General features: G+C 60.3%; 212 protein-coding genes, 5 pseudogenes and 1 riboswitch (2 of these 218 running past the window's edge). Of the genes and pseudogenes, 102 read left to right on the top strand and 115 right to left on the bottom strand.

All coding sequences use genetic code 11. The annotated features are described in order from the left end of the window. Together KVG85_RS04525 and KVG85_RS04530 are read right to left on the bottom strand one after the other, a co-directional pair. Positions 1-519, bottom strand: the 5' portion of a protein-coding gene (locus KVG85_RS04525) for an NAD-dependent epimerase/dehydratase family protein (RefSeq protein WP_071172841.1). Its footprint begins 306 nt before the window's first position; the window shows 519 of its 825 coding nt (coding positions 1-519); the start codon lies at positions 517-519; its stop codon lies off the left edge, out of view. A 272-nt stretch (positions 520-791) separates the two neighbouring features. Next, positions 792-2,087: an OprD family porin gene (locus KVG85_RS04530; RefSeq protein WP_217863087.1), complete on the bottom strand. Its 1,296-nt coding sequence runs from the start codon at positions 2,085-2,087 to the stop codon at positions 792-794. Positions 2,088-2,394: 307 nt separating this feature from the next. On the opposite strand from KVG85_RS04530, the gene KVG85_RS04535 reads away from it, so the two are divergent. Together KVG85_RS04535 and KVG85_RS04540 are read left to right on the top strand one after the other, a co-directional pair. Further along, entirely contained in the window at positions 2,395-4,050 is a 1,656-nt protein-coding gene (locus KVG85_RS04535; RefSeq protein ID WP_122603017.1) for an MFS transporter, read from the top strand. Then, on the top strand, positions 4,047-5,189 hold the full coding sequence (locus tag KVG85_RS04540) for an HlyD family secretion protein (RefSeq protein WP_071172839.1): 1,143 nt from the start codon (positions 4,047-4,049) through the stop codon (positions 5,187-5,189). The genes KVG85_RS04535 and KVG85_RS04540 overlap by 4 nt, the downstream gene beginning before the upstream one ends. A gap of 63 nt (positions 5,190-5,252) precedes the next feature. Here the strand turns inward: KVG85_RS04540 and KVG85_RS04545 are convergent, their stop codons facing one another. Beyond that, entirely contained in the window at positions 5,253-5,447 is a 195-nt protein-coding gene (locus KVG85_RS04545; protein WP_024013337.1) for a hypothetical protein, read from the bottom strand. A gap of 107 nt (positions 5,448-5,554) precedes the next feature. Here KVG85_RS04545 and thpR point away from each other — a divergent pair, with 107 nt between their 5' ends. Then, positions 5,555-6,094 (top strand): RNA 2',3'-cyclic phosphodiesterase, encoded by a 540-nt coding sequence (gene thpR, locus KVG85_RS04550; protein WP_217863088.1) that lies wholly within the window; start codon positions 5,555-5,557, stop codon positions 6,092-6,094. Between the two features lie 245 nt (positions 6,095-6,339). Here thpR and KVG85_RS04555 read toward each other — a convergent pair whose 3' ends face one another. From KVG85_RS04555 to KVG85_RS04575, 5 genes are all read right to left on the bottom strand, one after another. Further along, positions 6,340-7,437: a polyamine ABC transporter substrate-binding protein gene (locus tag KVG85_RS04555; protein WP_095182000.1), complete on the bottom strand. Its 1,098-nt coding sequence runs from the start codon at positions 7,435-7,437 to the stop codon at positions 6,340-6,342. A 196-nt stretch (positions 7,438-7,633) separates the two neighbouring features. Then, a complete protein-coding gene (locus tag KVG85_RS04560; RefSeq protein WP_217863089.1) occupies positions 7,634-8,506 on the bottom strand; it encodes an ABC transporter permease subunit in 873 nt (290 codons plus the stop codon). Next, positions 8,503-9,417: an ABC transporter permease subunit gene (locus KVG85_RS04565; RefSeq protein WP_024013334.1), complete on the bottom strand. Its 915-nt coding sequence runs from the start codon at positions 9,415-9,417 to the stop codon at positions 8,503-8,505. Before KVG85_RS04565 ends, KVG85_RS04560 begins: the two co-directional genes overlap by 4 nt. After that, positions 9,414-10,556: a polyamine ABC transporter ATP-binding protein gene (gene potA / locus KVG85_RS04570; RefSeq protein ID WP_024013333.1), complete on the bottom strand. Its 1,143-nt coding sequence runs from the start codon at positions 10,554-10,556 to the stop codon at positions 9,414-9,416. The genes KVG85_RS04565 and potA overlap by 4 nt, the downstream gene beginning before the upstream one ends. Positions 10,557-10,924: 368 nt before the next feature. Further along, entirely contained in the window at positions 10,925-11,686 is a 762-nt protein-coding gene (locus KVG85_RS04575; protein ID WP_217863090.1) for a gamma-glutamyl-gamma-aminobutyrate hydrolase family protein, read from the bottom strand. A 282-nt stretch (positions 11,687-11,968) separates the two neighbouring features. Here KVG85_RS04575 and KVG85_RS04580 point away from each other — a divergent pair, with 282 nt between their 5' ends. From KVG85_RS04580 to KVG85_RS04605, 6 genes are all read left to right on the top strand, one after another. Further along, positions 11,969-13,345: a glutamine synthetase family protein gene (locus tag KVG85_RS04580; RefSeq protein ID WP_007918694.1), complete on the top strand. Its 1,377-nt coding sequence runs from the start codon at positions 11,969-11,971 to the stop codon at positions 13,343-13,345. A 254-nt stretch (positions 13,346-13,599) separates the two neighbouring features. Beyond that, complete coding sequence (locus KVG85_RS04585) at positions 13,600-15,090, top strand: aldehyde dehydrogenase (protein WP_041480929.1); 1,491 nt, start codon at positions 13,600-13,602, stop codon at positions 15,088-15,090. 49 nt (positions 15,091-15,139) lie between these two features. Continuing rightward, positions 15,140-16,423 (top strand): NAD(P)/FAD-dependent oxidoreductase, encoded by a 1,284-nt coding sequence (locus tag KVG85_RS04590; protein WP_217863091.1) that lies wholly within the window; start codon positions 15,140-15,142, stop codon positions 16,421-16,423. 349 nt (positions 16,424-16,772) lie between these two features. After that, a complete protein-coding gene (locus tag KVG85_RS04595; RefSeq protein WP_011333561.1) occupies positions 16,773-17,321 on the top strand; it encodes a cupin domain-containing protein in 549 nt (182 codons plus the stop codon). Between the two features lie 195 nt (positions 17,322-17,516). Then, on the top strand, positions 17,517-17,801 hold the full coding sequence (locus KVG85_RS04600; protein WP_217863092.1) for a hypothetical protein: 285 nt from the start codon (positions 17,517-17,519) through the stop codon (positions 17,799-17,801). A gap of 194 nt (positions 17,802-17,995) precedes the next feature. Further along, a complete protein-coding gene (locus KVG85_RS04605) occupies positions 17,996-18,280 on the top strand; it encodes a hypothetical protein (RefSeq protein ID WP_073471230.1) in 285 nt (94 codons plus the stop codon). A gap of 70 nt (positions 18,281-18,350) precedes the next feature. Here KVG85_RS04605 and KVG85_RS04610 read toward each other — a convergent pair whose 3' ends face one another. Next, a complete protein-coding gene (locus tag KVG85_RS04610) occupies positions 18,351-18,782 on the bottom strand; it encodes a hypothetical protein (protein ID WP_076563430.1) in 432 nt (143 codons plus the stop codon). Between the two features lie 159 nt (positions 18,783-18,941). Between KVG85_RS04610 and KVG85_RS04615 the strand changes: the two genes are divergently transcribed. Further along, complete coding sequence (locus tag KVG85_RS04615; RefSeq protein ID WP_217863093.1) at positions 18,942-19,364, top strand: HD domain-containing protein; 423 nt, start codon at positions 18,942-18,944, stop codon at positions 19,362-19,364. Positions 19,365-19,689: 325 nt separating this feature from the next. Here the strand turns inward: KVG85_RS04615 and KVG85_RS04620 are convergent, their stop codons facing one another. Both KVG85_RS04620 and KVG85_RS04625 read right to left on the bottom strand, forming a co-directional pair. Next, a complete protein-coding gene (locus KVG85_RS04620; RefSeq protein ID WP_217863094.1) occupies positions 19,690-20,265 on the bottom strand; it encodes a hypothetical protein in 576 nt (191 codons plus the stop codon). A 65-nt stretch (positions 20,266-20,330) separates the two neighbouring features. Next, positions 20,331-20,495 carry a hypothetical protein gene (locus KVG85_RS04625; protein ID WP_217863095.1) on the bottom strand — a complete coding sequence of 55 codons (165 nt, stop codon included), beginning with the start codon at positions 20,493-20,495 and terminating at the stop codon, positions 20,331-20,333. A gap of 83 nt (positions 20,496-20,578) precedes the next feature. On the opposite strand from KVG85_RS04625, the gene KVG85_RS04630 reads away from it, so the two are divergent. Further along, the gene (locus tag KVG85_RS04630) at positions 20,579-21,361 is read left to right on the top strand and encodes a DeoR/GlpR family DNA-binding transcription regulator (RefSeq protein WP_041480916.1); all 783 of its coding nucleotides are present in this window, start codon (positions 20,579-20,581) and stop codon (positions 21,359-21,361) included. Positions 21,362-21,530: 169 nt separating this feature from the next. Here KVG85_RS04630 and KVG85_RS04635 read toward each other — a convergent pair whose 3' ends face one another. The 5 genes from KVG85_RS04635 to KVG85_RS04655 all read right to left on the bottom strand — a co-directional run bounded on the left by KVG85_RS04635 (position 21,531) and on the right by KVG85_RS04655 (position 27,785). Next, positions 21,531-22,814 carry an NAD(P)/FAD-dependent oxidoreductase gene (locus KVG85_RS04635; RefSeq protein WP_217863096.1) on the bottom strand — a complete coding sequence of 428 codons (1,284 nt, stop codon included), beginning with the start codon at positions 22,812-22,814 and terminating at the stop codon, positions 21,531-21,533. Positions 22,815-22,962: 148 nt separating this feature from the next. Further along, positions 22,963-24,327: a glutamine synthetase family protein gene (locus tag KVG85_RS04640; protein ID WP_217863097.1), complete on the bottom strand. Its 1,365-nt coding sequence runs from the start codon at positions 24,325-24,327 to the stop codon at positions 22,963-22,965. Between the two features lie 563 nt (positions 24,328-24,890). Next, positions 24,891-25,790, bottom strand: a complete 900-nt coding sequence (locus tag KVG85_RS04645; protein WP_217863098.1) for a bestrophin family protein — start codon at positions 25,788-25,790, stop codon at positions 24,891-24,893. A gap of 25 nt (positions 25,791-25,815) precedes the next feature. Next, complete coding sequence (gene moaA, locus KVG85_RS04650; RefSeq protein WP_217863099.1) at positions 25,816-26,814, bottom strand: GTP 3',8-cyclase MoaA; 999 nt, start codon at positions 26,812-26,814, stop codon at positions 25,816-25,818. Positions 26,815-26,933: 119 nt separating this feature from the next. Next, on the bottom strand, positions 26,934-27,785 hold the full coding sequence (locus tag KVG85_RS04655) for a CAP domain-containing protein (protein WP_217863100.1): 852 nt from the start codon (positions 27,783-27,785) through the stop codon (positions 26,934-26,936). A gap of 198 nt (positions 27,786-27,983) precedes the next feature. Here KVG85_RS04655 and KVG85_RS04660 point away from each other — a divergent pair, with 198 nt between their 5' ends. Further along, positions 27,984-28,604, top strand: a complete 621-nt coding sequence (locus KVG85_RS04660; protein ID WP_130929693.1) for a cell wall hydrolase — start codon at positions 27,984-27,986, stop codon at positions 28,602-28,604. Here KVG85_RS04660 and KVG85_RS04665 read toward each other — a convergent pair. Then, complete coding sequence (locus KVG85_RS04665) at positions 28,601-29,314, bottom strand: murein L,D-transpeptidase catalytic domain family protein (protein ID WP_016775166.1); 714 nt, start codon at positions 29,312-29,314, stop codon at positions 28,601-28,603. The genes KVG85_RS04660 and KVG85_RS04665 overlap by 4 nt on opposite strands. 152 nt (positions 29,315-29,466) lie before the next feature. Here KVG85_RS04665 and KVG85_RS04670 point away from each other — a divergent pair, with 152 nt between their 5' ends. Next, positions 29,467-31,083 carry a L,D-transpeptidase family protein gene (locus KVG85_RS04670; protein WP_217863101.1) on the top strand — a complete coding sequence of 539 codons (1,617 nt, stop codon included), beginning with the start codon at positions 29,467-29,469 and terminating at the stop codon, positions 31,081-31,083. Between the two features lie 150 nt (positions 31,084-31,233). Here the strand turns inward: KVG85_RS04670 and KVG85_RS04675 are convergent, their stop codons facing one another. The 4 genes from KVG85_RS04675 to KVG85_RS04690 form a co-directional block, all read right to left on the bottom strand. Further along, positions 31,234-32,076, bottom strand: coding sequence for an NAD-dependent protein deacetylase (locus KVG85_RS04675; RefSeq protein WP_217863102.1), 843 nt, complete (start codon positions 32,074-32,076; stop codon positions 31,234-31,236). Between the two features lie 54 nt (positions 32,077-32,130). Continuing rightward, positions 32,131-33,177: a class I SAM-dependent methyltransferase gene (locus KVG85_RS04680; protein WP_217863103.1), complete on the bottom strand. Its 1,047-nt coding sequence runs from the start codon at positions 33,175-33,177 to the stop codon at positions 32,131-32,133. A 150-nt stretch (positions 33,178-33,327) separates the two neighbouring features. Beyond that, the gene (locus tag KVG85_RS04685; protein WP_217863104.1) at positions 33,328-34,638 is read right to left on the bottom strand and encodes an ATP-binding protein; all 1,311 of its coding nucleotides are present in this window, start codon (positions 34,636-34,638) and stop codon (positions 33,328-33,330) included. Beyond that, entirely contained in the window at positions 34,635-35,375 is a 741-nt protein-coding gene (locus tag KVG85_RS04690) for a response regulator (protein ID WP_039762337.1), read from the bottom strand. Before KVG85_RS04690 ends, KVG85_RS04685 begins: the two co-directional genes overlap by 4 nt. Positions 35,376-35,672: 297 nt before the next feature. Between KVG85_RS04690 and KVG85_RS04695 the strand changes: the two genes are divergently transcribed. The 4 genes from KVG85_RS04695 to KVG85_RS04710 all read left to right on the top strand — a co-directional run bounded on the left by KVG85_RS04695 (position 35,673) and on the right by KVG85_RS04710 (position 38,668). Next, positions 35,673-35,936 carry a DUF2790 domain-containing protein gene (locus KVG85_RS04695; RefSeq protein WP_016775158.1) on the top strand — a complete coding sequence of 88 codons (264 nt, stop codon included), beginning with the start codon at positions 35,673-35,675 and terminating at the stop codon, positions 35,934-35,936. Positions 35,937-35,969: 33 nt separating this feature from the next. Then, a complete protein-coding gene (locus tag KVG85_RS04700) occupies positions 35,970-36,392 on the top strand; it encodes a hypothetical protein (protein ID WP_217863105.1) in 423 nt (140 codons plus the stop codon). 88 nt (positions 36,393-36,480) lie between these two features. Then, the gene (locus KVG85_RS04705; protein ID WP_217863106.1) at positions 36,481-37,692 is read left to right on the top strand and encodes a cytochrome c biogenesis protein DipZ; all 1,212 of its coding nucleotides are present in this window, start codon (positions 36,481-36,483) and stop codon (positions 37,690-37,692) included. A gap of 163 nt (positions 37,693-37,855) precedes the next feature. Further along, on the top strand, positions 37,856-38,668 hold the full coding sequence (locus KVG85_RS04710; protein ID WP_217863107.1) for a class I SAM-dependent methyltransferase: 813 nt from the start codon (positions 37,856-37,858) through the stop codon (positions 38,666-38,668). A 134-nt stretch (positions 38,669-38,802) separates the two neighbouring features. Here the strand turns inward: KVG85_RS04710 and pcsA are convergent, their stop codons facing one another. Further along, entirely contained in the window at positions 38,803-39,525 is a 723-nt protein-coding gene (pcsA, locus tag KVG85_RS04715; RefSeq protein ID WP_130911042.1) for a phosphatidylcholine synthase, read from the bottom strand. Positions 39,526-39,785: 260 nt separating this feature from the next. Between pcsA and KVG85_RS04720 the strand changes: the two genes are divergently transcribed. Both KVG85_RS04720 and ligD read left to right on the top strand, forming a co-directional pair. Next, the gene (locus KVG85_RS04720; RefSeq protein ID WP_217863108.1) at positions 39,786-40,523 is read left to right on the top strand and encodes a tellurite resistance TerB family protein; all 738 of its coding nucleotides are present in this window, start codon (positions 39,786-39,788) and stop codon (positions 40,521-40,523) included. Between the two features lie 132 nt (positions 40,524-40,655). Continuing rightward, a complete protein-coding gene (gene ligD / locus KVG85_RS04725; protein WP_217863109.1) occupies positions 40,656-43,289 on the top strand; it encodes a DNA ligase D in 2,634 nt (877 codons plus the stop codon). Here ligD and KVG85_RS04730 read toward each other — a convergent pair whose 3' ends face one another. Next, on the bottom strand, positions 43,290-43,691 hold the full coding sequence (locus KVG85_RS04730; RefSeq protein WP_174823844.1) for a hypothetical protein: 402 nt from the start codon (positions 43,689-43,691) through the stop codon (positions 43,290-43,292). It lies immediately after the preceding gene. Positions 43,692-43,771: 80 nt separating this feature from the next. After that, positions 43,772-44,086, bottom strand: a complete 315-nt coding sequence (locus KVG85_RS04735) for a DUF2388 domain-containing protein (protein ID WP_217863110.1) — start codon at positions 44,084-44,086, stop codon at positions 43,772-43,774. 161 nt (positions 44,087-44,247) lie between these two features. Between KVG85_RS04735 and KVG85_RS04740 the strand changes: the two genes are divergently transcribed. Beyond that, positions 44,248-44,901 carry a DUF2238 domain-containing protein gene (locus tag KVG85_RS04740; RefSeq protein ID WP_217863111.1) on the top strand — a complete coding sequence of 218 codons (654 nt, stop codon included), beginning with the start codon at positions 44,248-44,250 and terminating at the stop codon, positions 44,899-44,901. 4 nt (positions 44,902-44,905) lie between these two features. Here the strand turns inward: KVG85_RS04740 and sodC are convergent, their stop codons facing one another. Beyond that, the gene (sodC, locus tag KVG85_RS04745; RefSeq protein ID WP_217863112.1) at positions 44,906-45,427 is read right to left on the bottom strand and encodes a superoxide dismutase family protein; all 522 of its coding nucleotides are present in this window, start codon (positions 45,425-45,427) and stop codon (positions 44,906-44,908) included. Positions 45,428-45,670: 243 nt separating this feature from the next. Between sodC and KVG85_RS26260 the strand changes: the two are divergent. Together KVG85_RS26260 and KVG85_RS26265 are read left to right on the top strand one after the other, a co-directional pair. After that, positions 45,671-46,426 (top strand): annotated as a pseudogene (locus tag KVG85_RS26260) (MCP four helix bundle domain-containing protein); the annotation flags it as partial. A 132-nt stretch (positions 46,427-46,558) separates the two neighbouring features. Then, entirely contained in the window at positions 46,559-47,284 is a 726-nt protein-coding gene (locus tag KVG85_RS26265) for a methyl-accepting chemotaxis protein (RefSeq protein ID WP_437182194.1), read from the top strand. A 55-nt stretch (positions 47,285-47,339) separates the two neighbouring features. Here KVG85_RS26265 and KVG85_RS04755 read toward each other — a convergent pair whose 3' ends face one another. From KVG85_RS04755 to KVG85_RS04765, 3 genes are all read right to left on the bottom strand, one after another. Continuing rightward, the gene (locus KVG85_RS04755; protein ID WP_217863114.1) at positions 47,340-47,837 is read right to left on the bottom strand and encodes a hypothetical protein; all 498 of its coding nucleotides are present in this window, start codon (positions 47,835-47,837) and stop codon (positions 47,340-47,342) included. Further along, on the bottom strand, positions 47,834-49,069 hold the full coding sequence (locus tag KVG85_RS04760; RefSeq protein ID WP_217863115.1) for an ATP-binding protein: 1,236 nt from the start codon (positions 49,067-49,069) through the stop codon (positions 47,834-47,836). Before KVG85_RS04760 ends, KVG85_RS04755 begins: the two co-directional genes overlap by 4 nt. 154 nt (positions 49,070-49,223) lie before the next feature. Continuing rightward, positions 49,224-49,655, bottom strand: a complete 432-nt coding sequence (locus KVG85_RS04765) for a nuclear transport factor 2 family protein (RefSeq protein WP_217863116.1) — start codon at positions 49,653-49,655, stop codon at positions 49,224-49,226. A gap of 531 nt (positions 49,656-50,186) precedes the next feature. Here KVG85_RS04765 and mqo point away from each other — a divergent pair. Next, positions 50,187-51,833 carry a malate dehydrogenase (quinone) gene (gene mqo, locus KVG85_RS04770; RefSeq protein ID WP_217863117.1) on the top strand — a complete coding sequence of 549 codons (1,647 nt, stop codon included), beginning with the start codon at positions 50,187-50,189 and terminating at the stop codon, positions 51,831-51,833. 88 nt (positions 51,834-51,921) lie between these two features. Here mqo and KVG85_RS04775 read toward each other — a convergent pair whose 3' ends face one another. After that, positions 51,922-52,350 carry a nuclear transport factor 2 family protein gene (locus KVG85_RS04775; RefSeq protein WP_217863118.1) on the bottom strand — a complete coding sequence of 143 codons (429 nt, stop codon included), beginning with the start codon at positions 52,348-52,350 and terminating at the stop codon, positions 51,922-51,924. A 177-nt stretch (positions 52,351-52,527) separates the two neighbouring features. Here KVG85_RS04775 and KVG85_RS04780 point away from each other — a divergent pair, with 177 nt between their 5' ends. Further along, complete coding sequence (locus KVG85_RS04780; protein ID WP_024013301.1) at positions 52,528-52,695, top strand: hypothetical protein; 168 nt, start codon at positions 52,528-52,530, stop codon at positions 52,693-52,695. Positions 52,696-52,791: 96 nt separating this feature from the next. Then, positions 52,792-53,595: an OBAP family protein gene (locus tag KVG85_RS04785; RefSeq protein ID WP_217863119.1), complete on the top strand. Its 804-nt coding sequence runs from the start codon at positions 52,792-52,794 to the stop codon at positions 53,593-53,595. 1 nt (position 53,596) lies between these two features. Here KVG85_RS04785 and KVG85_RS04790 read toward each other — a convergent pair whose 3' ends face one another. Both KVG85_RS04790 and KVG85_RS04795 read right to left on the bottom strand, forming a co-directional pair. Further along, a complete protein-coding gene (locus KVG85_RS04790) occupies positions 53,597-54,463 on the bottom strand; it encodes a CAP domain-containing protein (RefSeq protein WP_217863120.1) in 867 nt (288 codons plus the stop codon). Between the two features lie 250 nt (positions 54,464-54,713). Then, a complete protein-coding gene (locus KVG85_RS04795; protein ID WP_217863121.1) occupies positions 54,714-55,484 on the bottom strand; it encodes an alpha/beta hydrolase in 771 nt (256 codons plus the stop codon). 111 nt (positions 55,485-55,595) lie between these two features. Here KVG85_RS04795 and KVG85_RS04800 point away from each other — a divergent pair, with 111 nt between their 5' ends. Next, on the top strand, positions 55,596-55,742 hold the full coding sequence (locus KVG85_RS04800; protein WP_217863122.1) for a hypothetical protein: 147 nt from the start codon (positions 55,596-55,598) through the stop codon (positions 55,740-55,742). A 36-nt stretch (positions 55,743-55,778) separates the two neighbouring features. Further along, entirely contained in the window at positions 55,779-56,555 is a 777-nt protein-coding gene (locus KVG85_RS04805; protein WP_217863123.1) for an aldo/keto reductase, read from the top strand. Between the two features lie 6 nt (positions 56,556-56,561). Here KVG85_RS04805 and KVG85_RS04810 read toward each other — a convergent pair whose 3' ends face one another. Then, the gene (locus KVG85_RS04810; protein WP_217863124.1) at positions 56,562-57,455 is read right to left on the bottom strand and encodes a LysR family transcriptional regulator; all 894 of its coding nucleotides are present in this window, start codon (positions 57,453-57,455) and stop codon (positions 56,562-56,564) included. A gap of 96 nt (positions 57,456-57,551) precedes the next feature. Between KVG85_RS04810 and KVG85_RS04815 the strand changes: the two genes are divergently transcribed. After that, complete coding sequence (locus KVG85_RS04815) at positions 57,552-58,028, top strand: (R)-mandelonitrile lyase (RefSeq protein WP_217863125.1); 477 nt, start codon at positions 57,552-57,554, stop codon at positions 58,026-58,028. A 338-nt stretch (positions 58,029-58,366) separates the two neighbouring features. On the opposite strand, the gene paoC is transcribed toward KVG85_RS04815, so the two are convergent. The 4 genes from paoC to KVG85_RS04835 form a co-directional block, all read right to left on the bottom strand. Further along, positions 58,367-60,565, bottom strand: a complete 2,199-nt coding sequence (gene paoC, locus KVG85_RS04820; protein ID WP_217863126.1) for an aldehyde oxidoreductase molybdenum-binding subunit PaoC — start codon at positions 60,563-60,565, stop codon at positions 58,367-58,369. Next, positions 60,562-61,518 carry an FAD binding domain-containing protein gene (locus KVG85_RS04825; protein WP_217863127.1) on the bottom strand — a complete coding sequence of 319 codons (957 nt, stop codon included), beginning with the start codon at positions 61,516-61,518 and terminating at the stop codon, positions 60,562-60,564. Before KVG85_RS04825 ends, paoC begins: the two co-directional genes overlap by 4 nt. After that, positions 61,515-62,138, bottom strand: a complete 624-nt coding sequence (gene paoA / locus KVG85_RS04830; RefSeq protein ID WP_016775137.1) for an aldehyde dehydrogenase iron-sulfur subunit PaoA — start codon at positions 62,136-62,138, stop codon at positions 61,515-61,517. Before paoA ends, KVG85_RS04825 begins: the two co-directional genes overlap by 4 nt. Positions 62,139-62,408: 270 nt before the next feature. Beyond that, positions 62,409-64,163 (bottom strand): L-lactate permease, encoded by a 1,755-nt coding sequence (locus KVG85_RS04835; RefSeq protein ID WP_217863128.1) that lies wholly within the window; start codon positions 64,161-64,163, stop codon positions 62,409-62,411. Positions 64,164-64,407: 244 nt separating this feature from the next. Here KVG85_RS04835 and KVG85_RS04840 point away from each other — a divergent pair, with 244 nt between their 5' ends. Then, positions 64,408-64,614, top strand: a complete 207-nt coding sequence (locus tag KVG85_RS04840) for a hypothetical protein (RefSeq protein ID WP_217863129.1) — start codon at positions 64,408-64,410, stop codon at positions 64,612-64,614. Positions 64,615-64,664: 50 nt separating this feature from the next. Here the strand turns inward: KVG85_RS04840 and KVG85_RS04845 are convergent, their stop codons facing one another. Continuing rightward, a complete protein-coding gene (locus KVG85_RS04845; protein WP_217863130.1) occupies positions 64,665-64,946 on the bottom strand; it encodes a hypothetical protein in 282 nt (93 codons plus the stop codon). A gap of 279 nt (positions 64,947-65,225) precedes the next feature. Between KVG85_RS04845 and KVG85_RS04850 the strand changes: the two genes are divergently transcribed. Together KVG85_RS04850 and KVG85_RS04855 are read left to right on the top strand one after the other, a co-directional pair. Further along, positions 65,226-66,248 carry a hypothetical protein gene (locus tag KVG85_RS04850; protein ID WP_217863131.1) on the top strand — a complete coding sequence of 341 codons (1,023 nt, stop codon included), beginning with the start codon at positions 65,226-65,228 and terminating at the stop codon, positions 66,246-66,248. 90 nt (positions 66,249-66,338) lie between these two features. After that, on the top strand, positions 66,339-66,959 hold the full coding sequence (locus KVG85_RS04855; RefSeq protein ID WP_024013291.1) for a TetR/AcrR family transcriptional regulator: 621 nt from the start codon (positions 66,339-66,341) through the stop codon (positions 66,957-66,959). Positions 66,960-67,201: 242 nt separating this feature from the next. On the opposite strand, the gene preA is transcribed toward KVG85_RS04855, so the two are convergent. The 3 genes from preA to hydA form a co-directional block, all read right to left on the bottom strand. After that, a complete protein-coding gene (gene preA / locus KVG85_RS04860) occupies positions 67,202-68,476 on the bottom strand; it encodes an NAD-dependent dihydropyrimidine dehydrogenase subunit PreA (RefSeq protein WP_122881410.1) in 1,275 nt (424 codons plus the stop codon). After that, the gene (locus KVG85_RS04865; RefSeq protein ID WP_217863132.1) at positions 68,477-69,844 is read right to left on the bottom strand and encodes an NAD(P)-dependent oxidoreductase; all 1,368 of its coding nucleotides are present in this window, start codon (positions 69,842-69,844) and stop codon (positions 68,477-68,479) included. 155 nt (positions 69,845-69,999) lie between these two features. Next, positions 70,000-71,439: a dihydropyrimidinase gene (gene hydA / locus KVG85_RS04870; RefSeq protein ID WP_217863133.1), complete on the bottom strand. Its 1,440-nt coding sequence runs from the start codon at positions 71,437-71,439 to the stop codon at positions 70,000-70,002. Positions 71,440-72,063: 624 nt separating this feature from the next. Here hydA and KVG85_RS04875 point away from each other — a divergent pair. The 4 genes from KVG85_RS04875 (at position 72,064) to KVG85_RS04890 (ending at position 77,163) form a co-directional block, all read left to right on the top strand. After that, complete coding sequence (locus KVG85_RS04875) at positions 72,064-73,548, top strand: NCS1 family nucleobase:cation symporter-1 (RefSeq protein WP_217863134.1); 1,485 nt, start codon at positions 72,064-72,066, stop codon at positions 73,546-73,548. Between the two features lie 235 nt (positions 73,549-73,783). Further along, positions 73,784-75,067, top strand: a complete 1,284-nt coding sequence (locus tag KVG85_RS04880; protein WP_217863135.1) for a Zn-dependent hydrolase — start codon at positions 73,784-73,786, stop codon at positions 75,065-75,067. Between the two features lie 201 nt (positions 75,068-75,268). After that, entirely contained in the window at positions 75,269-76,765 is a 1,497-nt protein-coding gene (locus tag KVG85_RS04885; RefSeq protein WP_217863136.1) for a helix-turn-helix transcriptional regulator, read from the top strand. Between the two features lie 140 nt (positions 76,766-76,905). Further along, positions 76,906-77,163 (top strand): DUF1652 domain-containing protein, encoded by a 258-nt coding sequence (locus KVG85_RS04890; RefSeq protein WP_024013284.1) that lies wholly within the window; start codon positions 76,906-76,908, stop codon positions 77,161-77,163. A 1,066-nt stretch (positions 77,164-78,229) separates the two neighbouring features. Here the strand turns inward: KVG85_RS04890 and KVG85_RS04895 are convergent. The 4 genes from KVG85_RS04895 to KVG85_RS04910 all read right to left on the bottom strand — a co-directional run bounded on the left by KVG85_RS04895 (position 78,230) and on the right by KVG85_RS04910 (position 81,774). Continuing rightward, positions 78,230-78,997, bottom strand: coding sequence for an SDR family oxidoreductase (locus tag KVG85_RS04895; RefSeq protein ID WP_024013283.1), 768 nt, complete (start codon positions 78,995-78,997; stop codon positions 78,230-78,232). A 37-nt stretch (positions 78,998-79,034) separates the two neighbouring features. Further along, complete coding sequence (locus KVG85_RS04900; RefSeq protein WP_095180255.1) at positions 79,035-80,102, bottom strand: phosphotransferase family protein; 1,068 nt, start codon at positions 80,100-80,102, stop codon at positions 79,035-79,037. A gap of 163 nt (positions 80,103-80,265) precedes the next feature. Continuing rightward, complete coding sequence (locus tag KVG85_RS04905; protein WP_217863137.1) at positions 80,266-81,234, bottom strand: 2-hydroxyacid dehydrogenase; 969 nt, start codon at positions 81,232-81,234, stop codon at positions 80,266-80,268. Positions 81,235-81,390: 156 nt separating this feature from the next. Next, on the bottom strand, positions 81,391-81,774 hold the full coding sequence (locus KVG85_RS04910; RefSeq protein WP_123442224.1) for a tautomerase family protein: 384 nt from the start codon (positions 81,772-81,774) through the stop codon (positions 81,391-81,393). A 248-nt stretch (positions 81,775-82,022) separates the two neighbouring features. Here KVG85_RS04910 and KVG85_RS04915 point away from each other — a divergent pair, with 248 nt between their 5' ends. The 3 genes from KVG85_RS04915 to KVG85_RS04925 all read left to right on the top strand — a co-directional run bounded on the left by KVG85_RS04915 (position 82,023) and on the right by KVG85_RS04925 (position 83,972). Next, entirely contained in the window at positions 82,023-82,217 is a 195-nt protein-coding gene (locus KVG85_RS04915; RefSeq protein ID WP_056789207.1) for an FtsB/FtsL family cell division protein, read from the top strand. Between the two features lie 49 nt (positions 82,218-82,266). Further along, positions 82,267-82,437, top strand: coding sequence for a hypothetical protein (locus KVG85_RS04920; RefSeq protein ID WP_163032915.1), 171 nt, complete (start codon positions 82,267-82,269; stop codon positions 82,435-82,437). 254 nt (positions 82,438-82,691) lie between these two features. Continuing rightward, positions 82,692-83,972: a serine/threonine transporter gene (locus KVG85_RS04925; protein ID WP_217863138.1), complete on the top strand. Its 1,281-nt coding sequence runs from the start codon at positions 82,692-82,694 to the stop codon at positions 83,970-83,972. Positions 83,973-84,149: 177 nt separating this feature from the next. Here KVG85_RS04925 and acnB read toward each other — a convergent pair whose 3' ends face one another. Continuing rightward, positions 84,150-86,759, bottom strand: a complete 2,610-nt coding sequence (gene acnB, locus KVG85_RS04930; RefSeq protein ID WP_039763151.1) for a bifunctional aconitate hydratase 2/2-methylisocitrate dehydratase — start codon at positions 86,757-86,759, stop codon at positions 84,150-84,152. A 467-nt stretch (positions 86,760-87,226) separates the two neighbouring features. On the opposite strand from acnB, the gene KVG85_RS04935 reads away from it, so the two are divergent. Further along, positions 87,227-87,697, top strand: a complete 471-nt coding sequence (locus tag KVG85_RS04935) for a DUF1289 domain-containing protein (protein ID WP_024013275.1) — start codon at positions 87,227-87,229, stop codon at positions 87,695-87,697. An 85-nt stretch (positions 87,698-87,782) separates the two neighbouring features. Here the strand turns inward: KVG85_RS04935 and KVG85_RS04940 are convergent, their stop codons facing one another. Further along, positions 87,783-88,646, bottom strand: a complete 864-nt coding sequence (locus KVG85_RS04940) for a universal stress protein (RefSeq protein ID WP_217863139.1) — start codon at positions 88,644-88,646, stop codon at positions 87,783-87,785. A 159-nt stretch (positions 88,647-88,805) separates the two neighbouring features. Here KVG85_RS04940 and KVG85_RS04945 point away from each other — a divergent pair, with 159 nt between their 5' ends. The 3 genes and pseudogenes from KVG85_RS04945 to KVG85_RS04955 all read left to right on the top strand — a co-directional run bounded on the left by KVG85_RS04945 (position 88,806) and on the right by KVG85_RS04955 (position 91,544). Next, complete coding sequence (locus tag KVG85_RS04945; protein ID WP_016775115.1) at positions 88,806-89,408, top strand: MiaE family protein; 603 nt, start codon at positions 88,806-88,808, stop codon at positions 89,406-89,408. A 141-nt stretch (positions 89,409-89,549) separates the two neighbouring features. Continuing rightward, on the top strand, positions 89,550-90,257 hold the full coding sequence (locus tag KVG85_RS04950; protein WP_016775114.1) for a response regulator: 708 nt from the start codon (positions 89,550-89,552) through the stop codon (positions 90,255-90,257). Then, positions 90,258-91,544, top strand: a pseudogene (locus tag KVG85_RS04955) (ATP-binding protein). A 99-nt stretch (positions 91,545-91,643) separates the two neighbouring features. On the opposite strand, the gene KVG85_RS04960 reads toward KVG85_RS04955, so the two are convergent. Continuing rightward, positions 91,644-92,132: a GFA family protein gene (locus KVG85_RS04960; RefSeq protein ID WP_130929669.1), complete on the bottom strand. Its 489-nt coding sequence runs from the start codon at positions 92,130-92,132 to the stop codon at positions 91,644-91,646. Between the two features lie 139 nt (positions 92,133-92,271). Here KVG85_RS04960 and glsB point away from each other — a divergent pair, with 139 nt between their 5' ends. Together glsB and KVG85_RS04970 are read left to right on the top strand one after the other, a co-directional pair. Beyond that, complete coding sequence (glsB, locus tag KVG85_RS04965) at positions 92,272-93,180, top strand: glutaminase B (RefSeq protein WP_024013269.1); 909 nt, start codon at positions 92,272-92,274, stop codon at positions 93,178-93,180. A 181-nt stretch (positions 93,181-93,361) separates the two neighbouring features. Then, complete coding sequence (locus tag KVG85_RS04970; RefSeq protein ID WP_217863140.1) at positions 93,362-94,864, top strand: aldehyde dehydrogenase family protein; 1,503 nt, start codon at positions 93,362-93,364, stop codon at positions 94,862-94,864. A gap of 119 nt (positions 94,865-94,983) precedes the next feature. On the opposite strand, the gene KVG85_RS04975 is transcribed toward KVG85_RS04970, so the two are convergent. Next, complete coding sequence (locus KVG85_RS04975) at positions 94,984-95,643, bottom strand: carbonic anhydrase (RefSeq protein ID WP_217863141.1); 660 nt, start codon at positions 95,641-95,643, stop codon at positions 94,984-94,986. 58 nt (positions 95,644-95,701) lie between these two features. Beyond that, positions 95,702-96,169 (bottom strand): cyanase, encoded by a 468-nt coding sequence (gene cynS, locus KVG85_RS04980; protein WP_217863142.1) that lies wholly within the window; start codon positions 96,167-96,169, stop codon positions 95,702-95,704. A 121-nt stretch (positions 96,170-96,290) separates the two neighbouring features. Here cynS and cynR point away from each other — a divergent pair, with 121 nt between their 5' ends. Then, on the top strand, positions 96,291-97,178 hold the full coding sequence (cynR, locus tag KVG85_RS04985) for a transcriptional regulator CynR (protein WP_217863143.1): 888 nt from the start codon (positions 96,291-96,293) through the stop codon (positions 97,176-97,178). A 253-nt stretch (positions 97,179-97,431) separates the two neighbouring features. Here cynR and KVG85_RS04990 read toward each other — a convergent pair whose 3' ends face one another. Both KVG85_RS04990 and KVG85_RS04995 read right to left on the bottom strand, forming a co-directional pair. Beyond that, positions 97,432-97,761, bottom strand: a complete 330-nt coding sequence (locus tag KVG85_RS04990) for a hypothetical protein (protein ID WP_071172771.1) — start codon at positions 97,759-97,761, stop codon at positions 97,432-97,434. A 542-nt stretch (positions 97,762-98,303) separates the two neighbouring features. Next, a complete protein-coding gene (locus KVG85_RS04995; protein WP_217863144.1) occupies positions 98,304-100,247 on the bottom strand; it encodes a DNA topoisomerase III in 1,944 nt (647 codons plus the stop codon). A gap of 193 nt (positions 100,248-100,440) precedes the next feature. Here KVG85_RS04995 and KVG85_RS05000 point away from each other — a divergent pair. Continuing rightward, a pseudogene (locus KVG85_RS05000) lies at positions 100,441-100,803 on the top strand (DUF427 domain-containing protein). A gap of 52 nt (positions 100,804-100,855) precedes the next feature. On the opposite strand, the gene KVG85_RS05005 reads toward KVG85_RS05000, so the two are convergent. Both KVG85_RS05005 and KVG85_RS05010 read right to left on the bottom strand, forming a co-directional pair. Next, positions 100,856-102,478: an MFS transporter gene (locus tag KVG85_RS05005; RefSeq protein WP_024013261.1), complete on the bottom strand. Its 1,623-nt coding sequence runs from the start codon at positions 102,476-102,478 to the stop codon at positions 100,856-100,858. Positions 102,479-102,610: 132 nt separating this feature from the next. Continuing rightward, complete coding sequence (locus KVG85_RS05010) at positions 102,611-104,272, bottom strand: GMC family oxidoreductase (protein ID WP_217863145.1); 1,662 nt, start codon at positions 104,270-104,272, stop codon at positions 102,611-102,613. 133 nt (positions 104,273-104,405) lie between these two features. On the opposite strand from KVG85_RS05010, the gene KVG85_RS05015 reads away from it, so the two are divergent. The 6 genes from KVG85_RS05015 (at position 104,406) to KVG85_RS05040 (ending at position 109,383) form a co-directional block, all read left to right on the top strand. Continuing rightward, a complete protein-coding gene (locus KVG85_RS05015; protein WP_217863146.1) occupies positions 104,406-105,290 on the top strand; it encodes a LysR family transcriptional regulator in 885 nt (294 codons plus the stop codon). Between the two features lie 196 nt (positions 105,291-105,486). Next, on the top strand, positions 105,487-105,834 hold the full coding sequence (locus tag KVG85_RS05020) for a metalloregulator ArsR/SmtB family transcription factor (RefSeq protein ID WP_217863147.1): 348 nt from the start codon (positions 105,487-105,489) through the stop codon (positions 105,832-105,834). Between the two features lie 27 nt (positions 105,835-105,861). Next, a complete protein-coding gene (locus KVG85_RS05025; protein WP_217863148.1) occupies positions 105,862-106,332 on the top strand; it encodes an arsenate reductase ArsC in 471 nt (156 codons plus the stop codon). Positions 106,333-106,341: 9 nt separating this feature from the next. Then, positions 106,342-107,040 carry an arsenical resistance protein ArsH gene (gene arsH, locus KVG85_RS05030; RefSeq protein ID WP_217863149.1) on the top strand — a complete coding sequence of 233 codons (699 nt, stop codon included), beginning with the start codon at positions 106,342-106,344 and terminating at the stop codon, positions 107,038-107,040. A gap of 148 nt (positions 107,041-107,188) precedes the next feature. Then, positions 107,189-108,730: a phospholipase effector Tle1 domain-containing protein gene (locus KVG85_RS05035; RefSeq protein ID WP_217863150.1), complete on the top strand. Its 1,542-nt coding sequence runs from the start codon at positions 107,189-107,191 to the stop codon at positions 108,728-108,730. Next, on the top strand, positions 108,730-109,383 hold the full coding sequence (locus tag KVG85_RS05040; RefSeq protein ID WP_217863151.1) for a DUF2931 family protein: 654 nt from the start codon (positions 108,730-108,732) through the stop codon (positions 109,381-109,383). Before KVG85_RS05035 ends, KVG85_RS05040 begins: the two co-directional genes overlap by 1 nt. Positions 109,384-109,491: 108 nt before the next feature. Here KVG85_RS05040 and KVG85_RS05045 read toward each other — a convergent pair whose 3' ends face one another. From KVG85_RS05045 to KVG85_RS05055, 3 genes are all read right to left on the bottom strand, one after another. After that, the gene (locus KVG85_RS05045; protein WP_217863152.1) at positions 109,492-110,595 is read right to left on the bottom strand and encodes a DNA alkylation repair protein; all 1,104 of its coding nucleotides are present in this window, start codon (positions 110,593-110,595) and stop codon (positions 109,492-109,494) included. A gap of 2 nt (positions 110,596-110,597) precedes the next feature. Next, positions 110,598-111,203 (bottom strand): glutathione S-transferase, encoded by a 606-nt coding sequence (locus KVG85_RS05050; RefSeq protein WP_217863153.1) that lies wholly within the window; start codon positions 111,201-111,203, stop codon positions 110,598-110,600. 61 nt (positions 111,204-111,264) lie between these two features. Beyond that, on the bottom strand, positions 111,265-112,173 hold the full coding sequence (locus KVG85_RS05055; protein WP_217863154.1) for a MurR/RpiR family transcriptional regulator: 909 nt from the start codon (positions 112,171-112,173) through the stop codon (positions 111,265-111,267). A 405-nt stretch (positions 112,174-112,578) separates the two neighbouring features. Between KVG85_RS05055 and KVG85_RS05060 the strand changes: the two genes are divergently transcribed. From KVG85_RS05060 to KVG85_RS05070, 3 genes are all read left to right on the top strand, one after another. Further along, the gene (locus KVG85_RS05060) at positions 112,579-112,983 is read left to right on the top strand and encodes a TraR/DksA family transcriptional regulator (RefSeq protein ID WP_016775095.1); all 405 of its coding nucleotides are present in this window, start codon (positions 112,579-112,581) and stop codon (positions 112,981-112,983) included. A 609-nt stretch (positions 112,984-113,592) separates the two neighbouring features. Beyond that, complete coding sequence (locus KVG85_RS05065) at positions 113,593-114,816, top strand: methyl-accepting chemotaxis protein (RefSeq protein WP_437182195.1); 1,224 nt, start codon at positions 113,593-113,595, stop codon at positions 114,814-114,816. Between the two features lie 109 nt (positions 114,817-114,925). Continuing rightward, positions 114,926-115,129 carry a hypothetical protein gene (locus KVG85_RS05070; RefSeq protein ID WP_016775093.1) on the top strand — a complete coding sequence of 68 codons (204 nt, stop codon included), beginning with the start codon at positions 114,926-114,928 and terminating at the stop codon, positions 115,127-115,129. Positions 115,130-115,135: 6 nt separating this feature from the next. On the opposite strand, the gene KVG85_RS05075 is transcribed toward KVG85_RS05070, so the two are convergent. The 3 genes from KVG85_RS05075 to KVG85_RS05085 form a co-directional block, all read right to left on the bottom strand. After that, positions 115,136-115,375 (bottom strand): DUF2789 family protein, encoded by a 240-nt coding sequence (locus KVG85_RS05075; RefSeq protein WP_016775092.1) that lies wholly within the window; start codon positions 115,373-115,375, stop codon positions 115,136-115,138. Between the two features lie 50 nt (positions 115,376-115,425). Continuing rightward, complete coding sequence (locus KVG85_RS05080) at positions 115,426-115,638, bottom strand: hypothetical protein (RefSeq protein WP_225926743.1); 213 nt, start codon at positions 115,636-115,638, stop codon at positions 115,426-115,428. Positions 115,639-115,914: 276 nt separating this feature from the next. After that, the gene (locus KVG85_RS05085) at positions 115,915-116,124 is read right to left on the bottom strand and encodes a hypothetical protein (protein WP_217863157.1); all 210 of its coding nucleotides are present in this window, start codon (positions 116,122-116,124) and stop codon (positions 115,915-115,917) included. On the opposite strand from KVG85_RS05085, the gene KVG85_RS05090 reads away from it, so the two are divergent. From KVG85_RS05090 to KVG85_RS05105, 4 genes are all read left to right on the top strand, one after another. Beyond that, the gene (locus KVG85_RS05090) at positions 116,098-116,568 is read left to right on the top strand and encodes a hypothetical protein (protein WP_039763128.1); all 471 of its coding nucleotides are present in this window, start codon (positions 116,098-116,100) and stop codon (positions 116,566-116,568) included. The genes KVG85_RS05085 and KVG85_RS05090 overlap by 27 nt on opposite strands. After that, positions 116,565-116,762, top strand: coding sequence for a hypothetical protein (locus tag KVG85_RS05095; RefSeq protein WP_217863158.1), 198 nt, complete (start codon positions 116,565-116,567; stop codon positions 116,760-116,762). Before KVG85_RS05090 ends, KVG85_RS05095 begins: the two co-directional genes overlap by 4 nt. Before the next feature lie 125 nt (positions 116,763-116,887). Next, the gene (locus KVG85_RS05100) at positions 116,888-117,904 is read left to right on the top strand and encodes an ABC transporter substrate-binding protein (protein ID WP_217863159.1); all 1,017 of its coding nucleotides are present in this window, start codon (positions 116,888-116,890) and stop codon (positions 117,902-117,904) included. Between the two features lie 92 nt (positions 117,905-117,996). Next, a complete protein-coding gene (locus tag KVG85_RS05105) occupies positions 117,997-118,437 on the top strand; it encodes a DUF3995 domain-containing protein (protein ID WP_071172759.1) in 441 nt (146 codons plus the stop codon). Between the two features lie 93 nt (positions 118,438-118,530). Here KVG85_RS05105 and KVG85_RS05110 read toward each other — a convergent pair whose 3' ends face one another. The 7 genes from KVG85_RS05110 to KVG85_RS05140 form a co-directional block, all read right to left on the bottom strand. After that, positions 118,531-118,893 (bottom strand): Na+/H+ antiporter subunit G, encoded by a 363-nt coding sequence (locus KVG85_RS05110; protein WP_122507959.1) that lies wholly within the window; start codon positions 118,891-118,893, stop codon positions 118,531-118,533. Beyond that, positions 118,890-119,168, bottom strand: a complete 279-nt coding sequence (locus tag KVG85_RS05115) for a K+/H+ antiporter subunit F (RefSeq protein WP_024013247.1) — start codon at positions 119,166-119,168, stop codon at positions 118,890-118,892. The genes KVG85_RS05110 and KVG85_RS05115 overlap by 4 nt, the downstream gene beginning before the upstream one ends. Beyond that, a complete protein-coding gene (locus KVG85_RS05120) occupies positions 119,165-119,653 on the bottom strand; it encodes a Na+/H+ antiporter subunit E (protein ID WP_071172756.1) in 489 nt (162 codons plus the stop codon). Before KVG85_RS05120 ends, KVG85_RS05115 begins: the two co-directional genes overlap by 4 nt. Then, positions 119,650-121,329 (bottom strand): monovalent cation/H+ antiporter subunit D, encoded by a 1,680-nt coding sequence (locus KVG85_RS05125; RefSeq protein WP_217863160.1) that lies wholly within the window; start codon positions 121,327-121,329, stop codon positions 119,650-119,652. Before KVG85_RS05125 ends, KVG85_RS05120 begins: the two co-directional genes overlap by 4 nt. Then, on the bottom strand, positions 121,326-121,670 hold the full coding sequence (locus tag KVG85_RS05130; RefSeq protein ID WP_016775082.1) for a Na+/H+ antiporter subunit C: 345 nt from the start codon (positions 121,668-121,670) through the stop codon (positions 121,326-121,328). Before KVG85_RS05130 ends, KVG85_RS05125 begins: the two co-directional genes overlap by 4 nt. Continuing rightward, positions 121,670-124,588 carry a monovalent cation/H+ antiporter subunit A gene (locus KVG85_RS05135; RefSeq protein WP_217863161.1) on the bottom strand — a complete coding sequence of 973 codons (2,919 nt, stop codon included), beginning with the start codon at positions 124,586-124,588 and terminating at the stop codon, positions 121,670-121,672. The genes KVG85_RS05130 and KVG85_RS05135 overlap by 1 nt, the downstream gene beginning before the upstream one ends. Positions 124,589-124,826: 238 nt before the next feature. Continuing rightward, positions 124,827-125,762, bottom strand: a complete 936-nt coding sequence (locus KVG85_RS05140) for a DMT family transporter (RefSeq protein WP_217863162.1) — start codon at positions 125,760-125,762, stop codon at positions 124,827-124,829. Between the two features lie 85 nt (positions 125,763-125,847). Here KVG85_RS05140 and KVG85_RS05145 point away from each other — a divergent pair, with 85 nt between their 5' ends. Both KVG85_RS05145 and KVG85_RS05150 read left to right on the top strand, forming a co-directional pair. Continuing rightward, positions 125,848-126,411, top strand: coding sequence for a helix-turn-helix domain-containing protein (locus tag KVG85_RS05145; RefSeq protein ID WP_024013243.1), 564 nt, complete (start codon positions 125,848-125,850; stop codon positions 126,409-126,411). Beyond that, on the top strand, positions 126,412-127,815 hold the full coding sequence (locus tag KVG85_RS05150; protein ID WP_217863163.1) for an FAD/NAD(P)-binding protein: 1,404 nt from the start codon (positions 126,412-126,414) through the stop codon (positions 127,813-127,815). It abuts the gene before it with no gap. A 202-nt stretch (positions 127,816-128,017) separates the two neighbouring features. Here KVG85_RS05150 and ppnN read toward each other — a convergent pair whose 3' ends face one another. Further along, a complete protein-coding gene (ppnN, locus tag KVG85_RS05155) occupies positions 128,018-129,391 on the bottom strand; it encodes a nucleotide 5'-monophosphate nucleosidase PpnN (protein WP_122612505.1) in 1,374 nt (457 codons plus the stop codon). 222 nt (positions 129,392-129,613) lie between these two features. On the opposite strand from ppnN, the gene KVG85_RS05160 reads away from it, so the two are divergent. Beyond that, positions 129,614-130,141, top strand: a complete 528-nt coding sequence (locus KVG85_RS05160) for a DUF3087 domain-containing protein (protein WP_217863164.1) — start codon at positions 129,614-129,616, stop codon at positions 130,139-130,141. Here the strand turns inward: KVG85_RS05160 and KVG85_RS05165 are convergent. Next, positions 130,138-130,524, bottom strand: coding sequence for a DUF2784 domain-containing protein (locus KVG85_RS05165; RefSeq protein ID WP_217863165.1), 387 nt, complete (start codon positions 130,522-130,524; stop codon positions 130,138-130,140). The genes KVG85_RS05160 and KVG85_RS05165 overlap by 4 nt on opposite strands. Positions 130,525-130,653: 129 nt before the next feature. On the opposite strand from KVG85_RS05165, the gene KVG85_RS05170 reads away from it, so the two are divergent. Beyond that, on the top strand, positions 130,654-130,797 hold the full coding sequence (locus KVG85_RS05170; RefSeq protein ID WP_024013238.1) for a hypothetical protein: 144 nt from the start codon (positions 130,654-130,656) through the stop codon (positions 130,795-130,797). Positions 130,798-130,841: 44 nt separating this feature from the next. On the opposite strand, the gene KVG85_RS05175 is transcribed toward KVG85_RS05170, so the two are convergent. Beyond that, on the bottom strand, positions 130,842-131,114 hold the full coding sequence (locus KVG85_RS05175) for a hypothetical protein (protein WP_016775076.1): 273 nt from the start codon (positions 131,112-131,114) through the stop codon (positions 130,842-130,844). Positions 131,115-131,377: 263 nt separating this feature from the next. Further along, positions 131,378-132,058 (bottom strand): SOS response-associated peptidase, encoded by a 681-nt coding sequence (locus KVG85_RS05180; RefSeq protein WP_217863166.1) that lies wholly within the window; start codon positions 132,056-132,058, stop codon positions 131,378-131,380. A 198-nt stretch (positions 132,059-132,256) separates the two neighbouring features. Between KVG85_RS05180 and KVG85_RS05185 the strand changes: the two genes are divergently transcribed. After that, positions 132,257-133,156, top strand: coding sequence for a polysaccharide deacetylase family protein (locus KVG85_RS05185; RefSeq protein WP_217863167.1), 900 nt, complete (start codon positions 132,257-132,259; stop codon positions 133,154-133,156). Positions 133,157-133,261: 105 nt separating this feature from the next. Then, positions 133,262-133,504 carry a DUF1652 domain-containing protein gene (locus KVG85_RS05190; protein ID WP_217863168.1) on the top strand — a complete coding sequence of 81 codons (243 nt, stop codon included), beginning with the start codon at positions 133,262-133,264 and terminating at the stop codon, positions 133,502-133,504. Positions 133,505-133,507: 3 nt separating this feature from the next. On the opposite strand, the gene KVG85_RS05195 is transcribed toward KVG85_RS05190, so the two are convergent. Next, positions 133,508-133,870 carry an NUDIX hydrolase gene (locus KVG85_RS05195; protein ID WP_051600742.1) on the bottom strand — a complete coding sequence of 121 codons (363 nt, stop codon included), beginning with the start codon at positions 133,868-133,870 and terminating at the stop codon, positions 133,508-133,510. Positions 133,871-134,088: 218 nt separating this feature from the next. Between KVG85_RS05195 and KVG85_RS05200 the strand changes: the two genes are divergently transcribed. Continuing rightward, on the top strand, positions 134,089-134,286 hold the full coding sequence (locus KVG85_RS05200) for a hypothetical protein (RefSeq protein ID WP_024013234.1): 198 nt from the start codon (positions 134,089-134,091) through the stop codon (positions 134,284-134,286). A 56-nt stretch (positions 134,287-134,342) separates the two neighbouring features. Here the strand turns inward: KVG85_RS05200 and KVG85_RS05205 are convergent, their stop codons facing one another. Next, positions 134,343-134,582, bottom strand: coding sequence for a hypothetical protein (locus KVG85_RS05205; protein WP_051600740.1), 240 nt, complete (start codon positions 134,580-134,582; stop codon positions 134,343-134,345). A 184-nt stretch (positions 134,583-134,766) separates the two neighbouring features. Here KVG85_RS05205 and KVG85_RS05210 point away from each other — a divergent pair, with 184 nt between their 5' ends. Together KVG85_RS05210 and KVG85_RS05215 are read left to right on the top strand one after the other, a co-directional pair. Further along, positions 134,767-135,102 carry a hypothetical protein gene (locus KVG85_RS05210; RefSeq protein WP_217863169.1) on the top strand — a complete coding sequence of 112 codons (336 nt, stop codon included), beginning with the start codon at positions 134,767-134,769 and terminating at the stop codon, positions 135,100-135,102. 187 nt (positions 135,103-135,289) lie between these two features. After that, positions 135,290-135,895 (top strand): DUF6338 family protein, encoded by a 606-nt coding sequence (locus KVG85_RS05215; protein WP_217863170.1) that lies wholly within the window; start codon positions 135,290-135,292, stop codon positions 135,893-135,895. A 140-nt stretch (positions 135,896-136,035) separates the two neighbouring features. Here KVG85_RS05215 and KVG85_RS05220 read toward each other — a convergent pair whose 3' ends face one another. Continuing rightward, the gene (locus KVG85_RS05220; RefSeq protein ID WP_073471160.1) at positions 136,036-136,935 is read right to left on the bottom strand and encodes a LysR family transcriptional regulator; all 900 of its coding nucleotides are present in this window, start codon (positions 136,933-136,935) and stop codon (positions 136,036-136,038) included. 119 nt (positions 136,936-137,054) lie between these two features. Here KVG85_RS05220 and KVG85_RS05225 point away from each other — a divergent pair, with 119 nt between their 5' ends. Beyond that, positions 137,055-138,419 carry an MFS transporter gene (locus KVG85_RS05225; protein WP_217863171.1) on the top strand — a complete coding sequence of 455 codons (1,365 nt, stop codon included), beginning with the start codon at positions 137,055-137,057 and terminating at the stop codon, positions 138,417-138,419. A 30-nt stretch (positions 138,420-138,449) separates the two neighbouring features. Then, positions 138,450-139,724 carry a glucarate dehydratase family protein gene (locus KVG85_RS05230; RefSeq protein WP_217863172.1) on the top strand — a complete coding sequence of 425 codons (1,275 nt, stop codon included), beginning with the start codon at positions 138,450-138,452 and terminating at the stop codon, positions 139,722-139,724. A gap of 102 nt (positions 139,725-139,826) precedes the next feature. Here KVG85_RS05230 and KVG85_RS05235 read toward each other — a convergent pair whose 3' ends face one another. Continuing rightward, positions 139,827-140,711, bottom strand: a complete 885-nt coding sequence (locus KVG85_RS05235; protein WP_217863173.1) for a LysR substrate-binding domain-containing protein — start codon at positions 140,709-140,711, stop codon at positions 139,827-139,829. Between the two features lie 157 nt (positions 140,712-140,868). Between KVG85_RS05235 and ydiJ the strand changes: the two genes are divergently transcribed. After that, on the top strand, positions 140,869-143,895 hold the full coding sequence (gene ydiJ / locus KVG85_RS05240; protein ID WP_217864930.1) for a D-2-hydroxyglutarate dehydrogenase YdiJ: 3,027 nt from the start codon (positions 140,869-140,871) through the stop codon (positions 143,893-143,895). On the opposite strand, the gene KVG85_RS05245 is transcribed toward ydiJ, so the two are convergent. Both KVG85_RS05245 and KVG85_RS05250 read right to left on the bottom strand, forming a co-directional pair. Then, on the bottom strand, positions 143,828-144,514 hold the full coding sequence (locus tag KVG85_RS05245) for a paraquat-inducible protein A (RefSeq protein WP_071172742.1): 687 nt from the start codon (positions 144,512-144,514) through the stop codon (positions 143,828-143,830). The two genes, ydiJ and KVG85_RS05245, sit on opposite strands and share 68 nt — an antisense overlap. After that, on the bottom strand, positions 144,511-145,107 hold the full coding sequence (locus KVG85_RS05250) for a paraquat-inducible protein A (RefSeq protein WP_217863174.1): 597 nt from the start codon (positions 145,105-145,107) through the stop codon (positions 144,511-144,513). Before KVG85_RS05250 ends, KVG85_RS05245 begins: the two co-directional genes overlap by 4 nt. A gap of 169 nt (positions 145,108-145,276) precedes the next feature. On the opposite strand from KVG85_RS05250, the gene KVG85_RS05255 reads away from it, so the two are divergent. After that, positions 145,277-146,446: an acetyltransferase domain-containing protein gene (locus KVG85_RS05255; protein ID WP_217863175.1), complete on the top strand. Its 1,170-nt coding sequence runs from the start codon at positions 145,277-145,279 to the stop codon at positions 146,444-146,446. Positions 146,447-146,607: 161 nt separating this feature from the next. On the opposite strand, the gene KVG85_RS05260 is transcribed toward KVG85_RS05255, so the two are convergent. Further along, positions 146,608-147,999, bottom strand: a complete 1,392-nt coding sequence (locus tag KVG85_RS05260; protein WP_217863176.1) for an aldehyde dehydrogenase family protein — start codon at positions 147,997-147,999, stop codon at positions 146,608-146,610. A 104-nt stretch (positions 148,000-148,103) separates the two neighbouring features. Between KVG85_RS05260 and ptrR the strand changes: the two genes are divergently transcribed. After that, positions 148,104-148,982, top strand: a complete 879-nt coding sequence (ptrR, locus tag KVG85_RS05265) for a putrescine utilization regulator PtrR (RefSeq protein WP_122508157.1) — start codon at positions 148,104-148,106, stop codon at positions 148,980-148,982. Positions 148,983-148,994: 12 nt separating this feature from the next. Here ptrR and KVG85_RS05270 read toward each other — a convergent pair whose 3' ends face one another. From KVG85_RS05270 to KVG85_RS05280, 3 genes are all read right to left on the bottom strand, one after another. After that, a complete protein-coding gene (locus KVG85_RS05270) occupies positions 148,995-149,618 on the bottom strand; it encodes a glutathione S-transferase family protein (RefSeq protein WP_217863177.1) in 624 nt (207 codons plus the stop codon). Between the two features lie 116 nt (positions 149,619-149,734). Next, a complete protein-coding gene (locus KVG85_RS05275) occupies positions 149,735-150,553 on the bottom strand; it encodes an alpha/beta fold hydrolase (RefSeq protein ID WP_095180222.1) in 819 nt (272 codons plus the stop codon). Positions 150,554-150,774: 221 nt separating this feature from the next. Continuing rightward, positions 150,775-151,818 carry an LLM class flavin-dependent oxidoreductase gene (locus tag KVG85_RS05280; protein ID WP_039763087.1) on the bottom strand — a complete coding sequence of 348 codons (1,044 nt, stop codon included), beginning with the start codon at positions 151,816-151,818 and terminating at the stop codon, positions 150,775-150,777. A gap of 359 nt (positions 151,819-152,177) precedes the next feature. On the opposite strand from KVG85_RS05280, the pseudogene KVG85_RS26270 reads away from it, so the two are divergent. Next, positions 152,178-153,062: pseudogene (locus KVG85_RS26270) on the top strand (cache domain-containing protein); the annotation flags it as partial. 306 nt (positions 153,063-153,368) lie between these two features. Further along, a pseudogene (locus KVG85_RS26275) lies at positions 153,369-153,968 on the top strand (methyl-accepting chemotaxis protein); the annotation flags it as partial. Between the two features lie 140 nt (positions 153,969-154,108). Here KVG85_RS26275 and KVG85_RS05290 read toward each other — a convergent pair. Continuing rightward, the gene (locus KVG85_RS05290) at positions 154,109-154,594 is read right to left on the bottom strand and encodes a flavin reductase family protein (protein WP_016775037.1); all 486 of its coding nucleotides are present in this window, start codon (positions 154,592-154,594) and stop codon (positions 154,109-154,111) included. Between the two features lie 323 nt (positions 154,595-154,917). On the opposite strand from KVG85_RS05290, the gene KVG85_RS05295 reads away from it, so the two are divergent. Both KVG85_RS05295 and KVG85_RS05300 read left to right on the top strand, forming a co-directional pair. Continuing rightward, complete coding sequence (locus tag KVG85_RS05295; RefSeq protein ID WP_016775036.1) at positions 154,918-156,324, top strand: purine-cytosine permease family protein; 1,407 nt, start codon at positions 154,918-154,920, stop codon at positions 156,322-156,324. Positions 156,325-156,572: 248 nt separating this feature from the next. After that, positions 156,573-157,673, top strand: coding sequence for a polyamine ABC transporter substrate-binding protein (locus KVG85_RS05300; RefSeq protein WP_041480044.1), 1,101 nt, complete (start codon positions 156,573-156,575; stop codon positions 157,671-157,673). Positions 157,674-157,797: 124 nt separating this feature from the next. Here KVG85_RS05300 and KVG85_RS05305 read toward each other — a convergent pair whose 3' ends face one another. After that, positions 157,798-158,772: a TerC family protein gene (locus KVG85_RS05305; RefSeq protein WP_217863179.1), complete on the bottom strand. Its 975-nt coding sequence runs from the start codon at positions 158,770-158,772 to the stop codon at positions 157,798-157,800. Positions 158,773-159,031: 259 nt separating this feature from the next. Further along, positions 159,032-159,820 (bottom strand): AraC family transcriptional regulator, encoded by a 789-nt coding sequence (locus tag KVG85_RS05310; protein WP_217864931.1) that lies wholly within the window; start codon positions 159,818-159,820, stop codon positions 159,032-159,034. An 82-nt stretch (positions 159,821-159,902) separates the two neighbouring features. Here KVG85_RS05310 and KVG85_RS05315 point away from each other — a divergent pair, with 82 nt between their 5' ends. Further along, positions 159,903-160,901: a bile acid:sodium symporter family protein gene (locus KVG85_RS05315; protein WP_217863180.1), complete on the top strand. Its 999-nt coding sequence runs from the start codon at positions 159,903-159,905 to the stop codon at positions 160,899-160,901. 7 nt (positions 160,902-160,908) lie between these two features. Here the strand turns inward: KVG85_RS05315 and KVG85_RS05320 are convergent, their stop codons facing one another. Further along, positions 160,909-161,511: a LuxR C-terminal-related transcriptional regulator gene (locus KVG85_RS05320; RefSeq protein WP_217863181.1), complete on the bottom strand. Its 603-nt coding sequence runs from the start codon at positions 161,509-161,511 to the stop codon at positions 160,909-160,911. 113 nt (positions 161,512-161,624) lie between these two features. Between KVG85_RS05320 and KVG85_RS05325 the strand changes: the two genes are divergently transcribed. Then, positions 161,625-163,253: an ATP-binding response regulator gene (locus KVG85_RS05325; RefSeq protein ID WP_217863182.1), complete on the top strand. Its 1,629-nt coding sequence runs from the start codon at positions 161,625-161,627 to the stop codon at positions 163,251-163,253. 53 nt (positions 163,254-163,306) lie between these two features. Continuing rightward, complete coding sequence (locus KVG85_RS05330) at positions 163,307-163,933, top strand: hypothetical protein (protein ID WP_217863183.1); 627 nt, start codon at positions 163,307-163,309, stop codon at positions 163,931-163,933. A gap of 273 nt (positions 163,934-164,206) precedes the next feature. On the opposite strand, the gene KVG85_RS05335 is transcribed toward KVG85_RS05330, so the two are convergent. Next, positions 164,207-165,379, bottom strand: coding sequence for a cystathionine gamma-synthase (locus tag KVG85_RS05335; RefSeq protein ID WP_217863184.1), 1,173 nt, complete (start codon positions 165,377-165,379; stop codon positions 164,207-164,209). Further along, positions 165,376-166,752 carry a pyridoxal-phosphate dependent enzyme gene (locus tag KVG85_RS05340; protein WP_217863185.1) on the bottom strand — a complete coding sequence of 459 codons (1,377 nt, stop codon included), beginning with the start codon at positions 166,750-166,752 and terminating at the stop codon, positions 165,376-165,378. The genes KVG85_RS05335 and KVG85_RS05340 overlap by 4 nt, the downstream gene beginning before the upstream one ends. A 363-nt stretch (positions 166,753-167,115) precedes the next feature. Here KVG85_RS05340 and metE point away from each other — a divergent pair, with 363 nt between their 5' ends. After that, a complete protein-coding gene (gene metE / locus KVG85_RS05345; protein WP_217863186.1) occupies positions 167,116-169,404 on the top strand; it encodes a 5-methyltetrahydropteroyltriglutamate--homocysteine S-methyltransferase in 2,289 nt (762 codons plus the stop codon). 475 nt (positions 169,405-169,879) lie between these two features. Here metE and KVG85_RS05350 read toward each other — a convergent pair whose 3' ends face one another. Genes KVG85_RS05350 through KVG85_RS05360 form a run of 3 tightly spaced genes read right to left on the bottom strand, consistent with a single transcriptional unit; the run spans position 169,880 to position 172,667 of the window. Further along, entirely contained in the window at positions 169,880-170,644 is a 765-nt protein-coding gene (locus KVG85_RS05350) for an ABC transporter ATP-binding protein (protein WP_217863187.1), read from the bottom strand. Then, positions 170,641-171,657, bottom strand: a complete 1,017-nt coding sequence (locus KVG85_RS05355) for a FecCD family ABC transporter permease (RefSeq protein WP_073471135.1) — start codon at positions 171,655-171,657, stop codon at positions 170,641-170,643. The genes KVG85_RS05350 and KVG85_RS05355 overlap by 4 nt, the downstream gene beginning before the upstream one ends. Beyond that, positions 171,654-172,667, bottom strand: a complete 1,014-nt coding sequence (locus tag KVG85_RS05360) for an ABC transporter substrate-binding protein (RefSeq protein ID WP_217863188.1) — start codon at positions 172,665-172,667, stop codon at positions 171,654-171,656. Before KVG85_RS05360 ends, KVG85_RS05355 begins: the two co-directional genes overlap by 4 nt. Positions 172,668-172,807: 140 nt before the next feature. Further along, positions 172,808-173,001, bottom strand: a riboswitch (cobalamin riboswitch). Between the two features lie 120 nt (positions 173,002-173,121). Between KVG85_RS05360 and KVG85_RS05365 the strand changes: the two genes are divergently transcribed. Both KVG85_RS05365 and map read left to right on the top strand, forming a co-directional pair. Next, positions 173,122-173,349: a ParD-like family protein gene (locus tag KVG85_RS05365; protein ID WP_122698096.1), complete on the top strand. Its 228-nt coding sequence runs from the start codon at positions 173,122-173,124 to the stop codon at positions 173,347-173,349. Beyond that, complete coding sequence (map, locus tag KVG85_RS05370) at positions 173,346-174,137, top strand: type I methionyl aminopeptidase (RefSeq protein WP_217863189.1); 792 nt, start codon at positions 173,346-173,348, stop codon at positions 174,135-174,137. Before KVG85_RS05365 ends, map begins: the two co-directional genes overlap by 4 nt. 203 nt (positions 174,138-174,340) lie before the next feature. Here the strand turns inward: map and KVG85_RS05375 are convergent, their stop codons facing one another. The 5 genes from KVG85_RS05375 to ribBA form a co-directional block, all read right to left on the bottom strand. Then, complete coding sequence (locus tag KVG85_RS05375; RefSeq protein WP_217863190.1) at positions 174,341-175,495, bottom strand: ABC transporter ATP-binding protein; 1,155 nt, start codon at positions 175,493-175,495, stop codon at positions 174,341-174,343. Between the two features lie 17 nt (positions 175,496-175,512). Beyond that, complete coding sequence (locus tag KVG85_RS05380; protein WP_007918021.1) at positions 175,513-176,322, bottom strand: ABC transporter permease; 810 nt, start codon at positions 176,320-176,322, stop codon at positions 175,513-175,515. Positions 176,323-176,328: 6 nt separating this feature from the next. Continuing rightward, positions 176,329-177,237, bottom strand: a complete 909-nt coding sequence (locus tag KVG85_RS05385; protein ID WP_217864932.1) for an ABC transporter permease — start codon at positions 177,235-177,237, stop codon at positions 176,329-176,331. After that, positions 177,234-178,259 (bottom strand): ABC transporter substrate-binding protein, encoded by a 1,026-nt coding sequence (locus KVG85_RS05390; protein WP_123442273.1) that lies wholly within the window; start codon positions 178,257-178,259, stop codon positions 177,234-177,236. The genes KVG85_RS05385 and KVG85_RS05390 overlap by 4 nt, the downstream gene beginning before the upstream one ends. Before the next feature lie 424 nt (positions 178,260-178,683). Next, positions 178,684-179,793 carry a bifunctional 3,4-dihydroxy-2-butanone-4-phosphate synthase/GTP cyclohydrolase II gene (gene ribBA / locus KVG85_RS05395; protein ID WP_016775017.1) on the bottom strand — a complete coding sequence of 370 codons (1,110 nt, stop codon included), beginning with the start codon at positions 179,791-179,793 and terminating at the stop codon, positions 178,684-178,686. A 68-nt stretch (positions 179,794-179,861) separates the two neighbouring features. On the opposite strand from ribBA, the gene KVG85_RS05400 reads away from it, so the two are divergent. After that, the gene (locus tag KVG85_RS05400; RefSeq protein ID WP_217863191.1) at positions 179,862-180,158 is read left to right on the top strand and encodes a DUF1330 domain-containing protein; all 297 of its coding nucleotides are present in this window, start codon (positions 179,862-179,864) and stop codon (positions 180,156-180,158) included. A 123-nt stretch (positions 180,159-180,281) separates the two neighbouring features. On the opposite strand, the gene KVG85_RS05405 is transcribed toward KVG85_RS05400, so the two are convergent. The 7 genes from KVG85_RS05405 to KVG85_RS05435 form a co-directional block, all read right to left on the bottom strand. Further along, entirely contained in the window at positions 180,282-180,845 is a 564-nt protein-coding gene (locus KVG85_RS05405) for an NUDIX hydrolase (protein ID WP_217863192.1), read from the bottom strand. A 1-nt stretch (position 180,846) separates the two neighbouring features. Next, entirely contained in the window at positions 180,847-181,611 is a 765-nt protein-coding gene (locus tag KVG85_RS05410) for a GntR family transcriptional regulator (protein WP_016775014.1), read from the bottom strand. A gap of 57 nt (positions 181,612-181,668) precedes the next feature. Next, positions 181,669-182,058 (bottom strand): carboxymuconolactone decarboxylase family protein, encoded by a 390-nt coding sequence (locus KVG85_RS05415; protein WP_024013190.1) that lies wholly within the window; start codon positions 182,056-182,058, stop codon positions 181,669-181,671. A 133-nt stretch (positions 182,059-182,191) separates the two neighbouring features. Beyond that, on the bottom strand, positions 182,192-182,677 hold the full coding sequence (locus KVG85_RS05420) for a flavin reductase family protein (protein WP_042606771.1): 486 nt from the start codon (positions 182,675-182,677) through the stop codon (positions 182,192-182,194). Positions 182,678-182,689: 12 nt separating this feature from the next. After that, positions 182,690-184,171, bottom strand: coding sequence for an aldehyde dehydrogenase (locus KVG85_RS05425; protein WP_024013188.1), 1,482 nt, complete (start codon positions 184,169-184,171; stop codon positions 182,690-182,692). Then, entirely contained in the window at positions 184,168-185,001 is an 834-nt protein-coding gene (locus tag KVG85_RS05430; RefSeq protein WP_116658480.1) for an alpha/beta fold hydrolase, read from the bottom strand. Before KVG85_RS05430 ends, KVG85_RS05425 begins: the two co-directional genes overlap by 4 nt. A gap of 32 nt (positions 185,002-185,033) precedes the next feature. Continuing rightward, entirely contained in the window at positions 185,034-185,624 is a 591-nt protein-coding gene (locus tag KVG85_RS05435) for an amino acid synthesis family protein (protein ID WP_007968626.1), read from the bottom strand. Positions 185,625-186,074: 450 nt separating this feature from the next. On the opposite strand from KVG85_RS05435, the gene KVG85_RS05440 reads away from it, so the two are divergent. Together KVG85_RS05440 and KVG85_RS05445 are read left to right on the top strand one after the other, a co-directional pair. Further along, entirely contained in the window at positions 186,075-187,118 is a 1,044-nt protein-coding gene (locus KVG85_RS05440; protein ID WP_217863193.1) for a WD40/YVTN/BNR-like repeat-containing protein, read from the top strand. Next, positions 187,115-189,499 (top strand): efflux RND transporter permease subunit, encoded by a 2,385-nt coding sequence (locus tag KVG85_RS05445; protein WP_024013186.1) that lies wholly within the window; start codon positions 187,115-187,117, stop codon positions 189,497-189,499. Before KVG85_RS05440 ends, KVG85_RS05445 begins: the two co-directional genes overlap by 4 nt. 307 nt (positions 189,500-189,806) lie before the next feature. Here KVG85_RS05445 and KVG85_RS05450 read toward each other — a convergent pair whose 3' ends face one another. Continuing rightward, positions 189,807-190,526 (bottom strand): FadR/GntR family transcriptional regulator, encoded by a 720-nt coding sequence (locus KVG85_RS05450; protein WP_016775009.1) that lies wholly within the window; start codon positions 190,524-190,526, stop codon positions 189,807-189,809. Positions 190,527-190,713: 187 nt separating this feature from the next. Next, on the bottom strand, positions 190,714-192,450 hold the full coding sequence (locus KVG85_RS05455; protein ID WP_024013184.1) for an IlvD/Edd family dehydratase: 1,737 nt from the start codon (positions 192,448-192,450) through the stop codon (positions 190,714-190,716). Between the two features lie 192 nt (positions 192,451-192,642). On the opposite strand from KVG85_RS05455, the gene KVG85_RS05460 reads away from it, so the two are divergent. The 8 genes from KVG85_RS05460 to KVG85_RS05495 all read left to right on the top strand — a co-directional run bounded on the left by KVG85_RS05460 (position 192,643) and on the right by KVG85_RS05495 (position 199,579). Then, on the top strand, positions 192,643-193,965 hold the full coding sequence (locus tag KVG85_RS05460; protein ID WP_024013183.1) for an MFS transporter: 1,323 nt from the start codon (positions 192,643-192,645) through the stop codon (positions 193,963-193,965). Positions 193,966-194,109: 144 nt separating this feature from the next. Further along, entirely contained in the window at positions 194,110-195,102 is a 993-nt protein-coding gene (gene araD1, locus KVG85_RS05465) for an AraD1 family protein (RefSeq protein ID WP_122507911.1), read from the top strand. Between the two features lie 9 nt (positions 195,103-195,111). Next, positions 195,112-196,692 carry an aldehyde dehydrogenase (NADP(+)) gene (locus KVG85_RS05470; RefSeq protein ID WP_217863194.1) on the top strand — a complete coding sequence of 527 codons (1,581 nt, stop codon included), beginning with the start codon at positions 195,112-195,114 and terminating at the stop codon, positions 196,690-196,692. A 216-nt stretch (positions 196,693-196,908) separates the two neighbouring features. After that, entirely contained in the window at positions 196,909-197,220 is a 312-nt protein-coding gene (locus tag KVG85_RS05475) for a DUF5629 family protein (RefSeq protein WP_217863195.1), read from the top strand. Continuing rightward, positions 197,207-198,382 carry a lactonase family protein gene (locus KVG85_RS05480; protein WP_217863196.1) on the top strand — a complete coding sequence of 392 codons (1,176 nt, stop codon included), beginning with the start codon at positions 197,207-197,209 and terminating at the stop codon, positions 198,380-198,382. The genes KVG85_RS05475 and KVG85_RS05480 overlap by 14 nt, the downstream gene beginning before the upstream one ends. A 156-nt stretch (positions 198,383-198,538) precedes the next feature. After that, positions 198,539-198,718 (top strand): hypothetical protein, encoded by a 180-nt coding sequence (locus KVG85_RS05485; RefSeq protein WP_016775003.1) that lies wholly within the window; start codon positions 198,539-198,541, stop codon positions 198,716-198,718. Between the two features lie 394 nt (positions 198,719-199,112). Continuing rightward, positions 199,113-199,325, top strand: a complete 213-nt coding sequence (locus KVG85_RS05490) for a hypothetical protein (RefSeq protein ID WP_039763920.1) — start codon at positions 199,113-199,115, stop codon at positions 199,323-199,325. After that, entirely contained in the window at positions 199,322-199,579 is a 258-nt protein-coding gene (locus KVG85_RS05495; RefSeq protein ID WP_039763921.1) for a hypothetical protein, read from the top strand. The genes KVG85_RS05490 and KVG85_RS05495 overlap by 4 nt, the downstream gene beginning before the upstream one ends. Before the next feature lie 124 nt (positions 199,580-199,703). On the opposite strand, the gene KVG85_RS05500 is transcribed toward KVG85_RS05495, so the two are convergent. From KVG85_RS05500 to KVG85_RS05510, 3 genes are read right to left on the bottom strand one after another with little or no spacing between them, the layout of a single operon-like run. After that, on the bottom strand, positions 199,704-200,300 hold the full coding sequence (locus tag KVG85_RS05500) for a glutathione S-transferase (RefSeq protein ID WP_217863197.1): 597 nt from the start codon (positions 200,298-200,300) through the stop codon (positions 199,704-199,706). Then, positions 200,297-203,938: an AAA family ATPase gene (locus KVG85_RS05505; protein WP_217863198.1), complete on the bottom strand. Its 3,642-nt coding sequence runs from the start codon at positions 203,936-203,938 to the stop codon at positions 200,297-200,299. Before KVG85_RS05505 ends, KVG85_RS05500 begins: the two co-directional genes overlap by 4 nt. Further along, positions 203,935-205,179 carry an exonuclease SbcCD subunit D C-terminal domain-containing protein gene (locus KVG85_RS05510; protein ID WP_217863199.1) on the bottom strand — a complete coding sequence of 415 codons (1,245 nt, stop codon included), beginning with the start codon at positions 205,177-205,179 and terminating at the stop codon, positions 203,935-203,937. The genes KVG85_RS05505 and KVG85_RS05510 overlap by 4 nt, the downstream gene beginning before the upstream one ends. A 267-nt stretch (positions 205,180-205,446) precedes the next feature. Here KVG85_RS05510 and KVG85_RS05515 point away from each other — a divergent pair, with 267 nt between their 5' ends. From KVG85_RS05515 to KVG85_RS05535, 6 genes are all read left to right on the top strand, one after another. Continuing rightward, positions 205,447-205,923 carry a hypothetical protein gene (locus KVG85_RS05515; RefSeq protein ID WP_217863200.1) on the top strand — a complete coding sequence of 159 codons (477 nt, stop codon included), beginning with the start codon at positions 205,447-205,449 and terminating at the stop codon, positions 205,921-205,923. Between the two features lie 106 nt (positions 205,924-206,029). Continuing rightward, complete coding sequence (locus KVG85_RS26405) at positions 206,030-206,284, top strand: DUF8617 domain-containing protein (RefSeq protein ID WP_496198499.1); 255 nt, start codon at positions 206,030-206,032, stop codon at positions 206,282-206,284. 67 nt (positions 206,285-206,351) lie between these two features. After that, the gene (locus KVG85_RS05520) at positions 206,352-206,780 is read left to right on the top strand and encodes a hypothetical protein (protein ID WP_217863201.1); all 429 of its coding nucleotides are present in this window, start codon (positions 206,352-206,354) and stop codon (positions 206,778-206,780) included. A 12-nt stretch (positions 206,781-206,792) separates the two neighbouring features. Further along, complete coding sequence (locus tag KVG85_RS05525; RefSeq protein ID WP_225926633.1) at positions 206,793-207,023, top strand: hypothetical protein; 231 nt, start codon at positions 206,793-206,795, stop codon at positions 207,021-207,023. Continuing rightward, entirely contained in the window at positions 207,023-207,481 is a 459-nt protein-coding gene (locus KVG85_RS05530) for a hypothetical protein (RefSeq protein WP_217863202.1), read from the top strand. The genes KVG85_RS05525 and KVG85_RS05530 overlap by 1 nt, the downstream gene beginning before the upstream one ends. A gap of 31 nt (positions 207,482-207,512) precedes the next feature. After that, entirely contained in the window at positions 207,513-207,926 is a 414-nt protein-coding gene (locus tag KVG85_RS05535) for a hypothetical protein (RefSeq protein WP_217863203.1), read from the top strand. Between the two features lie 109 nt (positions 207,927-208,035). Here KVG85_RS05535 and KVG85_RS05540 read toward each other — a convergent pair whose 3' ends face one another. From KVG85_RS05540 to KVG85_RS05580, 9 genes are all read right to left on the bottom strand, one after another. Further along, the gene (locus KVG85_RS05540; RefSeq protein WP_217863204.1) at positions 208,036-209,667 is read right to left on the bottom strand and encodes a BatD family protein; all 1,632 of its coding nucleotides are present in this window, start codon (positions 209,665-209,667) and stop codon (positions 208,036-208,038) included. Further along, positions 209,664-211,397 (bottom strand): vWA domain-containing protein, encoded by a 1,734-nt coding sequence (locus KVG85_RS05545; protein WP_217863205.1) that lies wholly within the window; start codon positions 211,395-211,397, stop codon positions 209,664-209,666. The genes KVG85_RS05540 and KVG85_RS05545 overlap by 4 nt, the downstream gene beginning before the upstream one ends. Beyond that, positions 211,394-212,473 carry a vWA domain-containing protein gene (locus KVG85_RS05550; protein ID WP_207808672.1) on the bottom strand — a complete coding sequence of 360 codons (1,080 nt, stop codon included), beginning with the start codon at positions 212,471-212,473 and terminating at the stop codon, positions 211,394-211,396. The genes KVG85_RS05545 and KVG85_RS05550 overlap by 4 nt, the downstream gene beginning before the upstream one ends. After that, on the bottom strand, positions 212,466-212,963 hold the full coding sequence (locus KVG85_RS05555) for a DUF4381 domain-containing protein (protein WP_042606790.1): 498 nt from the start codon (positions 212,961-212,963) through the stop codon (positions 212,466-212,468). Before KVG85_RS05555 ends, KVG85_RS05550 begins: the two co-directional genes overlap by 8 nt. Beyond that, positions 212,960-213,904: a DUF58 domain-containing protein gene (locus KVG85_RS05560; RefSeq protein WP_016774988.1), complete on the bottom strand. Its 945-nt coding sequence runs from the start codon at positions 213,902-213,904 to the stop codon at positions 212,960-212,962. Before KVG85_RS05560 ends, KVG85_RS05555 begins: the two co-directional genes overlap by 4 nt. 4 nt (positions 213,905-213,908) lie before the next feature. Further along, positions 213,909-214,868 carry an AAA family ATPase gene (locus KVG85_RS05565; RefSeq protein WP_217863206.1) on the bottom strand — a complete coding sequence of 320 codons (960 nt, stop codon included), beginning with the start codon at positions 214,866-214,868 and terminating at the stop codon, positions 213,909-213,911. A gap of 167 nt (positions 214,869-215,035) precedes the next feature. Further along, positions 215,036-216,742 carry an ATP-binding cassette domain-containing protein gene (locus KVG85_RS05570; protein ID WP_217863207.1) on the bottom strand — a complete coding sequence of 569 codons (1,707 nt, stop codon included), beginning with the start codon at positions 216,740-216,742 and terminating at the stop codon, positions 215,036-215,038. A gap of 26 nt (positions 216,743-216,768) precedes the next feature. Next, the gene (locus KVG85_RS05575; protein ID WP_217863208.1) at positions 216,769-217,956 is read right to left on the bottom strand and encodes a YcaO-like family protein; all 1,188 of its coding nucleotides are present in this window, start codon (positions 217,954-217,956) and stop codon (positions 216,769-216,771) included. Between the two features lie 519 nt (positions 217,957-218,475). Beyond that, positions 218,476-218,832, bottom strand: coding sequence for a hypothetical protein (locus tag KVG85_RS05580; protein WP_217863209.1), 357 nt, complete (start codon positions 218,830-218,832; stop codon positions 218,476-218,478). Positions 218,833-219,124: 292 nt separating this feature from the next. Between KVG85_RS05580 and KVG85_RS05585 the strand changes: the two genes are divergently transcribed. Next, the gene (locus KVG85_RS05585) at positions 219,125-220,519 is read left to right on the top strand and encodes a hypothetical protein (protein WP_217863210.1); all 1,395 of its coding nucleotides are present in this window, start codon (positions 219,125-219,127) and stop codon (positions 220,517-220,519) included. Positions 220,520-220,998: 479 nt separating this feature from the next. After that, positions 220,999-224,183, top strand: partial view of an NAD-glutamate dehydrogenase gene (locus tag KVG85_RS05590; RefSeq protein ID WP_125927361.1) — the 5' portion only. It continues 1,711 nt past the right edge of the window; the window shows 3,185 of its 4,896 coding nt (coding positions 1-3,185); the start codon lies at positions 220,999-221,001; its stop codon lies beyond the right edge, outside the window.

Below are 224,183 nucleotides of genomic sequence, written 5' to 3' on the forward strand. Positions count from 1 at the left end.
GCCGATGCGGATGCTGACGGTTTCGATGCCGTAGCGATCGAAATAGAAACTGGCCATGTCTTCGCCGTAGGACTTGGACAAGCCGTAGTAACCGTCGGGACGACGCGCCGAAGTGGCGTCGAGCTGTTGGTCCTGTTTGTAGAAACCGATGACGTGGTTGGAGCTGGCGAAGATCACCCGCTTCACACCGTGCTTGCGCGCCGCTTCGTAAATGTGGAACACGCCGCTGATGTTGGCACCGAGGATTTCTTCGAACGGGCGCTCGACCGAAACGCCGCCGAAATGCAGGATCGCATCGACGCCTTCGACCAGTTGATGCACGGCTTGCTTGTCGGCGAGGTCGCAGAGCACGACTTCTTCGTGGTCATCGACAGCCGGGGCGAGGGCGGCGATGTCGGACAGGCGCAGCACATTGGCGTAAGGGCGCAGGCGTTCGCGCAACACTTTGCCCAGGCCGCCGGCGGCACCGGTCAGCAGCAGGCGGTTGAAAGGAGCGCGGGGGGTAGAGGTAGACGTCATGGCAATCCCTGAACACATTGTTATTAGGTTTGTTGTAGGTTGTCGTATGACTGCGCTGAAGTATCGGTAGGGTTTCCGGATCTTGTCAACGCGACTTTTGGTGTAGATGACGGAAGGGGCGATTCATTTTCTCAAGACCCGATACCTGCCTTGTAATGCAATCCCCTTGTGGGAGCGAGCCTGCTCGCGAATGCGGTGTGCCAGTCAGAACAAATCGACTGGTCCGGCGCTTTCGCGAGCAGGCTCGCTCCCACAGGGTAAACCGCCAACCGTTACAACAACGAAATCGGATAGCTGATAAAAATCCGGTTCTCGTCGAATTCGTTGGTGCTGAAGTCCCGGCGAATGGTCGCGTTGCGCCATTTCACGTTGAGGTTCTTCAGCGGGCCGCTCTGCACGGTGTAGGCCAGTTCCGATTCGCGGCCCCATTCCTTGCCGTCATTGGTGCTGGCGGTGTGCACGTTATCGCCGCTGATGTAGCGGTTCATCAGGGTCAGGCCAGGCACGCCCAGCGCAACGAAGTTGTAGTCGTGACGCACCTGCCAGGAGCGCTCTTTGGCGTTGTCATAACTGGCGTTGTAACTGTCGTTGGCCAGGGTGCCGCCGCTGGTGCCGTTGACGCGCATCCAGGCATCGTCGCCGGTGAGTTTCTGCAGGCCGACGTAGAAAGTGTTGCCGCCGTACTTGGCCGAGAGCAGGGCGAACGCGGTCTTGTTGTCGAGGTCGCCGGCCTGAGCGCTGCCGTCTTCCTTGCCGGTGAAGAAACCGAGGTTGGCGCCCAGCGTCCAGTCGCCCATCGGCTGGCTGTGGCTGAGGTTGAAATACTGCTGCTGATAGATGTCGGTGAGCTCGGCGTACCACACGCCGACCATCGTGCGTTTTTCGTTGAAGGTGTACTCGCCGCCGCCGAAGTTGAAACGATCGGAGGTGAATGCACCGCGGCCGTTCATCGACATGTCTTCCATGCTCGCGTCGTTGCGCGGGCTGTTGCCACGGAACTGGCCGCCGTAAACGGTCAGGCCGTTGATCTCGGTGGACGTGATCTGGCCACCGCGAAAGGTCTGCGGCAGGGAGCGGCCATCGTCGGAACGCAGGATCGGCAGCACCGGCATCCATTCACCGACTTTCAATTCGGTCTTCGAGACTTTGGCTTTCAGCGCGACGCCGAGGCGGCCGAAGTTGTCGGCGGGGCGACCGTCATCATGGATCGGCAATAGTTGCGTGCCGCCCGTGCCTTTGCCGCCATCGAGCTTCTGCGAGTACATGCCCAGGATGTCGACACCGAAGCCGACGGTGCCTTGGGTGAAACCGGATTTGGCGTCGAGAATGAAGTTCTGCGTCCATTCTTCTGCCTTGCCCTGCGGATTGGCCGGGTTGACGAAGTTGCGGTTGAAGTAGGCGTTGCGCAGGTTCAGCGTGGCTTTGCTGTCGTCGAGAAAACCCTCGGCATCGGCGCTCATCGGCAGGGCCAGAGCGAGGCTGCTGCAACCGATCAGGCTCAGGGTCGAACGCGGCTTGAAATGGGCAAAACGTGAAGGGCGGACGGAATTGCGGGCGAGTGGGCTCACTGTGACGCTCCCTGGATCGTTTGTTGTTTTTATTATTTGTCATACGTCGTCGTACAACATCGATGCGGATATTTCCCAGATTTTCAGGGATTGTCAACTGGAAGTTATACGATGACCTCCCATGCGACGCCGAACCCATGTGGGAGCGAGCCTGCTCGCGAATGCGGACTTTCATTCAATGAAGTTGTCGACTGACACAGCGCTTTCGCGAGCAGGCTCGCTCCCACAGGGTTTCAAGGTGTCTGTCGAGTCGTATTGCCCGTCAAATTGCGGCAAACTTCCTCCACCCCCAGCACCAGGCCGATTCATGGATAAATACGCCCCGCGCAACTGGCAACCCCACGAAAAGCCCAGCCTGCCCGGTTCCCCGTCGACCCCGTTACACTCCACGCCCAAGCGCCTGGCTTATGCGGCGGTTGGCGTGCTGGTGGCGGTGACCGGTGGATTGGGCAACTCGCTGGTGGTTGCCAACCTGCCTTACCTGCAAGGCTCGCTCGGCGCGACCACGGCGGAGATGGCCTGGCTGCCGGCGGCCTATGTGATGACCAACGTGTCGATGAACCTGCTGTTGGTGAAGTTTCGCCAGCAGTTCGGTTTGCGCGCATTCACCGAGGTGTTTCTGGTGCTGTATGCCCTAGTGACCTTCGGCCATTTGTTCGTCAACGATCTCAACTCGGCAGTGGCGGTGCGGGCTGCCCACGGCATGGTCGGTGCGGCGCTGAGCTCGCTGGGTCTGTATTACATGGTCCAGGCGTTCCCGGCGAAATGGCGGCTCAAAGCGTTGGTACTCGGCCTCGGCACGTCGCAGTTGGCGTTACCGCTGGCGCGGCTGTTTTCCGAAGACCTGTTGCAGATCGCCGAATGGCGCGGTTTGTACCTGTTCGAATTGGGCATGGCCCTGCTGTCACTCGGCTGTGTCTTGCTACTGAAATTGCCGCCCGGTGACCGCTTCAAAACCTTTGAAAAACTCGATTTCCTCACCTTCGCCATCCTCGCCACCGGTGTGGCGTTGTTGTGCGCGGTGTTGTCGCTGGGGCGGATCGACTGGTGGCTGGAGGCAGACTGGATCGGCGTGGCGCTGGCCTGTTCGATCGCGCTGATCATCATGGGCCTGGCCATCGAGCACAACCGCAGCAACCCGATGTTGATGACCCGCTGGCTGGGCAGCGGCACGATGATCCGCCTGGCGCTGGCGGTAACCCTGATTCGCATGGTCACCTCGGAGCAATCCACCGGCGCCGTGGGGTTCATGCAGAACCTCAACATGGGCTATGAGCAGTTGCACAGTCTGTACGTGGTGATGCTGATCGGTAGCATCGCCGGGCTTGCCACCAGCGCGTTGACCATCGACCCCAAACACCTGCTGATGCCGTTGATTATCTCGCTGGCGCTGATGGCCACCGGATCGGTGATGGACAGCTTTTCCAACAACCTGACCCGGCCGGCAAACATGTATTTCAGCCAGTTCCTGCTGGCATTCGGCAGTACGTTTTTTCTCGGCCCGACCATGGTCTTCGGCACGCGTAACGTGCTGACCAATCCGCGCAACCTGGTGAGTTTTTCCGTGCTGTTCGGGATCTGCAATAACCTCGGCGGACTGCTCGGCGCGGCGTTGCTCGGCACTTTTCAGATCGTGCGGGAGAAGTACCATTCCAGCCACATCGTCGATCATCTGGTGATGTCCGATCCCTTGGTGGCTGCGCGGGTGCAGAGCGGCGGCTCGGCCTTCGGCGGTTTGCTGGCGGACCCGAGCCTGCGCAATCTGGCCGGCATTCGCAGCCTCGCCAATGCGGCGACACGCGAAGCGAACGTGCTGGCCTATAACGATGTCTTCATGCTGATCGCGGTCATTGCCGTCCTGACCATGATCTGGCTTTCGATTCGCGCGTTGTGGCTGATGAGCACCACCAAAGCCATTGAGCCGACACCTTCCGTACCACCCAGCGGTGCCACTTCTTCATGACCGAACCGACCACCACAACCACCAACGCCATCGCCGCCACACCTGAAGGTGAGGCGCCGCCGTCATCACCGAATACCGCGCCACGTTCGCTGCGGGTGCGGATCATTTCTTCGCTGGGCTTTGCCGCCATCGCCATCGTCGGCGTGCTGATCGTGCTGTATGCGTGGCAACTGCCGCCGTTCAGCAGTGCGGTCGAAACCACCGAAAACGCCTTGGTGCGCGGGCAGGTGACGATCATCGGCCCGCAGCTCAGCGGCTATGTGTTCGAGGTGCCGGTGCAGGACTTCCAGTACGTCAAGGCCGGGGATCTGCTGGTGCGTCTGGACGACCGCATTTATCAGCAACGCCTCGACCAGTCTCTGGCACAACTGGCGGTGCAGAAGGCCGGACTGGCCAACGTCGTGCAGCAGCGCAACAGCGCTGAAGCGACGATCAAATTGCGCCAGGCAGTGCTCGCCGACAGCCAGGCGCAGTTGCGCAAGAGCGAGGCGGATCTGCGGCGTAATCAGGAACTGGTGCGCGACGGCTCGGTGTCCAAGCGCGAATTCGACGTGACTCTCGCTGCCAACGCGCAGAGCACGGCTTCTGTGGCGCAGGCCAAGGCCAATCTGGAAATCGCCCGGCAGGATCTGCAAACGGTGATCGTCAATCGCGGCTCGCTGGAGGCCGCCGTGGCCAGTGCCGAAGCAGCGGTGCAACTGGCGCGCATCGATCTGTCGAACACGCGGATCGTGGCTCCGCGCGACGGCCAGCTCGGGCAGATTGGCGTGCGCCTCGGCGCCTACGTCAACTCCGGCGCGCAATTGATGGCGCTGGTCCCGGACCAGAAATGGGTGATCGCCAACATGAAGGAAACCCAGATGGCCAACGTACGTGTCGGGCAACCGGTGCGCTTCACCGTCGACGCCTTGAACCACCGCAGATTCACTGGCCATGTGCAGCATATTTCGCCGGGCACCGGCTCGGAATTTGCCTTGCTTCAGGCTGACAACGCCACCGGCAACTTCGTCAAGATCGCCCAGCGCGTGCCGGTGCGCATCACCATCGATCCCGATCAGCAGGAAGAAGAACGCTTGCGGCCGGGGATGTCAGTGGTTGTCAGCATCGACACCGCCGCCGGCGACACCCAACCCCACTGATCAATGCATGACCCAAGGAGCGAGCCTGCTCGCTCCCACAGGATTAGTGCTCACGGGCTCTATTCATTCGGGCGAGGGGGTGACCCGGCAACTTTTGCGGTTGCGGATCTGCTCGTCGCTGGGCCTCTCGCGAACGAATTCGAAGCGCGGTTCGCCTTCGCTGTAATGCACCAGCCAACCCCATTCCAGTTCGCTTTCGTCCTGGCCGGGATGCGGTGGCCGGGCCCACCAGGGTTCTTTGCTGAGGATCTCGCGCATGGCAGCCTCCGGTTGATGGCAATCCTTGAACTATAGCTATCTGTCGCGAGTCGTCAGAACAGGCTGTGTAGAATCGGCGCGATCATGACGATATGGGGGGCAGGGCGATGATGGATGAAGTGCGCAGGGATGAACCGTCGAAACGGCTGTTTTTCGCTTTGGACTGCCCGCCGGCGCAGCGCAAGGCGATCGCCCAGTGGCGCGCGGAACTGGGCCTGCGCAGCGGCAAACCGGTGCCGGCGGATAATTTTCATCTGACTCTGCTGTTTCTTGGAGCGGTGCCGCTGGCGCAGATTCACGGCGTCTGCGAAGCAGCGAGCAGTGTGCGTATCCCCGGCGAAACGTTGCGCATTGGGCTGGATCGCTTGCAGGTCTGGCATCGCGCCGGTGTGCTATCGCTGGCACCGGAACAGGCGCCGCCCGCGTTGTTGCGCCTGGTCTACGCGCTGGAGCAGGCGATGCTGCCGTTCGGTTTTGACGAGCCCACCCACGAGTTCCGCCCGCACCTGACGCTGGCCCGCGAATACCGCGCGCCGGAGCCGGAAGCGCGCACGCCGCCGGAGTTCTTTCTGCGTGCCGAACGCTTCGCCTTGTTCGAATCGCACAAGGGTCGGTATCGGGTTTTGCAAGACTGGCCGCTGATCTGAACGAACAAAAAAAGGCGCCCGAAGGCGCCTGCAAATTCACCCGAGCCGAGGGAGCCGGGTGAGGCCGTTCAGAGCAGGGAGCAGCGGTGGTAAGGCGCTGCGTGAACGGAAAATTTTCAGCACTGCATTGCTTCATCGTGGGAGCGAGCCTGCTCGCGAAAGCGTCGGCACATCCAATATTTTCGTCGCCTGTCCTACCGCCTTCGCGAGCAGGCTCGCTCCCACATTTTTGATCATCGGTGTTTTTATTTACCGAGCTTCACCCGCGTCCAGCCGCGCGTCATGATCCGCTGCGTGGCAATCGGCTGATCCGGCACTGCATACAACGTCGCCATCACCGCTTGCGACGGATACGAGCCCGGTTCGTTGCGGATCGCTTCGTCCACCAATGGCGTGGCCGCTGCGTTGGCGTTGCTGTAGCCGATGCTGTTGGTGACTTCGGCGATGATGTCCGGGCGCATCAGGAAGTCCATGAACAGGTAGGCATTGTCGACGTTCGCCGCATCCCGGGGGATGGCGACCATGTCGTAGAAACTGCCGGCGCCTTCCTTGGGAATGCTGTAGTCGATAACCACGTTGTTGCCCGACTCCACTGCGCGGGCCTTGGCCTGCAGGACGTCGCCGGAGTAACCGACCGCTACGCAGATGTTGCCGTTGGCCAGATCGGAGATGTATTTCGAGGAATGGAAGTACGCCACGTACGGGCGGATTTTCATGAACAGCGCTTCGGCTTCGGCGATGTGCGCCTTGTCCTTGTCGTTCACCGGATAGCCCAGATAGTGCAGGGCGGCCGGGAGCATTTCGGTCGGCGAATCGAGGAAACTGATGCCGCAAGCTTTGAGCTTTTCCGCGTTCTCCGGTTTGAACAGCAAGTCCCAGGAGTTGGTCGGGGCGTTGGCGCCGAGTACTTCCTTGACCTTCGCCGGGTTGAAACCGATGCCGATCGAGCCCCACATGTACGGGAACGCATGCGCGTTGTCCGGATCACTGGCGGCGGCGTTTTTCAGCAGCACCGGGTTGAGATTCTTCCAGTTCGGCAGCTTCGATTTGTCCAGCGGCTGGTAGACACCGGCCTTGATCTGCTTGGCCAGGAAACTGTTCGACGGCACCACGATGTCGTAGCCGGATTTGCCCGCGAGCAGGCGCGCTTCCAGGGTTTCGTTGCTGTCGAAGACGTCGTAGGTCACGCGAATGCCAGTCTCGTCTTCGAACTTTTTCACGGTGTCCGGCGCGATGTAATCGGACCAGTTGTAAACACGCAGCACCTTGTCGTTGGCCTGGGCGCCCATGACCATCGCGCCCATTAAGGACAGTGTCAGCAGAGTCCTGCCAAACATTTTCATCGGTACAACTCCCTTCTTCTTATTCAACAAAACAAAAACTCGGTGCACATAAAGCCTTGTGGCGAGGGGATTCATCCCCGCTCGGCTGCGAAGCAGTCGCAATACCTGAATACGGAGTCTTCAGGTAGAACTGCAGGGGCCGCTTCGCAGCCCAACGGGGATAAATCCCCTCGCCACAGTTGTTCATCGGTGTTGCTCAGGCAGTCGCCGCTGCCGGCTGTTGCCACGACTCGTTTGCGGTCTGATCCATCGCTTCCTGAATCGCCCGTTTGCGGTTGGCTTCTGCCTTGCGGCCGAAATACCAGACCAGGAAAGTCACCAGCGACACTGCCAGCAGAATCAGGCTGGCCACGGCATTGATCTCAGGCTTCACACCCAGACGCACCGCCGAGAACACCTCCATCGGCAGCGTCGTCGAGCCCGGCCCGGAGACAAAACTCGCCAGCACCAGATCGTCCAGCGACAAGGCAAACGACATCATTCCGCCGGCGGCCAGCGACGGCGCGATCATGGGAATGGTGATCAGGAAAAACACTTTGAATGGTTTGGCGCCGAGATCCATCGCCGCTTCTTCTATCGACAGATCCAGCTCCCGCAGGCGCGCGGAGACTACCACCGCCACATAAGCGGCACAAAAGGTGGTGTGGGCGATCCAGATGGTGACGATGCCGCGCTCCTGCGGCCAGCCGATCATCTGCGCCATGGCCACGAACAGCAGCAACAGCGACAGACCGGTGATCACTTCCGGCATCACCAGTGGCGCAGTCACCAGGCCACCGAACAGCGTGCGGCCCTTGAAGCGGGTGATACGGGTCAGCACGAACGCTGCCAGGGTACCCAGTGCCACCGCAGCAACCGCGGTGTAGCAGGCGATTTCCAGCGAGCGCAGCACCGAGCCCATCAGTTGCGTGTTGTCGAGCAGGCCGACATACCATTTGATCGACCAGCCACCCCACACCGTCACCAGTTTCGAGGCGTTGAACGAGTAGATCACCAGAATCAGCATCGGCAGATAAATGAACATCAAGCCGAAGATCAGCATGAACTTGGAAAAGTTGAAGCGTTTCATCCCCGTGCCTCCATCTCTTTGGCCTGGCTGCGGTTGAACAGCAGAATCGGCACAATCAGGATCAACAGCATCACCACCGCCAGCGCGGAAGCCACCGGCCAGTCGCGGTTATTGAAGAACTCCTGCCACAGCACGCGACCGATCATCAGCGTCTCCGGGCCACCCAGCAGTTCTGGAATCACGAACTCGCCGACCACCGGAATGAACACCAGCATGCAACCGGCAATGATGCCGTTCTTGGCCAGCGGCACGGTGATCTTCCAGAAGTTGTTGAAGTTGCTCGAACCCAGATCCTGCGCGGCTTCCAGCAGGCTGTTGTCGTGCTTGACCAGGTTGGCGTAGAGCGGCAGCACCATGAACGGCAGATAGGCATAGACCACGCCGATGTACACCGCAGTGTTGGTGTTGAGGATCTCGATCGGGTGATCGGTGAGCCCGGTCCACATCAGGAACCCGTTGAGCAGACCGTTGTTGCTGAGGATGCCCATCCACGCATACACGCGGATCAGGATCGCCGTCCAGGTCGGCATCATGATCAACAGCAGCAGGACGTTTTGCGTTTCCTTGCCGGTCTTGGTGATCGCGTAGGCCATCGGGAAACCGATCACCAGGCACATCAGCGTGCTCAGTGCCGCGACCTTCAGCGAGCCGAGATACGCCGACAGGTACAGCTCGTCTTCGCCGAGCAGGGTGTAGTTGCCGATGTTCAGCAGCAGCTGGAATTTCTGTTCGGCGAAGGTGTAGATCTCCGAGTACGGCGGAATCGACAGCGCGGCTTCCGAGAAGCTGATCTTCATCACCAGAAAGAACGGCAGCATGAAGAACAGGAACAGCCAGATGAACGGAATGCCGATCACCAGTTTTCGTCCGCTGGGCACCAGGCGCAAGAATTGCTGATTGAAAGTTCTCATGAGCGCAGCACCACGCCGCTGTCGTCTTCCCACCAGACGTAGACCTTGTCGTCCCATGTCGGTCGCGCGCCACGGCGTTCGGCATTGGCCATGAACGACTGGACGATCTTGCCGCCGGGCAGCTCGACGTAGAACACCGAGTGGCCGCCGAGGTAGGCGATGTCGTGGACCTTGCCTTCGGACCAGTTGTAGCGGAACTCCGGTTGGGTGGTGCTGACGAGCATTTTTTCCGGGCGAATGGCGTAGGTGATCGACTTGTCCTGCACCGACGTGCTGACGCCGTGACCGACATAGATCTTCTGCTGCAAGTCCGGGCTGTGAATGATTGCGTGGCCTTCCAGATCTTCCACCACGGTGCCGTCAAAGGCGTTCACGTTACCGATGAATTCGCAGACCATGCGGCTTACCGGCGCTTCATAAATGTCCACCGGACTGCCGATCTGCGCGATCCAGCCCAGGTGCATGATCGCGATGCGCTGGGCCATGGTCATGGCTTCTTCCTGGTCGTGGGTGACCATGACGCAGGTCACGCCGACGCGCTCGATGATTTCCACCAGCTCAAGCTGCATCTGCGAACGCAGCTTTTTATCCAGCGCACCCATCGGCTCGTCGAGCAGTAACAGCTTCGGCCGTTTGGCCAACGAGCGGGCGAGCGCCACGCGCTGCCGCTGGCCGCCGGACAACTGGTGCGGGCGGCGCTTGGCGTATTGGGTCATGTGCACCAGACGCAGCATTTCTTCGACGCGGGCATCGATTTCGCTGGCCGGCAAACGGTCCTGTTTGAGGCCGAAGGCGATGTTCTGTGCCACGGTCATGTGCGGGAACAGCGCGTAGGACTGGAACATCATGTTGATCGGCCGCTCGTACGGCGGCATGTCAGTGATGTCTACGCCATCGAGCAGAATCCGCCCCTCGGTCGGCCGCTCGAAACCGGCGAGCATGCGCAGCAGAGTCGATTTGCCCGACCCGGAACCGCCCAGCAGCGCGAAGATTTCGCCCTGATGGATCTCCAGGGACACATCGTCCACGGCCACGGTTTCGTCGAACTTCTTGGTGACACGATCGACTTTCACCAGCACCTTTTTCGGTTGCTGCTGACCTTCGAGTGCCTTGCGGTAAGTGCTGGAGGCGTTTGCCATGTGAAACTCCCAACAGGTGTCGTGTGCCTGGCCAATGTGGCCGGGCTTAAGTGGATTGCGGAGCGGTCCGGAATGCCTGTCAGCTGGCGCAGAACCTGTGGGAACGAGCCTGCTCGCGAATACGGAGTGTCAGTCGACATCATCGTTTGCTGATACACCGCTTTCGCGAGCAGGCTCGCTCCCACAGGGGATATGCGTTGACCTGAGTGGCCTTTGTCCGTACCGATCCGGCTTGTTCGGCGCCGCCGTCCTGGCTGCCTGGTCGTACTTGTTGTTATCACGGGTGTTGCAGTTCACGACTGGCGGATGTGCAAACGCACACCCGCCAGGCGTGGGGGCAGTAAATCGTTATCTGGTTTGGGATTGCGTCAGCGCTGACTGCGCCGCGCCGCCCGTTGCCGGCACGCTGCGCCGAACGCCTGGAAAATCCTCAGGTAGTTCGGGTTGTCCAGCACCTGCCATTCCGGGTGCCATTGCACGCCGAGGGCGAAGGTCGGGCTGTGCTCGACCGAGATCGCTTCGATCAGGCCGTCCGGCGCCACGGCTTCAGCACGCAGGCTGGGGGCGAGGCGGTCGATGCCCTGACTGTGAATCGAATTGACCTGAAATTCGTCGGGCAGCTCCAGCGCTTCGAACACACCGCCAGCGATCACACTGACCGCATGGGCCGGGGCGTATTGCACCGCCACGTCCGGGCTGTCGGCTTCACGGTGATCGAGCATGCCGGGCAGCTCGTGCACCTTCTGATGCAGGCTGCCGCCGAAGGCCACGTTCATTTCCTGGAAGCCACGGCAGATGCCAAGCACCGGAACGCCCGCTGCGATAGCTGCACGCAATAAAGGAAGGGTGGTGGCGTCGCGGGCCGGATCATGATCCGTGCCGGGGGCGCTGGCCGGGCCTTGATAGTGGAAGGGTTCCACGTTCGAGGGAGAGCCGGTGAGCAACAGACCGTCGAGCTGACCGAGCAGGTCATCGATTTCAGTCAGGTTGCCGAGGGAAGGAATGACCAGTGGCAACCCTTCAGCGCCAACGCTGACAGCACGTAGGTACTTGTCGCCGCTGATGTGATAGGGGTGCAGGCCAATCTGTTTGACGCACGCAGTAACGCCGATCAATGGCTTGAATGCCATTTTTATTCACCTCGAAGTCTGTCACTTGAACGAGCTTTTCCGGAGCTTAGCCTCGTTGATTTTAATTAACAACTGCCATGTAAAAAATTCTAAACGCCGTTTATCAAATCGCTCAGGTTTACCGGGGTTTGCCGGCGGATATGGCACGAGAGTGTTAAGAAAAGCCCGAAAAATAAAGGCTGCAGGGCAGGGTGTTCGCTATTGACTTCACTTTGCCTTTCGGATTGACTGGCTGCGCAACACAGTGGTGAACATAATAATTAACAGCTAAATAGGTGCATCATGTCGGTCCCTCTGCGTACCGTTCAACTCAACGAAGCCAACGCATTCCTTAAGAAATATCCTGAGGTTTTGTACGTCGACCTTCTGATTGCGGATATGAACGGTGTGGTGCGCGGCAAGCGCATCGAACGCACCAGTCTTCATAAGGTGTACGAAAAAGGTATCAACCTGCCGGCGTCGCTGTTCGCGCTGGACATAAACGGCTCAACGGTGGAAAGCACCGGTCTGGGCCTGGATATTGGCGATGCCGATCGCATCTGCTACCCGATCCCTGGCACCCTGAGCATCGAGCCGTGGCAAAAACGCCCGACCGCTCAATTGCTGATGACCATGCACGAGATCGAAGGCCAGCCGTTCTTCGCCGACCCGCGTGAAGTGCTGGCCAACGTTGTGCGCAAATTCGACGACCTCGGCCTGACCATCTGCGCGGCGTTCGAACTCGAGTTCTACCTGATCGACCAGGACAACGTGAATGGCCGTCCGCAGTCGCCGCGTTCACCGGTATCCGGCAAGCGTCCGGTGTCGACCCAGGTTTACCTGATCGACGACCTCGACGAATACGTCGACTGCCTGCAAGACATCCTCGAAGGCGCGAAAGAGCAGGGCATCCCGGCTGACGCCATCGTCAAGGAAAGCGCCCCGGCGCAGTTCGAAGTCAACCTGCATCACGTCTCCGACCCGATCAAGGCCTGCGATTACGCGGTCCTGCTCAAGCGTCTGGTGAAGAACATCGCCTACGACCACGAGATGGACACGACTTTCATGGCCAAGCCGTATCCGGGCCAGGCCGGCAACGGTCTGCACGTGCACATTTCGATTCTGGACAAAGAAGGCAACAACATCTTCGCCAGCGAGGATCCCGAGCAGAACGCCGCACTGCGTCACGCGATCGGCGGTGTGCTCGAGACCCTGCCGGCGCAAATGGCCTTCCTCTGCCCGAACGTCAACTCGTACCGCCGCTTTGGCGCGCAATTCTATGTGCCGAACTCGCCAAGCTGGGGCATCGACAACCGCACCGTGGCCGTGCGCGTGCCGACCGGTTCGGCGGATGCCGTGCGCATCGAGCACCGCGTCGCCGGTGCCGATGCCAACCCGTACCTGCTGATGGCTTCGGTGCTGGCCGGCATTCACCACGGCCTGACCAACCAGATCGAGCCCGGCGCACCGGTCGAAGGCAACAGCTACGAGCAGAACGAGCAGAGCCTGCCGAACAACCTGCGCGACGCCCTGCGCGAGCTCGACGACAGCGAAGTCATGGCGCGCTACATCGACCCGATGTACATCGACGTGTTCGTCGCGTGCAAGGAAAGCGAGCTGGCCGAGTTCGAGAACTCGATTTCTGACCTTGAGTACAACTGGTATCTGCATACGGTCTGAAGATCAAAAGCCCCTCACCCTAACCCTCTCCCGGAGGGAGAGGGGACTGACCGCGTCGTCTGGAGATATCCGGCGACCTGAACGATCCAGTCGATGATGGATTCGGCAAAGATTTTTCAGGTCGGCGCAGTTACCAGACGTCCCCCGATCGGTCCCCTCTCCCTCTGGGAGAGGGCTAGGGTGAGGGCAGCGATTCCCGGCCAGACAAAGCAACCAGACCAACCCCCAAATTCCCCCTTGTCGAGCTCAAAACAATGACCACAACCCGCAACGACTGGGAACAACGCTTCCAGTCCCTGTCCATCGAATCCCGCGCCTTCATCAACGGTGAATACCGCCCGGCCATCAGTGGCGACACCTTCGAATGCCTGAGCCCGGTCGATGGCCGCTTTCTTGCCGCCGTCGCCAGCACCGATGAAGCCGACGCCAACCTGGCCGTCGAAGCCGCGCGCCAGTCGTTCAACTCCGGCATCTGGGCGAAAAAAGCCCCGGCAGAGCGCAAGCGCGTGCTGATCCGCTTCGCCGATCTGATCCTGCAACACCAGGAAGAACTGGCGCTGCTGGAAACCCTCGACATGGGCAAGCCGATCAGCGATTCGATGAGCATCGACATCCCGGCGACCGCCAACGCGATCCGCTGGAGCGCCGAGGCCATCGACAAGATCTACGACGAAGTCGCTGCCACGCCCCACGACCAACTTGGCCTCGTCACTCGCGAGCCCTCGGGTGTGGTCGCCGCCATCGTGCCGTGGAATTTCCCGCTGATCATGGCCAGCTGGAAATTCGCCCCGGCGCTGGCGGCGGGTAATTCGTTCATCCTCAAGCCTTCGGAAAAATCACCGCTGACCGCTATCCGCATCGCGCAACTGGCGCTGGAGGCGGGTATTCCGAAGGGCGTGTTCAACGTGCTGCCGGGCTACGGTCACACCGTCGGCAAGGCGCTGGCGTTGCACATGGACGTCGACGTGCTGGCCTTCACCGGCTCCACGGCGATCGCCAAGCAGCTGATGATCTATGCCGGGCAGAGCAACATGAAACGCGTCTGGCTCGAGGCCGGCGGCAAAAGTCCGAACGTGGTATTCGCCGACGCACCGGATCTGCGCGCAGCTGCTCAAGCGGCGGCCAGTGCCATCGCCTTCAACCAGGGCGAAGTCTGCACTGCCGGCTCGCGTCTGCTGGTCGAGCGCTCGATTCGCGAGCAATTCATTCCGCTGCTGGTGGAAGCCTTGCAAGCCTGGAAACCGGGGCATGCGCTTGATCCGGCGACCACCGTCGGCGCCGTGGTCGACCAGCGTCAGCTCGATAACGTGCTGCGCTACATCAGCATCGGCCGCGAGCAGGGCGCCGAGTTGATTGCCGGCGGCCAGCGCACCCTCGAAGAAACCGGCGGCCTCTACGTGCAGCCAGCGATTTTCGACGGCGTGACCAACGCGATGACCATCGCTCAGGAAGAAATCTTCGGCCCGGTGCTGTCGCTGATCACCTTCGACACTGCCGAAGAAGCCCTGCAGATCGCCAACGACAGCATTTTCGGCCTCGCCGCCGGGGTGTGGACCAGCAACCTGAGCAAGGCGCACACCTTCGCTCGCGGCCTGCGCGCCGGCAGCGTCTGGGTCAACCAGTACGACGGCGGCGACATGACTGCGCCGTTCGGTGGCTTCAAGCAATCGGGCAACGGTCGCGACAAATCGCTGCATGCGTTCGACAAGTACACCGAACTGAAAGCGACCTGGATCAAGCTCTGATTCTTTTACAGCGGCGGTCGCCCCTGATTGGCGGCCCTCGGAGAAACCTATGAAACAGCAACACGTAAACAGCTACTACGCCGCCACCCGCAACGAAGTCATCGACTTCCCGATTCTCGAAGAAGCGCTGGACTGCGACGTCTGCGTCATCGGCGCCGGTTACACCGGTCTGTCCTCGGCGCTGTTCCTCAGCGAAGCCGGCTACAAAGTCACCGTGCTGGAAGCGGCGAAAGTCGGCTACGGCGCCAGCGGTCGCAATGGCGGGCAACTGGTCAACTCCTACAGCCGCGACGTCGATGTCATCGAAGAGCGCTACGGCGACAAGACTGCAGAAATCCTCGGCAGCATGATCTTCGAAGGTGCCGATATCATTCGTTCGCGCATCAAGGATTACGACATCAAGTGCGACTACCGCTCGGGCGGTATTTTCGCGGCGATGAATAAGAAACAGCTCAACGGCCTGGCCGAGCAGAAGCGCAACTGGGAACGCTACGGCAACCGCAATCTGAAGATGCTGGATGCAGCGGATATTCGTCGCGAAGTCGGCTCCGACGCCTACGTTGGCGGCTTGCTGGACATGCAGGGTGGCCACGTTCATCCGTTGAACTTGGCCCTCGGCGAAGCCGCCGCCATCGTGCGTTTGGGCGGCAAGATCTACGAACAGTCGGCGGCGGTCGAAATTACCTATGGCGAGCCGATCACTGTGCGCACTGCCAAGGGGCTGGTCCGCGCCAAATACCTGCTGATCGCCGGCAATGCTTATCTGCCGCAAGGTCTCGACAACCGCGTTACCGCGAAAAGCATGCCGTGCGGCTCGCAGATCGTCGTCACCGAACCGCTGACCGAGCAGCAGGCACGCAGTCTGATCACCAACAACTATTGCGTGGAAGATTGCAACTACCTACTGGATTACTACCGCCTCACCGCTGACAACCGCCTGCTTTACGGTGGTGGTGTGGTCTACGGCGCGCGGGAGCCGGACGATATCGAGCAGCTGATTCGGCCGAAGATCCTCAAGACCTTTCCGCAGCTCAAAGACGTGAAGATCGACTACCGCTGGACCGGCAACTTCCTGCTGACCATGTCGCGCATGCCGCAATTCGGCCGCATCGAAAAGAACGCCTACTACATGCAGGGCTACAGCGGCCACGGCGTCACCTGCTCGCACCTGGCCGGCAAACTGATCTCGGAAATGATCCGCGGCGACGCCGAACGCTTCAACGCCTTCGCCTCGCTGCCGCACATGCCGATGCTCGGCGGCCGCACCTTCTCCGCACCGCTCACCGCTCTGGGTGCCGTCTACTACTCCCTGCGCGACCGTTTCGGCGTCTGATTGACCTCACCGGCGGCGGTCCGAAAGACCCCGCCGGTTTTTCACTTAGGCAAAAGCACTGATGTCCACTGTGGGAGCGAGCCTGCTCGCGAAGAGGCCATATCAGGCGATATCGAGTCGCCAGACACTACGCTTTCGCGAGCAGGCTCGCTCCCACAGCGACTGTATTGCCAAGGCCAACAGGACTTTTGCCGCACCATCCATCGAACCTGCTGAGCAACACCGGCAAACGTGATTTAATAGCCGCCTTTCACGGTTCCGGGACACGGGAGCAACGTGATCCGCGCGACCTGCGCGTCACCCGCCACCCACCCCCATCGCCCTTAAGTCGCTCTTACATAAGGCTGTCATGGATACGGGTTCTCGACTCAAACTAGTACGCGAAAGCTACAAACTCTCCCAGCGCGAGCTCGCCCGGCGTAGCGGTGTGACCAACGCGACCATCTCGCTGATCGAACAGAACCGCGTCAGCCCCTCCGTCAGCTCGCTGAAAAAGCTGCTCGAAGGCATACCGATGTCCCTGGCCGACTTCTTCACCTTCGACCAGCCCCCGCGCGAACACCAATACGTATTCCGCGCCAACGAACAACCCGACCTCGGCCGCCACGGCCTGCGCCTGCTGCTCATCGGCGCCTCGGTGCCCAGCCGCCAGATGCGCCTGCTCCGCGAACAATACGCCCCCGGCGCCAGCTCCGGCGAAGAGCCGATCGTGCATGCCGAAGGTGAAGAGTGCGGCTTGGTCACGCGTGGCACGGTGGAATTGACCGTGGACGGGCAGGTGAGTGTGCTGAGTGCGGGGGACGGGTATTACTTTCCGACCACGTTACCGCACAAGTTTCGCAATATCGGCGCGGATGAGGCTGAGATTATCAGCGCGAATACGCCGGCGAATTTTTGAGGGCTTGCGTTTCGCATTGCTTCATTAAGGTTGATGTTAGGAAAACGCGGGCCACATGCGGTGTTTTCCTGCGAAGCATTCCGATGCTGAAATCTTCGCAATGTCTTCGGGCGATGACCACTCGTCCGGCGTATCGCACGTTCGCCCCACAGCTTCTTCCAATGCTGTAACTCCCCACGCAAAGGAAGAGCAACCATGCTGAACCATAGATTTGCGGTGATTACCCTCGCGGCGTTGCTGTTCGGCAGCGCGCCGTATGCGCTAGCGGCTGGCGAAACGTCGACCCCGAAGGCGAGCGACGGCACCAGCCAGACTCGTGAACCGGCGTCTCCAGCCACCAACGCCGACCCGGATGCAGATTCGCTGCCCCAAGGTGGTGATGGTGGCAAAACCGACAATGGGCCGGTGCCATCTGCCTCCAAACCCACCCCTGCGGGTCAACCATCCGGTAGCAGCAGTGGGGGCAGCGGCGGTGGTTAATGAGTATGTCGTACTAGAAAGCCCGGTCATTCAAGCCGGGCTTTTTTCTGTGTATGAGAAATTGTTTTTTCGATGATCCGATGTCTCTTCCGAGATGCCGGGTCTGGTTATTTTTGCCATTCGTCAGCCCCTCTGCATTTTCGCCGCTCGCCTTATTCCAATGCATACCTTACCCCCGCAAAGGAACCGCCAACATGCGCAAATCCAACCTCGCAGCACTGACCCTGGCCACGCTGTTATCCGCCACTTCGCTCTACGCGACAGCCGCCAGCGACACCCCGGCGCCCACCGCCAACGACGGCAACAGCCAAACCAATCCGAGTGCGCCGGAAGACATTCATTCCAACGGTGCCACCGTGCCCAAAGGCACGCAGGGCAATACCACCAACAATGACGGCTCGACACCTGCGGGTTCCAAGCCCAGTGGTTCGAAGCAATCGAACGACAGCGGCACCAGCAGCGGTGCCGGTGAGGGCTGATAGTGGATTCAGAAGCCGAAAGCCCGGCATCTAGCCGGGCTTTTTATCAGGCAATCGCTGGTTACTGAAGCTATTTAGCCTTCCAGTTGCCGCCACTGTTCTCACAATCAATCTTTGCCTGCGCCAGGTGCTCGCCGTCGTAGTAATACGTGGTGACTTTGGCGTTGTCGGGCATGTTCAGCGGTTTGGCGCTTTTGTCTTTGCTGGTCGAGTGCGGGTTGGCCAGGGATTCCTGGGTGAGGCGGGCGGTGCAGGTGGCCTGGTAGTGGTCGTCGCAGCGATCGACTTTTTTCTTGGTGGCGTTGAGGGTGTCCTTGCTTTCGTTGCTGCAGGACCAGTTGATGGAGTCCACGGGCATGCCTTCGTATTCGTAGCAGCTGTGGGTTTCCACCGCTGGCACCGAGGCGCTGGAGGAGCGGGTCTGCACGTCGCAGCCTTCAGCCATGACGCAGGTGGGGATGATGGCGAACGTGGCGATCAGGAGCAGCAGTCGGGTTTTCATCGGCAATTCCTCTCCAATGGCGCCGCGTCTGATCGGTGATTTGGCGCTTGTCTGGTTTCGAGGCGGCGAGGGCGGGCAAGGTTCAATCGGCTTTGCGCTGCGCCATCTTCGCGTACACTGCGCAACAATCAGAAACATTCAGCGCAGGATTCGATTCCCATGGCCCAAACCCTCGAACGCGCTATCGCCATTGCCGCCACGGCCCACACCGGGCAGGTGGACAAGGGCGGGGCGCCGTACATTCTGCATCCGCTGAAAGTCATGTTGCGCATGCACACGCTGGAGGAGCGCATCGTCGCTGTGCTGCACGATGTGGTCGAGGATTGCGGGCTGAGTCTGGATGATTTGCGTGGGGAAGGGTTCAGCGAAGAGGTGCTGGCTGCGATTGCGGCAGTGACCAAAGTGCCCGGCGAGTCCTACGAGGACTTTGTCGATCGTGCCGCGCAAAACCCGATCGGCCGGGTGGTGAAGCTGGCGGATCTGGAAGAGAACAGCGATATCTCGCGGATCGCCTCGCCGAGTTGGGAGGATCTGGAGCGGATCGAGAAATATCGGCGGGCGATTGCACGCCTTCGCACGTAGGAATGCAAATCCCCCTGTAGGAGCTGCCGAAGGCTGCGATCTTTTGATTTTGATTTTGATTTTGATTTTGAAGATAAAGATCAAAAGATCGCAGCCTTTGGCAGCTCCAGGGGGGGCCGTAGTGTGTCAGTTGGATAGCCAGGAAGGCGAACTATGAAATCCTGGTGGTGGGCTGAATGTGGTGTTTATCCTGACGCACCATTTGAGCCAGATGGTGCTGCTGCATTTCGCGCCGGCGTTGTGAGTGCAGGTGCGGCGGGCGAGGGAGGAGGCGAAGGGCCAATCTGCATCGGATCGTTAATCCGCAGAGGCCTACAGCAGCCTATCACTCTGGGGTTGATGTGGCTGCAGCAGAGGGCGTAATGCTTACGAGACCCGAGGTGATATCGACCGCAATTTGGAAGGTACCATCGATTTCAGCCTTTAAACGCTTTCCTGAAGTGGCTTCAGCATTAAACATGATGATCTTGTATGTTTCTTCCAGAGCTTTAGTGCGGAGTTTCTTGAGGGCCGTACGCTTTTTAGTACCGAAAAACGATGGAGCAGCGTTAAATGCCTCGCCCGCAAGGCTCGCATTTTGTGAATTCGCGAAAATATCAAAGCTGTTGCGGTTTTCATTGCCAAATTCTACGACGTATTCATCAAAGGGGAAGTGCTTGTGCTTCAGCAGGGCTGCAATGCCATGAAGAATCACTAAGTCGGACATGATTCTATTTGCTGCTTCGAACAAGGAAACGTGCGGATAGGGGCCATGACCTAATCGATCCCTTTTTAACGCGAGCATGAGCTCCACTCCCGTCTTTCCGGCTATCGATGCCCCGATGACTGCAAGTTCTCGATGAAAATCTTCAGTTATCGCATCGATATTCTCTAGCGTTAACTTGCGAACGGGTTGTCGCATCAATTGCTCCATAGCGGCGGGGGGCGTTCACACTAAGATTTTGGTGAGCAACTGTCCAGAAAGCCTTATGCGTGGCCGAGCGCAATCGCGAACGAAACGACGATCATGCAGGCGAAGGCGAAGTTGAGATTCATGGGCTGTTCATCCTGAGCTTTTGAGAGTGGGGCCATTGTGAACAGGCGCAGCGCAAAGAAAAAATTCGCCGTGTTGATTGCAATGATCGAAAGCATTGATAGCCGTTGCGTTTGTATTTGCCTGAGACTTTCGCTAGTGTCGCTGAAACCTGCAACAACAAGCACAAACAGGCATAACCATGCACGACCACTCCATCGCCGAATTGCCGTCCCTGCGCCGGCAGAAAATCCTTTTGCTTCTCGAACGTGACGGCAAGGTCATGGCCTCCGAGCTTAGCCAGCATTTCGCAGTGTCCGAAGACACCATCCGCCGCGACCTTGCCGAGCTGGACAGCGCCGGACTGGTGCAGCGGGTGCATGGCGGGGCGCTGCCGCGACCGAAAGACTCGGGCAAAGATTACTTCACCCGCCTGGATGAGACCGACGAGGTCAAGGTGCGCCTGGCGCAATTGGCGGCGCAGCACATCGAGGACGGGCAGATTGTGCTGTTCGATTCCGGCTCGACCACGTTGCAGGTCGCCCGCGCATTACCGTCCGACATCCGCATCACCGCCGTGACCGCGTCACCGCTGACGGCGATTGCCTTGTCCGAATACAAGGGCGTGAAAGTGATTCTGGCGGGCGGTGAATTGAATCCGCATTCGATGTCGGCCAGTGGTCAGGAAGCGCTGCGATTGCTCGCGGGAATCAAGGCGGATCTGGCGATTACCGGTGTGTGTGCAATTCATCCCGAGGTCGGGATCACCTCGCTGCATTTCGATGAGGTGCCGATCAAACAGGCGATGCTCGACAGCGCGACGCGGGTGATTGCAGTGACCACGGCGGACAAGCTGGGCGCGGTGGAGCCGTTTGTGGTGGCGCCGTGTACGCGCCTGCATACGTTGATTACCGAGCGGCATCCGGGGGCGAATGTCGAGGATTATCGGCGGCTGGGGATTGTGGTGGAGCAGTTGCCGGATTGAATTTTGTGTGGGGTTTGAGGGCCTCTTCGCGAGCAGGCTCGCTCCCACAGGGGATCTGCAGTGAATAAATGACTTTGTAGGAGCTGCCGAAGGCTGCGATCTTTTGATTTTGATTTTTAAAAGCAGGATCAAAAGATCGCAGCCTTCGGCAGCTCCTACGGGTAATGGATCAGCGCAACCGTTCGAGCATCTGGTAATACCACATCCCCGCCGCCAGCAACGGGTTGCCCAGCAGGTCGCCCATCGGTACGCGAATGTGCTGGCACGCGGCGAAGGTGTCGAATTGCTCCATTTGCCCGGTGATCGCGCGGCTCATGATCTCGCCCATGATGTGCGTGGTGGCGATGCCGTGTCCCGAGTAGCCCTGGCAATACCAGACGTTGTCCGAGAGCTTGCCCAGTTGCGGGATGCGGTTGATGACGATGCCCATCGCGCAGCTCCACTGGTAATCGATCGGCACGCCTTTGAGCGCCGGGAATGTGCGCTCGATGCACGGGCGCAGTTCCGCAGCGATGTCGCGCGAATCCTTGCCGCTGTAGTTGGCGCCGCCGCCGAACAGCAAACGGCCGTCGGCGGTCAGCCGGTAGTAATCGAGGACGAAGCGGCAGTCGTACACGGCGAGGTCTTCGGGGTTGATCTGTTGCGCCAGATCACCGAGCGGCGCGGTGGTGACGATGCCGCCCATGGCCCGGAAAATCTTGCCCTTGAGCTGGCCCGGTTCGAGCTTGTGATAGACGTCACCGGCGAGCATCACCTGATTGGCGTCGATCTGACCGTGAGCGGTGCGCACGCCAGGTGTGTCGCCGTGAATGATCTCCAGCACTTCACTGTTTTCGAAGATCAGCACGTCCAGGCTTTCGGCTGCGCGTGCTTCGCCAATGCACAGGTTGAGCGGGTGCAGGTGCATGTTGCGGGTGTTCTTGATCGCGCCGTGGTACAGGTCGCTTTGCAGCAGGTCGCGAATCTGGCTGCGGTCGAGCAGGCTCACCTCATCGCCGAGACCTCGGCGCACGGCTTCGTCGTAGTCCTTGCGCAGATCGGTCATGTGACTCGGCTTGTACGCCGCGTGCAAATGGCCGTGTTTGAGGTCGCACTGGATCGCATATTTCTCGACGCGCTCGCGGATGATTTCATGCCCGCGCCAGCGCAGATGCCAGATGAAATCGTCCACATCATCGCCAAGTTTCGTGCGCATCTGTTTGCGCATCGCGCCGTCGCCGGAAAGGCTGCCGGTGACTTGCCCGCCATTGCGCCCGGTGGCGCCCCAGCCGATCTTGTGGCTTTCGACGATGGCGACTTTCAGGCCTTTTTCCGCCAGCTCGACGGCAGTGGCGACGCCAGTGAAACCGCCGCCGATGATCACCACATCGACCTTGTGCCGGCCTTGCAGGGTCGGGTAGTCGGTGTCCTGGTTGAGGGTGGCGGTGTAGTAGGAATTGCAGCGAATGGTCATGTCGGGGTCCACAAAAAATTCCAGGTTCGAAGTGCATTCCCTGTGGGAGCGAGCCTGCTCGCGAAAGCGGTGTGTCAGTCACCCAAAATGTTGAATGTGATGACGCCTTCGCGAGCAGGCTCGCTCCCACAGGTTCGGTGTCGGATCGTTAAGCCTCGGTCAGGTACCACCGCCAATCCTGCTCACCCACTTCAGCCATGAACTGCCGATATTCGGCACGCTTCACCGCCAGATACACCCCAAGGAATTCCTGGCCCAACGCCTCCCGTGCCCACGTGGAACTTTCCAGCGCCTGCAACGACGTCAGCCAATCGGTCGGCAGCAGTTCTTTCGCCTGGGCATAACCATTGCCCTCGACCGGTGCCCCCGGATCCAGCTCTTCACGGATGCCACGGTGAATGCCGGCGAGGATCGCTGCCGCTGCCAGATACGGGTTGGCATCGGCGCCGCAGATGCGGTGTTCGATGTGTCGTGTCGGCGCCGGGCCGCCGGGTACGCGCAGGCTGACGGTGCGGTTATCGACACCCCAGGTCGGCGCCAGTGGCGCGTAGCTGTTGGCCTGGAAACGCCGGTAAGAGTTGGCGTTGGGGCAGAACAGCAGCAGCGAATCGAGCAGCGAGGCGAGCATGCCGCCGATCGCCGTGCGCAACAGCGGTGTGCCGGCCGGGTCTTCAGAGGCGAACAGATTACGCCCCTCGGCATCGGCGAGACTGACGTGCATGTGCATGCCGGTGCCGGCCAGATCATCGAACGGCTTGGCCATGAACGTCGCCTGCATGCCGTGCTTGTGCGCCACGCCTTTGACCAGACGTTTGTAGCGCACCGCCTGATCCATCGCCTCCAGCGCATCGCCGTGTTCGAGGGTGATTTCCACTTGCCCCGGGGCGTATTCGGAAATCGCCGTGCGCGCCGGAATACCGTGCAGTTTGCAGGCGCTGTAGAGGTCGGCGAGGAACGGCTCGATCTGCTCCAGCTCGCGCAAACCGTAGACTTGCGTGTGTCGCGGTCGTCCGCCGTCAGCGTCCAGCGCTGGTTGCGGGCGGCCGTTGTGATCGCGTTTGGCGTCGAGCAGATAGAACTCCAGCTCGCACGCCATGATCGGGTGATAACCCTCGGCCTTGAGCCCGTCGATGACTTTGATCAGCAGGTGCCGAGGATCAGCGACGCTCGCCGGCAGGCCCTCGCTCGGGTGCATGCTCACCTGCACCGCAGCGGTCGGAATCTGCCGCCACGGCAGGCGCATCAGACTGCCTTGCAGCGGATAGGCGCGGCAGTCGATGTCGCCGACGTCCCAGACCAGACCGGAGTTTTCCACGTCCTCGCCTTGTACGGTGAGGCCAAGGATGGTGCTCGGCAGCGGTCGGCCGCTTTCATACACGGCGAGCAGTTCTTCTCGGTGCAACAGCTTGCCGCGCGGCACGCCGTTGGCGTCGAGGATGAACAGTTCGATCATGTCGATATCGGGGTTCTGTTCGAGGAACAGGCGTGCGTCTTCGATGGCTGCGAATTTCATGGCAAATCACTCACGGTGGCGCCGCACAGGCGCGCAGATTCGGCCGGACACGACGCGACAAAAAGGCGTAGGTGTCCCGGCAGGGATATCAGGAAAATCGGGAAATTGACTGTCGCGGTTTCAGCTCACGCGATCAGGCAGGAACGGCGATATCCGGCGGGCGTGCGGAGTGACGCAGCTTGGAGCGGCGCAGGGCCATGGGCAGATTGACGATGCGGTTCATACGCGGCCCCGGTTGCAGGGGGCGCGTACAGCAGAGACGTGCAACCTTTGAGATTGTTGTGGTGACGTACTCATAACGCGTGTTTCCGTTGGCGGAAAGCGTCGGCGGCAGGGCGGGCCCGGCAACCGGTGTGCCCGGATAGTAAGGGGGAATTTGCGCGCGTGTAAATGGAAGATTCGTCGGTGGCGCTTTCCGGCGTTTGGGCTGCTTGACCGAGTTGCCTTTTTCGCGAGCAGGCTCGCTCCCACAGGAGAATGCATTTCAACTGTGGGAGCGAGCCTGCTCGCGAATGGCCGCACCTCGATCCAGAGTCAACACGCCGAGCCCGCCGCTTCGCCATTCAGCGCAGCACGTAATCGTCCGGTTCCGGTGCGGGCGGCAACGGCGAGACGCCCAGTTCGTACAGCACATCGCGCTCCAGGGTGCGCACCAGCGCATCGGTCGGCAGATCGTTTTCATCGCGCCCGAACGGGTCTTCGAGTTCATCGGCAATCGCGTCGAAGCCGAAAAAGGTGTAGCTGACAATCGCCGTGAACAGCGGCGTCAACCATCCCAGCGATTGCGCCATGGCGAACGGCAGCAACAGGCAGAACAGGTAGATGGTGCGGTGCAGCAGCAGGGTGTAAGGGAAGGGCAGTGGCGTGTTCTTGATCCTGTCGCACACGGCCTGGGCCTGGCTCAGGCAGGTCAGGTGATTGGCCAGCAATTGATAACGCCATGGCGACAGCACACCGGCCGTTTCCAGCTCGGAACACTGGCGCCCGAGCTGATGAAGGATCTGTCCGCAGTGATCCGGCGCCTCCCCATCGATCGGCGGGCTGACCCAGTCGGCACTGGCCTGCTCCTCGCTATCTCCACGCAACCGCGCGTTCAGCGCGTGGGCGAAACCGCACAGGTTGCGCAACAGTTGCCTACGCAGGCGCGTGTCATCGATGCCTTGGGTTTCGCGCATCACCGCGCGCACCCGCAGCAGCACCTCGCCCCAGGCCTTGCGGCCCTCGTACCAACGGTCATAACAGGCGTTGTTGCGAAAGCTCAGGAAGATCGACAGCGACAGACCGAGCAGGGTGAACGGCGTCGAATTGATCTGGGCGAAGTAGCTCGGCACCAGAAGTTCGATCAGCACAATCGCCGCCGCGAGCAGTGTCAGCATCAAGGTGCGCACGGCGATGCGTTTGGCGATCGAGCCTCGGAGGGTGAACAGCACGGCGAACTGATTGGGTCTCGGTCTGACGATCATCTCGCGGTCCCGGTTGCGCGGCGAATCAGCCGCCGGTCATGTTCATGAAACGCACCACTTGCACGTCGTCGTTGACTTCGAAGTTGTGTCGATACGGCTTGAGTTTCATCGCCTCGATGATCGCGTTCTCCAGACGTTCCGGGTGGCCCGGATGGGCGCGCAACACCGCTTTGAGGTCCATCGAATGCTCGTTGCCCAGGCACAGCAGCAAGCGACCTTCGACGGTCAGGCGCACGCGGTTGCAGGTGCCGCAGAAGTTGTGGCTGTGCGGTGAAATGAAGCCCAGGCGAATGTTCGGCGCTTCGGCCACGCGCCAGTAGCGCGACGGCCCTTGCGTCGATTCGGTCGAGTCGATCAGGGTAAAGCGTTCGGCGATGCGTTCGCGCACTTGCGCGCTGGAGTAGAAGGATTCGGCGCGGCTGTGTTCGGCGATCGCGCCCAGCGGCATTTCTTCGATGAAGGAAATATCCAGATCACGCTCGATGGCGAAACTGACCAGATCGTTGATCTCGTGATCGTTGCGGCCCTGCATCACCACGCAATTGAGCTTGGTACGGGTGAAACCGGCGGCACGCGCGGCATCGATGCCGTCGATGACCTGCGCCAGATCGCCAGTGCGGGTCAGCTCTTTGAAGCGCTGCGGATCGAGACTGTCGAGGCTGATGTTCAGGCGCTTGACCCCGGCGTCGAACAGCGGCTGGGCCAGTCGGCCCAATTGTGAGCCGTTGGTGGTCAGGCACAGTTCACGCAGGCCGGGCAGGGCGGCGATCTGTTCGCAAAGTTGCACGACACCAGGCCGGATCAGCGGCTCGCCACCCGTGAGGCGGATCTTGCGCGTGCCGAGGGCAACGAAGCTTTGCGCTACCTGGAACAGCTCTTCGAGGGTGAGGATCTGCTGGCGCGGCAGGAACTGCATGTCCTCGGCCATGCAATACACGCAGCGAAAATCGCAGCGGTCGGTGACCGACAGGCGCAGATAATCCACGTGGCGGTTGTGACCATCGATCAATTCACGCTGTGTCATGGGCTCGCCTCGTGGATGTGGAGCGCCGCCAGCGGGCGCAGATCGCGCAGGGTAGGCTGCGCTCGCCACGCCGTCCAATCACTCTGGCTGACCGAGTGATTGACGGCGTCGATGATGCCTTACGGTGCGCCAAACATTGCCGTCCAGTAAATGCCGGCGTTGCTTTTCGGGTCGGTCGCGTAGGCGGCGCCCAGTTCCTGATATTGCGGATTCATCAGATTGGCGCAATGGCCGGGGCTGGCGAGCCAGCCGTCGACGACCTTGCCGACGGTGTCTTGCCCGGCGGCGATGTTCTCGCCGACCAGTTGCCCACTGTAACCGGATAGCTCGGCGCGGTCGCCCGGCGTGCGGCCGTCGCGGTCCTTGTGGTCGAGGTAATTGTTGTTGGCCATGTCGCGGCTGTGATCCTGAGCGACCGTGCCCAGCGTGGCGTTCCAGGCCAGCGGTGCTGCCGCCGCGAAGGACTGGCCGCCGCACTGGCGCGCCTGGCTGCGCGCGGTATTGAGTTGCGTCAGCAGCTTTTGCCCTTCGCTTTGTGCATCGCCGAGTTTCGCCGTCAGCAACGGCCGCGCGAGAACGATGCGCCAGTCGCGGTCGACACGGTTGACGCCGATATCGACGAACTGCGGATCGAGCACCACCTTACAGAAGCTTTCCTTGATCGCCTGCATCGCCGCCGCCGCATCGCGCGGGCCGTTGAGGGTGATCGCCTGCACGTTGACCATCGGGTAGTGGGCGCTGGTCATGGCCTGCTGCAGATCGACCGCGCCGCTGGCGGGCAGGCGCAGACGTGGATCGGCCGACAGCGGTGGCAACTCGTTTGACGCCTGCGTGCCGCAACGCTGCGGCTGGCTGCGATAGCTGTTGATCGATTCGATCAATTGCAATTCATCGGCGGCCAGCGCCGAGGTGGCGAACACCACGCCCAGCGACAGTGCGGCACAACGCAAAACGGACGGCAAGAAGCGCATGGAAATCTCCCTTGAGCTGAATGCGCCCATGATGCGCGAAAGGCCCCCGTTGAGTGAATGTGTTTTTCTTTGCGGCGGATTTTTTTCTGCGCTGGTGTGCCCGTGCATTTGCTCGCTACACTCTGCGAAGACCCCGCAAACCGGGCGTCTCACCGACGTAACATCTTGCCCCGGGCGGGCGCTGACGGAAGAACCGACATGGGATCGAAAGGCTTGGCGGGCGGTTTGTTGTGGATCTTTTTGACCGGCGCAGCATGGGCCGGGGCGCAGGCGCCGATCGAGGCCAAGGCCGAACAGAAAGCCGAGGTGCTCGAAGAGAAAGCAGCGGATAAAGTCAGCGCTGCTCCGGCGCCGAAATCCGAGGCCATCACCCCGACCGAAGCGCAGGCGGTGGACCCGGCCGGCGCCGCGCCGCTGGACGATCCGCTGACCTGTCTGGCGCGCAGTATCTATTGGGAAGCCAAGGGCAAGGACACCCCGGAAATGGAGGCCGTCGCCAGCGTGGTGATGAATCGCCTCGGCCACGATGGCTTTCCCGACACGGTGTGTGCGGTGGTCAAGCAGGGTTCGGAAAGCGGCAATTGCCAGTTTTCCTGGTGGTGCGATGGCAGGCCCGATCAGGTCAAGGAAGACGCCGAATACGCGCTGGCCAAGGAAATCGCCGGCAAGGCGTTGAACCGTCAGCTCAAGGACCGCACGCGCGGCGCCCTGTATTTTCACGATCGCGGCGTGCACCCGAGCTGGGCCAAGGCCTATCGCAACACCGCGCAGACCGGCAGGTTCCTCTTCTACAAACCCGCCGGGGGCGACGCGCGTTAACTGGCGTGGGTGTTGAGAATGCTCGCCACCTGCTGCGGCTGGCAGTTCAGGTAAGGTGACTTCTGCAACCAGCGTTGATCCGGGTACCAGGAAAACATGAACTGGCCGTTCTTCAGGCGATCGATCACCTGTTTGGCGATCTGCGGCCGCACGGCGGGGCAACCCTGACTGCGGCCGATACGCCCCTGACGCTTGCTCCACAGCGGGTTCACGTAACTGGCGGCATGAATCACGATCGCGCGATCACGGGCCAGATCATTGAAACCGGGTTCCAGACCATCCATGCGCAGCGAATAGCCGTGAGTACCTTCGTAGCTTTCCTGAGTGCGGAACAGACCGAGGCTGGACTGATAACTGCCTTCGCGATTGGAAAACTGCGTGGCGAAGTTTTCCCCGGAGTTTGAACCGTGGGCAACCAGATCACGCAGCACCAGTTTCTTTTTGCTCAGATCGAAGATCCACAGGCGGCGTTCGGTGGACGGTTGCGAATAATCGATGATCGCCAGATGCCGCGAGGGTTTCGCGCCGTTGTTGACCGCGCATTGCATGGCGTTCAATGCACCTTTGAGCGCTTGGGGATTGAGTTCCGGCGCGGCGTGGGCGAGGCTGTTGTAGAGAACCGGCGATGGCTTGCCGGCGGCAAATACTGGGCTGGTCACGGCGACAAGGGTCGCGGTGCTCAACAGAAGTCGGCGCAAAAACGTCAACATTTTATAAAGTGTCCTCAACTTGCTACATAAACGGCACTTTGGCTCCTGACTCCCAGTCAATACCCGCAGGCTCGCGGTTCGAGCCTGACTGTTCAGCGCACCTGATGTAAGGTTGACCGTCATCTGGACGGCCATGGATTGGAGTAAAGCAGTTGTTCAAAAAGTACGCATGCTACTTGAGCATTTGTTTGCTCGCTGCGCCGTTTGTCGCTTGCGCCGATGAGCCGCTGCCCCCGCTCGAAACCCTGCCGACGCCGGAAACGCAATTGCCGGTCGAGCCGCGCAGCCCGTTGCAGGCGGTTTTGATCAGCCTGGCGCAGTCGTGCCCGGCCATCGCTCCGCGTCTCAATGGCCCGGCGTTGAGCCAATTGCAGGCGTTTTATGAACAGCAGGACTGGATGCCGGTGTGGGCGAGTGAGTCGGCACGCTTGCCGGCATTGCGCGCGCAATTGCAGCTGTTGGCCGATGATGGGTTGAATCCGAATCGCTATGCGGTCGCGACGACACCGCCGCAGGATGGCGAGCTGTGCGCCGACATCGACATCAGCCGCAACTACCTGCAGGCCTTGCAGGATCTGCATTACGGCCGTCTGTTGCAATCGCATTTCGAACCGCTGTGGCGTGTCGACGGCCCGCCGAACGACCGTCAGGCGCAACTGCTCAGCATTGCCGTGCCGGGCATGAACGATATTGCTGCGGCGTTCAACCTGGCGCGCCCGCATCTGCCGCAATATCAAAGCCTGCGTCAGTTGTATGCCGCGCAACGCTTGCAAGCCTTGCCGCAATGGCAGCCGGTGGGCAACGGCCCGTTGCTGCGTCCGGCGATGGAAGACTCGCGCGTGCCGGAACTGGCCCGACGCTTGTACAGCGAAGGCTATCTGCCACACGCACTGGTGACGCCGGACAACGCCTACGATGACGTGCTGGTGGAGGCAGTGAAGCACTTTCAGGCCAGCCATTCGTTGCAGGCTGACGGCGTGGTCGGGCCGGGCACCATTGCCGAGCTGAACATCAGCCCGCTGACCCGTCGCGATCAATTGCGGGTCAATCTCGAACGCTTCCGCTGGATGGCCCAGGACATGGAGCCCAGTGGCCTGGTGGTCAACGTGGCCGCCGCTGAGCTGACGCTGTATCAGGGCGGTCAACCGGTGTGGCAGACCCGCACCCAGGTCGGCCGCGCCGAGCGCCAGACTCCACTGCTCAAATCCCGCGTCACCCGCCTGACGCTGAATCCGACCTGGACCGTACCGCCGACCATCTGGAAGGAAGACAAGCTGCCGGAAATCCGCAAGGATCAGACCTTCCTCAGCCGTCAGAACCTGCAAGTGCTCGATGCCAACGGTCAGCCTCTGGCGGCAGCGGACATCGACTGGGACAACCCCGGCAACATCCTCCTGCGTCAGGACGCCGGCCCGCGCAATCCGCTGGGGCAAATGGTCATCCGTTTCCCCAACCCGTTCTCGGTGTACCTGCACGACACGCCGAGCAAGGCGCTGTTTGAAAAAGGCCCACGGGCGTTCAGCTCCGGTTGTGTGCGCGTCGAGCACCCCCTGCAACTGCGCGATCTGCTGCTGTCTCCGGCGGAAAAAGCTCGGACCGAGACTTTGCTGGCAACCGGCACCACCCATGAATTTCGCCTGTCGGCGCCGGTGCCGATCCTGATGACCTACTGGACGGCGCAAGTCGACAGCAGCGGCCAGGTGCGTTATGCGCCGGACATCTACAGCCACGACAGCGCATTGCTGGCGGGCCTGGATCGGGCGCATTGAGTCCGGCACCAGCACGGCAGTCAAAGATCTGTGTTCGATGAGTGATTTCAGGTCGACGAATCCCGTACAAACACCTCGGTCAGTCCCCTCTCCTTCGGGAGAGGGCTAGGGTGAGGGGCCGATTTCAAGCCGAACCCATTACTCAAAATCTCACCGCCTCAGCCCCTCCACCAACCACGGCAAAAGCTCCTCACACGAGCCTTCAATCTTCAAATCGAGCAGATCATCCGCCCGGGTCTTGCCCAGATTGATCGCCATCAACGGCTTGCCACGCTCGGCAATCACCCGACACAAGCGAAACGCCGAATACGCCATCAACGACGATCCCACCACCAGCAACCCCGCCGCATTCTCGGCGGCGGCCAGCGCCCGTGCGGCTGTCGGTTGCGCCACGTTCTCGCCGAAGAACACCACATCCGGTTTCATCCGCTCACCCGCGCAATGCGGGCACTGCGGTACCTGAAAGCGCGCTTCAAATGCCGGGTCGAGCAAGGTATCGCCATCCGGCGCCTGCACCGCATCAACACCACTCAGGTAGGGATTCTGTGTCTCCATCAGCTGCTGGATCGCATCGCGCTCGCTGCGCTGCCCGCAATCCAGGCACAGTACTCGATGCAGGCTGCCGTGCAGTTCGATCACATCGTGGCTGCCGGCCTGATCGTGCAAGGTATCGACGTTCTGCGTGATCAAAGCGCTGATCCGGCCACGCTGCTGCAACGTCGCCAGCGCCTCATGCGCCGCATTCGGTCTGGCCTTTCGCACGCGCGGCCAGCCGAGCATCGCTCGCGCCCAGTAGCGCCGGCGTGATTCCGGGGCGGCGAGAAACTCCTGATACATCATCGGCTGCCGCCCGCGACGTACGCCGTCGCTGTCGCGATAGTCCGGAATGCCCGATGGCGTGCTGATGCCGGCGCCGGTCAATATCAGGAATTTATCGTCGGCCATGGCCTGCAACAGCGTATCGAGATGTTCGCGGATCGGGCTATCGAGCATGCTCAGCACTCCAGAATGGGCAGTGTCCGCAGGTTAGCACGCGATCCGCACGGGTTACTTGCGCGCCTCCAGAATCAGGTTGAACGGTGTCTGCGTGGCGCGGCGGAACTGCTTGAATCCGGCCTCGACAAAGACTTTGCGCAGGCGCAATTCGCCTGCCTGCGCACCGAGCCCGAGACCGACTTCCTGTGACAGCGAATTGGGTGTGCAGATAAACGTCGAGGCGGCGTAGAACAGGCGCCCGACCGCGTTGAGATTGTCATCCAGCTTGTCATTGGCGAACGGTTCGACCAGCAACACCGTGCCGTCGTCTTTCAGCGACTCATAAGCGTGGCGAGCGGCGCCGACCGGGTCGCCCATGTCGTGCAGGCAATCGAAAAAGCAGATCAGGTCGTAGTCGCCGCCGGGATAGTTTTTCGCCGTGCCCTCGAAGAATCTGGCGCGGTTGCCCACGCCACCTTCTTCGGCCCGTTGCGTGGCAACGGTGACGGAGGGCGCATGGAAGTCGAAGCCGACAAACTGCGATTTCGGAAACGCCTGAGCCATGATCACCGTCGAGGCGCCGTGGCCGCAGCCGATGTCGGCAACCTTGGCACCGCGTTCCAGCTTCGCCACCACGCCGTCCAGGGCCGGTAGCCATTCGGCAATCAGGTGACCTTTGTAGCCGGGGCGGAAGAAACGTTCGGTGCCGCTGAACATGCACGGATGGTGATCGCCCCACGACAGCGCGCCATTGCCGCGCATGGCCTTGACCAGTTTGTCCTTGTCATGGAAAAACGACGCCACCACGCCGAGACCGCCAGCGACATACACCGGCGAATCCTCCACGGCCAGCGCCAGTGCCTGTTCTTCAGGCAAGCGAAATTGACCGTCAAGGTGTTCCATATAGCCCGATGCGGCATGGGCGCTGAGCCATTCGCGTACCAGGCGCGGATTGCAGGTGGTTTTGGCTGCGAGGGCTTCGGGGCTGATCGGTTGGCTGTCGGCCATTGCCCGGTACAGACCGAGTTCTTCGCCGACGATGACATTGGCCAGCATCGCCGCGCCGCCCATGTCGTTGACCAGTTTGCCCATGAATTCGTTGAGCTTCGCCTCATTCATCACGTGTGCTCCTGAAACAGGATCACCGTCCGGCGGCGTTGAATGTCGAGGCAGGCGCCACCGGGCGGTGGTCACGGATTGGGGCAGGGCACAGCAGACGTCCTGCGGCCCCCTCGACTGGGTAATGAATGAGTCTAGTCGGTGTTTTTCTCAGCGTGGCAGCGGCAACTTCAGTTCAGCGCACAACCCGCCACCTTCACGATTGCTCAACAGCAGCGAGCCACCCAGCGCCAACGCCAATTGCTGGGCGATCGCCAGCCCGAGCCCGGTGCCGCCGGTGTCGCGATTGCGCGAGTTTTCCACGCGGTAGAACGGTTCCAGCACCTGCGCCAGTTCGGCCTCGGCGATGCCCGGGCCGCGATCGAGGACTTTCACCGACAGGCTGTTGCCCTGCGCTTCGACCTGCAATTGCGCGGCGCCGGCGAATTTCAGGGCGTTGTCGGTCAGGTTCACCAGGACCCGGCGCAGGGCCTGCGGGCGGGTTTCGATCACCGCTTTGCTTTTGCCGCCGAGTTGCACGTCCTTGCCCATGTCCTGATAGTCGAAGACCAGGCTGTCGAGGAACGAGTCGAGATCAGTACGCCGGCTTTCTTCGGTGGCGCCGTGAACGCTGCGGGCGTAGGCCACGCCTTCGCGCACCAGATGTTCGATTTCGCCCAGATCGCTGCTCAGTTTGTCTTTCTCGACCGAGTCGTCCATGAATTCTGCGCGCAGTTTCATCCGGGTGATCGGCGTTTGCAGGTCGTGGGAAATCGCCGCGAGCAGTTGCATGCGTTCTTTCAGGTAGGCGGCGATGCGGGTCTGCATGGCGTTGAACGCCCGTGCCGCGTGGACCACTTCGGTCGGCCCGTGCTCGTCGAGCTTGATCGGGTGAGCGTTGGGGTCGAGGGTTTCCACGGCGTTGGCGAGGCGGGTGAGGGGACGGATGGCGATGCGCACGGCGAGCCAGGTGCAGAGGATCAGCAACGCCAGTTGCCCGAGCAGCACCACCGGCAACCACGGCGACAACGGCACCATCGCCGGACGGATATCGATGGTCACCGGGCTACCGTCGCTCAGGCGCAGGTGGCCCTGGAAATGTTGTCTCGGACCGCCGGGAACTTCGGTAAACACGATTGGATAAGTGTCGCCGATGGCCGCCGTAATCGAGGCGATCGCGACGGACTTTTCAGCCGAGGTCACCGGCATGCCCGGTTCGCCCTCGTTGAGCAGGTAGCCGTAATTGCGCCGGGCCAGACGCGGCAGCCAGGCCTCGCGTTCGGCGGCGGGCAGGCGATCGAGGATCGCCATCGACGTCGAGACGTCGGTTTCGAGGTTGCCGAGCATGGTGCTTTTCGCGCTCTGGTAGCGCTCGTAGTACTGCGCGCCGAACGACAGGCCCTGCGCCAGAATCAGCCCGATCAGGAAGATCAGCGACAGGCGCGAGGCGAGGGTGCGCGGCCATTGCAGCTTGAGTTTCATGCCGACGCCCCGAGCAGTTCGACCGGCAGCGAAAACACATAACCTTCACTGCGCACGGTCTTGATATAGGCCGGCTCGCGAGCATCGTCCAGCAGGCGTTGACGCAGGCGACTGACCAGCAGATCGATCGAGCGGTCGAACAGATCGGCCTCGCGGCCCTGGGTCAGGTTGAGCAGTTGATCGCGGCTGAGCACCCGTTGCGGATGGTCGAGGAACACCCGCAGCAGGCGGTATTCGGCACCGCTGAGGGCAACCATGGTGCCGTCGCTGTCGAGCAAGTGGCGGGCCGAGGTGTCCAGCTGCCAACGACCGAACGCCAGCAGGCGTCCGGCTTCGGTGACCACCAGATTCGGCGGCAACATGCGTGTGCGGCGCAATACGGCGTTGATCCGCGCCAGCAGTTCGCGGGCGGCGAAAGGTTTGGTCAGGTAATCGTCGGCGCCCATTTCCAGACCGATGATGCGGTCGGTCTCATCGTTGCGCGCGGTGAGCATCAGCACCGGCGTCGCCTTGTGTTTGCCCACGCGTAATTCGCGGCACAACTGCAGGCCATCGTCGCCGGGCATCATGATGTCGAGCACGATCAGGTCGACGGTGTTGGCATCAAGAAAGCTGCGCATCTGCCGGCCATCGGCGACCACCGTCGTGCGCAGGCCGTTCTTCTTCAGGTAGTTGCCTACCAGTTCACGGATCTCGCGGTCGTCGTCGACGATGAGAATGTGATCGACATGTTCCATCGGTTCAAGCCTCTGTCAAAGGGGGAATGCCGTGCAGTCTATAGCGCCGTAGACCGCACGCCTGCCTGCCTTTGTATTGCAGTGTATCTGCCGCAGCGGCGGATACACACCGACGCAAAATCACGATTTTTTTGGGGTTTTGTATCGCTCTGTATCTACACACTGCAGGGATACACAACGAGTGATTCTCGTCCTTTCCTGACACAGACGCGATACCTCGAAGGCCTCAAATAGGCTCCATCGAGGCACACACAGACCGCCTCGGCTCAAACCCACTGAAGCCTTGAGGACTACACCATGAACAACAAATCCGTATTCGCCGCCTGCCTGTTCGCCGCTCTGAACATCTGCACCCTGTCGGCCCACGCCGAAGCTGACGTCAGCCGGCAAACCTACACCTACGGCACCCATCTGGATATCCAGAAAGTGCTGTCGATGACCGAAGACACCTCGGTGACCTGCGGCATCACCGAGGCACGCATGACCTACCTCGATTCCGCCGGCAAAACCCGCGAGCTGGATTACAGCAAATTCGCTGACGGCTGCAACAACCAGAACTGAGTCATCCCTACTTTTTCTGCAAGGAGTTTTGCCATGAACAACGTCTCGCGCTTTCTGACCGCAGCAGCCTTCGCCTTCACCGGTGCCGCCGCCCACGCCAGCAGTGCTGTGGAGCAGAGCAGTTGCGCCAGCAGCACCTGCTTCCAGCTGACCACGGTAGCGAAGGAGGGCAGCGATGCCTTGATCGCCGCTGACGGCTCCAGCCGCACGCCGCAGGGGCAGACGCTCGCCGCTGACGGATCGAGCCGCACACCGCAAGGCCAGATGGTTGCCGCTGATGGTTCCAGCCGCACGCCGCAGGGCCAAATGGTTGCCGCAGATGGTTCCAGCCGCACGCCGCAAGGCCAGATGGTTGCAGCTGATGGTTCCAGCCGTACACCGCAAGGCCAACTGGTCGCGGAAAACGGTGCCAGTCGTACGCCTCAAGGGCAGTTGCTCGACGGCCAGACTGCATGAGCCACGGCGTAAGTAAAGCGAGCTAGCGAGGGGGCGTTTCCCTCGCTGGCCGGTTGCGTGCCCAGCCCCCATTCCAAGGTGACCCCTTATGTACCTCATTGCATTTCTCGGCGGTCTGCTGACCGTTCTCAGTCCGTGCATCCTGCCGGTGGTGCCGTTTCTGTTCGCTGGCGCCAACCGTACCCGTTCCTCGATCTTCCTGACTCTCGCCGGCATGGCGCTGACCTTTGCGCTGATCTCCAGCCTTGCCGTGGTCAGCAGCGAGTGGGTGATCCAGGCCAGCAACACCGGCCGCCACGTTGCCTTGCTGGTCATGGCGCTGTTCGCCCTGTCGCTGATCTCGGCCCGCGTCGGTGACTGGCTGACCAGGCCGTTTGTCGCGCTCGGCAATCGTCTCGATCAGGACACGCGTAAACGTGCCGGACCGATGGGCTCGATCATGCTCGGCGTCGCCACCGGCCTGTTGTGGGCGCCCTGTGCCGGGCCGATCCTTGGGGTGATTCTCACCGGCGCGATGTTGCAAGGCGCCAACGCGCAGACCAGCCTGTTGCTGCTGGCTTACGGCGTCGGCAGTGCCTTGTCGCTGGGCACGTTGATTTTTGCCGGTCGCGGCCTGGTCAATCGACTGAAACCGTCGATCCCGTTCAGCGGCTGGTTGCGTCGCGGTGCCGGGGTTGCGGTGCTTGCTACAGTTGCGGTGATTTCGACGGGCGCCGACAAGACCCTGCTCGCCAATACCTCTTCCGAGGGCGTGGCCAGCGTCGAGAAAAACGTCCTGGAAAACGTGCCGAAAGTGGTCGACTACTTCGTCAGCAAGGTCCGCGCCGATTCGATGATGGACGAGGCCCGGGGCGCGATGCCGTCGCTGTCGGGCGCTGTGCAGTGGCTCAATTCACCAGAGCTCAGTGCCGAATCCCTGCGCGGCAAAGTCGTGCTGATGGACTTCTGGACTTACGACTGCATCAACTGCCAGCACACCCTGCCGTACGTCAAAGACTGGGCGAAGAAATACGAGAAGGACGGCCTGGTAGTGATCGGCGTGCACACCCCCGAATATGGCTACGAACGCATCATCAACAACGTCAAGGACCAGGTGAAAAAACTCGGCATCACCTACCCGGTCGCCATCGACAACGACTACGCGATCTGGCGCAACTTCGACAATCAATACTGGCCGGCGCATTACCTGATCGACGCCAAGGGCCAGATGCGTTACAGCCACTTTGGTGAAGGTCGTTATGCCGAGCAGGAGCAGATGATCAAGCAGTTGCTGGAGGAGGCCAAGGCACCGGCTGCCTGAGTGTTTCATGCGCTTGACAGATATTCACCACTCATCGGCAAAGTGCCCGGTTTACGGGGTTGCCGGACGATTGACAGGGACGCCGGGCAGCCTCGGCGCGATAGTGAGCAAGCACGGTCCGCGTCGCAGCCTGTGCTTTCTCTCTGCCACGGAGCTCGCTGTCATGAGTACCCTGATTGATCTCACTGCCCTGAAGGAACGTCAGAAAGTCGCTTGGGCCAGTGGCGACTACGCCGTGATCGGCACCACCTTGCAAATCGTTGGGGAAAACCTCGCCGAGGCCTGCGATCTGCGCTGTGATGAACAGGTGTTGGATGTCGCTGCCGGTAACGGCAACGCAACCCTGGCAGCGGCGCGGCGCGGTTGTGTGGTGACCTCCACCGATTACGTCGCGGCACTGCTGGAGCGTGGTCAGGATCGCGCCCGGGCCGAACATCTGGAGGTGATTTTTCAGGTGGCCGATGCCGAGGCTTTGCCTTTTCCCGATGAAAGCTACGACGCCGTGTTGTCGACGTTCGGCGTGATGTTCGCGCCTGACCAGGTCAGCGCCGCTAATGAGCTGGGGCGGGTCTGTCGGCGGGGTGGGCGGATCGGTATGGCGAACTGGACGCCGGAGGGCTTCGTCGGGCAGATGTTCAAGATTCTCGGCCAGCATCTGCCACCGCCAGCAGTGGCTCAGCCACCGTCGAACTGGGGCTCGGATGCGTGGCTGCACAAGCATTTCGATGACCGCGATTTTGTCGTACGCGTGACGCGCAGCCACTTCAATTTCCGCTACCGCTCGGCGGCGCATTTCATTGACATCTTTCGCCACTGGTACGGGCCGGTGCACAAGGCTTTTGCGGTGTTGTCGGCGGAGGCCGGACAGGCGCTGGAGGATGATCTGACGGAGTTGCTCAACCGATCGAATCGCGCCGGGGAGGCGTCGCTGGTGGTGCCGAGTGAGTATCTGGAGGTGGTGATTACCAAGCGCTAGTCCAGATCGGATTTCCTGATCGATGAAGATCACTGTGGGAGCGAGCCTGCTCGCGAAAGCGGTGTGCCAGCCAACCTTTATGTTGATGGAACCACCGCATTCGCGAGCAGGCTCGCTCCCACGGGGGGATGTGTTTATTTCAAATGGCCGCGATCAAACCACTCCAGCGCCGTGCGCCAGATGCAGATCCCCAGGAAATAAGCCGACATCAGCAACCACAAACCCATCACCAGCGGGTTGATCACCGGGTGATTGAGTACCAGCGACAGGCTGCACAACAGCCAGATCGCCGTCACCGCGATATTGATCGGCATGAAACGCCGCACGCGAAACGGGTGCAGGAATTTCATCCGCGTCACCGTCAGCAAGGCCAGCGCGATCACGGTGAGAAAGGTAATCCACGGCCCCGGACCAATGATGTACAAACACAACGCAACCACGTTCCAGGCCGCCGGGAAGCCGACAAAATAGTTGTCCTTGCTCTTCATGTTGACGTTGCAGAAGCAGAACAGCGACGACACCAGAATCACCGACACCGTCAGCAGCAGGGTGTAATCAGGCAAGGGAATGTAGCGGTAGATAAACAGTGCCGGGATGAATACATACGTCAGGTAATCGATGACCAGATCAAGGATCGAACCGTCGAAACTCGGCAGCACCGATTGCACATTGACCTTGCGCGCCAGTGCGCCATCGAGGCCATCGACGATCAGCGCCACGCCCAGCCACATCAGGCAATGGATCGGCTGGTTTTCCAGCAGCGCGAGGGTGGCGAGGAAGGCGGTGACCACGCCAGTCGCGGTAAAACCATGGGCGCCCCATGCTTTGAGCCTGGCGATGTGTACGGTGGATATCACGGGGGCGTTCTCCAGAAAGTGAAGCAAGCCGGGTATCGCCCATCGTCAGAAAGGGCGTCGGCAAACCGGGTCGGGTTGCAGCTATCGACCGGTTTGGCCGGGATAAGGTTCACCACCCATGAATCTTAGCTGGCTCGCGGAAAATTTCTCGGATGCGATTTCATCGGTGAGCCGGCGTCAGCCCAACGGTGCTGGCGCTATGGCTGAGTCGGTCTATCGTTGCCTGACGCAATCAGGCCGGGGCCTCGGAGGATAACGTCATGAACACCAGCGATTTGCTTGAACAACTGCTGCGAGGCCAGGCCTCGGCAGGACGACAACGCGGGGCTTCGGCCGGTGACGGTGTGGGCGGATTGCTCGGTGGCCTGTTGGGCGGCGGCAGTCAGACTGGAGCGGACGGCGCGGCTGCTTCGGGTGGCCTGGGCGGCCTGGGTGGTTTGCTCGGTGGCCTGCTCGGCGGTGGCGGCTTGGGAAGCGCCCTCGGTGGCGGCAGCCGAAGCCGTACCGGCGGGACCAATTACGCCGCACTCGCGTCGCTGGGCATGATGGCGTACCAGGCGTACCAGGCCTGGCAACGCAGCCAGGCCAGCAAGGCGCCACAACAACTGCCGCAAACCGCCGACCTGCTCGCCGGCCCGCAAATCGAAACCCATAGCCACGCGGTGCTGCGCGCCCTGATCGCCGCCGCCAAGGCTGACGGCCGCATTGATCAAGCGGAAAAACACCTCATCAGCAGGGAAATCGGCAAACACACCGTCGACCCACAGTTGCAACAATGGCTCAACGCCGAAGTCGCCAAACCGCTGGAGCCCCGCGAAGTGGCGCAATCCGCTGACGGCGATCCTGCCGTAGCCGCCGAAATGTACCTGGCCAGCGTCATGCTGGTGGACGACCAACAGGACGCCGAACGCAGCTATCTCGATGAGCTGGCCGCAGCCTTGAATATCGATCCCGACTTGCAGGTGCATCTGGAACAGCAGGCAAAAGGGCAAGCCTGACCCGCTGTAAAAATCCCTGACACTGCCAGCCCCGGCCGCTCCATCCGTCCGGGGCTTTTTTACCTCGATTGAATTTTTCCGCCGCCGTGTCGCTCTTCTGCATAACAGAACCCGTCTGCCATCGGTGTGCTCATGAACAGGAACCTCGACGATTACAACCGCATGCGTGATTTTTCCGCGACGTCGGAGCCGGCCGCAGTCAAGCGCTCGGGCCGAAAGTCGGCCAAGAATCATGCGTTGCAGTTCTGCATCCAGAAGCACGACGCTTCGCACCTGCATTACGACTTTCGCCTCGAACTCGACGGCGCTCTCAAGAGTTGGGCGGTGCCGAAGGGGCCGTCGCTGGATCCCTCGGTCAAGCGTCTGGCCATTCATGTCGAGGATCATCCGCTCGATTACGCGACGTTCGAAGGCAGCATTCCCGAGGGGCATTACGGCGCCGGTGATGTGATCGTCTGGGATCGCGGCGTGTGGATTCCGCTGGAGGATCCGCACAAGGCCTATGCCAAGGGCCGACTGAAGTTCGAGCTGCAGGGCGAGAAGCTCGGCGGCGTGTGGAATCTGGTGCGCACGCACATGCCGGGCAAGAAAGAACAATGGTTCCTGATCAAGCATCAGGACAACGCCGCGCGACCGCAGGATGATTTCGACGTGCTGGTCGCCGAGCCCGACAGCGTGCTCAGCGAGCGCACGATTGTCGGCAAATCGGCGGCTGCTGCCGATAAGGCCAAACCGGTGAAAAAGGCCCCGGCCAAGCCGCGCAAGCAGGCGTCCGGGCAGCTTACCGGCGCGCGCAAGGCAAAGTTGCCGGCACTGATCAAGCCGGAACTGGCGACGCTGGTCGATAGCGCACCCGAAGGGCAATGGAGCTATGAGATCAAGTTCGACGGCTACCGGATCATGGCGCGGATCGATCACGATGAGGTGCAGCTGTTCACCCGCAATGGTCACGACTGGACGCACAAACTCCCGCAGCAGGCCAAGGCACTGGCGGCATTGGGTCTGGAATCGGCATGGCTCGACGGCGAAATGGTCGTGGCCAACGAGCAAGGCGTGCCGGATTTTCAGGCGCTGCAGAATGCCTTCGATGCCGGGCGCAGCGGCAACATTGTTTATTACCTGTTCGACGTGCCGTATCTGAATGGCGTCGACCTGCGCGACGTGCCGGTCGAAGAACGCCGCGCCGCGCTGAGCACCATCCTCGGTGCGCAGAAAGAATCCTCAACGCTGCGCTTCTCCGAAGCCTTCGAAGAAACCCCGGACGCGCTGCTCAACAGCGCCTGCCAGATGCAGATGGAAGGCCTGATCGGCAAACGCCTCGGCTCGCCTTACGTGTCGCGGCGAAGCGGTGACTGGATCAAGCTCAAGTGCAAGCATCGCCAGGAATTCGTCATCGTCGGCTACACCGATCCGAAAGGTGCGCGCAGTGCTTTCGGTGCCTTGCTGCTCGGCCTGCACGACCGTGACAGCGGCGAGTTGCGCTATGCCGGCAAGGTCGGCACCGGGTTCAACGAAACCACATTGAAAAGCATCCTCGCCCAACTCAAGCCGTTGCAGACCAAAAGCGCCGCAGTGGTCAATCCGCCCAGCGGTTTCGAGGCCAAAGGCGTGCACTGGCTCAAACCCAAACTGCTGGCCGAAGTGGCATTCGCCGAGATGACCAAGGACGGCTCGGTGCGCCACGCCGTGTTCCATGGTTTGCGCGATGACAAACCGGCCAAGGACATTACCGAGGAGCGAGCGAAGCCTGTGAAAGCTGCCAAGTCCGAAAAGACCGAAAAAAACGAAAAAACCGATAAGACCAAAACCGCCGACAAGCAGCCGGCAAAGAAAACCGCCGCCAGCAAAAAGGCCGAAACCGCACCGTCGCAATCTGGACTGGCCGGCGGCAAGGTACGCATCACCCACCCGGATCGGGTGATCGACGCCGTCAGTGGCACGACCAAAATGCAACTGGCGCAGTACTACGCCAGTGTCGCCGAATACATCCTGCCGCAACTCAAGGATCGCCCCGTTGCGCTGGTGCGTGCACCGGACGGCATTGCCGGCGAATTGTTCTTCCAAAAGAACGCCGAACGCCTGGCTATCCCGGGGATTACTGCACTAGACAAGGACATCACCGGCCAGCCAGTGATGATGATCAACAATCCCGAAGCGCTGGTCGGCGCGGTGCAGATGAGTACCGTCGAGCTGCACACCTGGAACGCGACGAAGGTGGATCTGGACAAGCCTGATCGCTTCGTCCTCGACCTCGACCCGGATCCGGCGTTGCCATGGAAAAGCATGGTTGAAGCCACCGCGCTGACCCTCACCGTGCTTGATGAGCTGGGCCTCAAAGCCTTCCTGAAAACCAGCGGCGGCAAAGGCATTCACCTGGTGGTGCCATTGACGCGCAAGCATGGCTGGGACGAAGTGAAGGACTTCAGCCACGCCATCGTCAGCCACATGGCCAAGTTGCTGCCGGATCGTATTTCAGCGGTGTCCGGGCCGAAAAACCGCGTCGGGCGGATCTTCATCGATTACCTGCGCAACGGCCTCGGCGCCACCACCATTTGCGCCTACGCCGCACGCGCGCGGGAAGGCATGCCGGTGTCGGTGCCGCTGTACCGAGAGGAAGTCGCTGAAATCAAGGGCGGTAATCACTGGAACATCTACAACGTTCACGAGCGTCTGACCGAAGTCGGTGATGAGCCTTGGGCGGACATGAAGAAAACCCGTCAGACCATCACCGCCGAGATGCGCAAACGCGTCGGCATGAAAAAGTGATCAGGTGTCGCGCAGCAAGTCGTGGGCGTTGAGCAGTTCGAAGGCGATTTGCGGGTGGTTTTCCAGGCCCTTGCGAATCGCCGCCGGAATTGCCGCGCGAGTCTTGCGACACAGGCCTGGCAGCTCGTCGATCTGAATGGCGATACCGCGCATGGTGCGTACTTCGTTGAAACCGGGGGCGACGTCGACGCGAATGCCGAGTTGCTCGTACATACGCTGTTGCAGGCGTTTGAGGTCGGCGAGGTCTTTGAGTTGTTCCAGGCGCGCCAGAAGAATTTTTTCTTCAGCGCGAGTCAAGCGCAGGATGCGCACATCCGCGCCGGGCGTTTCCAGCAACGGATCGCGCCCGCAGATGCAGGCGCCGGGAGGGCAGGGTGAGCGCAAGGGCACGGTCGTCGTCATGGCCTCCATCATAGAGGCCGTCGGACATGTTTGCCTATGCGCACTCAGCGGCCGTCCATCGGCCGCTGCGTCCCTCGTGACTACTGCTGCACGCCTTCGTATTGCACGAGAATGGCGTTGGCCAGGTCTTCATCAGTGGCGTTCAAGCCAGGGTTGGCCTGACGCACCTGTTGCAGTACCGACTCAAGATAAACCCCACGAATGGCCCCGCCGCTGGCGACAAACGCAGACACGTCGTCACGGGCCGGAATCACCATTTTGTCGTCCTTGAAGGTCGAGTACAGCGACGCGGAGACACCTGCCGAAGTGGCGACATCACCCGCGTCAACACGGGCCAGCGCCGAACCGACCGGCAGGCAAAGCATAAAAGAAGAAATCAGGACTAACTTGCGCATGACGTGTTCCTCCACAAGCGCTAAGCAAAAAGGGAAGGGACTACATAACGTCAGAGGTGAACGGCGCGCCGGAGTTCCGTGAGCGCTGAAAACGAGGCGGCGAGGAACCGGGCAAAACGGCAGAGTGTCTACCGCATGCCTGCATTGCCGAGAAGCGAACCATGCTCGTCAGAGTCAGCGACAACATTGCCCGCCCCGCAGACATGCGTATCGAAGCCGCATTGCTCGGCGGATTTGTCCTGTTGGCCTTCGTCCTCGGCATCGACCCGCGCAGCCGCGTCGACTGGCTACTGGAGAATGTTTTGGCGCTGGCGCTGGTGGTGACCCTGCTGCTGGCGCATCGGCGTTTTCGCCTGTCGACGCTGTCACTGGGGATGATCTTCGCCTTCCTGTGCATCCATGAAGTCGGCGCGCATTACACCTATTCGCGGGTGCCCTACGATCAGTGGAGCACGCTGCTGACCGGCGTCAGCGTCAACAAAGTCCTTGGTCTTGAACGCAATCACTATGATCGGCTGGTGCACTTGAGCTACGGGTTGCTGCTGGTCTGGCCGATGCGCGAAGTGCTGCTGCGCCTGACGCCGTTGCGTGGCGCGTGGTTGGCGCTGTTGACCTTGAATGTAGTGCTGGCCACGTCGGCGTTGTACGAATTGATCGAATGGGTCGGCGGCGCTTACCTGGGCGACGACACTGGCCAGGCCTTCGTCGGTGCGCAGAATGATCCGTGGGATTCGCAGAAGGACATGGCCCTGGCGCTGTTCGGCGCCGGGCTGTCCTTGCTGGTGTTGACGCGCTGGCGTCGAGCGCCGCGCTGAGGGATCAAATCACCCCGCAAGCCATGCGATCACCGCCACCGCCCAGAGGCTTGGGCATGTCGGAATGGTTATCTCCGCCGGCGTGAATCATCAGGGCGTGGCCCTTGATCTCGGAAATCTTCTTCAGGCGCGGCGCCAGCACCGGGTAGTTGGCGCCACCATCAGCCGTCACATACACCGCCGGCAGATCGCCCAGATGCCCGTCGGCGTACGGGCCGAGATGCTTGCCGGTTTTCGCCGGATCGAAGTGTCCGCCAGCCGCCAGTGCTGCGCCTTTTACTCCATCTTTCATGCCCGCGTCGCAGCTGCCGTTTTCATGAACATGGAAGCCGTGAATGCCGGCCGGCAACGACTTCAAGTCCGGGGTGAACAACAGACCGTACGGCGTCTCGCTGACTGTTACCGAGCCGATCGCCTGCGGCGCGCCGTCGGCGCTGACCAGATTGATCGCGACTTTCTCCGTTGCCGCTTGTGCGGTGCCGATTGCCAGCGTGCCGAGCAGACCAAACCACAGTGCGCGTTTCATAAGCGTTTCCTTCAGCTGCATGAATGTTCGAAGCGATGGATTTCTAGCCTGCCAGGGTTAACCGGTGATGAAGGCGTTATCCAGCGGCGCTGCAATGTGTGACCGGGTTCGCGTTTGAAAAGTTTTGCCGGATTCAAGTCGCCGCTGACATCAGCCGATACGCTCTGTGTCGGCAGTTCCCTGCACATAGGCTTAACTGAAATCCGACAAGCGCAATCCAGCGTGCCCACGGGAGATTCCACGGTGTCGATCAAACTGCGTTTGGTGTTGCTGATTGCGACCAGCCTGCTGACGGCGCTGATCGTGAGTCTGGTCAGCTACGTGGGCAATCTGCGGATGGCCACGGCGGTCGGCGATAACACGGTGAGCATGAGCGCGCTGCGCAATCACATGGAAGCGGACATGATGCACGACGCCCTGCGCGCCGATGTCTATTCGGCGATGCTGGTCGGCCTGGGCAAAAGCACCGCCACCGCCACCGAAGTGCGCGATTCGCTCACCGAGCACGCCGGGCATTTTCGTGAGGTGCTGGATGACAACCTGAAGCTGCCGATCAACCCGCAGTTGCGCGCGGCGCTGGAGCAGATCAAGCCGAGCCTCGATACCTACATCAAATCCGCCGAGCAGATCGTCGGCGTGGCGCTGGACAATCCGGATGCCGCCCAACAGCAGCTCGGCACGTTCAATAGCGCCTTTGCTCAGCTCGAAGAGCAGATGGGCGCGCTCAGCGAACTGATCGAAAACAACACCCTGCACACCAGCGAAGGCACCGAAGCGGCCATCCGCCACGCCAATCTTGCGCTGGCAGTGGTGCTGGCCGTCAGTCTGTTGCTGCTGCTGATTCAGGGGCGCTGGGTGATCCTGAGTATCATGGGGCCGCTCAAATCCGCCAGCCGCATCGCTGAAAGCATTGCCCATGGCAATCTCAGCGAACCGATTGTCGAGCCCGCCGGCAAGGACGAAGCCAGCGTTTTGATCCGCACGTTGGCGACCATGCAGCGTGATCTGCGCAACATGATTGACGTGGTCCGGCGCAACGCTCACGGCGTCAGTGGCATGAGCGAGCAGCTCAGCCACGGCTGCCATCAGGTCGCCGACAGCAGCCAGCAGCAAAGCGTCGCCGCTGGCACCATGGCCGCTGCCGCCAGCCAGATGACCGCCAGTATCGAAGAAATCACCCGCCACGCCGAACGTGCCCTGAGCATGGCCAATCAGGCCGAAAACCTGGCCAAGGAGGGTGGCGGGGTGATTCATCAAGTGGTCAGCGACATGGACGACATCGCCCGCTCGGCACAGCAGTCGGCGCAGGTGATCCGCACGCTGGATCAGGAATCCGAGGCAATCTTCAACATCATTCAGGTGATCAAGAGCATCGCTGACCAGACCAACCTGCTAGCCCTCAACGCTGCGATCGAGGCGGCGCGGGCAGGTGAGCAGGGCCGTGGTTTTGCCGTGGTCGCCGATGAAGTGCGCAGTCTGGCCGCACGCACCAGCGCCTCGACCCAGGAAATCGCCGCAATGGTCGCGCGTATTCAAAACAGTACGCGTGAAGCGGTTACCAGCATGGAGGCGGGGGTGGCGCAGGTCGACAAGGGCATGGCGGTAACAGCGGAGGTTGAGCGGGCAATTCGCGAAATCCTCGACGCAACCTTGAGCACCACGCAACTGGTCAATGACATTACCCGCACGATTGGCGAACAGAGCCAGGCCAGCAACGAGATCGCCCATCAGGTGGAAATGATTGCCGGGATGTCCGAGGGCAATAGCCGGGTGATCGGGCAAACGGCGACGACTACGGATGAATTATCGAATCTGGCGGGGCAGTTGGCGCAGTCGGTGGATCGGTTTCGGTTGTGAACTTGAGGAGGGGCCGAGCACGGCACTCGATTGTTAAAGCTCTAAGGAAGAGCTTTCATACGATGAGTACCGTCGTTTGTATGTCCAATTTGAATTTATAAGTTCTGAAGAAATATTGTTTTCTATCCGTTTCAATAGTGACGAATGGCTTTTTCTTCCGATTACTGACAAATGCTTTTTTTGGGCTGAAACTATTGAGGTAGTCCTCGCCGTGTGTTGCCTGGAGAAACTGAATAGTGGATTCGAGTTGCTCTATCGCATGGTTTTTCCATGCGCTACCGCTTCTTTCCTTCAGCTCTACTAGATAAAGCTGCTTCTCGGTGGTGAGCATGCAGTCACAACGCCCTCGACCAGGTTGTTCCATGTCGCTTATCACGCACTTGTCGATGGCTGTAAAAATAACTGCTTTGCGCTCCGGATTGCTGACCGTAGCGATCCAGTTTTCTTCTGACTCTGAATCGGCGTAAGCGATCGGACGAGATGTGTTATCACAAAGTCCAAACCGCTCTTGTACGAACGGGCCGCTTTGACATTGAGCATCGAGGAAATTCACGCCTCCAATGCCTCCTCGATATCGAGAAGTTGATCGAATAAATCGTTGCCTTCGCGAAGCGATTCGTTGAGGTAATTATGGTCCGAAGGAATTCCTCCCGACATAGGCAGCTTCTCGATGCTTCCAGTCATTTCATCAGCCTGATAAATCGCGAGCTCGTCAGCGTCGACCAGTGAGTGAAGCGGAACTACCTTTGCGAGCCGGGCTAACAGTTCCTCCGCATTTCTCTCAATTATGGCGTCATGCAGATGCTTGCCTTGGACAGCGATTGTGAGATAACTCACCACATAAGGGCTGTGAGTCGTCAATACCAACCGATTTTCCTTACCCTGGTTATTGAATTGCAAAAGGCTTTGCAATACGCCCCATTGCGAACGCGGGTATAGATTCTGTTCGGGTTCTTCCACGATGTTTATGAACGCAGTTTTATTGAATCTCGATGATAATGCGGACAGAGCAATGCGACGCTGTTCCTCCGTCAGCGTCTCGACGGAGAAAATTTCCATGACTTCTTTCCTGAAGCGATCCAGCTCGTCAGTACTCATGGTTTCCGGGCGTTCTTCGCTTCTTTCTTCAACAGTATTGGCCAAGTAGTGGCTCACGAGATGCAGAGGCACTGCCGATTGAAAACCGCTGGAAGCATCGGCCAATCTCAGTTTGTAATCCGATTCCCGAATGTTGAGTATGTCATTCAGTTTGTCGTATTCGAGTTCTGCCTGATTGATCGGAAGCAGCAATGCGCCTTTTATATTGGCTTTCGCCGCGTCGAATTCAGTCAAGAACTCTTTGAGAGAGTCAGAAGAAAGTTTCAATTCCCGAGGGTGCCTGACATAAGCAATAAAGTTGCGCTCGGCAGGCACGTACATGATTTGAGGCAGGTGGTACTTTTTACCCGTCAATTCGCTGATATGAAGCTGCCCGCGCAGATACTTGATGGCATACGCTTCACCTTCGTATTCGATTTCAGTTTCCGCAGAAAGATAATTTTCGAGCCGATGGTATGTCAGGTAGGGTCTGATAAATTTGTTTTTTCGCTCGAACCATTTGAGGTCATAGTCGCCTCGCACCAACGCCTTTTCAATCCATGAAAAAGTCGAATAAAGCTTGGCGAGTGTGCTTTTCCCCGAGCCTTGATTGCCCACAAAAACGGTCACGCGTTTGAACTCTATCCAGCCATTGTTCTTCACACCATTGCGGATAGGGCCAAAATGCTTGACGCGTAGTCGGGTCATTGATCACTCCATAAAGACGAGCTGAGGCGGTATAGCGGTGCAGCATATCAGGGCGGGAAGGAAACGGGAGCGGGGAAATGCCAGGAGTACAGACAGGGCTTCATTTTATTAGGTAAGGACTCTGCTCGTTTTCCGGCAGAGTCCTTTGCGTCTATCAGAACCTGAACGCCTGTCGCCCCACCAGCAACCATTTCCCACCCTGTTTCTGCCAGATCTGAAAATTCTCGATCTCGGTCGGAATCACCTCGGTCCCTTTCAACGCCTGTGCGGAGAAGTGGTGACGCACCAGCGCGGTGTCACCCGAAATCGTGATGGTCTGCTTTTGCATTTCGAGGGTCTTGAACGCGCTGCGGCCGGTTTCGATGTCGGCGATGAATTCCTGCTTGTCCTGAATCTTGCCGCTGGAGTGGCCGTAGGTCAGGTTCGGCGCGGTGAGGGCGTTCAGTTCGGCGATGTCTTTGTGCAGCATCGCCTGGGTCAGATGATCGACCGCTTGGGCGACTTCCTTTTCCGCTGGGGCAGGGGCGGCCATGGCGCAGGCGCTGAAGGCGCAGAACAAGCCGATGAGGAGGCTGGACTTGGTCATGTTGTTTCCTTGTTGTTATTGGAGGGAAATGACTGAAGTCGAATTCATCAGTCATCGTACAACGTAGCAGGTTATTTTCATGAAGAGCAACGCGCTGAGTGCACTGATTCGCGGGGTTGCGATGCGCATCGCGCAAATAAATTTGTCGGGACAGGTCGAAGTAGCGTCATGTTCCGTGCGCTTTAGCCGATAAGCTTCTGGGTGGAAAAAGACTTTCAAGTCGGGAACAGACGCGCGGGTTCGCCCTGACGTGATATTCTCCGCGCCAAATTTGCTTTGACTTAATTCGGTTGGCTGGCCTTTCGGGCGGGCCGACGGGATCCCTGTCGCTCAAGCAGCTGAAGCCAATAACGATAAGAAGTCAGTTCAGAAGGGACATTAACTGAGGTCGATGCCACATGTCGGCCTTGTGTGCCCACCCGTCAATATTGAAGTGTGCGGAATTGCGCGACGCCAGCCTGAGCGTCAACACAGCGCAACGCAGACTGATAACAACGACGGGCGGAAGGCGTTTTATCATAGGTGCAACAGATGTTTAAGAAAGTGAACACAGCCTTGCTCGGTCTGGCTTTGGCGATGGGGATGTCGTCTGCCAATGCTGCCGAAGCCAAGAAAGTTGACGTCCTGCTGATCGGCGGCGGCATCATGAGCACCACCCTGGGTGTGTGGATCAATGAGCTGGAACCGACCTGGTCGATGGAAATGGTCGAGCGCCTCGATGGCGTCGCCTTGGAAAGCTCCAACGGCTGGAATAACGCCGGTACCGGTCACTCGGCTCTTGCCGAGCTGAACTACACCCCGGAAGACGACAAGGGCAACGTAACCATCCCGAAAGCTGTCGAGATCAACGAAGCGTTCCAGGTTTCCCGTCAGTTCTGGGCCTGGCAGGTTCAGCAGGGCGTGCTGAAAAACCCTCGCTCGTTCATCAACACCACTCCGCACATGAGCTTCGTGTGGGGCGATGACAACATCAAGTTCCTGAAAAAGCGCTACGAAGCCCTGCAGGCGAGCCCGCTGTTCGCTGGCATGCAGTACTCCGAAGACCCGGCTGTGATCAAGAAGTGGGTACCGCTGATGATGGAAGGGCGTGACCCGAACCAGAAAATCGCGGCCACCTGGAGCCCGCTGGGTACGGACATGAACTTCGGCGAAATCACCCGCCAGTTCGCCGCTCACCTGCAGACCAAACCCAACTTCGATCTGAAACTGTCGAGCGAAGTCGAAGACATCACCAAGAACGCCGATGGCACCTGGCGTGTGAGCTACAAAAACCTCAAAGACGGCAGCAAGACCGAAACCGACGCCAAGTTCGTGTTCATTGGCGCTGGCGGCGGTGCCCTGCACCTGCTGCAGAAGTCGGGCATTCCTGAAGCGAAGGAATACGCAGGCTTCCCGGTTGGCGGTTCGTTCCTGGTGACCGAGAACCCGACGATTGCCGAGCAGCACCTGGCCAAGGCTTACGGCAAGGCTTCGGTTGGCGCGCCACCGATGTCGGTTCCGCACCTGGACACCCGTGTCCTGGATGGCAAGCGCGTCATTCTGTTTGGCCCGTTCGCGACCTTCAGCACCAAGTTCCTCAAGGAAGGTTCGTACTTCGACCTGCTGACCAGCACCACCACCCACAACATCTGGCCAATGACCAAGGTCGGCATCAAGGAATACCCGCTGGTCGAGTACCTTGCCGGTCAGTTGATGCTGTCGGATGAAGACCGTCTGAACGCGCTGAAGGAATACTTCCCGAACGCCAAAGCCGAAGACTGGCGCCTGTGGCAAGCCGGCCAGCGCGTGCAAATCATCAAGCGTGATGAAGCCGCTGGCGGCGTGCTGAAACTGGGCACCGAGATCGTTGCTTCGCAGGACGGCTCGATCGCCGGCCTGCTGGGCGCATCGCCAGGCGCGTCGACCGCTGCACCGATCATGCTGAGCGTGCTGCAGAAAGTCTTCAAAGACAAAGTCGCAACCCCTGAGTGGCAGACCAAGCTGCACCAGATCGTGCCGAGCTATGGCACCCAGCTGAACAGCGATCCGGCCAAAGTGGCTGCCGAGTGGGCTTACACCGCGAAAATCCTCGAACTGCCGACGCCTCCAGCGATCGGTCAGGTAGCTGCTCCGGCGGCACCTGCGGCTGACAAAACCGTAGCGCCGAAGGAAAACGCTGCACGTGACATGGCTCTGTAAGCAGAACCCTGACACACAAAAACCCACTGAACCGGCGACGGTCAGTGGGTTTTTTATTCCTGGTTGGTAGGAGCTGCGGTGATTGGACTCAGGCTTTTGTGGATGCCAGATAAGCCCCCAAGCGCCGACCCATCTCTTCGCCCAGTGCCTGCAACCCGCTCAGCGGCCGCACCATCACTTCGAACTCGACGATCTTGCCGTGCTCATCGAAGCGAATCATGTCGATGCCCTTGAGTTCCTTGCTGCCGACCCTGGCGCTGAATTCGAGAATCACATTCAGGCCATCCGCCGTCGCCAACTCGCGGTGGTAGGCGAAATCTTCGAAGACTTCAAACACGGTGTTGAGGATCATCGCCACCACTGGCGCGCCGGGGTAGGGCGTATGGGCCATGGGCGAGCGGAACACCGCTTGCGGTTCGAGCAGTTCGGGCAGGGCTTTGAGATTGCCGCTGCGGATCATCTCGTGCCAGCGCGCGAGGGATGCGGCGACGTTGGGCTGCAAGGCGAGGTCGGGCATGGTCACTCCGGTTTTTCTTGTTGTCGGTCGGCAATGACTGTAGATCAACCGCGCCGAAAGTGGATCCTCAAGTCTCAGCCTGAATACCGCTTCATGCCCGAAGCGGATCAGATGCGCATCTGATCCGTATTTTTCTGTTTCATCTGCCTCTGTATTCAGTACAGCCACAGGCTCAGAATGCCCCGGCAGTGCGGCCAGTCACCCTCCGACCTCATCCCGCAGCGTCCGGTGCACCGCACACCCAGCCTCAAGGAGCGCAACATGTACAAGATGGCGATTTTTCTCGGCGGCTTTCTGACCTTGACCATTCTGATTGGCGTGCTGGCGACGATCTCTCCAGTCTGATCCGCACGCAGCTTTTTCGAACTCTGCCGATCTCCTGCTTTCAGTTGCAGAACAGGGCCAGCACGCGCCCGTCACTGAAAGTTCGAGGAGTGAAACATGCGTACGACAACCTCGCAGGGACGTTGGGTTCCCATAGGTTTGATGGTCGCCGCGTTGACCGGTTGCGCCATGAGCAACACCGATTCGCCGGTGCAGACGCCCGGCCAGGCCAAGGCGTCCGACACGGAAATGCTCGAAGTCGGCGCGCAGTGGTTGCAGGACAAGCCGCCAATTCGCGCGTTGAACATGTACCTCGATGGTTTCCATTTTTACAACGGTCATCCCGGCGCGCAGATGGAAGCGCACCACTACTGCTCGGCGCTCAACGAAGAAGTGTTCCAGTGCGTGATCTACGACGGCAACACCGCTGAAGCCAAGCTGATGGGCGTCGAATACATCATCAGCCAGCGGCTGTTCACGCAATTGCCGGCAAAAGAGAAAGCCTTGTGGCACAGCCACGCTCACGAAGTCAGTTCTGGCCAGTTGGTCGCTCCGGGCATCCCGCAAGTGGCAGAAACGCGCTTGATGGAAAAACTCGCCAATACCTACGGCAAGACCTGGCACACCTGGCACACCGATCAGGACAAGCAACTGCCGCTGGGCGTGCCGCAGTTGATGATGGGCTTTACCGCTGACGGTCAGGCCGATGCGCAAATGGTCCGCCAGCGCGATCAGCGCCTGGGCATCGACAGTGCCGAGAAGAAAAAGGCCCGCGCCGAGATCAAACCGGGGCCTGTCGCAACGGGGGCTGATGCGTGGCAGAAGGGTAATGTCATCCAGCTCAACGACCCGACCGGCCATCAACACGTCATGCCGCGTCCGGCCACGGCAAGCGATGAGAATGCGCGGAGTCAGCCGTGATTTACGGCGCGCCGAACAGCATCGTCCAGTAAACGCCGTCGTCGCTGCGCGTTTCGCTGGCGAAGCCGGCGCCGACCTGAGTGAACATCGGGTTCATCAGGTTGGCGCAGTGGCCCGGGCTGGCCAGCCAGCCGGCCATGGCTTTGCCTGGTGAGCTTTGTCCGGCAGCGATATTTTCCCCGACCTGGCGGCCGCGATAACCGGCAGCACGGGCGCGGTCGGCCGGCATGTCACCGTCGGGATCGCGGTGGGCGAAATAATTGCCGTAAGCCATGGCTTTGCTGTGGCCCTGAGCCGCTGCGCCGAGGGCGGCATTCCAGCTCAATGGTCGCGTGGCGGCAAAACGCTGGCGGCCGCACATGCGCGGCCGGGCGCGGGCGGCGTTGACCTCGGCGAGCAGCGCCTTGCCGACGCTGCGGTTGTCACCGACGCGGCTGTCGAGCACCGGTTGCGCCAGCACCACCTGCCATTGATTGCGCGAATGGCTGACGCCGATGTCGGCGTAGTTCGCATCCAGCAAGGCAGCGCAATAATCGCTCTGCAACTGATCGAAGGCCTCGTCGGCGTCTTCGGCTCCGATAATGCGGATGCTGCGCACCGTGATTGCTGAATAGCCGGAAGACTTCAACGCCTCGCGCATGCCGCCGCCGTAGCGATAGCCGATCGGCAAGGCCAGATTCGACTTCAAAGCCAAAGGCGCCAGACGCTGCGCAGGGCGGCGGTCGCAGCGTTGCGGATGGGCGCGGTAATCATTGATGGCGGCCACCAGCTCGCGCTCCGCACTGGCGTGGGCGGATTCAGTGAAAAAAGGAAACAGACTCAGCAGGCACAGCGAAACGAAGCGAGACGAACGAACGGCGTGGCGCATGGGACGGACAGCTCTGAAAGGGGACAGCGCTAGAGTGAGGCAGCCGTGTGTGGCGGCGCGGATAGGACTGGGTTTTCTGGACTTGGTTCAGTGGCGGCAATGCAATTGAATTGCTGTTGTTTGAACCGCGGTCTTCGCGAGCAGGCTCGCTCCCACATAGCGCTTACGGCGTACTCGAAACAACTGTGGGAGCGAGCCTGCTCGCGAAGACGCCGCTCCGGTCAACCCCTCTATCACTGGCAAACAACCACTAGCGATTCAACACATCCCCCATCCACCGCAAATACTCCCCCCGCTCGGAAATGGAGTTATGCCCCGAGTCCGGCACCACCTTCAGCGTCGCCACGCCCGCAGGAAAACTCTCGAACAAGCGCTGCGTGCTGCTGCGTCCAATCACGTCGTCATCGCTGGCCGCCAACAGCAACGTCGGCGTGCGGATATGCGCCGCGTACTTGCCCGATTCAAAACGATCCTTGAGCAACCACTTCACCGGCACCCACGGGTATTGCCGTGCGGCGATTTCCTCGAGGCTGTTGAACGGCGTCACCAGAATCAGATTGTGCACCGGCCGCTGACTGGCCAGGCGCACCGCCACCCCCGAACCGAGGCTTCGACCGACCACGGCGACTTGCGAATGAGTGGCATAGACCTGATCGAACAGCGCCAGCGCATCTTCGGCAATCGCGGCTTCCGATGGCGAGCCGGTGCTGCCAGCAAAACCCCGGTAATGCAGGAAATACAGCGCGTAGTCAGGAAACGCCTCAGTGAATTCCGGCAGATTTCGCGATACGTCCTCGGCATTGCCGCCGAAATAAATCAGTGCGCGCGATCCGCTGCGCTTTCGGGTTGTCACCCAGACCTCGGCATCCGGCATTGACAGTTTCAATCGCGAATCCGCCGCAACCACGGCGGCAGGCTGGGGAAACCAGATCAGCGAGCGCTGAAACACGAACAGCCCGGCGCACAGCACCAAGTACACGGCAATGATGAAAACGACGAGTGACATCAGGGTTCGAGACATTCGGCTACTTTTAACGGGGAGAGAGGTTGGCTGTGGCAGTGTAGTTCAGCGACTGCGCCTGACAGCCGGCGCACACACCGTGCAACAGATCCGCGCAGCAGGAGGACTCGCATGCGCCACACTGAGAGTTACTCCCGTCGCCGCTTGCTCACGTTGGCTGCCCAAGCTGCGGCGCTGTTCACCATTGATCGGGCGTTGGCCGGCAGCGTAGCGCCGACCGCCACTGCGCCGCCCACGGCAGGAGACCAGACCATGTAGACCCGCGCCATCCCTTCCAGCTCCGAGGCACTGCCCATGGTTGGGTTGGGCACCTATCGCGGTTTCGACGTCGCGCCGGGCGATCCGGTTTACCGGCAGTTGCCCGCCGTGCTCGAAGCGCTGTTCAGGAAGGGCGGCACGCTGATCGACAGCTCACCCATGTACGGCCGCGCCGAGCAGACCACCGGTGAATTGCTGTCGATCCACGAACCACGCTCGCCGGCGTTCCTCGCCACCAAGGTGTGGACGCGCGGGCGCGAGGAGGGCATCGCGCAGATGGAGCAGTCCTTCAGCCTGCTGCAAACCGAGCGCATCGACCTGATGCAGATTCACAACCTGCTCGACTGGCAAACCCACTTGCCAACCCTGCGCGAATGGCAGGAGCAGGGGCGGATTCGCTACATCGGCATCACTCATTACACCTCGTCGGCCTATGACGAGGTCGAGGCCGTGCTGAAAGCCGAAAAGCTGGATTTTCTGCAGATCAACTACGCCCTCGATGATCGCGCGGTCGAGAAACGCATCCTGCCGCTGTGCCGCGAGCGTGGGGTGGCGGTGATTTGTAATCGGCCGTTTGGCGGCGGTGATTTGCTCGCCCGGCTCAAGGGCAAGCCGCTGCCGGCCTGGGTCTCGGATGTAAAGGTCAACAGCTGGCCGCAACTGGCGCTGAAATTTCTCCTGGCGCATCCGGCGGTGACCTGTGTGATTCCCGGGACCAGCAATCCGCGCTACATGGCTGACAACGCCGGAGCCGGTTTCGGGCCGATGCTGACCGATGCGCAGCGGCATCAATTGATTGCGTTGCTGGGCTGAGCCGGGTCAACCGCGATAGCGCAACGCCTCCAGCAATAACGCAAACGCTGGCGCTGCCTGACGTCGGCTCGGGTAGTACAGGTGATAACCGGAAAATGCCGGGCACCAGTCTCCCAGCACCTGGACCAGGCGACCGTCCGCCAGAAACGGCGCGACGACGTTTTCCGGGATGTAGCTCAGCCCGAAACCGTCCAGTGCGGCGTCGAGCAATGGGTACACGCCATTCAGGGTGACCTGCCCGGCGACACGCACCTTCAGACTCTCGCCGTCCTTTTCGAACTCCCACGAATACAGCCCGCCATTGGTTGGCAGGCGCAGGTTGTTACAGGCGTGGTCGGTCAGGTCGCGCGGGGTTTGCGGCGGATCGCGCCGGGCGAAGTAGGCGGGGGAGCCGACCACGGCCATGCGCATATCCGGACCGATACGGGTGGCGATCATGCCTTGGGCGACGTCTTCGCCCAGGCGCACACCGGCATCGAAGCCCTGGCCGGCGATGTCGACGAAACCATAGTCACAGCAAACCTCGACGGACACATCGGGGTACTGCGGCAGGAAATCCTGCAACACCGGACGCAGGATCCAGTTCAGCGAATGGTCGGTGGCGCTGATGCGGATCTTGCCCGCCGGGGTTTCACGCAGGTTGCTCAGGGCGGCCAGTTCCACTTCGATCTCCTCGAAGCGCGGACCGATGGTTTGCAGCAAGTGTTCGCCGGCCTCGGTCGGCGAAACGCTGCGCGTGGTGCGGGTCAGCAGGCGCAGGCCGAGACGCGCTTCGAGACTGCGGATGGTGTGGCTGAGCGCCGATTGCGACACGCCAAGTTTGGCCGCGGCCTTGGTGAAACTGCGTTCACGGGCGACGGCGAGAAAGGCGAGCAGGTCGGTGGCATTTTCCCGAAGCATTGATGATTTTCCTGCATAAGTTTTTTCGGATTCTAGTCGATTATCCAAAGAGTGCGGATCGCTACAGTGGTTGCATCATTTATTGGAGGAAATGCCATGAACCCGATTGCTGCTTCCGCACTGACGCTCTCGCTGCTGGCTGGTGAGGTGCAGGCCACTGAAAATCCCCGTGTCACGGTCACACCGAATGGCTCGCAACCTTCGGCCAAAGGCCCTGCTGACTGGTTTACCGGCACGGTGCGGGTGGATGCGCCGTTCAAAGGCACCGATGAGGCGCGGGTCAGTGGTGCGACCGTAACGTTCGAGCCGGGCGCGCGCACTGCATGGCATACCCATCCGCTGGGGCAGACATTGATCGTCACCTCGGGGGCAGGCTTGGTGCAGGAGTGGGGCCAGCCAGTGCGTGAAATCCGCCCGGGCGATACCGTGTGGATTGCCCCGGGCGCCAAACATTGGCACGGGGCAGCACCGACGACGGCGATGAGTCATATCGCGATTGCCGAAGTGCTGGATGGCAAGGTGGTGGACTGGATGGAGCAGGTCAGTGATGAGCAATATCCAAAGACCGAGTGAAACCGCGCCCCTCACCCCAGCCCTCTCCCGAGGGAGAGGGAGCCGATTGGGGGATGCTCGAGACGTTCGGCATTCTGCAAGCGTGGTGGTGAATCCACTCGACCCCTAGCACCCCATGCAGGTGCGCTAACAGCATGCGGCTCACCCCAGGCGTCTCCCGGGGGAGTGGGAGCCGACCGGGGTGTCTTGCGATGTGCATCGACCTGAACTTGCCGTTGCGATTATGGATACACAGAAAGACTTTCACGTCGCTGCACATCCTGAATATACCCGGATCGGTCCCCTCTCCCTTTGGGAGAGGGCTAGGCGGGCGGCGTTCCGATGAGGGGCTTTTCGCTTCAGATCATCTCCGGCAATGAATCCAGAATCTTGTCCAGCGTAATCGGATACTCGCGCACCCTCGCGCCGGTGGCGTTGTAGATCGCATTCGCCACCGCCGCACTAACGCCGCAAATCCCCAATTCACCCACGCCCTTGGCCTTCATCGGTGATGAAATCGGGTCGGTTTCTTCGAGGAAGATCACTTCCTGATGCGGAATGTCAGCGTGCACCGGCACCTCATACCCGGCGAGGTCATGGTTGACGAAAAAGCCCAGACGCTTGTCCACCGCCAGCTCTTCCATCAATGCGGCGCCGACGCCCATGGTCATCGCGCCGATGACCTGACTGCGCGCCGACGTCGGGTTGAGAATTCGCCCCGCAGCGCACACCGCGAGCATGCGCCGTACGCGAACTTCGCCAGTGGCGGCATCGACAGCGACTTCGACGAAGTGCGCGCCGAAGGTCGATTGCTGATACTTCTCGGCCAGATCACCGAACTCGATGCTGTCCTCGCCGACCAATGCGCCGCCTTCAGCCGCGTTGCGCAGCGGCAGGCTCTTGCTGCCGACCCGCACCTGACCATCGGCGAACTCCGCCTGATCCGCCGCCAGCCCCAGCTTGGCCGCCACCGCTTCGCGCAATTTCACGCACGCAGCGTAGACCCCGGCGGTCGAGCAGTTGCCGCCGAACTGGCCGCCGGAGCCGGCCGATACCGGGAAGTCCGAATCGCCCAGACGCACCACCACATCATTGAGACCAACGCCCATCATCTCGGCAGCGGTCTGCGCGATGATCGTGTAGCTGCCGGTGCCGATATCGGTCATGTCCGTTTCAACAACGACCTTGCCATCACGCTCCAGGCGCACGCGGGCGCCGGACTTGACCAGCAGGTTGTTGCGAAACGCCGCCGCCACGCCCATGCCGATCAGCCAGCGGCCTTCACGACGGGTGCCCGGTTGCGCCTTGCGCTGATCCCAGCCGAATTTCTCCGCGCCGATCTGCAGGCATTTGACCAGTTGGCGTTGGGAGAACGGCCGCTCGGTTTTCACCGGGTCGACTTGAGTGTCGTTAGCGATGCGGAACAGCACCGGGTCCATCTTCAGTTGTTCGGCCATTTCGTCCATGGCGATTTCCAGCACCATCAGCCCCGGTGCTTCACCCGGCGCACGCATGGCATTGCCTTCAGGCAGGTCGAGCGGGGCGAGGCGCATGCTGACGCGGCGGTTTTCTGCGGCGTAGAGCAACTGGCTCGGTTGCGCGGCCAGTTCGACCTTGCCGTCGGCGAGGTTGCCCGACCAGCCTTCATGGGCGATGGCGGTCAGCTTGCCGTCCGCAGTGGCACCCATGCGGATGCGCTGAATCGTTGCCGGGCGATGGGTGGTGTTGTTGGCCATTTGCGGGCGGGCGAGGGCGACTTTCACCGGCCGCCCCGCCATACGAGCGCCGAGAGCGGCGAGGATCACGTCGGCGCGGATGAACAGCTTGCCGCCGAAACCACCGCCGATGTACGGCGAGACCAATCGGACGTTTTCCTTCGGCAGGCCGAGGGTTTTCGCAATGTCACCAACACTCCAGGCGACCATCTGGTTGGAGGTCCACACGGTCAGCTGATCGCCTTTCCACGCGGCCAGTGTGGCGTGCGGTTCCATCATCGCGTGGGATTGGTCCGGAGTGGTGTAGGTCTGATCGAACTGCACCGGCGCGGCGGTGAAGGCCTTGTCGAAGTCGCCGTGATTGACGTCCGGCAACTCGTCTTTCGGCTCGACGCCGAGGTCTTTGACGCTGGCCAGATCGAACTTGCCTTCGCTGGTCTCGTAATCGACCCTGACCAATTGCGCGGCGGCGCGGGCCTGTTCGAAGGTCTCGGCAACCACCAATGCAACGGCTTGCTGGTAATGCTGCACTTCGGGACCAGCGAGCAGGTGCGCGGCGTTGTAATCACCCTTGTCGAGCTTGCCTGCATTCTCGGCAGTGACGATTGCGAGTACGCCGGGTGCGGCTTTGGCTTCGTCGAGATGGATGGCTTTGATCCGGCCTTTGGCGATCGCCGAATCGACCATGAAACCGTAGGCCTGATTGGCCGCCGCTTCATGTTGCTCGTAGGCGTAAGTGGCCTGGCCGCTGGTTTTCAACGGGCCTTCGATGCGCTCGGTAGGCTGGCCGACGACTTTCAGGCGGTCGATGGGATTGGTGGTGGCGGGCGTGTCGAATTTCATGCGGTTTCCCTCGCTTGCGCCAACACCGAAGCCAGCGTGCGCTCGACCAGTGTCAGTTTGAATTGGTTGTCATCGGTGGGTGTCGCGCCCTCAAGCAGGCGTTCGCTGACTGCTTTGGCGCCCTTGGGCAACAGCGCTTCAGCGGCTTCGACCCGCCACGGTTTCGGCGCAATACCGCCGACGGCGACACGGCCGGTGCCGTCCTTTTGCAGGATCAGACCGACTGAAACAAGGGCAAACGCGTAAGACGAGCGATCGCGGACCTTGTGATAAATGTGCGTGCCGCCAACCGGCGCCGGCAGGGTCACGGCGGTGATGAACTCGCCGGGCGTGAGGCTGGTTTCGATGTGCGGCGTGTTGCCCGGCAATTGATGGAAATCCGCCATGGGAATGCTGCGCGTGCTGCCGTCAGGCTTGACCGTTTCGATCTGCGCATCGAGTGCGCGCATGGCGATGGCCATGTCGCTCGGGTGGGTGGCGATGCAAGCGTCGCTGACGCCGATGATTCCGAGTTGCCGGGTCACGCCACCGATCGCCGCGCAGCCGCTGCCGGGGTTGCGTTTGTTGCAGGCCTGGTGGGTGTCGTAAAAGTACGGGCAGCGGGTGCGTTGCAGCAGGTTGCCGGCGGTGGTCGCCATATTGCGCAACTGCCCGGAGGCCCCGGCGAGCAAGGCGCGGGAGAGCAGGGCGTAGTCCTTGCGCACGCGCGCGTCGGCGGCCAGATCAGTGTTGCGCACCAGCGCGCCGATGCGCAGTCCGCCTTCGGGGGTAGCTTCGATCTGGTCCAGGCCGAGGTGGTTGATATCGATCAGGTGCACCGGGGTTTCGATGTCGAGTTTCATCAGGTCGAGCAGGTTGGTGCCGCCGGCGATGAACTTGGCGCCCTCGACTTGCGCGGCCTGGGAAGCGGCTGCGGTAGGCGAGTCGGCGCGGCTGTAATTGAAGGCTCTCATGCCGGCACCTCCGCGACTTCAGTGATGGCTTCGATGATGTTCGAGTAAGCGCCACAGCGGCAGATATTGCCGCTCATGCGCTCCTGCAGTTCGGCGGCAATCAGTTTCGGCGGCTCGGTCAGGCTCGGGCTGACGTGGCTGGGAATGCCGTCGCGGATTTCTTTGAGCACAGCGACCGCCGAGCAGATCTGCCCAGGGGTGCAATAGCCGCACTGGTAACCGTCGTGCTTGATGAAGGCGGCCTGCATCGGGTGCAGCTTGTCCGGCATGCCGAGGCCTTCGATGGTGGTCACCTCACTGCCGTCGTGCATCACCGCCAGGGTCAGGCAGGAGTTGATCCGCCGACCGTCGGCGATCACCGTGCAGGCGCCGCACTGGCCGTGATCGCAGCCTTTCTTGGTGCCGGTCAGGTGCAGGTGTTCGCGCAGGGCGTCGAGCAGGGTAGTGCGGGTGTCTACTTCGAGGGTTTGCGGTTTACCGTTGACTTGCAGGGTAACTTTACTCATGGCCGGTTGCTCCAGACTGGCCGCGTAGGCCTTGAGGCTGATAAAGGGGGGCATGGCGAACGCCGTCGCGGTTACGGCGCCGAGGATCATGAAATTGCGTCGGGAAATCGGCATGGTTCGATTCCTTTTCTCTCATCGGGCGGCAGGATTGCAAAAGGCCCAAACGGGCGCGCCGGCATGCATGCCAGTCTCGTAAAAAGAGTGACCGCAGCGGGAGGGAAAAGGTTTTGTCGGATTTGCGCTAAAGAGTTATGTGCGCAGCTCATCAATTGACCTGTGGGAGCGAGCCTGCTCGCGAAAGCGTCGGGTCAGACCCAGCCGCTGCTGGATATGCCGACCTCTTCGCGAGCAGGCTCGCTCCCACAGGGGAGTTGTGTTTTTCAGTTATGGCCCACCCACCACCATCGAGGTAAACGGTGCGACATACGCCTGCAACGTCACCAGCCCGCCGACCAGGATCGCCAGTACGATCGAGTGGAAGAACACGTAACGCAGGATCTCGCCTTCATGTCCGTACCAACGGGTCGCGGTGGAGGCGACGACGATCGACTGCGCGTCGACCATCTTGCCCATCACCCCACCGGAACTGTTCGCTGCCGCCATCAGCACCGGACTGATACCCAGCTGTTCCGAGGTCACCCGTTGCAAGCCGCCAAACAGCACGTTCGAAGCAGTGTCCGAGCCCGTCAGCGCCACCCCCAGCCAGCCGAGCAGCGTGCCAAACATCGGATAGAAAATCCCCGTCGCCGCAAACGCCAGGCCCATGGTCGCATCCAGCCCCGAATAGCGCGTGAGGAAGCCCAGCGCGAGCATCGCCGCAATCGTGATCAGCGAAAAACGCACCACCCACAGCGTGCGCAGGTATTGCTTGATCAATTGCGGGATCGAATACCCCATCAGCAGACCGCCGACAATCGCCGCCAGCAAAATCCCGCTGCCGGTCGCGGTCAGCCAGGTGAACTTGTAAATCGCTTCCTCGGCTTTCGGCGCCGCGACAACCGGCGGTACTTTTTCTATTTGCAGATGCAGACCGGTGAAGGTCACCGCCGGGGCGAATATCGGATTGGCCTCGCGTACCGGTTTGCCTTGCGGGTCGAGCTTGGCCGATTGCGTGACCGGGTCGATCACCGGGCGCGTATCGAACATGTTCTTGAAGCCCTGCGTGCCCCAGGCAAACACGAACACCGTGAGAATGATCCACGGCATCCACGCTCGCATCACTGCCGGACGCGCCTGATCGCTGAACGCGGCGCTGGCGGTGACTGTCTCTTCGTCGACCTTGGAGTTGTCGACGCGCCCGGACAGCGCTGCCGAGGTGTGGATGGTCGCCGGTTTCCACACCTTGAGGAACAGCGTCAGGCAGGCCATGGAAATCAGCGCAGCGATGACGTCCACCAGCATCGGCCCGTGATAGTTCGAGACGAGAAATTGCGGGATGGCGAAACTCACTCCAGCCACCAGAATCGCCGGCCACACCTCAAGCATCTTGCGCCACCCGGCAAATGCCCAGATCAACCAGAACGGCACCAACACCGAGAAGAACGGCAGCTGTCGACCGACCATCATCGACAGCTCCATCTCGTCCAGCCCGGTGACTCTGGCCAAGGTGATGATCGGCGTGCCCAGCGCACCGAAAGCCACGGGCGCAGTGTTGGCGATCAGCGCCAGGCCGGATGCGGCCAATGGCGAAAAACCCAGGCCGATCAGAATCGCACCGGTCACCGCCACCGGCGTGCCAAACCCCGCCGCGCCTTCGAAGAATGCGCCAAAGCAGAAGGCGATCAGCAGCAACTGCAAACGACGGTCATCGGTGATCCGCGCGAGGGAATCCTGCAGCACTTTGAACGAACCGTTTTCGGTGGTCAGGCGATGCAGAAAGATGATGTTGAGCACAATCCAGCCGATCGGCAGCAAGCCATTCGCCGCGCCGAACAACGCCGCCGAACCGGCCATGCCCGCGGGCATGTCGAAGGCGAAAATCGAGATCAGCAGGGCGGACGCCAGCGCCAACAGCGCCGCCAGATGCGCCTTGACGTGAAAGAACGCCAGCGCCGCGAGCATCACCACCACCGGCACTGCGGCCATCAGCGTGGAGAGTACCGGGTTGCCGAACGGGTCGTAGATTTGCTGCCAGACCATGATCCACCTCTGCTTATTGTTATTGAGGGCGCAGATCCATTGCATGGGGGTAGGTTGCAAGCAGTATAGGTGGCGTTACGCCGCTGTTCGGCTGCGACGAACGAGCCGACAAACGGTCGATAGTGGCCACTGAATCAACGCGCTTTTGCCCGGTCGTATCTGCGGCTGCGCGCACTGCGTCCCGAAGACGCGGGCAGCGTGGCGATTTCCGTCGTCAAGACCTTGGGTTTTAGGGAAGTGTTGAATGAAGCAAGCGACAACCATGCTGCTCACTGTGACCGCCGCCGTATTGCTGAGCGGCTGTATTGCGGATTTTGATGATGACCATCGCCATGGCCGGCACTACGACCGCGACCACGGCCGCTATTACGACCATGACCGGCGTTGGGACGACCGCGATGACGACCGCCGCGATGGCCGTCGTTATCACCGCGAGCGCGATGATGACTGATTGAATGAAGAGGGCGTTCCCGTTAAAGGAACGCCCTCTGTGCATCAGCCTCAGTTGAAAAAACGAGCGTTCGCCTGGACGCGGGATCGCGCAGGCACCGAGGCCTCGTGATCGAGCAAATGGGTGGCGAGTATGTCGCTCAGAAAACGGAACTGATCGTTGAGGCCGACCACTTCATTGCTGAAATGATTGCTGGCGGCAGGCATCAGCAGATCATCGAAATCCTTGTTGAACACCAGCGTCTGCGCCTTGCGCGGCACGACGTGCTGTTGGTAGTAGTTGCTGCCGAACACCGGGAAACTCACGGAGAGGGTGACTTGGGTGTAAATCATGATGTGAACGCCTCGTTGTGTTTCGGATGAGTCAATCGTGCCTTTCAGCAAGGGAGGGCGGAAGGCAATCGTGGCGATGGTGGATATCGATGGTGGTGATGGTTGAGGTTTGTGGTGCTGCTGTTGGCGCCTTCGCGAGCAGGCTCGCTCCCACAGGTGCAAGGCATTCAGATGTGGGAGCGAGCCTGCTCGCGAAGAGGCCGGAACCTTCAGCATCGCAATCGACTGACCCACCTATACTCAAACCTGCACCTCCCCAAGCCAAAGGACACCACCACCGTGAACCCGCGCGCGCTGGTCGTTGCCGCACTGCTTTTGCTGGCCGGCTGCGCTACCTCGGCCCGGGCGCCGGTGAGTGCGCCGCAAGCGGTGGTGGTGTCGGCGCAAACCTGGCAGCAGATCGACCGCGAGATCCTCAGCGCATCGCAACAGGCCACCGAGCAGGTCAAGCTGTTCGCCCGTGGCTCGATGGAACATTGGCGCACTCGGGTCTATCAGCAAACTGAAGAAAATTTCATCCCCTGGTTCAGCAGCTACTGGACCCAGGAGTGGCTGTCGATGAAGGTCAGTTGGTACACGATCAGCGCCGGCGGTGAGCAGGACGCTTCGGCGAAACGGCTGGCGGCGTATCTGCTTGAGCAATATCAGGAAAAAGTCCTCGCGCCGGTCGCCGTGGAGATCGATCCGGATGCGATTCTGGCGCAGGCCACGGCGTTCTATGCGCAGTTGATGGCGCAGCAGATGCCGCTCATCGCCCAGCGTCACGGTGTGCCGATTGCGCAGCTCAACGGGCGCTTGCAGAAGATCCCGGCCATCGCCCTCGGCCCGCCGCCGGCGCGGGATGCTTCGCTGTTCAAAGTCATCAGCACCGAGCCGCTCAACACCCTCCCGGCGTACGCCGCGCTGATCGACAAGATCCACACCGACGGCGGCGCCAAGGGCATCTCTTCCACCGAAGCAGCCATGGCCCCGGTGGCCAAGCGCGCCAGCCAGCGCATCGAAGCGGAAATGGCCCCGCGCGGCGCCGCCAGTGCGGTGGCGGCAGCGGCGGGTAAACTCGCCGGGGCGATGATTTCGGTCGGCGTGGCCGGTATTCGCGCAATCATCCAGGCCAACGACCGCCCCGACAGCGAAGCGCTGATTCGCAGCAGCCTCGGCAATACCTTCGACAAAGCCTGGCAGAAGCTGCTGCAGAATCCGACCACGGGGGTGATGGCCGGCACTTTGCACATGGCCGGGCAGGTCGAAGGTAATTTGGGCGTGAATGAACCAACGCCTATCGGTGTGAGCGCTGTGCCATAGCGCTTGTACCTGCGAAGTTTTGTTGGCGGCGGTCGCGCCCGGATCAGAGCGGATGCTAGTCTTGCGCAACGCTGTTGTCAGGGAGCCCACATGGGCAATCACAAGATCGAGATTCGCCGCAGTAACGTCGAGAAAATCCTGCTGGCGGCGGAAAAGGTTTTCGCCGAGAAAGGCTTCGGCAGCACCGCCATGGCGGACATCGCTGCCGAAGTGCAGTTGCCGCGTTCCAATCTGCATTACTACTTCAGCACCAAGAGCGAGCTGTACAGCGCGGTGCTGTTCGATCTGCTCGAAGTATGGAAGCAGGACGCGCTGTGCTTCGAGATGTTCGACGACCCGCGCGTGGTGCTGAGCAGTTACATCCGCGCCAAGATGAATCATTCGCGCAGCCGGCCCTACGGCTCGAAAGTCTGGGCCAACGAGATCATCCACGGCGCGCCGACTCTGGGCGAGGCGCTGGATGCGAGCCTGTATGACTGGGCGAAGATGAAGGAAGCGAAGATTCGCCAGTGGGTCGAGGACAAGCGGATCCTGCCGGTGGAGCCGTCGGGGTTGCTGTACATGATCTGGGCGTCGACCCAGCATTACGCCGACTTTGATCATCAGGTGAACATTCTCAATGATCACCAGCCGTTGTCGGATATGCAGTTCGAGCGGGCGGTGCAGACCGTGACGGGGGTGATTTTGCGCGGGATCGGGCTGGAGCCTTGAAGAGCACCATCAAGGGCTTACCCTCACCCCAGCCCTCTCCCAGAGGGAGAGGGGGCCGACCGAGGTGTATTGAGAGGTACACCGACTTGAAAGACCGTTTCGATTATGGATGCAAAGCAGTTCTGCCTGTGAACCCCGGTCGATTCTGGATTCACAACAACTTTTCCAGGTCGGCGGAGTTTGTCAGCATCCCCCAATCGGTCCCCTCTCCCTTTGGGAGAGGGCTAGGGTGAGGGGCTTTTTCAGACTGCAACGTGATACGGATTGCGCGGATCATGATTCCAGTCCAGAAACGGCTTGCCCGTGTCCATCTGCACCATCTCGATGCAGTCGGCCACGGGGCAGGTGATCTGACACAGGTTGCAGCCCACACATTCCTCATCGATCACTTCATATTTATGCGTACCGTCGGCCTGTTTCAGACTGCCGATCGCCTGGTGTGAGGTGTCTTCACAAGCGATGTGGCAACGCCCGCAACCAATGCACGCCTCTTGGTCAATCTTTGCGATGACCTGGTAGTTGATATCGAGGTACTTCCAATCGGTGGTGTTGCCCACGGCACGCCCGGAAAACTCGGCGATATTGGCGTAGCCCTGGCTGTCCATCCACCGTGACAGGCCATCCTTCATCTCTTCGACAATGCGGAAACCATGCAGCATCGCCGCCGTACACACCTGCACCGCGCCGCTGCCCAGCGCCATGAACTCCGCGGCGTCGCGCCAGCTGCCGATGCCGCCGATGCCGCAGATCGGCAAGCCCTGGGTCTGCGGGTCACGGGCAATTTCCGCGACCATGTTCAGCGCAATCGGCTTGACCGCCGAACCGCAATAACCGCCGTGGGTGCTTTTGCTGCCGACGGTGGGCAGGGCGACCATGTGGTCCAGGTCGACGCTGGTGATCGAGTTGATCGTGTTGATCAGCGACACCGCATCGGCGCCACCACGATGCGCCGCCCGGGCAGCGACGCGGATGTCGGTGATGTTCGGGGTGAGTTTGACGATCACCGGCAGCGAGCAGTACGTCTTGCACCAGCGCGTCACCTGTTCGACATACTCCGGCACCTGACCGACCGCCGCGCCCATGCCGCGTTCGGGCATGCCGTGGGGGCAGCCGAAGTTGAGTTCGATGCCGTCGGCGCCGGTGGCCTCGACCAGCGGCAGGATGTGTTTCCACGACTCCTCGACACACGGCACCATCAGCGACACGATCAGCGCGCGATCCGGCCAATCCTTCTTCACTTGGGTGATTTCACGCAGGTTGATTTCCAGCGAGCGGTCGGTGATCAGTTCGATGTTGTTGATGCCCAGCACTTCGCGATTGGCACCGTAATGCGCCGAATAACGCGAGGATACGTTGACCGCCGCCGGATCCTCACCCAGGGTTTTCCAGACCACGCCACCCCAGCCCGCTTCGAAGGCGCGGACCACGTTGTAGGCCTTGTCGGTGGGCGGCGCGGAAGCCAGCCAGAACGGGTTGGGCGCTTTGATGCCGGCGAAGACTATCGAGAGATCGGCCATTTACGCAGCCTCCACGTTGAGCATCAGTTGAGCGTTGATCGCCTCGGCGGCGCGTTTGCCATGCTGCACCGCTTGCACGGTGAGGTCCTGATCGAGGCTGGTGCAGTCGCCGCCGGCATACACGCCGGGGACGCTGGTGCGCAGGTGTTCATCGACCGCGATGCGTTCGCCCTGACGCTTGAGTTCGCGCGCCAACGGATCGCTGAGGGCGCTGTCATCGAAGCTCTGGCCGATGGCTTTGAAGATCGCATCGGCAGCCAGCTCGAAGGTTTCTCCGGTGGTTTGCAGACGGCCTTCAACCAGATCGGTGCGGGCGAAACGCATGCCGCGCACGCGGCCCTGATCATCGAGCAACACTTGCTCCGGCTGGGCCCAGGTCAGCAATCGCACCTGATTGGCTTTGGCGATGTCCTGCTCATGGTGGGTGGCGCCCATGTCTGCGGCACCACGGCGATACACCAGATTGACGTCGCGCGCGCCGAGGCGGGCCATCTGCACCGCCATGTCGATCGCGGTGTTGCCGGCGCCGAGAACGATGCAGCGTTCAGCCAAGGGCAGTTGCGTGAGGTCATCGGCCTGGCGCAGTTCGCGGATGTAGTCGGTGGCGGCGAGCAGGCCCGGCGCGTCTTCGTGGGCCAGACCGAGTTGCTTGCTGGCATTCAGGCCGAGGCCGAGGAATACCGCGTCGAACTGTTGATGCAGTTCGCTGAGGGTGAGGTTTGCGCCGAGTTTCTGGCCGTGGCGGATTTCTATCCCGCCAATCTGCAGGAGAAAATCCAGCTCCTTCTGCGCGTAGTCATCGACCAGTTTGTACTTGGCGATGCCGTACTCGTTGAGCCCGCCGGCCTTTTCCCGTGCTTCGAAAATCACCACGTCATGCCCGTGCATCGCGCTGCGATGGGCGCAGGACAACCCGGCCGGCCCGGCGCCGACCACGGCGATACGTTTGCCTGTGGCCGGGGCGCGCTGGAACGGATGTTCGGCGAAATGTGCGTTGTCTACGGCATAACGTTGCAGCAGACCAATCAGCACCGGCGCGCATTCCTGCGCGTTGTTGCGCACGCAGGCCTGCTGGCAGAGGATTTCCGTCGGACAGACCCGCGCGCAACTGCCGCCGAGGATGTTTGCCGAAAGGATCTTTTGCGCCGCGCCTTGGACGTTGTCCTGATGGATATTGCGGATGAACGACGGGATATCGATTTCGCTGGGGCACGCATTGACGCAAGGCGCGTCGTAGCAATACAGGCAGCGCGAGGCCTCCAGGTGCGCTTGCCGTGAATTAAGCGGCGGCGCCAGATCAGTGAAATGGCCGGCGAGGGCGGCCGCGCTTTCGTGCGGGTGGGGAAGGTGGTTCAGGGTCTCGATCACGGTTTATGGCCTCATGGCTAATTGAGGTGCTGCCTCTGGTGGGCAGTGGTTTTATGGCGTCAGGGAGGGCCTCTTCGCGAGCAGGCTCGCTCCCACATTTGCAATGCGCTCACCTGTGGGAGCGAGCCTGCTCGCGAAGGCCGAAGGCCTGGATTTCAGCGTTTAACTGCAGTCGGTTTATGCAACTCCGCCCGCTTGCTCAACAGATCAAACACCGCCGGGTAGGCCGGCCGTTCGATGTAGCGTCCGGCGCCGCGCTCGGCACGCAGGTCGCCATCGGCCCAGACCACCCGGCCCTGGCTGACGGTGTGGCTCGGCACGCCGCGCACGGTCTTGCCTTCGAAGATGTTGAAGTCCACCTGCTGATGGTGGGTCTTGGCGGAAATGGTCCGTGTGCCTTGCGGATCCCACAGCACCAGATCGGCATCGGCGCCCACGCGGATCGCACCTTTGCGTGGATACAGATTGAAAATCTTCGCGGTGTTGGTGGAGGTCAGCGCGACGAAATCCTGCATCGACAATCGTCCGGAGTTGACCCCTTCATCCCACAGCACCGCCATACGGTCTTCGATGCCGGCGGTGCCGTTGGGAATCTTGCTGAAGTCGTCGCGGCCAGCGGCTTTCTGCTCGGCGCAAAAGCAGCAGTGATCGGTGGCGGTGGTGTGCAGATTGCCGTTCTGCAGCCCATGCCACAGCGCCTCCTGATGGCCGCGCGGACGGAACGGCGGGCTCATCACGTAGCCGGCGGCGGTCTGCCAGTCCGGGTGTTGATAGACGCTGTCGTCGAGCAACAGATGCCCGGCCAGCACCTCGCCGTAAACCGGCTGGCCCTTGCTGCGGGCATAGGTGATTTCGTCCAGAGCTTCCTTGGTGGAAACGTGCACCAGGTACAACGGCGTGCCGATGGTTTCGGCAATGCGGATCGCCCGGCTCGCCGCTTCACCTTCGACTTGCGAAGGTCGCGACAGCGGATGCGCTTCCGGCCCGGTAATGCCCTGGGCCATCAGCTTGCGTTGCAGGTGATAGACCAGCTCGCCATTTTCTGCGTGCACGGTCGGCACCGCACCGAGTTCCAGACAGCGCTCGAAACTCGCCACCAGAGTGTCGTCGGCGGCCATGATCGCGTTCTTGTAGGCCATGAAATGCTTGAAGCTGTTGATGCCGTGGTGGCTGACCAGCTCGGCCATTTCCTCGCGCACCTGCTCGCTCCACCAAGTGATCGCGACGTGGAAGCCATAGTCCGACGCAGACTTTTGCGCCCAGCCGCGCCACTGATGAAACGCTTCCATCAGCGATTGCTGCGGGTTGGGAATCACAAAGTCGATGATCGACGTGGTGCCGCCGGCCAGACCCGCCGCCGTGCCACTGTAGAAATCCTCACTGGCCACGGTGCCCATGAACGGCAGTTGCATATGCGTATGCGGATCGATGCCGCCGGGCATCAGGTACTGGCCACCGCCGTCGAGCACTTCGGCGCCGGCGGGAATGTCGAGGTTTTCACCAATGGCTTTGATCACGCCGTCAGCGCAATAGACGTCGGCGCGGTAACTTTCATCATGGGTAACAACGGTGGCGCCACGGATCAACAGAGACATTCCGGATTCCTCGCAGGCATGACCGACTTGTGCCGGTTCTAGATGTTTTATTGAAGTACAGCGGCGCAGTTCATATTCCTGTCATCGCTGTCAGGAATAGAAACTAGTCGCGATTTCAAGAATGATCAAGAATATTTTTTATAAGCTTATAGCTCTTTCAACCTACTGATAAATAAGAATAAATAGTGGAAATCACCAAAATGGTGAGGCTGCTCACCATTTTGACGCACTTGACAGGATGGAAATATGAGCAAGATTTTCTATGTGAAATCAGCCGCTTGAAGTTGTGCTGCGGTTGCGTGTTCACCGACAAAAATAAATGCAGTGCACCAGTTTGAGTCCTGACACTTCGGACAACTTGCCCGACGTTTAGCCTGAGCGTTCAGACAAGTTTTCCCGGACTCACCGAATATTCAATTAAAACTGATGAATATCAGAAAGTTGCAAAGCGTGCAGTGCACCGCCCAAGCGTTCAGCGCCAGACCCGGCACGTTTATTGATGCCGCCGCTGACACCATGGCCGGTGCATGAAAGTTGTCAGTTCCTCCGGCCATCGTCCGGCTGGCGTCGTGTGCGCCAGCCGCCTGATGAGCAAAAAATAATCAGAAGAACAGTGGAGCGGCCATGCAACAGATCAGATCGCAAGTGACCGAGCGCGACGGCTTGTACGAGCTCGAAGCCGGCAGCGACGTCCTCGTCAGTCCCCGTTACAACCACGACATGGCACCGACCAAGGTGCGCGAACGCACCTGGAACAAATGGCACATCACAGCGCTCTGGGTCGGCATGTCGATCTGCGTGCCGACCTACACTCTCGGCGGCGTGCTCACCGCGTATTTCGGCTTGAGCGTCGGCGAAGCGCTGCTGGCGATTCTGTTTGCCAACGTCATCGTGTTGATTCCACTGACCCTCAATGCTTTCCCCGGCACCAAGTACGGCATTCCGTTTCCGGTGCTGCTGCGCTCGTCGTTCGGCATTCTCGGTTCCAACGTGCCGTGCCTGATCCGCGCGTTGGTGGCGTGTGGCTGGTTCGGCATCCAGACCATGTTCGGCGGACTGGCGATTCACCTGTTTCTCGGCTCGGTGTTCGAGGGCTGGAAATCCCTCGGCGGCACCGGCGAGGTGATCGGTTTCATGGTGTTCTGGGCGCTGAATCTGTGGGTGGTGATTCGCGGTGCCGAGTCGATCAAATGGCTGGAAACCTTGTCGGCGCCGTTACTGGTGGCGGTGGGCATAGGCCTGCTGGTGTGGGCGATGCCCAATGTGTCGATGACTGAGTTGCTGGCGATCCCGCCCAAGCGTCCGGAAGGCGCCAGCGTGGTCAGTTATTTCGCAGCAGGGCTGACGGCGATGGTCGGGTTCTGGGCCACGCTGTCGCTGAACATTCCCGACTTCAGTCGCTACGCCAAGAGCCAGAAGGATCAGATCCTCGGGCAGATTTTCGGCCTGCCGCTGACCATGTTCCTCTTCGCCGCGCTGGGCGTAGTCATGACCGCCGCATCGGTGAAACTGGTCGGCGTCACCGTGTCCGACCCGGTCACGCTGATCGGGCATATCCAGAGCCCGGTGTGGGTGGCGGTGGCCATGGCGCTGATCATCGTTGCCACACTGTCGACCAACACCGCCGCGAATATCGTCTCGCCAACCAATGACTTCCAGAACATCGCGCCGAAGGTGATCAACCGCACCAAAGCGGTGTTGCTCACCGGTCTGGTCGGGCTGGTGCTGATGGGCCATGAACTGCTGAAAAAGCTTGGCCTGATCGTTTCCGACATCAGCCTGGAAACCGTGTATTCGAACTGGCTGCTGGGCTACTCAAGCCTGCTCGGGCCGATCGCCGGGATCATGGTGGTGGATTATTTCCTGATCAAGAAACAGCGACTGGACCTCGCCGGGCTGTACCGCGATGACGTGTATCCGGCGTGGAACTGGGCGGGTTTTCTCGCCTTCGGCGTGCCGGTGGCGCTGACCTTGCTGTCGCTGGGCAGCGACGCGTTCAGCTGGTTCTACAGCTATGGCTGGTTCACCGGCTCGGCGTTGGGCGGGATTATTTATTACGGGCTGTGTGTGATGCGGGCGCAGCCTTCTGCCGTGAAAACAGCGGTGTGAGCAAGGGCCTTTTCGCGAGCAGGCTCGCTCCCACATGGGAAATGCATTCTCACTGTGGGAGCGAGCCTGCTCGCGAAGGCGATGCACCATACACCGGCGAAACTGATCGTTCCCACGCTCTGCGTGGGAATGCAGCCCGGAACGCTCCGCGTCCCAACAGCGGACGCAGAGCGTCCATGGATGAATGCCCACGCAGAGCATGGGCACTATCGGCATCAGCATTGAGGAGATCCCCATGAACGCAGCCGTAGACGTTCTGCAATCCACCCATCAGCACATCAACCGCGATCGCCTCTGGGCCTCGCTCATGGAACTGGCCAGACTCGGTGCCACGGTCAAGGGCGGCGTCTGTCGCCTGGCCCTGACCGACCTCGACCGCCAGGCCCGCGACCTGTTCGTGCAGTGGTGCAAGGACGCCGGGTGCAACGTCACGGTCGATGCCGTCGGCAATATTTTCGCCCGCCGCGCCGGGCGCAACCCGAGCCTGCCGCCGGTGATGACCGGCAGCCACATCGACACTCAACCCACCGGTGGCAAGTTCGACGGTTGCTTCGGCGTGCTCGCCGGCGTCGAAGTGCTGCGTACCCTCAACGACCTTGGCGTGGAAACCGAAGCGCCGCTGGAAGTGGTGGTCTGGACCAACGAAGAGGGCTCACGCTTCGCCCCGTGCATGATGGGCTCCGGAGTCTTCGCCGAGAAATTCACCCTCGAAGAAACCCTCGCCAAGGTCGATGCCGACGGCGTCACCGTCGGCGAAGCACTGAATGCGATCGGCTACGCCGGCCCGCGCAAGGTCAGCGGGCACGCGGTCGGCGCGTATTTCGAAGCGCACATCGAGCAAGGCCCGATCCTCGAGGACGAAGAGAAAACCATCGGTGTGGTACTCGGCGCGCTTGGGCAGAAGTGGTTCGACCTGAAGTTGCGCGGCGTTGAAGCCCACGCCGGCCCGACGCCGATGCACCTGCGCAAGGATGCCCTGGTCGGCGCCTCGGTGATCGTCGGCGCCGTCAACCGCGCCGCCCTCGGTCATCAGCCCCACGCCTGTGGCACGGTCGGCTGCCTGCAAGCCTATCCCGGTTCGCGCAACGTGATCCCCGGCGAAGTGCGCATGACCCTCGACTTCCGGCATCTGGAGCCGGCGCGGCTGGATTCGATGATTGCCGAAGTGAAACAAGTCATTGAGGCGACCTGCGAAGAACACGGCCTCACCTACGAACTGACCCCGACCGCCGACTTCCCGCCGCTGTACTTCGAAGAGGGCTGTGTGGAGGCGGTGCGCGGCGCCGCGAAAGGGCTGGGTCTGTCGCACATGGACATTGTCAGTGGCGCCGGGCATGACGCGATCTTTCTCGCCGAGCTAGGTCCGGCCGGGATGATCTTCGTGCCATGCGAGGGCGGGATCAGCCACAACGAAATCGAGAATGCCGCACCGGATGATCTCGCGGCAGGGTGTGCGGTGTTACTAAGGGCTATGCTCGCGGCTTCGGCGATGGTGGCGGCCAGCGAGCGTGCCGCCTAAGGTAAACACACCAAGCAAACCTGTGGGAGCGAGCCTGCTCGCGAATGCGCCGGGTCAGTCACCGAATGGTCTATCTGACCCAGCGCTTACGCGAGCAGGCTCGCTCCCACAGGGGATTTCTGGCGATTTTGAGGCTGTGGCACGATCCCGAGCCGCTGCGGTCGTACTCTTCACCTAGCCGCATCACAGTGTGGAGATCCAATGAGCCAGGAAGTCCTGACCACCGAAACCAACCGTCGCCAGTTGCAGCAGATCATCGCCGGGCTGTCGGACGGGGTGATTCTGCTGGAACTCGACAAAAGCATTCTCTGGGCCAACGAAGCGGCGCTGACCATGCACGGTGTCAGCACCATCGGTGATCTGGGCAGCAACGCCGACGAGTACGCCAAACGCTTCACGCTGCGCTATCGCAACAATCATGTCTTGCCGCCGGACAACTACCCGATCAGCCGCGTCGCCCGCTGCGAGGCGTTCAATGATGTGCTGATCGAAGTCTCGTCCGTGGACGACCCGGAGCGGGTCTGGGTGCACAGCGTGCGCAGCATGGTGCTGACCGACCGCGTCGGCCAGCCCGAGTCGCTGGTGCTGATCATGAGCGACGTTACCGACTGGGCCAACGCCGAGCAGCGTTTCGAAAAAACCTTCAACGCCAACCCCGCGCCGGCAGTGATCTGTCGTCTCAGCGATTTGCGTTACATCAAGGTCAACCCGGGCTTTCTGGAAATGACCGGCTATACCCGCGATCAGGTGATCGGCACCTCGGCCTACGAAATCGATATCTTCGAGCAGGCCGATCAGCGCGATCTGGCCGTTCAGCGCTTGCGCGATGTCGCGACCATTCCGCAGATGCAGGCGGAACTGCGCCTCCCCGACGGTGGCAGTAAACAGGTGATCGTTGCCGGTCAACCGCTGCTGCTCAATGACGAAAATTGCATGCTGTTCTCCTTCGTCGACATGGAGCCTCGGCGCCGGGTCGAAGTGGCCTTGCGTCAGAGCGAGGAGCGCTTTGCCAAGGCTTTTCGTCTGACTCCGGTACCGATTCTGATCTGCACCGCTGACAAGCAGGAGGTCATCGACGTCAATCAGGCATTCCTCGATACCCTCGCCTATGACAGCGATGACGTACTCGGGAAAACCGTGACGCAGTTGAGCTTCATCCACGATGACGGGGCGCGCACCCGGTTATTGTCGGCGTTGGCGAAGAACGGTCGGGTCGATCGGGTAGATGTGCCGGTGCGCAAGAAGGACGAGGAGTTGCTGGAGTGTGCGGTCTCGGCCGACACCGTGAACATTCACGACACGTCCTGCTATCTGCTGGTGCTGATGGACATGACCGAGCGTAAGCGCACTGAGTTGGAGCTGGTCGCGGCGATCGAAGAGGTGATGAAGGATGCGTCGTGGTTCAGCCGGACGCTGATCGAGAAGCTGGCCAATGTGAAGAAGATCAACTCGCCGCAGCTGCCAAGTGCCTCGTTCACTGACCTGACGGCCCGTGAACGCGATGTGCTCGGCTTGATCTGTGAAGGACTGGCGGACAAGGAGATCGCCGCGCGGTTGAAACTGGCGCCCAATACCGTGCGCAATCATGTTGCCACTGTGTACTCGAAAATCGATGTGCATAGCCGCAGCGAGGCGATCGTCTGGGCTCGCGAGCGCGGTTTGTTTTCGGGAGAGTGGGGCACCAAGGGCCAGCGCTGAGGGGTGCAAATGCACTAGTTACAAGGGTGCAAATTCATGTATTGGCCAAGACGTTGTGTTCTTAGGCTGGTGGGGTGCGGTGTAGACCATTTCGGGTTTGCGATCGTGCCCCTTCTGAAACAGTCATAGGAACAACGTCAATGATGAATCTTGCGCAGTTGCGCGCTCGGCTCGAGCACAGTTTTGCGCCGCTGGCTTGTGAGTGTTCGGTGGATGGTGATCATTCGCTGACGGTCAAGTTGTATCACCGGGATTCGGGGCAGGTGGATCTGGTGATCAGTGGGCTGGATCTGGCTTCGCTGCGTACGCCTGGGGCGGTCGAGGCGTTGGTGGATGAGTTGCGGTATGAGCTTGAGAGCAATTCCTTGCGTTCTTCGCGGGATCCGGATTTGGCTTAAGCGCGCTTTGGTCTTGGCGGCCTTTGGGCCGGCCATGCTCTGGGGGGGTGGGTGTATATCCGTTTCTGCGGGTGTTGCGGCTGGCGGTTTCGCCCTTACGGCGAGTCACCTTTTCCAAACGCCGAAAAGGTAACCGAAAAGGCTTGCTCCTGCGTTCGGCCCTCGCAGGCTCGGGTTCCTTCGCTCCGGGACTGATCCGGGCGCAGCGGCTACGGTTTGCTTCGCTGCACCTCCTTGCGCTGTGTACGACTGCGTCGTACGGTCGCTGCGCTCCCACGCCCGGATCAATCCCTCCACTCAGCCTGCCGACGGGCTCCAAGATCAAGATCAAAAGCGGTACTCGAGCTAACGCTCATTGTTTTGAGTGGTGAAGAGCGGATGAGCTTTGCTTTTTGCTTTTCTGTGGGAGCGAGCTTGCTCGCGAAGGCGGCCTGACAGCCGACCTGGTTGTTACTGAACTCACTCGATCAAAACTGTAGGAGTGAGCCTGCCCGCGATGAGGCCCTCGCCTGCAACGATGATCTCAATCCAGCCCTCTGCCGGAAAATCCCCGCAAAACCGACAGCCAATCCCAGCCAATCTCCCCAATCCACTGGCGCTAACAAGGTGCTCAGCTATAAAGAATGAGTGGTCAGGTCTTCCGCGGCCGGTTGGGTTGCGGGAGTTTGTCTCTCATTACCGCGGGTCGTCCTATGAATAATCCTGGGAAACGCGTATTACCGTTGGCTTTTCTTGCAGTGTTGTTGGCCGGTTGTGCCAGTCCTCCACCGCCTGCGCCTGTCGCGCCGCCGCCTCCGCCGGAACGTCGGTGTGAGGTGCTGGAGAATACTGAGGTTGCCGGGGATATGTATGTCGATGGGCAGGTGACGCGCCACATCACCACTACCCGTTGCATAACCCAATAAGACTCGCGATTCCTCGATTGCACGAGGCCTGGAACCCAGCAGTGAACCTGTGGGAGCGAGCCTGCTCGCGAATGCGTGGTATCAGTCAAAACGTAGCTGACTGACTCAACGCTTTCGCGAGCAGGCTCGCTCCCACATGGGTTAGCAATTTGCTGTGCAAATCAGGACAGGAACCCGCCATCCACATTCAGCGCCACGCCGGTGGTGTAGCTCGACGCATCGCTGGCCAGGTACAACACTGCGCCAGCCATTTCGCTTGGGTCGGCTACGCGTTTGAGTGGGATCTGGGTCAGTGCCTGTTTCAGAATCGCATCGTTCTTGACCAGCGCCGAGGCGAATTTGGTGTCGGTCAGGCCGGGGAGCAGGGCGTTGCAGCGGATGCCGAATTGCGCGCATTCCTTGGCGAAGACTTTGGTCATGTTGATGACCGCCGCTTTGGTCACCGAATAGATGCCCTGGAAGATACCCGGGGAGATGCCGTTGATCGAGGCGACGTTGATGATGCTGCCGCCACCGTTTTCGCGCATCAGCTTGCCGGCTTCGACCGACATGAAGAAGTAGCCGCGAATGTTCACATCGACGGTCTTCTGGAACGCACCGAGATCAGTGTCGAGCACGTTGCAGAATTGCGGGTTGGTCGCGGCGTTGTTGACGAGGATGTCGAGGCGGCCGAATTGTTCCTTGATCCCGGCGAAGACCTGGCTGATCTGCTCCATCTCACCGATGTGGCAGGCCACGGCTGTTGCCTTGCCGCCGGCGGCGGTGATGGCGTCGGCGACGTGTTGGCAGCCTTCGAGCTTGCGGCTCGAGACGATCACATGGGCGCCTTGCTGGGCCAGCAGTTTGGCGATGGCTTCACCGATGCCACGGCTGGCACCGGAGACGAAAGCGATTTTGCCGTCGAGGTCGAACAACTGAGTCTTGGACATGGGTTTCCCTTGTTGGAAGTCTTGTTATTGGCCCGGATCAGAGGCTGGATTTCTGGATGACCTGCAGGCTCATCTGCTCCAGCAGTTTGTTCATGTGAATGAACTGCGCGAAGCGTTTGTCCTGCGTCTGGCCATGGTAGAAGCGGTAGTAGATCTGCTGCACGATGCCGGCCAGGCGGAACAGGCCGTAGGTGTAGTAGAAGTCGAAATTGTCGATGCGGATGCCCGAGCGCTCGGCGTAGTAGTCGACGAATTCGCGGCGGGTCAGCATGCCCGGTGCGTGGCTTGGCTGGCGGCGCATCAGTTGCACCGGTGCCGGGTCGCCGGCTTCGATCCAATAGGCGAGGGTGTTGCCCAGGTCCATCAGCGGGTCGCCGAGGGTGGTCAGTTCCCAGTCGAGCACGCCGATGATCTGCATCGGATTGGCCGGGTCGAGGATGACGTTGTCGAAGCGATAGTCGTTGTGGACGATGCTCGAGGTCGGGTGGTCGGCCGGCATCTTGTCATTGAGCCAGGCTTTGACTGCTTCCCAGTGCGGCGCGTCCGGGGTCAGGGCTTTTTCGTAGCGCTCGCTCCAGCCCTTGATCTGCCGCGCGACGTAGCCTTCAGGCTTGCCCAGATCGCCGAGGCCGCAGGCGTTGTAATCGACCCGATGCAGTTCGACGAAACGGTCGATGAAGCTTTTGCACAGCGCTTCGGTTTTCGCCGAATCGAGGCCCAGCTCCGGCGGCAGTTCCGCGCGCAGGATGATGCCTTTGACCCGTTCCATCACATAGAACTCGGCGCCGATAACGGCTTCGTCGGTGCAATGCACGTAGGCCTTCGGGCAATACGGAAAGCCGTCGCGCAGTTGGTTGAGAATGCGGAATTCACGGCCCATGTCGTGGGCGGATTTGGCCTTGTGGCCGAACGGCGGGCGGCGCAGAACGAATTCCTGCTCCGGGTATTCCAGCAGGTAGGTCAGGTTCGACGCGCCGCCGGGAAACTGGCTGATCTGCGGCGTGCCGGTCAGGCCGGGAATGTGCGCCTTGAGGTACGGATCGATCAGGCTGGCATCGAGTTCTTCGCCCGCGCGGATCCGGGTGGACTGGTCAGTAAGCGCCATGCTTATCCCTTCTGCTTATTTTGGAGGCCAGACATCATTGGCTAATCTAATGGCGCGCTCGGGTGCTCACAAGCGCGGGTCGGTCTTATAGGTTAGCGTGTTGCTGGATAATCAACTTTGAGAATGGGGCGAGCAGCGGCGCAGACCGAGGATCCTGCGCGCCTTAATGCACGCGCTGGTTACTCTGTTTTGGCGGCAGGGCGACAGGCGTCAGCACCGGTTGCCCGGAGAAAAACGCCATCAGGTTCTTCCCCACCAGTTCAACGGTGCCTTGGGTGGCTTCGGGGGAGAGCCCGGCGACGTGGGGAGTCAGCACAACGTTGCTGAGGTGTTTCAGGGCATCAGGCACTTCCGGTTCGTGATCGAACACGTCCAGCGCTGCGCCGGCGATACGACGTTGTTCGAGTGCAGTGATCAGGTCTGCCGTTGCGATAACGCTGGCGCGGGCGATGTTGACGATAAATCCCTTGGGGCCGAGGGCATCGAGCACGGCTCGCGTCACCAGATGTTGAGTAGCAATGCCACCGGGCGTGGCAACGACCAGAAAGTCCGAGGCTCGCGCCAGATCGGTCGGTGTCGAGCAGAACGCATAAGCGACGTCGCTGCGCACCTGGCGGTTGTGGTAGCTGATCTGCATGTCGAAACCCAGCTCCGCACGCTTGGCAATCGCCATGCCCACGGCGCCAAGCCCGAGGATGCCCAGACGCTTGCCGGCCAGCGACGGGCGCATGATTTTCGGCCATTCACCGCGGCGCACGGCGGCATCGCAGCGCGGGATGTCGCGGACCAATGCCAGCAGCAATGCCATCGCATGATCGGCCACTGACGAGGCGTTGACTCCGGCGCCATTGGTGACGGTGATGCCACGGTCACTGGCTGCTTGCAGATCGACCTGTTCATAACCTGCACCGATCACTGTGATGATTTTCAGGGCGGGCAGGGCGCTGATCTCTTGCGCAGTCAGGCCCAGTGGGCCGCGAGTGAGCACGGCGTCGATGCGACTGCCATGGGTGGCGATGGCTTGCGCGCGTTCGGCTGGCGTTGGTGCAAGGATCAGGTGGAATCCCTGATGCTCAAGAATCGGCAGATAGTCATTGATCGTTTCAACCAGTACCAGAACGGTTGCGGGCATTGCGCGGCTCCTGTGATTGGCGGCGGGTGGGTCGCGAAAGTCGACTCAGAGTGCTGAATCCGCAGCGGCTTGGCAATCGTTGCATTCACGCAGTGGTGCTTTGATTCTGGACGGGTTCGTGGAACAAGCAAGTACGCAGGCATGGCGCACGACCCATCAGCTGACGTATTGCGCAACACCATTGCCGAACGACCAGTTCTCTTTCTTTACCTCCAGCAGATTGATGAACACATCCTCCAGGCGAATACCCAGTTGCGCATGCAGGCTCTCGGCAATGGTTTTGAACAGCAATTGTTTCTTTTCCACGCTGCGCCCTTCGCTGATGGTGATCTGGATGAACACCACGCCGTCGCTGCGCTGGATGCCGAGGTATTGCGGGTCATAAACGAAATGCTGGGCGTCATGCTCGTTGAGGATCTGGAAATTGTCGTGTTCGGGGACATCGATACAGCTGCGCAGGGCGGCGTAGATCTGTTCGCCGATGCGCCTGGCGAAAGTGGGATCGGGATTTTGCTGGATGTCGACGCGGACCAGTGGCATGGGAGGCTCCTCGGGTTATGGCTTCTCTCACGCTAGATCAAGGGCAGGGTTCTGGCAGGTAATTGGTCTGGAATATCGCAAATTCCGTGTATGAGGCGGCTTACGTGACTCGCGGATTTTGCCTACGGGAATGGCAGATGCGTCTGCTGGTCAGCGTGAATGGAACAGTTTGATGATAAGGGCATGGCGATAGCCGTCGATGTGCATGCAAATGCTGGCACCGATCCGCCAGCAGCCAAGGAGGGCAAATGTTTCATAACGATCGCGAAAATCTGGAGCTCGACAGGCTGGAAAACGAATCAAGGAAACTCGTGGCTGAATGGAAAAAGCTTCAGGCTGAAGAGAAAAAGTTATCAAGGGAGACGAAGCTCTATCCAATTGCAGTGTTTGGTGGAGTCTTGACTGCAATCACCGCAGTGGCAGGGTTTTTCTTCAAGTTGTGAGTCTTCATGCTTCACGACCGTCAGGCGCATTATTCAAAGGTTAATCAGTATGAGCACATATGACCGTAAGGCACGACTGGAGCAAATTGAGCGAGAGTTCGCAGAATATGACGAAGCGGTGCGTAATAGAGACAAGCGCGAAAACGGCAAGCTCTGGTTGCTTTTCGGCTTCGGGCTGTACTGCGTTTTATTGGGTTTCATGCTCGGTATATCGCTCTAGGCGCATTCGATGACGCATGGGTGGGTGCAAAACGTATCCGTTTGCGGCATCTGACGTATCCATAAACGACCTTGTTTTTTCCATAAACGACCATCCTTGGATCTGCTCCGCACAACCATTCCTCAGCTAAGTCTTTGCTTGCATTGATTTATCACGGAGAATCGCGCCCCTGTTTCGGCCGGAGCATGTCTGTCGGTTTTTTCCGACGCGTCCTGACCGAGTGGCAAGTGACCGGAAAGCGGAGATCCGACCGGATGAATGATCAGGCCAATAGCCTCGAAAAGCGTTTCGACGCAGCAGCACCCGCTGAACTTTCGAGCTGGAATCGCCAGGACACCACCTGGATGCTGGGACTGTTTGGGACGGCCATTGGCGCCGGCACCCTGTTTTTGCCGATCAACGCAGGATTGGGTGGCTTCTGGCCGCTGGTAATCCTCGCGCTGCTGGCCTTCCCGATGACGTTTTACGCGCACCGTGGCCTGACCCGTTTTGTGCTGTCCGGTCGCGAAGGCGCCGATATCACCGAAGTGGTCGAGCAGCATTTCGGTATCAAGGCCGGTGCCTTGATCACGCTGCTGTACTTCTTTGCCATCTTCCCGATCCTGCTGATCTACAGCGTCGGCCTGACCAACACGGTCGCCAGTTTCCTCGAACACCAACTGCACATCACGCCGCCGCCGCGCGCGTTGCTGTCGTTCGTGCTGATTCTCGGCCTGCTGGCCGTGGTGCGTTGCGGTGAGCAAGCGATCGTCAAGGCCATGAGCCTGATGGTCTATCCATTCATCGTCGCGCTGCTGTTCCTTGCCGTGTACCTGATTCCGCACTGGAACGGCGGCATCCTCGCCACCGCCTCGCAAGTGCCGGCGCCGTCAGCGCTGCTGCATACGCTGTGGCTGGCGATAACGGTGATGGTGTTCTCGTTCAACCATTCGCCGATCATCTCGGCGTTCGCGATGGACCAGAAGCGTCGTTACGGTGTGCACGCTGACGAGCGCAGCTCACAGATCCTCGCGCGCGCTCATGCATTGATGGTCATTTTGGTGCTGTTCTTCGTATTCAGTTGCGTGCTGACCCTGTCGCCAGAGCAACTGGCTGAGGCGAAAGAGCAGAATCTGTCGATCCTGTCGTACCTGGCCAACCACTTCAGCAACCCGACCATCGCCTTCGCGGCGCCGTTGATTGCGTTTGTGGCGATCTCCAAGTCGTTCCTCGGTCATTACATCGGGGCCAGCGAAGGCCTCAAGGGTTTGATCGTCAAGAGCGGCAAACGTCCGGGCGCCAAGGCGCTGGATCGCATCGTGGCGGCGTTCATGCTGGTGATCTGCTGGATCGTCGCAACGCTTGATCCGAGCATCCTGGGCATGATCGAAACCGTCGGTGGGCCGGTGATTGCGGCAATCCTGTTCCTGATGCCGATGTACGCGATTCGCAAGGTGCCAGCGATGGCGCGCTATCGCGGTCAAGCGTCGAATGTGTTTGTTACGGCAGTCGGGCTGGTGGCGATTTCGGCGCTGGTTTACAAGCTGGCTGTCTGACCTGTCACTGATGACTGATCGTTCCCACGCTCTGCGTGGGAATGCCTCTTGTGACGCTCTGCGTCACGCTTGGGGACGCAGAGCGTCCTGGGCTGCATTACCACGCGGAGCGTGGGAACGATCAAAAAAAACGCCGCTCATCTCACGATGGGCGGCGTTTTTTATTGCCTTGCAGCGTTAGGCTTGAACGACCGGGATCTTGGCGTTCGCAGCAGCTTCACGGAACTCGGCGATCTGGTCGAAGGACAGGTAGCGGTAGACATCGGCCGCCATGCTGTCGATCTTGCCAGCGTATTCCATGTACTCCTCGACGGTCGGCAGGCGACCCAGGATCGAAGCAACGGACGCCAGCTCGGCCGAGGCCAGGTAGACGTTCGCGCCGTCGCCCAGACGGTTCGGGAAGTTACGGGTCGACGTCGAGACCACGGTGCTGTTCGGCTCAACGCGTGCCTGGTTACCCATGCACAGCGAGCAGCCTGGCATTTCCATGCGAGCGCCAGCCTTGCCGTAGATGCCGTAGTAGCCTTCTTCGGTCAGTTGGTGAGCGTCCATCTTGGTCGGCGGCGACAGCCACAGACGGGTTGGCAGCTGACCCTTGACCTGATCCAGCAGTTTACCGGCAGCGCGGAAGTGACCGATGTTGGTCATGCACGAACCGATGAACACTTCGTCGATCTTCTCGCCAGCAACGCTGGACAGCAGACGGGCGTCGTCCGGATCGTTCGGCGCGCAGAGCACAGGCTCGTTGATCTCGGCCAGATCGATTTCGATGACTTCGGCGTATTCGGCGTCGGCATCGGCTTCCATCAGCTCAGGATTGGCGATCCAGGCTTCCATCGCTTGAGCGCGGCGTTCCAGGGTACGCGCATCGCCGTAGCCTTCGCCGATCATCCAGCGCAGCAGGGTGATGTTGGACTGCAGGTACTCGGTGATCGACTCTTTCGACAGCTTGATGGTGCAACCGGCAGCCGAACGTTCGGCCGAGGCGTCGGACAGTTCGAACGCCTGCTCCAAGGTCAGACCTTCCAGGCCTTCGATTTCCAGGATGCGGCCGGAGAAGGCGTTTTTCTTGCCTTTCTTCTCGACGGTCAGCAGACCGTTCTGGATAGCGAAGTACGGAATGGCATGAACCAGGTCACGCAGGGTGATGCCAGGTTTCATCTTGCCTTTGAAGCGCACCAGGATCGATTCCGGCATGTCCAGTGGCATTACACCAGTGGCTGCAGCGAACGCGACCAGACCGGAACCGGCCGGGAACGAGATGCCCATCGGGAAACGGGTGTGCGAGTCACCACCGGTACCGACGGTGTCCGGCAGCAGCATGCGGTTCAGCCACGAGTGGATGATGCCGTCGCCCGGACGCAGGGAAACGCCGCCGCGGGTCATGATGAAGTCAGGCAGGGTGTGGTGGGTGGTCACGTCGATCGGCTTTGGATAGGCCGCGGTGTGGCAGAACGACTGCATCACCAGATCAGCGGAGAAGCCCAGGCACGCCAGGTCTTTCAGTTCGTCACGGGTCATCGGACCTGTGGTGTCCTGAGAACCTACGGTGGTCATCTTTGGTTCGCAGTAGGTGCCAGGACGCACGCCCTGGCCTTCTGCCAGACCGCAAGCCTTGCCGACCATTTTCTGCGCCAGGGTGAAGCCTTTGGTGCTTTCAGCCGGAGCTTCCGGCTTCTTGAACAGGTCGAACGGCGGCAGACCCAATTCGGCGCGAGCCTTCTCGGTCAGGCCACGGCCGATGATCAGCGGGATACGACCGCCGGCACGGACTTCGTCCAGCAGCACCGGGGTTTTCATTTCGAAAGTGGTGATGACTTCGTCGGTACCGTGCTTGCAGACTTTGCCAGCGTGCGGGTACAGGTCGATCACGTCGCCCATGTTCATGTTCGACACGTCGAACTCGATCGGCAGGGCGCCGGCATCTTCCATGGTGTTGTAGAAGATCGGAGCGATCTTGCTGCCGAAGCAGAAACCGCCAGCGCGCTTGTTCGGCACGTACGGGATGTCGTCGCCGAAGAACCACAGCACCGAGTTGGTCGCCGATTTACGCGACGAACCGGTACCGACCACGTCACCGACGTAGGCGATCGGGAAGCCCTGGCCGCGCATTTCTTCGATCTGCTTCATCGGGCCGGTCTTGCCTTGCTCGTCCGGAACGATGCCGTCACGGGCCATTTTCAGCATGGCCAGGGCGTGCAGCGGGATGTCGGGACGCGACCAGGCGTCTGGCGCAGGGGAGAGGTCGTCGGTGTTGGTTTCGCCGGTGACCTTGAATACGCGCAGGCTGATCTTGTCGGCCAGGACCGGGCGCTTCTTGAACCACTCGCCGTCAGCCCAGGATTGCAGCACGGCCTTGGCGTGAACGTTGCCGTTCTTGGCTTTTTCAGCGACGTCGTGGAAGGCATCGAACATCAGCAGGGTGTGCTTGAGTTCTTCGGCGGCGACTGGCGCCAGCTCGGCGTCGTCCAGCAGTTCAACGAGGGTGACGATGTTGTAGCCGCCCTGCATGGTGCCGAGCAGTTCTACAGCGCGTTTCTTGTCCAGCAGAGGGGAGGTGGCTTCGCCCTTGGCCAGGGCAGACAGGAAACCGGCCTTGACATAGGCGGCTTCGTCCACTCCAGGTGGTACGCGATTGGTGATCAGGTCAACGAGGAAAGCTTCTTCGCCAGCCGGAGGGTTCTTCAGCAGCTCGATCAGGCCTGCTGTTTGTTCGGCGTTAAGCGGCTGGGGAACGATACCCAGGGCTGCACGCTCTTCGATATGTTTGCGGTAGGCTTCAAGCACAGTTATTACCCTCATCAGTGGTCCCAAATGGGTGTCCGGGACGCTCATCCCGAAATTGCCGTACTCATGCGCCTCACGACGTTGTGGGTCGTTCGGCCAGAATTACCGGCAATTCCTTACAGAAGCTGCTTTCAAAGTTTTACGCCTGCAGAACGGGGAGCTGATGAGGGTTGGCGTTGGGCTTTTCCCCGCTGGAAAAACCCTTCGCCAACACCGCTCTGAAGGAACGACTGTGCTCGTGACGCTTTGAAAACAGCTTCTAACGGACATTGGCGCCTTAAAAGGCTGGCTGATTCTACGGCAAAAAAAATTTAAAGGTAAGTCGCGCTCTATTGGACTTTCGTGGCAATCAGCGCGGCCGGAGCAAACCTGCGACGCTGGCGAGACCTTGCTGTTTGAGGGGTGATCAATGCCCGACAAAGGGCTAACATGCCGGCCTGTTCCGCGTTTCAGTGTTCTGCCCATTTATGCCCAATCAGACCATCAAGACCCCCTGCGTCGGCCTCTGCTCCACCGTTTACGGTGACCTGGTGTGCCGTGGCTGCAAGCGTTTCCACCACGAAGTGATCCATTGGAATGGGTACAACGAGGAGGAAAAGCGTGCGGTGTGGCTGCGTCTGGAGCAATTGCTGTCACAAGTGATGGCGAGCAAAGTCGAGATCTTCGATCCGGCGCGCCTGCGCGAGCAGCTCGAACAGCGCAAGATCCGCTTCGTACCGCATCAGTCGGAATATTGCTGGGCCTATCAGCTGATTGCCCGGGGCGCGCGGGTGATCATTAATCTTGAGGCGTACGGGATGGTATTGCTGCCGGAGTTCCGCGACTGGAACCTGCCGGAACTGCGTGATGCCATTGATCGGGAATTCTTCCTGCTGTCGGAAGCGCATTATCAGCGCTACATCGCCCCGGGCTTTCTGAAAGACGCCTTCGGCGCCTGAACAGCAAAAGATCGCAGCCTTCGGCAGCTCCTACATGGGAATGCGTTCTACCTGTAGGAGCTGCCGAAGGCTGCGATCTTTGCTCTTAATGTTTCACGGCCAGTTCCACCAGATGATCCTCAACCTCCTGCGGCTTGAGCACCAGCACATCACTTTCCAGCGTATCCAGCACCGCTTCAGCGGTATTGCCGATCAACGCGCCTGACAGACCACTGCGCGCCACCGTGCCAATTACCGTTACTGCCGCGTGGAGCTTGTGCGCCATGAACGGGATCAGCACATCTGCCGGGCCTTCCTCGATGTGCAGGTGCTCGTCATCGACATCGAACTCCGCCTGAAACGCCCGGCACTGCTCGCGGTATTTGGCTTCTATGGTCGATTTCAGCTGAAACGTCGGGTCCGCCGCCGAGAGCATCGGCGACGGATGCGCGGTAATTACATGCAGGTGCGCCTTGGCCAGACTGGCGATGTCATAGCCGTGATCGATGATGGTGCTGTGCAAATGCCGATGCTCACCGTCGGCATTGCCGACATCGACCGCAGCCAGGATCACTTTGTCCTTCCACGAACCGGCGGTTTTTACCAGCAGCACCGGGGTAGGGCAGTGGCGCAGGAGCTTCCAGTCGGCCGGGGTCAGCAGGGCTTTTTTCAGCGAGCTGTCGGGAAAGTGCTGTTTGATCACCAGGCCGCAACCTTCGGCCTGCTGCACATCGATGATGGTTTCGTGCAGGCTCTCGTTCCACGCCTGTTCGGTGGTCACGCTGTACCCTTCGGCGAGCAATGCCGCCTTGAGCACACTGAGCAAGCCGGCGTGGTCATGCTTCTTGTCGCACACCAGCAGATGCAGGTGGGCCTGGGTGACACCGGCGATCAACTTGGCGCGCTTGAGCGCCAGGCTTTCTGCATGTTCAGGTTCGATGACCACCAGAATGCTGCGAATGGCTTGCATGAGCGGAGTCTCCAGCAAAGAAAAGGCACGGCGTTGCACAACTATAGTTGCTACCCGAACGTCTGCGACTTGATGCATATCAACAGCCGCCGCTGGTGGTCTGCGGGCAGGCCGGTATAATCGGCGCCCTTCGCTCGAACACCTTTTACCGTGAGCCCCATGATCCTTCCCGAAATCCACGAATTCCTTGGCTGCCGCACGCCCGACGCCTGGGTCCAGGCGGCACTGGCCGACCAGGAAACCCTGCTGATCGATCACAAGAACTGCGAGTTCAAGGCCGCCAGCACGGCGCTGAGCCTGATTGCCAAGTACCACGCCCACGTCGACCTGATCAACATGATGTCGCGCCTGGCCCGGGAAGAACTGGTGCACCACGAGCAAGTCATGCGCATCATGAAACGGCGCAAGATCGAGCTGCGTCAGCTGCACGCCGGCCGCTACGCCTCGGGCCTGCGCAAGGTGGTGCGCAGCCACGAACCGGTGAAACTGGTGGATACGCTGGTGGTTGGCGCTTTCATCGAAGCGCGCAGTTGCGAACGCTTTGAAGCATTGGTGCCGCATCTGGACGAAGAACTGGGCAAGTTTTATTTCGGTTTGCTGAAAAGCGAGGCGCGGCACTTTCAGGGTTATCTGAAACTGGCCTATCAGTATGGTGATGCCAAGGATGTCGCGCAGGTGATCGAGCGCGTCCGTGCGGCCGAGCAGGAACTGATCGAATCGCCGGACGAGGAATTCCGCTTCCACAGCGGTGTGCCCGCCTGAATTTGTTAAAAACTCTTAAGAGTATGAAACATCACCGAAAACCGGCCCGAGTGGCCGGTTTTTGCTGTCTGCCGTCATCGCCTGTTCGATGAATGCCAGCATAATATCGGCCCTTCCACGTTTGGCTTGGCAACGGTTGTTATGGATAACCTGGGTTTCGGCAAAGTTCTGCTGGTCGAAGACGATGAGCGTCTCGCCGCACTGATCGCACACTTTCTTGAACAACACGGCTACGAGGTGCGCACGGTGCATCGCGGCGATCTGGCCATGGCTGCATTCCTGGAATTCAAGCCGAAAGTGCTGGTGCTTGACCTGATGTTGCCGGGGCAGAGCGGTTTGCAGGTCTGCCGGGAAATTCGCAGTGTCTCGGACACGCCGATCGTGATCCTCACCGCCAAGGAAGACGATCTCGATCACATTCTCGGTCTGGAGTCCGGCGCTGACGATTACGTGATCAAACCGATCAAACCGCCGGTATTGCTCGCGCGGCTGCGGGCGTTGCAACGGCGGCAGACGCCGGACACCAGCGTGGTCAGTTTCCTTGAGTTCGGGCAATTGAGCATCGATCGCAGTTGCCGGGAAGTGCGCCTGACCGGTGAGCTGATCGAGCTGACCACCATGGAGTTCGAATTGCTCTGGTTGCTCGCCAGCGCGGCGGGCAAAATCCTTTCTCGCGATGACATTCTCAATCGCATGCGCGGCATTGCCTTCGACGGCCTCAACCGTAGCGTCGACGTCTACATCAGCAAATTGCGCAACAAACTCAAGGACAATCCCCGCGAGCCGGTGTGCATCAAGACCGTGTGGGGCAAGGGCTATCTGTTCAATCCGTTCGCGTGGGAGTTGTAGATGCTGCGTTTGTTTCTCGGGCTGTTTCTGGTGATGACAGTGGGTCTGGTGCTGGCCTTGCAGGCGGTCGAGCACACCTTCAACGCCTTGCTCGACAGCCAGACGCAGGATTACAACCGTGAAGCCGTGCGCGGTCAGGCGTGGTCGCTGGTCGATCATCTGCAAGGCCGCCAGGGCGCCGAGCGTGAACAGAAACTCGATTCATTGCGTGCGCATTACGGTCTGTCGCTGAGTCTGGTCGAGGCCGATCAACTGGCCCTGACACCGCAGGAAGAAGCTGAGCTCGCGCGGAACCTGTTGGTGATCCGCGACAATTACACGCAGTTCATCAGCAACATCGATGGCGGCTCGCAGTTGCTCAGCATCAAGCTGCCGCCAGAGCCGAGCCTGATGCCGTTCTACATCACCGCGGCGTACATGATGCTCGCGGTGTTGATCGGCATCGTTCTGTTTTTCTGGGTGCGCCCGCACTGGCGCGATCTGGAAAAGCTGCGGCTGGCGGCCGAGCGTTTCGGCGACAACGATCTGTCGGTGCGCATCCAGTTGTCGCGGCGCTCGAACATCCGCGATCTGGCCGAGCACTTCAATCTGATGGCGGCGCGCATCGAGGGCCTGATTGCCAATCAGCGCGAGCTGACCAATGCGGTGTCCCACGAATTGCGCACACCGATCGCGCGGCTGTCGTTCGAACTCGATCAGCTCAAACAGCAACCCGACGCGAGCCAGAATCGCGAGCTGATCGCCGACATGTATGCCGACCTTGGTGAGCTGGAGGAGATGGTCTCGGAATTGCTGACCTACGCCAGCCTCGAGCATGGCGCGACGGTGATCAAACGGGAGAATATTCACGCAGCCGATTGGCTCGACAGCGTCGTCGGCAGTGTGGCGCTTGAGGCCGAAGCAGTGGGCGTGCAGTTGTCGATCGCCGGTTGCCAGGTCGACACGGTAAGCATCGAACCGCGCTTCATGGCGCGGGCGGTGATCAACCTTTTGCGCAATGCCATTCGCTATGCCGAGTAGCGCGTTGAGGTGTCGCTGCTGCGCAACGGCGATGACTATGAAGTACGGGTCAGCGATGACGGCCCGGGTGTGCCGCTGGAGGGACGGGAGAAAATCTTCGAGCCGTTTTCCCGACTGGACGCCAGCCGGGATCGGCGCACCGGTGGTTTTGGGTTGGGCCTGGCGCTGGTGCGGCGGGTTTCGCAGTCCCATGGCGGGCAGGTTGAGGTTGGCGACTCGGCGTGGGGCGGGGCGCTGTTCAGGATGACCTGGGCGCATCTGGACTGATTGATATTGCCTGGCCTGGCCCCTTCGCGAGCAGGCTCGCTCCCACAGATGATCGCAATCCAAATGTAGGAGCGAGCCTGCTCGCGAAGGGCGCGGTGTTCAGCGAGTTACACCGAGTCGCTCATGCCACTGGGCAATCGATTCCTCCGGGTACTCATCAAACTGCTGATCCTTCGGCTTCGCCTCGACCTCAACCCAGGGCGCTTTCGAGCCAAGCATCAGGTGCGTGTGTTCCGGTGGCACCGGCAGTGGCGTGTCGATCGCCGAGGCGAAGGGATGAATCAGCTCTGGCCACTCCGGGCTGAACAGCCACAGGCCGCTGCCGCACAGCGCACAGAAGTGGCGCTCGGCGCTGCTGCGATGGGCGCGCTTATCGCCGTCGGCTTTCATCTTCGCGTGATAGATGCTGATGTTTTTGCGTCCGCGAACCTTGAGAGTGGTCGCGTCGCCGCCAAGGTTGATCGCGTAACCGCCGCCGCCCTGGGTCTTGCGGCAGATCGAGCAATAGCAGCGTTGATAGGGATAAGGATGGGCGCTGTCGAGGCTGAAGGTGACTTCGCCGCAATGGCAGGAGCCTTCGAGGTGCATGGTGCTCTCCCGTGTCTGAATGGTCCGCTTCAGCCTAGAACATTCTGCCTGATGCTTGCCGGTGTGATGCGACCGGCGGGCGCAGCGTCTAGCCCCAGTGTCCCCGCGATCCCATGGGGCGAGACTTTCGGAACCCGGCATGCAAGCGCTGTTGAACGAGATCCTTGACGCCGTCCGGCCCCTGATCGGGCAGGGCAAAGTTGCTGACTATATTCCCGCCCTCGGCACGGTGCCGGCCAACCAGTTGGGCATCGCCGTGTACAGTAACGACGGCGAAATGTATTGCGCCGGCGACGCTGAAACGCCGTTCTCGGTGCAGAGTATTTCCAAGGTATTCAGCCTGGTGCAGGCCATCGATCATTCCGGCGAAGCGATCTGGGAGCGGCTCGGCCACGAGCCGTCCGGCCAGCCGTTCAACTCGCTGGTGCAACTGGAATTCGAGCGCGGCCGCCCGCGTAACCCGTTCATCAATGCCGGGGCGCTGGTGATCTGCGACATCAACCAGTCGCGCTTCGCTGCGCCGACACTGTCGATGCGCGACTTCGTCCGACGCCTGTCGGGCAACCCGCAGATCATGATCGACGGCAAGGTCGCCGACTCCGAATACCAGCACCGCGCGCGCAATGCGGCGATGGCGTATCTGATGCAGTCTTTCGGCAACTTTCACAACGATGTCGAAGCGGTGTTGCGCAGCTATTTCAGCCACTGCGCGCTGCGCATGAACTGCATCGATCTGGCCCGGGCGTTCTGCTTTCTGGCCAATGACGGGTTCTGCAAGCACAGCGGCGAGCAGATCCTGACGCGCCGCCAGACCCAGCAGGTCAATTCGATCATGGCCACCAGCGGTTTGTATGACGAGGCGGGCAATTTCGCCTATCGCGTCGGCCTGCCGGGCAAGAGCGGGGTCGGCGGCGGCATCGTTGCGGTGGTGCCGGGGCAGTTCAGCGTGTGCGTGTGGTCGCCGGAGTTGAACGCCGCCGGCAACTCGCTGGCGGGGATGGCGGCGCTGGAACTGCTGAGCTCGCGGATTGGCTGGTCGGTGTTCTGAAGACACACCACGATTTCCAGTGTGGGAGCGAGCCTGCTCGCGAAGAGGTCGGCACATTAGCATCGATGTCGTCTGATCGGACGCTTTCGCGAGCAGGCTCGCTCCCACAGGGCGCAGTGTTGCTTTGCAGGATCGTGTTCTATACATTTTCCGGCCGCCCTCTGCATGGTGAATCCGCTTCATGTCTCTTGCGCTCGAACGTCTAGTCGCTGGCACGCCGATCCCTTTCGCTGGTAACCGCGTCACCGTGGTCAGCCCCGAACTGGCCGCGCGGTTTCAGCCCGGTGACCATCTGCTGGTCGAGCAGGTCAGTGGCGAGTTGTTGCTGATCCCCGTGGCCGATCAACAGGCCGCCTCGGTGGCAATCGAGCGTGCGGCTGCGGCATTCACAGCGTTGTCGGCCGTGTCCGATGAAGCCATCAGCCAGTTTTTCGATCTGTTTGCTCAGCGCCTGGAAAGTCCTGAATACTGGACGCAGATCGAAGCCGCCAACCGCACCGACATCGAGCGGGCCAAAGCGCGTGGTCGCTCGACCACACGCTTGCTCGCCGATGAACGCATGCGCCGCGACATGATCGCCGGGCTGCGCGCCTGGCGTGATGCGCCACCGACCCGGGGCACAGTGATCAGCAGTGTCGAGCACGATGGCTGGAAGGTTGAGCAAGTGGTCTCGCCGCTGGGCATCGTCGCGTTTGTCTTCGAAGGCCGACCCAACGTATTTGCCGATGCCGCCGGGGTGTTGCGCACCGGTAATACGGCTGTGCTGCGCATCGGCAGCGATGCGTTGGGCACTGCACAAGCCATCGTCACTCACGCGCTGAATCCAGCACTGGCCGAAGCCGGTTTGCCGGTGGGGGCGGTGTCGTTGGTCGAAAGTGTCAATCATGCTGCCGGTTGGGCGATGTTTGCCGATCGGCGTCTGTCGCTGGCGGTGGCGCGCGGCTCGGGCCGTGCGGTCAGTCAGTTGGGCAGCATTGCTCAGCAGGCCGGCACTGCCGTCAGCCTGCACGGCACCGGCGGCGCGTGGCTGATCGCCGACCGTGACGCCGACGCCACACGCTTCGCGGCGGTGGTGCGCAACTCGCTGGACCGCAAGGTCTGCAACACCCTGAACGTCTGCCTGATTCAGCGCGAACGCGCCGATGAGCTGGTGCCGCTGTTCCTCGATGCCTTGAAAGACGCCGGTACTGCGCGCGGCCAAGGCTGCAAATTGCACATCGTCGCGGGCAGTGAAAGTTGCCTGCCAAGCGAATGGCAGAACGCAACGGTCGAGGTTTATCGGGCCGAGGGTTACCAGACCGAAGCGCTGGCCGAACCCTTGCCCGAGTCGGAGCTGGGCCGCGAGTGGGAATGGGAAGAGACCCCGGAAGTCAGCCTGATGATTGTCGACGATCTGGATCAGGCGATTGCGCTGTTCAACCGTTACAGCCCGCAATTCACCGTGTCGTTGATCAGTGAGGATGCGGCGGTTCAGAAACGCTTCTACAACGCGGTGAATGCCCCGTTCGTAGGCAACGGCATCACCCGTTGGGTCGATGGCCAGTACGCGTTGAACAAGCCTGAGCTGGGTCTTTCGAACTGGGAGAGCGGGCGCCTGTTTGCGCGCAGCGCGATTCTTTCCGGGGATGGCGTGTTTACTGTGCGCAGCCGAATGACTCAGGTAGATCTCACGGTAAAACGCTGATCTGTTGATCGTTCCCACGCTCCGCGTGGGAATGCAGCCCGTGACGCTCCGCGTCACTGGACGCAGAGCGTCCCTAGAGGCATTCCCACGCAGAGCGTGGGAACGATCACGGTGGGGAGTCAGGCAGCGTGGCTGGCTTGCGCGCTGATCGCGCAAGTCTCAGGCCGCTCGGCCAGCGGCACAAAGGTGCGACGATCGGAAGTGAGCGCGTCGATCGAACCGGTCTCGATGTCGTACACCCAACCATGCAGATTCAGCCGCCCTTGCTCCTGGGCCAGGCGCACACTCGGGTGGGTCTGAATATTCGCCAGTTGCGCGATCACGTTCTCGCGCACCATCGAACTTAATTTCGCCGCGTCGCTGCCATGCACGCGCGCTTCGTTCATCACCTTCGCCGACTCGGCATGCTGCAGCCAGCCGCTGACGGCGGGCAGGTGATCCATGCATTTGCACTGGGCAATCGCCGTCATTGCGCCGCAATCGGAGTGGCCGCAAATCACGATATCGGTCACCCCCAGTACCGCCACCGCATACTCCACCGTCGCCGAGACCCCGCCCGGATGCGGGCTGTAGGAGGGCACGATATTGCCGGCGTTACGGATCACGAACAGTTCGCCGGGCTCTTGCTGGGTCAGTAGCTCAGGCACCACGCGGCTGTCGGAACAGGTGATGAACAGCGTGCCGGGTTGCTGAGTCGTGGCCAGATGTTTGAATAGGTCGCTGCGTTGCGGGAAGGCTTCGTTCTGGAATTTCAGGAAGCCGTCGATCAGGGCTTTCATGGGCGTGTCCTCGTGGCAGAAATGAGATGGCCCGCACGCAGGATGCGGGCCGGGCGCATCAGAACGGGCGCAGCGGCAGGAACTTGCCGTCGAGGGTCACCACGGCGCGGGAGCCGCCTTCCGGGTCTTCGACTTTCTTGATGTCCAGTTTGAAGTTGATCGCACTGATGATGCCGTCACCGAACTGCTCGTGAACCAACGCTTTCAGCGTGGTGCCGTAGATCTGGATCATTTCGTAAAAACGGTAGATGGTCGGATCGGTCGGCACGCCGCTGAGGCTGCCGCGCAAAGGAATGATCTGCAGAGCGGCGACGTCATCGGCGCTCAGATCAAGCTTGTCGCCAACCACTTGAGCAGCGATTTCCGGCAACGGATGCTGGCCGAGCAGGGCGGCGGTGACATAAGCCAGGCTGAGGCCGGTGCCGTCAGCGAGATCCTGCCACGACAGATCTTTTTTCGCCTTGGCGTCGAGAACGCGGGTGGTCAGGGCCAGGCTGTTGTCGTTGTAGGCGTGGGACTGTTGCATGGTGTCACTCCTTTCAGGGGTTGGCTTGCTTGTGTGGAGACAATGTTGCGCCGGTCGATTCATAGCGTCCAAGACCGATATACAATGCTTCGCATAAGCCCTGCCTATAGATGGTGTCCTCATGCTGTTGCGACATTTGCGTTATTTGCTCGCCGTTGCCGATCACGGTGGCTTCACCCGCGCCGCCGAAGTGCTGCATGTATCGCAGCCGACGTTGTCGCAGCAGATCCGGCAACTGGAAGAAACCCTCGGCGTCAGCCTGTTTGATCGCACCTCGCGCACGGTGAAGCCGACGGATGCAGGCGCGGCTTACATTGAATGCGCACGGCGCGTGCTGGTGGAGCTGGAGGCCGGACAGCGCGCCTTGCACGATGTGAAGGATTTGTCGCGCGGCACCCTGCGCCTGGCGATGACGCCGACGTTCATGGCGTATCTGGTCGGGCCGTTGGTGCGTGATTACAGGGCACGGTTTCCCGGGATTCATCTGGAGATCTTCGAGTTGTCGATGGACGACATCGAGGCCGGGCTGGCGGACGACTCGCTGGATGTCGCGATCGCGTTTACGCCGGTGCGCAATGCCGATATCGAATGCATACCGGCGTTTACCGAGACGCTGGGCATCATGGTCGGGCCTGGGCACCCGCTCTATGACAGCCCTTCGGTGTTGACGTCGACGGAATTGGCTTCACTGGATTTCGCCTTGCTGGCGCCGGGCTTCATTACGCGATTATCGGTGGATGAGTATTTTCGTCAGCACGGGATTACGCCGCAGGTGCGGATTGAAGTGAATTCGGTGAGTACGTTGCTGGAAGTGGTGCGGCATGCGCCGCTGGCGACCATGCTGCCCGAGGCGATTGCCAGCGAAGACCGCGCGTTGCGCCGCTTGCGGGTCGACGGGGAGGCGCCACAGCGTGGCGCGGCGTTGTTGCGGCGCAGGAATAATTATCACAGTGTGGCGGCGTTGGCGTTTGTGGAACTGGTGCTCGGCATGAAAAGCCCCTCACCCTAACCCTCTCCCAGCGGGAGAGGGGACTGACCGAGGTGTTTGGTCAAGTTACGCCGACCTGAACCAGCTTCGTTGACTCATAATCGCCACGGTCATTCAGGTCTACGGTTGAGCTGAGGCAACTCGGTCGGCTCCCTCTCCCTCGGGAGAGGGCTGGGGTGAGGGGCGACGGGGGCACTCACCCCGCATAACTCAAAAGAACAACAAAGGGCCTGCTCCCAATCGGAAGCAGGCCCTTAGTCAAATAATCTACAACTCAATAAAACCGATCAATCACCCGAACTTCATTTTGGTTCTGCATCGAATCCCACGCCTGTTTCAGCGTCTGCAGCACACTTCCAATGAAGTCCTTGTCGGCCGCAGCCTTCTTGCCGACATAACCGTGGCCGCGGCGGTACATCTTCAGGCGGGCCAGCAGATTCTGGTGGTTGCGGTCGAATTCTTCTTCGCCAGCGTGGGGCGACAGGCAGTCGATGTGTACCTGGCCCGACTTGCTGATCCAGAGAATATGGCTGTCGTGGCTGTCTTTTTGCGCCGCGAACATACGCGCCAGTTCTTCGATGGTGGGTTGATTGTTCAGATTCATTGTTATGCCCCTTGACCAGTCTGGTGATCTTTCAAAGTTGATTCGCTAATACAGGTAGCCCATCGGTTAGTTGATCCCTGGCACCGAAACCAGGACGTCAGCGCTCGCCCGTATGAAGTACGGGGTCATGCATCTGTTGCATGTAGTCGTGTTGAATAACTGCTACGCAATAGCGTCACAACGAGGAGAAGCAGCGAAAACCGGGAGGCTCCTTGACGACAATCCAGTGTCGGCCACAAGCGTCTTGAGAATTTTCGCCAGCGCTTCTCGTCCTTGTACTGGACGTTCAGGCCAGGTCAGCTTCTTCAATCTGCCTTGTGGGCAGCGTGTATCCGGAAAAAACAACTCGGCGGTCAGACGAGTTTGCTCAAGCGTGTTACCAGTGCTCCCGATCGGGGAACGTCTTCATCATGCAAAAGCAAAACGATGCCGTCAACGGTTTTGTAGTGATTATTTTCAAGCACTACATATTGTCGGACAAAGCTGTTTTGGAATGAGAAAAGGTCCGTTTCGACAAAGTCGAGAAGGGAACCGCGAGGGATTCAGCGAGTCGTCGGACGCTCCGTGCGTTTGCGCGTACCGGCGGCTTTGCTGGCCGTCGACTTGCGCTTTTTCTTCCACGGCGCTGCGGCTTTGCCGGCAGGCGGCGGGCCGCTGATCGTCAGGCTAAGGGCGGAGCAGCGGCTGACCTGCTTGCTCATCCACGCAGCCTGTTTGGTGACGAATTCTTCCAGACTCATCTCGCCGCTCTGCACCATGTCCAGCGCCTGTTCCCAGATCGCCGTAGTGCCAGGATCGGCGATCGCGCGCGGCACTGCGTCGATCAGGCTGAACGCGGCAGGTGTCGCCGCCAGCGCCTTGCCGTTCTTCACCAGATAACCACGATCCAGCAGCCCTTGGATGATCGATGCGCGGGTAGCTTCCGTGCCGATGCCGGTGGTGTCCTTGAGTTTCTGTTTGAGCAGCGGATCCTCGACCAGTTTGGAGACGTTCTTCATCGCCTTGATCAGATCGCCTTCGGTGTAGGGTTTTGGCGGTTGCGTCCACAAATCCTTGAGATTCACTTTCGCCACAGCGCATTCGACGCCTTGGCTGAGGGTCGGCAAGGTTTGCGGTGCTGGTGCTTCGTGGCCCCTGGCCGGTGCCAGTGCTTCGGGCAATGCGCGCTTCCAGCCTGGTTCGATGATCTGCTTGCCGACCGCGCGCAACGCCTGCCCGTTGCAGTCGAAATCAGCCTGAGTGCGATCGTATTCGTGATTGGGCAGGAACTGCGCCAGATAGCGCGCGCGAATCAGCGTGTACACCGCGCGATGCTTGCCGGTCAGACGTTCGAGGTTCTTCGCGGCGATGGTGGGGATGATGCCGTGGTGAGCGCTGACCTTGGCGTCATTCCAGGCTCGCGAGCGCCGCTGCGGTTCGAGAAAACCCTGCAACGCTTCAAGGCTCGGATCGGCCTGGCGCAACGCGGTGAGGATCGACGGCGCCTCACCGTGCTGGCTCAACGGCAGAAAGCCGCAATCACTGCGCGGATAGGTGATGACTTTGTAGGTTTCGTAAAGGGCCTGGGCGATGTCGAGGGTTTCCTGCGCGCCAAGGCCAAGCTTTTTCGAGCAGACTTCCTGCAAGGTGCCGAGATCGAAGGGCAGGGGCGCGACTTCGCGCATGCGCTCGGTTTTCAGCTTGACCACCCGGGCGCTGTCCGCACTGTTGATCGCCGCTGCTGCCTGTTGCGCCAACGCCTGGCTCAGACAGCGATCCTGATCATCACAAACGTCTGACGGCGCGCGCCATTGCGCGCTAAACGCCGTGCCGTTGTGCAGCAAATCCACGTCGATTGCCCAGAACGGTACGGGGACGAAATCGGCGATGCTGCGGTCGCGGTCGACCACCAGTCGCAGGGTCGGCGTCTGTACTCGACCTACCGGCAATACACCTTGATAACCTGACTGTCGGCCAAGCAAGGTGAACAGTCGACTCATGTTCATGCCGATCAGCCAGTCCGCGCGTGAACGGCCCAGCGCCGAGTGATACAGGCTGAATGTTTCGGCTCCCGGTTTCAGCGCAGCCAAGGCCTTGCGAATCGATGCCTCGTCCAGCGCCGACAGCCACAAACGGCGGATCGGCCCGCGATAGCGGCAGTGCTCGACCAGTTCCCGGGCGATCATCTCGCCCTCACGGTCGGCGTCGGTGGCGATGATCAGTTCGCTGGCTTCGCCGAGCAGGCGCTTCACCGCTTTGTACTGGCTGGCGGTGCGCGGCTTGACGGTCATTTTCCACTTGTCCGGAATGATCGGCAGATCGGCCAGCACCCAGCGTTTGTAGCGCGCGTCGTAGGCGTCCGGCGGCGCGGTTTCGAGCAAATGGCCGATGCACCAGGTCACTGTGACGTCCGTCCCCAACCAGCAGCCGTCGCCGCGACGCCTGGCGCCGAGCACGGCCGCAATGTCTTTGGCCTGGGAAGGTTTTTCACAGAGGTACAGCCGCATATCTGCCATCGCTGGTTGGTGTGTGGAGTGCGCACAGGATGGCCGGAGTTGGCGGCGGCGGCAACTTTTATCTGTATGGATATACAGATAAAACAGTTGCCAAAGATTTTCACCGTTCGGCTGCAATCTCAACCCGACCCGAGCCCATCAGCTATACCTGAACCGGTCTCTTCGCCGTCTTCAGGAGAACCTCATGAAAAGCCCCAGCCCCGTGATCAGCGTCGAACAACTCAGCGGCTGCCTGCTGGTGAAGTTCCACGGTATTCAGGTCGCCGCGTCCTCCCACGCGCTGATCCTCAACGAAGCCAACTAACCGCCGGTGTACTACATCCCGCGCGAAGACATCGACGAAAAATACTTCGCCCGCACCGACCACACCAGCTATTGCCCGTACAAGGGCGACGCCAGCTATTTCAGCCTGCAAGTGCCCGGACATGAGGGTGCCAACGCTGTGTGGACGTACGAAAACCCGAAGGTCTCCGTCGCACCGATCCGCGACTACGTGGCCTTTTATCCGGACCAGGTGAAATTCGAAGTGATCAAGGCGGACGCCTGAGCAAAAAAATGGCGAGAGAATCGCTTCCCTCGCCATTGTGTCAGCGGGTTTTTCAGTTCTTGTCGAGATCGATATTCTTCGTCTCACGCAGACAGATCATCCCCACCACCAGGCTCACCCCGGTGATCAGCACCGGATACCACAGCCCGTAGAAAATATCCCCGGTGTACACCACCAGCGCAAACGACACGGTCGGCAGGAAGCCGCCAAACCAACCGTTGCCGATGTGATAGGGCAGCGACATCGAGGTGTAGCGAATGCGCGTCGGGAACAGTTCGACCATCAGCGCCGCCAGCGGCCCGTAGCACATGGCAGAGATGATGATCAGCGCGACGATCAGCGCGACGATCATCGGTTTGTTGATCTGTTGCATATCGGCTTGTTGCGGGTAGCCGGCGAGGGTGATCGCGCCGCGCAGTGCCGCCTCATCGAAACCATCCAGCTTCACGTCGCCGACACTCACTTGCACGGCGCTGCCCGCAGGCGCAGCGACGCTGGAGTAGGGCAGGCCTTGCTTGACCAGGAAGGTCTTGACCTTGTCGCAGGGGCTGTCGAATTTGGCCTTGCCCACCGGATCGAACTGGAAAGTGCAAGTGGCGGGGTCGGCGAGGACGGTGATCGGCGCCTGACGGCTGGCCTGATCGATTGCCGGGTTGGCGTAATGGGCCAGGGATTTGAAGATCGGAAAGTACAGCGCGGTCGCCAGCAGCAGGCCGAGCATCAGCACCGGTTTGCGCCCGACCTTGTCCGACAGCCAGCCGAAAAAGATGAAGAACGGCGCGCCGATCACCACGCTGATGATCAGCAGACTGTTGGCCACCGCCGGGTCCATTTTCAGGAACTGGGTGAGGAAGAACAGCACATAGAACTGCGCAGCGTAAAAGGTCACCGCTTGCCCGGCGTTGATGCTGAACAGCGCGATCAGCACGACTTTGAGGTTTTCCCATTTGCCGAAGGATTCGCGGATCGGCGCCTTCGAGGTTTTGCCTTCTTCCTTCATTTTCAGGTAGGCCGGCGACTCGTGCAGGCTCAGGCGAATCCAGGTGGAAATACCCAGCAGCACGATCGACAGCAGGAACGGAATGCGCCAGCCCCACACTTCAAACTGGTCGCCGGTGAAGTAGCGGCAACCGAGGACTACCAGCAGCGAGAGCAGCAGGCCGAGGGTCGCGGTGGATTGAATCCAACTGGTGTGGAAACCGCGTTTGCCGATCGGCGCATGTTCGGCCACGTAGGTCGCCGCACCGCCGTATTCGCCACCGAGCGCCAGGCCCTGAAGCATGCGCAGCACCACCAGAATGATCGGCGCGGCGATGCCGATGCTGGCGTAGGTCGGCAGCAGGCCGACGCAGAACGTCGCCACGCCCATCAGAATGATCGTCGCCAGAAAGGTGTATTTGCGCCCGATCATGTCGCCCAGGCGGCCGAACACCAACGCGCCGAACGGCCGTACGATGAAGCCGGCGGCGAACGCCATGAGCGCGAAGATGAATGCCGTGGTGTCGTTGACCCCGGCGAAGAACTGCTTGCTGATTACCGCCGCGAGGGCGCCGTAGAGGAAGAAGTCATACCACTCGAACACCGTCCCGAGTGACGAGGCGAAGATGACTTTCTGCGTGGCGTTGCTGGTCTCGGCGCTGCCCGCAGCGTCCAGCGGCTGAACGTGTTCTGACATATCGGTATCCCTCACAGTGATTGTTTTTGTTGTTCCACTGGTGTTGCGTGTCCGGTAATGCGCGATGCCTGAGTCTGGTGGTGATTCCTGTGGGAGCGAGCCTGCTCGCGAAAGCTTTTTGCCAGTCAACTCCTAGGCTGAGTGAGCTACCGCATTCGCGAGCAGGCTCGCTCCCACAGGGGAGATATCTGCAGATCTGGACAAAATCAGTTGTGCTGCCTTCTCGGCAATCATCAGCGTAGGCGAACAGGTATTGCCCGAGGTAATTCTCGGCATGATCGACGCATCGGCAACGCGCAGACCTGGCACGCCATGCACGCGCAATTGCGCATCGACCACCGCGTCACCGTCGTTGCCCATGCGACAGGTGCCGACCGGATGGAAAATCGTCGTGCCGATTTTCGCCGCCGCTTCATGCAATTGTTCTTCGCTTTGCAAGCTGTCGCCGGGCAGGTATTCGACCGGTTTGAACGCTTGCAGGGCAGGGGCGCTGACGATGCGCCGGGTCAGGCGAATTGCATCGGCGGCGACGCGCAGATCTTCTGGATGGCTGAGGTAATTGGGCTGGATCAGCGGCGCTGCTTGCGGATCGGCCGAGCGAATCTCGATGCGTCCACGGCTCTGCGGGCGCAGGTCGCACACCGAGGCGGTGAACGCCGGGAAGCTGTGCAGCGGTTCGCCAAAGCGCTCCAGCGACAGCGGTTGCACGTGATATTGCAGGTTCGCCGAGGTTTGCTCGGGGCCGGAGCGGGCAAACGCGCCCAACTGGCTCGGCGCCATCGACAACGGCCCGCTGCGGTCGTACAGATAACGCAGGCCCATGCCCATCTTGCCCCACACGCTGCCGGCGATCTGGTTCAGGGTGCGGGCGTTTTCCAGCTTGTAGATCAGGCGCAGTTGCAGGTGATCCTGCAGATTGCCGCCGACGCCCGGCAGCTCGTGAATCACGCCTATCCCTAAGCGTTCGAGCAGCGGCCGCGGACCGATCCCGGAGCGCTGCAGAATGCTCGGCGAACCGACCGAGCCGGCGCACAAGACAATCTCCTTGCGCGCCTTGAACTGTCTGGTCTGGCCTTCATGCTGCGCGCTGACTTTCGCCGCGCGGCCATTCTCCAGCAAGACACGATCAACCTCGACGCCGGTCAGCACAGTCAGGTTCGCCCGGCGGCGCAGCGGCTTCAAGAAGGCCTTGGCCGCGTTCCAGCGCACCCCGGCTTTCTGGTTGACCTGAAAGTAACCGCAGCCCTCGTTGTCGCCTTGGTTGAAGTCATTGATGCTGGCGATGCCGCTTTGCTCGGCAGCGCTGCGAAAGGCATCCAGAATCGGCCACGACAGGCGCTGCTGTTCGACCCGCCATTCACCCTGATCGCCATGAAACTCGGCGCCGCCGGCAAAGTGGTTTTCGCTCTGTTTGAATAGCGGCAGCACATCCTCCCAGGCCCAGCCCGGATTGCCAGCGGCCGCCCAGCCGTCATAGTCGCCGGCCTGGCCGCGCATATAGATCATGCCGTTGATCGACGAACAGCCGCCCAGCACCTTGCCGCGCGGATAACTCAGCGCGCGGCCATTGAGGCCGGGTTGTTGTTCGGTTTTGAAGCACCAGTCGGTGCGCGGATTACCGATGCAGAACAGGTAACCCACAGGAATGTGAATCCAGGCGTAATTGTCGCGTCCGCCGGCTTCGAGCAGCAACACCCGCTGCTGTGGATCCGCAGAGAGCCGGTTGGCCAGCAAGCACCCGGCAGGGCCGGCGCCGACCACGATGTAGTCGAATTCATCCAGGGACGTGTGCATGCCCTGACCTCGCTTTTTGTTTTTATTGTCGGACACTCTAGTTGTTAGCTTTCGTTAAAAGAATGTTAGTTTTTGCGCAGCCGCTGTGCGTTTTCAAACAGCCCGAAGTGACGATAGCTGACAAGGATCTGCCATGTTCGACTGGAACGACCTGCGCTTTTTTCTCGAGCTGCAACGCAGCGGCCGCCTGCTCACCGCTGCGCGCCGGCTCAACACCACCCACGCGACGGTGGCGCGGCATATTGAATCGATCGAGAAAAGCCTCGGCACGGCGCTGTTCGTCCAGCACGCCCAAGGCTATGAAATGACCCCGGCGGGGGAGGCGCTGCTCAAGCACGCCGAGGCGATGGAAAACGTCGCGCTGCTGGCGCAGGAAGAAATCACCCAGTCCACCGCGCCGCTGGGCAAGATCCGTGTCGGCGTCACCGAAGGCCTTGGCATCAAATTCCTCGCCAGTCGCATGATCGGTCTGTTCGAGCGCTACCCCGGGCTGGAAGTGGAACTGGTTGCCGTACCGCGCTTTGTCAGCATCCTCAACCGCGAAGCGGAAATCAGCATCCACCTCGAACGGCCATCCGCCGACATGCTGGTCACGCGCAAACTCACCGACTATCGACTCGCGTTGTATGCCAGCCAAACCTACCTCGACAACGCACCGCCGCTGCACAGCCGTGAAGACCTGGGCCGGCATGCGTGGATCGGTTACGTTGACGACCTGCTGTTCAGTCAGGAACTGATGTTCCTCAACAGCTTCTGCCGCAGCCCGCGCGTGGTGTTTCACAGCACCAGCGTCATTGCCCAACAGGAAGCGGCGCGCTCGGGGTTGGGCATCGCCGTGCTGCCGTGTTACATGGCCGCGTCCGACCCGGATCTGGTGGTGCTGTTGCCGGATGAAAGCATCGAGCGCAGTTACTGGATCAGCACGCGGCGGGAGTTGCATAAATCCGTGCGGCTGCGAGTGGTCTGGGATTATGTGGTGGGGTTGTGTGAGGCCGAGCAGGGCCTATTGCGCGGTTAACCAGATGCACCCCGTCCCCCTGTGGGAGCGAGCCTGCTCGCGAAAGCGGTGTATCTGATACGCAAACCTCGCCTGACCCACCGCCTTCGCGAGCAGGCTCGCTCCCACAGGGTTATTCATCGTGGCTGCTTGCGCGGGTTGATAAATATATGGATATCCGTATATTCGTTATCCCGCATATGGCGAGCCGATCACCATGATCACCCCCACCGAAGTCTTCAAAAGCCTCGCCGACGAAACCCGCGTCCGCGCCATCCTGCTCATCGCCGAGCAAGGTGAACTCTGCGTTTGCGAGTTGATGTGTGCGCTTGACGACAACCAGCCGAAAATCAGCCGCCATCTCGCGCAACTGCGCAGTAACGGTTTGCTGCTCGACCGCCGTCAGGGCCAGTGGGTGTATTACCGCCTCAATCCGGAACTGCCGGCATGGATTGGCGAAATCCTCCAGCTGACATCCAAGGCCAATGCCGATTGGCTCAAGGACAACGCCGCGCGCCTGCAGAACATGGATGGCCGTCCCGTGCGCGAACGCGCCTGCTGCTGAATCTTCCACTATCTACGGAGCGCATCGATGCGAGTCCTGTTCATGTGCACGGCCAATAGCTGCCGCAGCATTCTTTCCGAAGCCATGTTCAATCACCTGGCTCCCGCTGGTTTCCAAGCGGTGAGTGCCGGCAGTTTTCCCAAAGGCCAGGTTCTGCCGCGCAGCCTGTCGACGTTGCAAAAGCACGGCATCGCCATCGACGGGTTGCACAGCAAAGGCAACGATGCCTTCTCAAACAACCCGCCGGATATCGTCATCACTGTCTGCGACAAAGCCGCCGGCGAAACCTGTCCGGTGTATTTCGGTCCGGCACTGAAAACGCATTGGGGACTGGAAGATCCGTCCGAAGTGCAGGGCGACGAAGCGGCAATCGACGCGGCATTCCAAGCCACTCTGATGCGCATCGGTGAACGCTGCCAAGCCTTCCTCGATCTGCCGTTTCACTCGCTCAGTCGCGAGCAACTGAAAGCCGAACTCGACCGCATCGGCACGCTGTAAGGAGGCTTCATGTCAGACCATCTGCCCAACCTCGACGCAAGTCTGTTCGACGCTGTTAAGCCATCGAATGTCGGCGAACACAAACCGCGCATCCTTCTTCTCTACGGCTCGACCCGCGAGCGCTCATTCAGCCGTTTGCTGGTCGAGGAGGCCGCGCGCCTGCTCGAACACTTCGGCGCCGAAACGCGGATCTTCAACCCATCCGGTTTGCCATTGCCCGACGACGTCCCGGTCGACCATCCCAAGGTCCAGGAACTGCGCGATCTGGTGTTATGGTCGGAAGGGCAGGTCTGGTGCTCACCAGAACGCCACGGCGCGATGTCCGCCGTGTTCAAGGCGCAGATCGACTGGATCCCCCTCGAACTCGGCGCTGTGCGCCCGACCCAGGGCAAAACCCTTGCCGTGATGCAAGTCTGCGGCGGCTCGCAGTCGTTCAACGTGGTCAATCAACTACGCGTCCTCGGCCGCTGGATGCGCATGTTCACCATCCCCAACCAATCCTCGGTGCCGAAGGCCTATATGGAATTCGACGAAGAAGGGCGGATGAAACCCTCGCCGTTCTACGACCGTGTGGTGGATGTGATGGAAGAACTGGTCAAGTTCACCGTGCTGCTGCGTGGGCAGCAGGTGCATCTGGTGGACCGCTATTCCGAGCGCAAGGAAAGCGCTGAACAGTTGATGGCGCGGGTTAACCAGCGTTCGATCTGACCCGCCATCCCCAGCCAGGCTCATTCCTTTTTGGGAGTGAGCCTGCTCGCACTGACGCTCCATGGCTGGCACACCGCCACGGCTTGCACCGCCCCCTCCCGGCTGTCACCCTTCTGGCCGTTCTTCAAGGATCAGAAGGAATCAAGGATTGAGTGGCTACGTTCCAAACCCGCCGAAAAACTATCGCTACGAAGAAGCCAAACCCGTCGACATACACGCCCAGCATTGGGCCGAGTATGAGAAGCATGGGAAAAAGCCCGCGCGCGAGCCTGAGAAAATCGGAATTGCGTTGAGGATCGGGGTGTTCTTTGATGGCACGGGCAACAACGCGAACAACTCAGCTGCGGGGTTGTTGTGTGGTGCTCAGCATCCGATTGCGCCTGAGGATATTCCCGTCAGTTGCCAGCCTTATATGGGTGATCCGGATAGTAGTTATGGTAGCGATGTCAGCAATGTGAAGAAGCTGAGCGAACTGTATGGAGCAATACGACTCGCTGAGGGAGAAGGGCCACGAAAGAGAGCTTTCGGTATGGTCTACATCGAAGGTATAGGTACCCGTTCAGGTAAAGAAGACAGTAAATTCGGCGCCGGTACAGGACGTGGTGAAACCGGCGTTGCAGGGCGAGTCCAGTCCTGTTTCGCGGTGATCGAACAGCGTATCACTGAAGTATTGGACAAAAATCCCGGTAGTGAAATTGCTTCGTTGACTTTCGACACGTTTGGCTTTAGTCGCGGTGCCGCAGCCGCCAGACATTTCGCCAACGAGATAGTGCGTGGCAAACAAGGGCCTTTAGGCGACATTCTCCGCAGTATGTCCGATGCCCTCAGTTCGACCTTTGTTGATCAGTATCACAGCGACATCAACGTGGGCTTCATTGGGCTGTTCGACACGGTACCGTCGATTGCTGGATGGTCCAATCTGGGCAACATAAAAAGCGCAGTCGCAACGGGGGTCAAACTCTATCTCGACCGACGTTATTTCACCGACGTTGTGCAGTTGGCTGCGCGGGATGAGTGCAGGGCTAACTTTGCTCTCAATCGAGTAGCGATGGATCATCCGGAAATCGTCTTGCCGGGTGTGCATTCCGATGTGGGTGGAGGTTACCTTGAGGACGCTGAAGAGTGTGTTCTCGTTAGCCCAATGCAGACGCTAGAGGTCGGTACGTATACTGACGTCGCTACCACATCGATCTACCAGGATGCGATCAATGTGAGAAATCAGTGGCTAGCCAAGGGTTGGCCGCTCGAAAATCTCGACATCGTTACGCCACCGCCATTACTGCTACCGGTCAGCCCTCAGGATCGACTTAGTCCTCAAGTCAAGCGAGTCTATGCGGCCGTCCAACTCAAGCGTCCGGTGAGTGGATTACTGTCGAGAGTGAGCCTGCGCGTGATGCATCAACTCGCCAGAGCCAAAGGCGTTCTCTTCGAAGACATTCCCGAGACGCCAGACTTCGCCGTTCCTGAAGAACTCAAGCCCATGTGTGATCGTTTTGTCTCCGGCGACTACAGCACCACGCCAGAGGAGGAGCAAATACTCAAACTCAAGTACATTCACACGTCCGCCAACTGGAACCATCCGCTTGGCAGGAGAGATGGGAGCGGCATCAGAGCTGTTTACATCAACGCCCCCACGGAAGATGCAATCCGAGTAAAGCACCCACACGTACCTGACTGGACGCTTTGGTAATGAAGTTATTTACAGCACTGCTGTGTACGCTTTTTGTGGCTGGTTGTAATGCAGACCCGCTGTCAGCAAAAAACGACCCTAAATCCCCTTGGTGGGAACTCGGTTTCACCGAACCCAACTACATGAAGGTCTGGGTTGAAGACACTGCTGTGGAAGATATAAAGGGAAAAACATTTCTGCGTACCGGTGGTGGATCGGCATCGGGCGGGCAACCTGAAGACGGCACCGAATCGGCCCGTGGTTGGGACGGAGTGGGCGCGTCCGCAAAAGCCGTGGTCGGCGCTGATCTCCCAAAAAGAATTTTTGTTCGCTGGCAGTCCATCGTAGAGCCTCAAACTTATCGGGCTTGGGTAGATATACCCGAAGAAGCCAGGCAAATGATGCGGGCTTCGGTCGCGCAGCGCTGCGCGAAAACACCAGAGCGGCGGAGTACCTATATTTCATCGGTCTATCTGGGCCTGGCGCCTGGCGGCGTTGTGCAGGTTTGGGTCAGAGACTCATGCCACCATCCTGTAAAAGTCGCCAGAGCCCAGGCGGAGATCGAGCCTTTAGGGCCGAGTCAGGGTAAGAACCAAGGACGCTACGCCTATCCCGTCAGCGAAAAGTCCAAGCGCTATATCGAGAAATTCGGCATTCCGTACGGAAGTTGGTAAGCGCTGAAACCGTGCTTCGTCCACTGTGCCGCCGCGCTCAATATCGATGCACGGCTGCCAGTGCACTGATCCGCTACCGGCTGTTTTGGTGAATAAACAACTCACTTCTCAAATCAAAACCTCAAACGCCGCACTCCCCAACACCTCCCCATTAGCCATCACCTGCACCCCATGTCGCCCGTCAAAATGCTTGCGCGTCGTAAAATCCTTGATGACTTGATTCCGTCGCACTACCTCAGTCCCGAACCCCGCTAATCCCAGAGTCTTCAACTTGAAAACCTTCCTCGAAACCCCGCCATTCGCCTTCACATACTCAATCGCATAATCAATCACCAGCCTTTGCTCGTGCGCCACCATGGACTTCACCGTAAACGACAAAGTAATCGCTTCCCCCAACCTCACCACCGCAGGCTCGACCCGCACATCCAACAACTCAACCTCAGCCTTCGCCCCTGCGCCAATTACCGTCAGCGCGCGCACGTCGCCCTGCTTGATCAAACTGCGCAACGCATGCTTGGCAATCCAGGCCGTGTGCTTGTTGTCCAGCGACCAACCTTCAATCGTGTCCAGCACCCACTCCGGATGCACTTTCGTTACATCATTCAAATGATTCGCCACCGACTTGCGCACGTACAAGCTCTCGTCCGCCTTCAACCGATCCAGTATCCCGGCGGCCAGCAGCGGATCCGCCTGCACCGCTTCCAGGCGAAACGACCATGGCAGGCGAGGGCGGCTGCCTTCGCTGGCTAGGCGGCGGACGTGGTGGTTTTCGTCGTGGGTCCAATCATGCATTCGTTCCAGCGAGCGCTCGAGGTCGCTGCGCAAAAAGTAGCGGATGGCGAATTCTGAGGAGCCGAAGGTGGTGAAGTATTTCAGGGCATCCATGGAGGTATCGAACGCATGGGCGCCGTAGCTCGCGACGTAATGCGGCAGGCACATGCTGACGAATCCGCTGTTCAGCCGTGGCGCGAGTTCGAACAGCACTTCGAGGGAATCTTCGTAGTCCAGCGGCAGCACGGCATGCAGGCTTTCGCTGACACGCGCCATGCGTTGCATTACTGACAGTTCAGCGAGTCCGTCCTGGGCGTGTTTGAGAAACGCCTTGGCCTTGAACGCCGGGTACACCGCGCTCATTTCGTCAGCGATGTGCTGCAAGCGCTCGGCGTTGAAGATTTCCTTTAACGCCGGGGCGGCGGTGTCGGTGGAGCTCATGATCAGTTCATCGGTGTGCTGATGAACGCATCGGTGCCTTCTGCGTAGGCGGTGTACTCGGCGATACGCGCAAAGCGTGCTGCGTCGATCTGATCGGGTACGACGAGTTCGGTGAAGCTCCAGGCAACCGCCAGGCTGATGCCGGTCTGGGCGAGGGAGCCGTCGACAGGCAAGTCACTGTGTTCAAGTTCTTTTTCCAGTGCGGTAAACGCGGCGGCGAGCTGGCCTTCGACGCGTTCGACCCACGGCTGATATTGAATGTCGGCCGGGCGCAGGTTGCGTTCGTAGTAAAGCTGCACGGCTTTTTCGCAGGCGGCGAGGCTCAGGCCGATCATGCGCAGGGCCTGGGCGCGTTGTTTGAGATCGCTTGGCAGCAGGCTTTTGCCGGAGCTGGCTTCGAGGTAATCGAGGATGAGGGTCGAGTCCATCAGGACCACGCCGTCATCGAGGATCAGCGTGGGCGCTTTGACCACCGGGTTGATCTGCTGGAATCGCTCAAAATGGCGGAACACCGAGACCGACTCGTGTTCGAGGTCGATCCCCAGGCATTTGGCGGAGATTGCTACGCGGCGCACATAGGGAGAGTCGAGCATGCCGATCAGTTTCATGACGCGTTCCTTCAAGTCGAACCGGTGGGAAGGCATAACCTAGCCGACGCAGATGCAATTGTCAGTCATCGAATCCGGCCTGCTCGTGAATTTCATCGACGTTCAAGCCCAGCCGATACGCCACCGCCACAAACAGCGCCTGGCACAAACACAGCGTCGCACTTAGCGAACGAAAGGCCAGCGCACTGCCTTCATTGACCAGCAACACGCTATTGGCAAGTTTCGCCAATGGCGACAGAGGGCTGTCGGTGATGATCAGGGTATTGGCCTTTTGTTGCCGGGCGAAGCGCAGGCAGTGTTGGGTTTCCTTGGCGTAGGGCACAAAACTGATGGCGATGACCAGGTCGTTGGCGCGCACGCTGCGCATTTGCTCGCGATAGCTGCCGCCGATGCCGGAAACCAGATGAATGCGTTTCTGCGTATGTTGCAAGTTGTAAACCAGATAATCGGCGACGGCGAACGAACGGCGGACCCCGACAACATAAATGTCGTCGGCATTGACGATGAGATCGACGGCTGTATCGAACGCCACCTCGTCCAGTTCGCGGCCCAAGCGTTCGATGCCCGAGAGCGTTGCGTCGATGCACTCGCGGGCCAGGTCGCCGCTGTTGGCGGTCTGCGAGTTGTTGGCGATCAGGCTGCGGATGCGTTGCTGATAGTTTTGCGCTGGCGTGGTTTTGTGCGTCCAGGCCTGGCGGAACAGCGCCTGCATCTCGCTGAAGCCGCTGAACCCGAAACGTTGCGAGAAACGCACAATCGCTGACGGATGCACTTCGCACTCGCGGGCGATGTCGCTGATGCGCTCGACCATGATTCGCTCGCTCTGCTGGCTGATGTAGCTGGCGACGCGTTTGAGCTGGCGCGGCAGGGCGTCGTACTCTTCGCTGATCATTTGCAGCAGGCGCTCGGCGTTGACCGGCGAGCTGGCGAAGGAAATTTCGTCTGCGGCCGGCAGAGCGGGGCGGGGCATGGGCAGCATCCTTCAGGCGAGTTGAGCACGCGGTGGGCCTGATAATAGAAGGGCTGCGTAAGCTCTGCCGGGCTGAAACGATGCACCTTGCGAGAATAATTTTTGCCGTCGATGGCGGGATGGTTAGCCGTTTGTCTTCTATATACAGCCGCTGGACTGAATTTCTTGCTATAAACGCACTCCGATGGCCGTGTGAAGCCTGTGTCAGAGCAGTTTCCAGGTCCTGTCGGACAAATTCCCTGTATTTACAGTTGCTGAGGTCTTGATCGGGCCTTAGACTGCCGCCCCTCGTAAATTGAGTGCCGGGTGGCGTTTGCAATAAAACGATGCCTTTTCGACGGCCGACACGGTTCGCCGAAACGCTCCCTTATTCGCCTTAATGCACGTTTTTTTATAGAGATATCAATGACAAAGGACAAGTTGCTGGCTATGCCGGCAGATGACTACATGAATGCAGAGCAACACGCTTTCTTCACTGAGCTGTTGCAGAACATGAAAGTCGAAACCCACGAGCGCATTGAGCAAAACCGTATCGCCATCGAAAGCCTGGACACCCCGGCTGACCCGGCGGACGCGGCTTCGGTTGAAGAAGAGCGCACCTGGCTGGTCAACGCGATCGATCGCGACCAGCGCATGCTGCCTCAGTTGGAACAAGCTCTTGAGCGCATCAAGGACGACAGCTTTGGCTGGTGCGACGACAGCGGTGAGGCCATCGGCCTGAAGCGCCTGCTGATCAGCCCGACCACCAAGTACTGCATCGAAGCTCAAGAGCGTCACGAGCAGATCGACAAGCACCAGCGTCAGGCCTGATTCTGTGGGGTGACCCCTTCAACAGGGGCACCTTGAAAAGATCGCAGCCTTCGGCAGCTCCCACATGGGGTTGCTGAAGGCTGCGATCTTTGTTTTTGCTTGTCTGCGATTTTTCCCCGTCGTTCCATTGACCTGCCACCGACCCCACGACTAACGGACCATGGATAATGGCGTTGTAGTGGCGTTTAATGCAGTCACAACAATGAGAACAAACGTGGGGTGATCAAGATGACGAGAGATGGATCTCTGGTTGCGGCGCTGCCTGCACCAGTGCTTTCGCCGAAAAACCGCTGGATCGCGCCGACCCTGCAAAGCGTCGCCCTGATGCTGTTGCTGGCCGGCATGGCTATGGCCGAGTGGTCGCTCTACCTCGGCATTCCGCTGGCGATACTGATTGTCTGGCTGCCGCGCCTGCGTTCGCGCAGCGCTCCTGTTGCTGTCCCGGTCGATAGTGCGAGCGCATTGTCCGCACTGACCCGCGATCTTTCCTACACCACCAGTCACAATGCACTGTCAGCCGCCGGCGTGGCGTTCTCGGTCAAGGCGCTGGCGAACAAACTCGAATCGCAACTCGACGCGGCGGCGCAGATCGTCAGCAACGCCGAGGTGATGATCGCCACCGAGCAGGCGACTTCACAGCTCTGTCGCGACGCGCTGGACGCCGCCAGCCAAGCGCATCACAGCAGCGCGGCGGGGCGCAGCGAACTGCTCGACTCGATTTCGCGCATGCAGCAACTCAGTCAGCGCGCCAACGCCAGCCGCGAATTGATCGAGGCCCTGAGTGTGCGCAGCGACGACATTCAGCGGGTGACACTGGTGATCCAGTCGATTGCCAGCCAGACCAACCTGTTGGCGTTGAACGCTGCGATTGAAGCAGCCCGGGCCGGTGAGCATGGTCGCGGTTTCGCTGTGGTCGCCGACGAGGTGCGCGGACTGGCCGCGCGTACGGCGGCGGCCACGGGTGAGGTCGGTGAGATGGTCGCTGACATTCAGCAACGCACCGCGCAAGTGGTGGGGCAGATTCGCGAGTTGTCGAGCGATCTGCACACCGGCGTCGAACAGGTCGAGCACACCGGTCAGCATCTGGAAAACATCGCGCGACTTGCCGCCGGAGTGGAAACCCAGGTCAGCGAAATCGCCCGTGGCGCGCAAACCAATCGCGAGCAGCTTGACGCGCTGTTCATCGCCATCGAGCAAATGCGTAGCGATCTGGCGATCAGCGATCAGCAGACCCGCCGCCTCGCCGACGCTGCGGTGCAGATGGAAGGGCAGGCGGAAACTATCAGCGAGCGCTTGGCCGAGGTCGGCCTGGATGACTATCACCAACGTATCTACGACTTGGCCCGTGAAGGTGCGAGCCAGATTGCCGCGCGTTTCGAAGCGGATGTTGAACAGGGGCGGATCAGCCTGGATGACCTGTTCGATCGCAGCTACCAGCTGATTCCGGGCACCGAACCAGCCAAATTTCAAACCCGCTTTGATCGATACACCGATCAGGTCTTGCCGGCGATTCAAGAACCTTTATTGGCGCGTCATGAAGGGCTGGTTTTTGCGATTGCCTGCACGCAGCAGGGTTATGTACCGACGCACAACCAGGCATTCAGCCAGCCATTGACCGGCGATGTGCAGGTCGACACGGTAAATAACCGCACCAAACGCAAATTCGCTGACCGCACCGGTATCCGCTGCGGCAGCCATCAGCAACCGGTGCTGTTGCAGACTTACACGCGCGATACGGGTGAGCTGATGCATGATTTATCGGTGCCGATCATGATCAAGGGCCGCCACTGGGGCGGGTTGCGTCTGGGCTATAAACCTGAGAATCCGCGCTGAGATTGTTACCGTTGACGCAATGAATCTGTGCACGGCGGTTGCTGTTTCCTCTCAAAGGAAAGCATTAATCTGGCGACTTAGTTAGGTAGCTAATTATTTCGGAGGGCACATGCAGTGCAGGGTAGACGTGGCAGTGATGATCGGCAGCGGTGTTCCGGCCGGCTTACGCGCGATGGGACGCAGTGTGTGCTGGGTGGTTTTGCTCAACGGGGAGCGACGCGGCACAGCCTTCGCCAGCCGCGATGAAGCGGAGGAGTGCAAGGCTGCCTGGCTCGAACAATTGAACATCGAGCCCGGCGACAGCCTGCACTGATCGTACTTACTTGCCGCGATGCAAACGTACGTTCAGCTCATCGACGATCGGCGCTTCTTCGCCATCGGCCCGCAGCCATTCCTTGAGTAATTGCGCCTGCTGGGGTGACCAGAAGTCGGCATCGATGAGTTTAGTGTCCGGATCCAGCGGATGTGCTTCGACAAAGTCATTTATCGACGCCTCATCCGAGGGCAGGCCCAGCTGTTCGAAAAGGGTGGTCAGGTTAAGCTCGGTTGGCAGTTCCATCATCTACTCCTGGGTCGGTGCCGGTGCGGCTTGTTCGTTCACTCCCCTTATCAGAGGCAGCCGCTGGCGCGGAGTTCGATTTTTGATTCAAGCGAGCGGGCAAGGGCGCAGGCTTCGTTGTGGTTACCGCGGAAACCTCTCACACGTCCCGTGGATATCTCCTTGATGTGAAAAAAGGCGATGCCCGCTGGCACCACTTGAAAGTGCGGGGTTCGATGACTGTTAGAAGATGTCGGAAGGTTGTCGAGGTCGGCAACCTTCATCGGCAGAGGTGTGTTGATTCGCGCGTCGGCCGACGTGGCAAAATGAGTCAAAGTGCACATATGAAGTCCTTTTCATCAGTCGGCCGGGATTTAACGGCCGTTGCGGGTAGTCGTAAGGAGCATCGCTGCTCTAGAATCGCCAGTACCTGTTGACGACCGGGCTTATCTAAAGCAATTTTTCGCCAGCGATATGTCGGAAAAGTGCTTTTTTTCGTGAGAAATTTCCCTGAAGTTCGTAGTCAGATCTTGCTCCAGTCGCACTTGAGGCTTTTTCCTTCAAGGTTTGCCGACTTCAGAGCGGGTTTCACTAATGACAATCCAGTAGTCTACGAACCTCGCGATCAAGAGCGCTTCGCTCGCTTCGGGTTTTTGAGTGATTTTGCAGTTTTCATCGGCATTGCCGTTTTTTTGCCGTGCGTGTTTTCCGCTGCACGGTTTTTCAAATGTGGGGATGTTTCTTTGGCAGTCAGTAACCTCGATATGCATGCTTTGTTCGTGCTGGGTGATTTGCGTGCAAAGCTGGTCAAGCAATTTCAATCACGTTTTGTTTACATCACCGAGCAAAACGCCGAAGGCATTTACATCGCCGAAATCGATACCGAAAGTGCATTGGTAGTCGATGACAAACCGGGGCTCAAGCTCAAGGTTGGCGACCATTTCATTGCATCGGTTCTGCCCAGCCGTGAAGGCGGCAAGATGGACATTCGTTTTCGCGACATCAAACTCACGGTTTACGGCTTGGGCGACTACGCATTTGTCAGTACGGCCGACGGTCACGCGATTCTGTTCAAGGAAGGTCATAGCGTCGTCACGGTGTTCGCCGCCAATGAACAATTGCAGGAAGGCCTGACCAAAACCTTGAAAGCCGTTACTGCCAAGGCTGCCAAATGGCGCAAGGGCGAGCTGGTGACCTTCAAGGCCAGCGAGTGAAGCGCGCGGATTTCCATTCGCAAAATCTCGACAGCGCACGCGAAGACGCTCAGCGCCTGTTCGCCCGCAAGGCCGAACTGCAAGGTGCCTGGCTGAGTTGGGTGGCGTCGCAGCTCTATGCATTGCAACCGGCGGCATACGCCAGCATGGTCAGACGTGAGCTGCAAAGCCTGCAGGAAAAGTCTGAAACGTAACCTCGCGCACGGTAGACCCCGGAAAAAGCAGGAACCTCGGCTAAAGTCAGTTGACTGAGTCATTCAGAGGCTTGCGTTTCTGTCAGGCCAACTGCCATTGCTGTGAACAGCACGAGGTGTGATGCATGAACGGATTTCGACGGTTACTGGCCGCCAGCGTGGCCACCTTTGGTTTGCTGACGTCAGCGCAATCGCCGCAGGCGGCACAGGCGCCGATCCACTTTGCCGATCTGAACTGGGAAAGCGGCAGCCTGATCACCGAGGTGCTGCGGGTGATCGTCGAGAAAGGCTACGGCTTGCCGACCGATACCTTGCCGGGTACCACCATTACCCTTGAGACCGCGCTGGCCAACAATGACATCCAGGTGATTGGCGAGGAGTGGGCCGGGCGCAGTCCGGTCTGGGTCAAGGCCGAAGCCGAGGGGAAGGTCGTCGGTCTGGGCGATACGGTAAAGGGCGCCACTGAAGGCTGGTGGGTGCCGGAATACGTGATCAAGGGCGACCCGGCCAAAGGCATCAAACCGTTGGCGCCGGATCTGCGCAGTGTCACTGATCTGAAGAAATACAAGGACGTGTTCAAGGACCCGGAAAGCCCGGGCAAAGGGCGTTTCCTCAACAGCCCGATCGGCTGGACCTCGGAAGTGGTAAACAAGCAGAAGCTCACGGCGTATGGCTTGCAGGACGACTACACCAACTTCCGCAGCGGTTCCGGCGCTGCGCTGGATGCAGAGATCAGCTCTTCGATCCGTCGCGGCAAACCAGTGCTGTTCTATTACTGGTCGCCGACGCCACTGCTTGGCAAATTCAAATTGGTGCAACTGGAAGAGCCGCCGTTCGATGCCGAGGCGTGGAAGACGCTGACAGACGCCGATAATCCCAATCCGAAACCAACCCGCTCGCTGGCATCGAAACTGTCGATTGGCGTGTCTACGCCGTTTCAAAAGCAGAACCCGCAAATTGCCGAATTCTTCAGCAAGGTCGATTTTCCCATCGAGCCACTGAACAAGGCATTGGCGGAGATGAGTGACAAGCACACCGCGCCTCGTGAGGCGGCGGTCGCGTTCATGAAGGCGCATCCGGATGTGTGGCAGGCGTGGCTGCCCAAGGATGTGGCCGACAAGGTGACGGCTGATCTGAAATAACGCGGTCAACGCAGTGCACCGCCGACCGGTCGTGCACGGGCAAAAAATCCGACTACGATGGTTTGTTCAAATCCCTTTGAAGGATTTCAACCATGACCTTTGTGTTGGCTCAATGGCTGGTGACTGTGTTCGCGGCAATCGGCCTGATGCATGTGTATTGGGCGTTGGGTGGGCAATGGGCGGCTGCGGTGGTGGTGCCGCAGGTGCCGGTGTCGGGCTTCGTCGCCACGGTACGCCCGGCCTTCAAGCCCTCAGGCTGGCTGACGCTGGCAGTCGCCGCTGCGCTGCTGATAATTGCGGCGCTGGTTTGTATGCGGGTCGGTTGGGGCGTGCCGGCGGTGCAGCACAAGGCACTGCAATGGGTGATCAGCGCGATCGCGTTGCTGATGTTTGCTCGGGCGATCGGTGATTCGAATCTGGTCGGGTTCTTCAAGGAAGTGAAGGATTCGCGATTTGCGCGGCTGGATACTTGGGTGTATTCGCCGTTGTGTGCGCTGCTGGGGGCGGGGTTGTTGGCGGTGGCCTGGGTTTGAGCTGATCCGGAATTTGCGACGCCCCGACTGGCCTCTTCGCGAGCAGGCTCGCTCCCACATGGGAGAGCGCATTCCACGGGCGCTACATGATCATCAATTACCACTTTCAGTCTGACGACTGCTCACCTCAGCCGGCACATCATCCCCGGCCATCCGCTTGCGGAACAACGCCGCCCGCGCCAGCAGCAGGGTGGTCACTGGCACGGTGATCGCCAACAGAATCGGAATCAGCCAGGCATGCACCACTGGCCCGGACTTCAGCGCTGAGAAGCAAATGATCGACGCCAGTGCCACACACCAGGCACCGATTGTCGACGCCAGCGCTGGCGGATGCATACGCTGGAAGTAATCCTTCATCCGCAGCAATCCGGTTGCACCCAGCAGGGTAAACACGCCGCTGAGCACCAGCAGCACCGCCACCGGAATCTCGACCCATAAAGACAATTCGGCATTCATTCGATCACCTCGCCACGCAGCAGGAATTTCGCCAAGGCAAACGAGCCGACGAAGCCGAACAGCGCGATCAGCAGCGCCGCTTCGAAGTAGGTATCACTGGCGTAACGAATGCCCAGGGTCAGCATCATCAGCATCGCGACGATATACAGGTAATCCAGCGCCAGTACCCGATCCTGAGCTGACGGGCCTTTGAACAGGCGCACCAGGGTCAGCACCATCGCCACGCAGTACAGAAACAGCGTCAGCAGAATCGCATTCGACAGCAATGGGCTCATTCGAAAATCTCCATCAACGGTCGCTCGTAAGTACTTTTGAAGTGCTCGATGAACTGCGCTTCGTCGTGCAGATCCCAGACGTGCAGCAACAGAACGCTGCGGTCCAGCGCCAGTTCTGACCATACGGTACCGGGCACCACGGTGCAGATCATTGCCAGTGCCGCCAGACCATGAGCATCGCGCAGATCCAGCGGCACTTTGATAAAGCATGAGTTGGGCGGACGACGTCCGGCGTTGACTACGCCCCAGGCGACGATCAGGTTGGACATGATGACGTCGCGGCCGACCAGGAAGAACAGACGCAGGATGGCGATGGGGTTGCGGATGCGCGCACGTTTCGGCCGCAATTTGCGCATCATCAGCGGCGCAGCGAAACCCAGCGCGGCACCGAGCAGCAGATTGCCCGGGCTGACGGACAGGTTCAGGGTCAGCCACAGAATCCACAGGGCCAGCGATAACCACGGTGCCGGGAACAATCGATTCATGGCTGCACCTCGAGCATGTCGGCTCTGGCTTGCGGGCTCGGCACTGCCCGAGTGCCAAGCACCGCCAGCACGTATTGCTGCGGATTGTTCAGCGCATCGGCCGTAGCCTGGGTGTAGCGCAACAGCGATTCAGCCTTGAACGTCAGGACAATGCTCAGCCCGAGCAGCAGAAATATCGGCGCGCATTCGAGTTTGCGCAGCAGTGGTGATGGGCGCTCCTCCGGCGTCCAAAAGCGCTGGATACCCAGGCGAGAGAAGGCCATGAGGGAAGCCAGACCGGTCAGGATCAACAGGGCCAGCAATCCCCATGCGCCGGGAGGCAGCGGCGCCGCAGTGCCAAGTCCCAACGGGTTGAGCAATGCCCCGATCAGGCTGAGCTTGCCGATGAACCCGGACAGCGGTGGCATGCCGATGATCAACAGCGCGCAGGCAATGAAGCTCAAACCGAGAAAGGCCATGGTCCAGGGGATGACTTGGCCGACCACGGCTTTCTGCTCGTCGTCGAGGTTGATGCCCTTGGGCGGTTGCAGCGATTCCTGTGGACGCGGCAGCAGTTCGCTTTCGTCCTCGAGGGGAATCTCGTTGGCCGAGCGCGAGCGCTCGATCAGTTCGGCGAGCATGAACAATGCGCTCAGCGCCAGGGTCGAGCTGACCAGATAGAACAGCGCAGCGCCGATCAGGTTCGGCTGGGCGAAGCCGATCGCCGAGAGCAGGATCCCTGCCGACACCAGAATGCTCAGGCTGGCCATGCGCTCCAGGCGTTGCGCGGCGATAATCGCCAGCCCTGCGCAAGCCATGGTCGCCATGCCGCCGTAAATCAGCCAGTCGCCGCCGAAGAATGCCGAGGCGCCGGCCTGACCAGAAAACAGCAGGGTCCACAGGCGCAGGAGGGTGTAGACGCCGACCTTGGTCATGATCGCAAACATCGCCGCCACCGGCGCGCTGGCCGAGGAATAGGCCGGCACCAGCCAGAAATTCAGCGGCCACATGCCAGCCTTGGCCAGAAACGCTACCGCAAGAATTCCCGCGCCAGCATGCAGCAGGCCACGATCGGCTTCCGGCACCAGCGGGATCTTCATCGCCAGATCGGCCATGTTCAGCGTGCCGGTCACCCCGTAGATCAACGCAGCGCCGATCAAAAACAGTGACGATGCCAGCAGGTTGATCGAAATGTAATGTAACCCCGACGACACCCGCGCCCGGCCCGAGCCGTGCAGCAACAAGCCGTAGGATGCGGCGAGCAACACTTCGAAGAACACGAACAGGTTGAACAGATCCGCCGTCAGGAACGCGCCATACAGGCCCATCAATTGAATCTGGAACAGTGCGTGGAAACTCGACCCGGCACCGTCCCAGCGGGCCATGGCAAACAGCAGGGCGCTGACGCCGATGATTCCGGTCAGCACCAGCATCAGTGCCGACAGGCGATCAACCACCAGGACGATGCCAAACGGTGCCTGCCAGTTGCCCGGCAGGTACACGCCGATGGAGCCGGGGACGCCGGTGGTCTGCGTCCATTGCAACAGCATCACTGAAATGAACAGGCCGAGGAGGCTGGAGAACAGATTGATTTTCGCCTTCAGCGGCCGGTGCTTTTCGCCCAGCATCAGCATGATCGCAGCCGTCAACAGCGGCAGCAGGATCGGTGCGGCGATCAGGTGAGTCATCGCCATCATTCTTTAGGCTCCCGGCCGTCGACGTGGTCGGTGCCGGTCAAGCCGCGCGAGGCGAGCAATACGACGAGAAACAGCGCGGTCATGGCGAAGCTGATGACGATCGCCGTCAGTACCAGCGCCTGGGGCAGCGGGTCGGTGTAATGCAGCAAGTCCTGGGTCACGCCGTCCTTGATCACCGGCTCTTTGCCGATGAACAGGCTGCCCATGCTGAAAATGAAAAGATTGACCGCGTACGACAACAGGCACAGGCCCATTACGACCTGAAAGGTTCGCGGGCGCAGGATCAGCCAGACCCCGGACGCGGCAAGAATGCCGATGGCGATTGCGATGACTTCTTCCATCAGACGGCTCCTTTGCTGGCGACGGACTTGGGCAGCGATGCAGTCTTGTGACCACGCACCGATTGGTGGGCGAGGGCGGTGAGGATCAACAACGTCGATCCGACTACCACGGCGTACACGCCGATGTCGAAGAACAGCGCACTGGCGATATGGATATCACCGAGCAACGGCACGCTGATGTGCCAGGTGTGAGTGGTCAGGAACGGATAACCGGCGAGCAGCGCACCGAGACCGGTGGCAGTGGCGAACAGCAGCCCGGTGCCCATCCAGCGCAATGGCCGCAGGCTCATTTGCGCCTCGACCCACTGGGTGCCGGCAACCATGTATTGCAGGATAAAGGCCACCGACATCACCAGCCCGGCGACAAAACCGCCGCCCGGCTGATTGTGCCCGCGCATGAACAGATAGAACGACACCACCAGCGCGACAGGCAGCAGCAGGCGCACCAGTACCGCCGGCACCATCATGAAACCGAGCGCGGTGTCGCTGGCCGAACGCGGGTTGACCAGATCGGTGACCACGTCGGGCGCGAGCAGACGTTGCTGGGCCGGCAACTGCAGGCTTTCCTTCGGCGGACGGAAGCGGCGCAGCAGGGCGAACACGGTGAGCGCCACGGCGACCAATACGGTGATTTCGCCGAGCGTGTCGAAACCACGGAAGTCCACCAGCATCACGTTGACCACGTTGCTGCCGCCGCCCTCGGGCAGGGCGCGGCTGAGGTAGAACGAGGAAATATGGTTCGGCGTTTGCCGGGTGAGCATGGCGTAGGACAGCAGCGCCATCCCCGCACCGACCGCAATCGACAGCAGCAAGTCGCGCAGACGCCGAATACGCGCCTTGCGCAGGCTACTTGGCAGTGGTGAGACTTCTTCGATGCGTCGCGGCAACCAGCGCAGGCCAAGCAGGATCAACACCGTGGTCACCACTTCGACTGCCAGTTGCGTCAGCGCCAGATCAGGCGCCGAGAACCAGACGAAGGTTACGCAGGTCATCAAGCCACAGACGCTGACCATGGTCAGGGCGGCGAGACGGTGATATTTCGCCTGCCAAGCGGCGCCAAGCGCACAGGCTATCGCCAGCAGCCACAGGGTCACGAAGACAATGGATCCGGGGATTTTCGGCCGGTCGCCCCAGGTCAGCGTGCTGTGCAGCATCGGGATCAGACCGGCGAGCACCGCAGCCGAAACCATCAGGAACAGTTGCATCTGCAAGCGCTTGGTGCCCAGTCGCCGCTCGACGCGCCGGGCGATGCGCATCATTACGACCAGACTGCGCTCGAACAAACGCTTGCCGTTGAGGCGGCCCACCAGCGGCGGGTACTTGAAACGGCCCAGCTTGAACTGCTTGCGCAGCAGCAGATAGAGGAGGATGCCGCCGGACATGGCGATCAGGCTCATGATCATCGGCGCGTTCAAGCCGTGCCAGATGGCCAGGCTGTATTCCGGCAACTCCCCGCCAACTACGGGCAGCGCGGCAGCGGCGAGCAGTGGCCCGACGATCTGCGCCGGAAAAATCCCCACCAGCAGGCAAGTGAAGACCAGCAACTCGACGGGTGCGCGCATCCAGCGTGGCGGCTCGTGCGGCGTGTGCGGCAGGTCAGTGGCGGTGGGGCCGAAGAACACGTCGACGGTGAAACGCAGGGAGTAGGCCACGCTGAACATGCCGGCGATGGTCGCGACGATCGGCAGACTGGTTTCGACCCAGGCCGTGGCGTTGATGAACACGGTTTCGGCGAAGAACATCTCCTTCGACAGGAAACCGTTGAGCAACGGCACGCCGGCCATTGAGGCGCTGGCGACCATGGCCAGTGTTGCCGTATAGGGAATCAGCTTGATCAGACCGCTGAGTTTGCGAATGTCACGGGTACCGCTTTCGTGGTCAATGATGCCGGCGGCCATGAACAGCGAAGCTTTGAACGTCGCGTGATTGAGAATGTGAAACACCGCCGCCACTGCGGCCAGTGAACTGTTCAGGCCCAGGAGCAAAGTGATCAGGCCGAGATGGCTGATGGTCGAGTAGGCCAGCAAGCCTTTGAGATCGTTCTGGAACATCGCGCAGTACGCGCCGAGCAACAGCGTACAGGCGCCCGCTCCGCTGACGATGTAGAACCATTCCTCACTGCCGGACAGCGACGGCCACAGACGTGCCAAAAGGAAAACCCCGGCCTTGACCATGGTCGCCGAGTGCAGATAGGCCGAGACGGGCGTCGGTGCCGCCATCGCGTGGGGCAGCCAGAAGTGAAACGGGAATTGCGCGCTTTTGCTCAGCGCGCCGATCAGGATGAGTGGCAAAAGAACAGGGTAGAGGGCATGTGCGCGAATCAGATCGCCGGCGGCCAGGACCTTGTCGAGGTCATAGCTGCCGACGACATGGCCGAGAATCATGACCCCCGCCAGCAGACATAATCCGCCGGCACCGGTGACCATCAGCGCCATATAAGCACCGCGCCGCGCATCGGCGCGGTGGTGCCAGTAGCCGATCAGCAGGAACGAGAAGAGGCTGGTCAGCTCCCAGAAAAACACCATCTGAATCAGATTGCCGGAGATCACCAGGCCAAGCATGGCGCCCATGAACGCCAGGAAAAACGCGAAAAAACGTGGCACCGGGTCGTCCGGCGACATGTAGTAACGGGCGTATAAAGAGACAAGTGTGCCGATGCCCAGCACCAGCATCGAGAACAGCCAGGCGAAGCCGTCCATGCGCAGAACGAAGTTCAGCCCGAGGCTGGGCAACCACATGAATTCTTCACGGATCACGCCGCCATAGGCGATTTGCGGGTACAGCATCGCGACCTGAACGGTACCGATCAAAGCAACCAGGCCCGCCAGCAGGGATTCGGCATTACGCGCATTGTGCGGCAGCACCGCTGCCAGACAGCTGCCAATGAATGGCAGAAGCAGTAGAACTATCAGGGACATAGGCTTCTAATCTGCGGAAGTTTGTGAAGCATCATACGTGCCAGCTCCCTGATCGCCAAACGCGAGGATGTCGCAGAATCCTACAAAGTAGTCTGGAATTTTGTGTTTGGCGTTGTTTCAGGGGCAATGATGGTGCGGCGCATTCGCGAGCAGGCTCGCTCCCACACTGGAATGCATTTCAAAATGTGGGAGCGAGCCTGCTCGCGAAAGCATGGGTACGACGAGAAAAAATTGCGGGTCACGCCTGCGTTTCCCGCTCCAGCTCAGCTTCTGCCTCGGTGGACCTTCCCTTGGTCTTCAACTCACTGACAATCACCGCCGCAACAATCAGCCCGGCCCCAACCAGCGCAATTGCCGGCAAGCGCTCCCCGGCAATCCGTCCGACAATCCCGGCCCACACCGGTTCACCGGCATAGATCAATGTCGCCCGAGTCGGCGAAACACTCTTCTGTGCCCAGTTCATCGCTACCTGAATCGCCGCACTCGCCCCGCCCAGGCCCAAAGCCGTCGCCAGCAATAACCAGGAAAACTCCGGAATCACTTCACCGGTCGGGACTACCAGCAAGAACGACAACACCGCCGTCACCGCCAGTTGCACCACCGTCACTCGCCGCACATCCACCTGCCCGGCGAAAGTGCTGATCAAAATGATTTCAGCAGCAATCGCAACGGCGCTGATCAATGTCGCAATTTCTCCGGGACTGAAATTCAGCGCCGCCCCTGAAGGACCCGACAACAACATCAAACCGGTAAACGCCAGCATGATCCCGATACTTGGCATCAACCCCGGACGCCGTCCCAGCACCAGCCATTGCAGCAGCGGCACAAACGGCACGTACAGCGCGGTAATGAACGCCGACTGACTGCTCGGAATGCTTTGCAACCCGACCGTCTGCAAGCCATAACCAAGCATGATCGCCACGCCGATGAATGACCCTGCCTTGACTTCCAACAAGGTCAACTCGCGCAAGTGCCGCCAGGAAAACATCGCCACGATCGCCGCCGCTGCGGCGAAGCGCAAGCCGACGAAAAACATCGGGCCACTGACCGTCATGGCATGTTGCACAATCAGAAACGTGCCGCCCCAGATCATGGTGATCAGCACCAGCACGCACTCGGCTTTGCTGAAGCGGGAGAAGCGGATTCGGGACGCAGAATTGTTTGGCGACATCATGACCTTGCGCACATTAAAAGGGAGGCCGCACAATGCCGCCAACGTTGCGCAGTATACTGCCCAACCCCACCGAGTGAGCAATATAGTGCACAAAGATTTGACTCAGCGAGCCTCCGTTCTGCAACACGTCAGCCAGAACGTTCGACGCTTGCGCCATGCTGCGGATATGAGCCAGACCGCACTGGCGGAAAAATCCGGGGTGAGCCGACGGATGCTGGTAGCAATCGAGGCAGGCGAAAAGAATGTCAGCCTGACCACGCTTGATCGCGTTGCCGAAGCGCTCGACGTTGCCTTCAGCGATCTGATCCAAGCGCACGATGCGCGCGATCCGAGCCGGATCAATGAGGTTGCCTGGGCGGGCACGATTCCCGGCAGCAGAGCCGTGCTACTGTCCAAAGCCACCGCGAGCCGCGAAGTCGAGCAATGGGAGTGGTGCCTGCAACCGGGCGAGGTCTACCCGTCGCAACCGGACGCCGATGGCTGGAGCGAGCAGATTTACGTATTTGAAGGATGCCTGACACTGATGCTCGGCGATCAGGCGCAGCACATCAATAAAGGAGAGTTTTTCATGTTCGCCAGCAATCAACCGCATGCCTACCGCAACGATGGCGATGTGGCTGCGCGGTTCGTGCGTAATGTGGTGATCTGAATGGAGCAGCCTGCGGACATTCTGATCATCGGCGGCGGCCTCAGTGGCACGATGCTGGCAGTGCAATTGCTCCGGTTGCCGGGGCAACGAAAGATTCTCATCATCGAGCCTCGCGCTGAACTGGGCCGGGGCGAGGCTTACAGCGCAGTCGAGTTGGGACATACGCTGAACGGCAACGCGGCGCGGATGAGCGTCGACCCGGATAATCCTGATGATCTGACGCAGTGGCTGACCGCGCATATTGCCGGCGGCGGCTGGCCGGAATCGGCTGAGCAGGACGTGCCGGTCAGTGAGCTGTTTCCGCCGCGTGGCCTGTTCGGGGTCTATGTGCAACAGCGTCTGGCTGAGGCCCGGGCGGTGGGCGCGCTGCAAGGTTCGAGCGTAGAACACATCTGTGCTGAAGCCGTTGACTTGCAAAGCGGGACCGGCTCAATGCAGCTCACCCTGAGCGATGGCCAGGTTTTGCGTGGAGCGCAGGCAGTGCTGGCCACCGGCATGTTCCCCGCCGCTCGCACGCCGCAGACGCAGTCCAGTGGCCTTAACGCCGCAGCGCTCGATCCCTGGGATGTGGCGGCCATGCGCGAACTCGACCCGCAATCCACCGTGCTGATCATCGGCTCCGGTCTGACCATGGTTGATGCCGTGGTATCGCTGGAGCAGGCCGGGCATCGCGGGCCGATCGAGGTGTTCTCCCGGCATGGCCTGCTGCCGCACGTGCGCCGTCAACCGCCGGCCTGGGTGGATTTTCTGGCGCAGGATCACAGCATTCGTACGCCCCGCCAGTTGCTGCGCGAATTGCGTCGACATTGTCGCGACGCAATCGCCCAAGGCATCGACTGGCAGGCGCCGCTGGATACGGTTCGCGTGCATATCGCGCGGTTGTGGAGTCAGGCGACTGACGTGCAGCGTCGACAATTCGTACGGCATGTACGGCCATGGTGGGAGAGTCATCACCATCGTTCGCCGCCACTGAGTGCCGAGTTGATCGGACGGCTGCACAAGCAAGGGCGCTTGCGCATTCACGCCGCGTCGTTCAAGGGCATTGAGCCCGGCGCGGGCGATGCTGTGGCCATTCGCATCCGTCCGCGGGGTGAGACTGAAACATCTACAGTGAGCGGTGCGGCGCTGATCAACTCCAGCGGTATCGAATACGACTGGCGGCGAGTCGCACGACCGTTGCCGCAGCAATTGCTGGCGCGGGGGCTGGTACAGCCGGGGCCGCTGGCGCTGGGGATCACAGCAAAGGACGGCGCAGTGGTAAATGCCGAAGGGCAGGTGAGCGCTCGGTTGTTCGCCATGGGCCCGCCGTTGCGCGGGATGTGGTGGGAAAGTACGGCGGTGACGGACGTCGCTGCGCAGGCTAAAGCGTTGGCTCGGCGGTTGGTGGATAGCCCGAAAGATTGATGTGTTCTTTCGGGCTTCTTCGCGAGCAGGCTCGCTCCCACAGGGGGAATTTAGGTTGTGACTACAATTTGCGCCACACCATAAATCCTGTGGGAGCGAGCTTGCTCGCGAAAGCGTCATCTGATTCAACGCCTCTGTTGAATGAAAGACCGCTATCGCTGGCAAGCCAGCTCCCACATTGGGTGTGCGTTACGACTTGAAATTACGCGACGACGCGATAGCACGGCACATACGCCGCGCCACCCGGCAACTTCATCCGGTGCTGGGCGACGAAGGCCTTTAGCAGCGCATCAAGCGGCTGCATGATCGCCGCATCACCACGGATCTGATACGGCCCGTGCTCTTCGATCAGGCGAATGCCTTTGTCCTTGACGTTACCGGCGACGATCCCGGAAAACGCCCGACGCAGATTGGCTGCCAGTTCATGCGGTGGCTGGTCGCGATGCAGTTTCAGGTTGGCCATGTTTTCGTGGGTTGGATCGAACGGGCGCTGGAAGCCCTCATCGATCTTCAACAGCCAATTGAAATGGAACGCATCGTTACGCTCCCGGCGGAACTGCTTCACCGCTTTCAGGCCTTGAGTCATCTGCCGCGCCACTTCGGCCGGGTCATCGATGATGATCTCGTAATGCTGCTTCGCTGCTTCGCCGAGGGTCGCGACGACGAACGCATCCAGCTGTTCCAGATACGGCGCGGCATGCTTCGGCCCGGTGAGGATGACCGGGAAGGGCAGGCCTGCGTTGTCCGGGTGCATCAGGATGCCGAGCAGGTACAGGAACTCTTCGGCCGTACCGGCGCCGCCCGGGAAAATGATGATGCCGTGGCCGACACGGACGAAGGCTTCCAGACGCTTTTCGATGTCCGGCAGGATCACCAGCTCATTGACGATCGGGTTCGGCGCTTCGGCGGCGATGATGCCTGGCTCGGTCAGGCCGAGGTAGCGACCGCCGTGAATGCGCTGTTTGGCATGGGCAATGGTCGCGCCTTTCATCGGGCCTTTCATCACGCCAGGGCCGCAACCGGTGCAGATGTCGAGGCTGCGCAGGCCCAGTTCGTGGCCGACTTTCTTGGTGTATTTGTATTCTTCGGTGTTGATCGAGTGGCCACCCCAGCACACCACGATTTTCGGCTCGACGCCCGGGCGCAGGGTGCGCGCGTTGCGCAGCAGATGGAACACGTAGTCGCTGATGCCTTGGGAATTGCTTAGGTCGATGCGCTGGCTGTCGAGTTCGTTCTCGGTGTAGACGATGTCGCGCAGGGCGCTGAAGAGCATTTCGCGGGTGCTGGCGATCATCTCGCCGTCGACGAACGCGTCAGCCGGAGCGTTCAGCAGCTCCAGGCGTACACCGCGATCCTGTTGGTGAATGCGGATTTCGAAGTCCTTGTAGGCTTCGAGGATGGTCTTGGCATTGTCGACATGCGCGCCGGTGTTGAGGATGGCCAGGGCGCACTGGCGGAAGAGGGTATAGGTGCTGCCGGATCCGGCTTCGCTCAGTTGCTGGACTTCACGTTGAGAAAGGGTTTCCAGACTGCCTTTCGGACTGACCGAGGCATTGATTACGTGTCGTTGGGTCATGCAGTGATCCTTAAAACGATGCCATCCACAACGCAGCGGATGGCATCCGAATAGTGTGTATCCATGAATGAAGATGGCACGATCTGCGTTATATCGCCATGTCCCGTTGGACTTTGAAAAGATGAAAAGGAGCCCCAGCATAGCTAAAACCCGGTGCGATGCGATAATGCGCTGGCGAGTTTTTTCCGTTGCGCGTTTTGCCACTCAAGGAAGTCATTTTCGATGTTCGAGATTCAGCCGATGGACCCCGCTACCTTTCGTCAGCAGACCCGCCGCAGCACGATCATCATCGCCGTGCTGTTTCTGCTGCTGGCCATGCTGTTTTCGTCGGTTGCGGTGGCAGTGTTCGGTGAACCCGACGGGGATAACCTGCGTTTCAATGTCGGCGGCGTATTCGTGGCGTTTCTGCTGACGGCGGCGCTGTTGCGCGGGCGTTTCTGGCATCAGACCTGGATGGCCCCGGCGGTGTACAGCTGGCGCCTCAAGCGAAATCTGATGAGCATCACCAATGTCATGCATCAGGTGACAGCGGCGGTGCAGAACAACGATCCGACGGCGATGAAGGTGTTGCGTTTCTATCACCTCGGATTGCTGCAAATGCATGAGCTGGACGGCAACTCCAGCGATCATGGACAACTGCGTGATGAAGTCGAACAGCACAAGGCGCGGATGCAGGCGCAGGGCCTCGATCCTGACCAGCCACGCTTCGATCCGCAGTGGCTGGAGACGTTGAAACCACCCTCGAGTTAAAACGGAATACGCCGGGCCCGGCGCAGTTTCCACGAGCGCAGCAGTCGTGCGTACACCAACAGGTTGACCGCCAGCACCACGCTGCCGAGGGCCAGTTGAATCTGCGGCGTCAGACCGGCCGGGTAGATGATCGGCCAGATGTAGTGCTCAATGAAGCCGCCGGCGTATTCGGTCTGCCCGGCCGCGTGGCGCATGAGGTTTTCCCAATAGGTCAACGGACAAGTCAGGTGCAATACCTCGACCGCCACGCCCCATGCGGCCGCCGGCAAGTGCAACCACATCAATCGTGGCCAGCGCAGCACCAGCAGCCCGCCGAACAGCACGAACAAGATGAAACACAAGTGAAACAGCACCAGCCCGTCGGCGGCGATTCGGTAAAACATGGCGTCTTCCTGACGTAAGGGTGGATGGCGGTATGGTACGCCGCGCGGGACAAAATTCCTTGGTGAATCCGGGCGCGCAAAAGTGTTCTACCCTTTAACGATCATCAACTGTTTTGAGGTGAGGTGCACATGGCAACTGAGCAAACGCGTGCGGAAGATGATGAGCCAACTGAAGAAGAAATCGAGCGGCAAAAGAGGCAGGAAAAAACCTGGAAGCACGATGACAGCCGCGAGCTGTCGGACCGCGATCAGGAGCGTCCGCTGAAACCTTGAACAGCGCATACAAAGAGCCCCGCAGCAGCGGGGCTCTTCGCGTTTCAGAGGTCTGCCAGCTGCGTGAAGTCCGGGTAGGTCGCGCGATACCCCAACGTTCGATCGATCCACGCATTGAGCTCATTGACCATCACCGGCGGATGGCCGGGATAACCCTCGAGGGTGCTGCGCAGGGTGCGTTCGATATCGGGCACGCTGTGCAGGTTTCGGGTCTTGATGTAATGGCCGATAAAACAGTCGAGTTCCAGGCGTTCTGTCTTGGACAGATGGACACACTTCAGGCCGCTGACCTGTTTGATTGCAAAATCGTCGCTCACTTATTTCTCTGCAAGGCTTGAAAGTTGTTGATGGATTCCTGATTTCTTTGACTCTTTGGTCAACTGGTATACCAATCGGAAAGGCGGCGCGCATGCTATCCGCAGCGCGGGAAAATGTATGTATGACTGTCGAAATGTCTGACAGGCGGTTGATTCGCTCAAACGGCTGTTTTACGGGCGTTGTATCGTGGTTGAAACACTTTTTGTAACGCAGGGGACTCAGTGGCGGCGTTGGTTGATTAACGCAAGGACGGACGGATTATTTAGTCGACTCGTTCTATCAATTGCGCACCTTGATTACGCGTATTGCCGACCGCTTTGCCGACTTTGTACCATTCGAAGGCATCACTGGGCTCGCCTTCAAACAGCAGCATCTGCTCGGCGCGTTCCAATGGCGTAGCCGGATCAAGCCACTCCCGAGCTCGCGCCGAATCGAAGACCACCGGGCGGCGGTCGTGGATATCGAGCAGGCCGCCCAAGCTGTCAGCGGTGATGATGACGAACCCGTCGTCCTCCCTCGGCGCAACCCCGGGTGCCGGAAACTGGCCGATACCGGCACAGAAGACCGGAGCCTGATCCCCCCGACGAATCAACCAGGGCTGTCGGGATTTTTCCCCGGTATCAACCCATTCAAACCAATTGTCGACCGGCACGATCAGCCGCTGCCGCCAGATCGCCCGGAAGAACGCGCCGTGGGCGACTTTCTCCACCCGAGCATTGATAGGTGGGGCACGATCCTTGGCCCAATGCGGCCGCCAGCCCCAACGCAAATTATCGGCATGAATGGCCTGTTCGTGCTGATGCAGAACCGCCAGCGCAGTGCTGGGCGCTGCGTTGTAGCGATCCAGTGGCGCATCGCCAACGTGATTGATCAACGCATCCGGGATGCTCAAGACCGCGACGAAATCGTGAATCCCACGGTACTGGGTGAGTCTTCCGCACATGGCTGAAATCTCCTTGAGGAAATTTGAGTCTAGTCGGACCTGCCAATTTGCCGGGCCGGCGACGCACTGAAAGCAGCACCGGAACCAAACCCTGTGTACCTTATCCAACCTGCGCTCGCGGTTAGCCGCGCAGGGATGGACAAAGGCGATGGAGTTTTGCCATTCGACAACACGACGGCCTCGGCCTCAGGGCAAGACATGACATCCGGATGCAAATTTCTTTGTGTTGCGCTCATCGCGCTCGGTCTGGCCGGTTGCATCGCCGCGCCGATCGACATGACCACGCAAACCGAAACGCGCTTGATGGCCCAGGCCCCTGTACGTTTTTTGCTGACGTTCGATGATGGCCCAAGCGCTTCAGGATGGTGGAATCCCACGGCCACTGTACTCGACAGCCTCAAAAGCAATCCGCTGCAGGCAGACATCAAAGCCGTGTTTTTCGTGCAGACTCGAGCACCCAGGGCAGGCGACAGCGAGATCGGTCGCAGCCTGATGCATCGTGAACACGCCGAGGGGCATATTCTCGCTTTCCACACTGCGACTCATTGGCACACCAACCATCGCTCGCTCGATCCGCAGGAACTGGAGCAATCGCTGACCGATGGCAGCGCTGACATCGCCGCTATCACCGGGGCGCAGCCCAAGCTGTTGCGCCCACCGTTCTGGAACTACGACAAGCGCACATTTGCGGCCTATCAAAAACACGGCTTGCATGTCTTGCTCACGGACCTGAGTGCCAACGACGGCAAGATCTGGGGCTTCAACGCCAGCCCTCGGCGTCGGGCGAACATGCTGCGGCAGTTATCGGAAGTGCGCGAGCGCATCGCCGTGGGTCAATTGCCGATGGTGGATGGCGTAATTCCGGTCGTGGTGACGTTCCATGACCTCAATCGCTACACTGCGCGGCACACTCGCGAATATCTGCAGATTCTGCTCGATAGCGCGGCGGCGACCGGGGTCAGACTGGCGGACAAGCCGTTCTACGACAATCATGCCGCACTGGAAAAAGCCGCGTTGGCGCGTACGGTTCAGCAAAGCACTGAGCCGGTGAATCTGCCCGGTATGTGGAACTGGATCTGGGATCACGACGCGCATTGAATGGCATGAGTGAGTTGTGACCGGCTTGGCATTCTCAAGCGGGCAATAAACACACCGTGGTTCTATGCTCGATGGATCGATTCTCCGCCTGTGAGGCGCCCGTCCATGCTTGCCATTGCCGATATCTGCCGGATCGTCGAGTCAGGCTTCCCCACGTTCAAGTGTGATTGCACACCGACCCGACAAGGTCTGTTGCGGATCAAGGTGTATGAGCCGGGCAGTGGGCGTGTCGAGTTGTTGCTAGACGGCGTTTCTCCCGAGCATCTGGTGACGATTCGCGATATTTCAAATTTCATTGGTGAGTTGCGCACGGAAATCAGCGCCGGTCGCCGGGCTTTCGCCGGCTGATTGTCATAAACGCCGTTGAAAGGCCTGCACGATGCGCCGTGTCGCGTCATTGGTTTCAAGATTGTGCACGGCATCGAGCGGGTACCAGATGCAGTCGACGATTTCGTTCTGCGGGCGCACATCGTCGAGGTTGACCACCGAAGCCTCGTACACATGATGCCGCGTACTGCCCGCCTGAAAATCCATCAGGTACAGGACGTCCTCCGCATTGAGCCCGGTTTCCTCCTGCAACTCGCGCACGGCTGCCGCCGCACGGGTTTCCCCGGGTTCGACCTTGCCGCCGGGCAATGACCAGTGATGGCGGGGTTTGCGTACCAGGAGGATATGGCGATCCTGCTCGCAAATGACGGTAGCGCGTACTTTCATGATTGCCCTGTTGATGCGTGTCATAAATCTGTAATCAAACTGCAATATTCGAGCCGCAGGCGGATTTAAAGGTTCCCTCTTGATTCGGAGCCATTTGCGTAGCAAAAAGTGCCAGTGAATTGACATGTGCCAGGGTGAATCCCTGTTTACACCGCAGCGGGGAGCGGGTGTAAGGTAAGCCCGTACACCGAAAACACCGTTGACGAATGGAGGTGCTCATGAGCATTCCAATGCTGAACAAGCTGCACATGAACGGTTATGACGTGCTTAGCGTGAACAACGGCCCATGGCGGGTTTGCACTCAGGGTGACCGGTTGGCGTCATTCACCAGCAGGGAGGAGGCGATGGCCTATGCGGCGGCGCTTCCTGGTTACAAGCAACGCGCCAAGCGGGTGCAAAGCCAGAACGTGAGTTGACGCGTTATAACGAAAGAGCCCCGGTTTCGACCGGGGCTTCTTGTTTGGATCAGGAGTCAGTGCACCTTGATTCGGCTGATGGTCCGGGCTTTTACCTCCTTGGCATAGATCTGCAATCTCTCTTCGTCGTTTTGCAGGATTTCGCAAGACCGCAACACGGTCTGGGCGTCTGCCTCATTGCCGGATTTGCGCAGTTGTTCAGCAATGCGCTTGAGATCGACCGCCGACCACCTCAGGTCCGACGCCACGCTTTGCAAATCCCGTTGAAGTTCGTGTTCGTATTCATTGAGCCGCATGATCACCTCCAGAACATTCTCGGTAGAAAAGAGTAGTCGCATTTTTGCAGATGCAGCCAGGTCATCTGACGCCCGGCTGAACGTATGTGAAAAATTGTCCAATCGCCGCTAGCAGCGGGGTGCCACGATGGATGTGCGAGCGGTTAAACGGTACATTCACGTTTTTTCATTACAGGTAAACAGCATGCGCGTATGGATCGGCAGTTTGACCCTGGCCCTGTTGACGGGATGCTCGCTACCGGCGTCGTTGGTGCCGGGCGAGCCAAACCTCAGCAAGACCAGTGACAAGCCTCCCAAGGAATATGCCGCGTGTTTGTTACCGTTGTGGCAGAAGGACGTTGCCAGGACGTCGCAGATGTCGATTTCCAACGGCTACCGGATCACCGCGCCGAGCATTATCACGGCGGATGAGATTCTCGATATCGTCAAATACAAGGACGGCAGCAAGGTGTCCCTCTACCAAGGGCCGCCTTGGGCCAAGTCCGGATCGCTGCGCCAATCGGTGCGTGACTGCCTGTAACCGGGCTCACGAATCGCAAAAAAGGCAGATTCCGATTAACGGTGTCTGCCTTTTTTATTGCATGGAGCTCTCGCTAAACGCTCGCAATGAGCTGTGACAGTTGCCCGCGAGGCGCTGCCGGATCCTCGACTAGGCTTTGAATGTCGGCCCGGGACGGGACCGGCATGACGAAAAGGAGCCTCGGATCATGGATGATCTGGTCAAGGACATTATTCCGCTGTTGCAGTATCTCATCCCAGGGTTTCTATCGACCTGGATCTTCTATTCACTTACGGCATTCAAGCGACCGGATACGTTCGGCCAGATCGTGCAGGCGCTGATATTTACATTTGTGATTCAGGGCGCGGTGTTGGCGGTGGGCAACCTCTGTTTGTGGATTGGCTCGAAGGGTTTTTCTCTAGGAAACTGGGATGATCGGGCGCAAACGCTCTGGGCATTTGTGTTTTCGCTGATGCTGGGTTTGTTTGCCTGTTACCTGGCTACGAGTGACAAATTGCACGGCTGGTTACGTAAGCGAAACGTCACGAAACAATCTTCTTTCCCCAGTGAATGGTTCTGCGCTTTTGCCCAGTTCGATCGGTTCATAACCCTGCATTTACATGACGAGAGGCGCGTGTTTGGCTGGCCTGTCGAGTGGCCGTCCGAATCCAGTTGCGGCCAGTTCGTGATGCAGAATCCACGTTGGGTTAATGACGATGGCAAGTCGACGCCTTTTGGTGCCGAAATTTTGCTGATAGATTCCGCGCAAGTTAAGTGGGTTGAATTCAGCCCGGTATCAGAGGGTTTATCATGACGACTGCAAGAGCACCGCGACCAATGCCAAAGCAATACGAACGCCTGTTCACTGGGCCTGACGGCAAGCCGCTGGAGGAGCCGTTGATCAAAGCCCCGAGCGCTCCGCCTCCGCTCAAATACAGGTTGCCACAATAATTTTCAGCCCCAACCCTGCACCACCGCCCGGCGAATCGCCTCCAGCAACATCGCGAACGCCGGGTTGTCATTGTTCTCCCGCCAGATCAGATGCAGTTCGCTTTGCACCCCTTCGCCCAGATCGATCTCGCGAAACACCACATTCCTGAACACCACGCTGGTCGCGCAACGTGGTACCAGCGCCAGACCCATGCCAGCGTTGACCAGCGCCAGAATCGTCAGCGACGAGCCCAGCCATTGCACGTAATCCGGCGCCACCCGCGCTGAGCGCAGCGTGCCGGTCAACAGTTCGTTGAACGGCGGATAGGCTTCATGGGAGTACATCAGAAACGGTTGTTTATCCAGATCAGCCACTGATACCTCAGCTGCATTGGCCAACCGATGTCCGTTCGGCACCGCCAGCACAAATGGTTCGCGCACCAGGCATTCGGTGGCATAGCCCGGTTCCTGCAATGGCGCCCGGGCGATGCCCAGGTCGATACGACGAGCGCGCAATGCCTCGTGCTGCTGATAGGTGTTCATCTCTGCCAGATCGATTTTCACCTGAGGCTGTTTAAGTCGCGCTTCGGCGATCACCTTGGGCAGAAATTCATATACCGCGCTGCCGACGAACGCGATGTTCACCGAGCCAATGTCGCCCTCCGCAAACCGGCGTGCGGTGATCGCTGCTTGCTGGGCGCGCTCCAGCAGATTCTGCGCTTCAACGAAAAACGCCCGGCCCGCCGCCGTCAGCGCAACGCTGCGGGTGCTGCGGGTAAACAACTCGACGCCAAGGTGATGCTCCAGCAGCTGAATCTGCCGGCTCAGCGGCGGCTGGGTCATGTTCAGACGCTCGGCGGCGCGGCGAAAGTTGAGTTCGGTGGCGACCGTAGTGAAGCAGCGCAGTTGGGTGAGTTCGAACATTGATCTAATCCGGGTATCAATCGAATGCCAGTTTAGATTAGACGGGATCAATGCACGACGTCCATGATCGGCTCATCGCTTCAAGTCATCCCTAAAAAAACAAGATCGGGAGTCGCCCCTTGAAAACCCTCCAGAGTCCGCCGGACATCACGGTGCTCGCCCGCGCCGCCGCCAAGGTCAAACGCCACGTGCTGCCGCTGTTCGTGGTGATGTTCATCGTCAACTACATCGACCGAGTGAACATCGGTTTCGTGCGCAGCCATCTGGAAACCGATCTGGGTATCGGCGCAGCGGCTTATGGACTGGGCGCCGGGCTGTTTTTCATCGGTTACGCACTGTTCGAAGTGCCGTCGAACATGCTGTTGCAGCGCTACGGCGCGCGGGTCTGGCTGACGCGGATCATGTTCACCTGGGGCGCTGCAGCCATGGCCATGGCGTTTGTTCAAGGTGAAACGAGCTTCTACGTGCTGCGCTTTATCCTCGGTGCGGCCGAGGCCGGGTTCTTCCCGGGGATCATTTACTACTTCACCCAATGGCTGCCAGCGTCCGAGCGCGGCAAAACCATGGCGGTGTTTCTCAGCGGCTCGGCGATTGCCTCGGTCATTTCCGGCCCGGTGTCCGGTGCGCTGTTGCATATCAGCGGATTGGGCATGCACGGCTGGCAGTGGATGTTTCTGATCGAAGGCGCAGCGTCGGTGGTGTTGTGTGCTTTCGTCTGGTTCTGGCTGCAATCGCACCCGCGTCAAGCCAAGTGGCTGAGCGAGGAAGAGCGAGACGCGCTGGTCGCGGCGATTGCCGAGGAGCAGCGCGCTCGCGAAGGGGTACAAGTCGCCAAGCCGTCGATGTTCAAGCTGTTGGCTGACCGGCAGATCGCGCTGTTCTGCTTCATCTATTTTTCCATTGCCCTGACCATTTACGGCGCGACGTTCTGGTTGCCGAGCATGATCAAGAAGATGGGTAACCTCGGAGATTTCCAGGTCGGGCTGCTCAATTCGATTCCGTGGATCATTTCGATTGTCGCCATGTATGGCTTCGCAGCGATGGCCGGCAAATGGAAATTCCAGCAGGCCTGGGTCGCGCTGACCCTGGTGATCGCGGCAGTCGGCATGTTCATGTCGACCACTGGCGGGCCGGTGTTTGCCTTCGTCGCCATCTGCTTCGCCGCCATCGGTTTCAAAGCAGCGTCGGCGCTGTTCTGGCCGATTCCGCAAAGCTATCTGGACGCGCGCATCGCTGCGGCGGTGATCGCGCTGATCAACTCCATCGGCAACCTTGGCGGCTTCGTCGCGCCGACCGCGTTCGGCATTCTCGAACAAACCACCGGCTCCATCGAGGGCGGCCTGTATGGCCTGGCGGCGACATCGCTGATCGCCGCCGTGGTGATCTTCTTCGCCCGCACGGCGCCTGCCAAAGGTAAAACCCCGGCAAAGCCAAGTGACGAAGCCGCCGCTGTGGCGCGGGCTCGTCCGGCTGCGAGCCACTGAATCGATTGTTGATCTGTCAGGAGCGTTATCTTGAAAATCACCCGTGTCAGCGTCACCCCGATTGCCTTTCGCGATCCGCCACTGCTCAACGCCAGTGGCATCCACGAACCTTTTGCCCTGCGCTCGATCATCGAGATTGAAAGTGACAACGGCTACATCGGCCTCGGCGAAAGCTACGGCGATGCCCCGGCGCTGGCGATCCAGCAACAATTGCAGAGCCAGTTGATCGGCCTCGATCCGTTCAACCTCAATCAATTGCGCGCGATCGTGCAGGCCACCGTGGCGGCGAATAAACCCGCCAGCGTCGCTGGCGCCGAACTGGCCCCCGGTTCCCACGCCAGCAAAGCGGTGAGCAATGCCTACTCGGCATTCGAAGTAGCGTTTCTTGATTTGCAGGCGCACTACCTGAACGTGCCGCTGGTGGACCTGCTCGGCGGGGCGATCCGTGATGAAGTGCCGTTCAGCGCTTACCTGTTTTTCAAATACGCCGAACATATCGACTCCCCCTACAAACCGGACAACTGGGGCGAGGCGCTGAGCGAGCAGCAGATTGTCGCGCAGGCAGCGCGGATGATCGAAGCGTACGGATTCAAGAGCATCAAGCTCAAGGCCGGCACCTTGCCGCCGGAGCATGAAGTGACTTGCATCAAGGCACTGAAAAAAGCCTTTCCGGGATTGCCGCTGCGCATCGACCCGAACGGCAACTGGTCGCTGGAGACGGCGATTCGCATGGCCGAACTGCTCGGCGATGACCTGCAGTATTACGAAGATCCGACCCCGGGCCTTGAAGGCATGGCCGAACTGCACAAGCGCACCGGTCTGCCCCTGGCGACCAATATGGTCGTCACTGATTTCGACGAGTTCCGCCGCAGCGTTGCGCAGAACAGCGTGCAGATTGTCCTGGCCGACCACCATTACTGGGGTGGCCTGCGGGATACGCAGACGCTGGCGAAAATGTGCGACGTGTTTGGCCTCGGCGTGTCGATGCATTCCAACTCGCACCTGGGCATCAGCCTGATGGCGATGGCGCACGTTGCGGCGGCAGTGCCGAATCTGGATTACGCCTGTGACACCCACTATCCGTGGCAAGAGCCGGACGAGGAAGTGATCAAGGGCGGCAAGCTGCCGATTGTCGATGGCTGCGTGAAGATCACCCGTGCGCCGGGGCTGGGGTTGGAGCTGGATCACGAGCAACTGGCCAAGCTGCATGACCAGTACCTGACGTGCGGGATTCGCCAGAGGGATGATTTGCGGCAGATGCAGCGGTACAAGGCGGATTGGCGGGCGGTCAAACCAAGGTTTTGAGGTCGTTGCGACTGGCCTCTTCGCGAGCAGGCTCGCTCCCACAGGTAAATGCATGGCAACTGTGGGAGCGAGCCTGCTCGCGAATGGCCGCGACGCGATCCTTCAGAGGGTATCAATCAGCCAATCCCTGAACGCCTTCAACGAAGGCAAATTCTCATTGCGCGGCGGATACACCAGGTAATAGCTGCGTCGGCTGGTAATCGGCTCGCCCAGTTGCAGCAATTCGCCCTTGAGCAATTCCTCCTCGACCAGAATACGCGGCACCAGGCCGACGCCGATATTGGCGCGTACTGCCTGAATCAAGTGCGAGGTCATTTCGAAGCTCGGCCCGATCCGCATGCTGCGATGCGGCAGTTGATGATGGCTGAACCATTCCGCCCATGCCTGGGCGTTGCTGCTGACGTTGAGCAGCAACTGCCCGGCAATGTGCCGCTCGGCCTCGTCGCGTTCGGTCGCCGACAACTGCGCGCTGGCAATCACCACCAATTCTTCGGTGTGCAGGGGCAGGGCGGTCAGGCCTGGCCATTCTCCACCGCCGACACAGATGGCGGCGTCGATTTCGCTGGTGTCGAAATCGATGGTTTCGATTCGCGAATGCAAGTGCACGGTCATGCCCGGGTGCGCAGTGTAGAAATCCTTCAACCGTGGCAGCAGCCATTTCGAACCGAAGGTCGGCAGCGTCGCCAGACGCAGGCTATGGATGCCCGAACCAAACGCCATCGCCTGCAAGGTTGCGCTGCGAATCTGTCCGAGGGCTTCGCTGAGCTCGCGCTGATACATGCGCCCGACATCCGTCAGCACCACCTGCCGGCCTTCGCGGCTGAACAAGCGCATGCCGAGCATCTTCTCGAGAATCTGTACCTGGCGACTGACCGCGCTCTGCGTCAGTGACAGCTCATGGGCGGCGCGGGTGTAGCTCTCGTGGCGAGCGGCGGCCTCGAAAGCCAGCAGCAGCGACATGGACGGTGTGAGGGTGCGCGGATTCATTCGTAAAACTCATCGATAGCGGGTCGAAATTACGCTTGTTCCATGGCTGGCCAGCAATGAACATGGGCGCAATCAGATGGCGGAGCCTGACGCAATCATTCCTTGCGCACAACTGTTCACCGCCACACAGCCCGATTTGACCGAGATGACCCGACCGATGATTGCCCAGCTGTCGCCTGCCAAAGCCCTGACCGGCGATTACCAACAATTCCTCGCCGCCCTGAAAGACAGCGGCTTTCGCGGTGAAATCAGCGCTGATTACGCCAGCCGCGTGGTGCTCGCGACCGACAACTCGATCTATCAGCGCTTGCCGCAAGCGGCGGTGTTTCCGCTGGACGCCGAAGACGTTGCACGTGTGGCGCGGCTGATTGCCGAACCGGTGTACGAGAAAGTGGTGATCACCCCGCGTGGCGGTGGCACCGGCACCAACGGTCAATCGCTGACGGACGGCATCGTCGTCGACCTGTCGCGGCACATGAATCGCATTCTGGAAATCAATGTTGAACAGCGCTGGGTGCGGGTGCAGGCCGGGGTGGTCAAGGACCAGCTCAACGCCGCGCTGAAATCCGCAGGGCTGTTCTTTGCTCCGGAACTGTCGACCTCGAACCGCGCCACGGTCGGCGGCATGATCAACACCGACGCCAGCGGCCAGGGCAGTTGCACCTACGGCAAGACCCGCGACCATGTGCTGGAACTGGAGATGATCCTGCGCGGCGGCGAGCGTTTGCGCGGTCTGCCGCTCGCCGAGGATGAGCTTGAAGAGCAGTGCGCCCGCGATGATCGCGTCGGCGAAGTCTATCGTTGTGCGCGGCAGATCATTGATGAACAGGGCGAGCTGATCAAAGCACGCTTTCCCGATCTCAACCGCTGCCTGACCGGTTATGACCTTGCGCATCTGCGCGAGGCCGATCAGCGCTTCAACCTCAACAGCGTGCTCTGTGGCGCTGAGGGCTCGCTGGGCTTCGTCGTCGAAGCGCGGTTGAACGTATTGCCGATTCCCAAGCACACGATGCTGGTCAACATCCGCTACGCCGGGTTCATGGATGCCTTGCGTGATGCGCGGGCGTTGATGGCGCTCAAGCCGTTGTCGATTGAAACCGTCGACTCCAAAGTCTTGCTGTTGGCGATGCAGGACATCGTCTGGCACGGCGTTGCCGAATATTTTCCCGAAAACCCTGAGCGGCCGACTCTGGGCATCAATCTGGTCGAGTTCTGCGGTGACGATCCCGAAGATCTGCAACGCCGCGTCGAAGCGTTCCTCGAACATCTGCAAAACGACCGCACCGTGGAGCGCCTCGGACATACACTGGCGATCGGTCAGGCAGCGGTGAACAAGGTCTATGGCATGCGCAAACGGGCGGTGGGCCTGCTCGGCAATGTCGCCGGCGAAGCCCGCCCGCAGCCGTTCGTTGAAGACACCGCCGTGCCGCCGCAGCATTTGGCCGAATACATCGCCGAACTGCGCGACCTGCTCGACAGCCACAGTTTGCAGTACGGCATGTTCGGCCATGTTGACGCCGGCGTACTGCATGTGCGGCCGATCCTCGACATGAAAGACCCGCAGCAAGCGGCGCTGGTTCGTCCGGTGTCCGATGGCGTAGCGGCGTTGACCCAGCGCTACGGCGGCCTGCTCTGGGGCGAGCATGGCAAGGGCCTGCGTTCGGAGTACGCGCCGGCATTCTTCGGCGAGCTGTACCCGGCACTGCAAGCCTTAAAAGCGGCGTTCGACCCATTCAACCAGTTCAATCCGGGCAAAATCGCCACGCCGGCCAACAGCGGATCGGCACTGCTGAAGATCGACGAAGTGACCCTGCGCGGCGAGCTGGATCGGCAGATCGACGAAAAAGTCTGGCAAAGCTACGGCGCGGCCATGCACTGCAATGGCAACGGCGCCTGCTACAACTTCGATCCTGATGACGCCATGTGCCCGTCGTGGAAAGCCACCCGCGAACGCGCGCAGTCGCCCAAGGGCCGCGCTTCGCTGATTCGCGAATGGCTGCGGTTGCAGGGCGAGGCGGGCGTCGATGTGCTCTCGGACGCAATCCGTAAACCGGCGTTTTTCCGCTCGCTGTGGCAGCGCTGGCGCAACAGTCGCGATCCATCGGCGGATTTTTCCCATGAGGTGTACGACGCCATGGCCGGTTGTCTGGCCTGCAAATCCTGCGCGGGGCAGTGCCCGGTGAAGGTCAACGTGCCGGAATTCCGCTCGCGTTTTCTCGAGCTGTATCACAGTCGTTATCTGCGTCCGGCACGGGATTACCTGATTGCCTCGCTGGAATACACCGTTCCGTACATGGCGCGGATTCCGGCGCTGTACAACGGTTTGATGGGCGCTGGCTGGGTGCGCAGTGCGCTGTCGCGGATCGGTGGCATGGTCGATGTGCCGTTGCTCAGCCGTTTCGATTTCCACGCGGCGATGCGCCGTTGGCAGGTGCAGCCGGCAACCGTCGCAACGCTGTCGGCACTAACCCCAGGGCAGCGCGAACGCAGCGTGGTCATCGTGCAGGATGCCTTCACCCGCTACTTCGAAGCGCCGCTGCTGGCTGATCTGGTCGAGCTGATTTCGCGCCTGGGTTATCAGGTCTATCTCGCGCCGTTCAGCGCCAACGGCAAACCGCTGCACGTGCAGGGCTTTCTCTCGGCGTTCAATCGAGCGGCATTGCGTAACGCCGGGCAATTGCAGGCGCTGGCGCAGACCGGCGTGCCGCTGCTGGGGCTGGATCCGGCGATGACTCTGGTCTATCGCCAGGAATACCTGAAAGTACCGGGCCTGAATGAGTGCCCAGAAGTAGCGCTGGTGCAGGAATGGTTACTCAAGGTCATGCCGGAGCAGACGCCTGAGGCTCAGCCCAAAGCATTCCGTCTGCTCGCCCATTGCACGGAGAAAACCAACGCGCCGGCCGCGACCCGCCAGTGGGAACAGGTCTTCGAACGTGCCGGTCTGAAGCTGGCCACGCAGGCTACCGGTTGCTGCGGCATGTCCGGTACTTACGGCCACGAAGCACGCAATCGCCAGACCTCGGCAATCATTTACGAGCAATCGTGGGCGCGTCAGGTGCAGGCTCCGGCGGAGCAGGGCGAGGCGTTGGCGACCGGCTACTCCTGCCGCAGCCAGGTCAAGCGCCAGTCGGATCAGGCGCTGCGCCATCCGTTGCAGGTGCTGCTCCAGACGCTGCGTCGCTGACCGTGTCGCTGGTGTCCCTGTCCCAGATAAGGCGTGGGTCGAAACTCATCGCCGCAAGCATGGTGAACACCACGACCAGGCCGAAGAACAGGATGCCCGGTCGTGGCTCGATATCGCCCAGCGCCTGGAATTTCACCAGCGCCGCGACCAGCGCGACCACCAGCACATCGAGCATCGACCAGTAGCCGATCAGTTCGACGAAGCGGTACAGCTTCGAACGCTCCCTGCGCGCCCAATCGCTGTTGCGCTGTACGGTGACCAGCAGCAAGGTCAGGGCGACGAACTTGACCCCCGGCACCGCGATGCTGGCGATGAAAATGATCAGGGCAATGTCCCACGCTCCGGCCTCCCAGAACTCCAGCACGCCACTCATGATCGTGCTGTCGGCGCCGTTGCCGAGCATCACCGTATTCATCACCGGCAGCAGGTTCGCCGGAATATAAAAGGCCAGCGCGGCGAGCATGTACGCCCAGGTGCGCGTCAGCGAATTGGTCTTGCGCCGATGCAAAGGCGCATCGCAGCGTGGGCATTCGTGTGGCTCGTCGGTCATGTCACAGGCCAGGCCACAGCTGTGGCACAGGCACAGGTTGAGTTCGCTGGCGGTCGGTGGACGCTTCATAAAATGTCCCAGAGTTCACGGATGTCACGGCCGGCAATGCGGATCATCATCAGGCTCAGCACCGCCAGGGCGAACAGGCCGATCCCCGGCAGCACATCGAGCAGGCCGGCGAGTTTGAACACCGCGACCATCGCCCCCAGCAGACACACCTCGAGCATGCTCCACGGGCGCAGGGTTTCCAGCCAGCGCATGCACAGATTGAACGCCGGTGCCCGGCGCAGGCCGAGGGCAAAACTCAACACCCAGACCAGCAACACCAACTGGAATGCCGGGGCGATGATGATCGCAATCGCCGCGACCATGGCGATAAAGGTGATCGGTCCCTGGCTCAGCGCGAGCACCGAATCCCATAGGGTCGCGCTGTTTTTCATGCCTTTGAGGCTGATGCTCATCACCGGATAGAAATTGGCAAACAACCACAGCATCGCCGCCGTGAACGTCAGGGCCAGACGCTGCTCGATGGTCAGGCCGTTGAAGCGCTGCAGCACGCCACCGCAGCGCACGCACAGGGTCTTCTGATGTTTGGCGAGCACGACTTTCTCGTACACGCAATCACAATGCTCGCAGATGATCAGGTGTTCGGTGTTGACCATGGACAGCGCTCAAGGGCAGGGCGGACCTGTTCACTATAGAAGGCTGGCGCTGATGGGCAACCTCGATGCTGGATGTTTGGGTTTTGTTTTTTGATGTTATAAGGTAACGTGAAATTTGCGGGCGGCGTTGTGGCTGTCCGGTGTTATTCCTCTCGATTGCGAAAGACCCATGACCCCTGTGCTTCCCCGTTCTGCCCCATTGACGACTGGCCGGCTGCTATCCATTGATGCGCTCAGAGGCCTGGTGATCCTGTTCATGCTGCTCGATCACGTACGCGAAACCTTCCTGTTGCACCGACAGGTCTCCGATCCGATGGACATCGCCAGCACCGAGCCGGCGCTGTTTTTCAGTCGCACTCTGGCGCATCTGTGTGCGCCGGTGTTCGTCCTGCTGACCGGTTTGTCGGCATGGTTGTACGGTGAAAAATACGCCGGCAAAGCCGATGTCAGCGCATTTCTGTTCAAACGCGGATTGTTCCTGGTGGCGCTGGAATTCCCTTTGGTCAACTTCGCCTGGACGTTCCAGTTGCCGCCGAGCGTGATTTACCTGCAAGTGATCTGGGCGATCGGCCTGAGCATGATCGCGCTGGCGCTGCTGGTCTGGTTGCCACGTGCGCTGCTGCTGACGCTGAGCGTGGCGATCATCGCCGGGCACAACCTGCTCGACGCGGTGCATTTCCCGGTTGAGTCGGCGCTGCATGTGCCTTGGGCGATTCTGCATGATCGAGGCTGGATCGAGGTCAGCGACACCCTGCGCCTGCGTACCTCGTACCCGCTGCTGCCGTGGATTGGTGTAATCGGCCTGGGCTATGCGCTCGGGCCGTTGTTTGCTCGCGGCATGGACGCGGCGGTGCGTCAGCGTCGTTTGCTGATTGCTGGGGTCGCTGGTTTGCTGGGATTTGTGGTGCTGCGCTTGATCAACGGCTACGGCGAAAAACCGTGGGCGATCAGCGATTCGCTGGTGCAGACACTGATGAGCTTTTTCAATATCACCAAATACCCGCCATCGCTGCTGTTTCTCGCGCTGACTGTGAGCGCAGGGCTGTTGCTGTTGCTCGCCTTTGAGCGCGTGCAGAGTCGCCGCTGGATTGGCTGGCTGACCGTGTTCGGCTCGGCGCCGATGTTTTTCTATCTGCTGCACTTGTACGTGTTGAAGGTGTTGTACCTGATTGGTGTGGCGCTGTTCGGCCTGAATCAGGGCAGCTATTTCGGCTTTTCGACGGTGACGGCGGTGTGGCTGGCGGCAATGGTTCTTGCCGTGGTGCTGTTCCCGGCAGTGCGCTGGTTTTCTGCATTGAAAGCGCGGCGGCGGGACATCAGCTGGCTGAAATATCTGTAAATCGAAGCAGAGCTTGTGGGAGTCGTGCCCCAAATCATCTGCGCAGCCGTGCCCCTGTGGGAGCGAGCCTGCTCGCGAAGAGGTGTGTCAGTCGATGCAGCAGTGACTGACAGGACGCTTTCGCGAGCAGGCTCGCTCCCACAGGTTTTACAGCATCCGGCTTATTTACGATCCAGCCATACGGTCTGCGCGTTGCAGAATTCCCGTACGCCAAAGTGCGACAGCTCACGACCAAAGCCGCTTTTTTTCACGCCGCCGAAGGTCACACGTGGATCGCTGGCGGAGTAGCCGTTGATGAACACGCCACCGGTTTCCAATTCGCTGGTCAGTTGTTCGGCCAGCGCGACGTTGGCGGTGTAGATCGTGGCAGTCAGGCCGAAATCGCTGTCGTTGGCCAAGGCTACGGCGTGTGCGCAATCGCGGGCGGTGATGATCGAGGCGACCGGGCCGAAAAGTTCTTGTTTGAACGAAGTCATGCGGTCGGTGACATCGGCCAGCACGGTCGGTTCGTAGAAGTTGCCGGCGCCCTCGGCTTTTCGGCCGCCGAGCAGCAGCGTCGCGCCTTCCTCCAACGTGTCACGCACTTGTTGATCCAGTTCATCACGCAGATCGAAGCGCGCCATCGGCCCGATATAGGTGTCAGCGTTGAGCGGATCGCCCATCTTCAACTGGCGTGTCGCTTCGACGAACTTGCGGGTGAATTCCTCGACAACACCTTGTTCGATGATCAGACGTTTCGCAGCTGCGCAAACCTGGCCGGAATTCTGATAGCGACCGACCACCGCCGCGTTCACCGCCTCATCCAGATCAGCATCGTTGAGCACGATGAACGGATCGGAACCGCCCAGTTCCAGCACACACTTCTTCAATGCCGCACCGGCCTGAGCGCCGATGGCCATGCCGGCGCGGACGCTGCCGGTCAGGGTCACGGCGGCAATGCGCGGATCGGCGATGGCGGTGGAAACGCCTTCCGGGGTGACGTTGATCACTTCAAACACGCCATCGGGAAAACCGGCGCGGACAAACGCATCGCGCAGCAGGTAAGCGCTGCCCATCACGTTCGGCGCATGCTTGAGCACGTAAGTGTTGCCAGCGATCAGTGTCGGCACCGCGCCGCGCAGCACTTGCCAGATCGGGAAGTTCCACGGCATCACCGCCAGAATCGGCCCCAGCGGACGGTACTCGATACGCGCTTTTCCGCCTTCAACCTGGGTCGCCTCAGCGTCGAGCATGGCCGGGCCGTGTTCCGCGTACCACTCGCAGAGCTTGGCGCATTTCTCGATTTCGCCACGGGCCTGGGCGATCGGCTTGCCCATTTCCTGGGTGATCATGGTTGCCATCGCTTCTGAGGTTTCACGCAGCGCGCCGGCGAGGGCGGTCAAAAGACGCGAACGATCCTGCAGCGGCTTGCGCTTCCACTTGCCGAAAGCGAAGGCAGCGCGAGTCAGCGCCGCATCAAGGGCAGCGGCGGATTCAAATGCGTAATGACCGATCCGCTCGCCGGTGGCAGGGTTGATCGAGATGGCGTGGGTCTGGCTGGAAATCTGGCTCATTGAGGTTGTCCTGTAGGTTCGTCGGATGGGCCTAGAGTAGGGTGGCGTTAGTTTTCTGGAAACTGAATAATAAAGAGCGTTTCTTTCACGATCGGAGAATGACTGTGGATCTGGTGCAACTGGAAATCTTCAAAGCCGTGGCCGAGCACGGCAGCATCAGCGCCGCCGCCACGCAGATTCATCGCGTGCCGTCGAACCTGACTACGCGGATCAAACAGTTGGAGCAGGACCTCGGCGTCGATCTGTTTATCCGTGAGAAAAGTCGTCTGCGCCTGTCACCGGCCGGGTGGAGTTTTCTCGAGTACACGCGGCGCATTCTCGATCTGGTGCAGGAAGCCCGAGCCACGGTGGCGGGGGAGGAACCCCAAGGCGCGTTCCCGTTGGGCTCGTTGGAAAGTACCGCAGCGGTGCGTATTCCCGAACTGCTGGCGGCATACAACCAGCAGCACCCGAAGGTCGACCTCGACCTGTCAACCGGGCCATCGGGGACGATGATCGACGGCGTGCTGTCCGGGCGCCTGGCTGCGGCATTCGTCGACGGCCCAGTGCTGCATCCGGCCCTGGAAGGTGTGCCGGCGTTCGAGGAGGAAATGGTCATCATCGCGCCGCTCAATCATTCACCGGTCGAACGTGCGGCGGACGTTAACGGCGAAAACATCTACGCCTTCCGTTCCAACTGTTCCTACCGTCACCATTTTGAAAAATGGTTCAGCACCGACGCTGCCGTACCCGGCAAGATCTTCGAAATGGAGTCCTACCACGGCATGCTCGCCTGCGTCAGCGCCGGTGCCGGCCTGGCGCTGATGCCGCGCAAAATGCTGCAGAGCATGCCCGGCAGCGCGACGGTCAGCGTCTGGCCGCTGACGGCGGACTTCCGCTATCTGACTACCTGGCTGGTGTGGCGCCGGGGCACGGTGTCGCGCAGTCTGAGCATGTTCGTGCGTTTGCTTGAAGAGCGGGGCGTGGTGCGTGAGCAGGGCTGAACGCATTCGGCGTTACGGCGTGCCATTGCGCCCGTACAAACGATAACCGTCGCGCTGATTCAAGCGGTCGTAATAGGCGCGCACCGCAGCCAGGTCCCCGTGATCGAGCGGCGTTTCGAACCAGCGATTGACCGACAACCCGATCGGAATGTCCGCCAGGGAAAACTGCTCGCCACTGACGTAAGCGCCGGTCTTCTCCAGTTGGCGATCGAGGATTTGCATGTTGCGCGTCCAGTCCCGGCAGCCGGCGGCCAGGGCATCGCGGTCCTGATAGTCCGGCGACTTGCGCACCAGCGACATCAGCGGATACGACCACGAGCGATTCAGCTCCGAGGCCTGCCAGTCGATCCACTGATCGACCCGCGCCCGGGCAATAGGCTCAGCGGGATACAAATGCGCACCGCCGTAACGCGTCGCCAGATAACGAATGATTGTGTTGGATTCCCAAAGAGTGAGATCGCCGTCCTGGATCACCGGCACCATGGCGCAGGGGTTGAGCGCGAGAAACTCCGGCGTGTTTGGCGACTTGAAGCCCGAACCCCAGTCTTCGCGCTCGAACGGGATGTCCAGTTCGGCACAGGTCCACAGCACTTTGCGCACATTGATCGATGAGGCTTTGCCGAGTATTCGCAGCATTGGATTTCCTTCTCCGGGTAGTGGACGCAGGAAAATACCATAGCGCAAAACACAAGGCCCGCATCGCGCGAGCCTTGGTCGATCAGCATTTACCGGCCGCTTGGGCCAAGCGGAAATCAGCGGTTGAGGAACGCCAGCAGATCCTCATTCAACGCCTGCGCGTGGGTCACGGCGAACCCGTGCGGCGCGCCGGCGTAAACTTTCAACTCGGCACCCTTGATTTGCGCGGCGGCCTGCTTGCCGGTGGTTTCGAACGGCACGATCTGGTCGCCGTCGCCATGGATCACCAGGGTCGGCACGTCGATCTTGGCCATGTCCGGGCGGAAGTCGGTTTCCGAGAACGCGGTCACGCAGTCGACGGTGCCCTTGAGCGATGCCATCAGCGCGATGTTCAGGGTTTGCGTGAGCACGCCGTCAGAGACTTTCTGGCCCTGATTGGTGCCGTAGAACGGCGCGTTGAAGTCGGCGATGAACTGCGCGCGATCTTTCAGCAAGCCAGCCTTGATGCCGTCGAACACCGATTTGTCGACGCCGTCGGCAAAATCGGCTTTCTTGCCGAACAGCGGCGTGACCGCACCGAGCAATACCAGGCCGGCAACACGCTCGCTGCCGTGGCGGGCGATGTAGCGGCTGACGTCGCCGCCACCCATCGAGAAGCCGACCAGGGTCACGTCGCGCAGGTCCAGATGGTTGATCAGGCCGGCGATGTCATCGGCGAAGGTGTCGTAGTCATAACCGGTCCACGGCTGCTCCGAGCGCCCGAAACCACGGCGGTCGAAGGCGATGGTGCGATAGCCGCGACTGCTCAGGTATTCCATCTGGTATTCCCACATGTCGGCATCCAGCGGCCAGCCGTGGCTGAACAGCACGGGCTTGCCGCTGCCCCAGTCCTTGTAATAGATCTCGGTGCCGTCTTGGGTCTTGAAGGTGCTCATGCAAACTCCTTGTGATCGTGTGTGGCAAGAATAGATGCCGAATGGGCAACGGCCACTATCCGCGCAGAATGCGAAAGGCACTTGTACGCAAGTGCTGGTTTGGTGGGAGGAAAGAGTCGTACGTTGCGCGATGAGTATTTCACTTCGACATTACAGAATTGAAAAAGGGCGATCTCCGGTCGGAGTCGCCCTTTTTTCAATGCTGAGAGATGGACAGGCTCCTAGCGAAACGCCGGCACCACATGCTTGATAAACAACTCCAGCGATTTCTTCTTCTCTTCATGCGGCAAGCTGTTGTCACACCAGAAACTGAACTCATCCACGCCCAGTTCCTGGTAGTACTTGATCCGCGGAATGATCTCTTCCGGCGTGCCGATCATCGCGGTCTTGTGCAGGCTCTCCAGCTCAAACTCCGGACGTCCGGCAAACTTCTCTTCCGGGCTCGGCGCGAGGAAACCATTGACCGGTGTTTGCTTGTTGCCAAACCACGCATCGAACGTGCGGTAGAAACGCGAGATGGCTTTCGCGCCAACTTTCCAGCCGTCCGGGTCGTCGGCGGTGTGCACGTGGGTGTGGCGCAGCACCATCAATTGTGGACGCGGTACGTCTGGGTTGTTGTCCAGTGCGGTCTGGAATTTGTTCTTCAGGTCTAGGACTTCTTCGTCGCCTTTCATCAATGGCGTGACCATGACGTTGCAGCCGTTGGCGACGGCGAAGTTGTGCGAGTCGGGGTCGCGGGCGGCGATCCACATGGGTGGGTTGGGTTTTTGAATCGGCTTCGGCACGCTGGTCGAGGTGGGGAATTTCCAGATGTCACCGTCGTGGGCGTAGTCGCCTTGCCACAGGGCGCGGACCACCGGGACCATTTCGCGCAGGGCCTGGCCGCCGCTGGAGGCGGGCATGCCGCCAGCCATGCGGTCGAATTCAACCTGATAGGCGCCACGGGCGAGACCGACTTCCATGCGGCCGTTGCTGATCACGTCGAGCAGGGCGCATTCGCCGGCGACGCGCAGCGGGTGCCAGAACGGCGCGATGATGGTACCGGCGCCGAGGTGGATGGTCGTGGTTTTCGCTGCGAGGTAGGCCAGCAACGGCATCGGGCTTGGGGAGATGGTGTATTCCATGGCGTGGTGTTCGCCAATCCACACAGTGCTGAAACCGCCAGCCTCGGCCATCAGGGTCAGTTCGGTCAGGTCTTCGAACAGTTGGCGGTGGCTGACGCTTTCGTCCCAGCGTTCCATGTGTACGAACAGGGAAAATTTCATGACGCTACCTCGAGTCTTTTGTAATTGGCCGGTCGTATGCGGGCCTGTCGAACTGACGTGAGCGCTGTGCGCTCGCGAGTCTTCTCACCATTCAGGCACGCCTTCGAGGACGGCTGTTCGGTTGATTGAATATTGGTATACCATAATACGAAATATCCGCAAAATATTTCTGACCGACACTTCGAACAAGGAAGGCGCAAGCAATGAACATAAAACAAAAACTGACTCTGGCGTTTGCGGTAATCGCCAGCCTGCCGGTGTTGCTGGTGGCAGCGCTGATCATCCTCAATGTCCGCGAGGGCGCGCGCGACACCTTTACCGACAGCACCGGGCGCGAAGTGCGTCAGGTGGAAAACGCGATGCAGCTGTTTTTCGAGGGCATCAGCCAGAACGTTGCTTACCTGGCCGAGCATCCGCAACTGCAGAGCATCGACACCAGCCTCAAACGCTACCTGAGCAGCGACGCCTCGCAAGTGCCGATGGGGCCGCAGGATCAACAGCTGTTCAAGCTGTTCGACGGTCTGGCCAAGGCGCACCCGGCTTACACCTATCTATCTGTCGGCACCGAGCAGGGCGGTTATCTGTTCTGGCCGGGCGATGCGAAGTTGGCGAACTACGATCCGCGCACCCGGCCCTGGTACAAAACCGCGATGGCCAATCCCGGCAAAACCCTGCGCACCGAGGCCTATTACTGGGCGGCGGATGACGTGGTGCTGGTGAGCACCGTGCGCAGTTTCAACAACCAGTTGGGCAGCAATGCTGGCGTGGTCAACATCGATGTATCGCTCAAGCAATTGACCGACCTGGTCAAGCAGATTCGCCTCGGCGAGAGCGGTTATCTGATGTTGATGGAAGCCAACAACACCGTGCTGGTCGACCCGAGCGATCCGGCGCACAACTTCAAGAAACTCAGCGATCTCGGCGACGGGTATCAGCAACTGGCCGAGGCGGGCAAAGGCTTGGTCGAAGTGCAATTGGCCGGCGAGGATTACATGGCGCTGGTCTGGCCGTCGCAGACGTTGGGCTGGCGGTTTGTGGGGCTGGTGAAGGCCAGCGAAGTAATGGCCGGGGCAACCCGTTTGACTTGGCTGATCGGCGCTATCGCTGTGGTTTGCGCGCTGCTGTTTGCAATGGCAGGTGCGTGGTTCGCCGGTTTGATGGTCAAGCCGATTCGTGGTGTCGCCAGTGGTCTCGAAGGTATTGCTCAAGGCGAGGGCGATCTGACTGCGCGACTGGAAGTACGGGGGCAGGACGAAACCGCGCAACTGGCCGGCTGGTTCAACCAGTTTCTTGAAGCGATTCGTACGCTGATTCAACGCATCGGCCAGGCGGCAGGGCAGATTCACAGCAGCTCCGGCAGCGCCACTGAAGTCTCGGCGGAAATGGCCGACGTCGCTTCGCGTCAGCGTGAGGCGGTGGACATGGTGTCGACCGCATTCCACGAAATGGTCGCCACCTCCAACGAGGTCGCGCGCTCGTGCAGCCAAGCGGCCGATTCAGCAGACAACGGTCAGCGTCAGGCACACACCGGGCAGCAGCAGATCGACGCGGCGGTAAATAACGTCGGGCGCTTGAGTCAGGAGATCGGCCACAGCGCCGAGTCGATGCAGCAACTGGAACAGGACAGCAACGACATCCAGTCGATTCTCGGCACGATTCGCTCGATTGCCGAGCAGACCAATCTGCTCGCGCTCAACGCCGCCATCGAGGCCGCGCGCGCCGGTGAACAGGGCAGGGGCTTTGCCGTGGTCGCCGATGAAGTTCGCGCGCTGGCCAAACGCACGTCGGACTCGACCGGTGAGATTGACGCATTGCTCGGCAATCTGGCGCGGCGCACCCACCAGATGGGCAAGCAGATGCACGCCAGCCTTGAGGTGTCACAGGAAACCGTGGTGTCGATCAACGAGGCGCGGGCGAGTTTTGAATTGATCCGTGAATCGGTCGACGTGATCCGCGACATGAACACGCAGATCGCCACAGCGGCGGAGGAACAGCATCAAGTGGCAGAGGACATCAATCGGCACATCAGCCAGATTCATGGCGATGCGCAGTTGGTGGCAAGTCTGGCGGATTCGACTCGGCAGGATGCGCAGAACCTGACGGCGTTGTCGCAGACGTTGAATCAGTTGGTGAGCCGGTTTAGGACCTGACACGGTCGCCCAGGCAACACCAAAACCTGTGGGAGCGAGCCTGCTCGCGAAGGCGTCGGGTCAGTCAAAAATGTAACAACTGACCCATCGCTTTCGCGAGCAGGCTCGCTCCCACATGGGATATCCGAGATCTGGTGAAATCACGCCACAACCGGCAACGCACCCATCTTGCCGTGGCAATACACCAGCGGTCCGGCGACCTGCTCGGGGACGATCAGGTTCTTCACCGCGCCGACCATGATCGCGTGGTCGCCACCTTCGTATTCACGCCACAACTCGCACTCGATCACCGCCGTCGCATTGGCGAGGATCGGGTTGCCCAGTTCGCTCAACGTCCACTCGATGCCCTGCGCCTTGTCCTTGCCTTTGCGGGCGAAGGCATAGGCCTCGCTTTGCTGCACGCTGGACAACAGGTGAATCGCAAAGCGTTTGTTCTTGATCAGCACGGGATAGGAGTCGGAGCTGTAGTTGGGGCAGAACAGAACCAGCGCCGGGTCCATCGACAGTGAGCTGAACGCGCTGGCGGTCAGGCCGACGATCTGGCCGTCGTCGTCCAGCGTGGTGATAACGGTGACGCCGGACGGGAACGAGCCCATGACTTGTTTGTAAATGGCAGCATCGATCATTGGGTGGTCCTCGGGTGGTGTGACGCGGTTTTTATGGTTTGTAGGTCTGATGGTATACCGTAATACATATCTTGCAAGAGCTTTTCTGGTGAACCGATAAACGTGCCACTTTCGTCGGAAACACAGTGTTTACGGGGCTTTCAGCTAGCCGGTCAGGGGTGGGATCAGCGAGGATAGCGGATCAGACAGCGACAGAATCAGCGGATCAGGCTTGTGCAAAGTTTGGAATACCATAATATGGTCTGCATCTGAGGGGCGACCCAAGAGTCCTCCCGGTTTGGCTTCATACAAAGATAAAAACAGACAAACTCGAGTTCATGCATATGTCCCAGATGTCCCGGCAAGATCCGTTGATCGAGAATCATACGGTCGATTACGTCCCACTCGCGGAACGCCACGGGAAGGCCCGCGATCTGTTCACTCTTTGGTTCAGCACCAACATCGCGCCACTGCCCATCGTTACCGGCGCCATGGTGGTCCAGGTGTTCCACCTCAATCTGTTCTGGGGGCTGCTGGCGATTGCGCTGGGGCACATGATCGGCGGCGTGGTGATTGCGCTGGCCTCGGCGCAGGGTCCGCGCATGGGCATTCCGCAAATGGTCCAGAGTCGCGGTCAGTTCGGTCGTTATGGCGCACTGCTGATCGTGTTTTTCGCGGCGCTCATCTACATCGGTTTCTTCATTTCCAACATCGTGCTGGCGGGCAAATCCATCGTCGGCATTGCGCCGTCAGTGCCAGCGCCGCTGAGCATTCTGATCGGCGCGCTGGCCGCCACGGCGATCGGTGTGATCGGCTACAACTTCATCCACACCCTCAACCGCATCGGCACCTGGGTGATGGGCGGCGCGTTGCTCGCCGGATTCATCTACATTTTCGCCCATGACTTGCCGGCAGACTTCCTGACGCGCGGCAGTTTCAATCTCTCCGGCTGGCTGGCGACGGTGTCGCTGGGGATCATCTGGCAGATCAGCTTCTCGCCATACGTCTCCGACTATTCGCGATATCTGCCAGCAGACATCGGTATCGCCAAACCGTTTTGGGCGACGTATCTGGGCGCGACGCTGGGCACGATTCTGTCGTTCAGCTTTGGCGCAGTGGCGGTGCTGGCGACGCCGGAAGGCACTGAAGCGATGGCAGCGGTCAAGCAGTCCACCGGCTGGCTGGGGCCGATTCTGATGGTGCTGTTTCTGCTCAACATCATCAGCCACAACGCGCTCAACTTGTATGGTGCGGTGTTGTCGATCATTACCTCGATTCAGACGTTCGCCAGCCAATGGACGCCAAGCATCAAGGTGCGCGTGGTGCTGTCGAGCGTGATCCTGGCCGGATGCTGCGTGGTCGCCCTCGGTGCCTCGGCGGATTTCATTTCCGAGTTCATTGGACTGATTCTCGCGCTGTTGCTGGTGCTGGTGCCGTGGGCGTCGATCAACCTGATCGACTTCTACCTGATCAAGCGTGGCAACTACGACATCGCCTCGATCTTCCGCGCCGACGGTGGCATCTACGGGCGCTTCAACCTGCACGCGATCATTGCCTACTTCATCGGCATCATCGTGCAGCTGCCGTTTGCCAACACCTCGCTGTACGTCGGGCCCTACGCCAATCTGGTGGAAGGTGCCGACCTGTCGTGGCTGGTTGGCCTCGTGGTCACCGTGCCGCTGTATTACTGCCTGGCAACTCGCGGTCAGGCGCAGCAGAGCAGGGCGGCCAGACTCGGCTATACCGACTGATCCCAACGGCAACACAGCAATGCCCGGCCCAGTGCCGGGCATTTTGTTTGCGCATTTCAGCGGTCAAGCAAATTGGCCATATCGATCCCCTTTTGGCCTGCCGCCTACTGTCATCGCGCTACGCTGTCAGCAAGAATCGAAACCATAACAACAGGCTCGACCTTTTTTGCCCTTGGCTATCGTTACAGCCACTGCCGTGTACAGAACATAAAAACCATCGATCTCACGTCGCATTCGGGGAAACAACCATGGTCACGATCAAACGCATTCTGGGCGCCACCGTGTGTGGCCTGACGCTGCTGGCCAGTGCCGTCCAGGCCGAGCAGCGCGAACTGCGGGTGTACAACTGGGCGGATTACATTCTGCCGTCAGTGCCCAAGGACTTCGCCGAGCAAAGCAAGATCAAAGTGACCTGGGACACCTTCGACACCAACGAATCCCTGGAAGCGAAACTGCTCACCGGCAACTCCGGTTACGACCTGGTGGTGCCGTCCAATCAGTTCATCGAAACCCAGATCAAGGCCGGCGTGTTCCAGAAACTCGACAAGTCGAAATTGCCGAACTGGCAGCACCAGGATCCGGCCTTGCTCAAGTTGCTCGACGCCAACGACCCCGGCAACCAGTACGGCGTGCCGTACATGTATGGCACCGTTCTGATCGGCTTCAACCCGGCCAAGGTCAAGGCTGCGCTGGGCGAGAATGCGCCGGTGGACAGCTGGGATCTGGTGTTCAAGCCCGAGAACATGGAAAAGCTCAAGGCCTGCGGCGTGGCGATGCTCGATTCGCCGTCGGAGATCCTGCCGCTGGCCCTGCATTACCTCGGCCTCGACCCGAACAGCCAGAACCCGGCGGACTATGAAAAGGCCAAGGCCTTGATGATGAAGATTCGCCCGTACGTGACCTATTTCAACTCGGCCAAGTACATGACCGACATTGCCAACGGCGACATCTGCGTGGCGATCGGTTATTCCGGCAGCTTCTACCAATTCGGCAATCGCGCCAAAGAGGCGGGCAACGGCGTGGTGGTCGACTGGCGTCTGCCGAAGGAGGGCGCGCCGATCTGGTTCGACACCTTCGCCATTCCGAAGAGCGCGAAGAACGTCGCCGAGGCCCACGAATTCCTCAACCACTTGCTTGATCCGAAAGTGATCGCACCGATCAGTGATTTCCTCGGGTATCCAAATGCCAACAAGGACTCGATGCCGCTGGTCAACAAGGACATCACCGACAACCCCAACCTGACCCCGACCAGCGAAGCGCTGAAAACCCTGTATGTGGTGCAACCGTTGCCGCAGAAAATGGAGCGGGTGCGCACGCGGGTGTGGACCAGTATCAAGTCCGATAAATAAGAGCATCGCACTTCAAATATGGGAGCGAGCCTGCTCGCGAAAGCGGTGTGTCATTCAACTCCTAGGTTGAATGATCCGGCGTATTCGCGAGCAGGCTCGCTCCCACAGGTCGGGTTGTGTGGTGTCATTCGGTGCGGCGTTCTGCCTCGCGGCTGGTCGCCAGGCTCAACAGCACCGACCCGAGGATCACCGACCCGACGATTGCCAGCGACCATTCCACCGGCATGTGAAACCACGGCATCAGCACCATCTTGCCGCCGATGAACACCAGCACGATCGCCAGCCCGTATTTGAGCAGGTGAAAGCGATCAGCCATGTCCGCCAGCAGGAAGTACAACGCGCGCAGGCCCATGATCGCGAAGATGTTCGAAGTGAAAACAATGAACGGGTCGGTGGTGACGGCGAAGATCGCTGGAATGCTGTCGACGGCGAACATCAAGTCGCTGGCCTCGATCAGCACCAGCACCAGAAACATCGGTGTCGCCCAGCGCACGCCGTTCTGCAGGATGAAAAACTTCTCGCCGTGAAAGCCACTGGTGATGCGCATATGCCCGCGCACCCAGCGCAATAACGGATTCTTTTCCAGATCCGGTTGATGATCAGCGAACACCAGCATCTTGATCCCGGTGATGATCAGGAACACCCCGAAGGCATAGAGCAGCCATTCGAACTGCGAGACCAGCCACACACCGGCGAAAATCATTATCGCGCGCATCACAATCGCGCCGAGCACGCCGTACAGCAGCACCCGCCGTTGCAATTCCGGCGGTACGGCGAAGTAGCTGAAGATCATCACGAAGACGAACATGTTGTCGATCGACAGCGACTGCTCGATCAGATAGCCGGTGAGGAATTCCAGGGTTTTCTGTCGGGCGATTTCACCGCCGAATTCGCCGTGCAGATACCACCAGAGCAATCCGGCAAAACTCAGCGCCAGCAGACACCAGGCAATCACCCAGGCCGACGCTTCCCGCACCGACACCCGGTGCGCCTTGCGCCCGCCGAATACAAACAGGTCCAGGGCCAGCATGGCCAGAACGAAGATGATGAAGGCACCCCACATCCAGGGTTCGCCGATATTGATGTTCGTGGCAGGCATGGCACGCTCCGCTGTCTTGTTACTTGCAGTGTTATCGCTGATTCAACGGCAAGCGCATCCCCTGTGGGAGCGAGCCTGCTCGCGAATGCAATGAAACAGTGAAGTTGAGGTTGCTGACCCACCGCGTTCGCGAGCAGGCTCGCTCCCACAGGGATCATCTTCTCTTCTCGATCAAAGTCAGACGGGGCCATGCTAGCGACGGATCTGGAGCAAAGAAAAATCGTTTATTTCTGACTGACAGTTCGGCAAAAACGAAGTGTCAGCGGAAAAACTCCCCCGGCGTTTCGCCGAACTGCTGACGAAACGCGGCGATAAACGCCGAGGTCGAGTCGTATCCACAAGCCAGCGCAACATCCGTCACACGCTCGCCTTTTTCCAGCGGGGTCAGGGCGCCAAGCAAGCGCAGGCGCTGGCGCCAGGCGCGGAAGGTCAGGCCGGTGTCGCGCAAAAACAGGCGCGTCAGAGTCTTTTCGGTGACACCGAATTTTTCGCTCCAGTGGCGCAGGGTGGTCTGCTGCTCCGGGTGTTGCTCCAGGCTCTGGTAGATCTGCTTCAAGCGCGGGTCTTGCGGCAGCGGCAGCATCAAGTCGATGGTCGGCGCGTTGGCCAATTGATCAAGGATCACCTGGGCCAAGCGTCCGTCAGGGCCGCTTTCGTCGTATTCCACTGGCACCTGACTGAAGGCGCGGATCAACTCCCTGAGCAGATCGCTGACGCCGAGCACATGGCAATGCTCGGCGGCCCAACCGGTGACGCTGCTGTCGATGTACAGGCTGCGCATTTCCGTATGCGGTGCGCTGAAAACCCGGTGCGGCACGCCGGCCGGAATCCACACCGCACGCTCCGGCGGCGCGACGAATCGGCCGGCGCTGGTCTGCACTTCGAGCACGCCCTGAATCGCGTAGGACAACTGCACCCACGGATGACTGTGGCGGCGGGTGAGGGCGCGATTGGGCAGCGATTCGGTGCGTCCGTACACGGGACGCGGCAGGCTGGGCAACCCGGGAACACTGCGGCGCACGCTTTTGCTATGTCCTTTAGGCGGCATCTTGCGGCTCTTCGGCGTTAGTCGGTAATTGCCAGTCACGTTAGAGTCGTCGGCACGCACTGGCAACCCCCGGATGAATCTCATGACGCGCCCACGTTTTCTGCCCGATAACTTCACGCTGACCTTGATCGGCGTCGTCCTGCTGGCCAGTTTTCTGCCCGCCAGCGGCCAAGTTGCCGTCGGCTTCGGCTGGCTGACCAACATCGCCATCGCCCTGCTGTTTTTCCTGCACGGCGCCAAGCTGTCGCGCGAGTCGATCATCGCCGGCGCCGGCCACTGGCGTCTGCATCTGCTGGTGTTCGGCCTGACCTTTGTGCTCTTCCCGATACTCGGGCTGGCGCTGAGGCCGTTGTTGTCACCGCTGATCGGCGATCAGCTGTACATGGGCATGCTCTACCTCTGCGCATTGCCCGCCACGGTGCAGTCGGCCATCGCGTTCACTTCGCTGGCGCGAGGCAATATTCCGGCCGCGATCTGCAGCGCGGCGGCATCCAGTCTGTTCGGGATTTTTCTTACACCGCTGCTGGTGACGCTGCTGCTCAACGTCCACGGCGACGGCGGTTCGACCCTCGACGCCATCGTCAAAATCAGTGTGCAATTGCTCCTGCCATTCATTGCCGGGCAGATCGCCCGCCGCTGGATCGGCGCGTGGGTAGGGCGCAACAAGAACTGGCTGAAATTCGTTGATCAGGGTTCGATTCTGCTGGTGGTGTACGGCGCATTCAGCGAAGCCGTCAACGAAGGCATCTGGCAGCAGATTCCATTGTTCGAATTGTTTGGCCTGGTCGTGGTCTGCTGCATTCTGCTGACGTTGGTTCTGGTGGCATCAACTCTGTTGAGCAAAGCCTTCGGCTTCAATCAGGAAGACCGCATCACCATTCTGTTCTGCGGTTCGAAAAAAAGCCTGGCGACCGGCGTGCCGATGGCGCAGGTACTGTTTGCCGGCAGCACCATCGGCGTGCTGATTCTGCCGCTGATGTTGTTCCATCAGATCCAACTGATGGTCTGCGCGGTATTGGCCCAGCGCTATGCGAAACGACCGGAGTCGGTGCCGGATTTGATGGCGCAGGTCGACCCGTAAAAACGTTTCACAGCCCCGAATACTTGACCGCCGCTGCCGCCCGCGTCGGCACGTCCAGCGTACGCAGCAACGAAGACACATGGATGCGCACCGTGAACGGGGAGATATTCAGTTCACGGGCGATTTCCTTGTTGGTCTTGCCTTGCGCGATCAAACGCAGCACGTCCTGCTGACGCGGCGTCAGCGTCGTCGCGGTTTCCAGCGGCAACAGGCCGGACGGCGCCGTCTTCACCAGCACCTCTCCTTCACGGATCGCCAGAATCGCCTGGCCGATTTCATCCGGCGCGATGTTTTTGCCAATGAAACCGTCAATGCCCGCCGCCATGACTTCGCTGATCAGCGCCTGATCGTCGACCATCGACACCACGATCAACGTGGTGCGCGGTAATCGTTGGCGCAAGTCGGTGAGCTGAGTGATGCAGGTCAGCCCGGGAAAACGCAGATCGAGCATCAGTGTGTCCGGCTCGTTGTCCTGTGGCAGCAACTCAAGCACGGCGTCGAAGTCGCCGGCCTCGCAGATATTCGCTTCGGGCAGCAAGCGCTGCACGGTGCGCAGCATTGCCTCGCGAAACAGCGGGTGATCGTCGGCTATGATGATCCGGCACGTCATGATGCGACCCTCCCTGGGTCAGGCGTGATTCAAGGCCTGCACCTTAGCACTGGACGCGAAGGTTGCCTGTAGGCTGCTTCCGAAACTGCAATCGCTGCACAAGGACGTTTCCCATGAAGTTCGAGAAAAATACCGAACTCGACCAGGCCAATCTGCGCATCATCATCGCCGCCATCGCGGTGGTATACATGGTCGTCCTGGTCTTTTTGCCGGGCCATCGCTTCGAAACCTACCTGCCGGTCATCACCTACATCAGCCTGTTCCTGCTGGCGTCGATCGTATTTCGCCAGGCCATTGCGCGTTGGCCGGGGCATTATCCAGCGCGGCGGATTTTTGCCATGGTCCACGATTACACCGGCACCTGTTTCGGGCTGGTGATCGGCGGCGAAGCGGCGTTGCCACTGTACGCGGTGATGGTCTGGGTCAATCTCGGCAACGGCATGCGCTACGGCTCGCGCTATCTGGCGATTGCCACCGGGCTTGCATTGGTGGCGCTGCTGGTGGTCTATCGCTTGACGCCGTATTGGCAGGCGCAGCCGTTCATGGTGCTGATGCTGCTGATCACCAGCACGGTGATTCCGTTCTATGCGCACCTGCTGTTGGAGCGCACACGCAAGGCGTCGGAAGAAGCGGTGGCGGCGAATCTGGAGAAATCACGCTTTCTCGCTCAGGCCAGTCATGACCTGCGTCAGCCGATTCATTCCATTGGCTTGTTTACTGCTTGCCTGCGTGAGTCGCGCCTGGGCGAAGACGAGCGTCGGCTGGTGGATAACATCGATCGATCGCTGCTCAACGTTTCGCAGTTGTTCCGTTCGATCCTCGACCTCTACACCCTCGATAACGGTCGGGTCGAGGCGAAATGGCAAACACTGCACCTCGGTGAATGGCTCGCGGACATAGTCCGCCAACATCAGGAAGCAGCGCGTTGGGCGGGCGTCGAGCTGCGGCTGCGACCATGCAACCACTGGGTCAGAACCGATCCGGCACTGCTGGCGACCATGGTGCAGAACGTGCTCTCCAACTGTTTCAAATACGGCGCGCAGCGGCCGGTGCTGATTGGCGTGCGTAAACGCGGGGCAGGGTTGGCCATCGTCATCTACGACTGCGGCAACGGCATTGCCGAAGAGCATTTGCACAAGGTCTTCGAGGAGTTTTATCGGGTGCGGCAAGTGCGCGACAAAGACGTCGAAGGCGTGGGGCTGGGCCTGTCGATCATCAAGCGTCTGAGTGAACTGATCGGTGTGCAAGTGGCGCTGCGTTCACAGCTGGGACGCGGCACAACGGTGACCCTTGCCGGTTTGCTGATCGTCGCGGCGCCGCAGTCACTGTTCGTCCGCGATGAGGCGCGGCAGGTGGGTTTGCTGACGGGGCTGAAAGTGTGCCTGGTCGAGGATGACCGCAACGTGCTGCTGGCGACTTCAGCTTTGCTTGAGCGCTGGGGTTGTGTGGTGCAGGCCGAGTGGTCGGCTGAAGATCTGGTCACCGACTGCGACATCATCGTCGCCGACTATGACCTCGGCACCCATGCCACGGGTATCGAATGCATTGATGAAGTGCGCAGGCAGCGCGGCTGGGCCGTGCCGGCGATGATCATCACCGGGCACGACGTCGAGAAGATTCAGGCAGCCTTGCATGACCGCCAGATTGCGATTCTGTCGAAACCTGTGCGCCCGGCCGAGTTACGCGCGACGCTGCGCACCCTGCGTGATCGACAAGGCGAAGCGGTTGAACAGATGCTGTAAAGGCCGATGCAAACGGGCGGCTCAGGAGCTCGCCCGTTATTTCGCGGCGATTATTGTGGGCTGTTGAACTGGTCGGAATAGCTGCCGGTCATCAGCGCCGATGCCACGCGATCAGAACCGACTCCGACCCGGGAGTAGGCCACTCGGTTGACGCCGGTGCGGTCGGCCCCATCCGCAGCCAATGCTCCGGCACCGACACGATCAGCGCCATCGGCAGCCACAGCGCCGGCACCGACGCGATCAGCACCATCGGCAGCCACAGCGCCGGCACCGACGCGATCAGCACCATCGGCAGCCACAGCGCCGGCACCGACGCGATCAGCACCATCGGCAGCCACAGCGCCGGCACCGACACGATCAGCACCATCGGCAGCCACAGCGCCGGCACCGACACGATCAGCACCATCGGCAGCCACCGCGCCGGCACCGACACGATCGGCGCCATCGGCAGCCACCGCGCCCGCGCCGACACGATCAGCGCCATCGGCAGCCACTGCGCCCGCGCCGACACGATCAGCACCATCGGCAGCCACCGCGCCGGCGCCGACACGATCAGCGCCATCGGCAGCCACCGCTCCGGCGCCAACATGATCAGCCCCATCCGAAGCCAACGCCTGCGGTTGCGCTGCCCACACACTCGGCACTGCGACGCTGGCCGCTACCGCAAGAAGCACGCCTGACAATAACTTGTATTTCATGGTTTTCTCCACGACCCAGCAGCCAGAAAGCGATGAGATGTCGTCCGTTGCGTATGCCCGGCGAAGTGACTCATTGGCTTGGGTTTTACCTGGTTGGCGAAAGGCACGGGCACACCGAGCGGCGTGCGGGTGTCGAGATAATCCTGATCGAGCCGATTGAGTATAGGATCGGCCTCGGGAACTGCCACGGCGGGGAGATCGACGGACAAAAAAAGACGAAGCCCGCATTGCGCGGGCTTCTTCGTGCGGAGCTGTTTACATTCTTGCCAGTGCCTGAGCCAGATCGGCGCGCAGGTCTTCAATGTCTTCGACCCCCACCGACAACCGCACCAGCCCATCGCCAATCCCCAGCTTCGCGCGGGTTTCCGGCGGGATGGTCGCGTGGGTCATGATCGCCGGATGTTCGATCAGGCTCTCCACGCCACCCAGACTTTCCGCCAGTGCAAAGATCTGCACGTTCTCGAGAAAGCGCCGTGTGCCGGCCAGATCGCTGTTCAGATCAACAGAAATCATCCCGCCAAAACCACGCATCTGCCGCTTGGCCAGTTCATGCTGCGGGTGCGACTCAAGGCCGGGATAGTAGACACGCTTGACCTGCGGTTGCTGCTCCAGCCACTGCGCCAGATCCAGCGCGTTGCTGCAATGGCGTTCCATGCGCAGCGCCAAAGTCTTCACTCCGCGCAGGGTGAGGAACGCATCGAACGGCCCGGAAATTGCGCCGACGGCGTTTTGCAGGAAACCGAGTTTTTCCGCCAGTTCGGCGTCCTGCCCGACCACGGCAATGCCACCGATCACGTCGGAGTGGCCGTTGAGGTATTTGGTGGTCGAGTGCAGGACGATGTCGAAACCCAACTCCAGTGGGCGCTGGATGTAGGGGCTGGCGAACGTGTTGTCGGCCACGCAGATGATCCCGCGCGCGCGGCAGATGCGCGCGATTGCGGCCAGGTCCGACAGGCTCAGCAGCGGGTTGGTCGGGGTTTCGACCATGACCATGCGCGTGTCGTCCTGCAGCGAGGCTTCGAACGCCGACAGATCGGTCAGGTCGACGAAGCTGAAACGGTGCCCGGCACTGCGCTGGCGGACCTTGTCGAACAGGCGGAACGTGCCGCCGTACAAGTCATTGCCGGAAACGATGTGCGAGCCGGCGTCGAGCAGTTCCAGCACCGTGGAAATCGCCGCCAGCCCTGAGGCGAAGGCAAAGGCGCGGGTGCCGCCTTCCAGATCCGCGACGCAGCGCTCCAGGGCGAAACGCGTCGGGTTGTGCGAGCGGCCGTAGTCGAAACCCTTGTGTACGCCGGGGCTGTCTTGCAGGTAAGTCGAGTTGGCATAGATCGGCGGCATCAGCGCGCCGGTGGTCGGGTCCGGCTCTTGCCCGGCGTGGATCACCCGTGTGGCAAAGCCTTGGGATTTGGCGTCGTGCTGACTCATGCAAGGGATCTCCGTAATTGGTTGAGCATGTCGGTGCGGGTGATCAGGCCATGGAAGCCTGAGGCGTCGGCGATGATCGCGACGAGGCCACGGCTGAGCACCGATTCCAGATCGGCCAGGCTCGCAGCCGGGGCGAGGGTTTGCAGTTTGTCGGTCATTACACTCGACACCGACTGGCTGAAACGTGCGGCATCTTCGTGGACGCCGAGGAGGATGTCGGACTCGTCGATCACACCCACGAGTTGTTTGCCTTCGACCAGCACCGGCAGTTGCGAAACGTCCGCCAGACGCATGCGCTGGAAGGCCGTGAGCAGGGTGTCGTCCGGGCCGACGCTGATCACCCGGCCGTCCTCGAAACGCCGTGCAATCAAATCGCGCAGATCGCCGTAGCCCTTGCGTTGCAACAGGCCCTGATCGGTCATCCACTGGTCGTTGTAGACCTTCGACAGGTACCGCGTGCCGGTGTCGCAGACAAAGCTGACCACGCGTTTCGGCTCGGTCTGCTCGCGGCAATAACGCAGCGCGGCAGCGAACAGGGTGCCGGTCGATGAGCCGCCGAGAATGCCCTCGGCCTTGAGCAGCTGGCGGGCATGATCGAAGCTTTCCGCGTCGCTGATCGAGTAGGCGTGACGCACGCTGGAGAGGTCGGTGATCGACGGAATGAAGTCTTCGCCGATACCCTCGACCGCCCACGAACCGGGCGTCGACAAGGTGCCGTCGCGGCTGTATTGCGCCATTACCGAGCCGACGGGATCGGCGAGGACCATTTCCAGATCCGGCTGCACGCGCTTGAAGAAGCGACTCAATCCGGTCAGCGTGCCGGCCGATCCGACGCCGACGACAATGGCGTCCAGATCATGTTCGGTCTGCGCCCAGATTTCCGGTGCGGTGCTGCATTCATGGGCCAGCGGGTTGGCGGGATTGTTGAATTGGTCGGCGAAAAACGCGCCGGGAATGTCCTTGGCCAAACGCGCGGCGACGTCCTGGTAATACTCGGGATGGCCCTTGCCGACGTCAGAACGAGTGATGTGCACTTCGGCGCCCATGGCCTTCAAGTGCAGGACTTTCTCGGTGGACATCTTGTCCGGCACCACCAGCACCACACGATAGCCTTTGGCCCGGCCGACCAGCGCCAGACCCAGACCGGTATTGCCGGCAGTGGCCTCGACAATCGTTCCGCCCGGTTGCAGGCGGCCGTCACGTTCGGCAGCGTCGATCATCGCCAGACCGATACGGTCCTTGATCGAGCCGCCAGGGTTCTGCGATTCAAGTTTGAGAAACAGCGTGCACGGTCCGGTATCGAAGCGGGTGACCTGAACCAGCGGAGTATTGCCTATCAGCCCAAGCACGGCAGGGCGTGATTCCTTCGACATTTCTTCACCTCTTTATGGTGTTGATCGCGTTCCAATCGCGGGAAAAGACTCGCGTGCAACTTAGGCGCAGACATCCTCTCTCGCAACCTTTAATCCTTGGAAAATCCAGCCATTTGGATCTAACGATAGAACGAAAACTGGCATGTTGCCCTGAGGTGTCTGATCGTTCCCACGCTCCGCGTGGGACTGCAGCCGGGGACGCTCTGCGTCCCTACGGTCTGAAGATCGCAGCCTTCGGCAGCTCCTGTAGGGGGCTTCTGTGCATGAGTAGAACTTGTGATGATCTGGAATTTATTGAGTTTGTTTCATCAAGCACGGTTCCCGACAATACCGCCATCGAATAAGCATCTGGAGTTGTTTGTCATGGCACTGGCCCATTCCCTTGGATTTCCGCGCATCGGTCGCGACCGCGAACTGAAGAAAGCGCAAGAGGCGTTCTGGAAAGGAGAACTGAACGAGGCGGGCCTGCGTGACGTCGGGCGTGAGCTGCGCAAGGTCCATTGGGACTTGCAGAAAAACGCCGGCATCGACTTGCTGCCGGTCGGCGATTTTGCCTGGTACGACCAGGTGCTGAGCCACTCGCTGATGTTCGGCGTGATCCCCGAGCGTTTCCGTCCGCACGACGGCAAAGCCACGCTGCAGACCCTGTTCAGCATGGCCCGAGGCGTCAGCAATACTTGCTGCGGCGAAGGCCACGCTCAGGAAATGACCAAGTGGTTCGACACCAACTATCACTACCTCGTACCGGAATTCAGTGTCGACCAGCACTTCCACCTGGGTTGGGAGCAGCTGTTTGAAGAAACCGAAGAGGCCCGCGCGCTGGGGCACAACGTCAAACCGGTGATCCTCGGCCCGCTGACCTATCTGTGGCTGGGTAAAACCAAAGGCGCCGACTTCGACAAGCTCGATTTGCTTGACCGCCTGCTGCCGCTGTACGGCCAGATCTTCGCGCGGCTGGCGGCGTTGGGGGTGGAGTGGGTGCAGATCGACGAGCCGATTCTGGTGCTCGATTTGCCGCAGGACTGGAAGAATGCCTTCGAGCGCGCCTACAACCAGATCCAGCGCGATCCGCTGAAAAAACTGCTCGCCACGTACTTCGGTGGTCTGGAAGAAAACCTCGGTCTGGCGGCGAACCTGCCGGTCGACGGCCTGCACATCGATCTGGTGCGCGCGCCGGATCAATACCCGACCATTCTTGATCGTTTGCCGACTTATAAGGTGCTGTCGCTGGGTGTGGTCAATGGCCGCAACGTCTGGCGCTGCGATCTGCAAAACGCGCTGGCGACGCTGCGTCATGCCCATGAGCGTCTGGGTGATCGCTTGTGGGTGGCGCCGTCCTGCTCGTTGCTGCACAGCCCGGTTGATCTGGGCCGGGAAGACCAACTCGATGCCGAACTGAAAAGCTGGCTGGCGTTTGCCGTGCAAAAGTGCGAAGAGGTCGCCGTGCTCGCCCAAGCGGTCAGCGAGCCGGAAGCGCCACAGGTACTGCGCGCCCTGGCGCAAAGTCGTTCGGTACAAACCAGCCGCGCCGCCTCGCCGCGCATTCACAAACCTGAGGTGCAAACGCGGGTCGCGGCGATCACTGCCAGGGATGCGCAACGCCAATCGCCGTTTGCCCAGCGCATCGCCAAACAGCGCGGCAAACTTGATCTGCCGCTGTTTCCGACCACCACCATTGGTTCGTTTCCGCAAACGGCGGCGATTCGTCTGGCGCGTCAGGCTTACAAACAGGGCAAGCTCAGCGCCGCCGATTACACCGATGCGATGCACACGGAGATTCGCCACGCAGTGGAAATTCAAGAACGCCTCGGCCTGGATGTGCTGGTGCACGGGGAGGCCGAGCGCAACGACATGGTCGAATACTTCGCCGAACAGCTCGACGGCTATGTCTTCACCCGCTTTGGCTGGGTGCAGAGCTACGGTTCGCGCTGCGTCAAGCCAGCGGTGATTTTCGGTGACCTGAGCCGCCCGCAGGCGATGACGGTCGAGTGGATCCGTTACGCCCAGGGCCTTACCAACAAGGTCATGGAAGGCATGCTGACCGGCCCGGTGACCATGCTGATGTGGTCCTTCGCCCGCGAAGACGTCAGCCGCGAAGTGCAGGCTCGACAACTGGCGCTGGCCATTCGTGACGACGTGAATGATCTGGAAGCGGCAGGAATCAAAATCGTGCAGATCGACGAAGCGGCGTTCCGTGAAGGCTTGCCGTTGCGCCGGGCGCAGTGGCCGGCGTATCTGGAATGGGCAAGCGCAGCGTTCCGCCTGTGCGCCTCCGGCGTGCGCGACGAAACCCAGATCCACACGCACATGTGCTACAGCGAATTCAACGACGTGATCGAGTCGATCGCGGCGATGGACGCCGATGTCATCACCATTGAAACCTCGCGTTCGGACATGGAACTGCTCGAAGCGTTTGAAGCGTTTGCCTACCCGAACGACATCGGCCCCGGCGTGTACGATATTCACTCGCCACGGATTCCCGATGTGACGGAAATGGTTGGCTTGCTGCGCAAGGCGGCGGAGCGTATTCCGGTTGAGCGGCTGTGGGTCAATCCGGATTGCGGGTTGAAGACCCGAGGCTGGCCAGAGACCGAAGCGGCGTTGGTGCACATGGTCAGCGCCGCACGGCAACTGCGCAAAGAGTGGGCCTGACCCTTTACCGCCCTGGAATACATAACCCTGTGGGAGCGAGCCTGCTCGCGAAAGCGGTGTGTCAGTCGACATTAATGTTGGATGACCTGACGCCTTCGCGAGCAGGCTCGCTCCCACAGCATTCACATTCCCCCGACATTCACGGCAACACACAATCCCCTTGTGGGAGCGAGCCTGCTCGCGAAAGCGGTGTGTCAATCGACATCAATGTTGGATGACCTGACCCCTTAGCGAGCAGGCTCGCTCCCACAGAACTCGCGTTCTCCCCGTCATTCACGGCAACACACAAATCCTTTGTGGGAGCGAGCCTGCTCGCGAAAGCGGTGTGTCAGTCGACACCATGTTGGATGACTTGACGCCTTCGCGAGCAGGCTCGCTCCCACAGAAATCACATTCCCCCGTCATTTGCGGCAACACACAATCCCCTTGTGGGAGCGAGCCTGCTCGCGAAAGCGGTCTGTCAGCTACACATGCATCAAGCAAGGAAGCGCAATATCGGTGCACCATCGAACGGGTCCGTCAAATAGTGCGCCCTGACCCCGAAAGTCGTCTGTAAACGCTCCGGCGTCAGCACGTGCAGCGGTTCGCCAAGCGCGACCAGACGCCCGCGCTCCAGCACCGCCAGGCGATCGCACTTGAGCGCCTGATTGAGATCGTGCAAGGCGATCAACGTGGTCACCGGCAGTGCGCGCACCACTTGCAGAATGCTCAACTGATGCTGGATATCGAGGTGGTTGGCCGGCTCGTCGAGCAGCAGGATCTGCGGGCGCTGCGCCAGTGCGCGGGCGATGTGCACGCGTTGGCGTTCACCGCCGGAGAGGCTGCGCCAGAGGCGGTTGCGCAGGTGCACGGCGTCGACGTCGACCAGCGCTTGCTCGACGATTGCGTCATCTTCCGGCGACCACGGTTGCAGCGCCGACAACCATGGTGTGCGCCCCAGCGCCACGGCGTCGAACACGCGAATGCCATCGTCGGTATCGGCCTGTTGCTCAACCACTGCGAGTGTCTGCGCGATGCTGCGCCGTGACATCTTGCCCAGCGCCTGACCGTCGAGCTGCACATGGCCCACGCTCGGTTCACGCAACCCGGCCAGCAATTTGAGCAACGTGGATTTCCCCGAACCGTTCGGCCCGACAATGCCCAGGGTCTCGCCGCGCTGAACGTCGAGGCTGACACCGTTGAGCAACTCGGCACCGCGCACTTTGAAGCCCACACCCGCGCAACTCAGAACCGTGTTCATCGCGCCGATCTCCGGCCCACCAGAATCAGCGCGAACACCGGCGCGCCGACCAACGCAGTGATCACGCCGACCGGGATCACCTGACCCTTGATCAGGGTGCGCGACAGCACATCGGCGGCGATCAGAAACACCGCGCCGCCCAGCGCACTGGCGGGCAACAGACGCGCATGCCCCGTGCCGAGCAACAACCGCGCGGCATGGGGAATCACCAGGCCGACAAAACCGATCGAGCCGACAATCGACACCATCACCGCCGTCACCAGCGCGGCGCAGCCGATCAACAGAATCTGCACGCGGCGCACGGCAATGCCGAGGGAGGCTGCCGAGTCCGCGCCAAAGGTGAACGCATCCAAGGCTCGGCGATGCCACAGACAAACAACCAAGCCCAACACCGCCACCGGCACCGCCAGCCACACCGACGGCCAGCGTACGCCGCCGAGATTGCCCAGCAGCCAGAACATGATGCCGCGCGCTTGTTCGGAGCTGGCCGAGCGGGTGATCAGAAAAGCGGTGAGGGCGTTGAACAGTTGCGAGCCGGCAATCCCGGCCAGAATGATCTGCCCGGTGCCACTGGCCGAGCCGCTGACCCGTGCCAACAAAATCACCAGTACGAACGCGGTCACCGCGCCGGCAAAGGCACCGACCGACAATGAAATCGCCCCGGCGCCGACGCCAAGCAGGGCGACCATCACCGCGCCAGTCGAGGCGCCAGCAGAAATTCCCAGCAGATACGGATCGGCCAACGGATTGCGCAGCAGCGATTGCAGGATCACCCCGCACGTCGCCAGGCCGGCGCCGCAGGCCGCCGCGACCAGCGCGCGGGTCAGGCGATAGTTCCAGACGATGCCTTCGTCGATCGGGTCGAGCACATAACCGGCGCCCCACAGCTTGTTGGCCAGCACCTGCAACACTACGCTCGGCTCGATCGAAGTCTCGCCAATGGCCACGCCGCCAATCAGTGCGACCGACAGCGTCAACAGCACCAGCAGCAAACGGATCAGGCGTCTGCTCATGGCGACAGGTCGTAGCCGTTGATGGCGCTGGCCAGTTGTGCGAGGCCGTCGAAGGTGCGCAGGCTGGCCTGCATGGCCATGGCGTCAAGGATGATGATGCGGTTGTGCTTGACCGCGTCCATGTTGCGCGTCACCGGATCACTGCGCAGGAAGGCGAGTTTTTTCTGATAGTCGTCCGCCGGGAAACGTCGACGATCCATGCGCGCGATCACCAGAAATGTCGGGTTGGCCTTGGCGATGGTTTCCCAGCCGACGGTCGGCCATTCTTCATCCGACTCGACCACGTTGCGCACGCCGAGGGTGCTGAGCATGAAATCGGGAACGCCTTTGTGCCCGGCCACGAAAGGCTCGATGTCCATCTCGGCGCTGGAGAACCACACCAGGGCGCTGACGTCTTTGCGCTGCTGCTTTTTCGCCGTGGCGATCGACTGCGCGAGGCTGGCTTTGAGCTGGTCATTGAGCTGCTCGCCACGCGCCTGCACATCGAAAATCGCTGCGAGCTGGCTCACGGCTTTGTAGATGCTGTCGATGCGAAACGGCGCCAGCCGCGTGCCGTCCGAGCCGACGAGGTTGTCCTTGGCTTCGCAGTCGGAGGGCAGCAGATAGGTAGGAATCTTCAGTTCATGAAACTGCTCGCGGGTGCCGACCGCGCCTTGCGGGCCGACCATCCATTCCAGCTCGACGGCTACCAGTTCCGGGCGTTTGGCGATCACCGCTTCGAAACTCGGCTCGTTGTCGGCGAGGCGCTCGATCCTGTCGTTCTGCGCTTTGTATGTGCCCAGCACGTCGTTGAACCACAGTGAGGTGCCGACGACTTTGTCGCCCAGGCCCAAGGCATAAAGCATTTCCGTACCGGCCTGGCCGATGGTCACCGTGCGCGCGGGCGCGTGCTGAAAGGTCAGGCTGCTGCCGCAGTTCTCCACGGTCAGCGGATACGCAGTCGGCGACGCTTGCGCCAGGGCGCAAAGGCTCAGAGCGGTGAGCAGGGTGGCAACGCGGGGCAGCAGCATGGGGCAGTCTCCAGGGGAACCGTACGGGAGCGGGCGGGTACGGTTTGGAAACACACCTCGGGCGCGGTCGTGGAAACTGCGCAAGGCCGGCACGGGGAAAATACGCGCGGCACGATGTCCTTCCCGGACACCCCGCCGGTTAGTCAGTCACTGTGCCGGCAGGTCTCCTGACTGATGCGTCATCGCCACGCTCCGGCCTTCCCGGGATTCACCCAGTGGCAGTCGAGGAGCAGGCTCGGCACCTACAGTTGCGGGGGCAGTTCCGATTGATGCTGTGCAAGCATTTCGGATTCCCTATTAATTCCGTGTGGAAACCGGCGGCGGCATGGTAGTCGATTTGCACGGTGGAGGGGGAGGCGAATCTGCCACAGCGTCGATTTTGCCGTCGGCATTGCAATCGGCCGTATGCACTGATTAATATACGATCCATATACATTTCGTATCGGATACAAATATGGGCATCGTAAAAATTTCAGAGGACATGCACGAGAACCTGCGCATCTCCAGCAACGCCCTCAGCCGCTCGATCAACGCGCAGGCCGAGCACTGGATGCGCATCGGCATGCTCGCCGAGCTGCATCCCAACCTCGACCACAGCGCCATTTGCCGCCTGCTGATCCGCGCCGAACAGAACGGCGGACTGGATCTGCAACAACTGACTCAGGAAACCGTCAGCGCATGAGAAACCAGATCAAGATCAACACGCCGGCCGACATCGAAAAATCCCGCGCCGCCGGCAAACTCGCCGCCGAAGTGCTGGCGATGCTGGTGCCGCATGTGAAGGCCGGGGTGACCACCGATGAGCTGGACCGGTTGTGCAACGACTACATCGTCAATGTGCAGAAAGCCGTGCCGGCCAACGTCGGTTATCACGGCTTTCCGAAAACCGTCTGCGCGTCGGTCAACGATGTGGTGTGCCACGGCATTCCATCGGGTACGCCATTGAAAGACGGCGACATCGTCAACCTCGACATCGCGGTGATCAAGGACGGCTGGTTCGGTGATACCAGCCGCATGTATGTGGTGGGCGAGGCGACTCCTGAAGCGCAGCACCTGATCAAGACCACCTACGAAGCCATGTGCGCAGGCATCCGTGCAGTGAAGCCGGGCGCAACGCTGGGCGATATCGGTCATGCGATCCAGAGCCTGGCGGAGGCGGAGGGCTTCAGCGTGGTGCGCGAGTATTGCGGCCATGGCATCGGCAAGGTCTATCACGATGAACCGCAGATACTGCATTACGGCTTTCCCAATCAGGGCCTGAAACTCAAGGCCGGGATGATTTTCACCGTGGAGCCCATGCTCAATGCCGGCAAACGCCATGTGAAGAACATGCCGGATGGCTGGACCGTATTGACCAAGGATGGCTCCTTGTCGGCGCAGTGGGAGCATATGGTCGCGGTGACGGAGACCGGCTTCGAAATTCTCACCGCCTGGCCGGATGAGATTGAAGGGTACCGGGCCATTGGCTAATACCGTGTCGCCTGCTTGCCCTCACCCTAGCCCTCTCCCAATGGGAGAGGGGACTGACCGAGGTGTTGTTGCGAGATACGCCGACGTGCGATACCGAGTCGAACTTACATTTTGAACAGCATGAAGATCGGCTCCCTTTCCCCCTCGCCCCCCGTGGGGGAGAGGGCTGGGGTGAGGGGGTAGATCCAACTGACTCAGCGCAATCAGTGAGCACCGGCAGCCTTGTTCAGGTCGCTCTCGGTCCATTCGGTATAAACGCAAGCATCCGCCGTCGCCCAGCGCACCCGGACCGGATCGCCGGCCTTGAGTGGCATGCCTGCTGCCGACAGCGCTTTCACCGTCATCGAAGCCCCACCCGCAGTCACCACGCTGCACGTCTGGCTCTCACCGAGAAACAGCACCTCCACAACATTCGCCGATACTTCATTCCAACCCGCCGCCAGCGGCTCATCCAGCGCCTGCTGCGTACTCAGCGCCAAGGCTTTTTCTGGCCGCACCATCAGCAGCACATCCTGATCAGTGTGCAACCCGGACGTCAGCCGAATCGACAACGACTGACCCTCGAAACTCGCTGCCGCATTGCCTTGCGCCTTGAGCTTGAGGAAGTTCGAATTACCCAGAAACGACGCGACAAAGGCATTCGGCGGATTCTGGTAAAGGTCATAACCACTGCCCAGACCAACGATCTTGCCGTGGCTGAAAATCGCGATGCGTTGCGACAGCCGCATGGCTTCTTCCTGGTCGTGGGTCACGTACACGATGGTGATGCCCAGGCGCCGGTGCAGCTGGCGCAGTTCATCCTGCAAATCCTCGCGCAGCTTCTTGTCCAGCGCGCCCAGCGGTTCATCCATCAGCAGAATGCGCGGCTCGTAAACCAGCGCCCGGGCGATGGCGACACGTTGTTGCTGACCACCAGACAGTTGCGAAGGGCGGCGATGGGCAAACTGTTCGAGCTGCACCAGTTTGAGCATCGCATCGACGCGCTTTTCGCGCTCGGCCGTCGCCAGTTTGCGAATGGCCAGAGGAAAGGCGATGTTGTCGCGCACCGACAGGTGCGGGAACAGCGAGTAGCGCTGGAAGACCATGCCGATGTCACGCTTGTGCGGCGGCACGTTGACCAGCGACTGGCCGTTGACGAGGATCTCGCCGCTGCTCGGTGTTTCAAAACCGGCGAGCATCGACAGCGTGGTGCTTTTGCCCGAGCCGCTGGAGCCGAGGAAGGTGAGGAATTCGCCGTCCTTGATGTCCAGCGAGATATTGTCGACGGCAGCGAAATCGCCGTAGTGCTTGTTCAGGTTGCGCAGGCTGACCAGGGGTTTGTCGCTCTGCTGGGATGCGTCTTTGATCACGGCACTCATATCGTACTCCTGGGCGCTCAGGCGCTGATTTCGTTGCGCCGGCGCAGGGCGGCGGCGATCACCATGACCAACACTGACAGGCCGATCAGCAGCGTCGAAGCGACGGCGATCACCGGGGTCAGGTCCTGGCGCAGGGTGGTCCACATTTTCACGGGAAGGGTTTGCAGAGTCGGGCTCGCCATCATCACGCTGAGCACCACTTCGTCCCAGGAAACGAGGAAGGCGAAGAGGGCGCCGGCGACCATGCCCGGACGAATCGCCGGGAATGTCACCTTGAACACTGCTTGCAGGCGCGAGGCACCGCAGATCACCGCCGCGTCTTCAATCGACTGATCGAACAGCTTCAGCGAGTTGATGATCGAAATGATGGTGAACGGCAGCGCGACGATCACATGGCTGACGACGAAGGCGAACATGGTCCCGGTGTAGCCGAGCTTGAGAAACAGCGCATACACCGCCACGGCGATGATCACCAGCGGCACGATCATCGGCAGGGTAAACAGGCCGTAGAGCATCTCGCGGCCGGGAAAGCGCCCGCGCACCAGCGCAAACGCGGTCGGTAAACCGAGGGCCACGGCGCAGATCGTGGTCAGCACGGCAACCTTGAGGCTGGCGGCAGCGGCGTTCATCCAGTCGGGGTTGGAGAAAAACTGGCCGTACCATTTCAGCGTCCAGCCCGGTGGCGGGAACACCAGCCACTGCGAGGAGCCGAACGACAGCAGCACGATGAACACGATCGGCAACAGCAGGAACAGACCGATCAGCCCGGTAGTGGCGTAGAGGCCGAAACGCATGCGCCGGCTCATGGCATTGGGGGTCAGGAGCATGTCGGCTTACCTCGCGTTACTGGCGCCAACCGGGGATTCCGGTTGAAGCTTCAGGTAGAAGTAGAACAGCACCAGGGTGATTGCGATCAACAACGCGGCGCCGGCACTGGCCAGACCCCAGTTGAGGAACGATTGCACCTGCTGAATGATGAACTCCGGCAGCATCATGTTCTGCGCCCCGCCGAGCAGTGCCGGGGTGACGTAATAACCGAGCGACATCACGAACACCATCAAACCGCCGGACGACAGACCCGGCCGGCACAGCGGCAGGAACACCCGGAAGAAGTTGGTCCACGGACTGGCGCCGCAGATCGAACCGGCCTGCAGGATCATGGGGTCGATGGCCTGCATGGTTGCCTGCAACGGCAGCACGATGAACGGAATCATGATGTAGCTCATGCCGATCACCACGCCCGTGAGGTTGTGCACCATCTCCAGCGGTTGATCGCCGATGCCCATCGCCATCAGCGCCTTGTTGATCACCCCCGAGGCTTGCAGCAACACCAGCCACGAATAGGTGCGGGCGAGCAGGCTGGTCCACATCGACAGCAGCACGATGTTGAGGATCCAGCGCCCCCAGCCGCGCGGCACCAGGGTGATCGCCCAGGCCAGCGGAAAGCCCAGCAGCAGGCTGAACAGCGTCACCAGCCCGGCCACCGAAAAGGTGTTGAGCAGCACCCGCGCATAGGCCGAGTTGGCGAACAACTGTTCGTAGTTGCCGAGACCCGGCACAGGTTCCAGCACACCGCGCAGCAGCAGGCCAATCAACGGCGCGAGAAAGAACAGGCCGAGGAACAGCAGCGCCGGGACGAGGTTGCCGGCGCCGCGCCAGCGTTGCTTGAAAGCCGAACCGGCAGCGCCGGCGGCGCTCCCGGTGGCAGCGGAAGGACGGGGCGCAGTGGCCACGATTTTCATTTGACCAGCCATTCGTTCCACCGTGTCGCGATAGCCGGACCGTTCTTGGCCCAGTAAGCGAAATCAAGGGTGATCTGATCCTTGGCGTAAGCCGTCGGCAGGTTGGGGGCCAGCGTCGAATCCAGACGCTCCACACTGTCGAGGTTGACCGGCGCGTAGGCAGTCAGGTTGGAGAAGTCGGCCTGGCCTTTGGCGCTGCTGGCATTGGCGAGGAACTTCATCGCCGCATCTTTGTTTTTCGAGCCTTTGGGGATGACCAGAATGTCGGCCATGACCAGATTCTGCTTCCAGCTCACGCCGACCGGTGCGCCGTCTTCCTGCAAGGCGTGCACACGGCCATTCCAGAACTGGCCCATGCTCGCTTCGCCGGACGCCAGCAGTTGCTGCGACTGCGCGCCGCCGCCCCACCAGACGATGTCTTTCTTGATGGTGTCGAGTTTCTTGAAGGCGCGATCCAGATCCAGCGGGTAGAGCTTGTCAGCCGCAACGCCGTCGGCCAGCAGCGCCAGTTCGAGCACGCCGGGGCTTGGCCATTTGTACAGGGCGCGTTTGCCGGGCCAGGTCTTGGTGTCGAACAGCGCGCTCCAGTCCTGCGGCTTGTTGGCGCCGAGCTTGCCCTCGTTGTAGCCGAGGACGAAGGAGAAGAAGAACGAGCCGACGCCGTGATCGCTGACGAAACGCGGGTCGATCCTGTCGCGTTGAATGACTTTGAAATCGAGGGGTTCGAGCAGGCCTTCAGCGGCGGCGCGCAGGGCGAAATCAGCTTCGACATCGACCACGTCCCACTGCACGTTGCCGCTTTCGACCATGGCCTTGAGTTTGCCGTAGTCGGTGGGGCCGTCCTGGACGACGGTGATGCCGCTGGCCTTGCTGAACGGATCGGCCCAGGCCTGTTTCTGCGCATCCTGGGTGCTACCGCCCCAGCTGACAAAATTCACGCTTTCGGCAGCCATTGCAGCCTGGCCGGTAACGCTGAGCAGTCCCGCGAAAAAGATCGCGGTTGCAGCTTTGTTCAACACCATGTTCACGCCCTCATTGTTGTGTTTTTGAGCGGGCCTTGCGTTGTTGCCCGCCTGTCGGGAGCAGTAGCTGGACGGTTTTTTGGTCCGTCCGGTCTATGGAATATCATATTATGGTATTCCAAACTTTGTGCAAGCACTTTGCCTTACCGGTTATCTGGCCGGTTGGTTTTTTTGAGCCGTTCGGCCTGAGATATTTGTGAATGTTAGATCCAGCCCTCACCCCAGCCCTCTCCCAAGGGGAGAGGGGGAAAGGGAGCCGATCTTCATGCTGTTCAAAACCGAGCCCGATTCGGTAATGGGAAAGGAGTGGATCCGTGTGCTGCTCAAAGCTGAGTTCGACTCGGTATCCCCAGTCGATGTATAGCGACCGGTCAACGCGGTCGGCTCCCTCTCCCTCTGGGAGAGGGCTGGGGTGAGGGCGGCGTCATTCAGTGAACGGAATGCTCTCAACCACCTCAAGGTCATACCCGGTCAGCCCCGCATACTTCAGCGGTGGGCCAAGGTGGCGCAGCTTGCCCACTCCCAGATTCTGCAGAATCTGCGCCCCAGTCCCGACCTCGGAATAAATCCGCGACTGCGAACGGCTGAACTGCCGTGGCGGCTGTGTCAGCTGCGGCACGCGCTCGAGCAACGCCTGCGACGATTCATGATTGGCCAGCACCACCACAACCCCATGACCTTCCGCCGCGACCCGTTGCAGCGCCGCCCACAGCGTCCAGTTCGTCGGCCCGCTGTACTCGGCGCCGACCAGATCGCGCAGCGGATCGATCACATGCACGCGCACCAGGGTCGGCTCTTCACGGCGCAGGTCGCCCATGACCATCGCCATGTGCACACCGCCTTCGATGCGATCTTCGAAGGTGATCAAACGGAAGGTGCCATGCACCGTCGGCAGCTCACGTTCGCCGATGCGTTCGATGGTGTGCTCGGTGCTCAGGCGATAGTGGATGAGGTCGGCGATGGTGCCGATCTTGATCCCGTGCTTGCGCGCGAACTGCTCCAGATCCGGGCGGCGGGCCATGGTGCCGTCGTCGTTCATCACTTCGACGATCACCGAGGCGGGGGTGAAACCGGCCAGACGCGCCAGATCGCAACCGGCCTCGGTGTGCCCGGCGCGGGTCAGCACGCCACCTTCCTTGGCGCGCAACGGGAAGATGTGGCCGGGCTGCACCAGGTCTTCGGCGCGGGCATTCGGCGCGACCGCGGCGGCAACGGTGCAGGCCCGGTCGGCGGCAGAAATGCCGGTGGTCACGCCAACTGCCGCTTCGATCGACACGGTAAATGCAGTGCTGAACACACTGCCGTTGGCGGGTACCATTTGCTCCAGGCCCAGACGCTGACAATGTTCGTCGGTCAGGGTCAGGCAGATCAGCCCGCGTGCCTCGCGGGCCATGAAGCTGATAGCCTCCGGTGTGCAACGATCAGCGGCCAGCAGCAGGTCGCCTTCGTTCTCGCGGTCTTCGTCATCGACCAGCAGGACCATTTTGCCGAGGCGATAATCTTCGATGATTTCTTCGATGCTGTTGAAGGCCATGCTGGACTCTCAGGGTTCGTTGGAAATATATTGGTATACCATAATACAAAATCAACAAAGAGGTCACTATGAAGGCGTACTGGATTGCACATGTGGATATAGCCGATGCCGAGCACTACAGCCAATACACCCAGCGCACCCCGCAGGCGATTGCCGCATTCGGCGGCAAGTTTCTCGCCAGAGGCGGGCGCAGCGAAGCGATGGAAGGACGGCAGACGCCACAGCGCACGGTGATCATCGAGTTCGAGAGCTACGAAACAGCCGTGGCGTGCTACCGCTCGGCGGCGTATCAGCAGGCGAAAAGTTATCGCGAGGACTGGGCGAGGGCGGAGATCATTATCGTTGAAGGCATCGCCCCAGCTTAAGCAACACCACGTCCCCCTGTGGGAGCGAGCCTGCTCGCGAAAGCGGTATTTCATTCAACATTTGTATCGACTGGCACGACGCTTTCGCGAGCAGGCTCGCTCCCACAGGGGTATAGGTGGTGATCAGCGGATGAAGTGAATCTTGCCGCTGTCATCATTGCCCATGTAAATCCCGTAAACCCCGGCCTGGCGCTCTTCGATATAGCGCTCGAGGATCTGCCGGATCGCCGGGTAGTAGATCTGCTCCCACGGAATCTCTTCCGGGGCGAAGAACTTGTAATCCATGGTCTCCGGCCCGTACTGCCCGGTGATTTCCAGGGCGATGGCGCGGAAGATGATGTACACCTCGCTGATCTTCGGCACGCTGAAAATCGAATACGGCGAGACGATTTCCGCACGCACGCCGCTTTCTTCCCAGACTTCGCGCAGCGCCGCCTGTTCGGTGGTCTCAAAGCTTTCCATGAAACCGGCCGGCAGGGTCCAGGTGCCGGGGCGCGGGGGGATCGCCCGTTGGCACAGGAGGTATTTGCCGTCCTGCTCAATGATGCAGCCGGCAATGATCTTCGGATTGACGTAGTGGATGTAGCCGCAGCCGCGGCACATCAGGCGCTCGTGCGTATCACCCGGCGGCGTCTGCTGACCGAGGTCAGGGCCACCGCATTTCGGGCAAAAGCTCGGGCTGAACATGTCATTGACCTATGCGGGGTTCTTTCAGCGCGATCGGCAGGGTGATCGCCGGGGTGCCTTTGACGGCGACGCCGGTTTCTTCCTGTTTGCGCTTGAGGTAATCGAGGGCCACGGCAGCCGCTGCGCGGACGTGATCGACACAGGCCTGATGCGCCGCCAGCGGATCACCGCTCTTGATCGCCTCGACCATTTTTTCCATCTCGTGATTACTTGCGCCGCGTCGGTTTTCCTGGGAGACCGAGGTCGCGCGCAGATAGCTGATGCGCGCCTGCAACTGGCGCAATTGCGTGGCGGCGACATGGTTGCCCGAGCCTTCGAGCAGCACGTCGTAGAAACCCTGCACCGAGTCGATGACCTGTTGCAGCTCGCCGTCCTTCAACGCCTTGCGGTTGTCATCGAGGGCTTTTTCCAGGGCTTTGATGTCTTTGGCTTTGGCGCGCAAAGTGAAAAGCTGCACGATCAGGCCTTCGAGCACACAACGCAATTCGTAGATATCGACGGCGTCGTCGAGGGTGATGATGGCTACGCGCGGGCCTTTGGCGTCGGCGAACTCCACCAGGCCTTCGGATTCAAGGTGACGCAAGGCTTCGCGCACCGAGGTGCGGCTGACGCCGAGGCGATCACACAGGTCGCGTTCGACCAGGCGATCACCAGGCATGAGCTGGAAATTCATGATCGCGCTACGCAGTTTGTCCAGCACGATTTCGCGCAGGGTAACGGGGTTGCGATTGACCTTGAAGCTGTCGTCGAGTGGCTGGCGTTTCATGGGGTCCGCTCTTGAGCTTGGCTGTCCATGCCAGACGGGCATCAAAACAGCCGAGGGTTAACTGGAGGCCTCGGCGTCGGCTTCGGCAAAGGCTTCACGAGCCAGCCGGAAACTGTCCACGGCCGCCGGAACGCCGCAATAAATGCCGACCTGAAGCAGAATTTCGCGTATTTGCTCACGACTCAGGCCGTTACGCAAGGCGCCACGCACATGCAGCTTGAGTTCATGCGGGCGGTTGAGCGCCGAGATCATTGCCAGGTTGATCATGCTGCGCTCCTTGAGCGACAGACCCTCACGCCCCCAGACATGGCCCCAGCAGTATTCAGTGACCATTTCCTGCAGGGGGCGGGTGAAGTCGTCGGCGTTCTCGATCGAGCGTTGCACGTAGGCTTCGCCCAATACCTGGGTACGGATCTGCAGGCCTTTTTCGTACTTTTCGTTACTCATCATTCCTCCAATCACCACAGATCCCCTGTGTAGGAGCTGCCGAAGGCTGCGATCTTTTGATCTTGCTTTTAAACATCAAAGGCAAAAGATCGCAGCCTTCGGCAGCTCCTACAGGGGGATTTGTGTGAATCCGTCAGGTCAAGGTGGGCAACGCGCCCAACTTGCCCTTGTGATAAATCATCGGCGTCACCGGTTGCTCGGGCAGGATCAGGTTTTTCACTGCGCCGACAATGATCGCGTGATCGCCGCCGTCGTATTCACGCCACAACTCGCACTCGATGATCGCCGTGGCCTTGGCCAGAATCGGGTTGCCCAGGTCGCTCAGGTGCCACTCGATACCCTTGGCCTTTTCCTTGCCCTTGCCGGCGAAAGCGTAGGCTTCGGCGGTCTGCTCGGCGGAGAGCAAATGGATCGCGAATTTCTTGCTGTCGCGCAGTACCGGGTAGGTGTCGGACGCGTAGTTGGGGCAGAACAGCACCAGCGCCGGGTCGATCGACAGCGCGCTGAACGCGCTGGCGGTGATGCCGACGATGCCGCCGTCCGGGTCAAGGGTCGTGACCACCGTGACGCCGGACGGGAAAGAGCTCATGACGTCTTTGTAAATGCCGGGTTCGATCATTTCGCAGGACTCCTAGCGCATCACAAACGGATCAGGCATTGGCGCCTGGGAGAGGTTGATCCACACCGTTTTCAGTTCGGTGTAGGCCAGCACCGAGTCGATGCCGCTTTCGCGTCCATAGCCACTGTTCTTGAAGCCGCCGATCGGCGCCATCGCCGAGACTGCGCGGTAAGTGTTGACCCAGATAATTCCCGAGCGCACATCACGCGCCAGACGATGGGCGCGGCCCAGGTCACGGGTCCAGATGCCGGCGGCGAGGCCGAACTGCGAGTCGTTGGCGATCGCCAGTGCTTCGGCTTCGTCCTTGAAACGAATCACCGAGGCGACCGGGCCGAAGACTTCTTCCTGCATGATCTTCATCGAATTGCGATCGCACTCGAACAGCGTCGGCTCGTAGAACCAGCCTTCGCCGAGATCCGCCGGACGCTTGCCACCGGTGCGCAAACGCGCGCCTTCAGCGATCGCATCGGCGACCAGACCTTCGACCACCGCCAGTTGCTGCGCGGTGGCCATCGGGCCCATTTCACTGTTGTCTTCCTGTGGGTTGCCGATGCGGATGCGTTGGGCGCGTTCGACCAGACGATTGACGAACTCGTCGTAGATTTCGTCCTGTACCAGCAAACGCGAACCGGACACGCAACTCTGCCCGGACGCGGCGTAGATCCCGGCAATCGCGCCGTTGATCGCACTGTCCAGATCGGCGTCGGCGAAAATGATGTTCGGCGACTTGCCGCCCAGTTCCAGCGACAGCTTGGCGAAGTTTTCGGCGCTGCTGCGCACTACATGCCGAGCCGTGGCCGCGCCGCCGGTGAAGGCGATCTTGCGGATCAGCGGATGGCGGGTGAGGGCGGCGCCGGTGCTCGGGCCGTAACCGGTAACGACGTTGACCACGCCCGGCGGAATCCCGGCTTCGAGGGCCAGGCGTGCGAGCTCAAGAATGGTCGCCGAGGCGTGCTCGGACGGCTTGATCACGATGGTGTTGCCGGCGGCGAGGGCTGGGGCCAGTTTGATCGCGGTCAGGTACAGCGGGCTGTTCCACGGAATGATCGCGGCGACCACACCCATGGCTTCGTGCACGGTATAGGCAAACAGGTCGGGCTTGTCCAACGGCAGGGTGCCGCCTTCAAGCTTGTCGGCCAGGCCTGCGGTGTAGTGGAAGAACTCCGGCAGATAGCTGACCTGGCCACGGGTTTCGCGGATCAGCTTGCCGTTGTCGCGGCTTTCCAGCTGCGCCAGGTGTTCCTTGTTTTCTGCGATCAGATCACCGAGGCGACGCAGCAGTTTGCCGCGCGCAGTGGCGGTCAGGCCGCGCCAGGCCGGGCTGTCGAAGGCATTTTGCGCTGCTTGCACGGCGCGTTCGACGTCCGCTTCATCGGCGTCGGGCAGTTCCGCCCAGGCTTGCGCGGAGGCCGGGTTGAGGCTTTCGAAGGTCTTGCCGGAGAGGGCGTCGACCCAGTCTCCGCCGATGCACATCTGGAAGCGTGCGAGTGTCATGCAACGATCCCCTTTATATGGTTTTGTCGGGAGTGTGCGAACTGAAGAAATTCCAGCAGCATCTGATTGACCAGACGCGGCGACTCTACCGGCATCATATGCCGTTGCTCGGGCAGCACGGCAACCTTCGCGCCGGGGATGCGTCGGGCCAGTTGCTCGGCCATTTCCGGGGTCGAACCGGGGTCGAGTTCGCCGGTGGCGATCAGCGTCGGTGCCTGAATGCTGCTCAGGTCGTCGGCGCGGTACATGTCCTGGGTGGCAAACAATTCATAAGTGGTCAGGTAGCCCTGCGGATCGTTGTTGGCCAAGGTCTGGCGCAACGCGGCGATCTGCGCCGGGTTGGCCGCCTGATATTCACGGCTGAACCAGCGTGACAGGGCGGCTTCGGCGTTGGCGTCCGGGCCGTGTTCGGCAGCCTGCGCAGTGCGGGCAATCACGCCGGCCCGCTGTTCTTCGCTGCGGTTGAACACGCTGTTCAGCACCACCAGGCTTTGCAGGCGCTCCGGGTAATGCAGGGCGAAGGCCCGCGCGACCAGGCCGCCCATGGAGAAACCGATCACCGCTGCCTGGGGCAGATTGAGGTGATCGAGCAGCTCGAGCAACTGATCGGCGTAACCGAGCAGGTCGGTGCCGCTGGCCGGGCGCGGGCTGGCGCCGTGGCCGAGCATGTCGTAGGCGATCACCTGGTACTGGCTGGCGAGGCCGACAATCTGCCCGCCCCACATTTCTTTGTTCAGGCCCACGCCGTGGATCAATACCACGGGCTGGCCTTGGCCGGTCGCCAGGTAACTGGTGCCAGCCGGGGTGAGTTCAGCGGTGAGCCGAATCATGGAGCGCTCCTGCAATGCCTTTCTTGTTGTGATTACTGGGCTTTTTCGGCGGCCAGTTCTTCCAGATCGATGTAGCGGTTGCCGATGCGCGGGTGCAGGCGGCCACCGTCGGCGCAACCCAGCACGACGACGATTTCGTCAGCACGCGGCGCGTCTTCGATCTGCATTTCCAGGGTGATGTAGTGCGAACGCAGGCCTTCGTCGTCCTTGTGCATCATCGGGATCTGAATCGACGTGCCCGGACCGCCGCGCTTATTGGTGAAGCTCAGGTAGCTCTTGGCTTTCACCGCTTCGCGATAGTGATTGCCGAAGCGCAGGGTGTGGATCACCGCCGACGCGTGCTCGATCTCGCCGTCAGCGCCGACCACCGCCGCTTTGCCGTAGGCCTCGATCTTCTCGGCGCCACCAATGATGCCCACCAGGCGCTCGACCATCATGGCGCCGAGGTCGGAGCAGTTGGCGCGGATCTGCGGCTTGAGGTCTTCGACAAAACCGTTGCCCACCCAAGGGTTCTTCATCACCACGGCGAGGCCGACCATGGTCACCGGCTTGTCAGTAGCCTTGCCGCCTTCAATGAAGGTTTCTTCGACATAGCTGACGATCTTGCGAATTTCGAAACTCATGAGCTGCTCCGTTGGGGGATTGAGAGTGTCTGTGCGTCTGATGGTATACCATAATACCGATCCTGCAAGTCCCTCTGATGAGATTTGCCTCATCACCCCGGCGAATGGTCATGTATTCAAATCCCGCACTCACCACGAACCCCTGTGGGAGCGAGCCTGCTCGCGAAGGCGGTGTATCAGTCACCCTGTTTATTGGCTGACCCACCGCTTTCGCGAGCAGGCTCGCTCCCACAGGGAAAATGATGGGTTACAGAGAGCCGCTTTCGGTTAACAAAAGATAACGCGGCGCCGATTGTCAGACATTTGCAAAGCCCGATAGGATGAGCCAGCTTCCGAAGGGGCTCTGGATTGCGGGTTTCAGGACTATGCTTCTGAAACGCCACTAGCCGAGCACCCTTGCGGCGCCCTTGAAGGCCTGATGGCCCAACAATAATAAATAGGGGAAGGTCTATGAGTCGTTGCCGCCCGCCGGCGTTACGCAACACCGCGTTGCTGGCCACAGCACTCTCGCTGCTGGGCTTTGCCATGTTATCGGCACCTGTGTTTGCCGCCGAGGCCCCGGCTGATGTGGTCTATGCCACCGAATCGGCCAAGGCCGCGAAAAGCCTGATTCTTGATGTCGTCCACGCTGGCGCGCGTCTGGTCGCGGTCGGCGATCGCGGGCACATCGTCTATTCCGATGACCAGGGCAAAACCTGGACCCAGGCCAAGGTGCCAACCCGGCAACTGCTCACCGCCGTGTATTTCGTCGACGACAAAAACGGTTGGGCCGTGGGCCACGACGCACAGATTCTCGCCAGCGCAGACGGCGGTCTGACCTGGACCAAACAATTCGAAGACCTCGCACGCGAATCGCCGCTGCTCGACGTCTGGTTCAAGGACGCCAGCAGCGGCTTTGCCGTGGGCGCCTACGGCACGCTGCTGGAAACCACCGACGGCGGCAAAAACTGGGAAGACGTCAGCGATCGCCTCGACAACGAAGACCAGTTCCACCTCAACGCCATCGCCGCCGTGAAAGACGCCGGGCTGTTCATCGTCGGCGAGTCCGGCAGCATGTTCCGCTCCGCCGATGACGGCCAGACCTGGGAAAAGCTTGAAGGCCCGTACGAAGGTTCGCTGTTCGGCGTGATCGGCACGGCGCAGCCGCAGACCCTGCTGGCGTACGGCTTGCGCGGCAATCTTTATCGCTCCACTGATTTCGGCAGCAACTGGGAGCAGGTCGAACTCAAAGCCGCCCGCGGTGCGCTGGAGTTCGGCCTGTCCGGCGGCACGCTGCTGGAAGACGGCTCGATCGTCATCGTCGGCAACGGCGGCTCGGTGATCAGCAGCAGCGACAACGGCGAAACCTTCAGCGTGTTCAACCGTCCGGATCGCATTTCGCTGTCGTCGGTCACCGCCGCCGGCAACGGCAACCTGATTCTGACCGGGCAGGGTGGCTTGCACATCACCCAGCCAAACGGTGCCGAGACCAATAACAAGAAGGCGGGGCTATGACTTCCTTGATCACTCCTCAGCAGGAAAAGGCGACGGTTCTCGAGCGCCTGATCTTCAACAACCGTCCGGCCGTGATCCTGATCTGCCTGGTGGTGAGCATTTTCCTGTTCTGGCAGGCCACGCTGATCCGGCCGTCGACCAGTTTTGAAAAAATGATCCCGCTGCAGCATCCCTTCATCGAAAAAATGATGGAGCACCGCAACGATCTGGCGAACCTGGGCAACACCGTGCGTATTTCGGTGGAAGCCACCGACGGTGACATCTTCTCCAAGGAGTACATGGAGACCCTGCGCCAGATCAACGACGAAGTGTTCTACATTTCCGGCGTCGATCGTTCCGGCCTCAAATCGCTATGGAGCCCGAGCGTACGCTGGACCGAGGTGACCGAAGAGGGTTTCGCCGGCGGTGAAGTGATTCCGCAGAGCTACAACGGCTCCCAGGACAGCCTCGATCTGCTGCGCAACAACGTGCTCAAGTCCGGCCAGGTCGGGCGTCTGGTGGCCAACGACTTCAAGTCGAGCATCGTCGACATCCCGCTGCTCGAGGCCTATCCGGACCCGCAGGATCAGGGCAAGTTGCTGGCGCTGGACTATCGCCAGTTCTCCCATGAACTCGAAGACAAGATCCGCAACAAGTTCGAAGCGCAGAACCCCAACATCAAGATCCACATCGTCGGTTTCGCCAAGAAAGTCGGTGACCTGATCGACGGTCTGGTGATGGTGGTGCTGTTCTTCGGGGTCGCCTTCGTCATCACCCTGATTCTGCTGCTGTGGTTCACCAACTGCCTGCGCAGCACCATTGCGGTGTTGAGCACGACGCTGGTGGCGGTGGTCTGGCAGCTCGGCTTGATGCACTTCTTCGGCTTCGGGCTCGACCCGTATTCGATGCTGGTGCCGTTCCTGATTTTCGCCATTGGCATCTCCCACGGCGTGCAGAAGATCAACGGTATCGCCCTGCAATCCAGCGAGGCCGATAACGCGCTGACCGCTGCACGGCGCACCTTCCGCCAGTTGTTCCTGCCGGGGATGATCGCGATTCTGGCCGATGCGGTGGGCTTCATTACCCTGCTGATCATCGACATCGGGGTGATCCGTGAACTGGCCATCGGCGCGTCCATCGGCGTTGCGGTGATCGTGTTCACCAACCTGATCCTGCTGCCGGTGGCGATTTCCTATGTCGGCATCAGCAAGCGCGCGATTGCCAAGAGCAAGAAGGACGCCAACCGCGAACACCCGTTCTGGCGCCTGCTGTCGAACTTCGCCAGCCCGAAAGTCGCACCGATTTCGGTAGCGCTGGCGCTGATCGCCTTCGGTGGCGGCCTCTGGTACAGCCAGAATCTGAAGATCGGCGACCTCGACCAGGGCGCGCCGGAACTGCGTCCGGACTCGCGTTACAACAAGGACAACAACTTCATCATCAGCAACTACTCGACCAGTTCCGACGTGCTGGTGGTGATGGTCAAGACCAAGGCCGAAGGCTGCTCGCGCTACGAAGCCATGGCGCCGATCGATCAGCTGATGTGGAAGATGCAGAACACCGAGGGCGTGCAGTCGGCGATCTCGCTGGTGACCGTGTCCAAGCAGATGATCAAGGGCATGAACGAGGGCAACCTGAAATGGGAAACCCTGTCGCGCAACCCGGACGTACTGAATAACTCGATCGCCCGCGCCGATGGCCTGTACAACAACAGCTGCTCGCTGGCGCCAGTGCTGGTGTTCCTCAACGATCACAAAGCTGAGACCCTCGATCGTGCGGTCAACGCGGTGCAGGAGTTCGCCAAGGAAAACAACAAGGACGGCCTGGAATTCATCCTCGCCGCCGGTAACGCCGGGATCGAAGCGGCCACCAACGAAGTCATCAAACAGGCTGAGCTGACCATCCTGATTCTGGTGTACATCTGCGTGGCGGTGATGTGCATGATCACCTTCCGCTCATGGGCAGCGACCCTGTGCATCGTCCTGCCGCTGGTGCTGACCTCGGTACTCGGCAACGCGCTGATGGCGTTCATGGGCATCGGCGTGAAAGTCGCGACGCTGCCGGTGGTGGCGTTGGGCGTGGGGATTGGCGTGGACTACGGCATCTACATCTACAGCCGCCTCGAGAGTTTCCTGCGTGCCGGGCTACCGTTGCAGGAAGCCTATTACCAGACGCTGAAGTCGACCGGTAAAGCGGTGCTGTTCACCGGCCTGTGCCTGGCGATCGGCGTGTGCACCTGGATCTTCTCGGCGATCAAGTTCCAGGCCGACATGGGCCTGATGCTGACCTTCATGCTGCTGTGGAACATGTTCGGTGCGCTGTGGCTGCTGCCGGCGCTGGCCAAGTTCCTGATCAAGCCTGAGAAGCTGGCGGGGCAGAAGGGCAATTCGCTGTTTGCCCACTGATCTGACAGGCTGAAACGACAAAGCCGCAACCTTTGGGGGTTGCGGCTTTTTTTGTGCTTCAAGATCAAGAGCCCCTCACCCTAGCCCTCTCCCGGAGGGAGAGGGGACTGACCGCGGTGTCTCTCGCCATACACCGACCTGAAAGATCGAGTCGATTATGGATTCAAAGCAAATCACTGGACCTGCAATACCAAGCGATGTTGGATTCAGCGCAAATCGTTCAAGTCGGCGTAAATCTCAAATATCCCCCAATCGGTCCCCTCTACCTCTGGGAGAGGGCTAGGGTGAGGGCAAGCAGTCTCAAGCGTTAAGTGAGTTCAGCTCCAAGCACCACACTCAACGCACTGCGCGCATCATCCAGCTGCACCAACGTGGCATGCCGGGCCCCCAAGGCATCGCGGTTCTCGATCGCGGTCAGGATCGCCTTGTGTCTTGGCAACGCCAGTTCATGCAGATTCGGCCGCTGATTGGAATGCTTCAACGCCTCGGCGATCGCTACCGCCAACATGTTGCACAGGTTCGCCAGCAGGTCATTGTGCGTGGCATCGGCGATGCGGCTATGGAAATCCAGATCCGGCTGCAACAGCGCTTCCGGGGTCGGCGCGGCTTCCATGCGTTGGTAGGCTTCGTTGATCGCGGCGATGTCGGCATCGGTCGCATGCTGAGCGGCGAGGGCGGCGGCGGCCGGTTCGATGATGCTGCGCACGCTGGTCAGCACGTTGAAGAATTCATTCTGTGGGCTGCTTTGCATCAGCCAGTGCAACACGTCCGGATCGAGCATGTGCCATTCGCGGCGCGCCTTGACCACGGTGCCGACGCGCGGTTTGGAATACACCAGCCCCTTGGCCACCAGCACCCGCGTGGCTTCGCGCAACACCGGCCGACTGACCGCGTACTCCTCGCACAGCAGGGCTTCGGCGGGCAGTTTGTCGTCGGGCAAAAAGCGTCCGGAGACGATCTGCATGCCCAGTTCCTGGACGATGCGCGAGTGCATGCTTTTACGGTCGGAAGGTTTGCGGTAATCCATGGGGAGTGGCGCGATCCTGAGCGATGGAGATGCCGCGCATCATAGCAGGCACGGCACAGATTTGAGGCGATACGCAAAAGCAACTGTGGGAGCGAGCCTGCTCGCGAAGGCGGCATATCAGTCAAATAGATGTCGACTGACACTCCCTCTTCGCGAGCAGGCTCGCTCCCACAGGGGAACTGCGCTGTCAGTGTGAGTGACGAGGAACCTCGGCACCCCGGCAGCCCACCAGGAAGTCAAAGTCGCAACCCTGATCCGCCTGCAGCACGTGGTCGATGTACAGCTGACGATAACCGCCCACCAACAACTGCTGCGGCGCTTGCAGATCGGCCATGCGCGCGGCCAGTTCCGCGTCCGGAATGTCCAGATGCAAACGGCCGCTGGCGCAATCGAGCTCGATCCAGTCGCCTTCCTTAACTGCCGCCAAAGGCCCGCCGGCTGCGGCTTCCGGGGCGACGTGCAAAACCACCGTGCCGTATGCGGTGCCGCTCATGCGTGCATCGGAAATACGCACCATGTCGGTCACGCCTTCTGCCAGCAGCTTGGCCGGCAGGCCCATGTTGCCGACTTCAGCCATGCCCGGATAACCCTTCGGCCCGCAGTTTTTCATCACCAGAATCGAATCCTTATCGACGTCCAGCTCCGGATCGTTGATCCGCGCCTTGTACATGTCGAAGTTCTCGAACACCACCGCGCGACCGCGATGCTGCATCAGTTCAGCAGTGGCGGCGGACGGCTTGAGCACCGCGCCCAACGGCGCCAGATTGCCGCGCAACACGCAGATGCCACCGTCAGCGCGAATCGGATTGTCGAGGGTGCGGATCACTTGGTCTTCGCCGTAGATCGGCGCGTCCTTGGTGTTCTCGCCGATGGACTTGCCGTTGACGGTCAGTGCGTTCGGGTTGGGGATCAGATTGGCTTCACCCAGGCGGCGCAGTACCGCTGGCAAACCACCGGCGTAGTAGAACTCTTCCATCAGGAAACGCCCGGACGGTTGCAGGTCGACGATGGTCGGCATGCCGCGACCGATGCGCGTCCAGTCGTCCAGATCGAGCTCGACGCCGATGCGCCCGGCGATGGCTTTCAAGTGGATCACGGCGTTGGTCGAACCGCCGATGGCAGCGTTGACACGAATAGCGTTTTCGAAGGCTTCCTTGGTGAGGATCTTCGACAGTTTCAGGTCTTCACGCACCATCTCCACCGCACGCATGCCGGACATGTGCGCCAGCACATAACGGCGTGCATCTACGGCCGGAATCGCGGCGTTGTGCGGCAGCGAAGTGCCCAGCGCTTCAGCCATGCACGCCATGGTCGACGCGGTGCCCATGGTGTTGCAGGTGCCCGCCGAACGCGACATGCCGCCCTCGGCCGCGAGGAAGTCATCGATGGTGATGGTGCCGGCCTTGACCTGTTCGCTGAGCTGCCAGACCACGGTGCCGGAACCGATGTCCTTGCCCTTGTGCTTGCCGTTGAGCATCGGCCCGCCGGTGACGACGATGGCCGGCACGTCGCAACTGGCCGCGCCCATCAGCAATGCTGGAGTGGTTTTGTCGCAACCGGTGAGCAGCACGACGCCGTCGATCGGGTTGCCGCGAATCGCTTCTTCAACGTCCATGCTCGCCAGGTTGCGGGTGAGCATGGCAGTCGGGCGCAGGTTCGATTCGCCATTGGAGAACACCGGGAATTCCACCGGAAAACCACCGGCCTCGATCACCCCGCGTTTGACGTGCTCCGCGATCTGGCGGAAATGCGCGTTGCACGGGGTCAGTTCCGACCAGGTGTTGCAGATGCCGATGATCGGCTTGCCGTGGAACTGATGGTCGGCGATGCCCTGATTCTTCATCCAGCTGCGGTACATGAAGCCGTTCTTGTCGGCCGTGCCAAACCATTGGGCGGAGCGCAGGGTGGGTTTCTTATCAGACATGATCGATTCTCTTATTGTAAGACTATTGTTTGCGAGCTGACGCTTAATCTAAGCTCAAAATCCGCGCTTTGGAAGTGTTGTTGGGTAATTAGTATTACTATATAGTCGTTTTCGACGGAGGGATGGCCCTGGCTGTTTTGGCGAGAGGCGTCCCCCGAGGTTCTATAAAAACAACAATCGGAGACCGATCTCATGAGCCAGGAATTGCGGCTTGTCCGGCGCATCACACTGAAACTGATTCCCTTCCTGATCCTGCTGTACCTGATCGCCTATGTGGATCGCTCCGCCGTCGGCTTCGCCAAGCTGCACATGGGCGCCGACATCGGCATCGGCGACGCCGCCTATGGCCTCGGTGCCGGGCTGTTCTTCATTGGTTACTTTCTTCTAGAGATTCCCAGCAACCTGATGCTCGAACGCTTCGGCGCGCGGCGCTGGTTCGCGCGGATCATGATCACCTGGGGCGCGATCACCATCGGCATGGCCTTCGTGCAAGGGCCGCACAGCTTCTATGTGATGCGCTTTCTGCTCGGCGCGGCCGAGGCGGGCTTCTTCCCCGGCGTGCTGTACTACATCACCCAATGGTTCCCGGTGCGCCATCGCGGCAAGATCCTCGGCCTGTTCATCCTGTCGCAACCGATCGCGATGATGATCACCGGTCCCGTGTCCGGTGGCTTGCTGGGCATGGACGGCATCCTTGGTCTGCATGGCTGGCAGTGGCTGTTCATCGTCATCGGCACCCCGGCGATCCTGCTGACCTGGCCGGTGCTGCGCTGGCTACCGGACGGCCCGCAGCAAGTGAAGTGGATGGATCAGGCGGAAAAAGACTGGCTGACCGGCGAACTGAAAAAGGATTTGCAGGAATACGGCCAGACCCGTCACGGCAATCCGCTGCATGCGCTGAAAGACAAACGCGTGTTGCTGCTGGCGCTGTTCTATCTGCCGGTGACCCTGAGCATTTATGGTCTGGGCCTGTGGCTGCCGACGCTGATCAAACAGTTCGGCGGCAGCGACCTGGTGACCGGTTTCGTCTCTTCGGTGCCGTACATTTTCGGGATCATCGGCCTGCTGATCATTCCGCGCAGCTCCGACCGTTTGAATGATCGCTACGGCCACTTGGCGGTGCTCTATGTGCTCGGTGCGCTGGGCCTGTTCCTCAGTGCCTGGCTGTCGCTACCGGTGGCGCAACTGGCGGCGCTGTGTCTGGTGGCGTTCGCGTTGTTCTCGTGCACAGCGGTGTTCTGGACTTTGCCAGGGCGCTTCTTTGCTGGCGCCAGTGCAGCGGCGGGGATTGCCTTGATCAACTCGGTGGGCAACCTCGGCGGTTACATCGGGCCGTTCGTGATCGGCGCGTTGAAGGAATACACCGGCAATTTGGCTTCGGGGTTGTACTTCCTCTCGGGCGTGATGGTGTTCGGGCTGATCCTGACCGGCATCGTCTACCGCGTGCTGGAACGCAAACACGTGCTGCCCGTCGACCAATTCGCCGCCAGCGCCCGTGGCGCGACCCGAACCTGACTGACCAACACTGGCCCCTGTGGGAGCGAGCCTGCTCGCGAAGAGGCCATCACATTCAACACTGCTGGTGACTGGTACACCGCTTTCGCGAGCAGGCTCGCTCCCACAGGGATAGCGGCGTTTTTGATGGAACAGGAGAAAATCATGCATCTGGTTCAATTCGAATTACCCAACGGCGAGCGCCGTGTCGGCGTGGTCGACAACGGTCAGGTCCGCGAAGTCGAGGACGCCCGCAGTGTCCGTGATCTGGCCCTGGCTGCAATCGAGGCCGGCAGCTCCCTTGAGCAGCAAGTGCAAAGCCTCGGCCTAGGTGCCAGCCACGACTACGCGCAGTTGCTCAAAGACCTGCGCATCCTGCCGCCACTGGATCACCCGGACCCGGCACACATGCTGGTCAGCGGTACTGGTCTGACCCATCTGGGCAGTGCTTCGGCCCGCGACAAGATGCACCAGCAGGCCGGCGATGAAGCGGCGATGACCGACACCATGCGCATTTTCAAATGGGGCGTGGAGGGTGGCAAACCGGCGGCGGGGCAGGCCGGCGTTCAACCAGAGTGGTTCTACAAGGGCGACGGCAGCATTGTCGTGCGTCCGGGGCAGCCGTTCCCGCTGCCGCCGTTCGCCGAAGACGCCGGCGAAGAGCCAGAGATGGCCGGCCTGTACGTTATCGGCAACGACGGCAAGCCGTATCGCCTCGGTTTCGCCGTCGGTAACGAGTTCTCCGACCACGTCATGGAACGCAAGAATTACCTGTACCTGGCGCACTCGAAATTGCGCAGTTGCAGTTATGGCCCGGAACTTCGCACCGGTGAATTGCCTCAACACCTTGCCGGCACCAGCCGAATCCTGCGTGACGGCGAAGTGCTCTGGCAGAACGAGTTCCTCAGTGGCGAGGCCAACATGTGCCACAGCCTGGCGAACCTCGAGTACCACCACTTCAAATACAGTCAGTTCCTGCGTCCGGGCGACGTGCACATTCATTTTTTCGGCACAGCGACCCTGTCGTTTGCCGACGGCATCCGCACCCAGCCGGGCGACACGTTCGAGATCAGCCAGGCCGACTTCGGCGCACCGCTGGTCAACGGTATCGCACCGGTTCAGGCGGCTTTTGAACCGGACAGCATCGGCACCCTTTAAGGAGATCCCATGACTCAGATTCTCGGTCACAACTACATCGGCGGTCAGCGCAGCGCCGCCGGCAGCGTCAAACTGCACTCGGTCGACGCCAGCACTGGCGAGGCCCTGCCGCACGATTTCATTCAGGCCACGGCCGAAGAAGTCGACGCCGCCGCCAAGGCCGCCGCTGCGGCTTACCCGACCTATCGCAGCCTCAGCGCCGAACGTCGCGCGCAGTTCCTCGACGCGGTCGCCGATGAACTGGATGCGCTTGGCGATGATTTCGTTGCTGTGGTCTGCCGCGAAACCGCGCTGCCGGCCGGACGCATTCAGGGCGAGCGCGGTCGCACCAGCGGGCAGATGCGTCTGTTCGCCAAAGTCCTGCGTCGCGGTGATTTCTACGGCGCGCGGATCGATCAGGCATTGCCGGATCGTCAGCCGCTGCCACGTCCGGATCTGCGTCAGTACCGCATCGGCCTCGGCCCGGTCGCGGTGTTCGGCGCGAGCAACTTCCCGCTGGCGTTCTCAACCGCTGGTGGCGACACCGCAGCAGCACTGGCCGCCGGTTGCCCCGTAGTGTTCAAGGCCCACAGCGGCCACATGGCCACGGCTGAACTGGTCGCCGACGCGATCATTCGTGCGGCAGAAAAAACCGGCATGCCTGCCGGCGTGTTCAACATGATCTACGGTGGCGGCGTCGGTGAATGGCTGGTCAAGCATCCGGCGATTCAGGCCGTTGGTTTCACCGGCTCGCTGAAGGGCGGTCGCGCCCTGTGCGACATGGCTGCCGCTCGTCCGCAACCGATCCCGGTGTTTGCCGAGATGTCGAGCATCAACCCGGTCATCGTGCTGCCGCAGGCACTGGCCACGCGTTCGGAAACCGTCGCGCGCGACCTCACCGCGTCGGTGGTGCAGGGTTGCGGTCAATTCTGCACAAACCCGGGTCTGGTCATCGGTATTCGCTCACCGCAATTCAGCGCGTTTGTACAGCAAGTCGCCGCTGCAATCGGTGATCAACCGGCGCAAACCATGCTCAACGCCGGCACCCTCGGCAGCTATGGCAAAGGCTTGGAAAAGCTTCTGGCGCACAGCGGCATCGAGCATCTGGCCGGTAATCCGCAGCAGGGCAATCAGGCGCAGCCGCAGTTGTTCAAGGCTGATGTCAGGCTGTTGATCAACGGTGACGAAGTGCTGCAGGAAGAAGTGTTCGGTCCGACCACAGTAATCGTCGAAGTGGCCGATCAGGCACAACTGAGCGCAGCGCTGCACGGCCTGCACGGTCAATTGACCGCGACGATCATCGGCGAGCCGTCTGATTTCGAGCAATTCGCCGAACTGACGCCGCTGCTGGAACAGAAGGTCGGGCGCATCCTGCTCAACGGTTATCCGACCGGTGTCGAAGTGTGCGATTCGATGGTGCACGGCGGGCCGTACCCGGCGACGTCCGATGCGCGCGGCACTTCGGTGGGCACGCTGGCGATCGATCGCTTCCTGCGCCCGGTGTGCTTCCAGAACTACCCGGACAGCTTGCTGCCCGAACCACTGAAAAACGCCAACCCACTGCGGATTCAGCGTTTGGTGGATGGCAAGCCATCGCGTGAGGCGATCTAGCCAACACCGCGATTTCCTGTGTCTTTGATTGTTGATCGTTCCCACGCTCTGCGTGGGAATGCAGCCCGGGACGCTCTGCGTCCCACTGGAACGCGGAGCGTCCCTTGAGGCATTCCCACGCGGAGCGTGGGAACGATCAGACAGAGGTTCCAGCAGGGGCCTCTGTATCACATTGGGCTATCATTGGCCCTTTCCCCCCTAGAAAGACTGTTTGCCATGACTGCCCAAACCCTTCTCAACGCCCTCGAACACTGCGGTATGGTCGAAATCGATGGCCTGCACGCCTTCGAATTCGCCCTCGACGAGGACGATAACCTGCACATCGAATGCATCGATGGCCGTGAAGCCAAAAACTGGGAATTCACCCCGGCGCAGGTTGCGGAAGCGACGTTCGATGAGACGCTGCAGAGCTGGCTGATCGTCGGTTACGCCAGCGACAACAAGACCACGGGCGAGCATCGTCTGGTGTGCCTCGGCGACGTAGTCAGCAGCAGCGACGATGAGGATGACAATAATGAAAATGCGTAACTTCTGGCCTTTGCTGATGGCCGGCAGCGTCGGCGCGATGGGGCTTTCCAGCGCCTCTGCCGACACCTTGCAGTTGCTGGTCGGCTCATACACCGCCGGTGCCAGCCAGGGCATCTACCGCATGCAGTTCGACAGCGCCACCGGCCAGATCGACGCCAAGCCACTGCAAGTGGTCAAGACCGAAAACCCTTCGTGGCTGACCCTCTCGAAAGACCAGAAACGCCTGTTCGTGGTCAACGAAAACGGTCCGGGCCAGACTGACCCGGTCGGCCGCGTCAGCAGCTTCGCCATCGACCCGAAGACCCATGCGCTGAGCCTGATCAATCAAGTGCAGAGCCTGGGCAACGAGCCGACCCACTCCAGCCTCAGCGCTGACGCCAAACACCTGTTCGTCAGCAACTACTCGGTGATGGAAGATCCGGGCGGCACCCTGGCGGTATTGCCGGTCGATGCCGACGGCCAGCTGAAACCGGTGGTGCAGATGAGCGGCCACCCGGCCAGCCGGGTCAATCCTGAGCGTCAGGCTTCCAATCATGTGCACTCGACGGTGTCGTCGCCGGACGGGCGCTATGTGTTCTCCAATGATTTGGGCGCGGACAAGGTTTTCATCTATCAATACGACCCGAAAGCCAATCCACACCTGCCGCTGACCCCGGCGAAAACCGCCTCGGTAGCCTTGCCGGCCGGTAGTGGCCCGCGTCATCTGCTGTTCAGCGCTGATGGCAAACACGCTTGGCTGACCATGGAGATGAGCGCGCAGGTTGCGGTGTTCGACTACAACGACGGCGTGCTGACCCAGACGCAACTGGTCGATCTCGCGGCGGGCCAGCCAACCTCGGACAAGGCCGGCGCGGCGCTGCATGCTTCGGCTGACGGCAAGTTTCTCTACGTGAGCAATCGCGGCACGGCCAATCAGCTCGTAGTGTTCGGCATTGATCCTGCGACCGGTCAGCTCAAAGAGCTGCAAAAGCGCTCGGTCGAAGGTGATCACCCGCGCGAGTTTGCCCTTGATCCGAGCGGTAAATTCGTCTTGATTGCCAACCAGAAGAGCAACCAGATTGTCGTCGTCGAACGCGATGCCAAGACCGGTCTGCTGGGCAAAACCGTGCAAAAACTGCCGATGGACGCGCCAAGCGATCTGAAATTCCTGGTGCGACAATAAGCCACAGGCCCCGGTCTACGGGGCCTGCATCGTTGTATTAATTGCACTGATATCGGCTAATGCTACAAAAGATTTCAAGCGAGCAACCCTCGAGCGTTACGTTTGTTTCACAGCCCGACCGGGCAAACCAAGCAAACGAACACGAGGGTTACCGCCATGAACTTCAATCTCTTCTCCGTCATCGCCGCTTCCGCCATTTCTGCCACCGTGGTATTACCAGCCGGTGCCAACGTCGAAATCGCCAGCAAAAAATCCCACACCCAGAGCTACACCCAGAAATACCTGCAACAAAGCGCCAACTTCTACGCCGCGCTGGATCACAAAACCCAAGCCTGAAATTGCCATCTCCTTGTTGGAGCTGCCGAAGGCTGCGATCTCTTGATCTTCATCGTCCAAAGATCGCAGCCTTCGGCAGCTCCTACGCGCGCGCGTAACCTGATCGTTCCCACGCTCTGCGTGGGAACGCAGCCCGGGACGCTCTGCGTCCCATTGGAACGCGGAGCGTCCCTTGAGGCATTCCCACGCGGAGCGTGGGAACGATCAATCAGAAGATCGCAGCCTTCGGCAGCTCGCGCGCGCGCGTTCTGCACTCATAGGTTTTCTCTCGCCGGCAAATAGAGCGGCTAAATAATCAACGAAGCTGATATTCACCATTGCAAACCCTGAGTGGTTGCTTCGGCTTTTTTGATTGATTCTGTGGCCATCGAAACCTTTGCCCACGGAGAACACCATGGCCAGCGCAATCCTCACTTCCGCCAAACGCGGCGCCTACCTGGCCATCGGTCTGTACCTGGCCGTGGTGCTGTTCGTCAGCATCGGCGCGCAGATGGAACACAGCTTCGACGCCCCGATCGACGTCGCCCACCCCGGCATCCAGTTCGAACTGCGCTCGCAAAGCGCCATGGTCGACAGGGCCGAACTCGCAGGAGTCGGCGGCGCATGAAAGGCTACAGACTCTGGGTCATCGCCAGCCTCGCGCTGATGACCAACGGCGCCTCACTCCTGGGGTTTGGCCAGGGCTCGGTGGGCGGTTTGGCCCGGGCCATAGAGGCCAACCACAACATCGCGCACAACATTGAACGCGCCAACACGCTGGGGCTGATGGCGGGCAATCCACCGGTCAAGGTCGCGGTGGATTTTCTCGGGCCGTTTGAAGTGGATTGCATGGCGCTGGGCATGTGTAACGCCCTGGCCTGACGAAGATCGTTCCCACGCTCTGCGTGGGAATGCCTCAAGGGACGCTCCGCGTTCCAAAGGGACGCAGAGCGTCCCCGGCTGCGTTCCCACGCGGAGCGTGGGAACGATCAAGAGGGAGAGAGGGTTACTTCTTCATGATCGAGATGAACAGCTCGGATTCGAGCAAGCGCTGCAACCAGGCCTGCAAGCGCACATATGGCGTCTGCGCAAACCACTCGCGATCAACATGAGCGAACTGTCGGACGAAAGGCAGCAGGGCGATGTCGGCGAGACTGAGCCGGTCACCCAGCAAATAGTCGTGGTCTGCGAGCGTCAGATCCAGATAGTGGGCGATCATCTCGCACTGCATGCGATAGACCTCCATCGGTTGCTCTGGATAACGCTCAGCGTATTTGTAGTGGTTCAACGAAGTCTTGAATCGTTGATCGTTCGTCTCGATCAGCATGTCCATGATGACGTCAGCTTCCGGATCATTCTTGAACAACCAATCATCCGGATCATTCTGCGCCAACGCCCAGCGCATGATCTGCAGACTCTCATCAATCACCACGCCATCGGCATTCAGCACCGGCACGGTGCCCTTGGGCGAGAGCGCGAGCATCTGCGCCGGTTTGTTCTTGAGGCTGACCTCAACGATCTCCACCGGCACGCTCGCATAACGCAGGGCCATTCGCGCACGCATCGCGTAAGGGCAGCGGCGGAAGGAAAACAGCGTGTTCATTTCACCTCCAGCGTGCTCAAACCATTGCCTTGGCGCCGCACCTGAATCTGCACCGGGATCCGTTCGTGCATTTCCTGCACATGGGAAATCACCGCCACCTTGCGTCCCTGCGCCTGCAAGCCATCGAGCGCGTCCATCGCCAATTGCAAGGATTCAGGATCAAGGCTGCCGAAACCTTCGTCGATAAACAGCGATTCGATTTTCAGCGTGCTCGACGCCATCGACGCCAGGCCCAGCGCAAGGGCGAGTGATACGAGGAACGTCTCGCCGCCGGAAAGCGAATGCACCGAGCGCAGTTCGTCGCCCATTTCCGTGTCCATCACCAGCAGGCCGAGCATGCTGCCGCCGCGTTTGAGGCGATAGCGTTTGACCAGTTGGCGCAGCTGCGCGTTGGCGTGATGCACCAGCAGGTCGAGGTTGTAGGCCTGGGCGATCTTGCGGAAAGTGTCGCCGGTGGCCGAGCCGATCAAGGCACTGAGCCGCGCCCAGCGCTGGTACTCGGCATAGGCGTCGGCGATCTGCTGGGCCAGCGCCTGATTGGCGTTCTGCCGGCGCTGGTCTTCAACCTGTTCGGCGCGCAGTTCGGCGCACTGCTGTTCGCTGGCGGCGAACTGGTTTTGCAGCTCGGCGAGGGCGCTGTCCAGCTGTTCGGCGTCAAGATTGCCGTCCTGCCGGGCCTGGTGATCAAGCAGACGCTGATCGCGCTCCTGCAACAGGACCTGGGCCTGTTCGATGGCTTTTTCGTTGTGCTGAAGGGTCTGGCGCAGCGTGGCGACTTGCGCGTCGTCGAAGCGCAGCAAGTCTTCGAGGCCGCCGTCATCCAGCTCCGGGTGGCTGGCGCGCCAATCGGCGATCTTGCCGGCGAGTGCCAGGTCTTCAGCTTGCAGTGCTTGCAGACGTTCCTGTTGGGCCTTGAGCTCAGCGGCGATCTGCACCAACTGCGTGTGCACGCTTTGCAGCTCCTCAGCGGTGCTGGTCTCCGCGCTGCGCGCCTGTTCCACGGCGTGTTCCAACTGCTGCTGCCAATGCTCGGCGCTGTCGTGCTCGCCGAGTAACTGCGCGAGTTTTTCCTGACAGCTTTGCTGCTGCTCGGTCAACGCCGTGAATTGTTGTTCGGCACTGTGCAGCTGCTGAGTGCGCAGCTGTTGACGATCCTGTTCTTTCTCCAACGTCTGCTGGCGTTGCTGCTGTTCGCTCAGCTCTTCCTTTTGCTGTTCGAGCTGGGTCAGACGCTCGGCAATCTGCCGGTCCAGGTGCATGAACGTTGCCGCCGGCTCAAGGCGCAAGGCCTCAAGCGTGTCGGCGGGCAGCAGTGGGCCGAACGCGCTGAGTTCTTCTTCAAGGCGCTGACGATCGCTGTTGAGTTCATGCTGCTGATGGCTCAGCTGTTGCGCCGCTTGCTGATGCGCCGCTTCAGCCTGACGCAATTGCTGCGACAAGCGCGCCGCGTCCTGTTGCAAGGTGAGCAGGGCGCTCTGGCGTTGTTCGTCCTGAGTGATGCTCTGGTTCAATTGCTCGGTCTGGCGGCTGAGCCAGGCGTCGCGTTTGTCGGCGTCCTGATTGAACAGTTGCGCGGCCAGCGGATGCGCGTCGAGGCTCGGCGCCAGGGCTTGTTGCTGCGCAGCCAATTGTTCCTGTTGCTGGAGCAATTCTTTCTGTTGCGCGATCACGCCACCGACTTCGCCGCGCAGCTCGATCAGTTTTTCCTTGAGCTGATCGACCACTTGCTGGGCGTTGGCCTGTTCGCTTTCATCGTGACGGCCAAGGCTTTGCAAAAGCGCTTCGGGCTGGTGATAGGGATGCTCGTTGCTGCCGCAGACCGGGCAGGGCTGATCGTCCTGCAACTGCGCGCGCAACTCTTCGACACTGGCACTGCGCGCCAGCCGCTGCCGCTCGAGCAGCTCGCGAGTGACATTTAGGGTCTGCTCGGCGACGGTCAGTTCGGCCTTGGTTTTCACCCCGTCCTGGGTCAGACGTTCGCGTTGCTGCTGCGCGTCGAGCTGGCGTTGTTGCAATTCGGCGCTGCGCTTGTCGAGATCCTGCCGAGTCGCCCACAGGCGCGACAGGTCTTCGATCGCGCGCAGCTGTTTGCGGTTGTCCTGCAGCAAAGTGCCGAGCAGGCCGATCTGTTCCGCAACCGCATCGGGCTCGGCGCCGGCCTCTTTGAACAGCACTTCCAGCTGCTGTTTGTGCGAGGCCAGTTGCTCAGCACTGTGCGCGGCGTTCTGTTCGAGGGACGCCAGTTCGCTCTGGCCCTTGTTCATGCGGTTGCCGATCAGCATCAGCTGTTGCAGACGGTCGCGATAGGCGCTCCAGGCATCGCTCAACGGCGCCAGATGCGCACTCTGCTCAAGCTCCGCGGCGATGCGTTGCAAACGCTCGGCGACTTCAGCCTGTTTTTCCTGCATGGCCTGAATCGCGCTCTGGCCATCCCTGAACGCTTGCTCGGCCGCCTGCCGGGCTTCGGCGCTGCTGGCGGTGTCCTTGATCAGGCGGGCGAGGGTGCTTTGCTCTTCGAATGCCTGACGCAGCAACGGCGCGTTTTCGCTCTGCCGCTGCTGCGCTTCGCTCAGGGCGACTTTCGCGGCGTCGAGGTTCTGTTCCAGCTGCGTCTGGCGTTCCCCGAGTGCCGCGTGTTGTTGGGTGTGCGCGGCAATCTGCGTCGCCAGTGGCGTCAGCAGCGCATCGAGCTCGGCCTTGCGCGCGAACTGATGGCGTTGCGGGCCAAGCTGTTCCAGACGCGTCAGTTTCACCCGCTCGCCGGCCAGGGCCTGCCATTGCTGTTGCGCGGTTTGCAGTTGTTCGCTGGCCGCTTGCTGCGCTTCCTGCAACAGACGCAAATCCTTCAGCCAGGCATGCTGTTGCTCAAGCTGTTTGAGCTGCGCCTGTTGCGCCTTCATTTGTTGCTGCGCGGTGTTGAAACGCTCGTCGAGTTCGGCGCGCGCTTCCGGCGCCAAAGGCGTCACACCGGTGGCCTGATCCTGCAACTGCTTGTGCGCTTCACGGGCTTCTTTGGTCTTGTCGAAGGCACGGCGGCCGAGGCGGGTGTACAGCGCGGTGTCGGTGAGTTTTTCCAGCAGTTCACTGCGGTCGTTGTCGTCAGCCTTGAGGAACGCACTGAACTCACTCTGCGCTAGCAGCACAGCGCGAGTGAACTGTTCAAAGTTCAGGCCCAGCGCGGCTTCCAGCTGGGTTTTGTATTCGCCTTTCTGGCTGGCGAGCAGTTGATCCTGATCGATGTCGCGCAGGCTCTGCCGACTGGCCTGGAGCTTGCCGCCCGCCTTCTCGCGAGCACGGTTGGCTTCCCAGCGCGCGCGATAGCGGCGGCCATCGACGCCGACAAAATCCACTTCGGCATAGCCTTCACCGGTGCCGCGTCGGAGCAAGGTACGCGGGTCGCCAGTGGCGATCTCTCCGTCAGCATCCGGGACTTTCGCATCGCGACCGGTGTTGTTCAGGCGCGGCACAGCGCCAAACAGCGCCAGACACAAGGCATCAAGCAACGTGCTTTTGCCGGCGCCGGTCGGGCCGGTGATTGCGAACAGACCGGTGCTGGCCAGCGGTTCAGCGGTGAAATCAATCTCGAACGGCCCGGCCAGCGAGGCGAGGTTCTTCAAACGAATGGCGAGAATCTTCATGGCTGCTCGCCCTCCAGTTGCACGTCCTGCAGCAGTTCGGCGAAGTCCTTGAGCGTCTGCTCGTCGACCTCGCTGCCGTAGTTGTCGAGCCAGGCGCGGCTGAACAGTTCCTGCGGGGTGAGCTGGTCGAGTTCGATCAGTGTGCTGCCGTCATCGCTGCCATCGGCGCCACGATTGCCAGCGTATTCAGCGGCAATGCGCACCAGTCGCACGGCTTTGCCTTGCAGTGCGGTTTCCACTTGATGGCGCAGATCCGGCTGCGGCTCATCCAGGCGCACGCGCACTTCGAGCCATGGCTGGCGCTGGGTTTCGGCGAGCAGATCGATGTTCGGCAGGTCGGCCAGTTGCAGCAGGATCTCGGCCAGCGGCGCCGGGCCGATGCGCTGCAGATTGACCGAGCGCGGGATCAGTTTCGGCTCGACGCTGACCAGTGTTTCACCGTCCAGGACCACATCGAGAATCTGATGCTGATAACCGATTTCGGAGAACGACAGCGGAATCGGCGAGCCGCTGTAGCGAATGCGCTCCTCGCCGTTGACCTTCTGCGGCTTGTGCAAATGGCCGAGGGCGACATAGCTGATGCTTTCGCCGAACAGGCTGGCGGGCAGCGCTTCGGCATTGCCGATGATCAGGCTGCGCTCGGAATCCTCCGATACCGAGCCCCCGGCCATGTGCGCGTGGCTGATAGCGATCAATGCCTGACCGGGCTGACGCTTGGCATTCGCCGCCGCGATCAGCCATTCATGCACCTGACCGATGCCGCGCAGATAGTTGTCACCCAGATGCGCGCCAGTGACTTCCGCCGGGCGCAAGAACGGCAGCGCCAGACACCACGCGGCGATTTCGCCGGTTTTATCCGGCAACGGCAGTAGCAGCCGTTCGGCATCCAGTTGCCCGTCATCCAGCCACAAGACCCGCCCCAACGCGTGAGTGCGCAAACGTCGCATCAACGGCGCCGGCAGTTCGATCCGCGAGCCGGAATCATGGTTGCCGGCGATCATCACGATGGTCAGCAACGCCTGCTGTTCGTGAGCGCTGACGATGAAGTCGTAAAGGCGTTCCTGAGCTTTGACGGGCGGGTTGACCGTATCGAAGATGTCCCCGGCGATCAGCAGCACATCCGGCTGCGCCAAGTGCAACTGGCGCAGCAGCCATTCGAGAAAACACGCGTGCTCGAAATCGCGCTCCTGGCCGTGCAGGTTTTGCCCAAGGTGCCAGTCGGAGGTGTGGAACAGACGCAAGGTGGACTCCGCTACAGAAAAGAGGTGATGGCCGCAGATGAAATGAGGGCGGCGAAAGAGGGGAGAGTTTACAGATTATTGCGCCGGTGGGGCTTGTCCCAGCGGAACGCCGCAGGGCATTTCGACGATTCGCTCGTTGACGCCCATACAGCGGCTACCTAATATCGAGCCATCGTATTGATATCACCTCAGTCGCAAGCGTTACGTCCAGTCTTCAGCGTTATTCGATAAAGCTGACGCCGGAAGATCGGGTGCGGAGCCAATGTAATGCAAGTGATCAACTCTATACCCTTGGTTCTCGACACAGAACCCTTCGACACATGGAAGCAGCAGTGGGCAAATCAGGAAGGCCTGGATATTCATTCGTATATCAACGACCAATGCCACCCGGAACAGATATTGATGTTTTCCACGTTGCTGTTCCCGACGTTCATCGTGTCGGAGGGAGGCGTTTTCCTGGAGCGAAATTTTTCACAAGAAGCGTACGCGCGCTCCGTGAATCTGGCCGCTGGCGACATGGCTGAGGTTGAGCGGCTTATGAATTATGTGAAAATTTATGATGTTTTTGGCCAATTCGGCAATGGTGTATCGCCCAGGATATTTCATCAGCTGTGCGAGATGATCGGGTTTGCCTGGCGAATGGTGTTGAAGGAGAAATTCCCGGACACGTTATTCACTGTCGAGGTGTCGAACTCGGATGAGGATTACGGCCCGGTGGTTACGTTCTATCAGGTGAAACAATGATTGATCCCATTCCCAACGCTCGCTGATAAAAGGTTTTTTGTCTTGATGTGCCCGCCTCAAGACCGTGGGCGAGCAATGACGTTTCTTGAGTTGAGCCACCAATACAATGCCTAAATTTTCCTGTGTGTGCGGCCAGATAATCAATTTGTCTCATGGTACGTCCGAGTCAGAATATTCGATGGTTGCCGAGCGAAAGATAGATGAGCTGGGTGCTGCCTTGGCAGATCGTTGGTTGTCTGATGAAGAGTTCTATCAGCAGATAGGTGCGGGTGCTACTACTGTTTATCGATGCAATAAATGCGAACGACTACATATTGATCAAGGTAGCGGAAACTTTTCTTCCTATATCAAGGAAGTATGATAGAGCGCGCCCACATGCTTTCGGGGAAAGAGTGGGAGCTGGATTGTTCGCCAGCAAGAGGCTTCAAATGGACTTTTCAATTGCGGAGTACGGAGCGGTCGGCCCTTTGAATGGAACGTTGCCCAGAGGTCAAGTGCGCGACATTCTTGGGCCCGGTTTCGAAGTGTTCTGGAAAACAACTGGCTCCTTGAATACTACCGATGCTTATATTCAGCTCGACCTTCATGTCTATTACGACGAGCAAAATATGGTTAAAGGAGTAGAGTTTTTTGAAAGAAGCACGGTGTCCTGGAGCGGGCACAAGCTTGTAGGCGAAACATCCACGGACGTATTGGCTTTGTTTCGTCGCCACGGTATTGACCCCGTCATTGATGATGACGGATTTGAAGTAGGTGAGTTGGGTATGGGGTTTTATGTGGACGATGACGACGACTTGATCACCGCTTTATATATCAATCTGCGTCGTGAAAACTCATTCAATGGCGTCGTGCTCTAACAGGAGCCAGAGATGATCATCTGCCCAAGATGTCAGCAGGATTACATTGTCTGTGCCCATGTCAAGGCCACCGGAAAAAAGTTATTCATGTGCCCAGAGTGTGACGCCACCTGGTTTTCAGTTGAGGCGATCGGCGTTGCGCCTTTTCTGGATTTTGGGACTTATATGAAAAGCATAGGCTTGTCGATGCTATGGGGCGAGTTGGGCATTGTTCCGTGTCCAGTTGATTTCGAAAGGAAGTGATGTTGGTGTTTAATCTGTCAAGTCGCGGTGATCTCGGATTGATTCACGCTGGCATGTCCCGAGAAGAATCAAGGAAGGCGCTTGGTGGTCGGTTTGAGGCGTTTTACAAAGTCGAAGATTCGACAGTACCGACCGACGCTTACGATGATTTAGGCGTGCACGTTTACTTTGATGAGCGCTACCGGGTCGTTGGCGTTGAGTTTTTGAAATGGAGTGAGCTTGTTTGGGACAACCAGAAACTGGTCGGTGAGAATGCGCTTGTGGTTCGACAGTTTTTGGCCAAGCGAGGAGAGGTTCTGGTTTTCAATAATTCAGGCTTCAGTGTCACTGGTGTGGGTTTAAGGTTTTATGTGCCTGATTTCGAAGAAGGCGACGCCATCGTTGAGGCTGTCTACGTAGAGTTGTCCGTGTTAGACGCAACAGAAAATCAGGCTCATAGATCTACTGGGACTGCGTAGCTTTCCCGAATTATTCGCTGAGAATGCATTTATGGAATTGCAATTTTTTTATCATATGGCTGGCACTCACCCAGTATTGGGTGAGGTTTTTCATGACATGGCGCAAGTGAGCCCAGGCCAAGAGGGAGCTCAACGGTATGAGCTATATGTCTGCTCTGTCCTTGGCGCTATTGCCCAATACTCCGGGGCTTGTGATCGCCTGCTTGAGTCCTTGACGTCAGTAATGAACGGCACTCAGCTATCAGTCTGTGAAGGCGGAAATGATGTTGTGCTGAATATTGATGCGAGTGGTGTACAGGTCGATATAAACATAAACGATGACTGGATCGGTCAGCCTGAAAGCAAATTCAGCTTGGAAGAGTGGAAGAAAATTATTGAAAGCTGGAAGTATTTGCTGGAATTGCCAAAGGGGTCCGATGAAATTGTGCTGGTCAAGCTCCCCTAGGTTCGACGGTACTCATGGATCAGTATTTATGAGAATCAAAAGATCGCAGCCTTCGGCAGCTCCTAAACACAATCCGTAGGCGCTACCAAAGGCTGCGATCTTTCGCTTTTCACTTCGGATAAAGCGGCGGCAACCCACTTTCACTCACCGGATCCTGCACGCGCTCGGCGGCGGGAATCGTTCGAATCGCCCGCCACAAATCCTCACCCTGCCAATGCTGCCCGGTCTCGCTGTACAGCGCGCCGTTCAAGCCATCCAGTGCATCCGACAACGGCACAAACCGAGCCGCCATGTCCGCCAGTGTTTCCGGTTGCTGCCGCGCCCACGCATCCAACGCCTGGCGGGTGGCGTGGGGGTCGTTAGCCTGGCTGGCGCGTTTGATGTCGTCTAGCAGGGTGCGTGGGCTAGGGCCGGTCTGGGCGGCGCGGTGGATTGCCGGTTGCCAGCGGGCGCGCCACCAGAGGCCGAAGCCGAGCAGGGTGGTGCAGGCGAGGATCAGGGTGCTGAGTTTCCACCACCACAGGGTGTCGTTGTCGGGCGTGCTCGGTTGCAGGGTGCCGGCCGGGGTGTCGATTTGCAGGCTGGGGTTGTTCGCCACTTGCAGGGTGCGTGCGGGCAGGCTGCTGTGTTCGAGGTGGTCTTCGAAGGTGTTCCACCAGACTACGTCGACGGTTGGCAGGTCGATCGCGCCGCTGCGGCTTGGCACCAGGGCTTCGCGCTCTTCGCGGCTGCCGATGATGCCGCGGTCGCTGCTCTGGTTGCTCAGCACCGGTTGATCGGGGTAGCGGCGCAGGCCGTTGACGTCGGTGGCGGGCAGGGCGGGGAGTTGCGAGCTGGCGAGGCCTTCGACTTTCAGGGTCAGGCTACGGGTCAGTGAGTCGCCGACCTGGGTGTGATCCGGTTCCGGGCTCCAGCTTTCGCTGAGATTGAGGCTGCGCGCCGGCAGCCAGGGTGCATCGACCGGGTAGGTCAGCGGTTTCGGTTTGACCGTCAGCGGAATCGACGCCGAGCTGACGCGCATCAATTTGCCGGGCTTGGGCCCCGAGGCGTCTGCCGATGGCGCGGTATCGACCAGCGTGGCGCTGAAGGTCTGCGGGGCGATCGTCAGCAGGCCGCTGTGTTGCGGATAGATCGCGTAGCGCATCTCGATCACGCCGTGGCGCAGACCGTTGATGTCTTTCTCGTAGGTGCGCGTGTCGCCGAGCTGCTCGATGCGCGCATCGGCGATTTGCAGCGGGCTCAGGCTGCTGTCGTCGTACAGCGAAACCGAGTGATAAATGCGCAAAGTCAGGATGGCCTGGGCCTGCACGTAGACGCTGGTCTGGTCGAGGCTGGCTTCGATGAACACCGGATCAAGGCTGTTGTTGTCTTCGCGGTTATCGCTGGCGATCACCTGCACGGTAATCGGCTCGCTCTGCGCTTCGCCCAGTTGCAGCGGCGGAATCACGACGCTGCCGTTCTCTTTCGGCAGCAGGGTGATGATCCAGCGTGTGGTCGCGCGGTTGTCGCCGTTGAGGGTGTTGAGCTGGTTGACCTGGCGCGTGCCGCGCACTTCAAATAGCGCTTCCAGCGCCGACAGGTCGGGCTTGCCGAACTGGGTGACGTCGTCAGTTTCGAGGGTGAGCTCGACCGTCTCGCCGGAGTTCAGGCGACTGCGATCCACGCTGGCGGTCAGCTCGGCCGCCTGAGCGGTGGCCGTGCAGATCAGCAGGGGCAGCAAGAGAGCGGTGAAGCGGGTCATCGATTGTTTTCCTGATCCTGATGTTGTTGCTGTTCGTACCAGAATTTGCGCCTGAGCAGTTCGCCCGGGTCGTCCGGGATCTTGCCCAGCCATTGTTCGAGCGCCTGACGCTGCTCGCCTTCGAGGTTGTTCTCGCTCGGGCGCAGGGTCGGCACCGTGTCGGTTTCCTCTTCCTCGTTGCTGCCGGGGATTTCATTGGGGCCGGGCAGCGGCGGGGCGGTAGGCGGCGGTTCGCTGGCCGACTCGGCCGGTTGCTCGCTCTGGGTTTCACTGCTCACCGCCGGAGGGGGCGCGGTGGTGGGCGAAGGCTCATCGCCGGGCAGACTTTGTTCGTTCGGCTGGTTGTCCGGTTCGGGCGGCGGCGGGGCGTTTTTCTGCTTCAGCAGGTTTTCCACCAGCGCCTTGTTGGTCTGCGCCGGACGCAGATCCGGTTGCAATTCCAGCGCCTGTTCGTAGGCATCGATCGCTGCTTCCAGCTCGCCACTTTTTGCCAAGGCGTTGCCACGATTGTAGTGGGCGCGGGCATCGCTGCCCTCGGCAAAGCGCTGAGCGGCGCCACTGTAGTCGCCGGCCTCGTACAACGCCACCCCTTGCCACTGATGATCGTCAAAATGCTGCGCGGCTTCGGCCGGGCGTTTCTGCTTGAGCAGGTGCAAACCTTGCTGGTCGGGGCGCAGCCACAAGTCTTCGAAGTCGAAAGCGTAGCTCGGTTGCGGCAGGCACCACAGCAGCGGCAGACAGAACAGCCAACCACGGCGCCCGGCACACGCCGCCAGCAACAACAGCGGCAACAGCAGCCAGTAACCCTGATCGGCCCACGTATCGAGGCGCACGGTCTGGCCGTCGTCGCGCAGGCTGCGCGGGCCGTTGAGCAGGCCAAGTGCGCCAAGATCAGCCTCGTCAAGGCGCGCCGGGTGATACTCACCGCCCACGCTGTTGAGGAAAGTCGCCAGACCAGGACTGTCGAGTTGCGGCACGCGGATCGCGCCTTGCTCGTCCTTGAGGAAACTGCCGTCCTCCTGGGCAATCGGCGCACCTTCGGCGGTGCCGATGCCGAGCATCAGCAGTTGCGTCGACTCGCCATTCAGCGCACGGCGAATGCCGCGCCGTTCCTCTTCGTTGAGCGACGAACCGATCAGCAGAATCCGTCCCTGTCCCAGCGCACCTTGCTTGAGCAATGCCAATGCCTTGCTCACGGCCAGATCGGCGCGATGACCGCTCTGCGGCATCAGCGACGGCTTGAGTGCATCGAGCAGATTACGGCTGGTCGCCAAGTCATCCGACAGCGGCACCAGCGTGTGCGCGCTGCCGGCGTAGACGACGATGGCGGTCTGCGCGTCGCTGCGCGCCTGCAACAGGTCGAACAGCTTACGCCGCGCCTGTTCGAGACGCGTCGGCGGCGAGTCGGTGGCGAGCATCTCCGGGGTCAGTTCGAGCACGACTACCAGCGGATCGGCGGGTTTCTGGCTGGTCTGTTCGACGCGCTCCCAGCTCGGCCCGAGCAAGGCCAGAATAGTCAGCAACCACGCCACGCCAAGGGCGACCCACGGCAGTTTGCTCTGGCGACCGCTGCCGCCACTGAGCAATGCTGCATGGAACGCTGGCGGCAGAATCATCTGCCAGCGCCCGGCGCGTTTCTGTCGGTGCCAGAGTTGCCAGAGCAGCCAGCCGAGCAGCGGCAACAGCAACAGCCACCAAGGGCGGAACCAGTGCGGCCAGAGCGCGATCATCGGCGCCTCCGCAGGCGCAAACGCTGCAAGCGCTGACGCCAGTCCGGCAGCGGACTTTGCAAATACAGTTGCTTGCTGAACAGGCGTTGCAGCGGATTGTCCGGCCACAGTTCGCGAACGACCAGCAACAGGCTCAACCACAGCGCCAACGCCAGCGGCCAGTGATACAAGGCTTGCGCCGGGCGTGCCTGAGTCGGTTGTTGAGTCACCGGTTCGAGCTGATCGAGGGTGTCCTTGATCGCTTGCAGCTCCAGGCCGTCGTGGGCGCGGAAGTACTGGCCGCCGGTGATTTCGGCGATGGCCTTGAGCGCCGGCTCATCCAGATCAAGGCTCGGATTGACCCCGAGCAGGCCGGTCGAGCCGCTATCCTCGGGATTGGCGCCGATGCCGATCGGGTAGATTCTGACGCCTTCACTGGCGGCCAGTTTTGCGGCGGTCAGCGGATTGATTTCGCCGCCGTTGTTGGCGCCGTCGGTGACCAGAATCAGCACGCGACTTTGCGCCGGGCGCAGGCGCAGGCGTTTCAGGGCCAGGCCGATGGCATCGCCGATCGCCGTGTTCTTGCCGGCGATGCCGATCCGCGCCTCGTCGAGCCAGACGCGTACGGTGCGCCGGTCAAAGGTCAGCGGCGCTTGCAGGTAGGCCTGACTGCCGAACAGGATCAGGCCGACGCGGTCGCCGTCGCGGCTTTCAAGGAAATCGCCGAGCAAGTGCTGCACCAGCGACAGGCGACTGACTTCCTCGTCCTGCCATTGCATGTCAGGAAAATCCATCGAACCGGACACGTCCACCGCCACCAGCAGATCACGGCCACTGGCGGCTATCGGCAGCGGTTCGCCGAGCCATTGCGGGCGCGCGGCGGCGATCAGCAGGATCAGCCACAGCAAGATAAACGGCGCCTGCTGCCGCCACGCCGGCAAGTTGGCGCGGGCGCGGCGGCGGGCGAGGCCTTCGAGGTCGGCGAGGAAACTCACTTTGAGCGCCGGCTCGCCGCTGTCGGCCACCGGCAGGACAAGACGCATCAACCACGGCAGCGGCAACAGCACGAAGATCCACGGCCAGGCGAACTCAAACATGTTTGCGAATCCACGTGTCGACCGCTTGGGTCAGGCCGGCGATGGCTTTGTCATCGAGTTTGCATTCCGGTTTGTACGCGCCTTCGACCAGCACCATCCAGCGCGTCAGGCCGGCAGCCGGGCAGCGGTTGTCAAGGAAGGCCAGCCATTTCCGGCCGTTGAGGGTGTGGCTCTGGCTGTACGGATAGTGGTTGCGGCACAGGCGTTTGAGCAGGCCGTTGAGTTGTTGCAGCCAGGCACCGGCCGGAGCGCCATCGTAAGGCTTGGGCATTTGCGCCAGTTCGGCGAGCGCGGCGATGCGCACCGGATCCAGCGGTTGCTCGGCGCGTACCACCGGGCGTTTCTTCATCGGAATGAAGCGGCGCAGCTTCCACACGGCAAAACCCAGCAGCGGCAACAGCAGAAGCAGCAGCCACCAGCCCGGCGCCGGTGGCCAGAAGGCGATCGGCGGCGGCGAGATCAGCGGTTGCAGTTGTTCGAGGCCGTTCATCGACCTTTCCCCGGACGCTGCGGGTTCAGGAACTCGCGCATCTGCTCAACCATTTCGCTCTGCGTGCTCAACGGCATCAGCAACACCCGCAGCTTTTGCGCGAGCAATTCCCAACGGGCGATGCGCGCTTCGGCCTGGGCGCGGTAGGTCTGGCGCAGGTCGAAGTTCAGCGTGTCGATCTCCAGTTGTGCGCCACGTTCGGCGAAGCGCAGCAGGCCGGCGGCGGGCAGGGCGTGATCGAGTGGATCGGACAGCGGCAACATCAGCAGATCGCAATGCCGCGCCAGCAGACTCAATTGCTGCTCGGCGCTGTCGGACAAAGCGCGTTCATCGCAAATGACGATGGCCAGACTGCCCGGGCGCAGCACTTCCCGCGCGCGGCGCAGGGCCACGCCGAAGGCATCGCGATCTGGCTCGCGCTCGCTGTGCAGCGACTGATTGACCTTGACCAGACGGTTGAGCAATTGCAGCAGGCTCTGCTTGCTCCGGCGAGGTTTGATTTCGTAGTGCTCGTTATCGCCAAACACCAGCCCGCCAACCCGGTCGTTGTGCCCCAGCGCGGCCCAACCGATCAGCGCCGCGACCTGGGCCGCCAGTACCGATTTGAACATCAGCCCCGAGCCGAAAAACAGCCGGGTGCTTTGCTCGACCATGATGAAAATCGGTCGCTCGCGCTCTTCGTGGAACAGCTTGGTGTGCGGTTCCTGCGTGCGCGCAGTGACGCGCCAGTCGATGGTGCGCACATCGTCACCGGCCTGATACACCCGCACCTGATCGAAGTCGACGCCACGGCCACGGAATTTCGAGTGATGCAGGCCGATCAGCGGGCTGCGCTGACTCGGCGTGGAAAACAGTTGCACCTCGCGCACGCGGTGACGCATCTCGATCAGCTCGGCGAGGCTGATGCGGATACCGGGTTCGGAGGGCAGGGCGGCGTTCATGGGGTCAAGCGACGGCGACGACGTCGAGAATCCGCTGCACCACGCGATCCTGATCGATGCCAGCGGCTTCGGCTTCGAACGACAGAATGATGCGATGGCGCAACACGTCGAACAGCACCGCTTGAATGTCTTCCGGGCTGACGAAATCGCGACCGGCCAGCCAGGCATGAGCGCGGGCGCAGCGATCGAGGGCGATCGAGCCGCGTGGACTGGCACCGTAAGCGATCCACTCGGCCATTTCCTGGTCGAACTTGGCCGGGTTACGCGTGGCCATGACCAGTTGCACCAGGTATTCCTCCACGGCGTCGGCCATGTACAAACCAAGGATTTCCTTGCGCGCGGCGAAGATCGCCTGCTGGCTGACCCGGCGCTCGGGCTTGGTCTCACCGTTCAACGCCTCGCCACGGGCCTGCTGGAGGATACGCCGTTCGACAGCGGCGTCGGGGAAGCCGATCTTGACGTGCATGAGGAAGCGGTCGAGCTGGGCTTCCGGCAACGGATAGGTGCCTTCCTGTTCGATCGGGTTCTGCGTGGCCATTACCAGAAACAGCGGCGACAGCTCATAGGTGCTGCGCCCGACGCTGACCTGACGCTCGGCCATCGCTTCGAGCAAGGCCGATTGCACCTTGGCCGGCGCACGGTTGATTTCGTCGGCCAGCACCAGGTTGTGAAAGATCGGCCCCTGCTGGAAGACGAAGCTGCCGGTTTCCGGACGGTAGATTTCGGTGCCGGTGATGTCGGCCGGCAGCAGGTCGGGGGTGAACTGGATTCGATGGAACTGGGCTTCGATGCCCTCGGCGAGTTCTTTGATCGCTTTGGTCTTGGCCAGACCGGGAGCGCCCTCGACCAGCATGTGGCCGTCGGCGAGCAGGGCGATGAGCAAACGCTCGATGAGTTTTTCCTGGCCGAGAATCTGCGTTGAAAGAAAGGTTCGCAGCGCCAGCAGCGCTTCACGATGTTCCATCGGTGACTGTTCCTGGAAAGGGGGTGGCCGGGGCGTTCGGATAACGCCGGGGCTGGGGGCGTTACTTTAATCCATCGTGGGGGGCGGCGACTAACGGCATTTGCGCGATTTGTCAGTATCGGCCTCCGTTTGCACTGTGTAGGGCCGTTTCTGGACGTTGCTACGATTCAGGTCTGCGTGTGCAAGCTGTTCAATATGACCTTGATGGCGGGGCGCTCAAGCAGTTCGCACCATTTGCCTTCATCAACGATGGCGCCTTGCTGCATGACGAGCACGCGGTCAAAACGATGGAGATGTTCAACATCATGGGTGACACATACAAAGCCCTGTCCAGCGAATGTCTTGAATAGCAAATCCCACACTGGTGTGGCGAGTTTCGGTTCAATCGAAGCACTCGGCTCATCAAACAGATTGAATTTGCCCGGTCGATTGAGGAGTCGCAGCAACGAAAGCCGCTTCGCTTCACCTCCGGAGATATTGGTGGCGTTTTCAGCGATGTGACCTCGGCCAATGATTTCATCAAGCTGGAGAGATTGAATTGCCTCGTTCAATGTTTTCGACTGCTCAACACCGAAAAGTACGGACTGTTCAAAGCTTCCTTCCAGGAACTGCGGAGACTGGGGGCTGTAACGCACCGTTTCCAGATGAACGCGAGCATTTAAGCGATCTATGCACAGCTCGTCGATGAACAGCCGGGGCCGCACCGAAAAATCCAGTCCTGCCAGCGCTTCGAGTAACGTCGATTTGCCAGCGCCGCTGGGCCCGATGATCGCGACGGATTGGCCCTGTCGGAAGCTGATCTGGCTGGCAATTGATAGCTGCGCAACACCGTTATGGGTGATCTCGCAGGGCTCGAGCCGTAATGTTGATAGGTTATGCAACGCATCAGAGTCATTGCGGCGATCGTTATCGAAGTCAGCAGTTGCAAGTAATTCTTTGAGTCGCCGTTGATCAGCCGAGAATTGATCCAGCACCCGATAGCCTTCGGTCAGCGCCGATACATTCAACAGGAACGTACCAGCAATAGAGAAAATGGCTACCAACTGACCGACGCTGATACTTGCTTGTCCGGACGTCTGATCCATGACTCCCCAAGCCAACAAACCGCCGGTGGACAGGCTGATAAACAAAATCTTCGCCGCGCTCAACAGTCCGCCCGAGCCTGCTACGGTTACAGCAGCGTTGGCGTAGCGCTCAAATGCTCGGTTCAAGGGTTGTAGGGCCGTGCGTTCGGCGCGTTCCAGTTTTATCGATTTACCAGCCCTCAAAGTATTGACCAAGGTTGCACTCAGCTCATCCTCCTGGTCATTAACAGCATCGATGTGTTTTCTGCGCCATCGAATGATCCGGTGAGTTGCATAGAGATAACAGCCACCGAGGCCTGCTAGCGCGCAGAAAACCCAGGCTCCGCCCATATACCAGAATGCGCCGGCCACAATAAGAAATTCCAGACACAGGGGGAAACCCGTAGTGACGAAGAACATCAGCAACTGTTCGTGGGCAGTGATTCCGCGCTCGACCGACTTGATGAACTGTCCTATTCGCCACGTGCCGAACTGGGAAAAGTCCTTGCCCATCAACCGCGCCATCCAATTGATGGAAGCATCCATGACAATTCGCTGGACGAGCTTTGAGAGCAGTAGCGTTTGCAGCGGGGTGGTCATCGACTGAATGCAACCGGCCAGCGTAAAAGCTGCGGTGAAAAAAAGCAGCGTACGCAGCGTTGTGTGATCGGCATCGTTTAGTGAATCGACGATCTTGCCCAATAGCAAAGGAGGGGCCAGGGCGAGGATTTTCAGGGTGATGGTTGCGCCTATTGTCATCACCAGCAGGAGTCGATGTTTCTCGCAGGCTGTTCTTATAAATGTCTGCATGAGTATGTGCCTGTGGTCGTTTTGAATCACGCCGTTGGCGAGCTCCTGGTGCCGAGCAAAATGTGCTGAGGAGCTACGGGTTGGCCATTTCTGATTATGTTGAATCGGTCGAGACCCGGGATATAAGTCTGGGTAACTACGTTGGTCCCGGGATACTCCATGACTGTTCTGAAAAATAGGACTTTGTTCATGCCGCTCAGGTTTTTTCGGAGCAAGGCAAGTTGTTCAGGAACAGAGAGTGCAAGCAGGTTTTTTGGCGGCGCCAGGGTATTGAGTTTCAAGTTTTTAACAGGTGCAAAGTCTATCAGCTGTTTCAGTTTCTCGGATTGACAAAGCACATCAAGTATCTTTCGGTCCGCGATTTCATCGTTGGCGTCGTATAAGGCGTTTGATTGGAATTGCTCCGTTACCGCTCTTTGGATGGCGATAAATATGTCCAAAGAACAGCCGGAGCCGATTGCGGATATATGTCGGTCGCCGGGGCCGGTTCGTGGTAATGCAACTGCCAGATAAACTTCTGACTCGTCTTTGATAATGATGATCTGCAAAGCTTCGGCAGCCCGTAGCGCGTATGAGTTGTTGAACAGGGCTTGCGCAAGCAGGGGCGCCGACGGTGAGTAGAGATCGATCGGAGGTATCAGTCTGCAGACGGCCATGAAAAACCGGGACAACAGGTGTCGCTCAATCAGTTCCAGGGTACCGTGCAGCAGTGCTTCTGATTTCGTGCAGCCGAAAGCAGTTCCTGAGTTAGAGGCGTAGCGATTTAAAAAGCGCGTCGGTTGACTCGTTGTTTTACGTTCATCTTTGACCGGATACAGCAGGGCGCATGGCACAAAAAGCCCGGCGCAGCCGTCGAGTGATGCAAGCTGCAGACACTGTAGTGGCTCGATGTTTTTTCGCAGACTTGTGAAAATGCCGTCCGACTCGACCCCGTTCTGCGAAGCGATGTCACTGCAACCAAGCGTTTTGCAAAATGGCGGCTCGGCGTGAAACATCGCGTAGTGCTCAAGGCTTTCAGCAAGTGCACCTACAAGCGCGTCGGGACCTTTGCCTGCGCCTGATTCAATCAGCGTGTCGTATTCGTTATAGAGTTCGGCAGTAGCGACCAGATTACCGTCATCTACATAGCGCACTCGCGCTCTCAAACCCAGTGTCTGGATAACATTGTTTATTCGGACAAACGCTTCCCTGGATGAAATCTCACGCTCTGACATGGTGAGCCTCGTAGGCTTGAATGCCGAAAGATCGACTTTCGGCATTTTCAGGATTGGCTGATCGGGAGGCCGAGTCAGCGGGTCAGTGAGGCGAAGAAGTCCAGTTCCGTCGCCAGGAAACCTTCAAAGTGGCCCGAGCCATAAGGCAAATCATCGAAGGTGTTTATTTCAGAACGTTTTCTACCCATTACATATGACTCCATTGAATATCACGTTGTCGGCACTTTTTTGTGCGCCGAGCTTGCATGTTTTTTTGCAAGCGCAACGAGTAATAACAAGGGAGTGTTGGGCCCGCAATCAGACGGATTCCGATGATTGCGTAGGGCGCTTCTTGAGGAGTAGTAGGATCGAACTTCGTGCTGTTAAACACAGCGGCGTTCTATGCGGAAAATTAGCGCAAATTATGGTTTGCAGGTGTTTAGAACTTGTGGAGATATCGATCAGCGTGGAATTAATGACGATGGCATTAGGGGCGATCAAATGCCGTCGTCATTTATCTTGCCATGTGAGCCGAACTGGTTATTCCAGATTATTTACAAAAGTTCCTGTCCCATCGAGAATATTCTTCAAAGTCTCAACAACCTCATCCATATCCACCATATCCGGGTTGAAAGCGATCTCCAGCACATCATCGCCATTCAACGCATCGGCATCCGCCGCAGCGATCTCGATCTTCAGCAGTTTCGACGTCAGCGTGACCTTGACCCCCTCGAGCGTCGAAGGCTCGCCATCCAGGGTGATCTCCAGCTCATCCTCATCCGGGTAACGGCTCATCAGGAACATCTCGCCCTTGTCGCTGTGGCAGCAGAGCATGGCCATGTTGTCTTCTTCGTCGTCGCACGGGTTGACGATCAGTAGCGCGGTGGTCATTTGCATGGGGGAAATCCTGGGCAGTGGCGGCGGTGAATCTGTTCGAAGGCGCGATTTTGCCAGTCTCAACCGGTTTGCGCTGCCTCCATCGGTAAAAAGTGGCAAAGCAGGACATTTCCGTCGCCCACTTCCGAATAGCGCGAAGGGAAAATCCGCCGTCAGCGTAAGGCAATTACCGAATGCGCAAAATCGACCCGAAATTTCGATTTTTCCCTTGTGATAGCCACCTTTTTGCCGTTAGTTTCGCCGCTCTTGCGCAATGGACTGCGTTAAAAAAATCCAGAAAAGGACCTTTGCCATGACCCAATATTTCGAACGCGCCGAAGAAATCCGCCACCTGTCCAATGAACAGATCGAGGAAATCTACAAGCGCTATCTCGAAGGCGAAAAAACTGCCGCGCTGATGGCGGAATTTCAGATCCCTGCAACGGTGCGCAGTCTGCTCAAGGTTCTGCCCCCGGTTATCAGTGCCGACCTCAGTTGTCCTTACTGCAAACTGCCAATGTGGGTGCGCCGACACGCCAGAGGTACTCCGCTTTCGCTGCGCAGTACCTTCAAATGCGTACGCTGTGAGCACCAGCAAAGCCTACCCGGCACCAATACCCGCCACACGACTTGCAGCTGCACAGAATGTTTCAAAGTGCGCCAGCAGCAGCTTGCCGCCCGGGCCACGCGTGATCGCCTGGAATTGGAAGCTCGGTATGGCGCGCGATGCCCCGCAGTGCCTTACGCCAATCTGGGGTTTGTGCAGAAGCTGACGTTGCTCGCTTTGCTGGATGATGGTTACGGCGCAACCGTTGAATGGATTGCGCCGTTGAATGCGCCATCCAGAGAAGAGCTGCTCGCCCTGACGTTCGAGGCACGTGAGGAGCTGCTCAAAGGCCTGCACGAAGCCGGGGTGCTGGCGGTTTCCACCGATTCCGACATCAACGCATTTGATCGCAGCGAGGGCTGCAGTATTCGCGAATACAGCGCGGTGCGTTGGCTGCCCAACATCACGCTGGATGGCGCGGCGCGCAGTACCCGTGAGAACTTGTACCTGGTGCTGTATCAGGAGTTGTCAGGCAGCGTAAAAGCGGCCTGGAAGAGCGAAATCTATTCACTGGTCTTCAGTCTCGCCCGCGAAGAGGCGATTCAATACATTCGTTTGTTGGCCCATGAAGTGGACTTCGCCTTCACGGCCGAAGCGCGCGCCGAGGAGGTGGTCGGGCAGTTGCTGCAGGATTTTTCGGTCAGTCAGGTGTATTACTTCGCCCGGCTGGCAGTGAGAAACGCCGCGCATTTCTATGCCACCGGCAATTCCAAGGGGCGCAGTCACGCCTCCAATACCATTCCGCGCAACATGCTGAGCACGGCGCAAGACGCGCTGGCGCGCCAATGGCGCAAAAATGGCTATCGCGATGCGCGGGTGCCGCAAACGGCCTTGCAGCGTTTGCTTTTCGGCGTGGTGCTCAAGGACAGCGGCGCCGGATTTTCCAAATCGCCGGGCATGTACTGGCGTGACGAACTGGTCCCGCAATTCTTTTCCGCCGTGGCCTTCGACAGCGACTTGCTCAGCCACCTGCGCCTGTTCTGCCGCGAATGCGATTCGAGCAACATCGACGCCAGCATGGACAAGCAGATCCTGCAGACGATGTGCTACGACTGCGCCACGGTGAGCAAATTCAGAGCCTTTGAGGAACTGCCGGACTGATCCGTGTCAACCGCTGGCGCTGAACCGGATGCCACGCTCAGGGTCGATAACAGGGCCTTGGGCGTTTTCGTTTCCGGATATGTAACGTCCTCGGCGACCGACCTGGCACGAAAGTCCCGTGAAACCGGGGTTTCGAACCTGCATTTCGGCGCACGCCTGCTAGTGTTGATGCAGGCCAAACCCTGCATTTACGTGCCAATGACCGAATATGTCGCAGCACCGCAAGCAGACACATTGTCGCACCCATTAAGCTGCGCAACGGATGAGCACCCGTAAAGGCATTGCCGGCAGCGCTGGCAGTCGCTTTTGCAGATGCTCATTCATGGAAGGTGAATGTGACCTGAGTGTCCCGTCCAGCTTCACCCACCTGTCTCCCTGTTTCCTCTGCCCGAGAATCAGGAACAGGGCGACACCAGCCCCGAAAGGGCTGTTGCACGCGACGCTTTCCATCAATAACAAGCTTAAGCGGAGTACCACAGATGGCGTTCTTCACCGCAGCCAGCAAAGCCGACTTCCAGCACCAACTGCAAGCGGCACTGGCGCAGCACATCAGTGAACAGGCACTGCCACAAGTGGCGCTGTTCGCTGAACAATTCTTCGGCATCATTTCCCTGGACGAGCTGACTCAACGTCGTCTCTCCGACCTCGCTGGCTGTACTCTCTCTGCGTGGCGCCTGCTTGAGCGCTTCGATCACGCGCAACCGCAAGTGCGTGTCTACAACCCCGATTACGAACGCCACGGCTGGCAGTCGACCCACACCGCGGTCGAAGTGCTGCACCACGACCTGCCATTTCTGGTCGACTCGGTGCGTACCGAGCTGAACCGTCGCGGCTACAGCATTCACACCCTGCAGACCACCGTGCTCAGCGTACGTCGTGGCAGCAAGGGCGAATTGCTGGAAGTCCTGCCAAAGGGCAGCACCGGCGAAGGCGTGCTGCACGAATCGCTGATGTACCTGGAAATCGACCGTTGCGCCAACGCGGCCGAGCTGAACGTGCTGAGCAAAGAGCTTGAGCAGGTGCTCGGTGAAGTGCGCGTCGCCGTCGCTGACTTCGAGCCGATGAAAGCCAAGGTGCAGGACATCCTCACCCAGCTCGACAACAGCGCCTATCCGGTCGATGCCGACGAAAAGAACGAAATCAAGAGCTTCCTGGAATGGCTGGTGGGCAACCACTTCACCTTCCTCGGCTACGAAGAGTTCGTGGTTACCGATCAAGCCGATGGCGGCCACATCGAGTACGACCAGAATTCCTTCCTCGGCCTGACCAAACTGCTGCGCACCGGCCTGACCTACGAAGACCTGCGCATCGAAGACTACGCCGTGTCCTACCTGCGCGAACCGACCCTGCTGTCGTTCGCCAAGGCTGCGCACCCGAGCCGCGTACACCGTCCGGCTTACCCGGATTACGTGTCGATCCGTGAAATCGACGCCGACGGCAAAGTCATCAAGGAACACCGTTTCATGGGCCTGTACACCTCCTCGGTGTATGGCGAGAGCGTGCGGGTCATCCCGTTCATCCGCCGCAAGGTCGAAGAAATCGAGCGCCGCTCCGGCTTCCAGTCCAAGGCCCACTTGGGCAAGGAACTGGCGCAGGTCCTCGAAGTGCTGCCGCGTGACGACCTGTTCCAGACCCCGGTCGACGAACTGTTCACCACCGTGATGTCGATCGTGCAGATCCAGGAACGCAACAAGATCCGCGTGTTCCTGCGCAAAGACCCGTACGGTCGCTTCTGCTACTGCCTGGCCTACGTGCCGCGCGACATTTATTCCACCGAAGTCCGCCAGAAGATCCAGCAAGTGCTGATGGAGCGCCTGAAGGCTTCCGACTGCGAGTTCTGGACCTTCTTCTCGGAATCCGTGCTGGCCCGCGTGCAGTTGATCCTGCGCGTCGATCCGAAGAACCGCCTCGACATCGACCCGGTACTTCTGGAAAAAGAAGTGGTCCAGGCCTGCCGCAGCTGGCAGGACGACTACGCCGCACTGACCGTCGAAAGCTTCGGCGAAGCCCACGGCACCAACGTGCTGGCCGACTTCCCGAAAGGCTTCCCGGCCGGTTACCGCGAGCGTTTTGCCGCGCATTCGGCTGTGGTCGACATGCAGCACCTGCTGAGCCTCAACGAAAAAAATCCGCTGGTGATGAGCTTCTATCAGCCGCTCGGTCAGGTCTCCGGCCAGCGCGAGCTGCATTGCAAGCTGTATCACGCCGACACGCCGCTGGCGCTGTCCGACGTCCTGCCGATTCTGGAAAACCTCGGCCTGCGCGTACTGGGTGAATTCCCGTATCGCCTGCGCCACACCAACGGCCGCGAATTCTGGATTCACGATTTCGCCTTCACCGCCGCCGAAGGTCTGGACCTCGACATCCAGCAACTCAACGACACCCTGCAGGACGCGTTCGTGCACATCGTGCGCGGCGATGCCGAAAACGATGCGTTCAACCGTCTGGTGCTGACCGCCGGTCTGCCATGGCGCGACGTGGCACTGCTGCGTGCCTACGCGCGTTACCTGAAGCAGATTCGTCTGGGCTTCGACCTGGGTTACATCGCCAGCACCCTGAACAACCACACCGACATCGCTCGCGAACTGACCCGGTTGTTCAAGACCCGCTTCTACCTGGCGCGCAAGCTCGGCAGCGACGATCTGGAAGACAAGCAACTGCGTCTGGAACAAGCGATTCTGACCGCACTGGACGATGTTCAGGTGCTCAACGAAGACCGCATCCTGCGTCGTTACCTCGACCTGATCAAAGCCACCCTGCGCACCAACTTCTATCAGACTGACGCCAACGGCCAGAACAAGTCGTACTTCAGCTTCAAGTTCAACCCGCATGCGATCCCTGAGCTGCCGAAGCCAGTGCCGAAGTTCGAAATCTTCGTCTACTCGCCACGCGTCGAAGGCGTGCACCTGCGCTTCGGCAACGTTGCCCGTGGTGGTCTGCGCTGGTCCGATCGTGAAGAAGACTTCCGTACCGAAGTGCTCGGCCTGGTAAAAGCCCAGCAAGTGAAAAACTCGGTCATCGTGCCGGTGGGTGCGAAGGGCGGCTTCCTGCCGCGTCGTCTGCCACTGGGCGGCAGCCGTGACGAGATCGCGGCCGAGGGCATCGCCTGCTACCGCATCTTCATTTCCGGCCTGTTGGACATCACCGACAACCTGAAGGACGGCGCACTGGTACCGCCGGTCAATGTCGTGCGTCATGACGACGATGACCCGTACCTGGTGGTCGCGGCGGACAAGGGCACTGCAACCTTCTCCGACATCGCCAACGGCATCGCCATCGACTACGGCTTCTGGCTGGGTGACGCGTTTGCGTCCGGTGGTTCGGCCGGTTACGACCACAAGAAAATGGGCATCACCGCCAAGGGCGCGTGGGTCGGCGTACAGCGCCACTTCCGCGAGCGCGGCATCAATGTTCAGGAAGACAGCATCACCGTGGTTGGCGTCGGCGACATGGCCGGCGACGTGTTCGGTAACGGCCTGTTGATGTCCGACAAGCTGCAACTGGTCGCTGCGTTCAACCACATGCACATCTTCATCGACCCGAACCCGAACCCGGCGACCAGTTTCGTCGAGCGTCAGCGTCTGTTCGACCTGCCGCGTTCGGCCTGGACCGATTACGACACCAGCATCATGTCCGAAGGTGGCGGTATCTTCTCGCGCAGCGC

The organism is Pseudomonas triticicola, assembly GCF_019145375.1.
Classification (GTDB): Bacteria; Pseudomonadota; Gammaproteobacteria; order Pseudomonadales; family Pseudomonadaceae; genus Aquipseudomonas; species Aquipseudomonas triticicola.

Bases quoted from the DNA above. Each gene is read 5' to 3' on its own strand.
- KVG85_RS05455 (WP_024013184.1), bottom strand. From the start codon at position 192,450: ATGTCTGATAAGAAACCCACCCTGCGCTCCGCCCAATGGTTTGGCACG.
- KVG85_RS04950 (WP_016775114.1), top strand. From the start codon at position 89,550: ATGGATAACCTGGGTTTCGGCAAAGTTCTGCTGGTCGAAGACGATGAG.
- KVG85_RS05205 (WP_051600740.1), bottom strand. From the start codon at position 134,582: ATGCGGCTCAATGAATACGAACACGAACTTCAACGGGATTTGCAAAGC.
- KVG85_RS05520 (WP_217863201.1), top strand. From the start codon at position 206,352: ATGGACTTTTCAATTGCGGAGTACGGAGCGGTCGGCCCTTTGAATGGA.
- KVG85_RS05485 (WP_016775003.1), top strand. From the start codon at position 198,539: ATGAACTTCAATCTCTTCTCCGTCATCGCCGCTTCCGCCATTTCTGCC.
- KVG85_RS04880 (WP_217863135.1), top strand. From the start codon at position 73,784: ATGAACGCAGCCGTAGACGTTCTGCAATCCACCCATCAGCACATCAAC.
- cynR (WP_217863143.1), top strand. From the start codon at position 96,291: ATGCTGTTGCGACATTTGCGTTATTTGCTCGCCGTTGCCGATCACGGT.
- KVG85_RS04565 (WP_024013334.1), bottom strand. From the start codon at position 9,417: ATGAGAACTTTCAATCAGCAATTCTTGCGCCTGGTGCCCAGCGGACGA.
- KVG85_RS05140 (WP_217863162.1), bottom strand. From the start codon at position 125,762: ATGATGTCGCCAAACAATTCTGCGTCCCGAATCCGCTTCTCCCGCTTC.
- KVG85_RS05535 (WP_217863203.1), top strand. From the start codon at position 207,513: ATGGAATTGCAATTTTTTTATCATATGGCTGGCACTCACCCAGTATTG.
- KVG85_RS04605 (WP_073471230.1), top strand. From the start codon at position 17,996: ATGCGCAAATCCAACCTCGCAGCACTGACCCTGGCCACGCTGTTATCC.
- KVG85_RS04695 (WP_016775158.1), top strand. From the start codon at position 35,673: ATGAACAACAAATCCGTATTCGCCGCCTGCCTGTTCGCCGCTCTGAAC.
- KVG85_RS05210 (WP_217863169.1), top strand. From the start codon at position 134,767: ATGCGCGTATGGATCGGCAGTTTGACCCTGGCCCTGTTGACGGGATGC.
- preA (WP_122881410.1), bottom strand. From the start codon at position 68,476: ATGGCCGATCTCTCGATAGTCTTCGCCGGCATCAAAGCGCCCAACCCG.
- KVG85_RS04945 (WP_016775115.1), top strand. From the start codon at position 88,806: ATGATCCTTCCCGAAATCCACGAATTCCTTGGCTGCCGCACGCCCGAC.
- KVG85_RS05085 (WP_217863157.1), bottom strand. From the start codon at position 116,124: ATGCATATCGAGGTTACTGACTGCCAAAGAAACATCCCCACATTTGAA.
- KVG85_RS04635 (WP_217863096.1), bottom strand. From the start codon at position 22,814: ATGACCATTCGCTGCAATTCCTACTACACCGCCACCCTCAACCAGGAC.
- KVG85_RS05495 (WP_039763921.1), top strand. From the start codon at position 199,322: ATGAAAGGCTACAGACTCTGGGTCATCGCCAGCCTCGCGCTGATGACC.
- KVG85_RS04825 (WP_217863127.1), bottom strand. From the start codon at position 61,518: ATGAGAGCCTTCAATTACAGCCGCGCCGACTCGCCTACCGCAGCCGCT.
- KVG85_RS04705 (WP_217863106.1), top strand. From the start codon at position 36,481: ATGTACCTCATTGCATTTCTCGGCGGTCTGCTGACCGTTCTCAGTCCG.
- KVG85_RS04810 (WP_217863124.1), bottom strand. From the start codon at position 57,455: ATGCTTCGGGAAAATGCCACCGACCTGCTCGCCTTTCTCGCCGTCGCC.
- KVG85_RS05380 (WP_007918021.1), bottom strand. From the start codon at position 176,322: ATGCTCCTGACCCCCAATGCCATGAGCCGGCGCATGCGTTTCGGCCTC.
- KVG85_RS05390 (WP_123442273.1), bottom strand. From the start codon at position 178,259: ATGGTGTTGAACAAAGCTGCAACCGCGATCTTTTTCGCGGGACTGCTC.
- thpR (WP_217863088.1), top strand. From the start codon at position 5,555: ATGATGGATGAAGTGCGCAGGGATGAACCGTCGAAACGGCTGTTTTTC.
- KVG85_RS05405 (WP_217863192.1), bottom strand. From the start codon at position 180,845: ATGTTCAGCCCGAGCTTTTGCCCGAAATGCGGTGGCCCTGACCTCGGT.
- KVG85_RS04855 (WP_024013291.1), top strand. From the start codon at position 66,339: ATGGGCAATCACAAGATCGAGATTCGCCGCAGTAACGTCGAGAAAATC.
- KVG85_RS05480 (WP_217863196.1), top strand. From the start codon at position 197,207: ATGAAAATGCGTAACTTCTGGCCTTTGCTGATGGCCGGCAGCGTCGGC.
- KVG85_RS05125 (WP_217863160.1), bottom strand. From the start codon at position 121,329: ATGATGGCGATGACTCACCTGATCGCCGCACCGATCCTGCTGCCGCTG.
- paoC (WP_217863126.1), bottom strand. From the start codon at position 60,565: ATGAAATTCGACACGCCCGCCACCACCAATCCCATCGACCGCCTGAAA.
- KVG85_RS04655 (WP_217863100.1), bottom strand. From the start codon at position 27,785: ATGCGCTTCTTGCCGTCCGTTTTGCGTTGTGCCGCACTGTCGCTGGGC.
- KVG85_RS04890 (WP_024013284.1), top strand. From the start codon at position 76,906: ATGATGAATCTTGCGCAGTTGCGCGCTCGGCTCGAGCACAGTTTTGCG.
- KVG85_RS05425 (WP_024013188.1), bottom strand. From the start codon at position 184,171: ATGACACTCGCACGCTTCCAGATGTGCATCGGCGGAGACTGGGTCGAC.
- KVG85_RS26265 (WP_437182194.1), top strand. From the start codon at position 46,559: ATGGCCGCTGCCGCCAGCCAGATGACCGCCAGTATCGAAGAAATCACC.
- KVG85_RS05320 (WP_217863181.1), bottom strand. From the start codon at position 161,511: ATGACGTGCCGGATCATCATAGCCGACGATCACCCGCTGTTTCGCGAG.
- KVG85_RS05150 (WP_217863163.1), top strand. From the start codon at position 126,412: ATGGAGCAGCCTGCGGACATTCTGATCATCGGCGGCGGCCTCAGTGGC.
- KVG85_RS04920 (WP_163032915.1), top strand. From the start codon at position 82,267: ATGAGCACATATGACCGTAAGGCACGACTGGAGCAAATTGAGCGAGAG.
- KVG85_RS05335 (WP_217863184.1), bottom strand. From the start codon at position 165,379: ATGAGTCAGCACGACGCCAAATCCCAAGGCTTTGCCACACGGGTGATC.
- KVG85_RS04660 (WP_130929693.1), top strand. From the start codon at position 27,984: ATGGGATCGAAAGGCTTGGCGGGCGGTTTGTTGTGGATCTTTTTGACC.
- KVG85_RS05360 (WP_217863188.1), bottom strand. From the start codon at position 172,667: ATGCTGCTGCCCCGCGTTGCCACCCTGCTCACCGCTCTGAGCCTTTGC.
- KVG85_RS04760 (WP_217863115.1), bottom strand. From the start codon at position 49,069: ATGACCCGACTACGCGTCAAGCATTTTGGCCCTATCCGCAATGGTGTG.
- KVG85_RS04665 (WP_016775166.1), bottom strand. From the start codon at position 29,314: ATGTTGACGTTTTTGCGCCGACTTCTGTTGAGCACCGCGACCCTTGTC.
- KVG85_RS04590 (WP_217863091.1), top strand. From the start codon at position 15,140: ATGAAACAGCAACACGTAAACAGCTACTACGCCGCCACCCGCAACGAA.
- KVG85_RS04800 (WP_217863122.1), top strand. From the start codon at position 55,596: ATGCGCCACACTGAGAGTTACTCCCGTCGCCGCTTGCTCACGTTGGCT.
- KVG85_RS04700 (WP_217863105.1), top strand. From the start codon at position 35,970: ATGAACAACGTCTCGCGCTTTCTGACCGCAGCAGCCTTCGCCTTCACC.
- KVG85_RS05505 (WP_217863198.1), bottom strand. From the start codon at position 203,938: ATGAAGATTCTCGCCATTCGTTTGAAGAACCTCGCCTCGCTGGCCGGG.
- KVG85_RS05100 (WP_217863159.1), top strand. From the start codon at position 116,888: ATGAACGGATTTCGACGGTTACTGGCCGCCAGCGTGGCCACCTTTGGT.
- KVG85_RS04795 (WP_217863121.1), bottom strand. From the start codon at position 55,484: ATGTCTCGAACCCTGATGTCACTCGTCGTTTTCATCATTGCCGTGTAC.
- KVG85_RS05570 (WP_217863207.1), bottom strand. From the start codon at position 216,742: ATGCAGACATTTATAAGAACAGCCTGCGAGAAACATCGACTCCTGCTG.
- KVG85_RS05050 (WP_217863153.1), bottom strand. From the start codon at position 111,203: ATGAAACTGATCGGCATGCTCGACTCTCCCTATGTGCGCCGCGTAGCA.
- KVG85_RS05430 (WP_116658480.1), bottom strand. From the start codon at position 185,001: ATGATTCGGCTCACCGCTGAACTCACCCCGGCTGGCACCAGTTACCTG.
- KVG85_RS04970 (WP_217863140.1), top strand. From the start codon at position 93,362: ATGTCTCTTGCGCTCGAACGTCTAGTCGCTGGCACGCCGATCCCTTTC.
- KVG85_RS04535 (WP_122603017.1), top strand. From the start codon at position 2,395: ATGGATAAATACGCCCCGCGCAACTGGCAACCCCACGAAAAGCCCAGC.
- KVG85_RS05190 (WP_217863168.1), top strand. From the start codon at position 133,262: ATGCTTGCCATTGCCGATATCTGCCGGATCGTCGAGTCAGGCTTCCCC.
- KVG85_RS04580 (WP_007918694.1), top strand. From the start codon at position 11,969: ATGTCGGTCCCTCTGCGTACCGTTCAACTCAACGAAGCCAACGCATTC.
- KVG85_RS04610 (WP_076563430.1), bottom strand. From the start codon at position 18,782: ATGAAAACCCGACTGCTGCTCCTGATCGCCACGTTCGCCATCATCCCC.
- KVG85_RS05080 (WP_225926743.1), bottom strand. From the start codon at position 115,638: ATGAAGGTTGCCGACCTCGACAACCTTCCGACATCTTCTAACAGTCAT.
- KVG85_RS05550 (WP_207808672.1), bottom strand. From the start codon at position 212,473: ATGTTTGAGTTCGCCTGGCCGTGGATCTTCGTGCTGTTGCCGCTGCCG.
- KVG85_RS05460 (WP_024013183.1), top strand. From the start codon at position 192,643: ATGAGCCAGGAATTGCGGCTTGTCCGGCGCATCACACTGAAACTGATT.
- KVG85_RS05120 (WP_071172756.1), bottom strand. From the start codon at position 119,653: ATGAATCGATTGTTCCCGGCACCGTGGTTATCGCTGGCCCTGTGGATT.
- mqo (WP_217863117.1), top strand. From the start codon at position 50,187: ATGTTTAAGAAAGTGAACACAGCCTTGCTCGGTCTGGCTTTGGCGATG.
- KVG85_RS04900 (WP_095180255.1), bottom strand. From the start codon at position 80,102: ATGGCGCTTACTGACCAGTCCACCCGGATCCGCGCGGGCGAAGAACTC.
- KVG85_RS04615 (WP_217863093.1), top strand. From the start codon at position 18,942: ATGGCCCAAACCCTCGAACGCGCTATCGCCATTGCCGCCACGGCCCAC.
- KVG85_RS05515 (WP_217863200.1), top strand. From the start codon at position 205,447: ATGCAAGTGATCAACTCTATACCCTTGGTTCTCGACACAGAACCCTTC.
- KVG85_RS05165 (WP_217863165.1), bottom strand. From the start codon at position 130,524: ATGTTTTACCGAATCGCCGCCGACGGGCTGGTGCTGTTTCACTTGTGT.
- potA (WP_024013333.1), bottom strand. From the start codon at position 10,556: ATGGCAAACGCCTCCAGCACTTACCGCAAGGCACTCGAAGGTCAGCAG.
- KVG85_RS05445 (WP_024013186.1), top strand. From the start codon at position 187,115: ATGACTTCCTTGATCACTCCTCAGCAGGAAAAGGCGACGGTTCTCGAG.
- KVG85_RS04790 (WP_217863120.1), bottom strand. From the start codon at position 54,463: ATGCGCCACGCCGTTCGTTCGTCTCGCTTCGTTTCGCTGTGCCTGCTG.
- KVG85_RS04775 (WP_217863118.1), bottom strand. From the start codon at position 52,350: ATGCCCGACCTCGCCTTGCAGCCCAACGTCGCCGCATCCCTCGCGCGC.
- KVG85_RS04885 (WP_217863136.1), top strand. From the start codon at position 75,269: ATGAGCCAGGAAGTCCTGACCACCGAAACCAACCGTCGCCAGTTGCAG.
- KVG85_RS05045 (WP_217863152.1), bottom strand. From the start codon at position 110,595: ATGAGCTCCACCGACACCGCCGCCCCGGCGTTAAAGGAAATCTTCAAC.
- KVG85_RS04575 (WP_217863090.1), bottom strand. From the start codon at position 11,686: ATGGCATTCAAGCCATTGATCGGCGTTACTGCGTGCGTCAAACAGATT.
- ligD (WP_217863109.1), top strand. From the start codon at position 40,656: ATGAACAGGAACCTCGACGATTACAACCGCATGCGTGATTTTTCCGCG.
- KVG85_RS05110 (WP_122507959.1), bottom strand. From the start codon at position 118,893: ATGAATGCCGAATTGTCTTTATGGGTCGAGATTCCGGTGGCGGTGCTG.
- ppnN (WP_122612505.1), bottom strand. From the start codon at position 129,391: ATGACCCAACGACACGTAATCAATGCCTCGGTCAGTCCGAAAGGCAGT.
- KVG85_RS05280 (WP_039763087.1), bottom strand. From the start codon at position 151,818: ATGAAATTTTCCCTGTTCGTACACATGGAACGCTGGGACGAAAGCGTC.
- KVG85_RS05490 (WP_039763920.1), top strand. From the start codon at position 199,113: ATGGCCAGCGCAATCCTCACTTCCGCCAAACGCGGCGCCTACCTGGCC.
- KVG85_RS05340 (WP_217863185.1), bottom strand. From the start codon at position 166,752: ATGTCGAAGGAATCACGCCCTGCCGTGCTTGGGCTGATAGGCAATACT.
- KVG85_RS04630 (WP_041480916.1), top strand. From the start codon at position 20,579: ATGCACGACCACTCCATCGCCGAATTGCCGTCCCTGCGCCGGCAGAAA.
- KVG85_RS05160 (WP_217863164.1), top strand. From the start codon at position 129,614: ATGTTCGAGATTCAGCCGATGGACCCCGCTACCTTTCGTCAGCAGACC.
- KVG85_RS05270 (WP_217863177.1), bottom strand. From the start codon at position 149,618: ATGCTGCGAATACTCGGCAAAGCCTCATCGATCAATGTGCGCAAAGTG.
- KVG85_RS05350 (WP_217863187.1), bottom strand. From the start codon at position 170,644: ATGAACACGGTTCTGAGTTGCGCGGGTGTGGGCTTCAAAGTGCGCGGT.
- KVG85_RS04620 (WP_217863094.1), bottom strand. From the start codon at position 20,265: ATGCGACAACCCGTTCGCAAGTTAACGCTAGAGAATATCGATGCGATA.
- KVG85_RS04835 (WP_217863128.1), bottom strand. From the start codon at position 64,163: ATGGTCTGGCAGCAAATCTACGACCCGTTCGGCAACCCGGTACTCTCC.
- KVG85_RS05215 (WP_217863170.1), top strand. From the start codon at position 135,290: ATGGATGATCTGGTCAAGGACATTATTCCGCTGTTGCAGTATCTCATC.
- KVG85_RS04585 (WP_041480929.1), top strand. From the start codon at position 13,600: ATGACCACAACCCGCAACGACTGGGAACAACGCTTCCAGTCCCTGTCC.
- KVG85_RS05450 (WP_016775009.1), bottom strand. From the start codon at position 190,526: ATGGATTACCGCAAACCTTCCGACCGTAAAAGCATGCACTCGCGCATC.
- KVG85_RS05075 (WP_016775092.1), bottom strand. From the start codon at position 115,375: ATGGAACTGCCAACCGAGCTTAACCTGACCACCCTTTTCGAACAGCTG.
- KVG85_RS05235 (WP_217863173.1), bottom strand. From the start codon at position 140,711: ATGAATCCGCGCACCCTCACACCGTCCATGTCGCTGCTGCTGGCTTTC.
- KVG85_RS05545 (WP_217863205.1), bottom strand. From the start codon at position 211,397: ATGATCGCGCTCTGGCCGCACTGGTTCCGCCCTTGGTGGCTGTTGCTG.
- KVG85_RS05220 (WP_073471160.1), bottom strand. From the start codon at position 136,935: ATGTTCGAACTCACCCAACTGCGCTGCTTCACTACGGTCGCCACCGAA.
- KVG85_RS05200 (WP_024013234.1), top strand. From the start codon at position 134,089: ATGAGCATTCCAATGCTGAACAAGCTGCACATGAACGGTTATGACGTG.
- KVG85_RS05365 (WP_122698096.1), top strand. From the start codon at position 173,122: ATGGGCATCGTAAAAATTTCAGAGGACATGCACGAGAACCTGCGCATC.
- moaA (WP_217863099.1), bottom strand. From the start codon at position 26,814: ATGACACAGCGTGAATTGATCGATGGTCACAACCGCCACGTGGATTAT.
- KVG85_RS04735 (WP_217863110.1), bottom strand. From the start codon at position 44,086: ATGCGCAAGTTAGTCCTGATTTCTTCTTTTATGCTTTGCCTGCCGGTC.
- arsH (WP_217863149.1), top strand. From the start codon at position 106,342: ATGTCAGACCATCTGCCCAACCTCGACGCAAGTCTGTTCGACGCTGTT.
- KVG85_RS05440 (WP_217863193.1), top strand. From the start codon at position 186,075: ATGAGTCGTTGCCGCCCGCCGGCGTTACGCAACACCGCGTTGCTGGCC.
- KVG85_RS05315 (WP_217863180.1), top strand. From the start codon at position 159,903: ATGACGCGCCCACGTTTTCTGCCCGATAACTTCACGCTGACCTTGATC.
- KVG85_RS05055 (WP_217863154.1), bottom strand. From the start codon at position 112,173: ATGCCCCGCCCCGCTCTGCCGGCCGCAGACGAAATTTCCTTCGCCAGC.
- KVG85_RS05180 (WP_217863166.1), bottom strand. From the start codon at position 132,058: ATGTGCGGAAGACTCACCCAGTACCGTGGGATTCACGATTTCGTCGCG.
- KVG85_RS05585 (WP_217863210.1), top strand. From the start codon at position 219,125: ATGACCCAATATTTCGAACGCGCCGAAGAAATCCGCCACCTGTCCAAT.
- map (WP_217863189.1), top strand. From the start codon at position 173,346: ATGAGAAACCAGATCAAGATCAACACGCCGGCCGACATCGAAAAATCC.
- KVG85_RS04740 (WP_217863111.1), top strand. From the start codon at position 44,248: ATGCTCGTCAGAGTCAGCGACAACATTGCCCGCCCCGCAGACATGCGT.
- KVG85_RS05135 (WP_217863161.1), bottom strand. From the start codon at position 124,588: ATGTCCCTGATAGTTCTACTGCTTCTGCCATTCATTGGCAGCTGTCTG.
- KVG85_RS04595 (WP_011333561.1), top strand. From the start codon at position 16,773: ATGGATACGGGTTCTCGACTCAAACTAGTACGCGAAAGCTACAAACTC.
- KVG85_RS26405 (WP_496198499.1), top strand. From the start codon at position 206,030: ATGCCTAAATTTTCCTGTGTGTGCGGCCAGATAATCAATTTGTCTCAT.
- KVG85_RS05105 (WP_071172759.1), top strand. From the start codon at position 117,997: ATGACCTTTGTGTTGGCTCAATGGCTGGTGACTGTGTTCGCGGCAATC.
- KVG85_RS05410 (WP_016775014.1), bottom strand. From the start codon at position 181,611: ATGAAACGCCAGCCACTCGACGACAGCTTCAAGGTCAATCGCAACCCC.
- KVG85_RS05385 (WP_217864932.1), bottom strand. From the start codon at position 177,237: ATGAAAATCGTGGCCACTGCGCCCCGTCCTTCCGCTGCCACCGGGAGC.
- KVG85_RS04545 (WP_024013337.1), bottom strand. From the start codon at position 5,447: ATGCGCGAGATCCTCAGCAAAGAACCCTGGTGGGCCCGGCCACCGCAT.
- KVG85_RS05185 (WP_217863167.1), top strand. From the start codon at position 132,257: ATGACATCCGGATGCAAATTTCTTTGTGTTGCGCTCATCGCGCTCGGT.
- KVG85_RS04540 (WP_071172839.1), top strand. From the start codon at position 4,047: ATGACCGAACCGACCACCACAACCACCAACGCCATCGCCGCCACACCT.
- KVG85_RS05470 (WP_217863194.1), top strand. From the start codon at position 195,112: ATGACTCAGATTCTCGGTCACAACTACATCGGCGGTCAGCGCAGCGCC.
- KVG85_RS04925 (WP_217863138.1), top strand. From the start codon at position 82,692: ATGAATGATCAGGCCAATAGCCTCGAAAAGCGTTTCGACGCAGCAGCA.
- metE (WP_217863186.1), top strand. From the start codon at position 167,116: ATGGCACTGGCCCATTCCCTTGGATTTCCGCGCATCGGTCGCGACCGC.
- KVG85_RS05540 (WP_217863204.1), bottom strand. From the start codon at position 209,667: ATGACCCGCTTCACCGCTCTCTTGCTGCCCCTGCTGATCTGCACGGCC.
- KVG85_RS05565 (WP_217863206.1), bottom strand. From the start codon at position 214,868: ATGGAACATCGTGAAGCGCTGCTGGCGCTGCGAACCTTTCTTTCAACG.
- KVG85_RS04995 (WP_217863144.1), bottom strand. From the start codon at position 100,247: ATGCGGCTGTACCTCTGTGAAAAACCTTCCCAGGCCAAAGACATTGCG.
- KVG85_RS05555 (WP_042606790.1), bottom strand. From the start codon at position 212,963: ATGAACGGCCTCGAACAACTGCAACCGCTGATCTCGCCGCCGCCGATC.
- KVG85_RS05015 (WP_217863146.1), top strand. From the start codon at position 104,406: ATGTTCGACTGGAACGACCTGCGCTTTTTTCTCGAGCTGCAACGCAGC.
- KVG85_RS05300 (WP_041480044.1), top strand. From the start codon at position 156,573: ATGGTCACGATCAAACGCATTCTGGGCGCCACCGTGTGTGGCCTGACG.
- KVG85_RS05415 (WP_024013190.1), bottom strand. From the start codon at position 182,058: ATGAGTAACGAAAAGTACGAAAAAGGCCTGCAGATCCGTACCCAGGTA.
- KVG85_RS05580 (WP_217863209.1), bottom strand. From the start codon at position 218,832: ATGCAAATGACCACCGCGCTACTGATCGTCAACCCGTGCGACGACGAA.
- KVG85_RS05375 (WP_217863190.1), bottom strand. From the start codon at position 175,495: ATGAGTGCCGTGATCAAAGACGCATCCCAGCAGAGCGACAAACCCCTG.
- KVG85_RS05530 (WP_217863202.1), top strand. From the start codon at position 207,023: ATGTTGGTGTTTAATCTGTCAAGTCGCGGTGATCTCGGATTGATTCAC.
- KVG85_RS04710 (WP_217863107.1), top strand. From the start codon at position 37,856: ATGAGTACCCTGATTGATCTCACTGCCCTGAAGGAACGTCAGAAAGTC.
- KVG85_RS05310 (WP_217864931.1), bottom strand. From the start codon at position 159,820: ATGCCGCCTAAAGGACATAGCAAAAGCGTGCGCCGCAGTGTTCCCGGG.
- KVG85_RS05400 (WP_217863191.1), top strand. From the start codon at position 179,862: ATGAAGGCGTACTGGATTGCACATGTGGATATAGCCGATGCCGAGCAC.
- KVG85_RS05115 (WP_024013247.1), bottom strand. From the start codon at position 119,168: ATGAGCCCATTGCTGTCGAATGCGATTCTGCTGACGCTGTTTCTGTAC.
- KVG85_RS05435 (WP_007968626.1), bottom strand. From the start codon at position 185,624: ATGAGTTTCGAAATTCGCAAGATCGTCAGCTATGTCGAAGAAACCTTC.
- KVG85_RS05305 (WP_217863179.1), bottom strand. From the start codon at position 158,772: ATGCCTGCCACGAACATCAATATCGGCGAACCCTGGATGTGGGGTGCC.
- KVG85_RS04625 (WP_217863095.1), bottom strand. From the start codon at position 20,495: ATGCTTTCGATCATTGCAATCAACACGGCGAATTTTTTCTTTGCGCTG.
- KVG85_RS05295 (WP_016775036.1), top strand. From the start codon at position 154,918: ATGTCCCAGATGTCCCGGCAAGATCCGTTGATCGAGAATCATACGGTC.
- KVG85_RS04780 (WP_024013301.1), top strand. From the start codon at position 52,528: ATGCCCCGGCAGTGCGGCCAGTCACCCTCCGACCTCATCCCGCAGCGT.
- KVG85_RS05040 (WP_217863151.1), top strand. From the start codon at position 108,730: ATGAAGTTATTTACAGCACTGCTGTGTACGCTTTTTGTGGCTGGTTGT.
- KVG85_RS04960 (WP_130929669.1), bottom strand. From the start codon at position 92,132: ATGCACCTCGAAGGCTCCTGCCATTGCGGCGAAGTCACCTTCAGCCTC.
- KVG85_RS04935 (WP_024013275.1), top strand. From the start codon at position 87,227: ATGCCCAATCAGACCATCAAGACCCCCTGCGTCGGCCTCTGCTCCACC.
- KVG85_RS05020 (WP_217863147.1), top strand. From the start codon at position 105,487: ATGATCACCCCCACCGAAGTCTTCAAAAGCCTCGCCGACGAAACCCGC.
- ydiJ (WP_217864930.1), top strand. From the start codon at position 140,869: ATGATTGCCCAGCTGTCGCCTGCCAAAGCCCTGACCGGCGATTACCAA.
- cynS (WP_217863142.1), bottom strand. From the start codon at position 96,169: ATGCAACAGTCCCACGCCTACAACGACAACAGCCTGGCCCTGACCACC.
- KVG85_RS04975 (WP_217863141.1), bottom strand. From the start codon at position 95,643: ATGAAAGCCCTGATCGACGGCTTCCTGAAATTCCAGAACGAAGCCTTC.
- KVG85_RS05005 (WP_024013261.1), bottom strand. From the start codon at position 102,478: ATGTCAGAACACGTTCAGCCGCTGGACGCTGCGGGCAGCGCCGAGACC.
- KVG85_RS05195 (WP_051600742.1), bottom strand. From the start codon at position 133,870: ATGAAAGTACGCGCTACCGTCATTTGCGAGCAGGATCGCCATATCCTC.
- KVG85_RS04785 (WP_217863119.1), top strand. From the start codon at position 52,792: ATGCGTACGACAACCTCGCAGGGACGTTGGGTTCCCATAGGTTTGATG.
- KVG85_RS05010 (WP_217863145.1), bottom strand. From the start codon at position 104,272: ATGCACACGTCCCTGGATGAATTCGACTACATCGTGGTCGGCGCCGGC.
- KVG85_RS05245 (WP_071172742.1), bottom strand. From the start codon at position 144,514: ATGAAGCGTCCACCGACCGCCAGCGAACTCAACCTGTGCCTGTGCCAC.
- KVG85_RS05355 (WP_073471135.1), bottom strand. From the start codon at position 171,657: ATGAGCAGACGCCTGATCCGTTTGCTGCTGGTGCTGTTGACGCTGTCG.
- KVG85_RS05260 (WP_217863176.1), bottom strand. From the start codon at position 147,999: ATGAGCCAGATTTCCAGCCAGACCCACGCCATCTCGATCAACCCTGCC.
- KVG85_RS05500 (WP_217863197.1), bottom strand. From the start codon at position 200,300: ATGAACACGCTGTTTTCCTTCCGCCGCTGCCCTTACGCGATGCGTGCG.
- KVG85_RS04645 (WP_217863098.1), bottom strand. From the start codon at position 25,790: ATGATCGTCAGACCGAGACCCAATCAGTTCGCCGTGCTGTTCACCCTC.
- paoA (WP_016775137.1), bottom strand. From the start codon at position 62,138: ATGCCGATTTCCCGACGCAATTTCATGATCCTCGGCGCCGTAACCGCG.
- KVG85_RS04840 (WP_217863129.1), top strand. From the start codon at position 64,408: ATGAAGCAAGCGACAACCATGCTGCTCACTGTGACCGCCGCCGTATTG.
- KVG85_RS04765 (WP_217863116.1), bottom strand. From the start codon at position 49,655: ATGACCAAGTCCAGCCTCCTCATCGGCTTGTTCTGCGCCTTCAGCGCC.
- KVG85_RS04875 (WP_217863134.1), top strand. From the start codon at position 72,064: ATGCAACAGATCAGATCGCAAGTGACCGAGCGCGACGGCTTGTACGAG.
- KVG85_RS05420 (WP_042606771.1), bottom strand. From the start codon at position 182,677: ATGATCGAACCCGGCATTTACAAAGACGTCATGAGCTCTTTCCCGTCC.
- KVG85_RS04895 (WP_024013283.1), bottom strand. From the start codon at position 78,997: ATGTCCAAGACTCAGTTGTTCGACCTCGACGGCAAAATCGCTTTCGTC.
- KVG85_RS05575 (WP_217863208.1), bottom strand. From the start codon at position 217,956: ATGTCAGAGCGTGAGATTTCATCCAGGGAAGCGTTTGTCCGAATAAAC.
- KVG85_RS04680 (WP_217863103.1), bottom strand. From the start codon at position 33,177: ATGAATGAGGCGAAGCTCAACGAATTCATGGGCAAACTGGTCAACGAC.
- KVG85_RS04730 (WP_174823844.1), bottom strand. From the start codon at position 43,691: ATGACGACGACCGTGCCCTTGCGCTCACCCTGCCCTCCCGGCGCCTGC.
- KVG85_RS05170 (WP_024013238.1), top strand. From the start codon at position 130,654: ATGGCAACTGAGCAAACGCGTGCGGAAGATGATGAGCCAACTGAAGAA.
- KVG85_RS05255 (WP_217863175.1), top strand. From the start codon at position 145,277: ATGACCCCTGTGCTTCCCCGTTCTGCCCCATTGACGACTGGCCGGCTG.
- KVG85_RS04815 (WP_217863125.1), top strand. From the start codon at position 57,552: ATGAACCCGATTGCTGCTTCCGCACTGACGCTCTCGCTGCTGGCTGGT.
- KVG85_RS04600 (WP_217863092.1), top strand. From the start codon at position 17,517: ATGCTGAACCATAGATTTGCGGTGATTACCCTCGCGGCGTTGCTGTTC.
- ribBA (WP_016775017.1), bottom strand. From the start codon at position 179,793: ATGGCCTTCAACAGCATCGAAGAAATCATCGAAGATTATCGCCTCGGC.
- KVG85_RS04720 (WP_217863108.1), top strand. From the start codon at position 39,786: ATGAACACCAGCGATTTGCTTGAACAACTGCTGCGAGGCCAGGCCTCG.
- KVG85_RS05065 (WP_437182195.1), top strand. From the start codon at position 113,593: ATGATCGCCACCGAGCAGGCGACTTCACAGCTCTGTCGCGACGCGCTG.
- KVG85_RS04555 (WP_095182000.1), bottom strand. From the start codon at position 7,437: ATGAAAATGTTTGGCAGGACTCTGCTGACACTGTCCTTAATGGGCGCG.
- KVG85_RS04910 (WP_123442224.1), bottom strand. From the start codon at position 81,774: ATGCCACTGGTCCGCGTCGACATCCAGCAAAATCCCGATCCCACTTTC.
- KVG85_RS04915 (WP_056789207.1), top strand. From the start codon at position 82,023: ATGTTTCATAACGATCGCGAAAATCTGGAGCTCGACAGGCTGGAAAAC.
- KVG85_RS04690 (WP_039762337.1), bottom strand. From the start codon at position 35,375: ATGGAACATGTCGATCACATTCTCATCGTCGACGACGACCGCGAGATC.
- hydA (WP_217863133.1), bottom strand. From the start codon at position 71,439: ATGTCTCTGTTGATCCGTGGCGCCACCGTTGTTACCCATGATGAAAGT.
- KVG85_RS04560 (WP_217863089.1), bottom strand. From the start codon at position 8,506: ATGAAACGCTTCAACTTTTCCAAGTTCATGCTGATCTTCGGCTTGATG.
- KVG85_RS04675 (WP_217863102.1), bottom strand. From the start codon at position 32,076: ATGCTCGATAGCCCGATCCGCGAACATCTCGATACGCTGTTGCAGGCC.
- KVG85_RS05525 (WP_225926633.1), top strand. From the start codon at position 206,793: ATGATCATCTGCCCAAGATGTCAGCAGGATTACATTGTCTGTGCCCAT.
- KVG85_RS04845 (WP_217863130.1), bottom strand. From the start codon at position 64,946: ATGATTTACACCCAAGTCACCCTCTCCGTGAGTTTCCCGGTGTTCGGC.
- KVG85_RS05290 (WP_016775037.1), bottom strand. From the start codon at position 154,594: ATGATCGATGCTGCCATTTACAAACAAGTCATGGGCTCGTTCCCGTCC.
- KVG85_RS05025 (WP_217863148.1), top strand. From the start codon at position 105,862: ATGCGAGTCCTGTTCATGTGCACGGCCAATAGCTGCCGCAGCATTCTT.
- KVG85_RS04990 (WP_071172771.1), bottom strand. From the start codon at position 97,761: ATGAATCTGAACAATCAACCCACCATCGAAGAACTGGCGCGTATGTTC.
- KVG85_RS05130 (WP_016775082.1), bottom strand. From the start codon at position 121,670: ATGGAAGAAGTCATCGCAATCGCCATCGGCATTCTTGCCGCGTCCGGG.
- KVG85_RS05275 (WP_095180222.1), bottom strand. From the start codon at position 150,553: ATGAGCACCTTCAAGACCCAAGACGGCACCGAGATCTATTACAAGGAC.
- KVG85_RS05560 (WP_016774988.1), bottom strand. From the start codon at position 213,904: ATGAACGCCGCCCTGCCCTCCGAACCCGGTATCCGCATCAGCCTCGCC.
- KVG85_RS05250 (WP_217863174.1), bottom strand. From the start codon at position 145,107: ATGGTCAACACCGAACACCTGATCATCTGCGAGCATTGTGATTGCGTG.
- KVG85_RS05325 (WP_217863182.1), top strand. From the start codon at position 161,625: ATGAAGTTCGAGAAAAATACCGAACTCGACCAGGCCAATCTGCGCATC.
- KVG85_RS04685 (WP_217863104.1), bottom strand. From the start codon at position 34,638: ATGAAACTCAAGCTGCAATGGCCGCGCACCCTCGCCTCGCGCCTGTCG.
- KVG85_RS04805 (WP_217863123.1), top strand. From the start codon at position 55,779: ATGGTTGGGTTGGGCACCTATCGCGGTTTCGACGTCGCGCCGGGCGAT.
- glsB (WP_024013269.1), top strand. From the start codon at position 92,272: ATGCAAGCGCTGTTGAACGAGATCCTTGACGCCGTCCGGCCCCTGATC.
- KVG85_RS04940 (WP_217863139.1), bottom strand. From the start codon at position 88,646: ATGCAAGCCATTCGCAGCATTCTGGTGGTCATCGAACCTGAACATGCA.
- KVG85_RS04905 (WP_217863137.1), bottom strand. From the start codon at position 81,234: ATGCCCGCAACCGTTCTGGTACTGGTTGAAACGATCAATGACTATCTG.
- sodC (WP_217863112.1), bottom strand. From the start codon at position 45,427: ATGAAACGCGCACTGTGGTTTGGTCTGCTCGGCACGCTGGCAATCGGC.
- araD1 (WP_122507911.1), top strand. From the start codon at position 194,110: ATGCATCTGGTTCAATTCGAATTACCCAACGGCGAGCGCCGTGTCGGC.
- KVG85_RS05070 (WP_016775093.1), top strand. From the start codon at position 114,926: ATGCAGTGCAGGGTAGACGTGGCAGTGATGATCGGCAGCGGTGTTCCG.
- KVG85_RS05475 (WP_217863195.1), top strand. From the start codon at position 196,909: ATGACTGCCCAAACCCTTCTCAACGCCCTCGAACACTGCGGTATGGTC.
- KVG85_RS04640 (WP_217863097.1), bottom strand. From the start codon at position 24,327: ATGAAATTCGCAGCCATCGAAGACGCACGCCTGTTCCTCGAACAGAAC.
- KVG85_RS05060 (WP_016775095.1), top strand. From the start codon at position 112,579: ATGACAAAGGACAAGTTGCTGGCTATGCCGGCAGATGACTACATGAAT.